Origin of the sequence: Entomohabitans teleogrylli, assembly GCF_001484765.1 — a bacterium.
GTDB classification, from domain to species: Bacteria; Pseudomonadota; Gammaproteobacteria; order Enterobacterales; family Enterobacteriaceae; genus Entomohabitans; species Entomohabitans teleogrylli.
The window spans coordinates 56,906-287,591 of record NZ_KQ947380.1 but is presented as its reverse complement, the minus strand read 5'-3'; the positions used below and the strand labels follow the sequence as shown (position 1 = coordinate 287,591).

216 protein-coding genes, 1 other RNA gene and 1 other annotated feature (2 of these 218 cut by a window edge) are annotated in these 230,686 nt (G+C 56.2%); of the genes, 102 read left to right on the top strand and 115 right to left on the bottom strand.

Annotated elements, in window-relative coordinates:
• The 3 genes from folD to AQ981_RS10120 all read left to right on the top strand — a co-directional run.
• Window positions 1-353 carry the end of a bifunctional methylenetetrahydrofolate dehydrogenase/methenyltetrahydrofolate cyclohydrolase FolD gene (gene folD / locus AQ981_RS10130; RefSeq protein WP_058911620.1) on the top strand. The gene continues 514 nt to the left of window position 1, outside the view, so 353 of the gene's 867 nt are visible here — the last part of the coding sequence; its start codon lies beyond the left edge, outside the window; its stop codon occupies window positions 351-353.
• A complete protein-coding gene (gene ybcJ / locus AQ981_RS10125; RefSeq protein WP_058911619.1) occupies window positions 354-566 on the top strand; it encodes a ribosome-associated protein YbcJ in 213 nt (70 codons plus the stop codon). It begins immediately after the preceding gene.
• A gap of 113 nt (window positions 567-679) precedes the next feature.
• Entirely contained in the window at window positions 680-1,207 is a 528-nt protein-coding gene (locus AQ981_RS10120) for a metal-dependent hydrolase (protein WP_058911618.1), read from the top strand.
• A 6-nt stretch (window positions 1,208-1,213) separates the two neighbouring features.
• On the opposite strand, the gene AQ981_RS10115 is transcribed toward AQ981_RS10120, so the two are convergent.
• Both AQ981_RS10115 and cysS read right to left on the bottom strand, forming a co-directional pair.
• Window positions 1,214-1,906: a DUF3592 domain-containing protein gene (locus AQ981_RS10115; RefSeq protein ID WP_058911617.1), complete on the bottom strand. Its 693-nt coding sequence runs from the start codon at window positions 1,904-1,906 to the stop codon at window positions 1,214-1,216.
• A 224-nt stretch (window positions 1,907-2,130) separates the two neighbouring features.
• Window positions 2,131-3,516, bottom strand: coding sequence for a cysteine--tRNA ligase (gene cysS, locus AQ981_RS10110; protein WP_058911654.1), 1,386 nt, complete (start codon window positions 3,514-3,516; stop codon window positions 2,131-2,133).
• A gap of 177 nt (window positions 3,517-3,693) precedes the next feature.
• Here cysS and ppiB point away from each other — a divergent pair, with 177 nt between their 5' ends.
• From ppiB to mnmH, 6 genes are all read left to right on the top strand, one after another.
• Entirely contained in the window at window positions 3,694-4,188 is a 495-nt protein-coding gene (ppiB, locus tag AQ981_RS10105) for a peptidylprolyl isomerase B (RefSeq protein WP_058911616.1), read from the top strand.
• A 2-nt stretch (window positions 4,189-4,190) separates the two neighbouring features.
• Window positions 4,191-4,913, top strand: coding sequence for a UDP-2,3-diacylglucosamine diphosphatase (gene lpxH, locus AQ981_RS10100; RefSeq protein ID WP_058911615.1), 723 nt, complete (start codon window positions 4,191-4,193; stop codon window positions 4,911-4,913).
• Window positions 4,914-5,011: 98 nt separating this feature from the next.
• On the top strand, window positions 5,012-5,746 hold the full coding sequence (locus AQ981_RS10095) for a hypothetical protein (RefSeq protein ID WP_058911614.1): 735 nt from the start codon (window positions 5,012-5,014) through the stop codon (window positions 5,744-5,746).
• 148 nt (window positions 5,747-5,894) lie between these two features.
• A complete protein-coding gene (purE, locus tag AQ981_RS10090) occupies window positions 5,895-6,404 on the top strand; it encodes a 5-(carboxyamino)imidazole ribonucleotide mutase (protein WP_058911613.1) in 510 nt (169 codons plus the stop codon).
• The gene (purK, locus tag AQ981_RS10085; RefSeq protein WP_058911612.1) at window positions 6,401-7,468 is read left to right on the top strand and encodes a 5-(carboxyamino)imidazole ribonucleotide synthase; all 1,068 of its coding nucleotides are present in this window, start codon (window positions 6,401-6,403) and stop codon (window positions 7,466-7,468) included. The genes purE and purK overlap by 4 nt, the downstream gene beginning before the upstream one ends.
• A 145-nt stretch (window positions 7,469-7,613) precedes the next feature.
• Complete coding sequence (mnmH, locus tag AQ981_RS10080) at window positions 7,614-8,735, top strand: tRNA 2-selenouridine(34) synthase MnmH (protein WP_058911611.1); 1,122 nt, start codon at window positions 7,614-7,616, stop codon at window positions 8,733-8,735.
• A gap of 38 nt (window positions 8,736-8,773) precedes the next feature.
• Here mnmH and AQ981_RS10075 read toward each other — a convergent pair whose 3' ends face one another.
• The 3 genes from AQ981_RS10075 to ybbA form a co-directional block, all read right to left on the bottom strand.
• Window positions 8,774-9,925 carry a porin gene (locus tag AQ981_RS10075; protein ID WP_058911610.1) on the bottom strand — a complete coding sequence of 384 codons (1,152 nt, stop codon included), beginning with the start codon at window positions 9,923-9,925 and terminating at the stop codon, window positions 8,774-8,776.
• 181 nt (window positions 9,926-10,106) lie between these two features.
• Window positions 10,107-12,521 (bottom strand): putative ABC transporter permease subunit YbbP, encoded by a 2,415-nt coding sequence (gene ybbP / locus AQ981_RS10070; protein ID WP_058911609.1) that lies wholly within the window; start codon window positions 12,519-12,521, stop codon window positions 10,107-10,109.
• Window positions 12,518-13,204: a putative ABC transporter ATP-binding protein YbbA gene (gene ybbA, locus AQ981_RS10065; RefSeq protein ID WP_058911608.1), complete on the bottom strand. Its 687-nt coding sequence runs from the start codon at window positions 13,202-13,204 to the stop codon at window positions 12,518-12,520. The genes ybbP and ybbA overlap by 4 nt, the downstream gene beginning before the upstream one ends.
• Here ybbA and tesA point away from each other — a divergent pair.
• The 6 genes from tesA (at window position 13,172) to AQ981_RS28045 (ending at window position 18,180) form a co-directional block, all read left to right on the top strand.
• Window positions 13,172-13,801 (top strand): multifunctional acyl-CoA thioesterase I/protease I/lysophospholipase L1, encoded by a 630-nt coding sequence (tesA, locus tag AQ981_RS10060; protein ID WP_071608857.1) that lies wholly within the window; start codon window positions 13,172-13,174, stop codon window positions 13,799-13,801. The two genes, ybbA and tesA, sit on opposite strands and share 33 nt — an antisense overlap.
• 28 nt (window positions 13,802-13,829) lie before the next feature.
• Window positions 13,830-14,600 carry an SDR family oxidoreductase gene (locus tag AQ981_RS10055; protein ID WP_058911606.1) on the top strand — a complete coding sequence of 257 codons (771 nt, stop codon included), beginning with the start codon at window positions 13,830-13,832 and terminating at the stop codon, window positions 14,598-14,600.
• Window positions 14,601-14,750: 150 nt separating this feature from the next.
• Window positions 14,751-15,605, top strand: a complete 855-nt coding sequence (locus AQ981_RS10050) for a co-chaperone YbbN (RefSeq protein ID WP_058911605.1) — start codon at window positions 14,751-14,753, stop codon at window positions 15,603-15,605.
• 221 nt (window positions 15,606-15,826) lie between these two features.
• Window positions 15,827-16,744, top strand: coding sequence for an SPFH domain-containing protein (locus AQ981_RS10045; protein ID WP_058911604.1), 918 nt, complete (start codon window positions 15,827-15,829; stop codon window positions 16,742-16,744).
• Window positions 16,741-17,193: an NfeD family protein gene (locus tag AQ981_RS10040; protein WP_058911603.1), complete on the top strand. Its 453-nt coding sequence runs from the start codon at window positions 16,741-16,743 to the stop codon at window positions 17,191-17,193. Before AQ981_RS10045 ends, AQ981_RS10040 begins: the two co-directional genes overlap by 4 nt.
• Window positions 17,194-17,250: 57 nt before the next feature.
• Window positions 17,251-18,180: a DUF6708 domain-containing protein gene (locus AQ981_RS28045; RefSeq protein WP_071608856.1), complete on the top strand. Its 930-nt coding sequence runs from the start codon at window positions 17,251-17,253 to the stop codon at window positions 18,178-18,180.
• Here AQ981_RS28045 and cueR read toward each other — a convergent pair.
• Complete coding sequence (gene cueR, locus AQ981_RS10030) at window positions 18,152-18,556, bottom strand: Cu(I)-responsive transcriptional regulator (protein ID WP_058911653.1); 405 nt, start codon at window positions 18,554-18,556, stop codon at window positions 18,152-18,154. The genes AQ981_RS28045 and cueR overlap by 29 nt on opposite strands.
• A gap of 410 nt (window positions 18,557-18,966) precedes the next feature.
• Between cueR and AQ981_RS10025 the strand changes: the two genes are divergently transcribed.
• Window positions 18,967-20,415 (top strand): DASS family sodium-coupled anion symporter, encoded by a 1,449-nt coding sequence (locus AQ981_RS10025; RefSeq protein WP_058911602.1) that lies wholly within the window; start codon window positions 18,967-18,969, stop codon window positions 20,413-20,415.
• 49 nt (window positions 20,416-20,464) lie between these two features.
• Here AQ981_RS10025 and AQ981_RS10020 read toward each other — a convergent pair whose 3' ends face one another.
• A complete protein-coding gene (locus AQ981_RS10020; RefSeq protein WP_058911601.1) occupies window positions 20,465-21,196 on the bottom strand; it encodes an arginine ABC transporter substrate-binding protein in 732 nt (243 codons plus the stop codon).
• 222 nt (window positions 21,197-21,418) lie between these two features.
• Here AQ981_RS10020 and AQ981_RS10015 point away from each other — a divergent pair, with 222 nt between their 5' ends.
• The 5 genes from AQ981_RS10015 (at window position 21,419) to ybaK (ending at window position 27,615) form a co-directional block, all read left to right on the top strand.
• Window positions 21,419-21,961, top strand: a complete 543-nt coding sequence (locus AQ981_RS10015; RefSeq protein ID WP_058911600.1) for an amino acid permease — start codon at window positions 21,419-21,421, stop codon at window positions 21,959-21,961.
• A 46-nt stretch (window positions 21,962-22,007) separates the two neighbouring features.
• Window positions 22,008-23,183, top strand: a complete 1,176-nt coding sequence (metC, locus tag AQ981_RS10010; RefSeq protein WP_058911599.1) for a cystathionine beta-lyase — start codon at window positions 22,008-22,010, stop codon at window positions 23,181-23,183.
• A 342-nt stretch (window positions 23,184-23,525) separates the two neighbouring features.
• Window positions 23,526-26,033 carry a copper-exporting P-type ATPase CopA gene (gene copA / locus AQ981_RS10005; protein WP_058911598.1) on the top strand — a complete coding sequence of 836 codons (2,508 nt, stop codon included), beginning with the start codon at window positions 23,526-23,528 and terminating at the stop codon, window positions 26,031-26,033.
• A 110-nt stretch (window positions 26,034-26,143) separates the two neighbouring features.
• A complete protein-coding gene (locus AQ981_RS10000) occupies window positions 26,144-26,938 on the top strand; it encodes a TraB/GumN family protein (RefSeq protein WP_058911597.1) in 795 nt (264 codons plus the stop codon).
• Between the two features lie 197 nt (window positions 26,939-27,135).
• Window positions 27,136-27,615: a Cys-tRNA(Pro)/Cys-tRNA(Cys) deacylase YbaK gene (gene ybaK, locus AQ981_RS09995; RefSeq protein ID WP_058911596.1), complete on the top strand. Its 480-nt coding sequence runs from the start codon at window positions 27,136-27,138 to the stop codon at window positions 27,613-27,615.
• 13 nt (window positions 27,616-27,628) lie between these two features.
• Here ybaK and ushA read toward each other — a convergent pair whose 3' ends face one another.
• Window positions 27,629-29,281, bottom strand: a complete 1,653-nt coding sequence (gene ushA, locus AQ981_RS09990; protein ID WP_058911595.1) for a bifunctional UDP-sugar hydrolase/5'-nucleotidase UshA — start codon at window positions 29,279-29,281, stop codon at window positions 27,629-27,631.
• A gap of 246 nt (window positions 29,282-29,527) precedes the next feature.
• On the opposite strand from ushA, the gene AQ981_RS09985 reads away from it, so the two are divergent.
• Window positions 29,528-30,748, top strand: a complete 1,221-nt coding sequence (locus tag AQ981_RS09985; RefSeq protein ID WP_058911594.1) for an MFS transporter — start codon at window positions 29,528-29,530, stop codon at window positions 30,746-30,748.
• A gap of 233 nt (window positions 30,749-30,981) precedes the next feature.
• A complete protein-coding gene (gene ybaL, locus AQ981_RS09980; RefSeq protein WP_058911593.1) occupies window positions 30,982-32,658 on the top strand; it encodes a YbaL family putative K(+) efflux transporter in 1,677 nt (558 codons plus the stop codon).
• A gap of 188 nt (window positions 32,659-32,846) precedes the next feature.
• Here ybaL and AQ981_RS09975 read toward each other — a convergent pair whose 3' ends face one another.
• From AQ981_RS09975 to AQ981_RS09935, 9 genes are all read right to left on the bottom strand, one after another.
• Window positions 32,847-34,151, bottom strand: a complete 1,305-nt coding sequence (locus AQ981_RS09975; RefSeq protein WP_058911592.1) for an inosine/guanosine kinase — start codon at window positions 34,149-34,151, stop codon at window positions 32,847-32,849.
• A gap of 144 nt (window positions 34,152-34,295) precedes the next feature.
• Window positions 34,296-35,258 (bottom strand): ferrochelatase, encoded by a 963-nt coding sequence (gene hemH / locus AQ981_RS09970; protein ID WP_058911591.1) that lies wholly within the window; start codon window positions 35,256-35,258, stop codon window positions 34,296-34,298.
• Window positions 35,259-35,380: 122 nt separating this feature from the next.
• The gene (gene adk / locus AQ981_RS09965; protein ID WP_058911590.1) at window positions 35,381-36,025 is read right to left on the bottom strand and encodes an adenylate kinase; all 645 of its coding nucleotides are present in this window, start codon (window positions 36,023-36,025) and stop codon (window positions 35,381-35,383) included.
• Between the two features lie 363 nt (window positions 36,026-36,388).
• Entirely contained in the window at window positions 36,389-38,263 is a 1,875-nt protein-coding gene (htpG, locus tag AQ981_RS09960; protein WP_058911589.1) for a molecular chaperone HtpG, read from the bottom strand.
• 157 nt (window positions 38,264-38,420) lie between these two features.
• Window positions 38,421-39,026: a recombination mediator RecR gene (recR, locus tag AQ981_RS09955; RefSeq protein WP_058911588.1), complete on the bottom strand. Its 606-nt coding sequence runs from the start codon at window positions 39,024-39,026 to the stop codon at window positions 38,421-38,423.
• Window positions 39,026-39,355, bottom strand: a complete 330-nt coding sequence (locus AQ981_RS09950; protein ID WP_058911587.1) for a YbaB/EbfC family nucleoid-associated protein — start codon at window positions 39,353-39,355, stop codon at window positions 39,026-39,028. The genes recR and AQ981_RS09950 overlap by 1 nt, the downstream gene beginning before the upstream one ends.
• Before the next feature lie 82 nt (window positions 39,356-39,437).
• Window positions 39,438-41,357, bottom strand: a complete 1,920-nt coding sequence (dnaX, locus tag AQ981_RS09945; protein ID WP_058911586.1) for a DNA polymerase III subunit gamma/tau — start codon at window positions 41,355-41,357, stop codon at window positions 39,438-39,440.
• Window positions 40,044-40,111: a sequence feature (DnaX frameshifting element), on the bottom strand. (Overlaps the previous gene by 68 nt.)
• A 112-nt stretch (window positions 41,358-41,469) precedes the next feature.
• On the bottom strand, window positions 41,470-42,021 hold the full coding sequence (gene apt / locus AQ981_RS09940; RefSeq protein ID WP_058911585.1) for an adenine phosphoribosyltransferase: 552 nt from the start codon (window positions 42,019-42,021) through the stop codon (window positions 41,470-41,472).
• Between the two features lie 151 nt (window positions 42,022-42,172).
• Window positions 42,173-42,550, bottom strand: a complete 378-nt coding sequence (locus AQ981_RS09935) for a DUF454 family protein (protein WP_058911584.1) — start codon at window positions 42,548-42,550, stop codon at window positions 42,173-42,175.
• Between the two features lie 65 nt (window positions 42,551-42,615).
• Between AQ981_RS09935 and priC the strand changes: the two genes are divergently transcribed.
• Window positions 42,616-43,143, top strand: coding sequence for a primosomal replication protein PriC (gene priC / locus AQ981_RS09930; protein ID WP_058911583.1), 528 nt, complete (start codon window positions 42,616-42,618; stop codon window positions 43,141-43,143).
• 22 nt (window positions 43,144-43,165) lie between these two features.
• The gene (gene rsmS, locus AQ981_RS25905; protein ID WP_071608855.1) at window positions 43,166-43,327 is read left to right on the top strand and encodes a pleiotropic regulatory protein RsmS; all 162 of its coding nucleotides are present in this window, start codon (window positions 43,166-43,168) and stop codon (window positions 43,325-43,327) included.
• Here the strand turns inward: rsmS and mscK are convergent.
• Together mscK and acrR are read right to left on the bottom strand one after the other, a co-directional pair.
• Window positions 43,317-46,679 carry a mechanosensitive channel MscK gene (gene mscK, locus AQ981_RS09925; protein ID WP_058911652.1) on the bottom strand — a complete coding sequence of 1,121 codons (3,363 nt, stop codon included), beginning with the start codon at window positions 46,677-46,679 and terminating at the stop codon, window positions 43,317-43,319. The genes rsmS and mscK overlap by 11 nt on opposite strands.
• A gap of 157 nt (window positions 46,680-46,836) precedes the next feature.
• Window positions 46,837-47,478 (bottom strand): multidrug efflux transporter transcriptional repressor AcrR, encoded by a 642-nt coding sequence (gene acrR / locus AQ981_RS09920; protein ID WP_058911582.1) that lies wholly within the window; start codon window positions 47,476-47,478, stop codon window positions 46,837-46,839.
• Between the two features lie 142 nt (window positions 47,479-47,620).
• Here acrR and acrA point away from each other — a divergent pair, with 142 nt between their 5' ends.
• The 5 genes from acrA to AQ981_RS09895 all read left to right on the top strand — a co-directional run bounded on the left by acrA (window position 47,621) and on the right by AQ981_RS09895 (window position 54,392).
• Window positions 47,621-48,808, top strand: a complete 1,188-nt coding sequence (gene acrA, locus AQ981_RS09915) for a multidrug efflux RND transporter periplasmic adaptor subunit AcrA (RefSeq protein ID WP_058911581.1) — start codon at window positions 47,621-47,623, stop codon at window positions 48,806-48,808.
• Between the two features lie 34 nt (window positions 48,809-48,842).
• Window positions 48,843-51,998, top strand: coding sequence for a multidrug efflux RND transporter permease subunit AcrB (gene acrB / locus AQ981_RS09910; RefSeq protein ID WP_058911580.1), 3,156 nt, complete (start codon window positions 48,843-48,845; stop codon window positions 51,996-51,998).
• Between the two features lie 782 nt (window positions 51,999-52,780).
• Window positions 52,781-53,155: an Hha toxicity modulator TomB gene (tomB, locus tag AQ981_RS09905; protein ID WP_058911579.1), complete on the top strand. Its 375-nt coding sequence runs from the start codon at window positions 52,781-52,783 to the stop codon at window positions 53,153-53,155.
• Window positions 53,156-53,182: 27 nt separating this feature from the next.
• Complete coding sequence (locus AQ981_RS09900) at window positions 53,183-53,401, top strand: HHA domain-containing protein (RefSeq protein WP_058911578.1); 219 nt, start codon at window positions 53,183-53,185, stop codon at window positions 53,399-53,401.
• 481 nt (window positions 53,402-53,882) lie between these two features.
• Window positions 53,883-54,392, top strand: a complete 510-nt coding sequence (locus AQ981_RS09895) for a YlaC family protein (RefSeq protein ID WP_058911577.1) — start codon at window positions 53,883-53,885, stop codon at window positions 54,390-54,392.
• On the opposite strand, the gene pdxR is transcribed toward AQ981_RS09895, so the two are convergent.
• A complete protein-coding gene (pdxR, locus tag AQ981_RS09890; protein WP_058911576.1) occupies window positions 54,340-55,812 on the bottom strand; it encodes a MocR-like pyridoxine biosynthesis transcription factor PdxR in 1,473 nt (490 codons plus the stop codon). The two genes, AQ981_RS09895 and pdxR, sit on opposite strands and share 53 nt — an antisense overlap.
• Window positions 55,813-55,919: 107 nt before the next feature.
• Here pdxR and AQ981_RS09885 point away from each other — a divergent pair, with 107 nt between their 5' ends.
• The gene (locus AQ981_RS09885) at window positions 55,920-56,624 is read left to right on the top strand and encodes a GNAT family N-acetyltransferase (RefSeq protein WP_058911575.1); all 705 of its coding nucleotides are present in this window, start codon (window positions 55,920-55,922) and stop codon (window positions 56,622-56,624) included.
• On the opposite strand, the gene ykgO is transcribed toward AQ981_RS09885, so the two are convergent.
• Window positions 56,621-56,761, bottom strand: coding sequence for a type B 50S ribosomal protein L36 (gene ykgO / locus AQ981_RS09880; RefSeq protein WP_058911574.1), 141 nt, complete (start codon window positions 56,759-56,761; stop codon window positions 56,621-56,623). The genes AQ981_RS09885 and ykgO overlap by 4 nt on opposite strands.
• A 2-nt stretch (window positions 56,762-56,763) precedes the next feature.
• Window positions 56,764-57,024 carry a type B 50S ribosomal protein L31 gene (locus AQ981_RS09875; RefSeq protein WP_058911573.1) on the bottom strand — a complete coding sequence of 87 codons (261 nt, stop codon included), beginning with the start codon at window positions 57,022-57,024 and terminating at the stop codon, window positions 56,764-56,766.
• Between the two features lie 189 nt (window positions 57,025-57,213).
• Between AQ981_RS09875 and AQ981_RS09870 the strand changes: the two genes are divergently transcribed.
• Window positions 57,214-58,800 carry an EAL domain-containing protein gene (locus tag AQ981_RS09870; RefSeq protein WP_058911651.1) on the top strand — a complete coding sequence of 529 codons (1,587 nt, stop codon included), beginning with the start codon at window positions 57,214-57,216 and terminating at the stop codon, window positions 58,798-58,800.
• Here AQ981_RS09870 and AQ981_RS09865 read toward each other — a convergent pair.
• Together AQ981_RS09865 and yczE are read right to left on the bottom strand one after the other, a co-directional pair.
• The gene (locus tag AQ981_RS09865) at window positions 58,777-59,250 is read right to left on the bottom strand and encodes a 2TM domain-containing protein (protein ID WP_058911572.1); all 474 of its coding nucleotides are present in this window, start codon (window positions 59,248-59,250) and stop codon (window positions 58,777-58,779) included. The two genes, AQ981_RS09870 and AQ981_RS09865, sit on opposite strands and share 24 nt — an antisense overlap.
• 305 nt (window positions 59,251-59,555) lie before the next feature.
• Window positions 59,556-60,206, bottom strand: coding sequence for a membrane protein YczE (gene yczE / locus AQ981_RS09860; protein ID WP_058911571.1), 651 nt, complete (start codon window positions 60,204-60,206; stop codon window positions 59,556-59,558).
• A gap of 87 nt (window positions 60,207-60,293) precedes the next feature.
• Here yczE and yczR point away from each other — a divergent pair, with 87 nt between their 5' ends.
• Window positions 60,294-61,718, top strand: coding sequence for a MocR-like transcription factor YczR (yczR, locus tag AQ981_RS09855; RefSeq protein ID WP_058911570.1), 1,425 nt, complete (start codon window positions 60,294-60,296; stop codon window positions 61,716-61,718).
• Between the two features lie 170 nt (window positions 61,719-61,888).
• On the opposite strand, the gene AQ981_RS09850 is transcribed toward yczR, so the two are convergent.
• The 5 genes from AQ981_RS09850 to ffs form a co-directional block, all read right to left on the bottom strand.
• On the bottom strand, window positions 61,889-62,116 hold the full coding sequence (locus tag AQ981_RS09850) for a hypothetical protein (protein ID WP_058911569.1): 228 nt from the start codon (window positions 62,114-62,116) through the stop codon (window positions 61,889-61,891).
• On the bottom strand, window positions 62,113-62,367 hold the full coding sequence (locus AQ981_RS09845; protein ID WP_058911568.1) for a hypothetical protein: 255 nt from the start codon (window positions 62,365-62,367) through the stop codon (window positions 62,113-62,115). Before AQ981_RS09845 ends, AQ981_RS09850 begins: the two co-directional genes overlap by 4 nt.
• 478 nt (window positions 62,368-62,845) lie before the next feature.
• Window positions 62,846-63,181, bottom strand: coding sequence for a hypothetical protein (locus tag AQ981_RS09840; protein ID WP_058911567.1), 336 nt, complete (start codon window positions 63,179-63,181; stop codon window positions 62,846-62,848).
• The gene (locus AQ981_RS09835) at window positions 63,178-63,939 is read right to left on the bottom strand and encodes a DUF4225 domain-containing protein (RefSeq protein WP_058911566.1); all 762 of its coding nucleotides are present in this window, start codon (window positions 63,937-63,939) and stop codon (window positions 63,178-63,180) included. The genes AQ981_RS09840 and AQ981_RS09835 overlap by 4 nt, the downstream gene beginning before the upstream one ends.
• Window positions 63,940-64,738: 799 nt before the next feature.
• Window positions 64,739-64,835: signal recognition particle sRNA small type (ffs, locus tag AQ981_RS25895), an RNA gene on the bottom strand.
• A gap of 167 nt (window positions 64,836-65,002) precedes the next feature.
• On the opposite strand from ffs, the gene AQ981_RS09830 reads away from it, so the two are divergent.
• On the top strand, window positions 65,003-65,311 hold the full coding sequence (locus AQ981_RS09830; RefSeq protein WP_058911565.1) for an MGMT family protein: 309 nt from the start codon (window positions 65,003-65,005) through the stop codon (window positions 65,309-65,311).
• Between the two features lie 47 nt (window positions 65,312-65,358).
• Here AQ981_RS09830 and AQ981_RS09825 read toward each other — a convergent pair whose 3' ends face one another.
• The gene (locus tag AQ981_RS09825; RefSeq protein WP_058911564.1) at window positions 65,359-65,931 is read right to left on the bottom strand and encodes a YbaY family lipoprotein; all 573 of its coding nucleotides are present in this window, start codon (window positions 65,929-65,931) and stop codon (window positions 65,359-65,361) included.
• 218 nt (window positions 65,932-66,149) lie between these two features.
• Between AQ981_RS09825 and tesB the strand changes: the two genes are divergently transcribed.
• The gene (gene tesB / locus AQ981_RS09820; RefSeq protein WP_058911563.1) at window positions 66,150-67,013 is read left to right on the top strand and encodes an acyl-CoA thioesterase II; all 864 of its coding nucleotides are present in this window, start codon (window positions 66,150-66,152) and stop codon (window positions 67,011-67,013) included.
• A 175-nt stretch (window positions 67,014-67,188) separates the two neighbouring features.
• Here the strand turns inward: tesB and amtB are convergent, their stop codons facing one another.
• The 6 genes from amtB to cof form a co-directional block, all read right to left on the bottom strand.
• Entirely contained in the window at window positions 67,189-68,475 is a 1,287-nt protein-coding gene (gene amtB / locus AQ981_RS09815; protein ID WP_058911650.1) for an ammonium transporter AmtB, read from the bottom strand.
• A 31-nt stretch (window positions 68,476-68,506) separates the two neighbouring features.
• Window positions 68,507-68,845, bottom strand: coding sequence for a P-II family nitrogen regulator (glnK, locus tag AQ981_RS09810; protein ID WP_058911562.1), 339 nt, complete (start codon window positions 68,843-68,845; stop codon window positions 68,507-68,509).
• Window positions 68,846-69,107: 262 nt separating this feature from the next.
• Window positions 69,108-70,880: a SmdB family multidrug efflux ABC transporter permease/ATP-binding protein gene (locus tag AQ981_RS09805; RefSeq protein ID WP_058911561.1), complete on the bottom strand. Its 1,773-nt coding sequence runs from the start codon at window positions 70,878-70,880 to the stop codon at window positions 69,108-69,110.
• Window positions 70,873-72,642 carry a SmdA family multidrug ABC transporter permease/ATP-binding protein gene (locus AQ981_RS09800; RefSeq protein WP_058911649.1) on the bottom strand — a complete coding sequence of 590 codons (1,770 nt, stop codon included), beginning with the start codon at window positions 72,640-72,642 and terminating at the stop codon, window positions 70,873-70,875. The genes AQ981_RS09805 and AQ981_RS09800 overlap by 8 nt, the downstream gene beginning before the upstream one ends.
• 79 nt (window positions 72,643-72,721) lie before the next feature.
• Window positions 72,722-73,183, bottom strand: a complete 462-nt coding sequence (locus AQ981_RS09795) for an Lrp/AsnC family transcriptional regulator (RefSeq protein ID WP_058911560.1) — start codon at window positions 73,181-73,183, stop codon at window positions 72,722-72,724.
• A 153-nt stretch (window positions 73,184-73,336) separates the two neighbouring features.
• A complete protein-coding gene (gene cof / locus AQ981_RS09790) occupies window positions 73,337-74,155 on the bottom strand; it encodes an HMP-PP phosphatase (protein WP_058911559.1) in 819 nt (272 codons plus the stop codon).
• A gap of 103 nt (window positions 74,156-74,258) precedes the next feature.
• On the opposite strand from cof, the gene AQ981_RS09785 reads away from it, so the two are divergent.
• Window positions 74,259-75,962: an SgrR family transcriptional regulator gene (locus AQ981_RS09785; protein WP_058911558.1), complete on the top strand. Its 1,704-nt coding sequence runs from the start codon at window positions 74,259-74,261 to the stop codon at window positions 75,960-75,962.
• 66 nt (window positions 75,963-76,028) lie between these two features.
• Window positions 76,029-76,724, top strand: coding sequence for a 7-cyano-7-deazaguanine synthase QueC (gene queC, locus AQ981_RS09780; protein ID WP_058911557.1), 696 nt, complete (start codon window positions 76,029-76,031; stop codon window positions 76,722-76,724).
• 48 nt (window positions 76,725-76,772) lie between these two features.
• Here queC and AQ981_RS09775 read toward each other — a convergent pair whose 3' ends face one another.
• From AQ981_RS09775 to bolA, 9 genes are all read right to left on the bottom strand, one after another.
• Window positions 76,773-77,177: a YbgC/FadM family acyl-CoA thioesterase gene (locus AQ981_RS09775; protein ID WP_058911556.1), complete on the bottom strand. Its 405-nt coding sequence runs from the start codon at window positions 77,175-77,177 to the stop codon at window positions 76,773-76,775.
• Window positions 77,178-77,280: 103 nt separating this feature from the next.
• Window positions 77,281-77,655 carry a ComEA family DNA-binding protein gene (locus AQ981_RS09770; RefSeq protein ID WP_058911555.1) on the bottom strand — a complete coding sequence of 125 codons (375 nt, stop codon included), beginning with the start codon at window positions 77,653-77,655 and terminating at the stop codon, window positions 77,281-77,283.
• 146 nt (window positions 77,656-77,801) lie between these two features.
• On the bottom strand, window positions 77,802-79,676 hold the full coding sequence (gene ppiD, locus AQ981_RS09765) for a peptidylprolyl isomerase (RefSeq protein WP_058911554.1): 1,875 nt from the start codon (window positions 79,674-79,676) through the stop codon (window positions 77,802-77,804).
• A 219-nt stretch (window positions 79,677-79,895) separates the two neighbouring features.
• Complete coding sequence (gene hupB, locus AQ981_RS09760; protein ID WP_058911553.1) at window positions 79,896-80,168, bottom strand: nucleoid-associated protein HU-beta; 273 nt, start codon at window positions 80,166-80,168, stop codon at window positions 79,896-79,898.
• A 221-nt stretch (window positions 80,169-80,389) separates the two neighbouring features.
• Window positions 80,390-82,744, bottom strand: a complete 2,355-nt coding sequence (lon, locus tag AQ981_RS09755) for an endopeptidase La (protein ID WP_058911552.1) — start codon at window positions 82,742-82,744, stop codon at window positions 80,390-80,392.
• A 187-nt stretch (window positions 82,745-82,931) separates the two neighbouring features.
• Window positions 82,932-84,206, bottom strand: coding sequence for an ATP-dependent protease ATP-binding subunit ClpX (gene clpX, locus AQ981_RS09750; protein ID WP_058911551.1), 1,275 nt, complete (start codon window positions 84,204-84,206; stop codon window positions 82,932-82,934).
• A 120-nt stretch (window positions 84,207-84,326) separates the two neighbouring features.
• The gene (gene clpP / locus AQ981_RS09745; protein ID WP_058911550.1) at window positions 84,327-84,950 is read right to left on the bottom strand and encodes an ATP-dependent Clp endopeptidase proteolytic subunit ClpP; all 624 of its coding nucleotides are present in this window, start codon (window positions 84,948-84,950) and stop codon (window positions 84,327-84,329) included.
• A gap of 286 nt (window positions 84,951-85,236) precedes the next feature.
• Window positions 85,237-86,535, bottom strand: a complete 1,299-nt coding sequence (gene tig, locus AQ981_RS09740) for a trigger factor (protein ID WP_058911549.1) — start codon at window positions 86,533-86,535, stop codon at window positions 85,237-85,239.
• Window positions 86,536-86,880: 345 nt separating this feature from the next.
• On the bottom strand, window positions 86,881-87,198 hold the full coding sequence (bolA, locus tag AQ981_RS09735; RefSeq protein ID WP_058911548.1) for a transcriptional regulator BolA: 318 nt from the start codon (window positions 87,196-87,198) through the stop codon (window positions 86,881-86,883).
• Window positions 87,199-87,494: 296 nt separating this feature from the next.
• Between bolA and AQ981_RS09730 the strand changes: the two genes are divergently transcribed.
• The 9 genes from AQ981_RS09730 to AQ981_RS09690 all read left to right on the top strand — a co-directional run bounded on the left by AQ981_RS09730 (window position 87,495) and on the right by AQ981_RS09690 (window position 97,513).
• Window positions 87,495-88,073, top strand: a complete 579-nt coding sequence (locus AQ981_RS09730; protein WP_058911547.1) for a lipoprotein — start codon at window positions 87,495-87,497, stop codon at window positions 88,071-88,073.
• Window positions 88,074-88,121: 48 nt separating this feature from the next.
• Window positions 88,122-89,597, top strand: coding sequence for a muropeptide MFS transporter AmpG (gene ampG / locus AQ981_RS09725; protein WP_058911546.1), 1,476 nt, complete (start codon window positions 88,122-88,124; stop codon window positions 89,595-89,597).
• 657 nt (window positions 89,598-90,254) lie between these two features.
• A complete protein-coding gene (gene cyoA, locus AQ981_RS09720; RefSeq protein ID WP_058911545.1) occupies window positions 90,255-91,202 on the top strand; it encodes a cytochrome o ubiquinol oxidase subunit II in 948 nt (315 codons plus the stop codon).
• Between the two features lie 20 nt (window positions 91,203-91,222).
• Complete coding sequence (cyoB, locus tag AQ981_RS09715; protein WP_058911544.1) at window positions 91,223-93,214, top strand: cytochrome o ubiquinol oxidase subunit I; 1,992 nt, start codon at window positions 91,223-91,225, stop codon at window positions 93,212-93,214.
• Window positions 93,204-93,818, top strand: a complete 615-nt coding sequence (locus AQ981_RS09710; protein WP_058911543.1) for a cytochrome o ubiquinol oxidase subunit III — start codon at window positions 93,204-93,206, stop codon at window positions 93,816-93,818. The genes cyoB and AQ981_RS09710 overlap by 11 nt, the downstream gene beginning before the upstream one ends.
• Window positions 93,818-94,147, top strand: a complete 330-nt coding sequence (locus tag AQ981_RS09705; RefSeq protein WP_058911542.1) for a cytochrome o ubiquinol oxidase subunit IV — start codon at window positions 93,818-93,820, stop codon at window positions 94,145-94,147. The genes AQ981_RS09710 and AQ981_RS09705 overlap by 1 nt, the downstream gene beginning before the upstream one ends.
• 11 nt (window positions 94,148-94,158) lie before the next feature.
• Window positions 94,159-95,046 (top strand): heme o synthase, encoded by an 888-nt coding sequence (cyoE, locus tag AQ981_RS09700; protein ID WP_058911541.1) that lies wholly within the window; start codon window positions 94,159-94,161, stop codon window positions 95,044-95,046.
• 309 nt (window positions 95,047-95,355) lie between these two features.
• Window positions 95,356-96,729: an MFS transporter gene (locus tag AQ981_RS09695; RefSeq protein ID WP_058911540.1), complete on the top strand. Its 1,374-nt coding sequence runs from the start codon at window positions 95,356-95,358 to the stop codon at window positions 96,727-96,729.
• A gap of 37 nt (window positions 96,730-96,766) precedes the next feature.
• The gene (locus AQ981_RS09690; protein WP_121500639.1) at window positions 96,767-97,513 is read left to right on the top strand and encodes a glycoside hydrolase family 25 protein; all 747 of its coding nucleotides are present in this window, start codon (window positions 96,767-96,769) and stop codon (window positions 97,511-97,513) included.
• 16 nt (window positions 97,514-97,529) lie between these two features.
• On the opposite strand, the gene AQ981_RS09685 is transcribed toward AQ981_RS09690, so the two are convergent.
• Entirely contained in the window at window positions 97,530-98,021 is a 492-nt protein-coding gene (locus AQ981_RS09685) for a YajQ family cyclic di-GMP-binding protein (RefSeq protein ID WP_058911539.1), read from the bottom strand.
• A gap of 155 nt (window positions 98,022-98,176) precedes the next feature.
• Between AQ981_RS09685 and panE the strand changes: the two genes are divergently transcribed.
• Both panE and yajL read left to right on the top strand, forming a co-directional pair.
• A complete protein-coding gene (panE, locus tag AQ981_RS09680) occupies window positions 98,177-99,091 on the top strand; it encodes a 2-dehydropantoate 2-reductase (protein WP_058911538.1) in 915 nt (304 codons plus the stop codon).
• Entirely contained in the window at window positions 99,051-99,641 is a 591-nt protein-coding gene (gene yajL, locus AQ981_RS09675) for a protein deglycase YajL (protein ID WP_058911537.1), read from the top strand. The genes panE and yajL overlap by 41 nt, the downstream gene beginning before the upstream one ends.
• A 35-nt stretch (window positions 99,642-99,676) precedes the next feature.
• On the opposite strand, the gene thiI is transcribed toward yajL, so the two are convergent.
• Entirely contained in the window at window positions 99,677-101,125 is a 1,449-nt protein-coding gene (thiI, locus tag AQ981_RS09670; RefSeq protein ID WP_058911536.1) for a tRNA uracil 4-sulfurtransferase ThiI, read from the bottom strand.
• A gap of 294 nt (window positions 101,126-101,419) precedes the next feature.
• Between thiI and xseB the strand changes: the two genes are divergently transcribed.
• The 4 genes from xseB to AQ981_RS09650 are packed head-to-tail and all read left to right on the top strand — an operon-like array spanning window position 101,420 to window position 105,477.
• Window positions 101,420-101,662: an exodeoxyribonuclease VII small subunit gene (gene xseB, locus AQ981_RS09665; protein WP_058911535.1), complete on the top strand. Its 243-nt coding sequence runs from the start codon at window positions 101,420-101,422 to the stop codon at window positions 101,660-101,662.
• The gene (ispA, locus tag AQ981_RS09660) at window positions 101,662-102,561 is read left to right on the top strand and encodes a (2E,6E)-farnesyl diphosphate synthase (protein ID WP_058911534.1); all 900 of its coding nucleotides are present in this window, start codon (window positions 101,662-101,664) and stop codon (window positions 102,559-102,561) included. Before xseB ends, ispA begins: the two co-directional genes overlap by 1 nt.
• Before the next feature lie 18 nt (window positions 102,562-102,579).
• Window positions 102,580-104,442 (top strand): 1-deoxy-D-xylulose-5-phosphate synthase, encoded by a 1,863-nt coding sequence (gene dxs, locus AQ981_RS09655; RefSeq protein WP_058911533.1) that lies wholly within the window; start codon window positions 102,580-102,582, stop codon window positions 104,440-104,442.
• Between the two features lie 60 nt (window positions 104,443-104,502).
• A complete protein-coding gene (locus AQ981_RS09650; RefSeq protein ID WP_058911532.1) occupies window positions 104,503-105,477 on the top strand; it encodes an aldo/keto reductase in 975 nt (324 codons plus the stop codon).
• A gap of 66 nt (window positions 105,478-105,543) precedes the next feature.
• Here the strand turns inward: AQ981_RS09650 and pgpA are convergent, their stop codons facing one another.
• The 6 genes from pgpA to nrdR all read right to left on the bottom strand — a co-directional run bounded on the left by pgpA (window position 105,544) and on the right by nrdR (window position 109,624).
• Window positions 105,544-106,059 (bottom strand): phosphatidylglycerophosphatase A, encoded by a 516-nt coding sequence (gene pgpA / locus AQ981_RS09645; RefSeq protein ID WP_058911531.1) that lies wholly within the window; start codon window positions 106,057-106,059, stop codon window positions 105,544-105,546.
• Window positions 106,037-107,014 carry a thiamine-phosphate kinase gene (gene thiL / locus AQ981_RS09640; RefSeq protein WP_058911530.1) on the bottom strand — a complete coding sequence of 326 codons (978 nt, stop codon included), beginning with the start codon at window positions 107,012-107,014 and terminating at the stop codon, window positions 106,037-106,039. Before thiL ends, pgpA begins: the two co-directional genes overlap by 23 nt.
• 57 nt (window positions 107,015-107,071) lie before the next feature.
• Window positions 107,072-107,491 carry a transcription antitermination factor NusB gene (gene nusB / locus AQ981_RS09635; RefSeq protein ID WP_058911529.1) on the bottom strand — a complete coding sequence of 140 codons (420 nt, stop codon included), beginning with the start codon at window positions 107,489-107,491 and terminating at the stop codon, window positions 107,072-107,074.
• A gap of 19 nt (window positions 107,492-107,510) precedes the next feature.
• Window positions 107,511-107,981: a 6,7-dimethyl-8-ribityllumazine synthase gene (gene ribH / locus AQ981_RS09630; RefSeq protein ID WP_058911528.1), complete on the bottom strand. Its 471-nt coding sequence runs from the start codon at window positions 107,979-107,981 to the stop codon at window positions 107,511-107,513.
• An 84-nt stretch (window positions 107,982-108,065) separates the two neighbouring features.
• Window positions 108,066-109,169, bottom strand: a complete 1,104-nt coding sequence (gene ribD, locus AQ981_RS09625) for a bifunctional diaminohydroxyphosphoribosylaminopyrimidine deaminase/5-amino-6-(5-phosphoribosylamino)uracil reductase RibD (RefSeq protein ID WP_058911527.1) — start codon at window positions 109,167-109,169, stop codon at window positions 108,066-108,068.
• A gap of 5 nt (window positions 109,170-109,174) precedes the next feature.
• Complete coding sequence (gene nrdR / locus AQ981_RS09620; protein WP_058911526.1) at window positions 109,175-109,624, bottom strand: transcriptional regulator NrdR; 450 nt, start codon at window positions 109,622-109,624, stop codon at window positions 109,175-109,177.
• 149 nt (window positions 109,625-109,773) lie between these two features.
• On the opposite strand from nrdR, the gene AQ981_RS09615 reads away from it, so the two are divergent.
• Both AQ981_RS09615 and AQ981_RS09605 read left to right on the top strand, forming a co-directional pair.
• Window positions 109,774-110,313 carry a SadB/YajI family lipoprotein gene (locus tag AQ981_RS09615; protein WP_058911525.1) on the top strand — a complete coding sequence of 180 codons (540 nt, stop codon included), beginning with the start codon at window positions 109,774-109,776 and terminating at the stop codon, window positions 110,311-110,313.
• A gap of 326 nt (window positions 110,314-110,639) precedes the next feature.
• Window positions 110,640-111,527: a nucleoside-specific channel-forming protein Tsx gene (locus AQ981_RS09605; protein WP_058911523.1), complete on the top strand. Its 888-nt coding sequence runs from the start codon at window positions 110,640-110,642 to the stop codon at window positions 111,525-111,527.
• A gap of 186 nt (window positions 111,528-111,713) precedes the next feature.
• Here the strand turns inward: AQ981_RS09605 and secF are convergent, their stop codons facing one another.
• The 5 genes from secF to queA all read right to left on the bottom strand — a co-directional run bounded on the left by secF (window position 111,714) and on the right by queA (window position 117,296).
• Window positions 111,714-112,685 (bottom strand): protein translocase subunit SecF, encoded by a 972-nt coding sequence (secF, locus tag AQ981_RS09600; RefSeq protein ID WP_058911522.1) that lies wholly within the window; start codon window positions 112,683-112,685, stop codon window positions 111,714-111,716.
• A 10-nt stretch (window positions 112,686-112,695) separates the two neighbouring features.
• On the bottom strand, window positions 112,696-114,543 hold the full coding sequence (gene secD / locus AQ981_RS09595; protein WP_071608853.1) for a protein translocase subunit SecD: 1,848 nt from the start codon (window positions 114,541-114,543) through the stop codon (window positions 112,696-112,698).
• Window positions 114,544-114,570: 27 nt separating this feature from the next.
• On the bottom strand, window positions 114,571-114,903 hold the full coding sequence (yajC, locus tag AQ981_RS09590; protein ID WP_058911520.1) for a preprotein translocase subunit YajC: 333 nt from the start codon (window positions 114,901-114,903) through the stop codon (window positions 114,571-114,573).
• A 20-nt stretch (window positions 114,904-114,923) separates the two neighbouring features.
• Window positions 114,924-116,051: a tRNA guanosine(34) transglycosylase Tgt gene (gene tgt / locus AQ981_RS09585; protein WP_058911519.1), complete on the bottom strand. Its 1,128-nt coding sequence runs from the start codon at window positions 116,049-116,051 to the stop codon at window positions 114,924-114,926.
• Window positions 116,052-116,231: 180 nt separating this feature from the next.
• Window positions 116,232-117,296: a tRNA preQ1(34) S-adenosylmethionine ribosyltransferase-isomerase QueA gene (gene queA, locus AQ981_RS09580; protein WP_058911518.1), complete on the bottom strand. Its 1,065-nt coding sequence runs from the start codon at window positions 117,294-117,296 to the stop codon at window positions 116,232-116,234.
• Window positions 117,297-117,477: 181 nt separating this feature from the next.
• Here queA and acpH point away from each other — a divergent pair, with 181 nt between their 5' ends.
• Window positions 117,478-118,059, top strand: a complete 582-nt coding sequence (gene acpH / locus AQ981_RS09575; protein ID WP_058911517.1) for an ACP phosphodiesterase — start codon at window positions 117,478-117,480, stop codon at window positions 118,057-118,059.
• Window positions 118,060-118,134: 75 nt separating this feature from the next.
• On the opposite strand, the gene AQ981_RS09570 is transcribed toward acpH, so the two are convergent.
• From AQ981_RS09570 to brnQ, 5 genes are all read right to left on the bottom strand, one after another.
• A complete protein-coding gene (locus AQ981_RS09570; protein ID WP_058911516.1) occupies window positions 118,135-120,003 on the bottom strand; it encodes an amidohydrolase in 1,869 nt (622 codons plus the stop codon).
• A 34-nt stretch (window positions 120,004-120,037) separates the two neighbouring features.
• Window positions 120,038-120,592 (bottom strand): antibiotic biosynthesis monooxygenase, encoded by a 555-nt coding sequence (locus AQ981_RS09565; RefSeq protein ID WP_058911647.1) that lies wholly within the window; start codon window positions 120,590-120,592, stop codon window positions 120,038-120,040.
• A gap of 655 nt (window positions 120,593-121,247) precedes the next feature.
• On the bottom strand, window positions 121,248-123,062 hold the full coding sequence (gene malZ, locus AQ981_RS09560) for a maltodextrin glucosidase (RefSeq protein WP_058911515.1): 1,815 nt from the start codon (window positions 123,060-123,062) through the stop codon (window positions 121,248-121,250).
• 235 nt (window positions 123,063-123,297) lie between these two features.
• Window positions 123,298-124,662, bottom strand: coding sequence for a proline-specific permease ProY (gene proY, locus AQ981_RS09555; RefSeq protein ID WP_058911514.1), 1,365 nt, complete (start codon window positions 124,660-124,662; stop codon window positions 123,298-123,300).
• Window positions 124,663-124,726: 64 nt separating this feature from the next.
• Window positions 124,727-126,046, bottom strand: coding sequence for a branched-chain amino acid transporter carrier protein BrnQ (brnQ, locus tag AQ981_RS09550; RefSeq protein WP_058911513.1), 1,320 nt, complete (start codon window positions 126,044-126,046; stop codon window positions 124,727-124,729).
• 27 nt (window positions 126,047-126,073) lie between these two features.
• Here brnQ and AQ981_RS09545 point away from each other — a divergent pair, with 27 nt between their 5' ends.
• Window positions 126,074-126,334 (top strand): hypothetical protein, encoded by a 261-nt coding sequence (locus AQ981_RS09545; protein WP_058911512.1) that lies wholly within the window; start codon window positions 126,074-126,076, stop codon window positions 126,332-126,334.
• Between the two features lie 106 nt (window positions 126,335-126,440).
• Here AQ981_RS09545 and phoR read toward each other — a convergent pair whose 3' ends face one another.
• Window positions 126,441-127,766 carry a phosphate regulon sensor histidine kinase PhoR gene (gene phoR / locus AQ981_RS09540; protein WP_058911511.1) on the bottom strand — a complete coding sequence of 442 codons (1,326 nt, stop codon included), beginning with the start codon at window positions 127,764-127,766 and terminating at the stop codon, window positions 126,441-126,443.
• Between the two features lie 22 nt (window positions 127,767-127,788).
• Window positions 127,789-128,478 carry a phosphate response regulator transcription factor PhoB gene (gene phoB / locus AQ981_RS09535; RefSeq protein WP_058911510.1) on the bottom strand — a complete coding sequence of 230 codons (690 nt, stop codon included), beginning with the start codon at window positions 128,476-128,478 and terminating at the stop codon, window positions 127,789-127,791.
• Window positions 128,479-128,787: 309 nt separating this feature from the next.
• Here phoB and sbcD point away from each other — a divergent pair, with 309 nt between their 5' ends.
• Entirely contained in the window at window positions 128,788-129,990 is a 1,203-nt protein-coding gene (gene sbcD, locus AQ981_RS09530) for an exonuclease subunit SbcD (RefSeq protein WP_058911509.1), read from the top strand.
• Window positions 129,987-133,133 carry an exonuclease subunit SbcC gene (gene sbcC, locus AQ981_RS09525; RefSeq protein ID WP_058911508.1) on the top strand — a complete coding sequence of 1,049 codons (3,147 nt, stop codon included), beginning with the start codon at window positions 129,987-129,989 and terminating at the stop codon, window positions 133,131-133,133. Before sbcD ends, sbcC begins: the two co-directional genes overlap by 4 nt.
• A 44-nt stretch (window positions 133,134-133,177) precedes the next feature.
• Here the strand turns inward: sbcC and mak are convergent, their stop codons facing one another.
• Window positions 133,178-134,089: a fructokinase gene (gene mak / locus AQ981_RS09520; protein WP_058911507.1), complete on the bottom strand. Its 912-nt coding sequence runs from the start codon at window positions 134,087-134,089 to the stop codon at window positions 133,178-133,180.
• A 150-nt stretch (window positions 134,090-134,239) separates the two neighbouring features.
• Here mak and rdgC point away from each other — a divergent pair, with 150 nt between their 5' ends.
• Complete coding sequence (gene rdgC / locus AQ981_RS09515; RefSeq protein ID WP_058911506.1) at window positions 134,240-135,151, top strand: recombination-associated protein RdgC; 912 nt, start codon at window positions 134,240-134,242, stop codon at window positions 135,149-135,151.
• 69 nt (window positions 135,152-135,220) lie between these two features.
• On the opposite strand, the gene ppnP is transcribed toward rdgC, so the two are convergent.
• The 3 genes from ppnP to aroL form a co-directional block, all read right to left on the bottom strand.
• Window positions 135,221-135,505, bottom strand: coding sequence for a pyrimidine/purine nucleoside phosphorylase (gene ppnP, locus AQ981_RS09510; protein ID WP_058911646.1), 285 nt, complete (start codon window positions 135,503-135,505; stop codon window positions 135,221-135,223).
• Between the two features lie 82 nt (window positions 135,506-135,587).
• A complete protein-coding gene (locus AQ981_RS09505; protein WP_058911645.1) occupies window positions 135,588-136,265 on the bottom strand; it encodes an AroM family protein in 678 nt (225 codons plus the stop codon).
• 355 nt (window positions 136,266-136,620) lie between these two features.
• Window positions 136,621-137,145: a shikimate kinase AroL gene (gene aroL / locus AQ981_RS09500; protein ID WP_058911505.1), complete on the bottom strand. Its 525-nt coding sequence runs from the start codon at window positions 137,143-137,145 to the stop codon at window positions 136,621-136,623.
• Between the two features lie 416 nt (window positions 137,146-137,561).
• Here aroL and AQ981_RS09495 point away from each other — a divergent pair, with 416 nt between their 5' ends.
• The gene (locus tag AQ981_RS09495; protein ID WP_058911504.1) at window positions 137,562-138,272 is read left to right on the top strand and encodes a DUF2076 domain-containing protein; all 711 of its coding nucleotides are present in this window, start codon (window positions 137,562-137,564) and stop codon (window positions 138,270-138,272) included.
• Between the two features lie 4 nt (window positions 138,273-138,276).
• Here AQ981_RS09495 and AQ981_RS09490 read toward each other — a convergent pair whose 3' ends face one another.
• The gene (locus AQ981_RS09490) at window positions 138,277-138,726 is read right to left on the bottom strand and encodes a YaiI/YqxD family protein (RefSeq protein ID WP_249226297.1); all 450 of its coding nucleotides are present in this window, start codon (window positions 138,724-138,726) and stop codon (window positions 138,277-138,279) included.
• A 201-nt stretch (window positions 138,727-138,927) separates the two neighbouring features.
• Here AQ981_RS09490 and proC point away from each other — a divergent pair, with 201 nt between their 5' ends.
• Complete coding sequence (gene proC / locus AQ981_RS09485) at window positions 138,928-139,737, top strand: pyrroline-5-carboxylate reductase (protein ID WP_058911502.1); 810 nt, start codon at window positions 138,928-138,930, stop codon at window positions 139,735-139,737.
• Window positions 139,738-139,895: 158 nt separating this feature from the next.
• Here the strand turns inward: proC and AQ981_RS09480 are convergent, their stop codons facing one another.
• From AQ981_RS09480 to AQ981_RS09470, 3 genes are all read right to left on the bottom strand, one after another.
• Window positions 139,896-140,204: a PsiF family protein gene (locus AQ981_RS09480; RefSeq protein ID WP_058911501.1), complete on the bottom strand. Its 309-nt coding sequence runs from the start codon at window positions 140,202-140,204 to the stop codon at window positions 139,896-139,898.
• Between the two features lie 256 nt (window positions 140,205-140,460).
• Entirely contained in the window at window positions 140,461-140,721 is a 261-nt protein-coding gene (gene iraP / locus AQ981_RS09475; protein ID WP_058911500.1) for an anti-adapter protein IraP, read from the bottom strand.
• Window positions 140,722-140,973: 252 nt separating this feature from the next.
• Entirely contained in the window at window positions 140,974-142,179 is a 1,206-nt protein-coding gene (locus tag AQ981_RS09470; protein WP_058911499.1) for a multidrug efflux MFS transporter, read from the bottom strand.
• Window positions 142,180-142,464: 285 nt separating this feature from the next.
• Here AQ981_RS09470 and ddlA point away from each other — a divergent pair, with 285 nt between their 5' ends.
• The 3 genes from ddlA to AQ981_RS09455 all read left to right on the top strand — a co-directional run bounded on the left by ddlA (window position 142,465) and on the right by AQ981_RS09455 (window position 145,000).
• Window positions 142,465-143,568: a D-alanine--D-alanine ligase gene (gene ddlA / locus AQ981_RS09465; RefSeq protein ID WP_058911498.1), complete on the top strand. Its 1,104-nt coding sequence runs from the start codon at window positions 142,465-142,467 to the stop codon at window positions 143,566-143,568.
• 293 nt (window positions 143,569-143,861) lie between these two features.
• Entirely contained in the window at window positions 143,862-144,161 is a 300-nt protein-coding gene (locus AQ981_RS09460; protein WP_071608866.1) for a DUF2755 family protein, read from the top strand.
• Between the two features lie 263 nt (window positions 144,162-144,424).
• Window positions 144,425-145,000 carry an Ail/Lom family outer membrane beta-barrel protein gene (locus tag AQ981_RS09455; protein ID WP_058911496.1) on the top strand — a complete coding sequence of 192 codons (576 nt, stop codon included), beginning with the start codon at window positions 144,425-144,427 and terminating at the stop codon, window positions 144,998-145,000.
• A 43-nt stretch (window positions 145,001-145,043) separates the two neighbouring features.
• Here the strand turns inward: AQ981_RS09455 and sbmA are convergent, their stop codons facing one another.
• Both sbmA and AQ981_RS09445 read right to left on the bottom strand, forming a co-directional pair.
• Window positions 145,044-146,264 carry a peptide antibiotic transporter SbmA gene (gene sbmA / locus AQ981_RS09450; RefSeq protein ID WP_058911495.1) on the bottom strand — a complete coding sequence of 407 codons (1,221 nt, stop codon included), beginning with the start codon at window positions 146,262-146,264 and terminating at the stop codon, window positions 145,044-145,046.
• A 175-nt stretch (window positions 146,265-146,439) separates the two neighbouring features.
• Window positions 146,440-146,964: an isochorismatase family protein gene (locus tag AQ981_RS09445; protein ID WP_058911494.1), complete on the bottom strand. Its 525-nt coding sequence runs from the start codon at window positions 146,962-146,964 to the stop codon at window positions 146,440-146,442.
• A gap of 159 nt (window positions 146,965-147,123) precedes the next feature.
• On the opposite strand from AQ981_RS09445, the gene ampH reads away from it, so the two are divergent.
• Together ampH and AQ981_RS09435 are read left to right on the top strand one after the other, a co-directional pair.
• A complete protein-coding gene (ampH, locus tag AQ981_RS09440; RefSeq protein ID WP_058911644.1) occupies window positions 147,124-148,260 on the top strand; it encodes a D-alanyl-D-alanine-carboxypeptidase/endopeptidase AmpH in 1,137 nt (378 codons plus the stop codon).
• Window positions 148,261-148,455: 195 nt separating this feature from the next.
• Window positions 148,456-148,884, top strand: a complete 429-nt coding sequence (locus AQ981_RS09435; protein ID WP_058911493.1) for a helix-turn-helix domain-containing protein — start codon at window positions 148,456-148,458, stop codon at window positions 148,882-148,884.
• Between the two features lie 25 nt (window positions 148,885-148,909).
• Here the strand turns inward: AQ981_RS09435 and adhP are convergent, their stop codons facing one another.
• Window positions 148,910-149,923, bottom strand: a complete 1,014-nt coding sequence (gene adhP, locus AQ981_RS09430) for an alcohol dehydrogenase AdhP (RefSeq protein WP_058911492.1) — start codon at window positions 149,921-149,923, stop codon at window positions 148,910-148,912.
• A gap of 272 nt (window positions 149,924-150,195) precedes the next feature.
• Between adhP and hemB the strand changes: the two genes are divergently transcribed.
• Complete coding sequence (hemB, locus tag AQ981_RS09425) at window positions 150,196-151,173, top strand: porphobilinogen synthase (protein WP_058911491.1); 978 nt, start codon at window positions 150,196-150,198, stop codon at window positions 151,171-151,173.
• Between the two features lie 131 nt (window positions 151,174-151,304).
• Window positions 151,305-153,017, top strand: coding sequence for a bifunctional ornithine lipid synthase OlsF (gene olsF / locus AQ981_RS09420; protein ID WP_058911490.1), 1,713 nt, complete (start codon window positions 151,305-151,307; stop codon window positions 153,015-153,017).
• A 41-nt stretch (window positions 153,018-153,058) separates the two neighbouring features.
• On the opposite strand, the gene AQ981_RS09415 is transcribed toward olsF, so the two are convergent.
• The 4 genes from AQ981_RS09415 to AQ981_RS09400 form a co-directional block, all read right to left on the bottom strand.
• The gene (locus tag AQ981_RS09415) at window positions 153,059-154,462 is read right to left on the bottom strand and encodes a glycoside hydrolase family 1 protein (RefSeq protein WP_058911489.1); all 1,404 of its coding nucleotides are present in this window, start codon (window positions 154,460-154,462) and stop codon (window positions 153,059-153,061) included.
• Between the two features lie 135 nt (window positions 154,463-154,597).
• Window positions 154,598-156,790 (bottom strand): CBM35 domain-containing protein, encoded by a 2,193-nt coding sequence (locus tag AQ981_RS09410; RefSeq protein WP_058911488.1) that lies wholly within the window; start codon window positions 156,788-156,790, stop codon window positions 154,598-154,600.
• A 13-nt stretch (window positions 156,791-156,803) separates the two neighbouring features.
• Entirely contained in the window at window positions 156,804-158,150 is a 1,347-nt protein-coding gene (locus tag AQ981_RS09405) for a maltoporin (protein ID WP_058911487.1), read from the bottom strand.
• A gap of 234 nt (window positions 158,151-158,384) precedes the next feature.
• Entirely contained in the window at window positions 158,385-159,656 is a 1,272-nt protein-coding gene (locus AQ981_RS09400) for a PTS sugar transporter subunit IIC (protein WP_058911643.1), read from the bottom strand.
• 181 nt (window positions 159,657-159,837) lie between these two features.
• On the opposite strand from AQ981_RS09400, the gene AQ981_RS09395 reads away from it, so the two are divergent.
• The 5 genes from AQ981_RS09395 (at window position 159,838) to AQ981_RS09375 (ending at window position 163,822) form a co-directional block, all read left to right on the top strand.
• Window positions 159,838-160,152, top strand: a complete 315-nt coding sequence (locus AQ981_RS09395) for a PTS sugar transporter subunit IIB (RefSeq protein WP_058911486.1) — start codon at window positions 159,838-159,840, stop codon at window positions 160,150-160,152.
• Between the two features lie 10 nt (window positions 160,153-160,162).
• Window positions 160,163-161,482, top strand: coding sequence for a PTS sugar transporter subunit IIC (locus AQ981_RS09390; RefSeq protein ID WP_058911485.1), 1,320 nt, complete (start codon window positions 160,163-160,165; stop codon window positions 161,480-161,482).
• A 16-nt stretch (window positions 161,483-161,498) separates the two neighbouring features.
• The gene (locus AQ981_RS09385) at window positions 161,499-161,804 is read left to right on the top strand and encodes a PTS lactose/cellobiose transporter subunit IIA (protein WP_058911484.1); all 306 of its coding nucleotides are present in this window, start codon (window positions 161,499-161,501) and stop codon (window positions 161,802-161,804) included.
• A gap of 59 nt (window positions 161,805-161,863) precedes the next feature.
• The gene (locus AQ981_RS09380; RefSeq protein WP_058911483.1) at window positions 161,864-162,781 is read left to right on the top strand and encodes an ROK family protein; all 918 of its coding nucleotides are present in this window, start codon (window positions 161,864-161,866) and stop codon (window positions 162,779-162,781) included.
• Between the two features lie 81 nt (window positions 162,782-162,862).
• A complete protein-coding gene (locus tag AQ981_RS09375; protein WP_058911482.1) occupies window positions 162,863-163,822 on the top strand; it encodes a LacI family DNA-binding transcriptional regulator in 960 nt (319 codons plus the stop codon).
• 41 nt (window positions 163,823-163,863) lie between these two features.
• Here AQ981_RS09375 and gutQ read toward each other — a convergent pair whose 3' ends face one another.
• From gutQ to deoC, 5 genes are all read right to left on the bottom strand, one after another.
• Window positions 163,864-164,829, bottom strand: a complete 966-nt coding sequence (gutQ, locus tag AQ981_RS09370) for an arabinose-5-phosphate isomerase GutQ (RefSeq protein ID WP_058911481.1) — start codon at window positions 164,827-164,829, stop codon at window positions 163,864-163,866.
• A 280-nt stretch (window positions 164,830-165,109) separates the two neighbouring features.
• Complete coding sequence (locus AQ981_RS09365) at window positions 165,110-166,495, bottom strand: sensor domain-containing diguanylate cyclase (protein ID WP_058911480.1); 1,386 nt, start codon at window positions 166,493-166,495, stop codon at window positions 165,110-165,112.
• Between the two features lie 513 nt (window positions 166,496-167,008).
• Window positions 167,009-167,782: a DeoR/GlpR family DNA-binding transcription regulator gene (locus tag AQ981_RS09360; protein WP_058911479.1), complete on the bottom strand. Its 774-nt coding sequence runs from the start codon at window positions 167,780-167,782 to the stop codon at window positions 167,009-167,011.
• Window positions 167,783-167,840: 58 nt separating this feature from the next.
• Entirely contained in the window at window positions 167,841-169,355 is a 1,515-nt protein-coding gene (locus AQ981_RS09355) for a xylulokinase (protein ID WP_058911478.1), read from the bottom strand.
• Window positions 169,356-169,406: 51 nt separating this feature from the next.
• The gene (deoC, locus tag AQ981_RS09350; RefSeq protein WP_058911477.1) at window positions 169,407-170,120 is read right to left on the bottom strand and encodes a deoxyribose-phosphate aldolase; all 714 of its coding nucleotides are present in this window, start codon (window positions 170,118-170,120) and stop codon (window positions 169,407-169,409) included.
• Window positions 170,121-170,522: 402 nt separating this feature from the next.
• Between deoC and AQ981_RS09345 the strand changes: the two genes are divergently transcribed.
• The 5 genes from AQ981_RS09345 (at window position 170,523) to AQ981_RS09325 (ending at window position 174,849) form a co-directional block, all read left to right on the top strand.
• Window positions 170,523-171,323 carry a DeoR/GlpR family DNA-binding transcription regulator gene (locus AQ981_RS09345; RefSeq protein WP_058911476.1) on the top strand — a complete coding sequence of 267 codons (801 nt, stop codon included), beginning with the start codon at window positions 170,523-170,525 and terminating at the stop codon, window positions 171,321-171,323.
• A gap of 105 nt (window positions 171,324-171,428) precedes the next feature.
• A complete protein-coding gene (gene alsE / locus AQ981_RS09340; protein ID WP_058911475.1) occupies window positions 171,429-172,115 on the top strand; it encodes a D-allulose 6-phosphate 3-epimerase in 687 nt (228 codons plus the stop codon).
• Window positions 172,116-172,128: 13 nt separating this feature from the next.
• Window positions 172,129-173,070, top strand: coding sequence for a ribokinase (locus tag AQ981_RS09335; RefSeq protein WP_058911474.1), 942 nt, complete (start codon window positions 172,129-172,131; stop codon window positions 173,068-173,070).
• 38 nt (window positions 173,071-173,108) lie between these two features.
• Window positions 173,109-174,446: an L-fucose:H+ symporter permease gene (fucP, locus tag AQ981_RS09330; protein WP_058911473.1), complete on the top strand. Its 1,338-nt coding sequence runs from the start codon at window positions 173,109-173,111 to the stop codon at window positions 174,444-174,446.
• A 1-nt stretch (window position 174,447) separates the two neighbouring features.
• Entirely contained in the window at window positions 174,448-174,849 is a 402-nt protein-coding gene (locus AQ981_RS09325) for a VOC family protein (RefSeq protein WP_058911472.1), read from the top strand.
• A gap of 45 nt (window positions 174,850-174,894) precedes the next feature.
• Here the strand turns inward: AQ981_RS09325 and AQ981_RS09320 are convergent, their stop codons facing one another.
• Both AQ981_RS09320 and AQ981_RS09315 read right to left on the bottom strand, forming a co-directional pair.
• On the bottom strand, window positions 174,895-175,677 hold the full coding sequence (locus AQ981_RS09320; protein ID WP_058911471.1) for a tyrosine-protein phosphatase: 783 nt from the start codon (window positions 175,675-175,677) through the stop codon (window positions 174,895-174,897).
• A 178-nt stretch (window positions 175,678-175,855) separates the two neighbouring features.
• A complete protein-coding gene (locus AQ981_RS09315) occupies window positions 175,856-176,737 on the bottom strand; it encodes a LysR family transcriptional regulator (RefSeq protein ID WP_058911470.1) in 882 nt (293 codons plus the stop codon).
• A 122-nt stretch (window positions 176,738-176,859) separates the two neighbouring features.
• Here AQ981_RS09315 and AQ981_RS09310 point away from each other — a divergent pair, with 122 nt between their 5' ends.
• The 5 genes from AQ981_RS09310 to AQ981_RS09290 all read left to right on the top strand — a co-directional run bounded on the left by AQ981_RS09310 (window position 176,860) and on the right by AQ981_RS09290 (window position 181,372).
• Window positions 176,860-177,711: a Vmh family MBL fold metallo-hydrolase gene (locus tag AQ981_RS09310; RefSeq protein WP_058911469.1), complete on the top strand. Its 852-nt coding sequence runs from the start codon at window positions 176,860-176,862 to the stop codon at window positions 177,709-177,711.
• Window positions 177,712-177,963: 252 nt separating this feature from the next.
• A complete protein-coding gene (locus AQ981_RS09305) occupies window positions 177,964-178,842 on the top strand; it encodes a metal ABC transporter substrate-binding protein (RefSeq protein WP_121500640.1) in 879 nt (292 codons plus the stop codon).
• Complete coding sequence (locus tag AQ981_RS09300; RefSeq protein ID WP_058911467.1) at window positions 178,839-179,675, top strand: manganese/iron ABC transporter ATP-binding protein; 837 nt, start codon at window positions 178,839-178,841, stop codon at window positions 179,673-179,675. Before AQ981_RS09305 ends, AQ981_RS09300 begins: the two co-directional genes overlap by 4 nt.
• A gap of 6 nt (window positions 179,676-179,681) precedes the next feature.
• Complete coding sequence (locus AQ981_RS09295) at window positions 179,682-180,545, top strand: metal ABC transporter permease (RefSeq protein WP_420809750.1); 864 nt, start codon at window positions 179,682-179,684, stop codon at window positions 180,543-180,545.
• Window positions 180,542-181,372, top strand: coding sequence for a metal ABC transporter permease (locus AQ981_RS09290; RefSeq protein WP_058911466.1), 831 nt, complete (start codon window positions 180,542-180,544; stop codon window positions 181,370-181,372). Before AQ981_RS09295 ends, AQ981_RS09290 begins: the two co-directional genes overlap by 4 nt.
• A 6-nt stretch (window positions 181,373-181,378) precedes the next feature.
• Here the strand turns inward: AQ981_RS09290 and AQ981_RS09285 are convergent, their stop codons facing one another.
• Complete coding sequence (locus tag AQ981_RS09285; RefSeq protein WP_058911641.1) at window positions 181,379-182,116, bottom strand: GntR family transcriptional regulator; 738 nt, start codon at window positions 182,114-182,116, stop codon at window positions 181,379-181,381.
• Window positions 182,117-182,325: 209 nt separating this feature from the next.
• On the opposite strand from AQ981_RS09285, the gene AQ981_RS09280 reads away from it, so the two are divergent.
• From AQ981_RS09280 to AQ981_RS09270, 3 genes are read left to right on the top strand one after another with little or no spacing between them, the layout of a single operon-like run.
• Window positions 182,326-183,678, top strand: a complete 1,353-nt coding sequence (locus AQ981_RS09280) for a class-II fumarase/aspartase family protein (protein ID WP_058911465.1) — start codon at window positions 182,326-182,328, stop codon at window positions 183,676-183,678.
• Window positions 183,679-183,714: 36 nt separating this feature from the next.
• On the top strand, window positions 183,715-185,136 hold the full coding sequence (locus tag AQ981_RS09275) for a DASS family sodium-coupled anion symporter (RefSeq protein WP_058911464.1): 1,422 nt from the start codon (window positions 183,715-183,717) through the stop codon (window positions 185,134-185,136).
• Between the two features lie 43 nt (window positions 185,137-185,179).
• Window positions 185,180-185,416: a hypothetical protein gene (locus AQ981_RS09270; protein ID WP_154675927.1), complete on the top strand. Its 237-nt coding sequence runs from the start codon at window positions 185,180-185,182 to the stop codon at window positions 185,414-185,416.
• 104 nt (window positions 185,417-185,520) lie between these two features.
• Here AQ981_RS09270 and mgtU read toward each other — a convergent pair whose 3' ends face one another.
• The 4 genes from mgtU to AQ981_RS09255 form a co-directional block, all read right to left on the bottom strand.
• Window positions 185,521-185,610 (bottom strand): magnesium transporter protection protein MgtU, encoded by a 90-nt coding sequence (mgtU, locus tag AQ981_RS28420; RefSeq protein WP_275935297.1) that lies wholly within the window; start codon window positions 185,608-185,610, stop codon window positions 185,521-185,523.
• A 145-nt stretch (window positions 185,611-185,755) separates the two neighbouring features.
• Entirely contained in the window at window positions 185,756-188,488 is a 2,733-nt protein-coding gene (gene mgtA / locus AQ981_RS09265; protein ID WP_058911462.1) for a magnesium-translocating P-type ATPase, read from the bottom strand.
• 683 nt (window positions 188,489-189,171) lie between these two features.
• Window positions 189,172-189,675, bottom strand: coding sequence for a hypothetical protein (locus AQ981_RS09260; RefSeq protein ID WP_058911461.1), 504 nt, complete (start codon window positions 189,673-189,675; stop codon window positions 189,172-189,174).
• 4 nt (window positions 189,676-189,679) lie between these two features.
• Window positions 189,680-190,492, bottom strand: coding sequence for a winged helix-turn-helix domain-containing protein (locus AQ981_RS09255; protein ID WP_082683171.1), 813 nt, complete (start codon window positions 190,490-190,492; stop codon window positions 189,680-189,682).
• Between the two features lie 365 nt (window positions 190,493-190,857).
• On the opposite strand from AQ981_RS09255, the gene AQ981_RS09250 reads away from it, so the two are divergent.
• The 7 genes from AQ981_RS09250 to AQ981_RS09220 all read left to right on the top strand — a co-directional run bounded on the left by AQ981_RS09250 (window position 190,858) and on the right by AQ981_RS09220 (window position 198,379).
• Window positions 190,858-191,061 carry a hypothetical protein gene (locus AQ981_RS09250; RefSeq protein ID WP_058911459.1) on the top strand — a complete coding sequence of 68 codons (204 nt, stop codon included), beginning with the start codon at window positions 190,858-190,860 and terminating at the stop codon, window positions 191,059-191,061.
• Window positions 191,062-191,334: 273 nt separating this feature from the next.
• The gene (locus AQ981_RS09245) at window positions 191,335-191,946 is read left to right on the top strand and encodes a LuxR C-terminal-related transcriptional regulator (RefSeq protein WP_071608852.1); all 612 of its coding nucleotides are present in this window, start codon (window positions 191,335-191,337) and stop codon (window positions 191,944-191,946) included.
• Window positions 191,947-192,028: 82 nt separating this feature from the next.
• Window positions 192,029-192,610: a common pilus major fimbrillin subunit EcpA gene (ecpA, locus tag AQ981_RS09240; RefSeq protein ID WP_058911457.1), complete on the top strand. Its 582-nt coding sequence runs from the start codon at window positions 192,029-192,031 to the stop codon at window positions 192,608-192,610.
• 210 nt (window positions 192,611-192,820) lie between these two features.
• The gene (locus AQ981_RS09235; protein WP_058911456.1) at window positions 192,821-193,498 is read left to right on the top strand and encodes an EcpB family pilus assembly chaperone; all 678 of its coding nucleotides are present in this window, start codon (window positions 192,821-192,823) and stop codon (window positions 193,496-193,498) included.
• 8 nt (window positions 193,499-193,506) lie between these two features.
• On the top strand, window positions 193,507-196,032 hold the full coding sequence (locus AQ981_RS09230; protein ID WP_058911455.1) for a TcfC E-set like domain-containing protein: 2,526 nt from the start codon (window positions 193,507-193,509) through the stop codon (window positions 196,030-196,032).
• Window positions 196,016-197,638: a hypothetical protein gene (locus AQ981_RS09225; protein ID WP_058911454.1), complete on the top strand. Its 1,623-nt coding sequence runs from the start codon at window positions 196,016-196,018 to the stop codon at window positions 197,636-197,638. The genes AQ981_RS09230 and AQ981_RS09225 overlap by 17 nt, the downstream gene beginning before the upstream one ends.
• A gap of 54 nt (window positions 197,639-197,692) precedes the next feature.
• Window positions 197,693-198,379 carry a fimbrial biogenesis chaperone gene (locus tag AQ981_RS09220; RefSeq protein WP_058911640.1) on the top strand — a complete coding sequence of 229 codons (687 nt, stop codon included), beginning with the start codon at window positions 197,693-197,695 and terminating at the stop codon, window positions 198,377-198,379.
• A gap of 42 nt (window positions 198,380-198,421) precedes the next feature.
• On the opposite strand, the gene AQ981_RS09215 is transcribed toward AQ981_RS09220, so the two are convergent.
• The 8 genes from AQ981_RS09215 to AQ981_RS09180 all read right to left on the bottom strand — a co-directional run bounded on the left by AQ981_RS09215 (window position 198,422) and on the right by AQ981_RS09180 (window position 206,744).
• Entirely contained in the window at window positions 198,422-199,015 is a 594-nt protein-coding gene (locus AQ981_RS09215) for a helix-turn-helix transcriptional regulator (RefSeq protein WP_161969161.1), read from the bottom strand.
• Window positions 199,016-199,430: 415 nt separating this feature from the next.
• Window positions 199,431-199,970 (bottom strand): fimbrial protein, encoded by a 540-nt coding sequence (locus AQ981_RS09210; RefSeq protein WP_058911452.1) that lies wholly within the window; start codon window positions 199,968-199,970, stop codon window positions 199,431-199,433.
• Window positions 199,971-199,980: 10 nt separating this feature from the next.
• Entirely contained in the window at window positions 199,981-200,991 is a 1,011-nt protein-coding gene (locus tag AQ981_RS09205) for a fimbrial protein (protein WP_071608851.1), read from the bottom strand.
• Window positions 200,988-203,648, bottom strand: coding sequence for a fimbrial biogenesis usher protein (locus AQ981_RS09200; RefSeq protein WP_082683170.1), 2,661 nt, complete (start codon window positions 203,646-203,648; stop codon window positions 200,988-200,990). The genes AQ981_RS09205 and AQ981_RS09200 overlap by 4 nt, the downstream gene beginning before the upstream one ends.
• Window positions 203,649-203,728: 80 nt before the next feature.
• Window positions 203,729-204,436 carry a fimbria/pilus periplasmic chaperone gene (locus tag AQ981_RS09195; RefSeq protein ID WP_121500637.1) on the bottom strand — a complete coding sequence of 236 codons (708 nt, stop codon included), beginning with the start codon at window positions 204,434-204,436 and terminating at the stop codon, window positions 203,729-203,731.
• Window positions 204,437-204,468: 32 nt separating this feature from the next.
• On the bottom strand, window positions 204,469-205,002 hold the full coding sequence (locus AQ981_RS09190) for a fimbrial protein (protein WP_058911450.1): 534 nt from the start codon (window positions 205,000-205,002) through the stop codon (window positions 204,469-204,471).
• Window positions 205,003-205,078: 76 nt separating this feature from the next.
• The gene (fimA, locus tag AQ981_RS09185) at window positions 205,079-205,636 is read right to left on the bottom strand and encodes a type 1 fimbrial major subunit FimA (RefSeq protein WP_058911449.1); all 558 of its coding nucleotides are present in this window, start codon (window positions 205,634-205,636) and stop codon (window positions 205,079-205,081) included.
• A gap of 130 nt (window positions 205,637-205,766) precedes the next feature.
• Window positions 205,767-206,744 carry a helix-turn-helix transcriptional regulator gene (locus AQ981_RS09180; RefSeq protein WP_058911448.1) on the bottom strand — a complete coding sequence of 326 codons (978 nt, stop codon included), beginning with the start codon at window positions 206,742-206,744 and terminating at the stop codon, window positions 205,767-205,769.
• Between the two features lie 576 nt (window positions 206,745-207,320).
• Here AQ981_RS09180 and AQ981_RS09175 point away from each other — a divergent pair.
• Both AQ981_RS09175 and AQ981_RS09170 read left to right on the top strand, forming a co-directional pair.
• A complete protein-coding gene (locus AQ981_RS09175) occupies window positions 207,321-208,175 on the top strand; it encodes a winged helix-turn-helix domain-containing protein (RefSeq protein WP_058911447.1) in 855 nt (284 codons plus the stop codon).
• Window positions 208,176-208,191: 16 nt separating this feature from the next.
• A complete protein-coding gene (locus AQ981_RS09170) occupies window positions 208,192-208,644 on the top strand; it encodes a hypothetical protein (RefSeq protein WP_154675925.1) in 453 nt (150 codons plus the stop codon).
• 28 nt (window positions 208,645-208,672) lie between these two features.
• On the opposite strand, the gene AQ981_RS09165 is transcribed toward AQ981_RS09170, so the two are convergent.
• The 14 genes from AQ981_RS09165 to AQ981_RS09100 all read right to left on the bottom strand — a co-directional run bounded on the left by AQ981_RS09165 (window position 208,673) and on the right by AQ981_RS09100 (window position 222,256).
• Window positions 208,673-211,132 (bottom strand): FKBP-type peptidyl-prolyl cis-trans isomerase N-terminal domain-containing protein, encoded by a 2,460-nt coding sequence (locus AQ981_RS09165; protein WP_154675924.1) that lies wholly within the window; start codon window positions 211,130-211,132, stop codon window positions 208,673-208,675.
• Window positions 211,129-211,521: a hypothetical protein gene (locus AQ981_RS09160; RefSeq protein WP_058911444.1), complete on the bottom strand. Its 393-nt coding sequence runs from the start codon at window positions 211,519-211,521 to the stop codon at window positions 211,129-211,131. The genes AQ981_RS09165 and AQ981_RS09160 overlap by 4 nt, the downstream gene beginning before the upstream one ends.
• A 153-nt stretch (window positions 211,522-211,674) precedes the next feature.
• Complete coding sequence (locus AQ981_RS09155; protein ID WP_154675923.1) at window positions 211,675-212,619, bottom strand: hypothetical protein; 945 nt, start codon at window positions 212,617-212,619, stop codon at window positions 211,675-211,677.
• Window positions 212,620-212,663: 44 nt separating this feature from the next.
• Window positions 212,664-213,179 (bottom strand): fimbrial protein, encoded by a 516-nt coding sequence (locus tag AQ981_RS09150; protein WP_058911442.1) that lies wholly within the window; start codon window positions 213,177-213,179, stop codon window positions 212,664-212,666.
• A gap of 10 nt (window positions 213,180-213,189) precedes the next feature.
• Window positions 213,190-213,696 (bottom strand): fimbrial protein, encoded by a 507-nt coding sequence (locus AQ981_RS09145; protein WP_249226296.1) that lies wholly within the window; start codon window positions 213,694-213,696, stop codon window positions 213,190-213,192.
• Between the two features lie 17 nt (window positions 213,697-213,713).
• Complete coding sequence (locus AQ981_RS09140; RefSeq protein ID WP_058911441.1) at window positions 213,714-214,463, bottom strand: fimbria/pilus periplasmic chaperone; 750 nt, start codon at window positions 214,461-214,463, stop codon at window positions 213,714-213,716.
• An 11-nt stretch (window positions 214,464-214,474) separates the two neighbouring features.
• Entirely contained in the window at window positions 214,475-214,993 is a 519-nt protein-coding gene (locus AQ981_RS09135) for a fimbrial protein (RefSeq protein ID WP_249226295.1), read from the bottom strand.
• 11 nt (window positions 214,994-215,004) lie between these two features.
• Window positions 215,005-215,598: a fimbrial protein gene (locus AQ981_RS09130; RefSeq protein WP_058911440.1), complete on the bottom strand. Its 594-nt coding sequence runs from the start codon at window positions 215,596-215,598 to the stop codon at window positions 215,005-215,007.
• 38 nt (window positions 215,599-215,636) lie between these two features.
• Complete coding sequence (locus AQ981_RS09125) at window positions 215,637-216,368, bottom strand: fimbria/pilus periplasmic chaperone (RefSeq protein ID WP_058911439.1); 732 nt, start codon at window positions 216,366-216,368, stop codon at window positions 215,637-215,639.
• Between the two features lie 19 nt (window positions 216,369-216,387).
• A complete protein-coding gene (locus AQ981_RS09120; protein WP_058911438.1) occupies window positions 216,388-218,889 on the bottom strand; it encodes a fimbria/pilus outer membrane usher protein in 2,502 nt (833 codons plus the stop codon).
• A gap of 114 nt (window positions 218,890-219,003) precedes the next feature.
• Window positions 219,004-219,537 (bottom strand): fimbrial protein, encoded by a 534-nt coding sequence (locus AQ981_RS09115; RefSeq protein ID WP_058911437.1) that lies wholly within the window; start codon window positions 219,535-219,537, stop codon window positions 219,004-219,006.
• A 67-nt stretch (window positions 219,538-219,604) separates the two neighbouring features.
• On the bottom strand, window positions 219,605-220,153 hold the full coding sequence (locus AQ981_RS09110; protein WP_058911436.1) for a fimbrial protein: 549 nt from the start codon (window positions 220,151-220,153) through the stop codon (window positions 219,605-219,607).
• Between the two features lie 817 nt (window positions 220,154-220,970).
• Window positions 220,971-221,450 (bottom strand): hypothetical protein, encoded by a 480-nt coding sequence (locus AQ981_RS09105; RefSeq protein WP_058911435.1) that lies wholly within the window; start codon window positions 221,448-221,450, stop codon window positions 220,971-220,973.
• Window positions 221,447-222,256, bottom strand: coding sequence for a winged helix-turn-helix domain-containing protein (locus AQ981_RS09100; protein WP_058911434.1), 810 nt, complete (start codon window positions 222,254-222,256; stop codon window positions 221,447-221,449). Before AQ981_RS09100 ends, AQ981_RS09105 begins: the two co-directional genes overlap by 4 nt.
• A 700-nt stretch (window positions 222,257-222,956) precedes the next feature.
• Between AQ981_RS09100 and AQ981_RS09095 the strand changes: the two genes are divergently transcribed.
• The 6 genes from AQ981_RS09095 (at window position 222,957) to AQ981_RS09070 (ending at window position 229,729) form a co-directional block, all read left to right on the top strand.
• Window positions 222,957-223,940, top strand: coding sequence for an autoinducer 2 ABC transporter substrate-binding protein (locus AQ981_RS09095; RefSeq protein WP_058911433.1), 984 nt, complete (start codon window positions 222,957-222,959; stop codon window positions 223,938-223,940).
• 105 nt (window positions 223,941-224,045) lie between these two features.
• Window positions 224,046-225,545, top strand: a complete 1,500-nt coding sequence (locus tag AQ981_RS09090) for a sugar ABC transporter ATP-binding protein (protein WP_058911432.1) — start codon at window positions 224,046-224,048, stop codon at window positions 225,543-225,545.
• Complete coding sequence (locus AQ981_RS09085; RefSeq protein ID WP_058911431.1) at window positions 225,538-226,527, top strand: ABC transporter permease; 990 nt, start codon at window positions 225,538-225,540, stop codon at window positions 226,525-226,527. Before AQ981_RS09090 ends, AQ981_RS09085 begins: the two co-directional genes overlap by 8 nt.
• 1 nt (window position 226,528) lies before the next feature.
• Window positions 226,529-227,482 carry an ABC transporter permease gene (locus AQ981_RS09080; protein ID WP_058911430.1) on the top strand — a complete coding sequence of 318 codons (954 nt, stop codon included), beginning with the start codon at window positions 226,529-226,531 and terminating at the stop codon, window positions 227,480-227,482.
• 16 nt (window positions 227,483-227,498) lie between these two features.
• Window positions 227,499-229,136 carry an FGGY-family carbohydrate kinase gene (locus AQ981_RS09075; protein WP_058911429.1) on the top strand — a complete coding sequence of 546 codons (1,638 nt, stop codon included), beginning with the start codon at window positions 227,499-227,501 and terminating at the stop codon, window positions 229,134-229,136.
• Window positions 229,133-229,729, top strand: coding sequence for a KpsF/GutQ family sugar-phosphate isomerase (locus tag AQ981_RS09070; RefSeq protein ID WP_058911428.1), 597 nt, complete (start codon window positions 229,133-229,135; stop codon window positions 229,727-229,729). The genes AQ981_RS09075 and AQ981_RS09070 overlap by 4 nt, the downstream gene beginning before the upstream one ends.
• A 189-nt stretch (window positions 229,730-229,918) precedes the next feature.
• Here AQ981_RS09070 and AQ981_RS09065 read toward each other — a convergent pair whose 3' ends face one another.
• Window positions 229,919-230,140 carry a hypothetical protein gene (locus AQ981_RS09065; RefSeq protein WP_058911427.1) on the bottom strand — a complete coding sequence of 74 codons (222 nt, stop codon included), beginning with the start codon at window positions 230,138-230,140 and terminating at the stop codon, window positions 229,919-229,921.
• 193 nt (window positions 230,141-230,333) lie between these two features.
• Between AQ981_RS09065 and AQ981_RS09060 the strand changes: the two genes are divergently transcribed.
• On the top strand, window positions 230,334-230,686 hold the 5' portion of the coding sequence (locus AQ981_RS09060) for a hypothetical protein (protein WP_058911426.1). It continues 241 nt past the right edge of the window; 353 of the gene's 594 nt are visible here — the first part of the coding sequence; the start codon lies at window positions 230,334-230,336; its stop codon lies off the right edge, out of view.

Here is a 230,686-nt window from a genome sequence, read left to right as displayed (position 1 = left end):
GCCGCCCGATGAGTATGGAACTGCTGCTGGCAGGATGTACCACTACCGTAACCCACCGTTTTACCAAAAACCTGCGCCATCACGTCGAACACGCCGATTTACTGATCGTCGCGGTAGGTAAACCCGGTTTTATTCCCGGGGAATGGATTAAAGAAGGTGCCATCGTCATTGATGTCGGCATTAACCGCCTGGAAAGCGGCAAAGTGGTGGGCGATGTGAGCTTCGACGAAGCCGCGGCGCGGGCATCCTATATCACGCCAGTACCGGGAGGCGTCGGCCCAATGACGGTTGCGACGCTAATCCAGAATACGCTGCAGGCCTGCGAAGAGTATCACGACGTGGAGGAAGCATAAGTGGCAACCTTTTCTCTTGGTAAGCACCCACACGTTGAGCTGTGCGATCTGCTGAAACTGGAAGGCTGGAGCGAAAGCGGCGCCCAGGCCAAAATCGCGATTGCCGAAGGGCTGGTCACCGTGGATGGCGCGGTGGAAACCCGTAAACGCTGCAAAATCGTCGCTGGCCAGACAGTCAGTTTCGACGGCCAGAGCGTCACCGTCACCGCGTGATTTTTCGGGCCTCTCCGGCACAGAGGCCCGTCCGGTTCCAATTCAGACAACCTCTCACTTATCCGCCACGCAACTGCTGGTATATTGCCTTTTATTTTCAACAGGAAAAGACCGTGCCGACCATTGTCACTCACGCCGCTATCCCGCTCTGTCTGGGCATCGGGCTGGGCAGAAATATCATCCCCACGCGCCTGCTGTTAACTGGCGTGGCGCTGGCTATGCTGCCGGACCTGGATGTGCTGTCATTTAAGTTTGGCATCAGCTACGGCAATATGTTCGGCCACCGCGGCTTTACCCATTCGCTGTTGTTCGCGTTGCTGGTGCCCCTGTTGTGCGTTTTGCTGGGCCGCCGCTGGTTCGGCGCCTCGCTGAAACACTGCTGGCTTTTCCTTACTGTCTCATTGCTGTCGCACAGTCTGCTGGATGCCATCACCACTGGCGGCAAAGGCGTCGCTTTCCTCTGGCCGTGGAGCAACGAACGCTTTTTCGCGCCCTTCCAGGTGATTAAAGTGGCGCCATTCTCCCTGTCCCGCTACTTCACCGCCTCCGGGCACCAGGTTATTGCTTCCGAACTGCTGTGGGTCTGGCTCCCGGGCATCACGGTGATGGCCTTCCTGCTCTGGCGGCGCGCGGCGCGATAGCGCGAGCTACCCCTGCTTTGGCAGCCAGGAAATGTCCATGTGGTAACGCTTGATATTGTTTCTGTCGACGTAGACCAGCGCGGTTTTACGCCGGTCAAGAAAGGCGCCGGGATTAAAGTAAAGATTATGGCTGTAAAACAGCACTACCTCATTGACTGACTTATCGTGCCACTGGCAAACCACGCGCCACGGCGAACGACCATTGACCTTGACGCGATGGTTAATTTCCGCGCCAATAATTTCCGCCTCTATCGGCCTTCCTTCGCGCAGCAACCGCGCGCTGCGCCTGGCGCGCATCGACTGGAAACCCAGCGCCCCGCCGCCAATGGCGCAAAACACCGTCCCCAGAATGCCAGGGATCAACGTCGCGATCCACAAACTGGAAAAGTTGTTGATCTCGGCTTCTGACGGGCTACCCGCCAGATACAACACCTCAACCTGCCTGCCGATACTGTTGCGCCAGCCGGAACTCCCCACCGATGAAGTAAAGGTGTGAACCTCCCCGCGACTATCGGTAAAACGCACCGTGGGGTACCAGACGGGACTATTGTCTTTAGTCTTACTGACGGTCAGTTCAACGATTTTCCCGGCCGCCGGCTGCGCCTGCTGCAGGAAACTCCACGACTGCCAGAAAAAATAACCGGCCCCGCTCAGCAACAGCACTCCCACAATCAGAAACAGGCTGAAAATTTTTTTCATGTCATATCCCTATGTACATCCATGAATGCATCCCATAAAACGCTAACATAAAAGAAGGGCTGTGGACTGTCTACGCGCCCGGCTATTTATAAGACCTTCTCTGCTGAAACTGGCTAAAAGCGTTTTCCCGACGCAAAAAAAGCGGCTTCCGCCGCTCTGATTGCTGTTAAATCCGCAGAAACCTTTTTCAGGCTTTGAGGTGGTTCGCCGTGACCCGGCCTGAACTACTTCCTGCGCCAGATCGTCCCCTGAGGACCATCTTCCAGCACAATACCCATTTCGTTAAGGCGATCGCGCGCCGCATCCGCCGCCGCCCAGTCTTTCGCCTGGCGGGCCTCCAGACGCTGGCGAATTAGTTGCTCGATCTCCGCCACTTCGCCATCGTCAGCCTGCGCGCCGCTTTGCAGGAACTGCTCCGGCTCCTGCTCCAGCAGGCCAAGCACCCCGGAAAGTTTACGCAGATGCGCCGCCAACTGGTGCGCCGCCGCCATATCGTCGGTTTTCAGACGGTTCACTTCCCGGGCCATATCAAACAGCACCGAATAGGCCTCCGGCGTGTTGAAATCATCATCCATCGCTTCGCGGAAGCGGGCTTCAAAAGCTTCTCCGCCTGCCGCCGGAGCGCTGCGATCGGTGCCGCGCAGCGCGGTGTAGAGACGCTCCAGCGACGCCCGCGCCTGCCTGAGGTTCTCTTCGCTGTAGTTGAGCTGGCTGCGATAGTGGCCGGACATCAGGAAGTAACGGATGGTCTCCGGATCGTAATATTTCAGCACATCGCGCACGGTAAAAAAGTTGCCCAGCGATTTGGACATTTTCTCGCGATCCACCATCACCATACCGGAGTGCATCCAGTAATTGACGTACTCGCCATCATGGGCGCAGGTTGACTGGGCAATTTCATTCTCATGGTGTGGAAACATCAGATCCGAACCACCGCCGTGAATATCAAAATGGTGCCCCAACTGCTTGCAGTTCATGGCGGAACATTCGATATGCCAGCCCGGACGCCCTTCCCCCCACGGCGACGGCCAGCTCGGCTCGCCGGGTTTAGACATTTTCCACAGAACGAAATCCATCGGGTTACGCTTGGCGTCCGCCACTTCTACCCGCGCGCCGGCCTGGAGTTGCTCCAGATCCTGGCGCGACAGTAGGCCATAATGCGGATCGGTCGGCACTGAAAACATCACATCGCCATTACCCGCCACATAGGCATGCCCACGGTCGATCAGGCGCTGGGTGATATCGATAATTTCATGTATATGATGGGTAGCGCGCGGCTCGACGTCCGGGCGCAGGATATTCAGCGCATCGAAATCTTTATGCATCTCGGCGATCATGCGATCCACCAGCGCAGTAAAGTCTTCGCCGTTGTCGGCGGCGCGTTTAATGATTTTATCGTCAATATCGGTAATGTTACGCACATACTTCAGCTTATAGCCGAGGAAGCGCAGATAGCGGGCCACGGTATCGAAAGCGACAAAAGTACGGCCATGGCCGATATGACACAGGTCGTAGACGGTAATCCCACACACGTACATGCCCACCTCACCGGCATGAATCGGTTTAAATTCTTCTTTCTGGCGACTTAAAGTATTGAAGATTTTTAACATCAGGGTGTTCCGCGTCTGTGTGTGGTAAAAAATAAGGTTGTCTATATTAACCTGGAAATCCTCCAGGAAGCACATGCTTTGCAAGGTGATCCAATGCCGGGAGTTATGCTATAACAGCCTCTTACAATTGCCAGCAACACCATGCTCAGGCACTACCTAACCGAACAGGATGGACATATGGTCACTTTTCACACTAATCACGGCGATATCGTTATCAAAACGTTTGACGACAAAGCGCCGGTTACCGTTAAAAACTTCCTGGACTACTGTCGTGAAGGCTTTTACAACAACACCATTTTCCACCGCGTGATCAATGGCTTTATGATCCAGGGCGGCGGTTTTGAGCCGGGCATGAAACAGAAAGCTACCAAAGATTCCATTCAGAACGAAGCCAATAACGGTCTGAAAAATACCCGCGGCACGCTGGCTATGGCCCGTACCCAGGCCCCTCACTCCGCCACCGCTCAGTTCTTCATCAACGTCGTAGACAACGACTTCCTGAACTTCAGCGGCGAAAGCATGCAGGGCTGGGGTTACTGTGTCTTCGCCGAAGTGGTTGAAGGTATGGACGTGGTAGACAAAATCAAAGGCGTCTCTACCGGCCGCAGCGGCATGCACCAGGACGTACCGAAAGAAGACGTTATCATTGAAAGCGTGACCGTCAGCGAGTAACTGTGGCGACGCTTTTTATTGCAGATTTACATCTCTGCCAGGAAGAACCGGCGATCACCGCCGGTTTTCTGCGTTTTCTGGCCGGCAGCGCCCGCCAGGCGGAGGCGCTGTACATTCTCGGCGACTTGTTTGAAGCGTGGATCGGTGATGACGATCCCACTGCGCTACATCGTGAAATCGCCGCCGCGCTCAAAAAGCTAACAGACAGCGGCGTTCCCTGTTATTTCATCCACGGCAACCGGGACTTTCTGCTGGGCCCGCGCTTTGCCCGGGAAAGCGGTATGATCCTGCTGCCGGAAAGCCAGGTGCTGGATCTCTATGGCCGTCGGATTCTGATCATGCACGGCGATACCCTGTGTATCGACGACAAAGAGTACCAGGAATTCCGCGCTCAGGTGCACAAACCCTGGCTACAGAAGCTGTTCCTCGCCCTGCCGCTATTTATCCGCCAGCGCATCGCCGCCCGGATGCGCGCCGGCAGTAAAGCGGCTAACAGCAGCAAATCGCTGGCGATTATGGACGTCAACCCCGGCGCCGTGGTCGCGGAAATGGAACAACAGCGCGTCCAGTGGCTGATTCACGGCCACACTCATCGCCCGGCGATACATGAGCTGACCGCCAACGGTCAGGCGGCATTTCGCGTGGTGCTGGGCGCCTGGCACAGCGAAGGCTCAATGGTCAAAGTGACCGCCGAAGACGTGGAATTAATTCCTTTCCCGCTGTAAAACAGTGGGTACCAATATTCGGAAAATAGCGGCTGCCCATTCATCTCCCACAGGGATATAACTCACCGGGTAATACGCAAAATAACCACAGGGACGTTATGAAATATCTGAATATAACATTCTGGACAGGAATGATAATTGCGCTGGTCTATGTTTTATTTATTACCATTTACCTGCGCCATTTCACCTCATTTTATGATGATATGCCGGAACTGGTCAGGCCGATCATTGTGGTCTACTGGAGCGGTATGATACTGAGTATTATCGCCACGTTGCTGTTCAGCCTGTGGCGTAAGACCTCGGTAGTGCTGATGTTTTGCGGCGTACTGTTGACGCTGCCGGGCAGTATCGTGATGTTATATGGCTTCCAGCGCAGCAACTGCGCTTACCGTTTTCACTGGCTGCAGCGCGAACCGCATCTGTCGCCGCAGACCGCATCAGTCAGGATCAACACCGACAAAATCATCCTGCCCAGCGCGATTATGGCAGTACTTGGGGCCGTGATGTTTTTTATTGGCATTGGTCCTTCCGGTTTAATTCTGGTCGCCGGATTAATGATGTTATGGAATGGACAGCGGCTGAAAAAACATCCGCTGCTCGATTTTCAGCACGATGAAATCCTGCTCACCCCGACGCTGTACAGCGATACTTACCGGATTCCCGCCCGCTACATCCGCGATATCGAAAGCAAAAGAAACAAACTGCGGCTCACCCTGCAGCACAACGAGCATCAGGAAAAAATCGCCCTGACCATGAATCTGTTTCCAAATGGCGTTACCGCGGCAAGCCTGGGATCCTCCCTCAGGGAGTGGCAGGAAAAGCATCGCCTCTGACAGTACCGCGCGGCGCAAACATCGCGTCGCGCCCTGGCGGCACATCGCTACGCAACCGTTTTCCTTGCCGGTTTTACGTGCTATTCTCTGCCCCTCTTAAGCCAGTCCTCAAGTTGTCTGTCGTACATCCACAGGAGTTTTAAGACGCATGTCTTCCAGCACCAATCCGGCGCGTATCGCCATCGTTATGGGGTCCAGAAGCGACTGGGCTACCATGCAGTTTGCCGCAGAAATCCTCGATACCCTGAACGTGCCCTACCATTGCGAAGTGGTCTCCGCGCACCGTACGCCGGATAAGCTGTTCAGCTTCGCAGAGCAGGCGCAGGATAATGGCTTTCAGGTGATTATCGCCGGCGCTGGCGGCGCGGCCCACCTGCCGGGGATGATTGCCGCCAAGACGCTGGTGCCGGTGCTGGGCGTTCCGGTACAAAGCGCCGCCCTGAGCGGCGTCGACAGCCTGTATTCGATTGTCCAGATGCCGCGCGGCATCCCGGTAGGCACTCTGGCGATTGGCAAAGCCGGTGCGGCAAATGCCGCGCTGCTGGCGGCGCAGATCCTCGCCCAGCATGACGCGGCGCTGTATCAGCGCCTGGCCGACTGGCGCCGCAAACAGACCGATGACGTGCTCGACAACCCGGACCCGCGGGGTGCAGCATGATGCAGGTTTGTGTACTGGGCAACGGCCAGTTGGGGAGAATGCTGCGCCAGGCCGGTGAACCGCTGGGCATCACCGTCTATCCGGTAGGCCTGGAAGCCGATCCCGAAGCGGTTCCTTTTCAGCACAGTGTTATTACCGCGGAAATCGAGCGCTGGCCGGAAACGCCCCTGACCCGCGAACTGGCGCGCCACCGCGCCTTTGTCAACCGCGAAGTGTTCCCGATCATCGCCGACCGCCTGACGCAAAAGCAGCTATTCGACAAGCTGAGTCTGCCCACCGCCCCCTGGCAATTGCTGGCCGGGCCGCAGGAGTGGCCGGTGGTTTTCGCAAAGCTCGGCAGTCTGGCTATCGTTAAACGCCGCACCGGCGGCTACGATGGCCGCGGCCAGTGGCGGCTGCGGGCCGGCGATACCGATCAGTTGCCTGCTGATTGTTACGGCGAGTGTATCGTTGAGCAGGGGATTAATTTCTCCGCGGAGGTCTCGCTGGTTGGCGCCCGCAGTCACGATGGCGCCACAGTGTTCTATCCGCTGACCCACAACCTGCATCAGGAAGGTATTCTGCGCGCCAGCGTGGCTTTTCCACAGGCAGATCCGCAGCAGCAAAAACAGGCCGAAGAGATGCTCGGCGCGGTGATGAATGAACTGGAGTATGTGGGCGTGATGGCCATGGAGTGTTTTGTCACCCCCGATGGCCTGCTGATCAACGAACTGGCGCCCCGGGTACACAACAGTGGTCACTGGACCCAGAACGGCGCATCCATCAGTCAGTTCGAACTGCACCTGCGCGCCGTATTGCGTCTGCCGCTACCGCGCCCGGTGGTCCACAGCCCGTCGGCAATGATTAACCTGATTGGCACCGATCTCAACTATGCCTGGCTGGCGCAGCCGCTGGTCCATCTGCACTGGTACGACAAAGAGGTCCGGGCGGGCCGCAAGGTAGGCCACCTGAACCTCAACGACGCGGATACCTCCCGGTTGCGCGCCGCCCTTGAAGCTCTGAAGCCGCTGTTGCCGGCCGAGTATGCCAGCGGGATTGACTGGGCCAGAACCCTCCTCGCTTAACGCCTCCCCGGCGGGTCTGCTGCATTGCGCCCGCCGGTTTTTGCGCTTTTCATTGCATCGCACGCCTTCCGGTACGTAAAATTTCCCCATTGAGAGTAGAATGCCGTTGCCGATCCCGGCGATTTTCGGCACTGAAGGCTTGTGAATGGAAAATGCACTACCGGTCCGCCCCGACACCTGCGATTACCTGACGCTCCTGCTGGCGGATCCCCCACTGATTGATGTTCGCGCCCCGGTCGAATTTGCCCAGGGCTCCCTGCCTTGCGCGGTCAACCTGCCATTGATGAACGACGCCGAACGCGCCGCCGTCGGCACCTGTTATAAACAGCAGGGCCAGCAGGCGGCAATCGCGCTCGGTAACCGGCTGGTACAGGGCAGTCTGCGGGAACAGCGCCTCGCGCTATGGCGCGACTTCGCGCTGCGCCATCCCCACGGCTATCTGTGCTGCGCCAGAGGCGGACTGCGCTCGCATATCGTCCAGCAATGGCTGCGGGAAGACGGTATCGACTATCCGCTGGTGGAAGGCGGCTATAAAGCGCTACGCCAGTATGCGGTGGAGGCCATTACCCGGCTGGCGCAAAAACCGATGGTGCTGGTCAGCGGCAATACCGGCAGCGGTAAAACACTGCTGATTCGCGACCATCCCGGCGGCGTCGATCTGGAAGGGCTGGCGCGCCACCGCGGCTCTTCTTTCGGACGCACCCTCTCCCCTCAGCCTTCCCAGGCCAGCTTTGAGAATCAACTGGGCATCACGCTTCTGAAGCAGCAGGCGCAGTACGGCGGCAGCCCGACCTTTCGCTGGGTCGTGGAGGACGAAAGTCGCATGATTGGCTCGCGCCATATTCCGGAAGTCTTCCGCGAAGGGATGGCCAACGCGGCGATCGTCGTCATCGACGACCCCTTTGAGCGCCGTCTGGAACGGCTGCAGCAGGAGTATTTCATCGATATGCACGCCGATTTTGTCGCCGCGTACGGCGAACAGGAGGGCTGGCGGGGGTATTGCGATTACCTGGAACACGGGCTCAACGGTATTCGCCGTCGCCTGGGGCTGGAGCGCTACGCTCAGCTTACCAGCGCCCTGCATCAGGCACTGCAAATCCAGCGAAACACCGGTAACAGCGACGCCCACCGCAACTGGCTGGCGCCATTGCTCCAGGAGTATTACGATCCAATGTATCGCTACCAGCTATCCAGAAAGGCCGGCGCTATCGTATTTCGCGGTGATTACCGGCAGGTTGCCACCTGGCTGCGCGACAACACACTGTAACAGGAAGTCCCCCGGCAGGCGGGGGACTAAGACGCGGGTCAGAAATCGTAGCGCAGACGCACCAGGTTCATATCGCCCAGATTGTCAGTGCTGGAAGTAAAGACGTGCTCATAGTCGATACGGAAGCCGTAGTCGAACTGGAAGCTAATCCCCACCCCATTATCAATACGCTGATAGTTACGATCGTTGATGTATTCCAGACGATCGCCCATGAAATACGGTTGAATGGATTTCACCGCATACTGGCCGATCGGGAAGGTATAGCCGGCAAAATATTCGATACCCCACGCGTCGCCGGCGAAGTAGTCGTTAACATTATGTTTTTTGGTGGTCAGGAAGTTTTCATACCAGCCGCCGCCTACCGAGAAGGTCCAGTTATCCGGTTTCCAGCTCAGCGCGGTACCCAGGATATTCTGGTCATAGGTTTTATTGTCGCCATTACCCGGGTTGCGCATTTCACCGCGAGTGTAGTTCCACGCCAGCCCCCAGGTAAGATCGGTGGTCAGGTGATAATCCAGGCCCAGCGAGCCGCCGCCTTTACGCTTATAGCGCAGCCCATCCCCCGGCAGATATTCGCTGTCGTTAAACAGGTAAGAAGCATACACATCGGCATCGCCAAAGGTGTTTTTATACTTGAGCATTTTACGGGAACGGTAGGAACCGTCGTAATCGCCGTTAATTCCGTTGCCCGGCGCCTGCGCCAGCATGTCGTAATCCCAGATATCGGTTTTTGCGCCGATCACATCGTAGTAGACGCTGTTTTGCTGGCCGAATGTCAACTGACCCCAGGTCTTGCTCTTCAGGCCGGTGTACAGCATACGGCGGGTCGTGTCGGTCGCCCCCTCGGCGTAGTGGTTATCCCAGTCAAACAGCGCCGGAATATTCACCCCGAGTTCGTAGTAGCTAATCCAGCTAATGTCGTCGAACAGATAGTAATCGGCGGCGAAACGGAAGCGGGTCCCGCCGTCGAAACCGTTACGTTTATAGGAACCTTTATCGCCGTCCCCGGTCATGTTGTTGAACTGCGGACGGATACTGCCCCCAACGGTGAAGTTGAGGCGACTTAACGGGTCCCCTGGCTGCGGATCCTGTTTGATCAGGGTAATTTCCGCGCTGGCAGCAAAAGACACCGATCCCAAAACCACTGCGGCACCGACCCACTTCGCCAGTGCTGTTATTGTTGTTTTCATTTGGACATTTCCTTATTAGCTTGCTAACAGTTAGCAACGGAAATGTTAACGCGGATTGATGTCGGAAAGTCTTTGCCGTTTAATGATTCGTGCCTTTAATAACTCACGAAATTATTAACAAATATTACAAAAAGAAAATCCGCCGTCGGCAGGCAGCCAGACGGCGAATTGACAGGCGGGATTAACCGGTAAACTGGCGGAACAGCGCCTTACCGCGCAGCAAGCGTATGCCCAGCCAGCCGCCGCACAGCGACAGTAGTAGTACGCCGCTCAGCGGCAGCGCCAGCCATAGCCGCCCGTCCGGAGACCAGGGAAAATCGAATACCCGGGTCTGCAGCAGCGCCAGCGCGGTTTCGGCGCCAATCGCCGCCACCAGTCCGGACACCGCCCCGAGTACCGCGAATTCGCACCACAGCGTCTGACGCAGCAACGGTTTACCGGCGCCAAGGGTACGATAGACCACCAGTTCCTGATGGCGCTGGCGCATCCCGACCTGAATCTGCGCCATCAGCAGCAGCACGCCGCACAGGGTGACCAGCACCACCATAACCTCCAGCGCCCGGCTGACCTGACTGAGTACCTGGCTCACCTGACGGAGAATAGCGCCGATATCCAGCAGACTGACGGTAGGGAACTCACGGTTAAGCTGCGTGAGAACCTCATTGCCGCCGTCCCAGCGGAAGCTGGTCAGCCAGCTTTGCGGCTGATTGTCCAGCGCCCCCTGCGGGAAGATAAAGTAGAAATTGGGACGCAGACTTTCCCAGTCCACTTTACGCACACTGGTTACTTTGGCGGTAAACGGCTGCGTATCACCGGTAAAGCTCAGCGTATCGCCGATGCGAATATTCAGGCGCGTCGCCAGCCCCTCTTCAATAGACACTTCCCCCGCCGCCGGCGGCCAGTTCCCGGCCACCAGCGGATTGTGGTCCGGCCGGTTCTGTTGCCAGGTCAGGTTCAGTTCGCGATTCAGGGCTTCGTCTTTATTACCCTGAGTACTCTGGCCATTCATTTCCGTCAGTCGCGCCCGCACCACCGGATACCAGGAATCTGGGATAATCTGGTGTTCGGCAAGGAACTCTTTCACCGACTGCACCTGCTCGGGCGAGATATTCACCAGGAAATAGTTGGGACTTTCCGGCGGCAACTGCTGCTGCCAGCGATCCAGCAGATCCCCGCGCAGTACCAGCAATAACGCCAACAGCATAAAAGAGAGCGAGAAGGCCGCCAGTTGGCTGAGGGTAGTCCACGGCTGGCGCAACAGACGGTTAACCGCCAGGCGCATCGGCAACGCGCGCAGCGTCAGGCGGCGCAATATCCGCAACACGCCCCATCCCACCACGCCGCACAGCAGCGCCAGCACCAGCGTGCCGGCCAGCACCGACCAGAGCAGAAAACTACCGCCCATCAGCAGCGCCAACAGCAGAACTGCGACCATCGTAATGACAGGCAAGTAAATTTTCAGCGGCCAGACGCTGGAGACCGTATCCTGACGCAATACACGCACCGGCTGAGTGGCCAGCAGCAGTCGATAGGGCCGCATCCCCACCAGCAGCGAAATCACCACCATCGCCCCCACCGCCCACAGCCAGGGCCACAGACTGGCGGGCGGCAGCGCCACTGGCAGCACCGGGCGCAGCAGATGTAAGAGCGCTGCTTCAAACACCAGACCGGTCGCGCCGCCGGTCACGGCGGAAATCAGCAGCAGTAGCGCCCACTGGCCGACAATCAGGCGCCGTAAGGCCTTTTTCCCGGCGCCGAGCGTTTTGAGGATAGCCACCATGTCGTAACGGCTACGGCAATAGTGCCCCATCGCCACCGCCACCGCGGCCACCGCTAACAGTAGCGTCAACAGAGCAGACAACAACAGAAACTGTTGAGAACGCTCAAGAGACTTACCCAACGCGCCTTCATCCTGTTCCAGCCCGTACCAGCGCTGCTCCGCTGCGAGCTGCGGCAGTAGCCAGCGCTCGTAGCTGGCCAGCTGTTGTTCGGTTCCGCCGAACTTATAGCGCCAGCTGACGCGGCTACCGGGCTGCACCGCGCCGGTCTTTTCCACATCGGCCAGATTCATCATCAGGCGCGGCGCCATCTGGAACGGATTAAACCCGGCGTCCGGCTCCTGCACCACTTCCCCGGCGATACGCAGCGTGGTATCGCCGACTTCAATACTGTCTCCTGGCCGTAAATTCAGCAGCGCCATCAGACGCGGCGCCAGCAAAACCGTGCCCGGCTGCGGTTTTAGCCCCGGTGGGCGGGTTTCCAGCGCGCCGTACATTGGGTAGACATTGTCCACCGCTTTCACATTCGCCAGTTGCGGTGTATCACCGGCAAAGGTCATGGTGGTGAAAGAGAGCTGTTCACCGACCGTCAGCCCATTGCGACGCGCCTGTTCCAGCCACTCCCCGGGGACGGCTCGCGACGAACGCAGCGCCCGATCGCCAGCCATAAATTCGCGGCTCTGCTGGTTAAGCCCTTTTTCCATCCGATCGCTGATATTACCCAGCGCCAGCACGCAGGCCACCGCCAGACTCAGGGCCAGCCAGACTATCAGCAGCGACGGAGAGCGCCATTCGCGCCAGAACCAGCGGGCAATCATGATTCCTCCGACAATTTACCGTCACGCAGCCGCAGTCGGCGGTCGCAGCGAGCGGCCAGTTGGGCATCATGGGTAACCAGAATCAGGGTGGTGGCAAAATCGCGGTTCATGGAAAACAGTAGATCGGCGATACGATCGCCGGTCTGGCGATCAAGGTTGCCGGTCGGTTCATCGGCGAACAGAACCGCCGGACGGCCATTAAACGCGCGCGCCAGCGCCACTCGCTGCTGCTCGCCCCCCGACAGTTGCGCCGGCAGATGGCCGAGACGCTGGCCGAGGCCAAGCTGCTCCAGCAGCGCCCGGGCCTGCGCCTGGCTGCTGGCGTCGTTCTCGCCGCGCAGCAGCGCCGGCAGTTCGACGTTTTCCAGCGCCGTCAGGGTCGGCACCAGCATGAAAGATTGAAAGACAAAGCCGACGTTTTTCGCCCGCAGCGCCGCCCGGGCCTCTTCATCCATTTCGTGCAGCGGCTGCCCCAGCAGATTCACCTGCCCGCTGCTGCCATCATCAAGGCCGGCGAGAATCGCCAGCAGCGTGGACTTGCCGGAGCCGGATTCGCCGATCAGCGCTATCGTCTGCGCCGGTTTGACAACCAGCTCAACTCCGGTAAGGATGGATAGCGCCCGATCACCCTGACCGACGGACTTCTTAAGATGATGAACTTCAACAATGTTTTCCGCTGGCATTTACCTTTCCTGTTGCTGGCATTGATAACGTTTCGCGCTGCGGCGGCCGATACGCTGCTGATTCTGGGAGACAGCCTCAGCGCCGGATACCGGATGTCCGCGTCCTCCGCCTGGCCTGCCCTGCTCAACGACAAATGGCAGCCGCGGCAAATTCAGGTGGTGAACGCCAGCATCAGCGGCGACACCGCCGCCCAGGGACTTTCCCGGCTGCCCGCGCTGCTCAAACAGCATCAGCCGCGCTGGGTGCTGATTGAACTGGGCGGCAACGACGGCCTGCGCGGTTTCTCCCCCGTTGATATCGAAAAAAACCTCGGGCAGATTGTCAGCGCGGTCAAAACGGCGGACGCTCAACCGCTGCTGATGCAGATTCGCCTGCCCGCCAACTACGGGCGGCGTTATAATGAGGCGTTCAGCGCCATCTACCCGCGGCTGGCGCAGACGGCGGATATTCCATTACTGCCGTTCTTTATGGAAGAAGTCTACCTGAAACCACAATGGATGCAGGATGATGGCATTCATCCGAACGGTGACGCGCAGCCGTTCATCGCCGACTGGATGGCGACGCACCTGACGCCTCTAGTTAAACATGACTCATGAACAATCTGATTGAGCGACACGTAAAGTTATGCAAAAAAATATATTAATTACAGGTTGTTCCAGCGGTATCGGGCTGGCCTGCGCGGCAGAATTACAGGGGCTGGGCTATCGGGTGCTGGCCGCCTGCCGCAAGCCGCAGGATGTGGAGCGCATGAACGCGCTCGGCCATACCGGCGTGCTGCTTGATCTTGACGATCCCACCAGCGTCGAAGCGGCGGCGCGGCAGGTTATAGAACTGACCAGCAACCGGCTTTACGGCTTATTCAATAACGCCGGCTACGGGGTTTACGGCGCCCTGACCACCATCAGCCGCGAGCAAATGGAGCAGCAATTCGCCAGTAACTTTTTTGGCGCCCACCAGCTCACCATGCTGCTGTTGCCGGCGATGCTCCCGCATCGCGAGGGGCGTATTGTGATGACCAGTTCGGTGATGGGGTTAATCGCCACACCGGGACGCGGCGCCTATGCCGCCAGTAAGTATGCGCTGGAGGCCTGGTCGGACACGCTGCGTATGGAACTGCACGGCAGCGGCATCCACGTCAGCCTGATAGAGCCGGGGCCGATACGCACGCATTTTACCAGTAATGTTAGCCAGACCCAGGCCGATCAGCCGGTGGAAAACCCCGGCATCGCGGCGCGCTTTACGCTCGGCCCGGAAGCGGTGGTAGCCAAAGTGACCGCCGCGTTTTCCAGCCCGCGCCCGCGCCTGCGTTACCCGGTGACGCTGGTGACCGTGGTGGTCCGCTGGCTGAAACGTCTGCTGCCGGAGCGAGTGATGGATAAAATTTTACGCGGCTAAGTTGAAGCAGGCGGTTATATCCCCATATCGGAGTAATACTTACCAGAACGTTTTCCTTTACGGCGCATCCCGTGCGGCCAGAACACCTCCCGCGCAGCGCCTTTGCCCGGTGCCAGGCGCAAGATCGCGGGGCCAAACAGAGAGTGACTCATGTCTGCAGAAAATATTGTCAACATTACCGAAGCTAACCTGCATCAGACCCTCGACCAGTCGATGACCGTGCCGGTGCTGTTCTATTTCTGGTCCGATCGCAGCCAGCACTGCCAGCAGCTCACCCCGGTGCTGGAAAAGCTCGCTGCCCAGTACAGCGGCCAGTTCGTGCTGGCTAAAGTCGACTGCGACGCCGAACAAATGGTGGCCTCCCAGTTTGGCCTGCGCGCGATCCCTACCGTTTATCTGTTCCAGAACGGCCAGCCGGTGGATGGCTTCCAGGGGCCGCAGCCGGAAGAAGCCATTCGCGCGCTGCTGGAAAAAGTCTTACCCCGCGAAGAAGAGCTGAAAGCCCGGCAGGCCATGCAACTGATGGAACAAGGTAACCACGCCGACGCGCTGCCGCTGCTGAAAGAGGCCTGGCAACTCTCCAGCCAGGACGGCGAAATCGGCCTGCTGCTGGCGGAAAACCTGATTGCCCTGAACCGCAGCGACGAAGCGGAAACGGTACTGAATACCATTCCTCTCCAGGATCAGGATACCCGCTATCAGGGGCTGGTGGCGCAGATTGAGCTACTGAAGCAGGCGGCGGACTCCCCGGAAATCCAGCAGTTGCAGCAGCAGGTCCAGGCAAATCCCGACGATGCCCAGCTCGCCACCCAACTGGCGGTACAGCTTCACCAGGTGGGTCGTAATGAAGAAGCGCTGGCGTTGCTGTTCAGCCATCTGAAAAAAGACCTCGGCGCCGCCGATGGTCAGTTGCGCAAGACCTTCCAGGAGATCCTTGCCGCGCTGGGCACCGGCGATACGCTGGCCTCGACATACCGCCGCAAATTGTATTCACTGCTGTATTGATTGATAACCCCGGGCCGCCGCGAGCGGCCCGCCTTCGCGACACAGCACATCCGCGATTTCCCCTTCCCATCCTTCCTGTAGCCAAAAACGCTTTACCTGTTGGTCCGTTTTCGCCGATCATTTAGCGGTGCCACAGAATAATCTGGCTTCATCGATTATGCTTGCCATTCCAGCCATCGCCGATCGGCGGTGACTGACTTCAACATACATAGGAGGTGTTTGTGCTGACTGTCATACCTGTAGTGATTCTTGTGGCGCTGGTGATTGTATTTGCCGGGGTTAAAATTGTGCCGCAGGGGTTTCAGTGGACCGTGGAGCGCTTCGGGCGCTACACCAAAACCCTGATGCCGGGCCTGAATATTGTGGTGCCGTTTATGGATCGCGTCGGCCGCAAGATCAACATGATGGAACAGGTGCTGGATATCCCCTCCCAGGAGGTTATCTCCAAAGATAACGCCAACGTCACCATTGACGCCGTCTGCTTTATCCAGGTGATCGACCCCGCCCGCGCCGCCTATGAGGTGAGCAATCTGGAACTGGCGATTATCAATCTGACCATGACCAATATCCGTACCGTGCTGGGGTCGATGGAGCTGGATGAAATGCTCTCTCAGCGCGACAGCATCAACTCACGCCTGCTGCATATTGTTGATGAAGCCACTAACCCATGGGGCATCAAAGTTACCCGTATCGAGATTCGCGACGTCCGCCCGCCTGCCGAATTGATCGCCTCAATGAACGCCCAGATGAAAGCCGAACGTACCAAGCGCGCCTATATTCTCGAAGCCGAAGGGGTTCGCCAGGCGGAGATCCTCAAAGCCGAAGGGGAAAAGCAGTCGCAGATCCTCAAAGCGGAAGGCGATCGCCAGTCGGCATTTCTGCAGGCGGAAGCCCGTGAACGTTCTGCGGAAGCGGAAGCCCGGGCCACCCAAATGGTATCCGAAGCAATTGCCGCCGGGGACATCAAGGCCGTGAACTACTTTGTGGCCCAGAAATATACCGAGGCTCTGCAACAGATTGGCGCCGCCCAGAACAGTAAAGTGGTGCTGATGCCGCTGGATGCCAGCAGCCTGATGGGCTCTATCGCCGGCATAAGCGAACTGCTGAAAGAGAGCTCCAGCGATCGGAAAAAATTATGATGGAACCGATCCTCGCCAACGCCCACATTTTCTGGCTCTGCCTGGGCGGCCTGCTGCTGGCGGCTGAGATGCTGGGCGCCGGCGGCTACCTGCTGTGGAGTGGTATTGCGGCGCTGGTCACCGGTCTGCTGACCTGGGCGCTGCCGCTGGGTCTGGAGTGGCAGGGGCTATGCTTTGCGGTACTGACCGTCGTCGCCGCGATACTGTGGTGGCGCTGGTTAGTGGCCCGCCGTCGTCGGCCTGGCGGCCAGCCCCTCAACCAGCGCGGCCAGCAGTTAATTGGCCAGCTTCTGGTGCTGGATAGCGCGCTGGTCAACGGGCGCGGTAACGCCCGGGTTGGCGACAGCTCATGGCCGGTGCGCGCCGATGAAGATCTTCCCGCCGGCGCCCGGGTAGAAGTCATCGCCATCGACGGCATTACCCTGCACGTCCGCCTCATCCAGCGTTAAACTGTGTATTAATCCGCGCCGGCAGGACGCCGGCGTACCAGAACGACAAGGAAAGTTATGCCCTCAAAATATACGCCGCAACTCTCCCACTGGCTCCAGGATCTCAATAAGTGGACGAACAGCGCCCCGGTCAGAAGGGTACTGAACACCAATAATGACAGCGCTCAAAAACTGGAACATAACGGCACACTACTGTTTGTAAACGACGATTATTGTGAAATCTCACGTCGTCGTCCCAATGAGCGCTATCGCCATCTTATCCATCTGATACTTACTGGCCTGCTGGCGCTGGTTGTCGTCTCCTTTACGCTATTTTTTGTCTGTACTGGCGGTGTTGAAGAAAGCGTAAAAATATATAGCGGGACGGACAGCAGAGACAAAAATACCTGGACGCTGATGCTATTTTCCGTCTGTCTGCTACTGGTTGTCGGCCTGACATCATTTAACTATTTTCTGTTCGCCCCTAAAGATTATCCACTGCGCTTTAATCGCAAGACCGGTAAGGTTTACGTCTATGACTATGTGAACCTGCAAGTCTGGCAATTGGGCGATTCAATAAAAGCGATGTTTACCTTCCCCTTCTTTCTACCCACTCGCCCGGTGCAGAAGGTCTTCGACTGGCAGGATGTTCAGGGGGTGGAAACCTATTTCTCTGCCCGCGTTAAGGGAGCCCCTTATACCAGTCGCTGTCTTTACGGTGTGGTCTGTGCCCCCGAAACCACTCAAATGGTGGATAAATTTCTGCTCAGTGTCTCCGGGAACGAACTGAGCAGCCATCCGTATCGGCAGTGGATCTGGATTTGTAGCTATATGGCCTTCAACGATGACCATCTGGACAAAACGCTGGTCAACCGGGATAACTTCTGGGGCAGAAAAGTAGTCTGGTCGGATGAATTCGCCCGTGAATCGACGCGCAGCGCCCAGGCAAGCGTGCGGCAAGGGGCCGCACGCACCTGTGTTAGCCGCGACGATGGCAGCAGCCGGTAAGATTATCAATAATCGGGCAATCGGCGCTGTCATCCCCCGGGCAGCTATCCGCCAGCCCCTGTAGCTGATCGCGCATCGTCGTTAGCTCGGCGATATGGCGATCGATTTCCGCCACTTTTTGCAGCGTGCGCGCTTTGACATCGGCACTGTGGCGATCGGGATTATTAAACAGGCCAATCAGTTCGCGACACTCTTCAAGATTAAATCCCACCAGCCGCGCCTGACGCAGTAGCGTCAGTTCATCAAGATGTTTGCGGGTATAGCTACGGTAACCATTGTCGCCACGCAGCGGCGGCGTCACCAGGCCCTTTTGTTCATAAAAGCGGATCGCCTTGCTGGTCAACCCGGTCTTTCTGGCAACATCACTGATATTCATCGCTTCCTCATCGGCGCTCGCCACCAGGGCAGATATCATTTACTTTATTTTAACCCGTTCAGGCATAGTAGCCAACGCCATGCGCCAGCTATTGCAGCTTCCACACTGTGCGGTAATCTCCACATAAGATTAATCTCAATCAACCGCATTAATAATGGTATTTTTTTCACCCTGTTCGTTCTTATATTTCACCCGCCACAACTAACAATGTTGCAATACCTGCATTACAAATAAATATCAAAAATAAGCGACAGTGGATAAGAAAAAATATTATTAAGCCAGTCCTTATTATATTTGCTTAATTTAAGAAATTTTTTCCGCACCTTAATCATTATCCTTGATATTCATCACAACATAAAAAAGCGGATTTCTTCAAAAAGAGTAAAGGAAAAATAAAAAGGGAAATAACGATGAATGAACAGGTACAGGTAAAACTGGCCTTTCCTCTCTGGAAGGGTGTCTTCACATTATTTACCGGGCTTTTAATCTGGTTTACGCCGCCCCCCGTCGGGCTGGATATTAACGCCTGGCGCATGTTCGCTGTGTTTGCCGCCACCATTCTGGCCATCATCCTTAAGGTGATGCCTATGGGCGCGGTCACCATGGTGGCGCTGGTGGTTTCCGCCATGACCGGCCTCACCCCACTATCCGGCGGCGGCTCCGGCAAAGTCGCTGCCCTGTCTGGCTTCGCCAACGGTACCATCTGGCTTATCGGCATCGCGATGTTTATTTCCCGGGCGGTGATTAAAACCGGGCTGGGGCGACGTATCGCACTGTGGTTTATTTCCAAATGCGGACACAGCATGCTGGGGGTCGCCTATGGTCTGGCGCTATCGGATATGGTACTCGGGCCGGGGATTCCCTCCGCCTCGGCGCGTGGCGGCGGCATTATGTACCCGATAACCCAGTCGATTGCCTCGGCTTACCAGTCAGAGCCCGGCCCCACCGCCAGAAAAGCCGGCGCCTTCCTGATGATCTGCGTTTCGCAGATTGATGCCATCATTTGCGCCATGTTCCTGACCGCCATGGCCGGCAACCCACTGATCGCCGAACTGGCCGGTAGCCAGGGCATCGAGATTAACTGGGTCACCTGGTTCCTCGGCGCAATTGTCCCCGGCTTGCTGGCGCTGCTGATCATCCCGCTGTGCCTGTATATGATCTATCCGCCGGAATTGAAAAAAACGCCGGAAATACCGGGTATCGCCCGGGAAGAACTGCGCAAGATGGGCCCGATGTCGCTTGCCGAGAAAATACTCGCGTTTGATTTCGTGCTATTAATTGTGTTGTGGACCGCAGGTGATATTTTCTTCAAGATCCCCGCCACGCTATCGGCGTTTATTGGTCTGGTGATCCTGCTTATTTCCAATATCATGTCGTGGAAGAATATTATTGAAGAGAAAACCGCGTGGGATACCATGTTCTGGTTCGCCGTACTGGTGATGATGGCGAATGCCCTGAATAAATACGGGATGATTACCTGGATTTCTGAAGGTATTGTCGGCTATATCGGCCACTTCGACTGTCTGATGGTCTTCCTGGTGCTGATTCTGGTTTATTTCTACACCCGTTACTTCTTTGCTTCAGCCATGGCGCATATTTCCGCCATGTATCTGGCCTTCCTCGCCGTATCGGTGTCGGTGGGCGTACCGCCGCTGCTGGCGGCGTTGACGCTGGGCTACACCTCTAACCTGTCGATGGGCCTGACCCAGTACTCCGGCGGCCCCGGGCCCGCGCTGTTCGGCTCCGGCTATAACTCGACCGGGCAGTGGTGGGGTGTCAGTTTCCTGGTGTCCATCGCCTCTATCGCTATCTGGCTGCTGGCCGGCGGGGCATGGATGAAGGTGGTCGGCATCTGGTAATAAAAATGACAATCGGCGCGTCGGTTCCCCGGCGCGCCGTAACTATCGCTTACTTAATCCAGCGCGCTTTGATTTCGTTATATTCAGGAGACGCCATCACTTTCTCCAGCGCCTGATTAATCTCCGCCTTCAGCGGATTATCTTTACGCAGCGCGATCCCCAGGCCTTTACCGTAATACTCCGGATCGGTGGCGCGTTCATCCATGATCGCGAAATCAGGATTCTCTTTCAGCCAGTTCTTCATGGCCGCCACATCGCCAAACACCCCGTCGAGACGGCCATTGCGCAGGTCGATTAAGGCATTCTGGTAGCTGTCATAAGCCTGGGAGTCGATCTCCCGGTGGCGATCCTGCAGATAACGCTGGTGGGAAGTCCCGTTTTCCAGCCCCAGTTTCTTGCCCTTCAGCTCGGCAAAGGTGTGGAAGGCGTCCTTGCGCACCACCACTACCGCCGACAGCTCGTTGTAGTAAGGAATAGAGAAATCGATCTGTTTTTCACGCAGCGGCGTGATATCCATGCCGGCGATCACCGCGTCCATCTTCTTAAAGCGCAGCGCCGGGATCAGGCTGTCAAAGCTCTGGTTAGTAAAGTTACAGGTCGCCTGGAGCTCTTTGCACACCGCCCTGGCGATATCGATGTCAAATCCGGCCACCTGATTATTGCTGTCGATAAATTCAAACGGCGGGTAAGTTGCGCTGGTGCCAAAATGGATCACCCGCTCCGCCGCCAGCGCCGTGCCAGAGAATAAGCCGAGGGCGAGCGCGAGATAAACGCCTTTCATATTGATGCTCCCTGTTGTGTTATTTATGCAATCGGTGCCTGCCTGACGCCGCTGTCCGCGCCTGAGCCCTGGCCCGAAGTGGTTGTTGCCATGGATTATTACACGTCCGGATCGCCGCCCCAATCCGCCAGACGCGGAATCAGAGATATTCACCGCTCCGGAGGTTAAATCATACCCGAGCCAGCGCCGGTTCAGTAGGCTCCCGGGCGAGGATTGAGAACGGTGGATCAATGGGATCCGCCCGGCGCTCTGACATTTCACGCCAAACGTAACGCCTGGCGCCTCCGGGTATTTATTGTCTCCATTTCATTAAGCTATCCGGCCATCCATTATTTGCAGAATTTATATCTAAAATCCCTGACTCAACAGGTTATTCCCGGCAGCATGGTGAATATTATGTCGATTTTGCTGAACATCTTCGCGATTATGACAGCCTTCTTTGGTATCTATCTCGGTTTTAAAGAGTCGGTTCAGGGCATTGTCTTCAATATTATTAAGCGCATTATCCCTGAGGAAAAACTGAATACATCCACCGTCAGCGTGGTGATTATCCTGTTTCTGTGGGGCTGGGTGTCACTGGATTTCTCCATCATGCTGTTAATGCAACTTGCCGGGCCGATTTTTGGGCTGGTGGCCTGCCTGATACCGTGCTATCTGGTATTTAAGGTTCCATCACTGTCTAACCCGAGGTCAGTGTCTAATTACTATGTTGTGTTCTACGGCATCCTGTTGTTTATGTCGCCTTTCTTAAAATTCCTTGAATAGCGGGCAGATCAATTCTCACGGTATTAACCAGCAGTAAGGAAATGGTATGAGTAACCCTGAAAATAAAAAGTTTCATGTTGATACAAAAATCACTCAGTTAGGGCGCAACGTCGACGAACAGTGTGGATTCGTGAATATGCCGGTTTACCGGGGATCGACAGTGGTATTTAATTCGGTAGAAAGCCTGAAAAATAACGACGCGCGGTTTATTTACGGCACCCTCGGCACGCCAACGATCCACAGCCTGGAAAGCGCCTGGAGCGAATTATCCGGCGCCGCCGGTACCGTCATGTCGCCTTCCGGATTAGGGGCTATCGCTCTGGCACTGATGACCACATTAAAAAGCGGCGATCATCTGTTGATGCCCGACAGCGTCTACCGCCCGACGCGCGAGTTTTGCGCAGTGTTTCTCAATAAATTCGGCGTTGAAGTGAGCTATTACGATCCGCTCCTCGGCGAAGGTATCAGCGGGCTATTGCGGGAAAACACGTCGACCATTTTCCTTGAATCCCCGGGTTCCCAGAGTTTTGAAATTCAGGACGTGCCGGCGATTACCCGTATAGCCAGAGCGCGCGGTATTAAAACCATTATCGACAACACCTGGGCCACGCCGCTGTTTTTCCGCGCCCACGATCACGGTTGCGATTTGTCCGTAGAGGCCGGCACCAAATACCTGAGCGGCCATTCGGATCTGTTGATGGGGCTAATCAGCGCCAATGCCGAAACCTGGCCGGCGTTGCGACAAACCTACGACTGTATGGCCATGTTGCCCGGCGCCGAAGACTGCTTCCTGGCGCTGCGTGGGCTACGCACCCTGCATATCCGCCTCAAAGAAGCGGAAAAACGCGGTCTGGAGATGGCTAACTGGCTTACCCGGCAGCCGGAGGTCGCAAAGATTCTCCATCCGGCGTTCCCGGAATGCCCGGGCCACGAAATCTGGAAGCGCGATTTCACCGGTTCCACTGGGTTGTTTTCCGTGGTACTGAAACCGGGGCACCACCAAACCTCGCTGGCCGCCATGCTCGACAGTCTGGAGATCTTCGGCATGGGCTATTCATGGGGCGGTTTTGAAAGTCTGATCATTCCCTTTGACTGTAGCACTTATCGTACCGCCACCACCTGGAATCCCGGCGGGCTGACTATCCGGTTGCAGATTGGTCTCGAGGATATTGACGATCTCAAACGCGATCTGCGCCAGGGGCTGGACAAACTCCACGGCTGACGTCGCTTTCCCGCTGGCTGGCCGAGAGGGATGACAAACGTCATTTCATTGTCGGACATGCAGATATCACCAGCATAAAAACTAAGAAAATCAATGTATTGATTTTCGGCTGATAACCACAAACAAGGAAAACCCCCAGGTTTTTCCTTATTTGTCAATAGGCTGAGTCAGCCCCACAGGCTGGCTCAGCCTGCATCCCATCCGCCGTATTCCCAATCCCGGAACCAGCAATTTCCCCCCTTCGCCACACAATACTTGACCTTCCCCTTGCTGGAAGGTTTAACCTTCTTCATCAGTGAACAACCGTTCACCTGATAACGGCATTCTCTACAGGAGTCTCTTATGTCAGACACCATTGATCTCACCCTTGACGGCCTGTCCTGCGGCCACTGCGTAAAGCGGGTCAAGGAGAGCCTGGAACAGCGCCCGGACGTGGAACAGGCGGAAGTGACGCTGACCAGCGCGCACATCACCGGCAGCGCTTCAGCGCAGGCTCTGATCGACACCATCAAACAAGCCGGGTATGGCGCTGAGTTAAGCCACCCAAAGGCTAAACCGCTGACAGAGTCATCAATCCCGTCGGAAGCACTGACAGCGGTCCCGCAAGCGCTTCCGGCAGTTCATCACGTCGATAACGATGACAGCCAACAGTTGCTCATCAACGGTATGAGCTGCGCCAGTTGCGTCACCCGGGTACAAAATGCGCTGCAGAATGTGCCCGGCGTCAGCCAGGCGCGGGTAAACCTCGCGGAGCGCAGTGCCCTGGTCATGGGCACTGCCTCCGCCAACGAATTAGTGAAAGCAGTGGAAAGCGCCGGATACGGTGCGGAAGCCATTGAAGACGACGCCAGACGCCGCGAGCGCCAGCAGGAAACCGCCCAGGCGGCGGTCAAACGCTTTCGCTGGCAGGCTACTTTCGCCCTTGCCGTCGGGATCCCGGTGATGATCTGGGGCATGATCGGCGACAATATGATGGTCACCGACGCGAACCGCAGCTTCTGGCTGGTCATCGGCCTGCTAACTCTGGCGGTGATGATCATTGCCGGCGGCCATTTCTATCGCAGCGCCTGGAAAAGCCTGCTCAACCACACCGCCACCATGGATACCCTGGTGGCTCTCGGTACCGGCGCCGCCTGGCTGTACTCCATGAGCGTCAACCTGTGGCCGCAATTCTTTCCGATGGAGGCGCGTCACCTCTACTATGAAGCCAGCGCCATGATCATCGGTCTGATTAACCTCGGCCATATGCTGGAACAGCGTGCCCGGCAGCGCTCCTCAAAAGCGCTGGAGCGTCTGCTGGATTTAACGCCGCCCACAGCCCGGGTAGTCACCGACGCCGGGGAAAAAACCGTGCCGCTGGCGGAGGTCCAGCCGGGCATGACCCTGCGCCTGACCACCGGCGATCGGGTTCCGGTTGATGGCGACATCACACAGGGGGAAGCCTGGTTTGATGAAGCGATGCTGACCGGCGAACCGGTGCCGCAGCAGAAAACCCCCGGCGAGACGATTCACGCCGGAACCGTGGTGCAGGACGGCAGCGTGCTGTTCCGCGCCCGGGCCGTCGGCAGCCATACCACCCTGTCGCGGATTATCCGCATGGTACGCCAGGCCCAGAGCAGTAAACCGGAAATCGGCCAACTGGCGGATAAAATCTCCGCGGTGTTTGTCCCGGTGGTCGTCGCCATCGCGCTACTCAGCGCCGCTATCTGGTACTTCTTCGGCCCGGCCCCGCAAATCGTTTACACCATGGTGATCGCCACCACGGTACTGATCATCGCCTGCCCCTGCGCACTGGGGCTGGCGACCCCGATGTCGATCATCTCCGGCGTTGGACGCGCCGCCGAATTCGGCGTTCTGGTACGCGACGCCGATGCCCTGCAGCGCGCCAGCACCCTCGACACGGTGGTATTTGATAAAACAGGTACCCTGACCGAAGGAAAACCGCAGGTCGTGGCGCTACACACCAGCGCAGGTTTCAATGACGCGCAGGCTATCCGCCTGGCGGCGGCGCTGGAACAGGGTTCCAGCCATCCGCTGGCGCGCGCGGTACTGGAAAAAGCCGACACCGCATCGCTGCCCGCCGTGGACGGATTCCGTACTCTGCGCGGCCTCGGGGTCAGCGGTAATGCCGAAGGCCATACCCTGTTGTTGGGAAACCTCGCATTGATGCGCCAGCACCAGATAGACACCGTTACGCTGGATGAGGCCATTGAACAGCAGGCCAGCCGCGGCGCTACGCCGGTGCTACTGGCGGTGGACGGAAAACTGGCCGCGCTGTTTGCTATCCGCGATCCGCTGCGCGCCGACAGCGTTGCGGCGCTGCAGCGTCTGCACCGCGCCGGTTACCGGCTGGTCATGCTTACCGGGGATAACGCCACCACCGCTGGCGCCATCGCCCGGGAAGCGGGTATTGATGAGGTGATCGCCGGCGTCCTGCCGGATGGCAAAGCGCAGGCGATTAAAGCGCTTCAGGCCGCCGGTCACCAGGTCGCGATGGTCGGCGACGGGATCAACGACGCGCCGGCGCTGGCTCAGGCTGAGGTCGGGATTGCCATGGGCGGCGGCAGCGATGTGGCGATTGAGACCGCCGCCATTACCCTGATGCGCCACAGCCTGCTGGGGGTCGCCGATGCGCTGGCGATTTCCCGGGCGACCCTGCGCAATATGAAGCAAAACCTGATGGGGGCGTTTATTTACAACACGCTGGGCATTCCGATCGCCGCGGGTATCCTGTGGCCGTTGACCGGCACCCTGCTCAACCCGGTCGTTGCCGGCGCGGCGATGGCGCTCTCTTCCATCACCGTAGTGAGCAACGCTAACCGTCTGTTGCGCTTTAAACCGCACGACTGACCGCGCCCGGGACGCGGAGCAGCCAGCGCTGCCCGCGTCTGCGCACTCGCCGCTATTTGCGCCGCCCGCCGCCACGCGTTAGCATGCGACTTTCAGCCAGGGAGTATGTCATGGGTTTGCTGCGCCGTCTTACCTCACTTATCACCCGCCTGACCAGCCATTATTCCTGGCCTGCGATGGATATCGCGCTGGCCGGTAAACAGCGGCTGCACCTGGTGGGTAGTATTCATATGGGGACCCCGGATATGGCCCCGCTACCGGCGGCGCTCCAGCAAAAATTGCGCGGCGCCAGCGCACTGATTGTCGAAGCGGACATCAGCCGCGGCGGTTCGCCCTTTGGCGACATCCCGGAAGCGCCGCCTTTACAGCAACGCGTCAGCCCCGCCCAATGGCAGCAGATAGAAATCCTCGCCGGCGAACTCGCCCTGCCGCTGTCCGCCATCGATCGCCTGCCCGCCTGGCAGGTGGCGCTGGTTTTGCAGGCCCACCAGGCCAGCCAACTGGGATTACAGGCTGACTACGGTATCGATTACCAGTTGCTGAATGCCGCCCACCAGGCGGGCATACCGGTGATTGAGCTGGAGGGGGCGGAAAGCCAGATAGCCATTCTCCGGGAACTGCCGGATGGCGGGCAATGCCTGCTCGACGATACGCTCACCCACTGGCACACCAACGCCCGTCTGCTGCAAATGATGATTGGCTGGTGGCTGGATACGCCGCCGCAGTCAGGACCGGTGACCTTGCCCAACACGTTCGGCGATACCTTGTTTGATGTGTTAATGCGCCAGCGTAACCAGCAATGGCAAACTTTTCTCGGGAATCTGCCCGCCGGGCGTTATGTGGTGGCCGTCGGGGCGCTGCATCTGTACGGCGAAGGCAATCTGCCAACGCTGCTGCGCAGATAAAAAAACGGCCAATATCGCTATTGGCCCGTCAAAGAGGAATTTCATTGTTATCGTTATCCGGTCGCCAGGCGACCATCCGGAAATTGTCGCTCAACGAATGACGTTTCGCCATCATTTTGCGCAATCCCATACTATTTTTTATAGCCCCGGCGGCGTTATGATTTTGTGCGTTTTATTATTCAGCCAGGAAATATTTCATGACACCTGCCGTTAAGTTACTCGAAAAACAGAAAATTGCCTTCTCGCTGCACAGTTACGAACACGATCCGAAAGAGACCAATTTTGGCGATGAGGTGGTCCGCAAACTGGGGCTGGACGCCCGTCAGGTCTATAAGACCCTGCTGGTGGCGATCAATGGCGATATGAAGCAGCTGGCGGTGGCGGTCACACCGGTATCCGGGCTACTGGATCTCAAGAAAGTCGCTAAAGCGCTCGGCGTACGCAAAGTCGACATGGCCGATCCGCAGGCGGCGCAGCGCTCGACCGGTTATCTGGTCGGGGGCATCAGCCCGCTGGGGCAGAAAAAACGCCTGCCGACCCTGATTGACGCCCCGGCGCATACATTCGCCACGATTTACATTTCCGGCGGTAAACGCGGTCTCGACATTGAGATAGCGCCCGGCGATCTGGCGGCGCTGCTCGACGCGCGCTTTGCGGATATCGCCCGTCAGGATTGACGGGCGCAGTGCGTTACTGCCAGCTCACCTCGCCTTTTGGCTCCAGCGCCGCGGCGTCCAGCGGTGAGTTCTGCTCAATATACTGCTTCAGTACCTCAGCATCGATAAATCCGGTATTCACATAGCCGGGTTGCTCATCGATCTTTGGATAACCGTCGCCGCCGCTGGCGTTAAAGTTCAGGGTCGCCATGCGGTAGGTTTTACTGGTATCGACCGGCTCGCCTTTAATGCGCAGATCGCTGAGTTTACCGCCGGCGGCGACAAAGCTGACATTAGCGAACTGCGGGTAAGCGCCGGAATCGGGCTGTTTCCGGGCCACCTCTGTCAGGTAATCCACCACCTGCTGGCCGTTCATATCGATATACACCAGCGTATTGGCGAACGGCTGCACCTTAAGCACATCTTTATAAGTAATATTACCGGCGTCGATTGAGTCACGAATACCGCCGCCGCTCATTACGGCAAAATCCGCATTAGTACGCGCCATCTGGGCATTAAGGATCAGATGGCCCATATTGGTCTGCACGAAACGCACTTTATTGCGATCCCCTTCCAGACGCCCGTTCACGCTGCCAACCTTAACGCTCAGTTGCGCCTGGCCTTTTTTCTGGAACGGCGTCAACAGGGAGAGCATCTGGGGACTTTCCGGGATCTGCGGCGTATACAGCACCCGCTCCGTTTCACCGTTATCCCAGGTGATTTTTTTCTTCAGATTGACCGGAATCAGCTGGTAGTGCGCCAGCTTCATTTCACCATTGCGGAACTCAAAATCCGCCCGCCCGACATATTTACCCCATTCATGCGCCTGAACGATCCAGATACCGTTCTGACGATCCGGCGCGCAGGGGGTGCCCGGGACATAGTCGGCCTGTTTTTTATTTTCCGCAGCCATACACAGCGGATCCTGAGAGTGTCCGCCGACGATCATCGTTAATGCTCCCGGCGGCAGGCTACGCGCCATTTCGACATCGCCGGGCGCGTTAGAGCCGTGACGGCCATCGTCGTAATGACCCATATGGGTGGCGGCGATGATTACGTCCGGCTTTTCGGTCTGCTGCAATTCCTGAATTACCAGGCCGGCCTCTTGCGCCGGATTACGGAATTCGATATCGGTAAAAAACTCCGGATTGCCGATGCGGACGGTATCATCGGTGGTCAGGCCGATAACGGCGATTTTTATCCCCTGCGGAGTAAACAGCGCCCAGGGTTTAAACAGACGCTCCCCGGTACTTTTCTGGTAAATATTGGCCGACAGGAAGGGGAATTTCGCCAGTTTTTCCTGCTGGCGCAGGACGCTCAACGGGTTATCGAATTCATGATTGCCTACCGCCATAGCGTCGTAGCCGATAAGATTCATACCGCGAAAATCCGGCTCCGCGTCCTGCAAATCCGATTCCGGCACGCCGGTATTGATGTCGCCGCCGGAGAGCAACAGAACGCTACCGCCTTCGGCCGCCACTTCCTGGCGAATACTATCCACCAGGGTTTTCTGCGCCGCCAGGCCATATTCGCCATAATCGTTGCGCCAGAAATGGCCGTGGTGATCGTTGGTATGCAAAATCGTAATATTATAAGTTTTATCTTTTTCCCACGCCGCCGCCGTATGGCTCAGCAGCCCCAGAACCGCCAGTAGCGCCAGCGCTACTCTCTTCCCCGCAAAAGGCATCACAACTCTCCCTATCAAACATACACAGGCAAATTACCGTTACCAGAAAGCGTAGACAAATATGTTTTAAAAAATGGGACTTTATTCATTACCCATAGACAGGTATGTTACCAGAGTGATCATTTTCTTCTGGATAATTCCCTGCGTTATCCAACAATAACATTCGACGCGCACGCCGCTTTGCCTGTTTCGGTAGAGACCTGCGCCCCGCGCGATCGGAGCAATGCAAATAAAATTCAGGTAACTATGGCTATCAGTGAACAAACCCAGACGCTTTCTGGCTCGCCCTCTTCGCCGCCAAAAGGTCGCACCGCCTTCGGCATTCTCGGGGCTATCAGCCTCTCACATCTGCTGAATGACATGATCCAATCGCTGATTCTGGCGATCTACCCCCTGTTACAGTCCGAATTCTCTCTGACCTTTGTGCAAATCGGTATGATCACCCTGACGTTTCAGCTCTCTTCATCACTACTGCAGCCAGTGGTGGGCTACTACACCGATAAATACCCGATGCCATGGTCGCTGCCAGTCGGCATGGGCTTCACCCTTTCAGGACTGGTGTTGCTGGCAATGGCGGGCAGCTTTCCGGCGGTACTGCTGGCCGCGGCGCTGGTCGGTACCGGGTCGTCAGTCTTCCATCCGGAATCCTCGCGGGTGGCAAGGATGGCGTCCGGCGGGCGCCACGGTCTGGCGCAGTCGATTTTCCAGGTCGGCGGCAACTTCGGCAGCTCTCTGGGGCCGCTGCTGGCCGCCATCATTATTGCGCCTTACGGTAAAGGCAACGTTGCGTGGTTCGTGCTCGCCGCCCTGCTGGCGATCATTGTGCTGATGCAGATCAGCCGCTGGTACGCCGCCCAGCACCGTATCGCAAAAAGCCGCCCAGCGGCGCCGGTGGTGCAAACCCTGCCGCGCCGCAAAGTGGTGCTTGCAATTAGCGTGTTGCTGATGCTGATCTTCTCTAAATATTTTTATATGGCCAGTATCAGCAGCTACTACACCTTTTATCTGATGCAGAAATTTGGATTATCGGTACAGAATGCCCAGCTTCATCTGTTCGCTTTCCTGTTTGCCGTGGCGGCTGGCACGATGATCGGCGGTCCGGTGGGGGACAAAATTGGTAGAAAATACGTCATATGGGGCTCAATACTCGGCGTAACGCCATTTACCCTGCTTTTACCCTGGGTTAGCCTGTGGTGGACCGGCATTCTCACGGTGATTATCGGCTTTATTCTCGCCTCGGCATTTTCCGCGATTCTGGTCTACGCCCAGGAGTTGCTGCCTGGTCGTATCGGTATGGTTTCCGGGCTATTTTTCGGCTTCGCCTTCGGGATGGGCGGCCTCGGCGCGGCAGTACTCGGCCTGCTCGCCGACCACACCAGCATCGAACTGGTCTACAAATTATGCGCCTTCCTGCCGCTTATTGGTATGCTGGCAATCTTTTTACCGGATAACCGGCACAAAGCCTGACTCTCCCGGTCAGGCCCTGTCCTGACCGGCCCTCCAGCCCCTCTGCGTCCACTGGCTTTCCAGGATAACTCTGCAAATTCAGCGCTGGCGGCCTTTTGGCTGCCAAACCCTATTTTTTTGCAATATTCAACACATATTAATAAACGTTGTTATCAAAATTGTCATAAACTATTAATCAGGTTTTCTGGTTTACCCGCCAGAATGGGATCGATCACTACAAAGAAGGAGACGGAATGCATCATGCCACCCCGCTTATTACCACCATTGTCGGCGGCCTCGTGCTCGCATTTTTACTGGGGATGCTGGCCAACAGGCTACGTATATCGCCCCTGGTGGGATATCTATTAGCGGGCGTTCTGGCTGGGCCATTCACTCCGGGATTTGTTGCTGACACCAAACTGGCGCCTGAACTGGCCGAACTGGGGGTTATTCTGCTGATGTTCGGCGTCGGCCTGCACTTTTCCCTGAAAGATTTGATGGCGGTAAAAGCCATCGCCATTCCCGGCGCTATCGCGCAAATCGCCGTCGCGACCTTACTGGGGATGGGGCTTTCCGCGCTAATGGGCTGGTCGCTGATGACCGGTATCGTTTTCGGCCTGTGTCTGTCCACCGCCAGTACCGTCGTGCTGTTGCGCGCCCTGGAGGAGCGCCAGCTTCTCGACAGCCAGCGCGGGCAGATAGCCATCGGCTGGCTGATTGTGGAAGATCTGGTGATGGTGCTCACCCTGGTGCTGCTGCCGGCGGTAGCCAGTATGCTGGAAAAAGATAACGTCGGTTTCGCCTCACTGGCCGTGGATCTGGGCATTACCATCGGTAAAGTGATCGCTTTTATCGCCTTGATGATGGTGGTGGGACGCCGGCTGGTGCCCTGGATTCTGTCGCGCAGCGCCGCGACCGGCTCCCGGGAGCTATTCACCCTGTCGGTACTCGCGCTGGCGCTGGGTATCGCCATGGGGGCGGTAGAACTGTTCGATGTCTCCTTCGCCCTTGGCGCCTTCTTCGCCGGGATGGTGCTGAACGAATCCGAACTCAGCCACCGGGCGGCCCATGATACGCTGCCGCTACGCGACGCTTTCGCGGTACTGTTCTTTGTTTCCGTCGGTATGCTGTTTGACCCGGAAATCCTTATTGAACAACCGCTGGCGGTGCTGGGCACCGTGGCCATCATTGTGTTCGGTAAATCCGTCGCCGCCTTCCTGCTGGTGCGCCTGTTCGGCCACTCCCAGCGTACCGCGCTGACCATCGCGGCCAGTCTGGCGCAAATCGGTGAATTCGCCTTTATTCTGGCGGGTCTCGGTATCGCTATGGGCCTGCTGCCGGACGTCGGGAAAAACCTGGTGCTGGCGAGCGCGATTCTGTCGATCATGCTTAACCCGGTGCTGTTCGCGGTTCTGGAACGTTATCTGGCGAAGACCGAAACGCTGGAAGAGCAGACCCTCGAAGAGGCGATTGAAGAAGAGAAGCAGATCCCGGTGGATATCTGTAACCACGCGTTGCTGGTCGGTTTTGGCCGGGTTGGCCGGCTGCTGGGCGAAAAGCTAATGGAGCAGGATATTCCGCTGGTCGTCATCGAATCCAGCCGTACCCGGGTGGATGAGCTACGCTCCCGGGGGATCCGTGCGGTGCTGGGTAATGCGGCTAATGAGGAGATCATGACGCTGGCGCACCTCGACTGCGCCCGCTGGCTGCTGGTGACCATTCCCAACGGCTATGAGGCCGGGGAAATCGTCGCCGCCGCCAGGGACAAAGCGCCCGATATCGAAATTATCGCCCGCGCCCACTACGACGATGAAGTGGATTACATTACCGAGCGCGGCGCTAATGAAGTAGTGATGGGCGAGCGCGAAATCGCCAATACCATGCTATCCCTGATTCATCGGCCGCCAGTGCCGCTGGAAATGAATAGCTGACAGCAAAGCCGGTCTGAGATTGATGGCAATCCTCATCCCCCTGGCGGATTAGCCGATAAACGCCTGGAAAATCACTTTATCGATTTTCAGCTGATAACCGCAAAGCAGGAAAGACCACGGTTTTCCGCCGTTGTCTGCACTCTGAAGCCGGCAAAATGCCGGCTTTTTATTTTACAGAGCATCCCGTCTCAGCGATCCCAGTAAGCCTCTTCCAGACTATCTTCCCGTTCCGGCAAGCCGCGCGTCAGGCGCGGGGAGTGCTGGTTCAGCACCTGATAGCTAACCCGGTTGGCATATTTACAGATCTGCGCCAGCGACGAATAGGTCAGCCACGGATATTGATGCTTGCTGGAGCCGGGTACATTACTGCGGTGGAAATTATTGGCGGTAATATCGTGCAGTAGCGCCGCCAGCGCGCCATCCCCGGCGCCGTTGGTATTCATAATCTTTTCCGGGCCGCCCATGTATGGCGCAATATGGGAATAAATACGCCGCGGCTGGAGGCAGTCTTTCTGACGCAGCGCGCGGCTGAATTCAAACTGGTTAAATTCGGGGATCGCGCCGGGCAACAGCTGATGCTGGGTTTTACGCTTCGCCTGCTCTTCGGTAAACCCGGCCATATACAGCCCTGCCGGGCCGGCGGTGCACAATACCAGGTCCACCCAGTCGAGAGCTTTATCCGCCGCCAGCAGCGGGCAGGTTTCCCCGGTCAGCGCCGCGGCTTCTTCCTCGTTCATTGCCAGAATCGAGACATGCTCTTTCAGGAATGCCTGCCACCATTGCGGGTTATCGGCAATCACATATTTGGTTCCCAGCGTCAGCACCACCGGGACATTGTGCCGCTGGGCATACTCAACGGCCTGCATCGTGGCATCGCGCATGGGTTCGCCAGGCTTACAGCGCACCAGATACGAAGTCAGCACCAGCGCGGAGGCGCCGGCGATAACCGACTCCGGGATACTCTCCGGGCGCAGTTGATTCATATGACCGGGGCTGATGGCGAAGGTACGTTCACCGCTGTCGCTAATCAGTGTGAAACAGCGGCCAATCGGTCCCTCGACGCCCTGTAGATAGTTAAGATCGGTGCGGCTGGAGGTATTGCACAGGTAACGGTAGGCGTAGCCGCCAATTTCGATGTTGCGGCACATCACGCCCAGCAGAACGGAACGATCGTCGGCCAGCACCGAATAATTGTGCATGGTGTTGCCGATAGTTCCGCCGGCGAACTGGTGGGTAATCAGGTTTTCCCGCGCCAGTTCCTGGTACAGCGCCTCCGCCACATCATCGTCGATCACCAGCGAATGCCCGCTGCTCAGACCGTAGCGCGCGACAAACGCATCGTCCACCTGCGCCTCAATATCGACCAGCGTCTGATCAATGCCGACCACCCAGCAGGGGCTGGTTTCATTTTCCGGCTGCATTTGCCGCAGCAGCGGATCGCGGGCATTAACGGGGAAATAGTGTTTCGATTTGCGTTTACCGGGAAATTTCATGATCTGCGATTAGTCAGCGGTGGACAGGCGCAAAATAGTAGCATATCCGGCGCGCCGCTGCCTGAACCGCGTCAAATCAGGCCAACTCACGCCGGCGCCATGGCCCGCCCGCCATGAGCAGGCAGAGGCGCAATGGCGCGAGTTTTACAGATACGGGCGGCTCAGATTCACCATCATCTCAATATGCTGCGGTGCCGCATTAAGCGCCGGAATATACTCATATTTCTCGCCGCCAGCCTCGAGGAAGATCTCCCGGTTCTGTACCGCAATCTCTTCAAGGGTTTCCAGACAGTCGGCGGCAAATCCCGGACACATCACCTGAATATGTTTAACGCCCTTTTCCGCCAGCATCTTCAGGGTTTCGTCGGTGTAAGGCATCAGCCACGGTTCGCGGCCAAAGCGCGACTGGAAAGTCATCATCACTTTGTCGTGAGCCAGCCCAAGGGCGCTCACCAGCTCCCGGGTCGTATCGCGACAGCGCTGCGGGTAGTCGTCGCCTTCGCTGGCATAGCGCTGCGGAATGCCGTGGTATGACAGCAACAGCAAATCAGGTTCACCGTGGATGGCGAAGGCGTCCCGGACGCTGCCGGCCAGCGCGGCGATGTAAGCATGGTCGTCCGCATAATCGCGAATAAAGGAGATGCCCGGAATACGGCGTTTATGCGCCAGGATACGCGAGAGCTCATCCCACACGGCGGCCACTGTCGAACAGGAATACTGCGGGTAGAGCGGCAGCACCACGATATGATCGACATCCTGCGCCAGCAACTCTTCCACCGCGCTGGCCAGCGACGGCGAGCCATAGCTCATTCCGAGCGCGACCGGCGTCTGCGGCAGACGCTGCGCCAGCGCCTGCTGCTGCTGTCGGCTATACACCATCAGCGGCGAGCCCTCTTCCATCCAGATGGACTGATAGAGCTTTGCCACGCGCGGCGCGCGCAGAGGTAGAATCACCCCACGCAACAGCGGCCACCACAAAAGCCGCGAGGTATCGACCACCCGCCGATCGCTTAAAAACTGGCGCAGGTAACGCTTCACCGCTGCCGGAGTGGGCGCGTCGGGGGTTCCGAGGTTTGCAAGCAAAATACCGGTCTTCGTCTGACGCATTACCGCCTCTTATCTGTTAACTGGCTGATAATTATAGCTGAAAAGGGGATCAGAAGAATCAATTGATGCAAGAGGTGAATCTCACCCGCCGCGCAGCGGGTGAGTGAGGTAGCAAGGTACGATTAGCCGAGGATTTTTTCCAGTTCAGCGCGTACTTCACTGACGGCTTTGGTCCCGTCAACTTTGGCATATTGCGTGTTGCCCGCCGCGGCTTCTTTACTGTAATAACCAATCAGCGGCGCCGTCATCTGATGGTATTCCACCAGGCGCTTACGGACGGTCTCTTCCTGGTCGTCTTTACGGGTGGTCAGCTCTTCGCCGGTCACATCGTCTTTGCCTTCCACTTTCGGCGGATTAAATTTGACATGATAAACGCGGCCGGAAGGCGCATGAACGCGGCGGCCCACGATACGATCGACAATCAGTTCGTCCGGCACGTCAAATTCCAGCACAAAATCGACGTTAATTCCGGCTTCTTTCATAGCATCTGCCTGCGGAATGGTGCGCGGAAAACCGTCGAGCAGAAAACCGTTACGACAATCTGGCTGGGCAATACGCTCTTTCACCAGAGCAATCACCAGCTCATCGGTCACCAGCTTGCCGGCGTCCATGATATCTTTGGCTTTTTTGCCCAGCTCAGAACCGGATTTCACCGCCGCGCGCAGCATATCGCCGGTGGAGATTTGCGGAATACCGTATTTCTCCATGATGAACTGAGCCTGAGTTCCTTTACCCGCGCCCGGAGCGCCAAGCAGAATAATACGCATTACGAAAATCCCCTCAAAATGTCGTTTTAAAATTCAAAAAGTGCTCAACGATACCACTACCGACGAGGCTGCTCAAGGCACTTCCCCGCGCTGAAACGTTCAACGCCAGCAATATTGTTAGTGGTAATCATGCACCCCTGACGCAAAAATACGCACTTGCCATAAAAAAGCGGCCCGCAGGCCGCTCAGGATGGGTGACAGACGTCAATTCAGTGTCGAACTTACCGCCACCACCAGATAAAAAACAAGGAAAATCAATTTATTGATTTTCGGCTGATAACCACAAAGGAGGAAAAACCACGTTTTTTCCTCCTTTGTCAGCAGTCTGAAGCGGCCCGCAGGCCGCTCATCACTCTGACAGCCCTACGCCATCAGTAAATCATTCACCCGTTTGATAAACAGGTTCGGATCTTCCAGGGTACCGCGTTCCGCCAACAGCGCCTGATCGAGCAACAGCTCAACCCATTCGCCAAAGCGGGCGTCATCCGCGGTATCCGCCGCGCGTTTCACCAGCGGGTGGTCCGGGTTAAGCTCAAAGATATACTTCACTTCCGGTACCGCCTGGCCCGCAGCGGCAAACAGTTTCGCCATCTGCGTGCTCATCTCGTCATTGTCGGTGGTGACAATGGCCGGGGTATCGGTCAGACGGTGAGTAAAGCGCACCTCTTTCACTCGTTCGCCGAGCAGAGTTTTGACACGCTCAACGAACGGCTCCAGCGCTTTTTCAGCTTCTCTGGCGCTCTCATCGACTTCATCGGCCAGCTTGTCCAGCGACGCATCGGCTTTCGATACTGACTGGAAAGCCTTACCGTCGAATTCCGTCAGGTAGCTCATCATCCATTCGTCGATGCGCTCGGAAAGCAGCAGCACTTCAATACCTTTCTTACGCAGCAGCTCGAGGTGCGGGCTGCTTTTGGCGGCGGCGTAACTGTCGGCGGTGATGTAGTAAATCTTCTCCTGGCCTTCCTTCATGCGCGCCACATACTCTTCCAGCGATACGGTCTGCTCGGAGGAATCTGTGTGGGTAGAGGCAAAGCGCAGCAGCTTAGCGATTTCCTGCTGGTTGCTGTGATCTTCCGCCGGCCCCTCCTTGAGCACCAGACCGAACTGTTTCCAGAAGGTCTGATATTTCTGCGCATCATCTTTAGCCAGCTTATTCAGCATCTGCAGTACGCGCTTCGTCAGGGCGCTACGCAGGTTACGCGTGACGTTGCTGTCCTGAAGGATTTCGCGGGATACGTTAAGCGGCAGATCGTTAGAGTCAATCAGGCCGCGGACGAAGCGCAGATAGTTGGGCATAAACTGCTCGGCGTCGTCCATGATAAACACCCGCTGAACGTACAGTTTCAGGCCGTGCTTATGGTCGCGGTTCCACATGTCCCACGGCGCCTGAGAAGGAATGTACAGCAGACTGGTATATTCCTGCTTGCCCTCTACCCGGTTATGGCTCCAGGAGAGCGGATCGCTAAAGTCGTGAGCGATATGCTTGTAGAACTCCTGGTATTCGTCGTCGCTGATTTCCGATTTGCTGCGGGTCCACAGCGCCTGGGCTTTGTTGATCTTCTCCCAGGAAAGAACGGTTTCGCCATCCTGCTCTTCGCGTTTTTCAATTTCCACCGGCAGCGCAATGTGATCGGAATATTTGCTGATGATGGAACGCACGCGCCAGTCATCGAGGAATTCATCTTCCCCGTCGCGCAGGTGCAGCGTGATTTCGGTACCGCGATCGGCTTTCTGGATATCGCCAACGGTATATTCGCCTTCGCCGGCGGATTCCCAGAACACCCCCTCATCGGCGCTGACGCCGGCGGCCCGGGTACGTACTGTGACTTTATCCGCCACGATAAACGCCGAGTAGAACCCGACGCCGAACTGACCAATCAGCTGGCTGTCTTTCGCCTGATCGGAGCCCATAGATTCCAGAAACGCTTTGGTACCGGATTTGGCAATGGTCCCGAGATGGTCGATGACATCGTCGCGGGTCATCCCGATGCCGTTATCGGCGATCGTCAGAGTACGCTTGTCTTTATCAAAAGAGACGCGCACCCGCAGCTCGCCGTCCCCTTCATACAGATCCGGATTAGAGAGCGCGCGAAAACGCAGTTTGTCCGCCGCGTCAGAGGCATTGGAGATCAGCTCACGCAGGAAAATTTCTTTATTTGAATAAAGAGAATGGATCATCAGGTGCAGAAGCTGTTTGACCTCTGACTGAAAGCCACGAGTCTCTTGTCCTTTCATGGTTGTGATACCTCAACAATATACAGGCTATCGCCCTGTCGTTCGGTTTTCCCGACGCGTTCGGGCATTACAGACGGTTTTAAAAAAGCGTTGAGGGGGAGATGGGGATATCGGGGGAAAAATTCAAGCGGGGGGCAAAGAATGCCGCCCCGAATGATTAAAAAGTAATCTTGTGGCGGCCAATCAGCGAATGGGACAGCGTGGTGCCGTCAACCATCTCCAGCTCGCCGCCTACCGGCACGCCGTGGGCAATCCGGCTCGCTTCCACGCCGTACTGGGCGCACAATTCAGCGATATAGTTCGCCGTCGCCTCCCCTTCCACTGTCGGGTTGGTGGCGAGGATAACCTCTTTCAGCGCTTCGCTTTCCAGGCGCTGTTCCAGACGATCGAGGCCGATATCCGCCGGCCCGATGCCGTCGAGCGGCGACAGGTGGCCCATCAGCACAAAATAACGGCCGGAAAACTGACCGGTCTGCTCAATGGCGTGAATATCCGCCGGGCTTTCCACCACGCAAATCAGGCCATTTTCCTGACGGCGCGGGTTGGCGCAGATATTACACACCTCTTGCTCGGTAAATGTACGGCAATCGGCGCAGTGGCCAATTTCCGACATCGCCCGGGTCAGCGCCTGCGCCAGACGCATACCGCCGCTGCGATCGCGCTGCAACAGGCTGAACGCCATGCGCTGGGCCGATTTCGGCCCCACGCCCGGCAGGCAGCGCAGGGCTTCCATTAACTGCGTGAGCAGGGGACTGGTTTGCATCAGAACGGCATCTTAAAGCCCGGAGGCAGTTGCATACCGGAGGAGACAGAGGACATTTTTTCTTTCTGCGCCTCTTCGATACGGCGGGCTGCGTCATTAAACGCGGCGGCGACCAGGTCTTCGAGCATCTCTTTGTCATCTTCGAGCAGGCTCGGGTCAATCTCCACGCGGCGGCAGTTATGGGCGCCGTTAATGGTCACCTTTACCAGGCCCGCGCCGGATTCGCCGGTCACTTCCATGCTGGCGATTTCTTCCTGCATTTGCTGCATTTTTTCCTGCATCTGCTGGGCCTGCTTCATCAGATTGCCCAGACCGCCTTTACCAAACATACTCTTCTCTCTTTGCTCGGGCCGCGCCATCGCGCTATGCGTTTAGCGGCTATTGGGTGGAGATATACGGCGCTGCCGTATATCAAACGGGTCGGATACTGTCTTCATCCAGCTCAGCATCAAAGAAGCGACGCAGGGTCTGAATGTTATTATCCGTCATAATCGATTCCCGCGCCTGGGCCAGCTTCTCTTCGTAGATAGCCTGGCGCCATTCCAGCGGCGTCAGAATCGCACGATTATCATCTTCAACGACCACGAGTTCAACCGGGGAACCGCAGAGTTCAGACATTGCGTCGGCCAGCGCCTTTTGCGCCGTCGGCGAATTCAGGTGGCGCTGGGAAGGACGCAGATGCAGGCATACTTTGCCCGCCCCCTGCTCTTCTTTCCAGGCGTTGAGCGCCAGTTGCTGCACCAGTTTGGGCACTTTCAGCCTGTCGATTTCCGCCGCCCACTCATCCCGCGCCAGCGATTCTTCCGCCAGCTTTGCCGCCAGTTCCGGCGTCTTTTCATGTTCCAGCGCGGTGCGCAGGGCTTTCGGCGTGGCGACCGGCTCCACGGCGACCGGTTGCGGATTCTGCGCTTTCCAGCGATAGGCTTCTTTCTTTGCCGGCGCGTTTTCCAGCGCCGAGGGCGCCGGGCGAGCCTGAACCCTGTCGGTAATAGAAGCCAGACGTTCCAGCGCGGCGTTATTTACCGGCCGCGCGGAGTGACTCTGCGCTGCCGGTTCATTCTTTTTTGGCCGGGTTACTCCCTGCTGGCGCTGTAGCTGACTACGCGCCTGGAGTACCTGGCTGGTGGCATCCGGCAGCGGCGCTGCGCTTTGCGGCGGCGGCGCGCCGGGCGGCGCAACCGGCGGCGGATTGATGACCGGTATCGCCGCCGGACGCGGCGCCTCCGGCTCGGCGATCGGGCTGGCGGGATGGAAAGCCAGCGCCCGCAGTAGCGTCATCTCAATGCCCATCCGCCGCTCCGGCGCCCAGGGCAGTTCTTTACGGCCAATCAGCAGGGTCTGATAGTAGAGCTGCACATCTCCCGGGGGAACCGTGCGCGCCAGTTCACGCAGGCGCTGCTCCACCCCGGCAGACTCTTCATCCCCCAGCGCGGCAGGCGATAATTGCACCATCGCCACCCGGTGCAGCAGCCCGAGCATCTCCACCAGCAGCGCTTCCCAGTCCACGCCGCGGGCAGCCGCCTCATTGACCAGCGACATGACCCGCTGCCCATCGCCCTGCACCGTGGCTTCGACCAGCGATAGCGCCTGATCGTCGTCGAGGGTGCCCAGCATCGCGCTGACCGCGGCGGCGCTCACCTGACCGTCGCCGCTGGCGATCGCCTGGTCGGTGAGGCTCAGAGCATCGCGCAGACTACCATCGGCAGCCCGGGCCAGCAGTTGCAATGCCCGCGGCTCAAAGGCTATCTGTTCGGCGCTCAGAACATGCTCAAGTTGGTGGCGAATCTGACCGCTGTCCAGCGCTTTGAGATGAAATTGCAGGCAGCGGGACAGGATCGTTACCGGCAGCTTTTGCGGATCGGTGGTCGCCAGCAGGAACTTGACGTGGGCCGGCGGCTCTTCCAGCGTCTTTAACAGCGCGTTGAAACTGTGCCGCGACAGCATATGCACTTCGTCGATCAGGTAGACTTTGAAGCGACCCCGGGCCGGCGCGTACTGCACGTTGTCCAGCAGTTCGCGGGTATCTTCCACTTTAGTGCGCGATGCGGCATCGATTTCAATAAGATCGACAAAGCGCCCCTGTTCAATTTCCCGACAGTTATCGCACACGCCGCAGGGAGTGGCGGTAATGCCGGTTTCACAGTTCAGCCCTTTGGCCAGCAGGCGGGCAATGGACGTTTTTCCGACCCCACGGGTACCGGAAAAAAGGTAAGCATGATGGATTCTGCCCAGCGTCAGGCCATTCGCCAGCGCAGTCAGGACATGTTCCTGTCCGACAACATCGGCAAACGTTTGTGGACGCCACTTGCGGGCCAGGACCTGGTAGCTCATAAAGGATAGGCTCAACATCGCGGGAAAAATCAGAGGTTGTAATGCTAACACAGCCCCACCCGATGGGCGAGGCTGTACTTCACGCAATAGCGATCCCGTCGCCGGGAGGCCGTTAATGGCCAGCGAACGACACCAGGCTATAGCTGTGAATGCCCTGTTGTTCCAGACGGCGCTCGCCGCCGAGATCGGGCAGATTGATAATAAACGCCGCGTCCTGAACTTCGCCGCCCAGGCGACGGATCAGCTTCACAGTGGCTTCAATGGTGCCGCCGGTAGCCAGCAGATCGTCGACCACCAGCACTTTGTCGCCCGGCGCAATCGCATCGACATGGATTTCCAGTTGGTCGGTGCCGTATTCCAGCTCGTAGCTTTCGGCAATTGTCTCGCGGGGAAGTTTGCGCGGTTTACGCACCGGCACAAAGCCAACGCCCAACGCCAGCGCCACCGGGGCGCCAAACAGGAAACCGCGCGCTTCGGTCCCGATCACTTTCGTGATACCGGCATCCTGATAACGCTCCGCCAGTAACCGAATGCTGAGGGCGTAGGCTTGCGGATCTTCCAGCAGACTGGTCACGTCGCGGAACAGGATGCCCGGCTTCGGATAATCCGGGATGCTCTTAATGCTATTCTTGATAAATTCAAGCTGCTGCGCAGTTGCGGTCATAAGTAGATGCCTGATAAAAACGGTATTACTCGCAGGTGGTAAAAAAGACCTGCCGGCAAAGCGAATCCGCTCGTCGCCCGCAGGACCTGCGCTCGAAAACGCCCGAATTTACTGACTGTAGCCGATAAATGCAACCATACTAAATGCCGTTTTAAGGTTTTTGTTGTTTTTCATCAACCACCGGAATGCGCCACATAAAAATCAGCAGTCCGCTGAGGATCGTCAATAACAGGACTCGCACCCACAGCAGATCCACCAGATACAGAGAAACGGCAAAGGTCACCACGATCACCGCAATCGCTTTGGGCTTAGCGCCTGGCGGCATAGCGCGGTATTTCTGCCAGTAACGCAGATAGCTGCCGAACCATGAGCGGTACAGTAGCCAGTGATGAAAACGCGGCGAAGAACGGGCAAAACACCAGGCGGCCAGCAGCAAAAATGGCGTGGTCGGCAGCAGCGGCAACACCACGCCCAGTGTCGCCAGCGCGACCGCCAGCCAGCCGATGATAATTAAAATGATGCGCTGCATGACTCGTTCCCTTACTCTGAGCAAATTACTCTAGCACAGCCCACCAGGCTATCCATGGAGAGAATGTGAAATCCTCATCCCCCCTGGACATACTGGCCCAGCGCATGGCGGCGCTGAACCAGCGACTCGCGCCGTTACGCGATCATTTCACGCTGACGCCGCGCTTTGACCGGCAGTTATTCCGCTGCGCCGGCCACACGCCGGGAGAGTACCTCGCCGAACTGGCGGACAATGTCAGGCAGTTACGCCGCTATGCCGCAAGCGGCGATAGCGAGCGCGCAGCCTGGCTGGCGGAACGGGTGGTTAACCAGATAACCGCTCTGGAGCGCGAAGTCGCCACCCGGGATCTACGCCGCTATGACGGCGCCCACCGCGCTGCGGGCGTCACCCACCGCCAGCTATTACAGCACCAGGATTATGAACAGCGGCTGAACGCTATGCTCAGCGCGCGCCAGGGCCAGCTACCGCAGGCTCAAACCCTGGCGGACCAGCAGCGCCTGCAGCAAGAAATCGCTGCCCTGCACGGCCGGTTACGGCGCTGCCGGGCAGCGCTGGAGCGCATTCAACGCCGGCTGAACCGACAAATTCGCTAAGGACAGATAAAGGAACAACAGAATGTCACTGGAACAGGCTCCCGACGAAGTGAAACTGGCGGTCGACCTGATCATGCTGCTTGAAGAGCATGAGATCCCGACGGAAACCGCGCTTGCCGCGCTGGAGATAGTCCGTCGGGATTTTTTACGTAAGCAGGAACAGGAGCGCAACCTCAGGCGCTGACCGGCGGCGGCGTATCGTCGCCACGCTGCATATCGCGTTTCACTTCAGTGTGTTCGTCGCCTTTAGCGTTATGCAGATGCACTTCCAATTGGTTGAAGGCGATGTCGATGTTATTTTCCCGGCACAGGCGATCAATGGCCCGGTTCAGCTCATCCACCGTGGAGCTGCGATCGCGCAGTTCGCGCACGTACAGTCGCAGCTCATGATCCAGAGTACTGGCCCCGAAGGTGGTGAAGAACACGCTGGGTTCCGGATCGCGCATCACTTTCGGGTGCTCGGTCGCCGCCTGCAACAGAATCGCCTTCACCTTATCGAGATCGGATCCGTAGGCCACGCCGAGCTGGATCACAATACGCGTGACCGTATCAGACAGCGACCAGTTGATCAGCCGTTCGGTAACGAAGGCTTTATTGGGAATGATCACCTCTTTGCGATCGAAGTCGGTAATCGTCGTGGCGCGAATACGTATCTTGCTCACCGTGCCGGAATAGGTGCCGATAGTGACCGTATCGCCGATGCGCACCGGACGTTCAAACAGAATGATCAGGCCGGATACAAAGTTACCGAAGATCTCCTGCAGGCCAAACCCGAGGCCCACTGACAACGCCGCCGCCAGCCACTGCAACTTGTCCCACGAAACGCCCAGCGACCCAAACACCGTCATCGCCCCGGCGGCGATAATCACATAGTTAAGAATCGTGGTGATGGCGTAAGAAGCGCCCTGGCGCATTTTAAGCCGCGAAAGCACCAGCACCTCCAGCAGCCCCGGCAGGTTGCGGATCAGCGCCCAGGCCACCATAAACGCCACCAGCGCGAACAACAGACTCCCCATGGTGACATTCCTGACCACTGCGGCGCCGGCTTCAGAACCGTTGTAATGCCACAGGATAATACTGTCGAGATAAGAGAAGACGGTGATTAAATCCGACCAGATCGCCCAGAACATCACGCCGAACAGAGCGAACATCGCCAGCATGGTGATACGCAGCGTCTGCTGGTTAATCTGCTCCAGACCCAGCGGCGGCTCTTCCACCGGCTCGCCGCCTTCCGCCCCTTCTTTCACCATGTTCTGGCGCCGGGCCAGCGCACGCCGGTAAGCGATACGCCGCGCCGCGACGCTCAGGCCGCGCAGCACCGTGTGGTACAGCAGGTTCCAGACAATGACCAGGTAGACAGTATCAATCCAGCGCGCCGCCAGCCTCAGGGTGGTATAAAAATACCCTGTGGCAGTCAGCACCAGTAGCGCAATGGGTACCAGCGAGAGAATCGTGATGGTCACCAGCCGGATGGTATGGGACTCTTTATCGCGCCAGGCGTCACGGCACATCGGCCATACCAGAGCGGCAATCACCAGCAGATTGAGGAAAATCATGAACTGCCCCAGCACATCATCCATCAGATGCAGAGGGGAAAGTTCGCCAATCACAGTCCAGAACAGCAGCGGCAGTAGCGCCAGGCTGATACGCACAATCTGGCGTCGCCAGTGGCTGGTCTGATCCGCCGGCATATTGAAGTGGCGTACCGCCACGCCGCCTTTATCCAGAATGCGCCAGCACAGGCCAAAAATAAGCCAGAACACCGCCAGTTGTTTACTGAAACTCCACAGCAGATCGCTGACATTAAACTGCATAAACAACAGAATCAGCCCGATCGCCAGAATCGTCAGGCAGACCGGCAGCGCCTTAAGCAGGTTGATGAAGATCGCTTTTGGCGTGTGCAGTTGGCTGTCATGGCGTAATTGACCGACATCCGTCGCCAGCTTATCGAGATAGCGATCCATCCAGCGGAAACGCCAGCGAATCACCCCGGCGATAAGCAACAACGGCAGCCCGCCCAGAAACGCCAGAAAACCGGCCGACAGCGCTTTGTCCCAGGTCGCGGTGATTTTCATCGACTTCATCTGCTCATGCAGGGCTTCCGGGAAGGATTTAAACCACGCCCAGTTCATTGGCTTATTGCTGTTGACCCAGAAAATTTGCTGAGTGAGCATCTGCTGGAGATTTTTACTGACGCTGATTAACTGCTGCTGATTGATCTGCAGGTTAATGGCCATCATCAGTTGATTGCCCAGCTGTTTATTGAGTTGATCCAGCAGTTCCCGGCGCATATCGATCACCTGCAACAGCGCGTCATGCGCATCGGGGCTGACATCGCTTTCATGCCCCTGCTCCAGCGCCGCGACATAGCTGTCATTCTGGAACAGCGTATCCCGTTGCTGATTCACATCAAACTGTTCAAGGCGCAGGTCGGCGATGCGGTTGGTCATGTCCCCCAGCTCATCGGCAGAGGGTAAGGTTTGCTGCTGTTGATAAAGAATACGCGACAGCAGCAGACTCCCCTTCAGTACCGAAATCTGCTCTTTCAGATTACGTTCAGACTGGAGCGCCCGATCGAGCCAGTTTTTTACCTTAATGTTCTGCTGCACCAGCTCGTTGCCGCTCTGGGTGGCTTTGATCAGCCGCTGGCTGAGCTGGTGATTAAGTTCCAGCTCCTGTTTAACCAGCGGATTATTCTGGATATTGCTGGCCTCGTCCGGCGTCACCGCTTCCTGTGCGGTCTTTTCCGTGAGAGTCAAACGCTTACTGTTGACCGCCAGTTGTAGCAACTGCAACTGGTGCTCCAGCCGGTTAATGTATTCGCTGGTATAATCACGCTGTTTTTGCAGGGTATCCTGCAACAGAGTATTCCCTTCCAGGCTCTTGCGCTGCTGATCGATCTGCGCATTCAGCAATGCCTGCTGTACCAGTAACAGCGTCTGCTGCGACGGGCGCAGAGCCGCTTCTCCCGGCGCGATGCCGTTCAGACGATTGCGGATCTGCTGCAATTGCTGGGAGGCGTTGTACATAGCATTCTGCACCCGCTCCGGCTGGGTTTGTAGCGAAACCAGTTGACTGTTCCAGGTCGCCAGATCGTTCTGGGCATTCTGCAAATCGTCCAGCGTCGTGGAGAGCCGCGCTTCCAGTTGGCGTAACGAGAGGGCGTCCAGTTTCTTCCGGGCGTCGGCGTCGTTTTCCGGATTACTCAGATCGCTCAACGCCTGAGTCGCCTGGCGCAGTTTTTCCGGCGCCTCGGCCACCTGCTCGCGCAACTGGGCGCTTTCCTGCTTCACGCGCTCAATTTTATCAAGGGTTTCCAGGGTTTGAATCAAATCCTGTTGCTGAAGTTTGTCGAGCGCGGAGAGGTTTTTTTGCTTATTCAGCGCATCCAGTTGACTCTGCACATCCGCCCGGGCGGGAATATCGCCGGAGACCTGCGCAGCGGCCCATGCCTGATGAAAACAGCTACCGAGTAAAAACCAGACAGCGAACACAATGGCGGAAACATTTTTCCGCGACAACATTAAAGGCTGCATATGCTTTGCGATACGGTGAGGATAGTGGAAATCCGAAAATGACACTTTCAGGGCGCAAGAATAGCACGCTTTTCCGGGCGCTGAATAGCTACCGAAAGGCCGTCCGGTAACAGAATTTTACCTTAAAAAATTAACCTGAAGATTTTTTACACTCACGCTACGCAGAGGCGTTTTGTAATGAAGGACAGCGCTGGAACATCTCTATTAATGTACAGACATAGGCCCGCGCCTCTTTATGGAGATCGAACAGTTGCGGGGCGAACAGCCAGCTTTCCATTAAACCGCACATATAGCTGCGCATCAGAATCGCCGCTCGCCGCGTCATCAACCCCTGCGGCAGCAGGCCTTTATCCACGCACTGCTGGAGCGCGGCTTCTATCTTGTCATATTCCTGTAAATACATACTGCGCTGGGCTTCCTGAACCGGCGCCATCTCCCCGACAAATTCACATTTATGGAAGATAATTTCCATCATCAGACGCCGGCGTTCATCCACCACCGTGGCTTCAAGAATCGTGATCAACAACTCTCTTATCACTGAGAGTGGATCGTCGGGAAATTTTGCCCGATACTCAACTTCTAAGTCGCCGATACCGGCTTCTGAAGATTCCCAGATTTCGCTGAACAGGTCGGACTTGTTTTTGAAATGCCAGTAGATTGCACCGCGGGTCACCCCGGCCGCCAGGGCAATATCCGCCAGGGAGGTAGAGGAAACACCGCGCTCAGAAAACAGGCGGATAGCAATATCAATGATATGCTGACGCGTCGCCAGTGCCTGTTGTTTGGTTTTTCGTGCCATAGGTTGATGAATTTACAGGGGCCAGATTTACATACATTTGTGAATGTATGTACCATAGCACGACGATAATATAAACGCAGCAGTGGGTTTTGGACTACCCATCCATTGAACAAATTTGAAATCGGACACTCGAGGTTTACCTATGAACAAAAACAGAGGGTTAACGCCTCTGGCGGTCGTTCTGATGCTCTCAGGGAGCTTAGCGCTTACAGGATGTGACAATAAAGAGACTCAGCAGCAGGCGCCACAAATGCCCGAAGTGGGCGTCGTGACGCTGAAATCCGAGCCTCTGCAAATCACAACGGAGCTTCCAGGGCGTACCAGCGCTTACCGCGTTGCGGAAGTGCGTCCCCAGGTTAGCGGTATTATCCTGAAGCGTAATTTCGTCGAGGGGAGTGATATCGAGGCGGGTGTCTCGCTCTATCAAATTGATCCGGCGACCTACCAGGCAACTTATGAAAGCGCCAAAGGCGATCTCGCCAGAGCGCAGGCCAGCGCCAACATCGCCCAGTTGACGGTAAAACGTTACCAGAAGCTGCTGGGTACCCAGTATATCAGTCAGCAGGAATACGATCAGGCGGTTGCCGATGCCCAACAGGCGAACGCGTCCGTGGTCGCGGCTAAAGCGGCGGTGGAAACCGCGCGCATCAACCTCGCCTATACCAAAGTTACCTCACCGATTAGCGGCCGTATCGGCAAATCGAATGTGACAGAGGGCGCCCTGGTGCAAACCGGCCAGACCAACGCTATGGCGACCGTTCAGCAGCTCGATCCCATTTATGTGGATGTGACTCAGTCCAGCAACGATTTTCTGCGCCTGAAGCAAGAGCTGGCTGCCGGTACCCTGAAGCAGGAAAACGGCAAAGCCAAAGTCGAGCTGATTACCTCTGACGGTATTCAATTCCCCCAGTCCGGTACCCTGGAATTCTCTGACGTCACCGTCGATCAGACTACCGGTTCTATCACGCTGCGGGCTATCTTCCCCAACCCTAACAACACACTGCTACCCGGCATGTTTGTACGCGCGCGTCTGGAAGAAGGAATTAACCAGAACGCCCTACTGGTGCCACAGCAAGGTGTGACCCATACCGCCCGCGGGGATGCTACCGCGATGGTTGTCGGCGCGGAAGATAAAGTGGAAGTCCGCCAGATTAGCGCCGACAAAGCAATTGGTGACAAATGGCTGGTTACCGACGGGCTGAAAGCCGGAGACCGCGTCATTGTTACCGGACTGCAGAAAGTCAGGCCTGGCGTTCAGGTGAAAGCCCAGGAAGTGACGGCGGATGAAGCGCAACAGCAGCAGCCGGCAACCGCAGCTCAGCAGGGATAAACGAAGTCTTAACTTAAACAGGAGCCGTTAAGACATGGCTAAGTTTTTTATCGATCGCCCGATTTTTGCGTGGGTTATCGCGATCATCATCATGCTGGCGGGGGCGCTTGCGATCCTGAAATTGCCGGTAGCGCAATATCCAACTATTGCGCCGCCGGCAGTCACAGTTTCCGCCTCTTACCCAGGTGCTGACGCGAAAACCGTGCAGGATACGGTGACACAGGTTATCGAACAGAACATGAATGGTATCGATAACCTGCTGTATATGTCCTCAACCAGTGACTCTTCCGGTACCGTGCAGATCACCCTGACCTTCGATTCAGGCACCGACGCGGATATCGCTCAGGTTCAGGTACAGAACAAACTGCAATTGGCCATGCCTCTACTGCCGCAGGAAGTACAACAGCAGGGGGTTAGTGTAGAAAAATCCTCCAGCAGCTTCCTGATGGTCGTGGGGATGATCAATACCGATGGTTCAATGACCCAGGACGACATTGCGGACTACGTGGGCTCCAACGTTAAAGATCCTATCAGCCGTACGGCTGGCGTAGGTGACGTAACCCTGTTCGGCGCTCAGTACGCGATGCGTATCTGGATGGACCCCAACAAGCTGAATAATTTCCAGCTTACCCCGGTCGACGTTATTACGGCGATTAAAGCGCAGAACGCCCAGGTCGCCGCCGGTCAGTTAGGCGGTACGCCGCCGGTTAAGGGCCAGCAGTTAAACGCCTCAATCATCGCCCAGACCCGACTGACCTCCACGGAGGAGTTCGGCAATATCCTGCTGAAAGTTAATCAGGACGGCTCTCAGGTACGCCTGAAAGATGTTGCCCGTGTTGAGCTGGGTGGTGAAAGCTATGATGTTATCGCCCGTTACAACGGCCAGCCCTCCTCCGGTCTGGGGATTAAACTGGCGACCGGGGCTAACGCCCTCGACACCGCGGCGGCAGTACGCGCCACCATTGCCAAGCTGGAGCCTTTCTTCCCGCATGGTCTGAAAGTGGTCTACCCGTATGACACCACGCCGTTCGTTAAGATTTCCATTAACGAAGTGGTGAAAACCCTGGTAGAAGCGATCCTGCTGGTATTCCTGGTGATGTATCTGTTCCTGCAGAACTTCCGGGCCACGCTGATCCCGACCATCGCCGTACCGGTGGTGTTGCTGGGTACCTTCGCGATACTCGCCGCCTTTGGCTTCTCGATAAACACCCTGACCATGTTTGGTATGGTGTTGGCGATAGGTCTGCTGGTGGATGACGCCATCGTGGTGGTGGAAAACGTCGAGCGCGTGATGATGGAGGAAGGCCTGCCGCCGAAAGAAGCTACCCGTAAGTCGATGGGGCAGATTCAGGGCGCGCTGGTGGGTATCGCCATGGTGCTGTCGGCGGTGTTTATCCCAATGGCCTTCTTCGGCGGTTCAACCGGCGCTATCTATCGCCAGTTCTCCATTACGATCGTTTCGGCGATGGTTCTGTCGGTTCTGGTGGCGATGATTCTGACGCCGGCGCTGTGCGCCACAATGCTCAAGCCAGTCGCCAAAGGCGATCACGGTGAAAGCAAGACCGGTTTCTTCGGCTGGTTTAACCGCATGTTCGAAAAGAGCACGCATCATTACACCGACAGCGTAGCGAACATCCTGCGCAGTACCGGTCGTTACCTGCTGCTCTACCTGATTATCGTGGTGGGAATGGCTTACCTGTTTGTTCGCCTGCCCAGTTCGTTCCTTCCGGACGAAGACCAGGGGGTGTTCCTCAACATGGTACAGCTCCCGGCAGGGGCAACCCAGGAACGTACCCAGAAAGTGCTGGACCAGGTCGCGAACTATTATCTGACCAACGAGAAAGATAACGTTAACTCGGTATTTACCGTTAACGGATTTGGCTTCTCGGGCCGTGGGCAGAACTCCGGTCTGGCGTTCGTTTCGATGAAAGACTGGAGCGAGCGTCCCGGCGAGGAGAACAAAGTTCCGGCGATTACCGCCAAAGCTAACGCCGAATTCGCCAAAATTAAGGATGCGATTGTCTTCGCCTTTAACCTTCCGGCGATTGTTGAACTGGGTACTGCGACCGGTTTCGACTTCCAGTTAATCGACCAGGCAGGTTTAGGCCATGAAAAACTGACTCAGGCGCGTAACCAGTTGTTCGGCGAAGTGGCTAAACATCCTGACCTGTTGGTCGGGGTGCGTCCCAACGGTCTGGAAGATACGCCACAGTTCAAAATCAATATCGACCAGGAGAAAGCGCAGGCGCTGGGGGTATCGATTAGCGATATAAACACCACCCTGGGCGCGGCATGGGGCGGCAGCTATGTGAACGACTTTATCGATCGCGGTCGCGTGAAAAAAGTCTATATCATGTCTGAAGCCGAATACCGTATGCTGCCAAGTGATATCAATAACTGGTATGTACGCGGCGCTAACGGCCAGATGGTGCCATTCTCCTCGTTCTCCAGTTCACACTGGGAGTACGGTTCACCGCGTCTGGAACGCTATAACGGCCTGCCGTCCATGGAAATCCTTGGTCAGGCGGCGCCGGGCAGAAGTACGGGTGAGGCGATGTCGATGATGGAAGAACTGGCCAGTAAGTTGCCGACCGGTATTGGCTACGACTGGACGGGGATGTCTTATCAGGAACGGCTGTCCGGCAACCAGGCACCATCGCTGTATGCCATTTCGCTGATTGTGGTATTCCTGTGTCTGGCGGCGCTGTATGAAAGCTGGTCTATCCCCTTCTCAGTTATGCTGGTAGTACCGCTGGGGGTAGTCGGCGCGCTGTTAGCGGCGACGATGCGCGGCCTGACTAACGACGTTTACTTCCAGGTGGGGCTGCTAACAACCATTGGGCTATCGGCGAAGAACGCGATATTGATCGTTGAATTCGCCAAAGACCTGATGGAAAAAGAGGGCAAGGGCCTGATAGAAGCCACGCTGGAAGCGGTACGTATGCGTTTGCGCCCGATTCTGATGACATCGCTGGCCTTTATCCTTGGGGTACTGCCGCTGGTTATCAGCAGCGGCGCCGGCTCCGGCGCCCAGAACGCCGTTGGTACCGGGGTAATGGGCGGGATGGTCACCGCGACTATCCTGGCTATCTTCTTCGTACCGGTGTTCTTTGTGGTGGTTCGTCGCCGCTTCAGCCGTAAAGGCGAAGATATTGAGCACAGCCATCCGGTGGAACATAAGCACGGGTAAAACCATACTGTGACTGAAAAAGGCCGCCTCTGCGGCCTTTTTTTTAATCTAACGGCGGCTGTTAGGTTATAACTTTCCTGTACTGACGCCAGTTTATGTTTTCAGGTCGTGTCTCCACACCATTGACAGCCATCCCCTCCCGTAGCGGAACAATTTTTATTCAACTGTTAATACTTGCCCTGAAAACTTCCATTTTGTAACAAAAGAACGCTCTGAAAATGCGCCGTAAATCAGTCAGAAAAATGCCGCTGGTGGTATCTTTATTTACTTGTTTGACAATGGGTTACTTGAAGGATACAGCCCTGCCCGGCGTACTTCGCCGCACAAGCTCGGGTATATACGAAACGCACCATTTGTGTTAACGTTCAAATAGCGTTAGCATATGCGCCAAATGAAGCAAAAGGTTATACAAAGCACGGTACCCGTTGTTTGTTAAGCAACTTTTAATACCTGAGAACTTTCTTAAATTTTGCTTATCCGGGGATTTCAGAATGTTGAGTTAATATTACAATCACCGTTACTGGTCTCCAAATCTGAGTAGTCCGGGCAACAGATAGCTTATGTGGTAATCCAGGCTATATTAAATATTTATAACCTGTCTTATCATTGCCGGAGTACTTAAGGCAGTTTTTTTCATCCTTAGTTAAGGAAAAATAGATAACATTGACTTATAGTTATCAGTAACAATTGAAAAGTTAACTATTAATCTCCACATCCATAAGGTGTGTCCACTCCCAACCCATTGTCTTTATCAAATTTTTGCGATAAAAAGGGGATGTATTATGGACGAGTACTCACCAAAACGGCATGATATAGCGCAGTTAAAATTTCTCTGTGAAACGCTGTACCACGACTGTCTGGTAAACCTTGGGGAAAGTAACCATGGTTGGGTGAACGATCCCACCTCTGCGGTTAACCTTCAGTTGAACGATTTGATTGAACATATTGCTTCATTTGCACTTAATTATAAAATTAAGTATGAAGATGACAGTAAATTGATAGAACAAATAGATGAATATCTGGACGATACGTTTATACTGTTTAGTAATTACGGCATAAATGCAGAGGATCTGCAGAAGTGGCGTAAATCGGGTCACCGGCTGTTCCGGTGTTTTGTAAACGAAAGCCGGGCCAACCCCGTCAGTCTTTCGTTCTGATAAGAACGGATATTTAAGGTAAAAATTATGTCTGAAAAACCACTCACTAAAGTTGATTATCTGATGCGCCTGCGACGTTGCCAGTCAATCGATACGCTGGAACGTGTGATTGAGAAAAATAAATATGAGCTTTCTGACAACGAACTGGCGGTATTTTATTCAGCCGCGGACCACCGCCTTGCTGAACTGACGATGAATAAACTCTATGACAAAATACCAGCATCGGTGTGGAAATTTGTTCGCTGATTTATTTAGCAGAAGTAATTATCCTAAAAACTTACAAAATATCAGATTTTTCTGGCATTAGTCATCGGGTGGGTGAGTCGCTAAACACTACAACAAGTGTGCCTTATTGTGCTTTAAACAAAATTCCCACCAGGATTACTCAGGTCGTAGCGGTATATATAACTTATCTTTTAGCCATGCAGATACAGACATTTCGCGGTTGTGCTCCCCGCAATCAATTAGTGTGTCAGATAAGAAAATCAGACAAAGCGTATTTCATTATCCGGAGTTGATGCATACCCATCGCGGATTTCTGAGCATGTTATGTATTACTCTGTGGCAGGCACCAGACGGTAATGTGTGAAAAACCGCACAGCCTGCCCGTCCGGACTAACGTCATTCAGATCTGTTATGCCTTTTAATCCGTAAACTGTTACTTTTCTGATGCCATAGCTGTGTCGAAAATGATACCAACCCATTTTGTCACTACAGAATTCGCCCCATGACCGAAATACAACGCCTGCTCACTAATGCGCTCGATCAGATTAATCGCGATGAACGTCGGGATAACCGCCCGCGGTTCAGCATCAGTTTCCTGCGCAAACATCCCTGGCTATTTCTCACCATGTACCTCGGCTGGTTTGCCACCCTGGCGGTGATGTTACTGTCTACTACGCTTGCCGGTTCTGTCTGGTTATTGATTATTTTGTTCATTTTAATGAACGGTTTCTTCTTTTTTGATGTCTCCCCGCGCTACCGTTATGAAGATATCGACGTGCTGGACCTGCGGGTATGCTACAACGGGGAGTGGTATAACACCCGCTATGCGCCGGTATCGCTTATCGACAATATTCTCAACTCCACGCGGGTAGAAGAAGTGCAGAAAGCCGCATTACGCAATATGCTGGCGCGCAAAGGCAACCTGTCATTCTATGACATCTTCTCCCTGGACAAAGCCATTAGCGCTGCGCAGCCGCTATCAGTTGGCCGAGACGTCGCGCAGACGCTGTAAACTGGCTGCGGGAGGTATTTCCGTAGCCCAGTACAAGGCCAGATAGCAAGTGACTCTCGTCATGCAAAAAATCAGACAGCGCCGCCGGCGCCATGTGATAACGACGCGCCTGTAGCGCCAGCGCTTGATCATCAAGCCGGGAAGCAAACACAAGACTGAGGTGCATTCCGCCTCCGCCCCCGACAATCTGGTGCCGGCAGGGTATCGCATCGCGCAATGCCTGGCGTAGCGCCAGTTGCCGGTCGCGGTACAAACGCCGCATCGCCGACAAATGGCGGGCATAGTACCCACGTTCGATAAACTCCGCCAGCGCCAGTTGGGTCATACGATTTCCGCCGCGCAGGAGCGTATTCAGAACCGGCATGGCCGCCTCCACCAGTTGCGGCGGCAGGACCAGGTAGCCAATCCGCAGCGAGGGAAACATCGTTTTGCTGAATGTCCCGCAGTAAATCACCGGCGGTTCTGTCATCAGCCCCTGCATGGCAGGTACCGGATCGCCTGTGTGGCGAAACTCACTGTCATAGTCATCTTCAATAATCCATGCCCCCGTCTCGCGGGCGCGCTGTAATAGCGCGAAGCGTCGCGCCACGCTCAATACCCCACCCAGCGGATACTGATGCGAAGGAGAAGTATAAATCAGCGCCGGAGGGCTGCTTTGCCACAATTCCGGCGAACAGCACATCCCCTCTTCATCCACAGCGACCGGGATGATTTGCAGTTCTCCCTGACGAAAAGCGGTGCGCGCTCCCCGATATCCCGGATTCTCCAGCCAGGCGCACTCTCCCGGGTTAGTGAGCAACTGCACACTGAGTTCCAGCGCTTGTTGAGCGCCTTCCGTCACGATAATCTGCCCGGCCTGGCAGGGAATTGCCCGGGCAAGGGACAAATGGCGTGCGATAGCATTACGCAGCGCCAGTTCACCACAGGGATCGCCATAGGCTAACAGCGCCGGCCCCGTCGTCTTCAGCACATTCTCAACGCAGTTACTCCAGCGTCGCAGCGGAAACCGGTTGAGCGCCGGGACGCCTGGCGAGAACAACAGAGGCGCCTGGCGCCGCCGACTGCCACTCGCCACAGCCTGCGCCCGCAGTGAAAGTTTCGCCTGGTAAGTCTTCACTGACTTTTGAATCTCCGCGCCCGGCGCGGGCTGAGGCAGAAATACAACCCTGGCGCCGCGACGGTCGCGCAACAGATAGCCCTCTGTGGCCAGTTGCTGACAGGCGGCTTCCGCCGTATTACGCGATATTCCCAGCACCCTTGCCAGAGTTCGGGTCCCAGGCAGTTGGAAGCCTGCCGCCAGACGCCCGGAGACTATCGCCTGCCTGAGCCTCAGATACAATTCACGCTGTAGCGTTCGCCCGCTGGACCCCAGAGGCTCCCTGAGCAAGAACTCCGTCAGCATTTCTTCAGTGGTATTCATCGCATCATCCGCTAGTGTGGCACCATAAAAATGATCATATGTGGAGCTGTTAACAGTGCCACTTGTTTTTTAAGGTAACAGCAGATGTTTATCAACGGAGAATTCACATGGAACCATTAACGCCCTGGGGTCAACCGATCGGCCCCGCACTCCCCGACTGGCATGATTGCCCGCTTCCCGGCGCGGTAACTCTGGTGGGTCGTTACTGTCTGCTGGAACCGCTGGCGGAACAACATGCGTCAGAACTCTATGCTGCCTTCCGGGAAGCGCCGGATACCCGTAGCTGGACCTGGCTGACCCACGAAGCGCCCACTTCCCCCGAAGAATATCAGTCCCGGGTATCTGATATGGCGCACAGCCAGGATCCGCGCTATTTCGCGGTTGTCAGCCAGCAGACACGTCAGCCGGTGGGCATATTTTCATTAATGCGTATTGACCCGAAAAATGGCGTTATCGAAGTGGGACATGTACATTTCTCCCCTCGCCTGCAGCGCACCCCGGCCGCCACAGAGGCGCACTGGCTGCTGATGCGCTACGTATTCAATACCCTGGGATACCGGCGCTACGAATGGAAGTGTGACAGCCTGAATCAACCTTCTCGCCAGGCCGCGCTGCGGCTGGGGTTCCAGTTTGAAGGTATTTTCCGCCAGGCAATGATTTATAAAGGTCGCAGCAGGGACACCGCATGGTTTTCCCTGCTGGATAGTGAATGGCCAGCGACCGACCGGGCACTACAATCCTGGCTGGCGCCGCAAAATTTTGATGCCGAAGGAAAACAGCGCTATTCCCTGGCCAGTTTCCGGCAAAGCTAGCGACGTTTTTTACGCCCCTGTACGGCTTTAAAACGCGGGTTGGATTTGCAGATGACATACAACCGCCCTTTGCGTTTGACAATCCGGCAGTCCGGATGACGCTGGCGCGCGCTACGCAATGAATTTACTACCTGCATCGTTACTGCTCCTTACCCGGGAAAAAACGGCCAAAGCGCTGGCGGAAACGCGCCGCGCTACCTTCATTAACATAGGTTTTCTGCCTGCCGGTATAATAAGGATGCGAAGCAGAAGAAACGTCAATTGCGACATAAGGATATGTCACACCTTCGAGAGTAATTTCCCGGCTGGTCTGTATAGTGGAACCCACTTTAAACCAGGCGTCGGCGCTGGTGTCATGAAAAACCACGGTACGATACTGCGGGTGAATGCCCTGTTTCACAGGCCCTCCTGACTGGTTATGTTATAACATAACAGCAAAATATTACACCTCATCAAAAATGGCAAGCAGAAAGCGCATTTCAGCAACCCAATAGCGCTTAACTACGATTATCCGTTAGCTAAACATTCCCTTATAATGAGCCATACTCTATGGAAACCGCTATTTTCCTTAACCCGGGGAGTGATGTTGATGCCGACGCGCAAACTGACCTTGCTGGTCACCAGCGTGCTGATTGTTGCTGTGTTGCTCCCCATCATCCTCAGTATCTGGCTGGCGCACCGCAAAGCCGAGACGGAGTTTCGTAACGAACTGGAAAATTATTCTGGCCGGGTTTTGCTGCGTACCACTCAGGTCGCCGATCAGGCTAAAGCAGCTCTGGCGCTGATTAACGCTCAACACGCCGTGCCCTGTAGTCCTCAACATCTTTTGCAAATGCGCCGTCTGTCTTATACCCATCGCTTTATTCAGGAAGTCGTCTGGCTGGACGGACTCACCCCGCGCTGTTCATCGCTGGAGGTCAACAGTCAACAACCGGTATTCAGTGAACCGGATGTCATCAGCCCAGGCGGCTTCCAGGTATGGCTTACCGCACAGAGCGATCTTGGTATAAAACATCAGATGGTGGCGCTGGGAAAACCGCCCTATGTAGTACTGATCGACCCCGCCTCTTTTGTGGACGTGCTCCCTTTCGGCAACCTGCCGCTGCATGTCGCGCTGGTTGGGTTAAAACGTCAGCGCACCTTTGCCGCCAGCCACGCGCTGGCTCCGGAAATCCTTCAGCAGGCAGTCAGCGATCCGCTTTCTTCCCCCATGGCGGAACATCATAACAACGTCTATTTCCTGCGCCGGGTCCCGGAAATCAATATGACGATTGTCGTCTGGGCATCCAGGGCTCCCCTTGACGCCTGGTGGCGCCAGCAATTACTGTTCTGGCTGCCCCCCGGGCTGCTGCTGAGTCTGCTTGCCACATGGCTCATTCTCCGCCAGCTACGGCGCCTGCAGTCTTTGCGTTACCGGCTCGCCGATGCCATTCACGCCGGGAGATTTGAAGTCCACTATCAGCCTATTATTCACCTTGAATCAGGAGCCTGCTCCGGCGCTGAAGCGCTGATACGCTGGCGCCAGCAGGACGGAAGCTGGCTGAGTCCGGATGTCTTTATTCCCCTGGCGGAACAAACGCAGCAGATAACCCGGCTAACAGAGTTAATTATTAACCATGTCTTTGACGATCTCGGTGCCTGGCTGAGCAAGCATCCCCGGCAGCATATTTCAATTAACCTCGCGCCTTGCGATCTGTTATCGACCCATATGCTGGAATATGTTGAACCCCGGCTGAAGAAATGGCAGGTCTCTGCGCAGCAGATTGCCTTTGAAATTACTGAACGCGGTTTCGCGAACCCGGCGGTCACCGGTCCCATTATTGCTCGCTATCGTGACGCCGGGCACGCCATCTATATCGATGATTTCGGTACCGGATATTCCAGCCTTAGCTACCTGGAAGAACTGGATATCGATACCCTGAAGATAGATAAATCCTTTGTCGACTCGCTGGAATATAAAAACGTCACGCCCCATATTGTTGAGATGGCCAGATCCTTAAAACTGACCATGATCGCAGAAGGGGTGGAAACGCCCGCCCAGGCAGCTTGGCTGAAAGCGCACCATGTAGAGTTCGCCCAGGGATGGTTATACAGCAAAGCGTTACCCGCCGATCAATTTATCGCCTGGTTCGGCGCCAAAGAAATCGCCCCCTCACTTACGGACCAGTTGCTGTAAGCGGCGTCGATTGCGTTTTTCCAGCCAGCCCCTGAGCAGGAATAGCCGGATACCGGAAAAGGCCAGCACGGCTCCCCAGATGAGCGTCGGCCAGAGGAACCAGTAGCGTTCCGTCTCACTCAACAGATTTACCGCCGCCAGCCCTGTACAGACAATGGCCCATATCAGCGCCCGACGGAAAAAACGGTTCTCCGCATTCAGCCGCTGCCGGGCCTGCGCCACACGCCGATCCAGCGCTTCGTCGCAGCGCGCATTACTGGCCGGCTGTATGCCAAGATCGGCAACATTCAGACCAAATACCGCAGCTATTGCGCTGAGGGTTTCAAGGCTCGCCTGCCCGCCATTCTCGATACGCTGAATAGTACGCACACTGAGCGATGCCAGCTCAGCCAGATGCTCCTGGGACCAGGCGCGTGATAAACGCAACGCACGAACGGTATTCTGATTCATGGCATTTTCCTCATTAGCCTATCACCGCTACAGTATCAGCCAGCCACACACACTCCACCACGACAGCAGCACGACATCAACCCGACAACAGCGCACCCCGGGACAAAACCGCGCCAAATGGTCGATACCTGCTTAACGTTCTCCAGTGCAAGCGGAGTGATTATGACCCATAAAGTCGCGTTTCCCTCCCATGAGATACGTCATTATCTGGAACCCGGCCCAGGTTGACGCAGATCCCCCCAGGCCACCAACGCTGTACTATAGCGGCGGCGGTACACTCCGCCGCACCGCAGACATACTGGATCTCACCTGTTTACTAAAGTCTCCTGATTTCCCGCCCGAACAGCGTCCTGCTGCACATTCGCCGGCACCGCTGGCGTCGCGCGCTGCTGGCTGAACCACGGCAGGCACAGTTGGATAAGCGGACCGATAGTCAACGCATACAGGATAGTACCAATACCAAAGGTACCGCCCATCAGGAAACCGACCAGCAATACCGTTAATTCAATCGCGGTGCGGATGCGGCGAATCGACCAGCCGGTGCGGGCATGTAGCCCGGTCATCAAGCCATCCCGCGGGCCTGGTCCGAATCCGGCGCCAATATACATCCCGGTCGCCAGCGCACAGGCGACAATGGCGCTCACCAGCAGAATAATGCGTATCCACAGCGCTTCCGGCTGCGGCAGGAGATCCAGCGTGAGGTTTGCCGCCAGACCAAGCACAATCACATTACTGATAGTTCCCAGCCCTGGCTTCTGGCGCAGCGGGATCCACAGCAGTAGCGCCACCGCCCCGACGCCAATAATCACCGAACCGATGTCGCAATCCAGTATTTTCGCCACGCCAAGGTGGAAAATATCCCACGGATCGGCCCCCAGGTTAGCGCGAATAAACAGCCCCGTCGAAGCGCCGTAAAGAACTAACCCAAAATAAAGTTGCAGTAGTCGTTTGCCCATTTCTTTCCCCTGTCCGGTATCTTGTCGCTATACTCTTCACTACAATGGACTTCTTATTAATGGCCAGTTTAAAAAAAGTGGACTGCAATGAATCAACGTCGAACCGGTAGTGCGTCACTGGTAATGTTGTTGGGAGAATGGCGTCAGCAACATTCCCGGCATCCGCTCTGGCGGCAATTGACCGACGGGCTACGTTTACTGATCCTCGACGGTCGCCTGCCAATAGGTTGTCGACTGCCTGGCGAACGGGATCTCGCCGATGCGCTTGCCGTTAGCCGCACCACGGTGAGCAACGCGCTGGAACAATTACGCGCCGAAGGCTACCTGTGTAGCCGCCAGGGATCGGGTTCTGTCACGATGCTGCCGGAAAAACACGCCGCGCCAGTCTGGTCGACAACCAATGCGGATATCGATCTCTCAACGGCGGCGCTGAGCGCCGGCCCGGAAATTCATCAGGCCTATTCCGCCGCCCTGACCCTGTTGCCGGAATATCTCAGCCAGACCGGTTATGATTCTCAGGGGTTGCTGCCGCTGCGGGAAGCTATCGCCCGACGCTATAGCGAACGCGGCGTTCCGACAACGCCGGACAATATTCTGATCGTCAACGGCGCCGCCAACGGCCTGGCGCTGTTACTCAGAAGCTTTACCGGACCGGGAGATCGGATCGCTATTGATCAGCCCACCTGGCCGCTGGCAATATCGGTTATCCGCGGCGCTTCCTGCCGCCCAATCCCGGTACCGCTTGCCGAACAGGGCTGGGACACCGCCGGACTGGCGGCCACCATCGCCCAGACTGCGCCGCGTCTCGCCTGGCTATTGCCGGATTTTCATAACCCAACCGGCCGCTGTATGGACAGTGATACCCGGGCCCGGGTCGCGGATATCGCCGCCCGCACTCGTACGCTGGCAGTGGCGGATGAAACCATGGTGGACCTGTGGTATGAGGCGCCGCCACCGCCGCCGCTGGCCGCCTTCGATCGCGAAGAGTGGGTGATCACTCTGGGATCGACATCGAAAAGTTTCTGGGGAGGGTTGCGCGTCGGCTGGGTACGCGCCAGCCCGCAAATCATCGCCACGCTGCTGCAAAACCGCGACAGTATGGATCTGGGCACGCCGGTACTGGAACAACTCGCCACCGCGCACCTGATTGACCGGGGCGAACAGATGCTCAGCGCCAGACGCGCCATACTGCGCTCCAGGCGCGATGCGATGTTACAGCAGGTACAACGGTGGTTCCCTGAATGGCAAGTGACGCCTCCGGCCGGCGGCCTTTCGCTGTGGGCAAATCTCTCGGCGCCGCTGGCCAGCGTATTCGCCGCCGCCAGTGAGAATATTGGAATCCATATCGGCGCCGGACCACGCTTTGGCGTTGACGGCACGCTGGAGCGTTTTCTACGCCTGCCTTTTACACTGCCTGAAGCGCAGATGGAGGCGGTTTTGCTGCGGCTACGCCCTGTCTGGGAGCAGGTGTCTCTGCGCGGCCGCCAGCGCGCACGCCTGACCAGCGTATAAAAATAAACGGGTGAGCCGCCAGCGGCCCACCCGGGAGATCATCCATGACCATGCACATTTTATTGAGGCATATCTATAACAGCCCGGCAATTATTGTATACCGACAATACCGCGGCATGAATAAATGATGAAGATTGTGTTGCAGCATCCGGTCATTTTCTATGGCACATTCAGCTCTGTTGCTGACGCGGAATAGCAAAACCTTTCAGAGAGATAATAAAACTGTCGCCATCGCGCTTTATTTTCGCCCCGGCATCGCACCAGTCAGAGGCGATGCGAAAAAACTCATCGCTGCCAATATTCCAGCCCAGCCGGACATGTTTAACATAGCCGGAACGCAGTAAATGACAGGCATCAAGATAGTTGTTTGCGGTGGTGAGGTCGTGATTTTCTTTCATTTTCTTTTCTTCATTATTTTTCTTAACAGTTTGATTTCTTTAGCCGAAAGAGGCGGAACGTGGTCCTCTTCCGTATGTTGGTTATCAATATCTTCGCCAGAAACATCATGCTCATCCTCTGCATGCTGCAGCCCCAACCAGAGGAGTTTCTCGGTAATGCTGCTCAACGTCTCCTGCGCTTCATCGGCGCAATGGCGTAATTTTTCCTTTAATTCCACACTCACTTTCACATTTAACACAACCGTGCTCATAAAAGCTCCCTGAGTCAGGTAAGGAGAAAAAATCTTTGATACAACCCACTATTAATAACATCCACTACGAAGTCAGGCATCCTGAGAATATATTACCTGGATAATAGCAAAATAAATTCACAGCGGTTAACAGACTAGCAACAAAACGTGACATTAATATGACAATAAAATGACAGGCAAAGATTTATCGCCAGGTTTTTTCTCAAGCGATAACCACTCTGAAATCAGGGTTTAATTTTGTTCCGGCAGACAACCCCTGAGTCATCAGACCGGCAATCCGGCCAACGCGACCAGCACGACCAGCACGACCAGCACGACCAGCACGACCAGCACGACCAGCACGACCAGCACGACCAGGCTAACCCGTAACCACAGAGAAGCGATGGCGAATCAACGCGTTAGCGGGTCCGTGTTGGTCGCCTGTTGACTGGTTGCTGCCCCCCCGACGATGAAATATTGCCCTTTCCGGTAGCAGAATTTATATATATTTTACAAAGATATTTCGCGGTACTGCCAGCAAGTATAACAGAGAATAAAATAATGCCCCCCAATATATCGAGTCATAAGCATCCACATCGAGATCGATATGTAAGAAACTTTTAGCAAATGCCGTCCCATGCATAAATAAAGCAAACTGTATTGAGGCAGAAAAGATAACGACTAATGAACAAACCACAAATAAAAAATAATTCTTTCTCTTCATGATTTTTATTTTTATTAAAAATAAAAGCAAAAATAATAAAGCTGAGACAAAGTAAAACCCGACAACTGGCCAAATTGTTTGCGAGGAAAAAATTAGCGCCTGTTCAGTCACTGTCCTTCTCCTTTTAAAACATATAATTGCCAGCCTGTACCCACCGAACTTAACGCATCGACACTTAATGCCACAGTCCCGGCTTGCTGCCAACCACGAATATAGTCGGCTCTTATATGCCGGAACAAACTCCAGGATTTCTCTCGTGGTAAGAGTATCTTGCGGTACCCGCCCCAGCCCGTCAATGACAAATCAACGGCGCCATAGACATAATCGCCTTGCTTATTACCATATCCTAATTCATGTGCTACATATCGATATGCATCTCTGACCGTACCAGATTTATTTTTACGGTAAAGAAGGTAATATCCGTTCTCATATGTATTATTTGTTCCATGCAACATCATTGGGATACCATATGAAGCACAAGCTATTCCTAAAGTCGCAGCACACACACCAGCGCCGCTAACAGCCTGAGCACCTCCGGCAACAAAACCTATCTGTGCCAGGGTAAGATTGAGCCTCTTTTCCTTCTGCTCTTTTTTTACTAAAAAATAAGCTTTCGCTTTGTCAAAAGTTAGATACGCATCCTGTTTATTGAAATGTTTTATTTGATTTTCAATAATTTGACTACCACCCGAATACGTTAAGCAATTGATTTCAATTTCATATCGAATCTGCAGGATAAGCTCCTGTACCTCATGGAAGAATTCTGTCGCCCTATGCAATAAATGTTTCATCGCTAACTGGGTTGCAAGCTGTATAAGTTCATCACATTTATCTTCAAACTCATTTCTGTCCATATTATAAGCACACATATAATTATCCTTTTTTATATTAACCCTTAGCAAATTATACTAATCTCCATCAAAGTCGGCAATAATTCCTATAATTCACTGATAGTAGTGTATAGCACTCATATACAAGTTATATTTTCCAAAAGCTATTAAACCGCATTCTATTAGAAAATCAGTATTGACACCACGTCCATGTTTCTACACAAATAGAGGTTACATGACTGAGAAAGATTACTTTTCCCCAAATAATTGATTCATCGTCGAAAAAGGAAAGGAAAAACTATCAAATCACCCTTATCGATATATATTTTCAGCCTCCCCAAAAAATATAACTACATACATAATTATACTTTCAGCTCTCCACAAACATCGTTTCTACTGTAGCACAGCAAAACCTGATGACGAGTATGCCGGGATTCCCTACGATGTAGTATTGATTGCCCTGTACATTTCTGATTTCGCGTTCCTGACAGGTGTGTAAAAGACACACCTACCTATCACGCTATTTGCGGAATATAAAGACCCAGGGGTAATACCAGATCTCATAACGAGATTGAATCGCCACGGATAATCCAGACACTTCCGAGCCATTGTCGCTTCAGTCTTTGAACGCGTACCTAACGCACGACGAAAATCACGGGGTTTACCACAGGGTAAGACGTTAACTTTCCGGTAGTACCAGATCCCATGACAGGAGAGCATAAGGGACATCGTACAGCCTACTGGTGATACACAATTTTTGTACCACTAAGGCTATGGAGGCGGGATTTCAGTACTTTAGACGTTATCTATTAAGGAGTTACTCATAATTGGGTGGGGGCCCTGCCAGCTACATCCCGGCACACACGTCATCTGCTTTGGCTGCTGCCTTCCGGCCCTGACCAGGTAAACAGAGTAGCGTTGCGGGAGAACCAACAGGGCCCCCATTGAGAGCGTTGAGTCTCAACGCGCTGGCGCATTATCCCCATAGCGCCAGGCAATTGCAAGCCGCAGCGGGCTACATGGCGCTTTCTTGCACAAAGCGGACTTCACAGCGCCTGTCGGGATGTTTATCCTGAAACCGCATCCTGAATGGAGAAAGAGCATGGTGGAGGACAGTTTTCCTCAACGGGTATACCAGATTATTGCCGCCATCCCGGAAGGGACGGTGACAACCTACGGCGATGTCGCGCGTCTGGCGGGATCGCCCCGGGCAGCGCGTCAGGTCGGCGGTGTATTACGGCGCCTGCCAGAAGGCAGCCGTCTGCCATGGCACCGGGTGGTGAATCGCCATGGCGCGATCTCGCTGACCGGTCCGGATTTACAGCGTCAGCGTCAGGCTCTGTTGTCAGAAGGCGTTCAGGTTAGCGGGGATGGGCGCATCGATATGCAACGCTACCGCTGGATTTATTAACCCGATGCCGCCCTGTGGCGGCATCAGTAAACAACCGGCAGGGATGATTAGTACTGAGTCGGCGCCGGCTGTGCCGCGGATGGATTGACCAGGGTCGGGGAAGTACCCGGCACTGTCGAAGTCGCTCCACCGCCCTCCTGCAGCGGCATCGCCGTCTGCTGTACCGGGACCAGCGTCAGGTCGGCTTTGGTACCGCCCTGGGTAATCACCTGCTGTACAGTGTCGGTAATGAAGATCAACCGATCGTTCTCGGCGATCGCCGCGCTTAGCAGAATGCGTGCATTAGGCTGAATGTCCGCCGGATTAAACGGCAACACAAAGCTAAACGGCGCCTGTTTCCCTTCGGTTCTTACCACTTTCTGCGACAGCACTTTTGCCGGCGCATCGGCCAGCGATGCATCAGATAACGTTACCGTCAGCACTGAATCCGGCGGCAACGCAATGCGCTGGCGGATCCAGATAGTACCGGATACATTAGGCTGTCTCAGGTCGGCCTGGGAGAGCGCGCCGGCTGTGTAAGGATCGGGAGCAGGCGTCGGTACGTTGGCGCTTTTGTGCTGTGCGCACCCGGCAAGGGCGACGGCAACCGCTAAACCACTTAACATGTGCACGAGTTTCATTAGGTTCTCCTTATTATCTCTGCACCAGCGGGAGTATGATCCCACCAGAATGAGTGGTTGGAACTTAATTTACAGCTTAAGTGTGGCACACATCACTGATTTTTGCCTGGAAGCGCAACGGGATTCAGACTATTGCACCAGCGTGGAATCGATTAATAATCAATTATAATGACCATTCGCTATCGCGCTCGATGGAGTGGATTTACTGAGGATCATCTATGAGTCAAGCACTTAACAAACTTCTCGCCCTGCTTAACCTGGAAAAAATCGAAGAAGGTTTATTCCGCGGTCAAAGCGAGGATCTGGGGCTACGCCAGGTATTTGGCGGCCAGGTCGTCGGCCAGGCGCTGTATGCGGCCAAAGAGACCGTCGCCCCGGCGCGGCTGGTCCATTCCTTCCACAGTTACTTTCTGCGCCCGGGCGACAGCCAGAAACCGATTGTCTATGACGTGGAAGTATTACGTGACGGCAACAGCTTCAGCGCCCGCCGGGTGGCCGCGATCCAGAATGGCAAACCCATTTTCTATATGACGGCCTCCTTCCAGGCACCGGAATCCGGCTTTGAACACCAAAAAACCATGCCGCAGGCTCCGGCGCCCGAATCGCTGCAATCAGAAACCGATATTGCCGGTAAACTGGCGCATTTGCTGCCGCCTCAGGCTAAAGAGAAGTTTTTATGCGAAAAGCCGCTGGAGATTCGCCCGGTGGTTTTTCACAATCCGCTGAAAGGACACGTCGATAAACCGACACGCCAGGTGTGGCTGAAAGCCAATGGTACCGTGCCTGATGAACGACAAATTCATCAGAATTTGCTGGGCTACGCTTCTGACTTCAATTTCCTGCCGACAGCGCTCCAGCCGCACGGCATTGGTTTCCTTGAACCAGGTATCCAGATAGCCACTATCGACCATTCGATGTGGTTCCACCGCCCCTTCGATCTTAACGACTGGCTTCTGTACCAGGTTGAAAGTACTTCGGCATCCAGCGCCCGCGGTTTTGTGCGCGGCGAATTCTGGACCCGTGATGGCGTTCTGGTCGCCTCTACGGTTCAGGAAGGCGTGATGCGCCAGCACAACGTATAAACACCCAAGGCCGGTGGCAAACGTCATGTCATTGCAAACCTGCCGATAACAAATAGCAAAATCAATACATTGCCTTCGGCTTATAAACACAAAGGAGGAAAAAACCAGGTTTTTCCTCCTTTGCAAGCCATCCGCAGCGGAGCCGAAGCTCCGCTTTTCTATTATTGAGATTAACTCAGGCGTTGTAGGCATTCTCACCGTGGCTGTTAACATCCAGCCCTTCGCGCTCCTGCTCTTCCGGCACCCGCAGCCCAACTATCATATCCGCCAGTTTGTAAGCGATATACGCCACCACGCCGGACCAGACAACGGTAATCGCGATACTTTCCAGTTGCACCAGCACCTGGCGCCCCATCGAAACGCCCTCGGCGAAGCCAACGCCGCCCAGCGAAGTGGCGGTAAAGACCCCGGTAAGAATACAGCCGACAATCCCGCAAACGCCGTGGACGCCAAACACATCACAGGGGTCGTCAACGCGCAGCAGGCGCTTAAGCATCGTCACTCCCCACAGCCCTGCCAGACCCGAGGCCAGGCCAATGATCAGCGCGCCGCCGACGCCGACGAAACCGCACGCCGGCGTTACACCCACCAGCCCGGCGATCGCGCCCGAGCAGGCTCCCAGCAAAGAAGGTTTGCCGCGCAGCGCCCATTCGCCAAATACCCAGGAGAGGATAGCCGCCGCCGTCGCCACCACAGTATTCACAAATGCCAGCGCCGCGATTTCGTTAGCCGAACTGGCGGAACCGGCATTAAAACCAAACCAGCCAATATACAGCACCGCTGTCCCCATAAAGACCATCGGCAGGTTATGCGGTTTAAAGGCCTCTTTGCCGAATCCAACGCGTTTGCCGATCAAATACGCCCCCACCAGGCCGGCAACCGCCGCGTTAATATGCACCACGGTACCGCCGGCAAAATCCAGCGCGCCATCAGCGGCAAGCAAACCGCCACCCCACACCATATGAGCAATCGGAATATAAGAGAAGGTCAGCCATACCACCACGAAAATCAGCAGCGCCGAAAAACGAATACGTTCCGCCAGCGCGCCGACAATCAGGCCGACAGTAATACAGGCGAACGACCCCTGAAACGCGACGTGGATATACTGGTAAAACGAGCCGGTCAGCGCTTTTAGGTCGATCCCTTTAAGCATGATCCAGTCGAAATTGCCGAAAAAGCTATTGCCGACGCCGAACGCCAGGGTGTAGCCATATACCACCCACAAAATACACACCAGCGCGAATGAAACCGAAACCTGCGTCAGCATCGACAGAACGTTTTTGGAGCGGATAAGCCCGCCGTAGAACAACGCGATCCCGGGGATCGTCATAAACAGCACCAGCGCGGTACAAATCATCATGAAACCGTTGTCGGCTTTGTCGGCAACGGCAGGCGCGGCGGCGGCAAGCGAAGGCAGAGCAGCCAGAGCGCCGAGGCCTGATAACCAGGTCAGTTTTTTCATCTTATCCATCCCCATTATGCGTAGCCAGAAATTACAGTGCGGATTCGTCGGTTTCGCCGGTGCGAATACGAATAACGCGTTGTAGTTCGGCGACAAAAATTTTGCCGTCGCCAATCTTGCCGGTATAAGCGGCTTTGCTGATGACATCGATCACTTCATCAAGCTGATCGTCAGCGATCGCCACATCGATTTTTACTTTTGGCAGAAAATTGACGCTGTACTCGGCGCCGCGGTAAAGCTCCGCATGTCCCTTCTGGCGACCAAAGCCCTTCACCTCCGTCACCGTTAATCCCTGAATACCAATAGCAGAGAGCGCTTCGCGAACGTCCTCCAGTTTGAATGGTTTGATTACCACGGTAACCAGCTTCATAAATCCCCTCCGTCAGAATTGGGTAATAGCCGCAGCGAACACGAGTCACTCCGTTGAGGTAAAGCAATGGCCGTGCCAGAAATGAAAAACTTGCCGTAAATGCGTATTTACGTTGGGGGCGAACCGGGAAAATCCGCTTCACAGAGGGGAAAATGGGCAGGAAAGACATAAATGGACAAAAAACGCACCATTGTAGTGCGCAGAACCCGGGCGCATTGCACCACCGGCGAAACCGGCAGGCGCAACGCGTCGTTATGGTGCATCAGACGCTGGCGGAAGCTTCCTGCGCCGCCAACTCTTCACCGGCAAGCTGGAGCTGGTACATCTGCCAGTAACGCCCCCTGGCGGCCAGCAGTTGCTGGTGATTACCGCGCTCTTCTACGCGGCCGCGATGCAGCACCAGAATGGTATCCGCTTCAGTGATTGTCGATAAGCGGTGGGCGATCACCACCAAAGTGGTGTGCTGACGAATAAGCTTCAGCGCCCGCTGAATCGCCTGCTCAGTACCAGAGTCGATATTCGCCGTCGCCTCATCAAGGATCAGGATCTGCGGCGCCTCTACCAATACCCGCGCCAGCGCCAGTAGCTGCTTTTGCCCCACCGACAGGGTATTACCCTGTTCGCCCAGGCGGGTATGGATACCCTCCGGCAGTTCGCGCGCCAGCCCGGCCAGTTGCACCGTTTCCAGCGCCTGCCAGACCTGCGCTTCGCTCATCTCCCGACCAAGCGTCACATTGGCGTAAAACGAATCCGCCAGCACCACCGGATCCTGCTGCACCATCGCGACGCCGCGGCGCAGCGCATCATGGCTCAGGCTTTCCAGCGGACGATCGTCGAGACGAATTTCCCCGCGGCTCAGCGGGTAATACCCCATCAGCAGGTTAGCCAGAGTGCTTTTTCCGCTTCCGGTATGTCCAACCAGCGCGACGAAGTTACGCGCAGGGACCCGGAGATCGACATCCTGCAGAACCAGCCGATCGTCCCGGTAAGCGAAGGACAGATCGCGGATATCAATGGTACCGCTCGCCAGCGGGCGTGCGTCATTTCCGTAGTGCTGACGTGGCCGATCCATCAACTCGAATACCCGCTCCCCGGCCACGACCGCCTGTTGCAGCATCGACTGCTGGGTAGTCAGCTCAATCAGCGGTTCGTTAAGCCGCCCGAGGTAGCTGATAAAGGCATACAGCACCCCAACTTCGATTGAACCTTTAGCGCTGAAACCAAACAGCATCAGCAAACCGCACAGCACCAGCGCCGAAAACAGGCTCAGCAATGGCCGCAGCAGCAGGCCATCGAGTTTCAGGGTCTGCATCCGCGCCAGATAATGAGCGCGACTGGCGGCGCCCATCCGCTCGCCAAACCGCGTCTGCTGGCGAAACTGCTGGATAACGCTCATCCCGTTGATCACTTCATTAAAGCTATCGTTGATATCCGCCAGATAGCTGCGCACTCGCCGTACAATTGGCGTACTGTAGCGCTGGTAAATCGCCATCACGATAAACACCGCCGGGAAAATGGCCAGCGCCACCAGCGCCATACGCCAGTCAAGGCTGAACATCGCCACCAGCATCGCGCCAATCAGCGCCGCGCTGCGTAGTACTGTCGCCACCACTGTGACGTACAGATCGCGAATCACTTCCGTGTCATTTGTGACCCGCGAAATTAACTGCCCCACTGGCTGAACATCGAACTCACTCAATGGCTGGCGCAGCGCAGCGTCCATCACATCGCTGCGCAGTTGTTGTACCACCCCGACCGCCGCCCGGTTAAACAGCAGCGACTGCCAGTAATGCAGCGAAGCCGCGAGTAATTGCAGCAGAATGTAGGCCGCGGCTAACCCCGCCACCAGCCCAGGCGGCAGGCGGCTCTGCGCCACCAGATTATCGATAAAATAGCTAATCAGTAGCGGGCCACTGACCTCAGCAATCGCGGCAATCCACAACAGCGCTACTGCCAGCATCAGCGGTCGTCGCCACGGGGAGCCATAAGCCAGCAGACGTTTCAGGGTCGGCCAGAGTTGCCCAAAATTACGCATCGGCCACCTCATTCGCCTGCGGAACCTCATCCAGCGCGGCCTCCAGTTGTTGATAACGGTACATATCGCGATACCAGCCGCGCTGCGCCGCCAGCGTCTCGTGGTCGCCGCGCTGGGCGATGTGACCGTGTTGCATCACCAGGATCTCCGTCGCCTCGGTCAATGCCGACAGGCGGTGGGCGCTGATGATAACCGTGCGTCCCTCCCCCCACTGGCGCAGGTTGTGCAGAATCTGGTGTTCTGTGCGACCGTCCACTGCGGAGAGCGCGTCGTCGAGAATGAGGATTTCCGCCTCCAGCAGTAGGGCGCGCGCGATCGAAATACGCTGTTTCTGCCCGCCGGAAAGCATCACCCCGCGTTCGCCGACCTGAGTGTCATATCCTTCAGGCAGGCGTAAAATATCTTCATGCACGCAGGCCAGCTGGGCTACCTGCTCAATATCCTGCTGCGTCGCGTCGGGCCTGCCGAGGGCAATATTGCTGGCGACAGTATCGGAAAACAGAAAAGGCGTCTGACTGACCACCGCCAGACGGCTGCGCCAGCTGTTAATGCGCAACTGACTCAGCGGCAGGTTGTGAAAACGAATCTCCCCCTGCTGAATGTCATAATGGCGCTGAATCAACGCCAGCAGCGTACTCTTCCCGGCGCCGGTCGGTCCGCACAGCCCGAGCATCTGGCCCGGGCTGAGGGAAAAATTAACCAGCTCCAGCGCCGGTCGCTCCGCCTGCGGATAGCAGAATGCCGCGATATCCACCTGTAGCGTTCCACGCCCGGCGGGCAGTTCCCCCGCGCCATCGACCACTACCGGCGCCTCGTCAAGCAGGGCGCGAATACGGCTGTAAGCGGCGCTGCCGCGCTCGACAATATTAAACATCCACGCCAGCGCCAGCATCGGCCAGATCATCAGCCCAAGATACATGGCAAAACTGGTCAGTTGCCCGAGGGTCATCGCGCCGTTAACGACCATCCAGCTACCGCCGCCGATAGCCAGCAAATTAGCCATCCCGATTGCAATGTAGATGGTCGGATCAAAGCGCGCGTCCACCCGGGCAACGCGCATATTTTTCTCGCCGGTTTCCCTGGCGTCAGCGGCAAACAGCGCTGACTGACGATCCTCGAGGCCAAACGCCTTAATCATCCGGATACTGGTCAGGCTCTCCTGAGTACGGTCATTAAGGGAGGAGAACGCCGCCTGCGCCAGCTTAAAGCGCTCATGCAACAGGTCGCCGTAGCGTTTGATGAACAGCGCCATCACCGGCATCGGCAGCAGCGCCAGCAGCGTCAACTGCCAGCTTATCTGGGTGCTCATCACAATCAGCACCGCGCACCCCATAACCAGCGAATCCACCAGCGTCAGCACCCCCTCCCCGGCGGCAAATACCACCCGGTCGACATCGTTGGTGGCGCGCGCCATCAGATCGCCGGTACGGTGACGCAGATAAAACGCCGGATGCTGGCGGCTCAACTGGCGATAGAAATCTTCACGTAATTCAACGGCAAGCCGATAAGACGCGCCGAACAGCAGCACGCGCCATACATAACGCAACAGGTAAACCACGACCGCGATCAAAATCATCACCCCAATCCACATCAGCACCTGGCTGCCGGTGTAAAGATCGCGGGTGACGCCATCAACAATCACTCCCACCAGCCGGGGGGGAATGAGCTGTAACATAGCGATGATAATCAGCAGGGCCACAGCGCCTGAATAGCGGCGCCACTCCCGGCGGAAGTACCAGCTTAACTGAACAAATAGTCGCACGCGGTTGTTATCCTGAATGACCTTCAACTGTATGGATAGCAGAAGATTTGAGCATATCCGGAGGCCGTGAACAGAGAAATCATCCGTCCAGCGGCAGGGCTGTTGTGTATTTTATCTGTTCCATCGCAAAACTCGAAGTAACATCGCTCAGTCCAGGCACCCGGTTCACCAGACGTTTATAAAAATCGTCATAGCGCTTCATATCCGCCACCTGCACGCGCATCAAATAATCATACTCCCCGGCCATGCGCCAGAACCCGAGGACTTCCGGCAGATCTTCCACCGCCTGTACAAAGTCGCAATACCAGGATTTGCTATGATGCTGGGTTTTAATTAACACAAAAGCCGTCAGGCCCAGGCCGACCTTTTCCGCATCAACCAGCGCGACATGGCCGCGAATAACCCCCTCTTCTTCGAGACGTTTCAGGCGTTTCCAGCACGGGGTGGTGGTCAGGTTTACGGCATCCGCCAGCGCCTGTAGCGAGAGGGTACAGTCTTTTTGCAGCAGCGCCAGCAGCTTGCGATCTGTTTTATCTATCATTGCCCTGCTCCGGAGAAATTTTTTCTATTATAGCCACACCATGCAGGCTAAAGCGCGGCATTTTAGCGCCAGTCCACGGCGAGGAACGGTAAAATCACCGGCGACAAAACAAAAAAAGCCGGGATAGTTCCCGGCTTGCTGAAAGGGCCTTGTTCATTCGGGGGAATAAGTAAGGTTTTTTTGATCCAGCCAACTCGTCAAATAATGTGAAACCGCCTGCTGATTGCAGTGGCCTATCACGGGTAGATGGGGGAGCTCCGCCTTCAGTTGCGGCATGGCATTACCCATGATGAAACCATGCCCCACCAGCGACAGCATTTCCCGATCGTTCATCGCATCGCCAAACGCCATACAGTCGCTCAGCGCAATGCCCAGCCTTTCGCCAAGCACTGCCAGCGCCGCCCCTTTATTACAACCCCGGGGTAACACTTCCAGGCAGTCAAAAGCCGAAAAGCACAGGTGCGCCGCATCGCCAGTGCATTGAGCAAGCTGCTCCTGCAACTGGCGCAGATCGTCATGGTCGCCGCAAAAACAGATCTTGCTGACCAGATGCGCCGGGATCGTTTTCAGCTCCGTTAGCTGGTAACGGAATCCGCTCAGCGCATGGGCTGCCAGCATCTCCGGGCGCGACTCCCCGGTCAGCCAGCCGCTGTCATTAAAAACGTGGACGCTGGCCCGGGTATTCCAGTTGCGCTGCAATACTATTTCCGCCACTTCCGGCGCCAGATCGTGACGGTATAATACTTCTCCGTCGGCGCTGTGGATACGCGTGCCGTTGCCGGTGATCATCCAGGCATCCAGTTCATAGCCGGCAAGCAGATGACGCATTTCCAGAGCATGCCGGCCGGTGGCGAACGCCAGCGTGACATCGTAATCCCGCAGCCGCCGCAGAGTGCGAATGGTTTCATCGCCAAGACGATGATTCGCCATCAGCAAAGTCCCATCCATATCAAAAGCCGCCAGTCGCGCCATTGCCACTCCCGTTTGTGATGCCGGTAACATGCCGGAAAGTATTACCTGTTATATACGGAACTAATAGTGAATAGTTGGAGAAAATTGTTCCGGGTTTTCTGACATGCGCTTACTGAACCGACTCAATCAATTCCAGCGCCTGTGGTCCCCCTCACAGGGGCAAATCCAGCAGGTAACGGTCGCGGAGCTGGCGACCCGCTGCTACTGTAGCGAACGCCATATCCGTACACTGCTGCGTCAGTTGACCGACGCCGGCTGGTTAAGCTGGCAGGCCAGCTCCGGCCGCGGTAAACGCGGCACGCTGACCTTTCTCGCCACGCCGCAGGAGGTCAGGGCGTCGATGATGGAAAGTGTGCTCAATAAAGGCCAACAGCAGAATGCGCTGGAGCTGGCGCAACTGGCGCCGGAACAGTTACGCCAGGCTCTGCAGCCGTTTCTGGGCGGACACTGGCAGAACGATACGCCGACGCTACGCATCCCCTATTACCGCCCCCTGGACGCGTTGACGCCCGGTTTTCTTCCCGGCAGAGCGGAACAGCATCTGGCCAGCCAGGTTTTCGCCGGTTTGACCCGCTTTGACGACAGCCACTCACAGCCACAGCCCGATCTTGCCCACCACTGGACAATTTCCGCGGATGGCCTGTGCTGGCAGTTTGTGATTCGCTCCACGCTGTTCTGGCATAACGGTGAGAAAGTCACCACCGACCAGCTCCGGCGCCGTCTGCAACAGTTGCTAACGCAACCGGCGATGGGGCGCCTGTTTGCCAGCGTGAAAAAAATAGATATCCCTCATCCCTGGACGCTGCGCTTCCTCCTCCACCGTCCCGATCGCTGGCTGGCGCACCGGCTTGCCAGCTACTGTAGCGGTCTGGCGCACCCCGATGACCCGCAAACGGGCTGCGGCCCCTGGCGTATCACCCGTTTTGGCGCATCGCTGGTGCGGCTGGAAGCGCACGATCGCTACCATCTGCAGCACCCGTTCCTCGCCGCCATTGAATACTGGATCACCCCACAATTGTTCGACAGGGAACTGGGTACCAGTTGTCGCCACCCGGTGCAAATCGCTATCGGCCAGCCGGAAGAGCTGGTGCACCTGCGGCCAGTCAGCAACAGCATCAGCCTGGGGTTCTGCTATATGGCGATTCGCCAGAACAGCGCCCTGTCGGTTTCCCAGGCAAAATGGCTAATGGCCCTGATCCATCACAGCGATATCCTGAATACTTTACCGCTCAATGAATCCCTGATAACTCCCAGCGCCAGCCTGCTTCCTGGCTGGCCGGTACCGGAGATGGAGGACGTTGAGCCTGTCCCGCTGCCGGAAACCCTGACCCTGCTCTACCATCTGCCGGTGGAGCTCCACATCATGGCGCAACAACTTCGTCTGCACCTTGAGCGCTACGGCTGTCGGTTAGAAGTGCTATTTCACCCGGCCAAAACCTGGGAAGGGTGTCAGCGCCTGGCGCAGGCAGATATCGTGATGGGCGACAGGCTAATCGGCGAATCGGCGGAATACACCCTTGAGCAGTGGCTGCGCAGTGATACGCTCTGGCCTCACCTGCTCACCGGCTCCCGCTATGCGCATCTGCAGGCTACGCTGGATGCTGTACAAAGTCTCCATGGCGAAACCTCGCGCTGCGAGAGTCTGGCATCAGTCTTCAGCGCGCTGATGGAGGACGCTATTCTGACCCCACTGTTCAATTATCGTTACCAGATCAGCGCGCCGCCGGGGGTTAACGGCATTATGCTCAACGCCCGTGGCTGGTTCGATTTCAACAGGGCCTGGTTGCCGCCGCCGGAAATCCCGTGAAGGAGCTGGTCGCCGGCGCGGATGAGCGGTACCATACGGGCCTTTTTATGAGAGACGGGGTTATCTATGAAACGCGCAGTTGTGGTATTCAGCGGCGGACAGGATTCCACTACCTGCCTGATTCAGGCGCTTCATCAGTACGATGAAGTGCACTGTGTGACGTTCGACTACGGGCAGCGCCACCGCGCAGAGATCGACATCGCCCGTGAGCTGGCCGCCACCCTCGGCGCCCGGGCTCATAAGATACTGGACGTCACGTTGCTCAACGAACTGGCGATCAGTAGTCTGACCCGGGACAGTATTCCGGTGCCGGACTACCAGCCTGACGCCAGCGGTATCCCGAACACCTTTGTACCTGGGCGCAACATTCTGTTTCTGACGCTGGCGGCGATTTATGCTTATCAGGTTCAGGCGCAGGCGGTGATTACCGGCGTTTGTGAAACCGATTTCTCTGGCTATCCGGACTGTCGCGACGAATTCGTCAGGGCGCTCAATCATGCGGTGACGCTGGGCATGGCGCGAGATGTGCGTTTTGAAACGCCGCTGATGTGGCTGGATAAAGCGGAAACCTGGGCGCTTGCCGATTACTGGGGAAAACTCGATGTCGTGCGCCTCAATACCCTGACCTGCTATAACGGCATTGCCGGCGAGGGATGTGGCGAGTGTGCGGCCTGCCATCTGCGTGCGCACGGCCTGCAGCGTTACCTGGCAGACAAAACGGGCATTATGGCGGAAATGAAGCGTAAAACCGGCCTGTGCTAGCTCTGACGGAACGCGGGCTTTCCGCGTTCCGTGAAATCAGGTAGCGGCTCAGGCTTTGCCGATCATACCTTCAAGTTTTGCACGCAACTCCCCTTCCAGCGCCAGCGCCTTCTGGGTTTTCAGATCGATACACACGAAGGTGATTAATGCATCGGCAACCACCTGCCCTTCCGGCTCAAGAGTAATCACCTGACTGAGCACCCCGCTCTTACCGTTCAGTTGCTGCACCTGGCTTGTCACCGTCAGCACATCCCCGAGCACCGCCGGTTTACGGTAGTTGATATTGATATTGACTACCACGAAGGCAATCTGATTGGCCGTCATCCACTGGAATCCCTCTTCCTGGTCAAGGCCATCCCAGCGGGCCTCTTCAAGAAACTCCAGATAACGGGCGTTGTTGACATGCTGGTATACATCCAGATGATAACCCCGGACTTTGATTTGCGTCTGCATAGCGTCTCAACCTGTAGCATTATTGTTGTAGTGACAGAGGTCGCCCAACTGGTACGACCTCTACAGCGTAGCAAAAACTGGCGCCAGCGCCAGCCGTCCGGAATCAGAGTTTGAGGCGCGGCAGATTTCGCTCTACCAGCGCGTTACCTATCCCGGGGACCGATCGGAGTTCATCAACCGAGTTGAATGGGCCGTTGGCCTCCCGGTAGCTAACAATGGCCTGCGCCTTCTTCAGCCCGACGCCATTAAGCGATTCCGCCAGCATTTCGGCACTGGCGCTGTTGATACTGACCATTTCACTGTCCGCAAGAGCACGCGTTTCCGCTGGCGCCTTAGACGCGCCCGGAGGTGTTTTCGCCGCCGATGCAACGGCTTTTTCGGCAGCGGGCGCAGAAGGGGCGGCGTGAGCCGGCACAATACTCATTGCGCTACAGGCCAGCGTCAGTGCCAGCCACAGGGATGTTGCGCGTTTTGTCATGCTGTAATCTCCTTTGTTGTTAACAGCATGCACACACTAGCGACCCGCCCGGAGGACAGCAAACGGCGGTTTACAGATATGGAAAAGGCCGCGAAAGCGGCCTTTAGATGTTGCATTATTTTGCAGCGAGCTGCGAGATGCGCTGATTATTGCTGCTGCTCAATCGCCGAGCCCATCTTGATTTTCGCCGACTTACGCAGATTATCCATCAGCGCTTCGAAAGCAATCTGGGCGTTATTCTGGGTGATACCGCGCACCATGGTGGTTTTCTGCTCTTCCGGCATGTTACCGCTGCGCACTTCCTGCAGTTCCAGCAGCACCACATTGCCCTGCATATCGTTGCTGACGCCATAACCCGGTTTACCTTTCGCCGGCAGCGGCAGGTTAAAGGCCGCCTGGCTCAGCGGATCCTGGCTCATACGGCTAAGGGTTTTCACTTCGCCGAAACTTAAACCTGCGGCCTTCAGCGCCTCATCGCCGTTACCGGCTTTCAGCGCCGCCAGAACTTTATCCGCATCCAGCTTCGCCTGAGTTTCCGCTTTCTGGTATTTCACCGCGGCGATGACATCGTTACGCACATCCGCCAACGGCTTCACGGCCTCGGCTTTGTGTTCGGCAACGCGCAGCACAAACGCCCTGTCGCCATCAACGGTGATGATATCGGAGTTACTGCCCGGCGTGCCGTTTTCGCCCACCAGACCGCCATTGAAGATAGCATCGGCAACCGGTTTAAAGTTCAGCGCCTCCGGCAGATGGTCGCGGTCGAACCAACCGGTTTCCACCGCTTTCACCCCGGCTGCGGTTTCCGCGCTGGCTAACGATTCGTTGTCATTGCTGGCGGCATCGCTGACTTTCTGTTGCAGGGCATAGTAAGCGTCCAGCGCTTTTTCCTGCTTCACTTTATCGGCAATAGCGTCATGCACTTCTGAAAGCGGCCTGGTTTTCTGCGCCTGCAGGTCGTCCAGACGGGCAACCAGATAGCCAACCGAGGATTTGATGGGGCCGGAAAGCTGGCCTTTCTCTTTCAACCCGGCATTTTTCAGCTCATCCGGCGTGGTTTCCGACTCCAGCCACCCCATGTCGCCGCCGTTGCGGGCAGAGATAATATCGGTGGATTTCTCTTTGGCCAGCGCGGCGAAGTCAGCGCCGTTTTTCAGCTCATCCAGCACCGCCTGAGCATCCGCTTCGGTTTTGGTCTGAATCACGCTGTAGCGATAGCGCGGTTGCTGGGTATATTGATCCTGATGCTCATCGTAGTACGCCTGAATCTCCTGCTCGCTCGCCGGCTCCTGCAGGGTGGTGGCATCCAGCATAATGTAGTTAACGCGGAATTGTTCCAGCGCCACAAAGTGATTCTTGTTCTGCTCGTACCAGGCGCTGATTTCAGAATCCGTCGCCTGCTGTTTTTCGGCCAGCGCTTTGACGTTAATCGTCGCTTCGCGCACCAGTCGTTCCTGAGCGACCAGCGCCGCCAGCGCGTCCGTCTCGCCGTTGAGCATAAAGTCACTGCCGACCACTGCGCTAATCAGCTGATCGGAGATAAGCTGACGACGCAGCGCCTGCGCATACATATCCGGGTTCATCCCCATGTTGGCGACAATGGCGTTGAAACGGTTGTTATCGAATTTACCGTCAACCTGGAAAGCCGGCTGTTTAAAAATAGCCTGCTTCACCTGCTCGTCGCTGATATTCATGCCCAGATGCTTCGCGTACTGATCCAGCAGCGCTTCATCAATCATGCGCTGCAACACCTGCTGACGCATATTCTTGATGTAGTTTTCGTTTGACGCCAGTTCAGAATAACGATCGCCCAGTTGCTGCTGCAGACGGTTACGCTCGCTGACCACCGCGTTTTCAAACTGCGCCCGGCCTATCTCCTGGTCGTTAACTTTTGCGGCATAATTATCGTTACCGCCAATCAGGTAGTTACCCACGCCAGTCAGAACGAATGACACGATAATCAAACCCAAAAGAATTTTGAGTACGACGTGGTTTGCCGCCGCACGTAAATTGTCCATCATGGTGTAACAACACTCCGCTGTAGTGTAATGAGTACCCCGTTACCGCTGATGACCATGAGCAACCCAGCCAGCGGAACGCAAAGGTGTATTTTGACAAGAAAACAGGGGGATTGTCAGCCCACATCGACAATTAAAGTGTCCGGAAATAAAAAAGGCACATCGGAGGATGCGCCCTTTACCAACCAGCAAGCAAGCACAACGCGCTGACAATACAAACGATCAGTTCACCGCGTCTTTCAGCGCTTTACCCGCACGGAAACCTGGTACTTTAGCGGCCGCAATGGTAATTTCTTTACCCGTTTGCGGGTTGCGGCCGGTACGGGCAGCGCGCTCGCGAACAGAGAATGTACCAAAACCAACCAACGCTACGTCGTCCCCGGACTTCAGAGCTTCCGTAACGGCAGCAATCAGCGCATCTAACGAACGACCCGCCGCAGCTTTAGAAATATCAGCACCTGCAGCAATCTTATCTATCAGTTGAGATTTATTCACTCTTCTCTTCCTCTCTTTCTTATTTATATCGCACCAGTGTCCTTTACGGTGCGACCGCGCAGCAGTTATATCAGGCTTAATTTGCCCTTACAACACCGATGTTGTCGGCTTTCCCTGCCCTCCAGGGCAGACTTTCTCTAAGGTAGCTATACAAAAAAAGGCTGGCAAGTAAGAATTTACCCACCAGCCCGGTTTTTATTAACGCATTTTGCGGTAAGTCACTATTTTGCCGCGACTACCTGCATTCCCATCGGGTTATTCTGCAACGCGAGACTCAGAACCTCCTCAATGCTCTTCACCGGATGAATGTCGAGATCGGCAATGACATTTTCCGGAATCTCTTCCAGATCGCGCTTGTTCTCATCCGGAATCAGCACCGTTTTGATGCCGCCGCGGTGCGCCGCCAGCAGTTTTTCCTTCAATCCGCCAATCGGCAGTACCTGACCGCGCAGTGTGATTTCACCGGTCATCGCCACATCGGCACGCACCGGATTACCGGTCAGGCAGGATACCAGCGCGGTACACATCGCGATCCCGGCGCTGGGACCATCTTTCGGCGTTGCCCCTTCCGGGACGTGTACATGGATGTCGCGTTTCTCGTAAAAATCAGAATTTATCCCTAATTTTTCCGCCCGGGCGCGCACTACCGTCAGCGCAGCCTGGATAGACTCCTGCATCACTTCGCCGAGAGACCCGGTATACGTCAGCTTACCTTTACCCGGAACGCAGGCGGTTTCAATGGTCAGTAAATCGCCACCGACCTCGGTCCACGCCAGACCAGTCACCTGGCCCACGCGGTTTTCGCTGTCCGCGCGACCATAGTCAAAGCGCTGCACGCCGAGGTAATCTTTGAGGTTATCCCCGGTGATTTTGATATGCTTGCGCGACTTGTCCAGCAGCAACTGTTTCACTGCCTTACGACACAGTTTTGAAATCTCCCGCTCCAGCCCGCGCACCCCGGCCTCACGCGTGTAGTAACGAATAATGCCGATAATGGCGCTGTCATCTACCGACAATTCGCCTTTTTTCAGGGCATTACGCTCAATCTGCTTCGGCAGTAAGTGGCGAGTGGCGATGTTCAGCTTTTCATCTTCGGTGTAGCCGGAAAGACGAATCACTTCCATACGGTCCAGCAGCGGCGCCGGAATGTTCATGGAGTTGGAGGTCGCCACAAACATCACATCGCTCAGATCGTAGTCCACTTCCAGATAGTGGTCGTTAAAGGCTACGTTCTGCTCCGGATCGAGCACTTCAAGCAGCGCCGACGCCGGATCGCCACGCATGTCAGAAGACATTTTGTCGATCTCATCAAGCAGGAAAAGCGGGTTTTTGACGCCGACTTTCGCCATTTTCTGGATCAATTTGCCCGGCATGGAGCCTATGTAGGTGCGGCGATGGCCGCGAATTTCGGCTTCATCGCGCACCCCGCCGAGCGCCATACGCACATATTTGCGCCCGGTCGCTCTGGCAATGGATTGACCGAGAGAGGTTTTACCTACCCCCGGCGGCCCCACCAGGCAAAGGATCGGCCCCTTAATTTTATTGACCCGGCTCTGCACCGCCAGGTATTCCAGAATGCGATCTTTCACGCGATCCAGACCGTAATGATCGGTGTCGAGGATCTCCTGCGCCTGGCGCAGATCCTTTTTCACTTTGCTACGCGCCGCCCAGGGCACCTGAACCATCCAGTCGATATAACTGCGCACCACGGTGGCTTCCGCAGACATCGGCGACATCATTTTCAGCTTCTGGAGTTCGGCTTCGGTCTTTTCGCGCGCCTCTTTCGGCATTCTGGCCGCTTCAATTTTGCGCTTCAGCGCTTCATTCTCATCAGGCGCGTCATCCATCTCGCCCAGCTCTTTCTGAATGGCTTTCATTTGCTCATTCAGATAATACTCACGCTGGCTTTTCTCCATCTGCTTTTTCACCCGGTTGCGAATACGCTTCTCAACCTGCAGCAGATCGATTTCCGACTCCATCATCGCCATCAGATATTCCAGACGCTCGTTAACGTCGGACATCTCCAGCACAGACTGCTTATCCGCCAGTTTCAGCGGCATATGGGCGGCGATGGTATCCGCCAGGCGCGCCGGATCGTCGATGCTGTTCAGGGAAGTCAGCACCTCCGGCGGGATTTTTTTATTCAGCTTAATGTAGCCTTCGAACTGGCTGATGGCCGTTCGCACCAGGACTTCCTGCTCCCGCTCTTCAATGACCGGTGAGTGGAGGTATTCCGCCTGGGCGGAGAAATGGTCGCCATTGTCCGCCAGCGTGGTAATCCGCGCCCGCTGCAGCCCTTCCACCAGTACTTTTACAGTACCGTCAGGCAGTTTCAGCATCTGCAAAATAGACGCTATCGTGCCGACCGAAAACAGGTCATTCACGCCCGGTTCGTCCGTCGAGGCCTCTTTCTGGGCCACCAGCATGATTTTTTTATCATGATCCATGGCCGCTTCCAGGCAGCGAATGGATTTTTCACGCCCGACAAACAATGGAATAACCATGTGCGGATAAACCACCACGTCGCGCAGCGGCAACACGGGGATTTCAATGCGTTCGGAACGCTCAGGATTCATAGAGCTCTCTCTTAGTTAGTTTCCGCCTGGTAACGGGACCCACGCGAACCTGGTTCGTGTGGGTCACAAGCAAGTAAACCAGTATATGGGGATGTTTCCCGGACATTCAACGGCAGGGATGCAGGAAAAATAAAAGGGGAGAATTATCCCCCCTTTTTTCAGTTAAATCGTTGTCTGAACTGGTTAATTATTCACCAGATGCCTGCTGAGCGTCGCTCTTGCCGTAGATCAACAGCGGCCTTGATTGCCCTTCGATCACCGATTCGTCGATCACCACTTTTTCGACGTCTTCCATTGAAGGCAGATCGTACATGGTGTCCAGCAGCGCCCCTTCAACAATAGAACGCAGACCGCGAGCGCCGGTTTTACGCGCCATGGCTTTCCTGGCGATCGCATCCAGCGCCTCATCGCGGAACTCCAGCTCGACGCCTTCAAGGTTGAACAGCGCCTGATACTGCTTGGTCAGCGCGTTTTTCGGCTCTTTGAGGATCTGAATCAGCGCTTCTTCGCTCAGCTCATTGAGCGTCGCCACCACCGGCAAACGACCAATGAACTCAGGAATCAGGCCGAATTTAATCAAATCTTCCGGCTCCACCTGAGACAGGAGCTGGCCTTCAGTGGCTTTCTGGGATTTCACCTTCACGGTGGCCCCAAAGCCGATCCCGGAACCGGTTTCAACGCGATTAGCGATGACTTTATCCAGACCGGCGAAAGCGCCGCCGCAAATAAACAGGATCTTCGAGGTATCCACCTGCAGGAATTCCTGCTGCGGATGCTTACGGCCGCCCTGAGGCGGTACCGCCGCGACGGTCCCTTCGATCAGTTTCAACAGCGCCTGCTGTACCCCTTCCCCTGAAACATCACGGGTAATTGACGGGTTATCCGATTTACGGGAAATCTTGTCGATTTCATCGATATACACAATGCCGCGCTGGGCCTTCTGCACGTCGTAATCGCATTTTTGCAGCAGTTTCTGAATGATATTTTCCACGTCTTCGCCGACGTAACCCGCCTCGGTCAGCGTGGTGGCGTCGGCCATGGTAAACGGCACATCCAGCAGACGCGCCAGGGTTTCCGCCAGCAGGGTTTTCCCGCTACCGGTCGGCCCGATCAGCAAAATATTACTTTTACCCAGCTCTACGCCGTTGGCGTTATCACCGTTACGCAGACGCTTATAGTGGTTATAAACCGCTACCGCCAGCACTTTCTTGGCCTGCTCCTGGCCAATCACGTAGTCATCAAGATGATGACGAATTTCGTGCGGCGTTGGCAGCGCACTGCGCTCGCGATGCGGAGCCACCTCTTTGATCTCTTCGCGAATAATGTCGTTACATAAATCAACACATTCATCGCAGATATACACCGACGGCCCGGCAATCAGCTTACGCACTTCATGCTGGCTCTTGCCGCAGAAAGAGCAGTACAGCAGCTTGCCTGAACCATCTTTGCGCTTATCTGTCATGAGTTAAAACCTCTTCTCTGTTGCTCTGCGCTGCAGTACAGCGCAAACGCTAAACCCCTGCCCCCCGGATATCCGACATCAGGAACCGCCCTGTTACAGTATAGCGGCCCCGACAGGGTATCAGGTGCGATGGGTTAAAATTGAATCAACCAGACCATACTCTACCGCTTCACTGGCGGAGAGGAAACGATCGCGCTCGGTGTCAGTCTCTATCTGGGCAAGAGGCTGGCCGGTATGTTGCGCCATCAGCTCATTCATACGCGCCTTCACTTTGAGAATCTCTCTGGCATGGATTTCGATATCCGTAGCCTGCCCCTGGTAGCCACCCAGCGGCTGGTGAATCATTACCCGGGAGTTCGGCAGGCAAAAGCGTTTACCTTTAGCCCCGGCGGTAAGCAGGAACGCGCCCATTGATGCCGCCTGGCCCATACAAATGGTGCTGACATCCGGCTTGATAAACTGCATGGTGTCGTAGATAGACATCCCGGCGGTAATCACCCCGCCCGGAGAATTGATGTACAGGTAGATGTCCTTTTCCGGATTTTCCGCTTCCAGAAACAGCATCTGCGCCACAATCAGATTCGCCATATGGTCTTCAACCTGGCCGGTCAGAAAGATGACGCGCTCTTTAAGCAGACGGGAATAGATATCAAAAGAACGCTCGCCGCGAGAAGTCTGCTCTATAACCATCGGCACCAGGGCCATATGGGGTGCAAATTGATTTTGTTCGCCACTGTATGACATGTCCGTCTCCTTCATTATCGTTTTCACTGACCAGGCATACTGATTCTACTTGAGACCACGCTGGATGACTACGATACGTGGTCTGACACACGGACGCATATCAGTCAGGGTCGCTAAACACATTCACCCATGGTTATGGGGATACCCATGCTCTGTTTCAAGCATAACAACCTTTTCCCGTTACGCTAACCCGGGAAAAAGAGTTTTCATCGACGACCGGTTATGAAAAAAAAAGCCCGCCACCTCTGGTGACGGGCTTATGATCGCAGATGCAACCGTCAGCGCATCAGGCCTGCTGGTTCATCAGCTCACTGAAAGTAGTGCTCTTCTCAGTGACTTTCGCTTTTTCCAGAATCGCTTCTACGGCCTGCTCTTCCAGGGCAACATTGCGCATGTTGTCCATCAGCTCTTTGTTTTTGCTGTAGAACTCGACTACTTCCTGCGGATCTTCGTAAGCGGAAGCCATCTCTTCGATCAGCACTTTCACGCGATCTTCGTCAGCTTTCAGCTCGTGGGTGCGAATCACTTCACCCAGCAGCAGACCAACGATAACCCGGCGCTTCGCCTGCTCTTCGAACAGTTCGCGCGGCAGCTCCATCGCCTGCTTCTGGTTACCACCGAAGCGCTGTGCCGCCTGGCGACGCAGTACATCGATTTCGCCGTCGATCAACGCTGACGGGATATCGATTTCATTGGCTTTCACCAGACCGTCGATAGCCTGAGACTTAACGCGGTTACGCACCGCACCTTTCAGCTCACGCTCCATGTTCTTACGCACTTCAGTACGCAGACCGGCGACAGAGCCGTCTTCCACGCCGAAACGCTTGATGAACTCTTCGGTCAGTTCCGGCAGTTCACGCTCTTCGACTTTCTTCAGGTTAATTACGAACTTCGCCGCTTTACCCTTCAGGTTTTCTGCGTGGTACTCTTCCGGGAAGGTCACGTCGATGGTGAACTCTTCGCCCGCTTTATGACCCTTGATGCCGTCTTCAAAGCCCGGGATCATACGGCCCTGGCCCATAGCCAGAACGAAATCGCTCGCTTTGCCGCCTTCGAACTCTTCACCGTCTACAGAGCCAGTGAAATCGATGGTAACGCGATCTTCCGCATCAACGGCGCCGTCTTTTTCTTTCCAGCTCGCCTGCTGCTTGCGCAGGGTATCCAGCATGGTGTCAACGTCAGTATCAGCCACTTCAACAACCGGCTTTTCAACTTCGATCTCTTCCAGACCTTTCAGTTCAACTTCCGGATACACTTCAAACTCAACGGCGTAAGTAAAGTCTTCGCCCAGTTTGTATTCGCCCGGAACATAGTTCGGCGCGCCAGCCGGATTAATTTTTTCTTTGATGATCGCATCAATAAAGTTGCGGCTCATCAGGTCGCCCAGCACATCCTGGCGAACAGATGCGCCATAACGCTGAGCAACAATATTCATCGGTACTTTGCCCTTGCGGAAACCGTCAATGCGAACTTTTTTCGCCACGTTGACCAGCTCGCTTTTTACCGCGTTCTCGATGCTGTCAGCAGCGATAGTAATCGTTACACGGCGCCCAAGGCCCTGAGTGGTTTCAACTGAAACTTGCATCTTGTTACCTCAAAAAATCACAGTGCTCGGTCAACTCCGGAAGCCACTCTATGCGCTTCCCGGTACCGGGATGCTTTCTGAATCAGAATCACATTCCCTGTCGCCAGAATCATCCCGAAGACATTCCGAAAATTAAGACGCAGCATTATAGCGGCATCATATTAGTGAGTCGAGAACGGTTATCGCGCCAGGGTGCGGCTTTTTTCACAATTCCTGGCGAAGTTTGCCTGAAACCTCGCCCATAACGGTTTTTTCAGACAAAAGAAAACGGCCCGCGGGCCGTTTTCTGGATACTGGCGCACCGAACATACCGGAAAAACCGATAACGATGCAAACGATTAGCGATCAGGCAATGCTGCCAGCCCCTTTACAGGGCGGCGAAGCGAACACCGTATCCTGCAGCGCCTCCCACTCCTTATGCGTATAGGTGTGCAGCGCCAGCGCATGCACGCTTTTTGCCAGTTCCTCGCTTAACGCACTATAAATTAGCCGGTGGCGGGTTAAAAATCGTTCTCCCGTGAAGCGATCGCTGACCAGTATGACTTTGAAATGGCTTTCAGAGCCGGCAGGGACATTGTGACGATAGCTTTCATCAACGACTTCCAGGAACACAGGGTTAAATGCCGCCTTTAACTTTGCTTCTATTTGCTCGCGTACCATCATAATGATCTCCTTAACAACGCAGAGATGCCACCCATCCCTTTAAATGTTAGCCGCTTTTGCCGCTTCTATTAGCATACAACAATAAAATTCTGCTTTTTACCCCATTGGCAGTAAGCCCTGCGCGCAAACAACCGCCAGCCGGCGCCGCTCCGGCTGGCTATCGCGCAAAATTACCGACAGAATGTGGAAAAGTCAGATAAGGCTGAATTTACCCCCCTGACCTGGTTACCGCCTGGCCCAGGCAGTGCTATGATGGCCGCAATTTTTGGTATACCTGATACGTTGAGACCCTGAACATGCTGAAAAAAATGCTATTCCCGCTCATCGCAGCGTTTATGATTGCCGGCTGCGCCACGCCGCCGACGACCATTGACGTGTCCCCGAAAATTACCCTGCCGCAACAGGACCCCAGTTTGATGGGCGTGACCGTCAGCATCAATGGCGCCGATCAGCGCGCCGACCAGGCGCTGTCTAAAGTGACCCGCGACAATAAACTGGTGACCCTGACGGCTTCCCGCGACCTGCGTTTCCTGCTCCAGGAAGTGCTGGAAAAACAGATGACTTCCCGCGGCTATATGATTGGCCCGAATGGCGCCGTCGACCTGCAAATCATTGTTAACCAACTGTTTGCGGATGTCAGCCAGGGGAACCTGCGCTATACCATCTCCACCAAATCGGACATCATCATTATTGCCACGGCGAAAAACGGCAACAAGATGACCAAAAACTACCGTTCCAGCTATAGCGTCGAAGGCGCGCTGCAGGCCTCCAACAAGAATATCGCCGACGCGGTTAACACCGTACTGAGCGATACCATCACAGATATGGCTCAGGACACCAGCGTTCACGAGTTCATTAAGCAGAACGCCCGTTAATTGTTATTCTTCTGGCCCGCGTCTTGCGGGCCAGCCACTGAGTTAGCCATGTCCAGTCATTATTTACGTATTTTTCAGCAACCTAAATCTGCCATTTTATTAATTCTTGGCTTCGCGTCCGGCCTTCCGCTGGCCCTCACCTCCGGTACCCTACAGGCATGGATGACCGTCGACGGCATCGATCTGAAAACCATCGGTTTTTTCTCTCTGGTCGGTCAGGCCTATGTATTTAAATTTCTCTGGTCGCCGCTGATGGACCGCTACACGCCGCCGTTGCTGGGGCGGCGCCGGGGGTGGCTGCTGATTACCCAGATTTTGCTGCTGGTCGCCATCGCCGGAATGGGCTTTATGGAGCCCTCCTCGCACCTGCGCTGGATGGCGGCGCTGGCGGTGATCATCGCCTTCTGCTCCGCCTCCCAGGACATTGTTTTCGACGCCTGGAAAACCGACGTTTTGCCCGCGGAGGAGCGCGGCAGCGGCGCGGCGATCAGCGTGCTCGGCTACCGCCTGGCGATGCTGGTTTCCGGCGGACTGGCCCTGTGGCTGGCGGATCGTTACCTTGGCTGGCAGGCGACCTACTGGCTGATGGCGGCGCTGTTAATTCCCTGCATTATCGCCACCCTGCTGGCACCGGAGCCGGATGAGGCGATTCCGGCTCCGCGCTCGCTGGAGCAGGCGGTGATCGCCCCGTTGAAAGATTTTTTCGGTCGCAATAACGCCTGGCTGATCTTGCTGCTGATAGTGATGTATAAGTTGGGAGACGCCTTTGCCATGAGCCTGACCACCACCTTCCTAATCCGCGGACTGGGCTTTGACGCCGGAGAAGTCGGGGTGGTCAACAAAACGCTGGGGCTATTCGCCACCATTGTCGGCGCACTGTTGGGCGGCGTCCTTATGCAGCGCCTGTCACTATTCCGGGCGCTGTTTTTCTTCGGCATTTTGCAGGGAGTGTCCAACGCCGGCTACTGGCTGCTGTCGGTCACCGACAAGCATCTGTTCACGATGGGCAGCGCGATTTTTGTCGAGAACCTGTGCGGCGGAATGGGTACTGCAGCCTTTGTCGCCCTGCTGATGACGCTGTGCAATAAGTCGTTTTCCGCCACCCAGTTTGCCTTGCTCAGCGCCCTGTCGGCGGTAGGCAGGGTATACGTCGGCCCGATTGCCGGCTGGTTTGTGGAAGCGCACGGCTGGCCGACCTTCTACCTGTTTTCTGTCGCCGCCGCGGTACCTGGCATAATATTGCTGCTGATCTGCCGCCAGACGCTGGAATATACCCAGCAGACCGAAACCTTTATGCCGCGGGAATCCTTTACCCGCGCCTATCGTTTCGCCCTGCGCCTGCTGAGCATCGGGACGTTGCTGTTCCTGATGTGGCTATTGGTGATTATCAGCAATGCTCTTGCGCTGACCGCCCTCACTATTGACACCCTGTTACTGGAATGGGGCGTCTGGTTTGCCGTAGGCGGTATTCTGCTGGGCGCGGTTCTTGACTATCTGGCGCTGCGCCGCCGGGCACTGGTTTAAGCGCCTGTCGAAAATGTGTTGTCCGGCGCGCGTCGGCGGCGCATCTTCGCCCTCCTCTCCCCGGGTCTGTCAAGGCCTGTTAATCTTTCTCCCGGCCCACACCTGCGTTAAAGCCGGGCCGCCCCCTGCAGATAGCGACATTACAGGCAGATCTAATTAACTGAGACGATTTATTACTTAATTTTTATTATACAGTTCATGCCATAAACTATTTATCTGCTGAAAAAGAGAGCAGTTGATAAGGTTAATGAAATATTAGCAAGCGTAGCGATGGACCCCAGGAATATTCCAGCTTATCATTACGTGCGATATTATCCTTAACGATTCAGCCACTGAAAAAAATATCTTTGTTCTTTTTGTGTTTTTTAATTGTTCCTTATTTGGGCTAAATTTGTTAATCAATTGTTTTCTTATTCATATTGGTTATACCAATTGGCCACATTGACCTTTCTTTACAATGCGTTTTGTTATAACCTGTATCATGTCCCTGTTCAGGCTTAAATTTTACATTTTGTTGCAATTCGTGTGACATCCCTGACGAAACCCAATAACACACCCCTGACATACCCCTAACATGTTTACAGTAATGTAACCTTCCCGTAAAATGCAGCCACACTTAAACGCCACCAGATCCCCCTCCGGAATTGAGGTCGTTAAATGAGACTCAGGAAATACAATAAAAGCTTGGGATTGTTGTCATTAATCGCAGGCGCTGTTTTACTCAGCGGCTGTGATTCGGCACTTCTCAACCCCAAAGGACAGATAGGCCTGGAACAACGCTCCCTGATACTGACGGCTTTCGGCCTGATGTTGATCGTGGTTATTCCTGCCATCCTGATGGCAATCGGATTTGCCTGGAAGTATCGCGCTACCAATAAAGATGCGAAGTACAGCCCTAACTGGTCACACTCCAATAAGATTGAAGCGGTGGTCTGGACAGTGCCTATCCTTATCATCATCTTCCTGGCGGTACTGACCTGGAAAACTACCCACGCCCTGGAGCCCAGCAAGCCTCTGGCCGACAACGGCGAGAAGCCGCTGACCATTGAAGTGGTTTCTATGGACTGGAAATGGTTCTTTATCTATCCGGAACAGGGTATTGCTACCGTCAACGAAATCGCCTTCCCGGCGAATACGCCAGTGGAATTCAAAATCACCTCTAACTCGGTGATGAACTCCTTCTTTATTCCGCGTTTAGGCAGCCAGATCTACGCCATGGCGGGGATGCAGACCCGACTGCATCTGGTCGCTAATGAAGCAGGCACCTATGACGGTATCTCCTCAAGCTATAGCGGCGCGGGCTTCTCCGGTATGAAGTTTAAAGCCATCGCGACGCCGGACAGAGCGGGCTTCGACCAGTGGGTCGCCACGGTGAAGCAATCGCCGGAAACCATGAATGACATGGCGGCTTATGAAAAACTGGCTGTACCGAGCGAAAACCACAAAGTCGAATACTTCTCAAGTGTGAAAGCGGATTTGTTTAAAGACGTCATCAACAAATTCATGGGCCACGGGAAGAGCATGGACATGACCCAGCCGGAAGGCGAGCACGCCGCACACGGTATGGAAGGTATGGACATGAGTCACGCGCAAGCGTCTGAATAAGGGCGCCGAGGAATATAACGATGTTCGGAAAACTTACACTGGATGCAATTCCGTTCCATGAGCCGATTATCATGGTAACGATAGCAGCCATTATCGTCGGGGGACTGGCGATACTGGCGGCCATCACTTACTTCGGTAAGTGGTCATACTTATGGAACGAGTGGCTAACCTCAGTCGACCATAAACGACTGGGTATTATGTATATCATTGTCGCTATCGTGATGCTGCTGCGCGGCTTTGCCGACGCCATCATGATGCGTAGCCAACAGGCGCTGGCCTCCGCCGGCGAAGCCGGCTTCCTGCCGCCCCATCACTACGATCAGGTCTTTACCGCTCACGGCGTTATTATGATCTTCTTCGTGGCGATGCCGTTTGTTATAGGTCTGATGAACCTGGTGGTTCCGCTGCAGATCGGCGCCCGCGATGTGGCTTATCCGTTCCTTAACAACCTGAGCTTTTGGTTCACGGTCGTTGGGGTGATCCTGGTTAACCTCTCCCTCGGGATTGGTGAATTCGGGCAAACTGGCTGGCTGGCCTATCCGCCGCTATCGGGGATTGAATTCAGCCCTGGCGTCGGAGTCGATTACTGGATATGGAGTCTACAGCTATCGGGGATTGGTACTACGCTGACCGGGATTAACTTCTTCGTTACCATCCTGCGTATGCGTGCGCCTGGCATGACCATGTTCAAAATGCCAGTGTTTACCTGGACCGCGCTGTGCGCCAACATCCTGATTATCGTCTCCTTCCCGATCCTGACGGTAACCATTGCCCTGTTGACCCTGGACCGCTATCTGGGCACCCATTTCTTCACTAACGAAATGGGCGGCAACATGATGATGTACATCAACCTGATCTGGGCCTGGGGCCATCCGGAAGTGTACATTCTGGTGCTGCCGGTGTTCGGTGTGTTCTCTGAAATCACCGCCACCTTCTCACGCAAACGTCTGTTTGGTTATACCTCGCTGGTATGGGCGACGGTATGTATTACTATTCTGTCGTTCATCGTCTGGCTGCACCACTTCTTCACCATGGGCGCCGGCGCTAACGTTAACGCCTTCTTTGGTATCACCACGATGATTATCGCAATCCCGACCGGGGTTAAGATTTTCAACTGGCTGTTTACCATGTACCAGGGCCGTATCACCTTCAATTCGGCGATGCTGTGGACGGTGGGCTTCATCGTTACCTTCACCGTCGGCGGGATGACCGGGGTACTGCTGGCTGTGCCGGGCGCGAACTTCGTACTGCACAACAGCCTGTTCCTGATTGCCCACTTCCATAACGTGATTATCGGCGGCGTGGTATTCGGTTGCTTTGCCGGGATGACTTACTGGTGGCCGAAGGCCTTCGGTTTCACCCTCAACGAAACCTGGGGCAAACGCGCCTTCTGGCTGTGGATCGTCGGCTTCTTCGTGGCCTTTATGCCGCTGTACGTACTGGGCTTTATGGGGATGACCCGTCGCCTGAGCCAGGATATCGACCCGCAGTTCCACCCGATGCTGATGGTTGCCGCCTGCGGCGCCGCGCTGATTGCGCTGGGCATCATCTGCCAGTTGATTCAGATCTTCGTATCCATCCGCGATCGCGACCAGAACCGCGACCTGACCGGCGACCCGTGGGGCGGCCGTACCCTGGAGTGGGCAACGTCATCTCCGGCGCCGTTCTATAACTTTGCCATTGTCCCGCAGGTTCACGAACGCGACGCGTTCCAGGAAATGAAAGATAAAGGCGAAGCGTACAAGAAACCCGCCGGCTATGAAGAGATCCATATGCCGAAAAACAGCGCCGCTGGCATCGTGATTGGCGCCTTCAGCACCGTGTTTGGCTTCGCCATGATCTGGCATATCTGGTGGCTGGCAATCCTGAGTTTTGTGGGCATCATCGCCACCTGGATTGTGAAAAGCTTTGACGAGGACGTGGATTACTACGTACCGGTTGCGCAAATCGAAAAACTGGAAAACCAGCATTTCGACGAACTTACTAAAGCAGGGCTGAAAAATGGCAACTGATACTCTGACTCATGCGAATGCCCATGCGCACGAACACGGGCACCACGATACCGGATCCAATAAGGTTTTTGGATTCTGGATCTACCTGATGAGCGACTGCATTCTGTTCTCCTGTCTGTTCGCTACCTACGCGGTGCTGGTCAACGGCACCGCAGGCGGCCCGACCGGGAAGGACATTTTTGAACTGCCGTTCGTACTGGTAGAAACGTTCCTGCTGCTGTTCAGCTCCATCACATATGGCATGGCGGTTATCGCCATGAACAAAAACAACCAGAGCCAGGTTATGTCCTGGCTCGCTCTGACCTTCCTGTTCGGGGCCGGGTTCGTGGGGATGGAAATTTATGAATTCCACCACCTGATCGCCGAAGGTATGGGCCCGGATCGCAGCGGCTTCCTGTCCGCCTTCTTCGCGCTGGTCGGTACCCACGGTCTGCACGTCACCTCCGGTCTTATCTGGATGCTGGTGATGATGTTCCAGGTATCCCGTCGCGGGCTGACCAGCACCAACCGCACCCGCCTGATGTGCCTGAGCATGTTCTGGCACTTCCTGGATGTGGTGTGGATCTGCGTGTTCTCTGTGGTTTATCTGATGGGGGCGATGTAATGAGTCATTCAACCGATCACAACGGCGCCGCCCACGGCAGCGTAAAAACATATATGACAGGGTTTATCCTGTCGATCATTCTGACCGTGATTCCGTTCTGGATGGTCATGAATGGCACCGCCTCGCAAGGCGCCATTCTGGGTACCGTTCTGGTCACGGCGGTGGTACAGATTCTGGTTCACCTGGTCTGCTTCCTGCATATGAACACCTCTTCGGAGGAGCGCTGGAACCTGACCGCCTTTATCTTTACCGTGCTGATCATCGCCATCCTGGTAGTGGGTTCAATCTGGATTATGTGGAACCTCAACTACAACATGATGGTTCACTAAGAGCGGCGAACATGATTAAGCAATACCTGCAAGTAACGAAACCAGGAATTATTTTCGGCAATTTAATTTCTGTCATCGGGGGATTTCTGTTGGCCGCAAAAGGCCATATTGACTATCCCCTCTTCCTCTACACGCTGGTGGGTGTATCCCTGGTCGTGGCGTCGGGTTGCGTTTACAACAACGTAATCGACAGGGATATCGACCGTAAGATGGAAAGGACGAAGAACCGGGTGCTGGTAAAAGGCCTGATTTCACCGAAAGTATCGCTGGTGTACGCCACTGTGCTGGGTATTGCTGGCTTTGTCATGCTGTGGTTTGGCGCTAATCCGCTGGCCATGTGGCTGGCGGTAATGGGCTTTGTGGTGTACGTCGGGGTTTATAGCCTGTGGATGAAGCGTCACTCGGTCTACGGCACCCTGATCGGCAGTCTGTCCGGCGCCGCGCCGCCGGTGATTGGCTACTGCGCGGTGACCGGTGATTTCGATACCGGCGCCGCTATCCTGCTGGCGATCTTCAGCCTGTGGCAGATGCCGCACTCCTATGCGATTGCCATCTTCCGCTTTAAAGATTACCAGGCTGCCAATATTCCGGTACTGCCGGTGGTGAAAGGTATTTCGGTCGCCAAAAACCATATCACGCTGTACATCATCGCTTTCGCTGTCGCCACCCTGATGCTGTCGCTGGGCGGCTACGCCGGTTACAAATACCTGGTGGTTGCCGCCGCGGTCAGCGTCTGGTGGCTGGGTATGGCGCTGCGCGGCTACAACGTCGCGGACGACAGAGTCTGGGCGCGCAAACTGTTCGTCTTTTCTATCGTGGCGATCACTTCCCTGAGTGTCATGATGTCAGTCGATTTTATGGTTCCGGATTCCGGTAGCCTACTGACCTACGTCTGGTAATACCGTTCTGCGATAAAAAAGGGCGCTCAGGCGCCCTTTTTAGCTACTGACAAAGGGAAAAAACGTGATTTTTCCTCTTTGTGGTTATCAGCCGAAAATCAATCCATTGATTTTCCTTATTGGTTAACGGGTAATATCCGCACGTTCAGTAATGAGATGAGATTTGTCATCAATCTCAAAGGGCGCTCGGGCGGCCTTTTCCATTCACAGCACTAATCGCCACCCAGAGTAATATTTTCTAAACAACCAGTCATTTACCCATACCTCTCCCCGCACTACTATAGAGCCGAATTTTCAGCCGAGGTGGCAATGAACGATTATAAAATGACGCCGGTCGAACTTCGGGCGACCTGGGGTTTAGGGAGCGTTTTTTCCCTGCGAATGCTGGGAATGTTTATGGTACTCCCGGTGTTAACGACATACGGCATGGCTCTGCAGGGCGCCAGTGAGGCGCTTATCGGTATCGCCATCGGGATTTACGGGCTGGCACAGGCGGTGTTTCAGATCCCCTTTGGCCTGGTTTCTGACCGTATCGGTCGGAAACCGTTGATTGTCGGCGGTCTGCTGGTTTTCGTACTGGGCAGCATTGTCGCAGCCCTCTCCTCCTCGATTTGGGGGATCATTATTGGTCGCGCCCTGCAAGGTTCCGGGGCTATCGCCGCCGCTGTCATGGCGCTGCTTTCCGATCTGACCCGCGAACAGAACCGCACCAAAGCCATGGCGTTTATCGGCGTCAGCTTCGGGATTACTTTTGCTATCGCCATGGTGCTGGGGCCGATTATTACCCATGCGCTGGGACTGAACGCCCTGTTCTGGATGATTGCTATTCTGGCCAGCCTCGGGATTGTCATCACCCTGTGGCTGGTGCCGGACAGTAAAAACCATGTTCTGAACCGCGAATCCGGCATGGTCAAAGGCTGCTTCAGTAAAGTGCTGGCTAATCCGAAACTGCTGAAGCTGAACTTCGGCATCATGTGCCTGCATATCCTGTTGATGTCCACCTTCGTGGCGCTCCCCGGCCAGCTTGAACAGGCGGGCTTACCCGCCCCGCAGCACTGGAAGATTTACCTGTTTACCATGCTTATCTCTTTTGCCTCCGTGGTGCCGTGTATCATCTATGCGGAAGTCAAACGCCATATGAAGCGGGTATTCGTCGGCTGCGTGATTACTCTGGTGGTGGCGGAAATCGTACTCTGGGGAGCCGGGAACCGTTTCTGGGAACTGGTGGTTGGGGTTCAGCTATTCTTCCTCGCCTTTAATCTGCTGGAAGCGCTCCTGCCGTCGTTGATCAGCAAAGAGGCTCCCGCCGGCTATAAAGGTACGGCGATGGGGATTTACTCCACCAGCCAGTTCCTTGGCGTCGCGCTGGGCGGTTCGCTGGGCGGCTGGCTCGGCGGTTATTTTGACTCACAGACCGTTTTCCTGGCCGGGGCGCTGCTGGCGACCCTGTGGCTGGTGGTCAGTACCACCATGCAGGAGCCGCCCTATGTCAGCAGCCTGCGAATTGAGCTGCCGGAACAGGCCATGGACCGCGACGATTTACAACAGCGTCTGCTGGCCCGCGACGGCGTCAGCGAGGCGTTTATCGTGCCGGAAGAACGCAGCGCGTATGTGAAGATTGACAGTAAAATCACCAACCGGGTGGAAATTGAGACCTGGCTGAAAACCAGCGCCGCCGGGTAATCCCGGCGCCAGAGGCGCGTTTTGATAGGGAAGTGTCATGATCGGATCTCTTCTGCGCCGCAGGCGCTACCGGTGGATTGTCGGAATATTGTTGCTGGCGGTCGGCGCCTTGGCCGTGCTGCATACTGCGTTTTATCAGGGATATCTGCGTCTCAATTACCCTTCGCTGGAGCGCTACCCGGTGCGCGGTATCGATATCTCCCATCACCAGCGCCAAATCGACTGGCCGCAGCTCGATAGCCGGCAGATCCATTTCGTTCTTATAAAAGCCAGCGAAGGCGGCGACTTTCGGGATCCCCTGTTCGCCAGCAACTGGCAGGCCGCCGGGCGGCATGGTTTTATCAAAGGGGCCTACCACTTTTTCACATTCTGTAAATCGGGACTGGCTCAGGCGGAAAACTTTATCGCCACGGTTCCGGTAGAAAGCGGGACACTGCCGCCGGCTATCGATCTGGAATACGGCGCCAATTGCCAGGCGCCGGATGCCGCCGCCTTAATACGCGAGATCGGCCATTTTTTACAGCGTGTGGAAGCGGTATACGGCAAAAAAGCCATCATCTATGCCACCCGGGAATTCTACGATGATCACCTGCAGCGGCGTTTTCCCGATAATCCCGTCTGGATAAGAGATATTTACCGGCAGCCAAACCTGCCGGATGCCCGTGAATGGCAGTTCTGGCAGTATGCCAATCGCGGCCGGGTGGCGGGGATAACCACTTTTGTCGATCTGAATGTGTTTCGCTTCTCCGCCGCACAGCTACAGGCGCTGACGGCGGAGCAATAAGCTGCGCCGTCGCGGCTTAGTCGCGGAAGTTGTTGAACTGGAACGGCTGCCCCAGATTCCCGCCGCGCACCAGCGCCATTACCGCCTGGAGATCGTCGCGGGATTTGCCGGTGACCCGCACCTGCTCGCCCTGGATCTGCGCCTGCACTTTCAGTTTGCTGTCTTTGATAAGCTTAACGATCTTTTTCGCCATCGGCGCATCAATGCCCTGCTTTAGTTTGGCATCCGCGCTCCAGGTTTTGCCACTGTGCTCAAACTCTTCCGGCACCTCAATCGAGCTACCTTCAATGCCGCGCTTGAGTAGTTTGCCGCGCAGAATATCCAGTAACTGATTAACCTGAAAGTCTGACTCGCTGACCACTTTAATCGTCTGATTTTTGTCATTCAGTTCAAAACTGGCGGTGACATTCCGAAAGTCAAAACGGGTCTCCAGCTCGCGGGTGGCGTTATCCACCGCGTTGCGGACTTCCTGGAGATCGACTTCGGAAACAATATCAAAAGATGGCATCTTTTCCTCTCCCTCTCTTTTTGTTGCGATGCATAATACCCACTGAGCCGCACAAAACAACCCGCGTAAGGCAACTGTAAGTCTAAATGTATACCTAAAAAAGCTATAATACAGGGAATTACGCCGCCCGGGGTTGTTGCGGGCGAGGAGGATGTATGAAGATTACCGTATTAGGTTGTGGGGCCCTGGGCCAACTATGGCTCGCTGCGCTTTACAAACAGGGGCATGAGGTTCAGGGCTGGCTGCGGGTTCCTCAGCCGTATTGCAGTGTGAATCTGATTGAAACCGACGGCAGCGTTTTCAACCAATCGCTGACCACCAACGATCCCGATTTTCTGGCGCAAAGCGATCTGCTGCTGGTGACCCTGAAAGCCTGGCAGGTATCGGAAGCCATACAGAATCTGGCATCGTTAATCCCGGAAAACTGCCCGGTGATGTTACTCCATAACGGAATGGGAATCCTGGAAGAGCTACGCCATCTGCGACGCCCGCTGTTACCGGCGGTCACCACCCACGCCGCCCGGCGCGATGGCAACGTCATTATCCACGTAGCTCAGGGGATCACCCATATCGGCCCGGGCAATGAAGCGGCAAAAACCTTCAGTTGGCTGGCCGAAGTGCTGCAATGCGCCCTGCCGGATATCGCCTGGCACGATGATGTCGCCTCCGCTTCGTGGAAAAAACTGGCGGTCAACTGCGTGATCAATCCGCTCACGGCGCTTCATAACTGCCCGAACGGCGGTCTGACGGACTATCCGCAGGAGGTAGAAGCCATCTGCAGGGAAGTCGCCATGGTCATGCAGCGCGAAGGCCACCACACCTCACCGGAAGATCTGCTGTTCTATGTCAACCAAGTGATTCACAGTACCGCAAAAAATATCTCATCAATGCTGCAGGATATCCGGGCGCAGCGCCATACCGAAATTGACTACATCACCGGCTATCTGTTGCAGCGCGCCAGAGCCCACGGCCTGAACACGCCGGTCAACGGCCGCCTGTATGAACAAATCAAACGTAAGGAGAGTGATTATGAGCGCGTCGGCGCTGGTTTGTCTCGCCCCTGGTACTGAAGAGACCGAAGCGGTTACCACCATTGATTTACTGGTGCGCGCCGGCATTCAGGTCACCACCGCCAGCGTCGCCAGCGATGGCGACCTCACCATCACCTGCTCGCGCGGCGTCAGGCTGCTGGCCGATGCGCCGTTAGTGGCGGTCGCCGACGGCGATTTTGACGTTATTGTCCTGCCTGGCGGATTGAAAGGCGCCGAGTGCTTCCGCGACAGCCCGCTGCTGGTGGAAACCGTACGCCAGTTTCATCTTTCCGGGCGTATAGTGGCGGCGATTTGCGCCGCTGCCGGCACCGTACTGGTGCCGCACAACCTGTTCCCGATCGGCAATATGACCGGTTTTCCGGGCCTGAAAGAGCGTATTCCGGCCGACCGGTGGATGGATAAACGCGCCTATTATGACGAGCGGGTAAAACTACTGACCAGCCAGGGGCCGGGGACGGCGATGGATTTCGCGCTGAAGATCATTGAACTGCTGGTCGGAAAAGCAAAAGCGGCGGAAGTTGCCGGCCAACTGGTGCTTCCGGCAGGTATTTACAACTACTACGAATAAATAACGGCCCGTCCTGCGGGCCGTCTGGTCAACCATTACGGGCGATACACTTTGACATTGCTGAACCCCTGCTCGCGCAGATACAGCGCCTGCAGGCGGCTCATCACCCCGCGCTCACACCACAGCAGCCAGGTTTTGCTCTGATCCAGATTACCGAACTGCGTGCTGAGCTTGTAAAACGGCAGGGAAACGACATCGACCCCCTCCACCTGGAGCGGCTTGTCATCCTGTTCGTCAATCGAACGGATGTCGAGAATCACATCGTTCGGACCAAAACCGCTGACGGTTTCAACTTCCACCACTTCCTGTTCGGTCTGCCGGGCAATCTCGCGAATATCCAGATTAACCGCTTCCGCCACTACCCGGTCGAGGATCGCGAAATCGAAATTCTCCTCTTCGCCTTCGATCTTCGCCTTCACCGCTTTTACCGTCGGGCTTTTGGAGATCACGCCGCAGTATTCCGGCATCGTGCGGGCAAAATCTTCAGTGCCGATTTCCCGCGCCAGGTTGATAATATGCTCTTTGTCCCAGGCAATCAGCGGACGCAGCACCAGCGTGTCGCTGACGTTGTCAATCAGCCGCAGGTTGGTCAGGGTCTGGCTGGACACCTGGCCCAGCGCCTCGCCGGTCACCAGCGCCTGCACCCCATAGCGCTCCGCCACTTTTGACGCTGCGCGCACCATCATACGCTTAAGCACCACGCCCATCTGGCCGTCATCGACCTTCTCAAGAATTTCGCCGACCACCGGTTCAAAGTTGATCGCCACAAAGCGTACCCGGTGCGAACTGCCAAAGCGGTTCCACAAATAATGCGCTACCTGACGTACGCCGATTTCATGGGCAGCGCCGCCAAGATTAAAGAAGCAGTAATGCACACGACAGCCGCGACGCATCAGCATATAGCTGGATACCCCGGAATCGAAGCCGCCGGAGATTAGCGACAGCACGTCTTCCTGAGTGCCGATCGGGAAACCGCCGATGCCTTCATAGCGCCCTTTCACCAGCAGCAGGCGATCGTCTTCGATTTCCAGATGCACCGTGACATCCGGATGGGTCAGCTTCACCCGCGCCGATTCGATATGCTGATTCAGACCGCCGCCCACATAGCGCTCCACGTCGATAGAGCTGAATTCATGTTTGCCGCGGCGCTTGACCCGCACACAGAAGGTTTTGTTTTCCAGTTGACCGCGATACAGGGCCAGGGTCTGCTCAAAGATATCGTGCATGGAGGTGAAAGGAACATCTTCCACTTCCAGAATATGGTGAATACCCGGAATCCGGGTCAGGGCATCGCGAACATTCTCCTGCTGGTCAGGCGTCTTCACGCGCACCACGATATGGTCCCAGTGACGCACCACGGCCAGATCTTCATCGTAGCGCTTCAGGACATTGCGAATATTCCCGGTCAGGATTTTTATAAAGCGCAAACGCACAGATTGGCTTTTGATAGTGATTTCCGGGAACAATTTAATGATAAACTTCATGGCGGCTAAGGTTCGTTGGTCAGCCAAACCGCGGTAAACGCGCCGGCTGGAAAAAAGATGTATTGCAGGTACGGCTGTCGCGCCTGCATCCGAAGCGCGCAAGTATACCACCGTTGTGAGATTGCGCACACAGCCAACCCTTTTGGGTATATTTGATTATCATCCTGACTCCGTTACCATGGCGATATCGCCATAAAACGCGGGCGCTCAGGTGTTAAGAATCATCTGAACCGTGATCAATAACTGTACAGATACCATCCGGGTATCCCTAACATATAGAGTCAGACATTTGCTATGCCGAAGAAAAATGACGCCCCGGCCAGTTTCGAAACCGCATTACAGGATCTGGAGCAGATAGTCACCCGTCTGGAAAGCGGCGACCTACCCCTTGAAGAGGCGCTGAACGAATTCGAACGCGGCGTCCAGTTAGCGCGCCAGGGCCAGATGAAACTGCAGCAGGCCGAACAGCGGGTACAGATTTTATTGTCGGAAAGCGAAGACGCGCCCCTGACGCCTTTCACGCCGGATGATGAGTAATGGATTTTAAGCACCAACTACAGGCCTGCGCCGACCAGGCCAACGAGGCGCTGCAGCGTTTCCTGGCGCCGCTACCGTTTCAGAACAGTCTTCTGGTTGAGGCGATGCGCTATGGCACACTGCTGGGAGGCAAGCGCCTACGCCCTTTTCTGGTCTACGCGACTGGTAGAATGTTCAGCGTCGCTGACAGCGTGCTGGACGCGCCGGCCGCCGCCGTGGAGTGTATTCACGCTTATTCGCTGATTCATGACGATCTCCCGGCCATGGACGACGATGATTTACGCCGCGGCCAGCCCACCTGCCATATCCGCTATGGCGAAGCGAGCGCTATTCTCGCCGGTGACGCGCTGCAAACGCTGGCGTTTTCTATACTGACAGATGCGCCGATGGACGGCGTGGATATTCATTTTCGACTGGCGATGGTTTCTGAACTGGCCAGCGCCAGCGGCGTAGCGGGAATGTGCGGCGGCCAGGCGCTGGATTTAGCGGCGGAAGGCCAGTCGGCCTCGCTGGCGCAACTGGAGCGAATCCACCGCCATAAAACCGGTGCCCTGATCCGCGCCGCGGTGCGCCTTGGCGCCCTGAGCGCCGGGGAACGCGGCCAGCAGGCGCTGCCGCTGCTCGACCGCTTTGCGGAAAATATCGGCCTCGCCTTCCAGGTCCAGGACGATATTCTGGACGTTATTGGCGACACCGCCACTCTCGGCAAACGCCAGGGCGCCGATCAGCAGCATGGCAAGAGCACTTATCCGGCGCTGCTCGGTCTGGAACAGGCCCGCGCCAAAGCCCAGGCGCTGTATGATGAAGCTATGCTGGCCCTGAAAGGCCTGACAGAACAATCTCTGGACACGTCAACGCTGGAAGCGCTGGCGAGTTATATAATCCAGCGGGATAAATAACACCATAATGAGTCTCTGATGAGTTTTGATATCGCCAAATACCCGACCCTGGCCCTGGTGGAATCCACCCAGGAATTGCGACTGCTGCCGAAAGAGAGCCTGCCTAAGCTGTGCGATGAGTTGCGCCGCTACCTGCTCGACAGCGTCAGTCGCTCCAGCGGCCATTTTGCCTCCGGTCTTGGTACGGTTGAACTGACCGTTGCCCTGCACTACGTCTATAACACCCCATTCGACCAGCTTATCTGGGACGTGGGACACCAGGCTTATCCGCATAAAATCCTCACCGGACGCCGGGACAAAATCGGCACTATCCGCCAGAAAGGCGGGCTGCATCCGTTCCCGTGGCGCGACGAAAGCGAATATGACGTATTAAGCGTTGGGCACTCATCGACCTCTATCAGCGCCGGTCTGGGGGTCGCCGTCGCGGCCCAGAAAGAGGGGAAATCGCGGCGTACTGTGTGCGTTATCGGCGACGGCGCGATTACCGCAGGTATGGCGTTTGAGGCAATGAACCATGCCGGCGACATTCGTCCGGATATGCTGGTGATCCTGAACGATAATGAGATGTCGATTTCCGAGAATGTCGGCGCTCTGAATAATCACCTGGCGCAGTTGCTCTCCGGGAAGCTTTACTCCTCCCTGCGCGAAGGGGGCAAAAAGGTGTTCTCCGGCGTTCCGCCGATTAAGGAACTGCTCAAGCGCACCGAAGAGCATATCAAGGGAATGGTGGTGCCGGGCACCCTGTTCGAAGAGCTGGGTTTTAACTATATCGGCCCGGTGGACGGCCACGATGTCCTCGGCCTGGTCAACACCCTGAAGAACATGCGCGATCTGAAAGGTCCGCAGTTTCTGCATATCATGACCAAGAAAGGCCGCGGCTACGCGCCAGCGGAAAAAGATCCGATCACCTTCCACGCCGTACCGCGCTTCGATCCGCAAAGCGGGCAGTTGCCGAAAAGCAGTGGCGGCCAGCCGAGCTACTCGAAAATTTTCGGCGACTGGCTATGCGAAATGGCCGCCGGTGACCCGCGGCTGATGGCTATCACTCCCGCAATGCGCGAAGGATCCGGGATGGTGGAATTTTCCCGCCAGTATCCGGATCAGTACTTTGACGTCGCTATTGCCGAACAGCATGCCGTTACCTTCGCCGCCGGCCTGGCGATTGGCGGCTGTAAACCGGTGGTGGCTATCTATTCGACATTCCTGCAGCGCGCCTACGATCAGTTGATCCACGATGTCGCGATCCAGAAACTGCCGGTGTTGTTCGCCATCGATCGCGCCGGGATTGTCGGCGCCGATGGCCAGACCCACCAGGGAGCCTTCGATCTCTCTTTCCTGCGCTGCATTCCCGACATGGTGATCATGACGCCAAGCGATGAAAATGAGTGTCGCCAGATGCTGTACACCGGCTATCACTATGAGTCCGGTCCGAGCGTGGTGCGCTATCCGCGCGGCAACGCGCTGGGAGTGGAACTGACGGCGCTGGAGGCGTTGCCTGTCGGTAAAGGGGTCGTCAAACGTCGCGGCGCAGGCATCGCCCTGCTCAATTTCGGCACCCTGTTGCCGGAAGCGCAGCATGTTGCGGAAACCCTTAATGCTACGCTGGTGGATATGCGTTTCGTTAAGCCGCTTGATAAAGCGCTGATCCTTGAACTGGCTGCCAGCCACGAATCGCTGGTGACCATTGAAGAGAACGCCGTCATGGGCGGCGCCGGTAGCGGGGTCAACGAACTCCTGATGGCCCACCGTCGGGCGGTGCCGGTACTGAATATCGGCCTGCCGGATTACTTTATTCCCCAGGGCACTCAGGACGAGATCCGCGCCGATATAGGCCTAAACGCCGAAGGTATGCTGTCGCGGATACGTGACTGGCTCGCCTGATCCTCTGCCGCCGCTCCTGCTATGATGTAAAGATGTCCCTGAATCAGCAGGAGTGGCACTATGCAATACAACACGTTAGGAAACACCGACCTGCGGGTCTCCCGGCTGTGCCTCGGCTGTATGACCTTCGGCGAACCGACCCGGGGTAAACACGCCTGGACACTGCCGGAAGAGAGCAGTCGCCCGATTATTCAGCGCGCGCTGGAAAAAGGCATCAACTTCTTCGATACCGCTAATAGCTATTCCGACGGCAGCAGCGAAGAGATCGTCGGCCGGGCGCTGAAAGATTTTGCCCGTCGCGATGACGTGGTGGTGGCGACCAAAGTCTACCATCAGACAGGCGACCTGGCTGAAGGACTGTCCCGGGCGCAGATCCTGCGCTCAATTGATGACAGTCTGCGCCGGCTGGGCATGGATTATGTCGATCTGCTGCAAATCCACCGCTGGGACTACAACACCCCGCTGGAAGAGACCCTGGAAGCTCTGCATGACGTCGTCAAAGCCGGCAAAGCGCGCTATATCGGCGCCTCCTCAATGTACGCATGGCAGTTCGCCAAAGCGTTATACACCCAGGACAGACACGGCTGGATTCGCTTTGTCACTATGCAGGATCAGTACAACCTGATCCAGCGCGAAGAGGAGCGGGAAATGCTGCCGCTGTGCTACGCAGAAGGGGTCGCGGTGATCCCGTGGAGCCCGCTGGCCCGCGGGCGTCTCACCCGCCCGTGGGGGGAGACGACCGCCCGGGTGGTCTCGGATGAATTTGGTAAAACCCTGTACCAGGACAGTGAAGACAACGATGCGCAAATCGCCGGGCGGCTGGCGAACGTAGCGCGGGAAAGGGGCGCGACCCGCGCCCAGGTCGCGCTGGCCTGGCTACTGAGTAAACCAGCCATTGCCGCGCCGATCATTGGCGCTTCGCGCCAGGAACAGTTGGATGAACTGCTCGAGGCCCCCGATTTAACCCTTACTGAGCAGGAAGTCGCCGAACTGGAAACGGTATACCGTCCCCATCACGTAGTGGGCTTTAAGTAGCCTGCAAACGCAAAAGGCCAGAAAGCATCGTTTTCTGGCCCTGGCGCGCGGGTTCTGCGCCGCTCTTTACAGCAGGCCGACAGGCCAGTAGTGGCCGATCAGATAAATAATCCCGGCGGAGATCACCCCGGCGACGATATCATCCACCATGATCCCCATGCCGCCATGAACATTGCGATCGAACCAGCGGATCGGCCACGGCTTCCACATATCGAAAACCCGGAACACCACAAACCCTGTCAGCACCCACTGCCAGTTATTGACCGGCAGCGCCATCAGAGTGATCCACATACCGATAAACTCATCCCAGACAATACTGCCGTGATCGTGAACGCCCATGTCCCGGGCGGTTACGTGGCACAAATAAACGCCGATACAAATACCAAGCATGATAGCCAGCGAATAGAGCTGCCAGGGCAATAAAATGAGCAGGCACCAGAAGGGGATCGCCGCCAGCGATCCCATGGTGCCGGGCACTACCGGACTCAGGCCGCTGCCAAACCCGGTGGCCAGTAAATGCCAGGGATTGCTCAGACGCAGACGGCTTTTCGCCACATCCTTATGAGGTTGCGAAGTGATCATAACCTTTCCAGTCAAATTGTACCGGCAGCCCGTCGCGCACAAACTGTAACCCCTCTGAAGGGGCGACAATCTGCCCAATGCAGGTAACCGGCACGCCAAGATTGCTGAGAGCCACATCCACCGCGCCGCGGTTCATCTCCGGCACTGTAAAGCACAGCTCATAATCCTCGCCCCCCGCCAGCGCCCAGCGCAGCGCCTGCTGCGGTTCAACGCAGGCGCGCAGCGGCGCGGAAAGCGGTAACGTATCGACATCCACTCTGGCGCCGCACTGACTGGCGGCCAGAATATGCCCGAGATCGGAGACCAGGCCGTCGGAAAGATCAATAGCGCTGCTTGCCAGGTCGCGCAACGCCTGACCATGAAGAATGCGCGGCGTGGGGCGCAAATGGCGTTTCACCAGATAATCCGCCTGCTCTGGCGACGCCCCCTGCAAACGCTGCTGGAGTATCGCCAGCCCGGCGGCGCTGTCCCCCGGGGTACCGGTGACATAGATCCAGTCGCCCGGCCGGGCGCCGCTGCGCTTCAGGGCGCGCCCCGCCGGCACCAGACCGTGGATCCCCAGCGTCATCGCCAGCGGACCGCGTGTGGTATCGCCGCCGATAAGCTGCATATCATAGTAATTCAGCAGTTCAAACAGACTGTCGCTGAAGGCTTCCAGCCACACCTCGTCGATATCCGGCAGGGTCAGCGCCAGCGTCAGCCAGGCCGGATCGGCGCCCATCGCCGCCAGATCGCTCAGATTTACCGCCAGCGCTTTATAGCCGAGATCCCGGGGATCGATATCCTCCAGGAAGTGAATCCCGCAGACCAGTGTATCGGTACTGATCGCCAGTACCTGCTTTTCCGGAACGATCAACAGCGCGCAGTCATCGCCAATGCCGGTTTCCACATCGCGCCGGGCATTTCGGACGCGATCGAAGTAGCGGGTAATCAGTGAAAATTCGCCGCATGCCATAGGTTTTGCCTCAGCAGGGGGTAAAAGAAACGAAGGCCGGATAGCCCGGCCCTGTCATTACTTCTTGTGGGGACGAATTTGTGGGGCAGCCTTGTCGAGTACGCCGTTAACAAATTTGTGGCTGTCCTCGGCGCCGAAGGTTTTCGCCAGTTCGATCGCCTCGTTGATGGCCACTTTGTAAGGCACATCGGCGCGTTTGGCTAACTCATAGAGCGCAATACGCAGCACCGCCTTTTCTACCTGACCCAGCTCATCCAACTGGCGGGACAGCCAGGGCTGCATTAACCCGTCAAGGTAGGCGCTGTTCGTTGCCACACCGGCCAGCAGCTCGCGGAAATAGTTGACGTCCACATCTTTTACGTCCTGTTCCGCCAGGAACTGGTATTCAACATCGGCGATGTCGTTTCTGGATAACTGCCAGGAGTACAGCGCCTGGACGGCGCACTCGCGGGCGCGGTGACGAGCAGCAGGTTTCACAAAATTCCCCTTACTAAAATCAAGCCTTGATGGCTTTTAACACATTAATCATTTCCAGCGCGGTCAGCGCCGCTTCGGCGCCTTTATTACCGGCTTTAGTACCAGCGCGTTCGATGGCCTGTTCAATACTTTCCGTGGTCAATACGCCAAAAGCGACCGGAATACCGGCCTCCTGGGCCACGTGGGACAAACCGTTGCTGGCGCCGCCGGCCACATATTCAAAGTGGGCGGTGCCGCCGCGAATCACGGTACCCAGCGCGACAACCGCATCGTATTTGCCCGATTTGGCCAGCGCGCCGGCCGCCAGCGGCAGCTCATAGGCGCCAGGCACCCAGACTACCGTGATGTTGGCGTCTTTCACCTGGCCGATACGCTTGAGGGCATCCACCGCGCCGTCCAGCAGGCTGTCATTGATGAAGTTGTTAAAACGCGCAATGGTGATGGCGATACGGGCGTCCGGGGCAGCAACGTTAGCTTCAATAATGTTCATACTTATCCTTAACGGGTTCAGTCCCCCCTGAGGGGGGCGGATTTTACCATAATCTTTTATCTGCTGCTTACGTTTTCCGCCAGCTTACAGCGGGATTAACCGCAGGCGCAGATCGGGACCGATTTGCCGAACATCGTCAAACCGCAAAGCAGGAGCGTCGGCCAGTCGCTCAAGTCCGGGCAGCGCGCACAGCCCGCGCGCCTCATTACCCAGCAGTTTCGGCGCCATGTAGACCAGTAACTCGTCCACCACGCCAGCCTGTAACAGAGCGCCCGCCAGCTGTGGACCGGCTTCCACCCACACAGTATTGATCTGGCGCTTTCCGAGCAACATCATCAGCGCAACCAGATCGATATGACCGTTATGCTCAGGCACCATAAATTGTTCAACGCCTTGCGGCCAGACGTTATTATCAGCCCGGACGCGCGCCAGCCACGTCTCGCCGGGCTGGTGAACAATGCGCTGTTCAGGCGTGATACGATTTTTACTGTCCAGCACAATACGCAGCGGCTGGCGCAGTTCGTCGCGCGGGTAGTCGGCGCGAGTATCGGCGTCCAGCTCATCCCAGCGTACGGTCAGGGAGGGATCGTCCGCCAGCACAGTGGCGCTACTGGTAAGAATAGCCGCACTTTGCGCTCTGAAGCGCTGCACATCGCGTCGCGATTCCGCGGAGGTGATCCACTGACTCTCGCCGCTGGCCATCGCGGTACGACCGTCGAGAGACGCTCCGAGTTTAACCTGTACCCACGGAAAGCCGGTGCGCATCCGCTTGAGAAAACCGCGGTTAAGGGCTTCCGCCTCGCTCATCATCAGACCGTGACTGACGTCGATCCCTTCCTGCTGCAAGCGGTAGAGTCCGCGTCCCGCCACCTGGGGATTGGGATCCTGCATCGCCGCGACCACCCGCGCCACACCAGCGGCGATCAGCGCTTCGCAGCATGGCGGTGTGCGACCGTGATGGCTGCACGGCTCCAGCGTCACATAGGCCGTCGCGCCGCGGGCTTTGTCACCCGCCATGCGCAGAGCGTGTACTTCGGCGTGCGGCTCGCCGGCGCGGTAGTGAAAACCTTCGCCGACAATCTGACCGTCGCGCACTATCACGCAGCCGACCCGGGGATTAGGGTGAGTAGTAAAACGGCCGCGGCGCGCCAGTTCCAGCGCCCGCGCCATATAGAATTCATCTTGCATGAGGACTAATCCTGTAACCGGGCGATCTCTTCGCCGAATTCGCGAATATCCTCAAAGCTGCGGTATACCGATGCAAAGCGTACATAGGCAACTTTATCCAGCTTTTTCAACTGTTCCATCACCAGGTTGCCAATCAGTTTACTCGGCACTTCGCGCTCGCCGGTGCCGCGCAGCTGGGTTTTGATATGATTAAGGGCCATTTCGACATCATCTGCGCTGACCGGACGCTTTTCCAGAGCTTTGAGCATACCGCTACGCAGTTTGTCTTCGTTGAAGGGTTCGCGCACATCATTGCTTTTGATTACCCGCGGCATCACCAATTCGGCCACTTCAAAGGTGGTAAAGCGCTCATGGCAGACCAGGCACTGACGGCGCCGACGAACCGAAGCCCCCTCTCCGACCAGACGAGAGTCAATCACTTTGGTGTCCACGGCAGAACAAAATGGGCAATGCATAGCGTTTCCTGACCTCTGACAAATGATAACCAGTTTACCCCTAACCCGCCGGACAGCAAAATTACACCGCCCTTTGAGACAAAGGATCGCTGATTTTCCGGCGCCCACAGGCTACCATGTTCCCCGGAAATCAGACAGGAAAATTACTTATGAGACCAGTCACTTACCTGAAAATCACCCTGCCCGCCCTGTGGCTGCTGCTGACAGCCTGCGCCCAACAGCCGCCGGTCAGTCAGGTCAGCCACGAGATTCGCGCTCTTGACCAGCAGATGACCCGGCTGAGCGAACAGAGCATTAAACTCGGCCAGCAGAACACCCTCAACGCGCACTCCACCGTCGGCGCCTGGCTGCTGCCTGGAGCCAATGGGCCCGCGCTGCTGGACAGCCAGATTGGTACGCTGCGCCTGGCATTAAGCCAGGTGGTCGCCGGGGAAAACGGTAGCCAGACCACTCTGACGATTCATGGCCCGGATAATCAACCGTTGCCGGCCTTCAGCGCTGAGGTCGAATGGGGAGAGCTACAGGGCACGCTGGAGCACTATCAGGAAGTAAATGTACAGCGCCAGATAATTCAGTTGCCGGCCAGCCTGCGGGTCCCGAGCGAAATAGCGGTCCCGCTGCGCCTGGAGGGGATTTCTCCCCAGCGCCTCGGCTTTGTCCGACTCCACGATGTACAACCCGTCAACTGATACCCTCGCCCACGGGCCGCAGTGTGCTGCGGCCCTGAACGGCATCGCCAGCCATAGCGCAAAACATGATCTCTATCACATTTAAAAAGTAACAAAATTTTTTGATTCCATAAAAATTTGCTTCATGCTGGCTTATGAGTAGAATTTTGCGCTTTACATTGGCATAAACGTGAACGCAATCGATTACGCTTATGGTAAAAATGTGAAACAACACATATTTTTGTGAGCAGTCATTTCTATAATAGCCGTGATATTTCCCGGAGTAGAAAAACGTTCCCTGATATTTCACTCCCGCCTTGGGTTAACACATTAAACAGTGGCAAAAGATGAAAAAAATAGTCCTCGCTGCCGGCGCCGCGCTGGCGCTTACCGGCTCTTACGCTGCCAACGCAGCTGAAAATGACAGCAAAGGGGAATTCCTCTCTGACTGGTGGCACCAGAGCGTCAATGTCGTGGGCAGTTACCACACCCGCTTCGGGCCGCAATTACGTAACGACACCTACCTGGAATATGAAGCCTTTGCCAAAAAAGACTGGTTCGACTTTTATGGCTACATTGATGCGCCGCGCTTCTTCGGCGGCGACAGTAATGCCCGCGGTATCTGGAACCACGGTTCGCCGCTGTTTATGGAAATTGAGCCGCGTTTCTCAATTGATAAGCTGACCGGCGCCGACCTGAGTTTCGGCCCGTTTAAAGAGTGGTATTTCGCCAACAACTACATCTACGACATGGGCCGCAATAAATCCGGCCGCCAGAGCACCTGGTATATGGGTCTCGGGACCGATATCGACACCGGCCTGCCGATGAGCCTGTCGCTGAATGTGTATGCCAAATACCAGTGGCAGAACTACGGCGCCGCCAATGAAAACGAGTGGGACGGCTACCGCTTTAAAGTGAAGTACTTCGTGCCGATTACCCAGTTGTGGGGGGGTAACCTGAGCTATATCGGCTTCACCAACTTCGACTGGGGCTCCGATCTCGGGGACAACGACTTCCGCGATCTGAACGGCAGGAAGGCGCGCACCGGCGATTCCATCGCTTCCAGCCATATTCTGGCGCTGAACTATGATCACTGGCACTACTCGGTGGTTGCACGTTATTTCCATAACGGCGGTCAGTGGAACGATGGCGCGGAGCTGAACTTCGGCAGCGGCAACTTCAACGTGAAATCCACCGGCTGGGGTTGGTACCTGGTGGCAGGCTACAACTTCTGATCCCGGGATTTCCCGACAATGACACAGGCCGGAAGGAGCTCCCTTGCGGCCTTTTTATTGGTAGTACGCTGCCCTGCCGCCGATAACGCCATGGATTGCCGCTGTTACTGCGCAACTCGCCTTGCTGAGGGATAAAAAAACCGCAGGGCCGAAGCGCTGCGGTTTTTCAGGCGGAAGGATCGGCGATTACGGCAGAATGGATGGCTGATCCGCCCCTTCTTTCTCGACTTTCTGCTGCAGCATGTGCTCGCGCTTCATGCCCATCTTCAGCGCCAGCGCCGAAGCAACATAAATAGAGGAGATAGTACCAATCGACACCCCGATCAGCATGGTCAGCGAGAAGCCTTCCAGCATCGCGCCGCCGAAGATGTACAGCATCAGTACCACCACCAACGTGGTACCGGAGGTCATCAGGGTACGGCTCAGGGTCTGAGTCAGGGAGACGTTAAAGATTTCGTAAGGCGTACCGCGGCGAATCTTGCGGAAATTCTCACGAATACGGTCCGACACCACGATGCTGTCGTTAAGTGAGTAACCGATAACCGACATCAGCGACGCGATGATGGTCAGGTCAATCTCAATATGGAATAACGACAGCACCCCCATGGTAATCACCACGTCGTGCGCCAGCGCCAGTACCGCCCCCAGCGCCAGGCGCCATTCAAAGCGGAACCCGACGTAAATCAGGATACAGATCAACGCCACCAGCAGCGCCATGCTACCGGCCTGGGCCAGATCCGCGCCAACGCTTGGTCCGACGAACTCAATCCGCTTTACCGTACCCTGCTGGCTGGTCGCTTCGTTGATAACGCTGATAACCTTATTGCCCAGCTCCTGGCCGCCCGCTTCCCCCTGAACCGGAGGCATACGCACCATCACGTCGCGGCTGCTGCCAAAGTTCTGCAATAGCGGATCGGCGAAGCCGGCTTTCTCCAGCGCATCGCGCATGACATCCATCTCCGCCGGTTTTTCCAGCGTGATTTCAATCACCGTACCGCCAGTGAAATCCAGGCCCCAGTTAAAGCCGCGTACGCCCATGATAATCACCGACGCCAGCAGTAACAGGCCAGAAATGGTGAAGGCCAGCGTATCCCAGCGCATAAAGTCATGGACTTTACGGCCGTGGTTCAATTGTTCAACAGTATAATCCTGTGCCACAACGCACTCCTCAGATAGACAGCTTGTTGATGCGTTTGCCGCCGTACAACAGGTTTACGATGGCACGGGTACCGACGATAGCGGTAAACATTGAGGTCGCCACACCGATAGCGGTGGTGATAGCAAAGCCCTTAATGGAACCAGTACCGACAGCATACAGAATTACGGCAGTAATCAACGTCGTCAGGTTGGCGTCAACGATTGAGCTGAACGCGCCGTTGTAACCTTCGTGGATCGCCTGCTGCACCGAACGACCGTTCTTAAGCTCTTCCTTAATACGTTCGTTTATCAGTACGTTGGCGTCCACCGCCACCGCCAGCGTCAGCACGATACCGGCAATCCCCGGCATCGTCAGCGTCGCCCCCGGCAGCAGGGACATTACCCCGACAATCAACACCAGGTTGGCGATCAGCGCCGTCGTGGCGATCAGACCAAATTTCTTATAGAAGAACACCATAAAGACGATAGAGGCCACCAGACCCCACAAACAGGCTTCCAGACCCTGCTTGATGTTCTGCATCCCCAGCGTCGGGCCGATGGTGCGCTCTTCAACAATCTGAATCGGCGCAATCAGCGCGCCGGCGCGCAGCAGCAGCGAAAGCTGGCGCGCTTCATTCGGGTTGTTGATACCGGTGATACGGAAGCTGCTCCCCAGACGAGACTGGATATTGGCGACGTTAATCACCTCTTCCTGCTTCACCAGTACCGCACGACCGTTGGCGTCTTTCTTACCGCTGTCTTTATACTCCACGAACAGGGTCGCCATCGGTTTGCCGATATTGTCCTTGGTGAAGTTCGACATGATGTTACCGCCAGCGCTGTCGAGGGAGATATTGACCTGCGGCTGGTTGTACTCATCCTGACTGGAGGTTGAGTCGGTAATGTGGTCGCCGGTGAGGATCACCCGCTTGAACAGCACTACCGGCTGGCCTTCACGGGTCTGCTTAATCTCAGAGTCGCCCGGCACGCGCCCGGAAGTGGCGGCAGCCTGATCGACGTTGGTATTCACCAGACGGAATTCCAGCGTTGCGGTTGCGCCAAGGATCTCTTTCGCGCGCGCGGTATCCTGGATACCCGGCAGCTCAACCACAATGCGGTCGGCGCCCTGACGCTGCACCAGCGGTTCAGCAACGCCGAGCTGGTTAACGCGGTTACGCAGGATATTGATGTTCTGCTGCACCGCGTATTCGCGGGCTTCGCGCAGACGTTCATCAGACATCACCGCCGCCAGACCGGTGCTCCCCTGGCTGGAGATCACCAGATCCCGATGGCGCGACTGCAGATAGCTGATAGCGTCGTCACGGGATTTAGCGTCGCGGAAAGTGATCCCTACGCCGTAGTTATCGGTCTTGCGGACGTTAGTCCAGACAATGCCTTTTTCACGCAGGTCGCTGCGCAGACTGTCGATATTCTGTTCCTGGAGTTTACCCAGCGCGGTTTCCATATCCACTTCCATCAGGAAGTGAACGCCGCCGCGCAGATCGAGACCGAGCTTCATCGGCTCGGCGTAAATGGCGGACAGCCAGCGCGGGGTCGCCGGCGCAAGGTTAAGCGCCACGACGTATTTATCACCCAATACGCTCATCATCGCTTCACGAGCGCGCAGTTGCGTATCGGTGGAATCAAAACGCGCCAGAATAGCGCCCTGTTCCAGCGCTATCGACTTCGCGGTGATATTTTCTTCTTTTAAGGTGTTCTGTACCTGGATCAGCGTTTGCTCACTGGCGGCGACGCCGCGCGCGCCAGTGATCTGAACAGCCGGATCCTCACCATACAGGTTGGGAAGCGCATACAACAGGCCGACCACGATAACGACGATCAGCATGATGTACTTCCACAAAGGATAACGGTTTAACACGGCAGTTCCCTTAGGGAAAACAAAAAATTACAGCGCCTTCATGGTGCCTTTCGGCAGAACCGCTGCGACGAAATCACGCTTAATGACCACTTCGTTAGTGTCGTTCAGCGCGATGGAGATATAACCGTTTTCACCCACTTTGGTGACGCGGCCAACCAGACCGCCGTTGGTCAGCACTTCATCGCCTTTGGCGATGGAGTCCATCAGTTTCTTATGCTCTTTGGTACGTTTCTGCTGAGGACGCAGGATCATGAAATAGAAAATCAGACCGAAAACCACCAGCATAAGAATCAGTGACATCGGGCTACCCTGCGCCGGAGCACCTGTGGCAGCAACCGCATCAGAAATGAAAAAGCTCATTAAAATTCCCTCATTATTAATTAATCAACGTTCAAAGGTGGAACCGGTTTACCTGTCCGGGCGTAAAAATCCGCGACAAAGTGCTCTAATTTACCCTCTTCAATAGCCTTGCGTAAACCCGCCATCAAACGCTGATAGTAGCGCAGGTTATGAATCGTGTTCAGACGAGCACCCAATATTTCGTTGCAACGATCGAGATGATGCAAGTAGGCGCGCGAATAATTGCGACACGTATAGCAATCACAATCTTCATCCAGCGGTGAAGTATCGCTCTTATATTTCGCGTTACGGATTTTTACCACACCATTGGTCACAAACAGATGACCATTGCGCGCGTTGCGGGTAGGCATGACGCAGTCAAACATATCAATACCGCGCCGAACGCCTTCCACCAAATCCTCCGGCTTACCGACCCCCATCAGATAGCGCGGCTTATCCGCCGGGATCTGCGGGCAAACATGCTCAAGAATCCGGTGCATGTCCTCTTTCGGCTCGCCAACGGCCAGGCCGCCGACAGCGTAGCCATCAAAGCCTATCTCTACCAGACCTTTTACTGAGATATCGCGTAAATCTTCGTAAACGCTGCCCTGAATAATCCCGAACAGCGCATTGGGATTATGCAACGCATCAAAACGGTCACGGCTGCGTTTTGCCCAGCGCAGGGACATTTCCATCGAACGGCGCGCATAATCCCGGTCCGCCGGGTACGGCGTACATTCGTCGAAGATCATCACAATATCGGAGCCCAGATCGTACTGAATCTCCATGGATTTTTCCGGATCGAGGAAAATCGGATCGCCGTTGATGGGGTTGCGAAAATGCACGCCTGCTTCAGTAATTTTACGGATATCCCCGAGGCTGAACACCTGAAAACCGCCGGAGTCGGTGAGAATAGGACCCTTCCACTGCATAAAGTCATGCAGATCGCCGTGCAGTTTCATGATTTCCTGCCCCGGGCGCAGCCACAGGTGGAAAGTATTACCGAGGATAATTTGCGCGCCGGTGGCTTCTACCTCTTCCGGCGTCATCCCTTTGACGGTGCCATAAGTACCAACGGGCATAAAGGCCGGCGTCTCCACGACGCCGCGATCAAATACCAGGCGGCCGCGGCGGGCGCGACCGTCGGTGGTATCGAGTTCAAATTTCACGTTTCCTCCAGCATCAGAGACACAGTCTGATGGTTAACAAAACGCCGCGGGTTAATCCCACCGCGCGAAAAATCAGGCGCATCGACCGGCATTCCGGCACAGAGCAATGCGCAGCCCGGGAGCGTACACGCTGCGCCGGAAGATAGCGAGCGTTACCCGGGTTAAAATTCACCTTTTTTATTAAGGACGTTCGTTAATCGCCTGCGGATTGTAGGTGATAAACATCGCATCTCCGTAGCTAAAAAAGCGATATTGCTCTTTGACCGCCTGATGATAGGCATGCAGAGTGTGGCGATAGCCGGCAAAGGCGGAAACCAGCATGATCAGGGTCGACTCCGGCAGGTGGAAATTGGTTACCAGCGCATCAATAATCCGGTACTGATAGCCTGGATAGATAAAAATCTGCGTATCGCCGAAAAACGGCGCAATCAGCGCATCGCTGGCGGCCTGGGCCGCGCTTTCCAGCGAACGCACAGACGTGGTGCCCACCGCGATCACCCGGTTGCCGCGCGCTTTACAGGCCAGTACCGCATCCACCACGTCCCGGGGCACCTCGGCATATTCCGAATGCATGGTGTGGTCTTCAATACTCTCTACCCGCACCGGCTGAAAAGTCCCGGCCCCGACGTGCAGGGTGACAAACGCCATCTCCACGCCTTTAGCGCGCAGCGCCGCCAGCAGCGGCTCATCAAAATGCAAACCGGCGGTAGGCGCCGCGACGGCGCCGGGTTTTTCACTGTATACCGTCTGGTATAGCTCGCGATCCGCCTCTTCATCCGGACGGTCGATATACGGCGGCAGCGGCATATGGCCGGCCTGATTCAGGATATCCAGCACGCTGCGCGGGTCGTTAAACTGCACTTCGAACAGCGCGTCCTGGCGCGCCACCATAGTGGCGCTTACACTTTCATCATCGCCAAGCAGCAGTTCCGCCCCCGGCTTCGGCGCTTTCGAGGCCCGGATATGAGCCAGTACGCGCTTGTCGTCGAGCATCCGCTCGACCAGCATTTCGATACGCCCGCCGCTGGCTTTACGGCCAAACAACCGCGCCGGGATCACCCGGGTATTGTTAAAAACCAGCAAATCTCCGGGGTTGAGCTTATCGAGCAGATCGGTGAAAGTGCCATGAGTTAACGCCCCGGTCGGCCCGTCCAGCGACAACAGGCGGCAGGCGCTGCGGTTTGCCTGGGGATAATGGGCGATAAGGGATTCGGGTAGTTCGAAAGAAAAATCGGCAACGCGCATGGGTATTCACTATAACTGGAGCCTGACGGACAGGCATCATGATTGCGGCCGGCCCCGCGCGGCGGGTAACTGACCAGTACGCCTGTCGACGGCAACGAAAAACAGGCGGTATAGTCTAGTGCCGGGGCGACCTCCCTGCAACAGCTAAGCCGCTTTGGCTCTCTTTTCAGTCAGGATCGATATGAATTTTCTTGCTCATCTGCATCTCGCGCATCTGGCGCACAGTTCGCTGCTCGGTAATCTGTTGGCGGATTTTGTGCGCGGCAATCCTGACGACGCCTGGCCGCCGCGGGTAGTATCCGGTATTTATATGCACCGGCGTATTGATGCCATGACCGACGGTTTACCGGAAGTCAAAGAGGCCCGGGAGTGGTTTCGCCCGGCCACGCGCCGCGTCTCTCCAATCAGTCTCGACGTGATGTGGGACCATTTTGTCTCACGCCACTGGGCGCAGCTATCGCCCGAGCTGGAACTGGCCGATTTTATCCGCCAGGCGCAAAGCGAAATCATGCCGGCGCTGGCGTACGCGCCGCAGCGATTTGTGAATCTAAACGACTATATGTGGCGCGAGCGCTGGCTGGAGCGTTACCAGGATATGGCGTTTATCGCCCGCGTCCTCAACGGTATGGCGGCGCGGCGCCCGAAGCTGGCCGCTCTGAGCGACTCCTGGCAGGATCTGGACGCCCACTATGCCGGGCTGGAGCGGTTATTCTGGCAGTTTTATCCACGCATGATGGCGCTGGCCAGCAGCAAATCCCTGTAGCGTCGGTTATCGAATGTGGCTGCGCATTGAGGAGAACCGCAGCCCGGCCAGCGGGCGGCGGTGACTTGCCGGGTCTCAGAAAGCAAAACACGAGCAGCCCAGCACGCCCCAGAATGCCTGCTCATCGGCAACCGGCACCGTGGAGCGACGGGCGATGTCGTGCTGATGGCCGTGAACGTTACAACTGCCACAGCACTGGTGCGCCTGCGCCATCACCCCGCTTTTAGCGCTCACCGGCGGCGCCGCACGATAGTGCCCCGGGACCTTGACCACCGGCGACCATTCCGGCAGCACCGGGATTGGCGGCGGCGTCAGCGGGCTAAAGGCGCCGGCGGCATATACCACCTTTCCGTTTACCAGCGTCATGACCGATTCAATTCCCTTGATCTCCTCTTCCGCTACGCTGAAGTAGTCCTGCGACAGCACCACCACGTCGGCCAGTTGCCCGGCCTGAAGACGGCCTTTTTTCCCCTGTTCGCTGGAAAACCATGCGCTGCCGGCGGTCCACAGTTCCAGCGCCACCTCGCGGGACAGGCGGTTATTGTCGTCATACATCGCCATTCCCCCCACTGTACGCCCGGACACCAGCCAGTATAGCGCCGTCCACGGGTTATAGCTGGCCACCCGGGTCGCATCGGTCCCAAGTCCTACCGGCACGTCCATCGCCAGCATCTTCGCCACCGGCGGCGTCTGCTTAACCGCTTCCTGGCCGTAGCGTTCCACGAAATACTCCCCCTGGAATGCCATCCGGTGCTGTACTGCAATGCCGCCGCCCAGCGCCTTTACCCGCTCAATATTTTGTTCGGTGATGGTTTCCGCGTGGTCAAAAAACCACTGCAGGCCATCGAACGGAATCTCCCGGTTAACCTTCTCGAATACATCCAGCATGCGGCTGATGGATTCGTTATAGGTGGCATGCAGGCGGAACGGCCAGCGATTTTCCACCAGGTGACGTACCACCCGCTCCAGTTCCTCCTCCATCCCCGGCGGCAGATCGGGCCGCGGCTGCAGGAAATCTTCAAAATCGGCGGCGGAAAAGACCAGCATCTCCCCGGCCCCGTTGGCGCGGTAAAAGTCGCTCCCCTGCCCCGGCGCCAACATATCGGTCCACGTTGCAAAATCCTCCAGCTCCTGCTGCGGGCGCTGCGTGAACAGGTTGTAGGCAATACGCACCGTCATCTGATCTTCCGCGTGCAGTTGCTCAATGATTTGATAATCTTCCGGGTAGTTCTGAAAACCGCCGCCGGCGTCAATGGCGCTGGTGACGCCAAGCCGGTTCAGTTCGCGCATAAACTGGCGGGTGGAATTAATCTGCATTTCCAGCGGCAGCTTCGGCCCTTTCGCCAGCGTGGCGTAGAGGATCATGGCGTTCGGCTTCGCTATCAGCATCCCTGTCGGATTCCCCTGGCTGTCGCGAACGATTTCGCCACCGTGCGGATCCGGCGTCTCCCGGGTATACCCCACCGCTTTCAGGGCGGCGCGGTTCAGTAACGCGCGATCGTAAAGGTGCAGCACGAACACCGGCGTATCGGGCGCCGCGGCGTTCAGTTCATCAATAGTCGGCATCCGCCGTTCGGCGAACTGAAATTCCGACCAGCCGCCAACCACCCGCACCCACTGGGGCGACGGCGTTCTCTGCGCCTGATCTTTCAACATCCGCAGAGCGTCCGCCAGCGATGGTACCCCTTCCCAGCGCAGTTCCAGGTTATAGTTCAGCCCGCCGCGAATCAGATGCAGGTGTGAGTCATTAAGGCCCGGAATGACACAATGCCCCTGCAGATCGACGATCTGCGTGTGCGGCGCGGCGAAACTCATCACATACGCCTCGCTGCCGACGGCCAGAATCTTGCCGCCCTGGATAGCCAGCGCCTGTACCCGGGGATTTTCCCGGTCAAGGGTATGGAATTGCCCGTTTATCAGAATCAGTGTTGCCTGTTGCGACATAATGTTTTCTCCTGCGGACCTGGGTTACAGGCGCTTAATTCCGGGGGGATTTCTTCAGCCAGCCGGCAAACCAGCGGGTAACCAGCGGCATCCACAGCCACACCACCAGCGCCACGACGCAGGCGTCATTCACCAGATGCAGCAACAGGGTCCCCTTCAGTCCGGGGAATAGGCTACCGGTCAGCCACGGCACCAGATTGGTACTGGGAAAGATAACCATCAGAGTGATCAGGAACTGCTTCCAGCGCGGCGGCTGGCGCACCCTGGGCGCGGGCGGGGTAAACCAGAATGCCGCCTCGCTATGGATCTCGGTGCGATCGCCCTGCGCCAGCCAGGGGGAGATTTCCTCCACCAACGCTTTGCGCTGCGACGATTGGGTCCAGGCATAGAGATTTTCCAGCGTGTCGAAGCGAATAATAATGTTCCAGACGTTGTGCCCTTCGCTGGGGCGAATCACATTCGCTCCCAGGTGCCCGGGAAACGAGGCGGCGACAGGGACAATACGGGCCAGCCATGCCTCATAACGTTCGGTTTGATCGGCGGGAATCACATGAGTGATGACCAGCGTCACCGGCTTATTTTCCACCATCAGAATATCCTGTGCTGTCAGCCAGGGCGGGTGAAAACCCGCCGGGAAGTCCATTACGCCTTGCACTGCGGCGCACCGTGAACCCGGTAAATACCCACAACGGGTTTTATATCAGGATCGACTGCCCGTTATTTCGGCCAGATATAATCCTTAACACTTTCTGTTTCTGCCGAATTTGAAATCGCCGGTGTATTAAAAACCTCACCGATTTTAGCTAACGGATCCGGATATTATTAAATGCCTGACACCCAATAAACATTGTTGTCGGACGCTGCAGTTTCATCAGCATTCAGCGCGGTATAGCAATGGCTCACCACCAGATAACCCATTGAAATAAAATCGCAAAATCACTATTTACGTCTGATTGCCGGGTCGTTAACCCAAAAAAGTATAGCGGGAAATTTCAGGTCGATTATTCCGCCCGAGAAATATCTCCGGCGGGCTATTATTCACGCCGCTTTCCCACACAAATATTCCGTTTATTCGCCAACACATTCAGCTCAATAATATATCGTATACAGTGTGGGTATTATTCTTCAGGAACTACGCGGAGAGACAGGCGTTTCAGGAAAAGGTCATTTCATCAGCGCGGCGAAATTGCTGTATCCCCCTGCAGCGCGCAGCCGCAGGGAGAAAAAGCCGGACAGCGCCGGAATCAGCACTGCCACAGGCTGACGGATATCTCAGGCAACCGGAGCTGCATCCCTTCACGAGACGCCTCACCCAGCAGACGACGCCAGTCGCCTTCCGGCAGCAAAGGTGCATCCGCCAGCGTCACCTGCTGCGCTGCGCCGCGGTTAATCGCCACCAGAATGCGCTCATCCCCCCAGACGCGGACAAACACCACCACATCGCCCCGGGCATAGACAACCGCACAGCCGCCGTGGCGCAGAGCGCGGCTCTGGCGACGCAACTGCGCCATACGCTGATAAAGCGCCAACAGGTCGCTGTCCTGCTGCGCTTCATCCCACGGAAACGGCTTACGACAGAATGGATCGTTATTGCCATCCAGTCCGACTTCGTCCCCATAATAGATGCATGGCACCCCGGGCCAGCAGAACAGCCAGACCACCGCCAGCGGCAGACGCGCCACATCTTTACCCAGCAGCGATTTAAAACGCGCGGTATCATGGCTATCCAGTTGGTTAAACATACGCAATTGCTGCTGATGGGACAGCCCGGCGCGGTAATTTTCCATCCATTCGATACACGTCCGGGCATCAATCTGCTGCGGATCGTATGAAATATCGGTATTGGCAAGAAACCCCCAAACCGGGAAGGTAAAGCCGCGATAATTCATCGCCGCATCTTCGGCATCGGCCTGCAGCCACTGGCGGGCATCGCCAAAGTGCTCGCCCACCACATAGGCCTCAGGATTCACTGCCTTCGCCGCCTGAGTAATCCCCGCGACATGGCGCAGATTGTTGCCGGCGCCGCCGCCTTCGCCCAGCATATGCGCCACATCCAGCCGCCAGCCATCCATCCCCCACGGCTCACGCAGCCAGTGGCGCACAATACTGCTTTCTCCCCCATAGATCTCCTCCACCAGCGACGGCGAGCGATAGTCCAGTTTCGGCAGGTGCGCATGCCCCAGCCAGCTCAGCGGTTCCCCCTGCGGCGAAAAACTGAACCAGTCGCGATATGGCGATGCCGGGTTCTGGCTGGCGCCCTGCGGTGACGCGCCGGCTCTGTCGAACCACGGGTGGCTATCGCCGCTATGGTTGAACACCCCGTCCAGCACCAGGCGCATGCCCTGCTCGCGGGTCTCCCTACGCAGGCGCAGCAGCGCCTCATCGCCGCCAAAGCGCGGATCGACGGAGCGATAATCTTCGGTGTCATATTTGTGAACGCTGGGAGCGGTAAAGACCGGATTCAGATACAGCGCCGTCACGCCGAGCGCTTTCAGATACGGTAGCTTTTCGCAAATACCGTTCAGATCGCCGCCATAAAAGGTTGAGCCGCCCGCTTGCGCAGTCAACGGTTCCGCCCAGTCGCGGCGAATAATGTCGTGACCTGCGGCGTGGTGATAGTACACCTCGTCCTGCTGCGCGCTCCGCGAAGCGCTACGCGCAAAACGGTCGGGGAAAATCTGGTAGAACACCTGATCCTGCACCCACTGCGGCCCCTCGTCCGGCGCGTCAATTGCGAACTGTTCCAGCCGCGCCGGGGGATAATCACGCAATCCCTGCGGCGTAAACCAGCGCTGGCGATCGGCCCACAGCAGTTTAAAGCTATAGCGCCGCCGCGGCTGGCCGCTTTGTAGATCAATAGCGCCACGCCACTCCACGACGCCGGCGGGAGCGCTGCCTTCATGGCGCCGCATCGCAATCGGCGTCTCCTCATTATCATTTTCATAACGTAGCATCACCCGCTCAGGCAACGCGTCGCCGGACAGCCACAGTGAGATATGCAGCCGCTGGTGATGGATGCGTATAAAGGGGGGAACCGCCAGATGCCAGGCCTGTAACATAATATGTCTCCACCAGATTAAATTGACGCCACCTTGCCACAGGCAGAATAAGGATAACTCATCACTACGGGAGGAATCAGGGGGAGGATAGCGGGGGAGGAGAAAAACCCCCGCTGAACGGGATGCTCCGGGCTATCGGCTGTCTGCCGCCGACAGCCGGCAGATGGGAAAATCATTTGCTAAATCAAAATATTGCCGACACAGCCCGGCGCCAGCCTCCCTCTGGCGCCCGCGGCTATCGGGCCATTGTTCGCTCGCGGCGGCACTTCACCCACCAGCCAATCAGCAATAATGCAATCCACGCGCAGCCGACATACAGCGAAATGCGGGTATCCGGGTGATAACCGATAAGTCCGATAATAAAGACCAGGAAGATCAGACCCGCCGTGGTTGTTACCACACCACCCGGCACTTTGAATTTCAGCGCCCGTACCTCATCCGGCGACAGACGGCGGCGGAAGGCGATCTGTGACAGCAGAATCATGATCCACACCCAGACGGTGGCGAACGTCGCCAGCGACGCGATCACCAGAAAGACGCTTTCCGGCATGATGTAGTTCAGATAGACCGCCAGCAGCAGCGCCACGGTCATGACCACCACCGTGACCCACGGAATGCCGCGCCGCGAGGTTTTCGCGAAGATCTGCGGCGCGCTACCCTGCTGCGCCATACCGTGCAGCATACGGCCCACGCCAAACACATCGCTGTTAATCGCCGACAGCGAAGCGGTCAACACCACAAAATTCAGAATGCTGGCGGCGAAAGTAATGCCCAGATGCTGAAAGGTCAGCACAAAAGGACTGCCGTTGGTGCCCACCTGATTCCACGGATAGATAGACATGATGACAAACAGGGTACCGACGTAAAACACCAGAATACGCATCGGCACCGAATTGATGGCGCGCGGGATCGATTTCTGCGGATCCTTCGCTTCCCCGGCGGTAATGCCGATGATTTCAATTCCGCCATAGGCGAACATCACCATCTGCAGCGACATAACCATACCCAGCCAGCCGTTGCTAAAGAAGCCGCCGTTACTCCACAGATTATGGATACCGGTGGGCTGGCCGCCGTTACCGATGCCCCAGATAATGATGCCGAAACCGGCGATAATCATGATGATAATGGTAGCGACTTTAAAAAACGAAAACCAGAACTCCAGTTCGCCAAACACCCTGACACTCATCAGGTTGATGGCGCAGATCAGCAGCACCACGCTCAGCACCCATATCCAGTGCGGCACTGTCGGGAACCACACCCCCATATAAATGCCAAACGCCGTCACATCGGCAATCGCCACAATCAGGATTTCAAAGCAGTAGGTCCAGCCGGTAATGTAGCCCGCCAGCGAACCCAGGTTCTCCTGGGCATAGCGCGAGAAGGAGCTGGCCGCCGGGTTATGTACCGACAGTTCACCCAGCGCGCGCATAATAATGTACGCCGCGACGCCGCCGATAATGTAAGCCAGCAGAACGCTGGGACCGGCCATTTTGATGGCGTCCGCCGAGCCGTAAAACAGCCCGGTGCCAATCGCCGACCCCAGCGCCATAAACCGAATATGTCGGGTACTCAAACCGCGTTTGAGCGAATTGTTTTCCATTGATGCCATCCAACCATAAAAAAACCACGGAGCCTGGCCCCGTGGCTAAATAAAAAGCGTTCGATCAGTGAGCGGCGGACGTTACCTGGCGCCCCGCTGCCCGGTCCCAGATAACCGACAGGACCACTATCACCACCGTTGGCAGGGCCCACGCCAGCCCCTGTTCCGCCAGCGGCAGACGGCTGGTCCAGTCGGGCAGTAACCCGCTCAGGGCCGACGCTTTAACCCCGTCGAGGATCCCGAACAGCAGGCTTACCAACATCGCCGGCGCAATAATACGCGTCGAATTATGCCACCACGGCCGGGTAAAACTTAACACCACCAGCACGATACACGGCGGGTAAATCGCCGTCAGGATCGGGATCGAGATCTGGATTAACTGGCTCAGTCCAAGGTTAGAAATCACCATGGAGAACAGGCCGAGAATAAACACCAGCGCCCGGTAAGAGACCGGCAGATACTGGGCGAAGAACTCGGCGCAGGCGCAGGTCAGCCCTACCGCCGTCACCATGCAGGCCAGGAAAATCAGCGCCGCCAGCAGGAAACTGCCCGCCCCGCCGAAAGTATGCTGAACATAGGCATGAAGGATCGCCGCGCCGTTCGCCGACTGCTCCACCAGCGTCGCGCTATCCGAGCCGATGCGGAACAGCGCCAGATACAGCAGCGCCAGTCCGACGCCGGCAATCAGCCCGGCCCAGATAGTATAGCGGGTCAGCAGATGCGCTTCGGTCACCCCGCGCGAGCGGGCGGCGTTAACAATCACAATACCGAACACCAGTGCGCCAAGGGTATCCATGGTCAGATAGCCGTTGACGAAGCCGTTGGAAAACGCCGCGTTCTGATAGGCTTCGGTCGCGGTACTGATCCCGCCGGCGGGCCAGATGATGGCGGCAACCGCCAGCACAATTAGCGCCAGTATCTTAATCGGCGCCAGGAAGTGGCCGACGGTATCCAGCAGTTTTCCCGGATACAGGGAAATGCCGATCACCAGCACAAAATAGATCAGGCTATAGATAAACAGCGGCAGCCAGCCGTCGCCGGTCAGCGGCGCAATACCGACTTCGAATGACACGGTGGCGGTACGCGGCGTGGCAAACAGCGGCCCAACGGCCAGATAGCAGACCGTCGCCAGCAGCAGCCCGGCATAGCGGCCAATCGGAGTACTTAACAGGTCCATCCCCCCGCCGACCCGGGCCAGCGACACCACGGTCAATACCGGCAAGCCAACGGCGGTGATCAGGAAGCCCAGCGATGCCCACCACACGTGTTCACCGGCCTGCAGGCCAACCATCGGGGGAAAAATAATGTTACCGGCGCCGACAAACAGCGCAAAGGTCATAAAGCCCAGTGCAAGGATGTCGCGTGGTTTTAAATGACGGGTCATAAATAAATAACTGCCTGTGGATGCGTGATGTTGAAAACATTCATTTTTTGCCGCCAGGGATCTGGCGAAAAAATGGCAATATCAGAAAATCACAGCGAGAAATGCTTCTCAGGGCGCGATGGTGAAGAAGAGTTATTCGAATTACCACGCAATTCTGGAGAGTCTGACATCAATTGGGGGCTAATTAGAACGCTTATAGCGTTTGAAGGCAATAACGGATCCAAAAACCAGATGGATTTGCTAAAAATAGCGACAGCATTAGCATCATTATCCAGCATCAGGAAATAATCCCGGCTTATCGTGCGGACAAAAAACAACCACCCGTGAAAAGATTTTACCCGCCAATGATTAACCGCCAGACAGCCACCCGCAAGTGTCAATCTGGCGTGACGCTTTACACCGAGGAGGGCGTCGATGAAGCGCTGTGCGTATCCCCGTTCACAATTAGCCTGGCGGGCAACACAAACGAAAAACAGGCGCCCTTACCCGGCGCGCTTTCGATATCCAGCCGCGTATCATGGTGACCGAGGGCGTGTTTGACAATCGCCAGTCCCAGGCCGCTGCCGCCGGTCTGGCGCGAGCGCGCCTTATCCACCCGGTAGAAGCGCTCGGTCAGGCGCGGCAGATGTTCCGCGGCAATACCCGGTCCATCGTCCCGGACGCTGAACGCCGCCCCCTGGGATATCCGGCGCCACTCTACCGTAATGTGAGTACCGTCCGGGGTGTGATTCACGGCGTTATACACCAGATTAGAGATGGCGCTGCGCAGTTGCTCTTCATTCCCCAACACTTTCAGTGCCGGATCAACATTAAAGGTCAGTTGATGGCGACCGTGGCTCAGGGTTTGCGCTTCCAGTTCCAGCTGGCGCAACAGCAGCGGAACATCGATTTTTTCATTCAGCTTCAGCGCCGGCGCCGCTTCAATCCTTGATAACGTCAACAGTTGTTTCACCAGCCCTTCCATGCGCTGGGTTTGCTCGCGCATCGAATGCAGCGCCTTATCGCGCAACTGGCCGGGCATCTCCTGGTCCTGCATCATCTCCAGGTAGCCCTGCAACACCGTCAGCGGCGTACGCAGTTCATGACTGACGTTGGCGAAAAAGTTACGCCGCGCGCCTTCCAGTTGATGCATCTGGGTAGTGTCCCGGGCGACCATCAACCACTGGCTATCGCTGTAAGGCATCACGCGGAACTCAATATGATGGCCGTTATTCAACACCAGGTTAAGCGGGCGACTGAAATCGCGCGCCTTCAGATACTGGCTGAATTCCGGGTAACGCAGCAGGTTAAGGATGTTCTGGCCGTTATCGTCCGGCCAACGCAGGTGCAACAGTTGCTGCGCCAGGCCGTTACACCAGAAAATCGTGCCTTCTTCGGTGGTCAGCACCACCGCGTCCGGCAGCGACTCGGCGCCGCTGCGAAAACGTTTGATCAGACTTCCCAGTTCCCGGCGACGCTTTTTATTGCGCACCTGCATCAGGTGTAGACCGTACAGCAATGGCTCCCAGCTTCCCTTGCCGGGGGGCGGCGTCATACTGCGATCCACCCATAACCACCAGGAGAGCCGCAGCAGGTTCCAGAAATGCCAGACCAACAGCCCGGTGACCGCGACCAGTAAAAACCACGGCAAAAAGCCAAATATCGCGCCCAGAATCAGCGCCGGCAGGCAGCATAGTACCAGTTCCAGTACCAGTCTTTTCCATGACAGTCTTTCCAGCACCTGTCACACTCCAGTCAAATTATCAGAAACGGGCGGAAAACCGATACCCGGTGCCGCGTACAGTCTGGACCATGCGATCATGGCCGCTGTGTTCCAGCGCTTTACGTAGCCGGCGAATGTGCACATCCACGGTGCGATCTTCCACGTAAACATTGGTGCCCCAGACGTGGTTGAGCAGTTGTTCCCGGCTGTAGACCCGCTCGGGATGTGTCATAAAGAAGTGTAGTAGTTTGAACTCCGTGGGCCCCATGTCCAGCGGATTTTCCCCGGTCATCACCCGGTGTGAGGAGGGATCGAGGCTCAGCCCCTGGATTTCGATGACCTCTTCCACCGCCATTGGCGAAATCCGCCGCATTACGGCTTTAATGCGCGCTACCAGTTCCTTGGGGGAAAACGGCTTGGTGATATAATCGTCCGCGCCGGTCTCCAGACCGCGCACCCGATCTTCTTCTTCGCCGCGCGCGGTCAGCATCATCACCGGAATATCCCGGGTCAGCGCTTCTCGCTTGAGGTGTTTAATAAACTGAATACCGGAACCGCCGGGTAACATCCAGTCCAGCAAAATCAGATCCGGCCAGGGTTCGTTAAGCTGATTTACCGCACTGTCATAATCTTCTGCTTCTATTGGCTGAAAACCGTTTTGTTCCAGCACGAAGCACACCATTTCACGAATTGGCGCCTCATCTTCCACGACCAGTATGCGTTTCGCCATGATTTACCCTGTTAAATTAGCTATCGGAACTCAATGCGCGGCCATTATGCGTCAGTTTTATGACAGATTTATGAAAAAGATGACCGTTTTATCCGGTGGCGAAAGTTGGGCCGCCGCCGGGCCTTAATACAGGAAAACGGCTGCAATACGCAGAATTAAATACCCGTCGATAATAACGAGTATGACGAATATATGACCTGCGGGCCGGGTATTTATGACAGTCAAAACGTCCTGTGTACCAACATTTCTGCATCCCGGAGATGACAAGTATATAATCGCCCCCATGCTTTTTCGCCACTGGAAACGGTTATGCGCCTTATTCATACGTCAGACTGGCATCTGGGTCAGAATTTTTACACCCGCAGCCGCGCCCCGGAACATCAGGCTTTCCTGAACTGGCTGCTGGAGGCGGTGGAGCGCCATCAGGTTGACGCGATCATTGTCGCCGGCGATATCTTTGATACCGGTTCGCCGCCCAGCTATGCCCGGGAATTGTATAACCGTTTTGTGGTGCAACTGCAGGGCATTGGCTGCGAACTCCACGTACTGGGGGGTAATCACGATTCCGTCGCCACGCTGAATGAATCCCGGGAACTACTGGCCTGCCTCAATACCCGAGTGTACGCCGGCACCGACGTTCAGGCGACCATGATGCATTGCCGGGATGGCAGCGCAGGCGCGGTGCTGTGCCCCATCCCCTATTTACGTCCGCGGGATATCATTCGCAGCCAGGCGGGGCTGTCCGGCGCCGAAAAACAGCAACAATTGCTGGAAGCGATGACCGACTATTACCAGCAGTGCTGGCAGGCCGCCTGCGCGCTGCGCGGCGACCAGTCGCTGCCGGTGGTGGCCACCGGCCACCTGACCACCGTCGGCGCCAGCAAAAGCGATGCGGTGCGCGACATCTATATCGGTACCCTTGAAGCCTTCCCGGCGCGCAATTTCCCGCCGGCGGATTACATTGCGCTCGGGCATATTCACCGGCCCCAGCGCATCGGCGGCAGCGAGCATATCCGCTACAGCGGCTCGCCAATCCCGCTCAGCTTTGACGAAACCGGCGCCGCCAAAAGCGTGAATCTGGTGACCTTCAGCCATGGCGCGCTGGAGAGCGTGACGCCTCTGGAAGTTCCGGTCAGCCAGCCGCTGGCGGTGGTCAAAGGTTCTTTCGGGGAAATTGAAAACCAGCTGGCCGCCTGGCGGGACGCCCCCGCGCAGCCCACGACCTGGCTGGACATTGAGGTCGTCACCGACGACTATCTGCATGATATTCAGAAAAAAATCCAGCACATCACCGAATCGCTGCCGGTGGAGATCATCCTGTTGCGTCGCTCCCGGGAGCAGCGCCAGCGCGCCCTTGAGCGGCTGCACAGCGAAACCCTCAGCGAACTGAGCGTTGAGGATGTTTTTGAGCGTCGCCTGGCGCTGGAAACCCTTGACGAACCGCATCAGGAGCGACTGCGCGCCCTGCTGCGCGAGACCCTGCACGGGCTGGATGAGGAGGCGTCGGTATGAGAATTCTTAGTCTGCGCCTGAAAAACCTCAACTCGCTGAAAGGCGAGTGGAAAATCGATTTCACCGCCGAACCCTTCGCCAGCAACGGGCTGTTCGCCATTACCGGCCCGACCGGCGCCGGTAAAACCACCCTGCTGGACGCCATCTGCCTGGCGCTGTACCACAAGACGCCGCGCCTCGACACCATCTCCCAGTCGCGCAACGATCTGATGACCCGCGACACCGCGGAGTGCCTTGCCGAAGTCGAGTTCGACGTCAAAGGCGTCGCCTGGCGCGCCTTCTGGAGCCAGAACCGAGCGCGTAATCAGCCGGACGGCAACCTGCAGGCGCCGCGGGTGGAGCTGGCGCGCTGCGCCGATGGCAAAATCGTCGCTGACAAAGTGAAAGATAAACTGGAGTATATCGCCAGTCTCACCGGGCTGGATTACGATCGCTTTACGCGCTCAATGCTGTTATCCCAGGGGCAGTTTGCGGCATTTCTTAATGCCGATCCCAAAGAACGCGCCGAACTGCTCGAAGAGCTCACCGGCACTGAAATCTATGGTCGCCTGTCCGCCGCGGTTTTTGAAAAACACAAACAGGCTAAAACGCAACTGGAGCATCTGGAAGCCAGAGCCGCCGGCGTCACGCTGCTGACCGACGAGCAGCGCCAGCAGTTACAGTCAGGTTTGCAGGTACTCACTGAACAAGAGAAGCGCCTGTTGCAACAGCAGCAGGAGTTGCGAGCCAGCCAGCAGTGGCTGAACCAGTTAGACAGTTGGCGCAGCGCCAGCGACAGCGCCGTTCAGGGCGCCGCACAGGCCAGACAGGCGCTGGAGAACGCCCGCCCGGCGCTGGAGAAATTAACCCTCGCCCTCCCGGCGGCGAAGCTGCGCCCGGAATGGTCGCGCCGCCAGGAGATCGACCAGCAGCGGGAGAGCACCCGCCGCCGCCGTGAAGAAGTAAATACTCGCTTACAGGAGGCGTTGGCGCAGCGCCGGGCGATCCGCCGCCAGGCACAGCATGAATCTGTCGCGCTGGAAACGCAAAACGCCGCCCTGAATGACTGGCTGCAACAGCATGATCGTTACCGCCTGTTGAGCAGCGAACTGACTGGCTGGCGCGCCGCCTTTACCCAACGCCAGCGCGATGCGCGCCAGCTACAGACGCTGCAGAAGCAAATCGCCCGCGACCAGCAGGCGCTGGCGGCGCTGCCCGATACCACGCTCAGACTGAGCAGCGACGCGCTAACCGCCGCCCTGCAGCGACTGGAAACGCAACGCCCGCTGCGTCAGCAGCTCACCACGCTGCACGCCCGGCTGATACCGCTGCGCGAAACGCTGACGCGCCAGCGAGCGGCGCTTAACGACGGCGCCGCGCAGTTGAAGACCCTCGAAGAGACCCTGGCCCGGCGTCGTCAGCAATATAAAGAGCAGCAGCAACAGCTTAACGATGTTAAAACCCTGTGCCGCCAGGAAGAGATCATTCTGCGTCTTGAAGCCGAGCGCGCCCGCCTGCAGCCCGGGCGCCCCTGTCCGCTGTGCGGCTCCACACAGCATCCGGCGGTAGCGGAATACCAGGCGCTACAGCCCGGGGAAAACCAGCAGCGTCTGGCGGCGCTGGAAAAAGAGGTCGATGCCCTGAAAGAACAGGGCGCCCGGGAGCGCGGCCAGCAGGAAGCGTTGCTCGTCCGGCAAAAAGCGCTGGAAACCGAAATCCAGCAACTGGCTCAGGAAGAGCAGGCCGGTATCGCCAACTGGCAAACGCTGTGCGCCGCGCTGGCTGTCGACCTGTCCCCAGGCGCAAGCCCCGATGACTGGCTGGCGGCACAGCAGCACCATGAACAGCAGTTGCATCGCCTGGCCCAGCGGCAAATGCGCCAGAGCCAGCTCCACGCCCTGCAACAGCAGTTTGAGCAGCAACATCAGGAGATGCAGTCCCAGCAGCAGCGGCTGACGGAAACCCTGAGTCGCTACCAGCTAACCTGCCCCGACAGTGAGGAAGAGAGCGCGTGGCTGGCGCAGCGCGAAACGGAAACGCGCCTCTGGCAGGAGCATCAGGAACAACAGGCCCGTCTGCGTGAACAGCAATCACAGCTCCGGCACCTGCTTGCCACTCTGCCGCAAGAGCCGGACGCCGCCGCAACGGATACGCCCGCGCCGCCCCTTGATAACTGGCAGCAGATCCACAGCGCCTGCCAGGCGTTGCTCGGCGAGCAAAAAAGCCTCGATAGCCAACTGGAGCAGGAGAGCGCCCTTAGCGCAACAGCCCACCAGCGTTTCCACGCCGCGCTGGAAGCCAGCCCGTTTGCCGGGGAGAGTGAGTTTCTCGACGCCCTGCTGGACGAAAAAACCTGCGCGGCGCTGGAACAGCAAAAAAGCGAGCTGGGGCGCCAGTTGCAGCACCAGCTTACCCTGGCGCAGCAGGCACAGGAGGCGCTGGCGGCCCACCAGGCGCGCCGTCCCGCCTGGCTGACCGAACAGCAGACCCAGCCCTGGACAGAGCAGCAGCTTACCGCGGTTGGCCAACAGTTGCGCGACAACAACACCCGGCAGGGGGAGATCCAACAACAATTGCGCGCCGACGATCAGCATCGCCAGCAGCAACTGGCGCTACGCGCTGAGATCGATGCCGCGGCGCGCCATCTGGAAGACTGGGGGATTCTCAATAACCTGATCGGTTCAAAAGAGGGGGATAAATTCCGCAAATTTGCCCAGGGGCTGACGCTGGACAATCTGGTCTGGCTGGCCAACAAACAGTTGAACCGCCTGCACGGGCGCTACCTGCTGCAGCGTAAAGCAGGCGAGGCCCTTGAGCTGGAAGTGCTGGATACCTGGCAAGCGGACGCGCTGCGCGATACCCGCACGCTGTCCGGCGGTGAAAGCTTCCTGGTCAGCCTCGCCCTTGCTCTGGCGCTGTCCGATCTGGTCAGCCACCGCACGCGTATTGATTCACTGTTTCTGGACGAAGGCTTCGGCACCCTCGACGCCGAAACGCTGGATACCGCGCTGGACGCCCTTGACGCGCTGAACGCCAGCGGCAAAACCATCGGCGTTATCAGCCACGTCGAGGCGATGAAAGAGCGCATCCCGGTACAGATAAAAGTCCGCAAGATGAACGGTCTCGGCGTCAGCCGTCTGGCCCGCCAGTACGCGGTAGAATAAGCGCTCCCCGCCAGAGAATGCCGGGCCGCCTGCCGTGGCCCGCTTTACTGCTCCAGCGGCCACAGCCAGGCCGCGCCGCGCACGCCGCTGGAATCTCCGTGCAATGCCTGGCGTATCGGCGTTTCACATTCGCCGCCGAATACCCAGGGCTTCACCAGCGCCGGTACCGTCTGGTAGAGACGTTCGACATTGCTCATCCCGCCCCCGAGGACAATCACATCCGGATCGAGGATATTAATCACATGCGCCAACGATTTGGCCAGCCGCTGCTCATAGCGGCGGATGGCCTGCCCGGCCAAAGCGTCGCCCTGCGCCGCCCGCGCCATAATCTCGTTACCGGCCAGCGTCTGGCCGCTCAGGCGCTGGTAATCAGTGGCAAAACCGGTCCCGGAAATAAAGGTTTCGATGCAGCCCTGTTTACCGCAATAACAAGGGACGTCCACCCGAAAGCGCAGCTCATCATCATCCATCCACGGCAGCGGATTATGTCCCCACTCGCCGGCGGTACCGTTGCCGCCGGTGTGACAACGGCCATTTATCGCCACGCCGGCGCCGCAGCCAGTGCCGATAATCACCGCAAACACCGTTTGCGCCCCCGCCGCCGCGCCGTCTACCGCTTCGGATACCGCCAGGCAGTTAGCGTCATTGGCGATACGCACCTCGCGCTCCAGACGCTGCGCCAGATCCTTATCGAAAGGCTGGCCGTTAAGCCAGGTGGAATTGGCGTTTTTCACCAGACCGCTGTATGGCGACAGCGAGCCCGGGATCCCCACCCCTACGCTCCCCTGCTGCCCGGTCTCTTGTTCCGCCTGGCTGACCAGCGTGGCAATAGTTTCAATGGTTTGTCGGTAGTCATTACGCGGCGTGGGCAGCCGATGACGGAATAACTGTTCGCCACTATCCGCGAGGGCGATCACTTCTGTTTTGGTCCCGCCTAAATCAATACCAATACGCACTCGTTACTCCTTCTGATCGGTTGTGGCTCACCTCCCACCGCGGTGAGAGCTGTCGCGCAAATACGGCCAGCCGCCGGGAAACATCATGAAACCTGGCGGCGAATCCGCTATCATGCCCGCTGCGTTTGATAAGGCACAAGGCAGACAATCATGCTGTGGTTCAAAAATGTAATGGTTTATCGCTTAAACCGCGACATTCCGCTGCGGGCGGATGAGGTCGAAAAGCAACTGGCGCTGTTCTCCTTTACCCCGTGCGGTAGTCAGGATATGGCCAAAACCGGCTGGGTACCGCCGATGGGCTCACAGAGCGACGCCCTGACCCACGCCAGCAACGGGCAACTGGTTATCTGCGCCCGTAAAGAAGAAAAAATTCTGCCCACGCCGGTGATTAAACAGGCGCTGGAAGCCAAAATCCATAAGCTGGAAGCCGATCAGGGCCGCAAGCTGAAGAAAACGGAAAAAGACGCCCTGAAGGACGAAGTGCTGCATTCTCTGCTGCCGCGCGCCTTCAGCCGCTTCAGCCAGACCATGATGTGGATAGACACCGCCAACGGTCTGATCATGGTTGACTGCGCCAGCGCCAAAAAGGCGGAAGATACCCTGGCGCTGCTGCGCAAAAGCCTCGGCTCCCTGCCGGTGGTTCCGCTGACGCTGGAAACCCCGATTGAGTTAACCCTGACGGAATGGGTGCGTTCCGGCAAAGTGCCGCAGGGCTTCCAGTTGCTGGATGAAGCCGAACTGAAAGCAATCCTCGAAGACGGCGGGGTGATCCGCTGCAAAAAACAGGATCTGGTCAGCGACGAGATCGCGGTGCATATTGAGGCCGGCAAAGTGGTCACCAAACTGGCCCTCGACTGGCAGCAGCGCATCCAGTTCATCATCTGCGACGACGGTTCTGTGAAACGGTTGAAATTCGCCGACGAACTGCGCGATCAAAATGACGATATTGACCGCGAAGATGTCGCCCAGCGCTTTGACGCTGACTTCACGCTGATGACCGGCGAGCTGGCGGCTCTGATTGAAAGTCTGGTGGAAGGATTAGGCGGCGAAGCGCAGCGCTGAGCCGGCAACAGAAAAGCCCAAAAACAGATTTTTGGGCTTCTGAACAGTCTGTTTCACACCGTAAGGCGGTTACAGATAGCGGCACAGATAGGCGCTGGGTTCCGCCACCTGAAGGTGGAATTCGCTCTGGCCGGGCACATGAAACACCTCTCCCGCCGCGTAAACTTTCCACTCAATCTCGCCCGCCAGCAGCACTCTCAGGGCGCCGCTCACTACGGTCATTTCTTCCGGCTGGCCGGTGCCGAAGGTGTATTCCCCCTGCTCCATCACGCCCACGCTGGCGCGGCCGGTGCTGCTGCTGGTAAACCCGATAGACTTCACTTTCCCTTCGAAATACTCATTACTCTGTAGCATGGCGCGGCCCTGTTTGAAAAATAACTGAAAAAACAATATAGAGGGCGCCGCAAGCCTCTGTCACGCACTTTATTGCCGCGCCTCACACCAGCAGCTCCGACGCCAGTCGCGCCACCAGCACATGGGACAACAGCACCGGAATATCAAAGGCTTTCTGCAGAATATCCCGGTGTTTCTGGTGGTATCCCAGACTATCCAGCACCACCACATCCACACCGCGATCGACCAGTTCCCGGCCTGCCTGAAGCAGATTTTCCCGGGTGCCGTTGATTGGATTCGCCAGCGCATAGTGCGGCCCGGTGTCCAGGAACTGCCATTTCTCCTGCTGAGAGGCCAGCAATTCCTCGACCGGCACAATAATCCCCACCTGGTGCCCGTCGACAATCGACGCCACCAGCGGCGGAACAATGCGCTCCGGCTCCAGCAAAATCGCGTTATGGGTCGTTAAGGGAGAAAAGCGGCCATTACTCATCAGCATGATGACATCAAAACCCTGGTTATCCAGTAGCGTAATGACATTACGCAGCGCATTTTCTACTTTACTCAGCGACAGATGCGCCAGTTGTAAATCTTCCAGCACCGTCAGGAGCGTTTCCTCGCCGGGCTGAGCACCGTACTCCTCCTCCACCTCATGCGCCGAGAGTCCCTGCAACAGGCAAATATGGTGAATTTGCTGTTGCGCAATATGTTCCGTCAGGAGCGGCAGAACCTCCTCCATCGGTAATACGCCAACCGTAAGGATCGCCAGCTTTGTATTTATCATGATTCCGCCTTATCTCTACTGCTTTACTACCCGCTGCCGTCTGCGGCTTTTCCTCAGAAAACCGCGCGCCTTTAATGTCGCTCACTGATCATAAATTAACCAAAAAAGCGTAGCAGTTTATTCCGCGCCCGCTGCGCCAGCGGTAAGAAATGTTGCCTGAAATTTAATATTAACGGTTCATTAACACAGAGAGAGGTCAAAAGATGTCGCAGAAAGGGCAATCGGTTATTTTTCAGAATATGCCGCCTGAATTATCTTATTTGCGACCAAAAATAACGTATTGCAGGGGAAATACAGCAGCGACATCCATGTCGGCAGAAAACCGGATGAACGTCGCCTGCGAATATTGCGGTTAACTGGCTCTGGCTACCGGTAGCGCCGCCAGAATATCCGCCACCACGCTCTGCGGCGCGCGGGCGGCATCAATAACATGATGCGCGGCCTGGTGGTAAAGCGCTTCCCGGGCGTGGAGAATTTCAACAATCTCATCGGCGATCGGCCGCCCGGTTAATGTCGGGCGCTGTCCCTCTTCCGGAAAAGCTTCCAGCCGATGCGCCAGAATGTGCGCCGGCGCCTTGAGGTAAATCACCGTACCGCGTTCGCGCATATACTGGCGGTTCGCTTCCGCCAGCACCATACCCCCGCCGGTCGCCACCACCAGCCCCGGCGCGGTCACCGCCGCCAGCGCTTCCCCTTCCCGGCGGCGAAATCCGGGCCAGCCGTCGCGCGCCACCATTTCAGCTACCGTCATACCCGTGGTTTCCGTTAACCAGCGATCGGTATCCACGAAACGGGAGCCCATCGCCTCCGCCAGCGCTTTTCCCACTGTCGTTTTTCCGCAACCGCGGGCGCCGACTAAAAAAACCGGTTCGGTCATCGGGGGTAGATCCTCTTTAATACATTCAGGCAACCTTTACGTCTGCGCAGGCGCCGGATAAAAAACCCATCGCGCTGACATCGTCAGCCACCGGGACAATGAACTATTCTGTAAATAAATAATGACAACTCAACAAATTATCTACTGTTGACCGCACCACTGGCGCATTCCCTGCCGTGTAAGCTGTAAAGGAAAAATACCACAGTTCCGGGCTGCCACCATACCCGAAAGCGTAACGCGACCTCAAGCATGACGACACAATTTTCCCGGAAACACATTTTTCACAGATTTACGTAACAATATAATGACACAAACAGATTTTACGGCACACTGCCGGACTATATCACTCACGCATCCGGGCGCTATCTGTTTAATGGTCGCCACACGCCCGAACTTTGAATAGCCGAGGAACCATCATGCAATCTGAAGAACAGCGTCTCATTGACGGACTTTTTTCACGTCTGAAACAGGCGGAAGACGGCAGCGCCCCGCGCGACGCCGCGGCTGAAACGCTGATCGCCAACCACCTGCGCGACCAGCCCGGCGCCCCCTATTATATGGCTCAGACCATCCTGATCCAGGAAGCGGCGATCAAGCAGCTCAGCAGCCGCATTGAAGCGCTGGAAAGTGAGGTCACCCGGTTGCAAAACAGCGCCCGCCAGAGCAGCGGCGGGTTTCTCGCCGGACTGTTTGGCGGCGGACAATCACGCGGCGCCAGTCCGGTTCCCGGCACCTCGGGCGATCGCGGCGCCGGCGCTATCCCCGGCGCCCAACAATACCAGAGCGCCCCCCCCGTCGGCCAGACACCGCAAGCGGCTCAGGCGCCGCGCGGCAACGGCTTTCTGGCCGGCGCGCTACAAACGGCCGCCGGCGTCGCCGGGGGGGTGGTACTGGGCAACATGCTGACCAGTATGTTCAGCCAGGCGCAGCCGCAAGAGCTGGTCAATATCATTAACCAACCGCCCCTGGGGAGCGGCGACACGGCGCAGGCCGATGCCGCCGGCAACGACAACCTGCTATCCTCTCAGGACGCGAGCTGGTCGCAGGATGACGGATTCAGTAACGCCGATGCCAGCGATGACAGTTTTGGCGGCGACGACTTTGGCGATGACGACAGCTGGATTTGATCGTTCAGGCGCGCGATGCCTGTAACCACTGATCTAAAGCGCTGGCAAACTGCTGGCGATCCCGGGGTCCCAGCGCCGCCGGGCCGCCAGTCTGGATACCGCTGGCGCGCAGCGTATCCATAAAGTCGCGCATGGTGAGCTTTTCGCGAATTGTTTCCGGGCGGTAACGCTCCCCGCGCGGGTTAAGCGCATCCGCCCCTTTCGCCAGCACTTCGGCCGCCAGCGGAATATCCGCGGTGATCACCAGATCCCCGGGAGTGCAGCGACGCACGATTTCATTATCCGCCACGTCAAAGCCGGCAGCGACCCGCAACGTGCGGATATATTCCGACGCCGGAACCCGCAGCGGCTGATTAGCCACCAGCGTCAGCGGCGTGGCGGTTCGCTGCGCCGCACGGTACAAAATTTCTTTAATCACTCCCGGACAGGCGTCCGCATCCACCCATATCGCCACAATGATTCCTTACTTCGCACAGAAACCCCGATTGTTGCCCGCGCGCCCGCTTCTGGCAACCGCTATCGAGCGGCGACCGATAAAACATCCCACACCGGCGGCGCGCCATCCCTGAAATCACCGCAATACCTTACCGCAGGGCAGAAAGCGCGCTAAGCTATCCCCTTCCTGACAACGATAAGACAACAATGGAGAACCACAGTGGATAAGAAAATCGGGTTTATTGGCTGCGGCAACATGGGAACCGCGATTCTCGGCGGGCTCGTCGCCAGCGGCCAGGTACCGGCAGGCAATATCTGGGTCTATACCCCATCGCCGGATAACGTCGCCGCTCTGCGCGAACAGTACGGCATCAACGGCGCGCAAAGCGCCCAGGAAGTCGCGCAAATCGCCGATATCGTTTTTGGGGCGGTAAAACCCAACATCATGTTAAAAGTGCTCAGCGAAGTGACCTCCAGCCTCAACAAAGACACGCTGGTCATCTCCATTGCCGCCGGCGTGACGCTGGATCAACTGGCGAGCGCGCTGGGCCATGACCGCAAGATTGTCCGCGCCATGCCTAACACTCCGGCGCTGGTGAATGCCGGTATGACGTCCATTACGCCAAATGCGCTGGTGACGCCGGAAGATATTGCCGACACGCTGAATATCTTCCGCTGTTTTGGCCAGGCGGAAGTGATTGCCGAACCGATGATTCACCCGGTGGTCGGCATCAGCGGCTCTTCCCCGGCGTATGTGTTTATGTTTATTGAAGCGATGGCCGACGCCGCCGTGCTCGGCGGTATGCCCCGGGCGCAGGCCTATAAATTTGCCGCCCAGGCGGTGATGGGATCGGCGAAAATGGTGCTGGAAACCGGCAAGCACCCCGGCGAACTGAAAGATATGGTGTGTTCCCCGGGCGGCACCACCATTGAAGCGGTCAGGGTACTGGAAGAGAAAGGCTTCCGTTCAGCGGTGATTGAAGCCATGGAAAAATGTATGGCGAAATCAGAGAGGCTGAGCAAGTCCTGACGGCCAGAACCGGTCGGCGGCCTGTCCCGGGTCGCCGGGCCCACCTTTACCGCTGGCGCAACTCCACAGGGATTTTTCTGCCGGTAATAAAAAAGCGTGAAACCGGTTCACGCTTTTAGCATTAGAGCGCTATAACATCGCGCCTCAGCGGCGTGCGATTATTTCTTCAGGCAACTGCTCATAAATGTTTTACGGGCATCGCCGCTCAGGGATTGTTTTCCGGCCTGAGCGTTACAGTCTTTCATTTTCTGCTGCTGCGGCGTCAGGGCTTTTCCGTCTTCACTACCGCCTTTCAGGCAGTTGCTCATAAACGCTTTACGTTCATCACCCTTCACGGCTTTAGCGCTGGCCTGCTGATTACAGGTCGCCATCCGCTGTTGCTGCGGCGTCAGCGTCTTCTCAGCCGCCTGCGCCGCGCTTATCCCAACCACACTCACCAGCAGTGTCATTATTAATGTTGTCTTCATAGCACCATCCTGTCAGTTTTTACACTTATAGTCTGACGCCAGTTGCGGAAAAAAACCATTGGCAAACGGATTATTTCACTGCCCGGTTTGTTACGCCTGGTGACGATGCGCCAAATCAGTACAGCAGATGTTAAATATTAATTTATTATCCCGGCAACCGCCCGGCTGCTAATAGCCTGCAGGTCATATATTACGCACGCCATATCCTTTGCGCCATAACTAAAAGCGATGGATATGCCGGCTGGTTAAAATCGCATTAGCTTCGCGGATGCCGTAGCAACTTTTTTATATATTGCTCCAGTAGCTCAGAATCACGTTCAGAAACGCCTGAAGCGGTATCGGCTTCCTGTAACGCACCTTCAACGCTGGCAATCAGCGCCTGTTGATCGCCGGGAGTCATATGGCGTAATAGCGCTGTAACCACTATTTCAAGCGCTTCAACCTGAGCAACCAGCTCTTTGGACTCTTCTTCCTTTTCCGCAAGTTTAACCAATAACTCAGCTATTAAGTTTTTCATAACAGCATTCCCTTTCAATGTGTCGAAAGACGTTATCATTCAGGAGCAACATTTCCCATAGCTTACCCCTGTTATTTTTATACGATCTGTAAAAAAGTGAGCCGCTCTGCAAAAAATAGCTCAGCGAAACGTTTTACTCATTCCATTATTCTTTATGTGGAAATAAAGTATTTCAAAAAAAATAATTGCTGCCCCCGGAAATTATTTCCCGGCGGGCAATATATTAATATATGATATATCGATAAATAACGCTTACGATGCGGCTTCGCGCCGCTGTCTGGCGCGCAGCGCCACGGCCAGTTGGACGATATTGACAAGCACCACCAGCGCCGTGGCGATAAACACCCAGCGGAATCCGGCCATCGCGGAAATCCCCGCCCCCATCAGCGGGCCAGCCACGTTCCCGAGGTACATAAACGACTGGTTATAGCCAAAAATACGCCCGGTAACCCGATCGCTGGCGAATTTGACCAGCAGCGTTTGTACCGCCGGCAGCATCGCGCCATCGGCGAAGCCAAGCAGAAAGCGCAGCACCGCCAGTTGCAGCGGCGAAGAAACAAACGACATAGCAAAAAACAACACTACCGCCAGGCATAGCGTCGCCATCAGGATGCGCGCGGTGCCGATACGATCCCCGAGCTTCCCCAGCCACGGCGCCGACATCAGCGCAGAAATCCCCGGGACGGCGGCTATCAGGCCGCTCATAAAAGCAATATTGGTACTTTCCGGCTCCAGCGCTTTAATAAACAGCGCCAGAATGGGGCCGACAGAGCCATTGCACATCTGAATCACCATGGTGGTGATGAACAGGCTGATCACCAGTCCCGGATAAGGCAGCGACGCAAATACCGCCTTGCCGCTCAGGCGCTCACCTTTCTTAATCTGCGGGCGCGGCCCCTCTTTAATCAGAAACAACGTGACCAGAAAACTCACCACTAACAGGCTGGCCGTGACCAGAAACACCATACGCAGCCCGAGATGATCGGCCATAAATCCCCCCATCAGCGGACCGGCGATAACGCCGCTGATCTGCCCGGTAGACAGGGTACTGAGCGCCCAGCCGCTGCGCTCCCGGGGCACCTGTGAAGCCACCAGAGCCATGGCATTAGGGATATAGCCGGAGGTCAGCCCCATGATCCCGCGCAGAATAAAGAGCTGCCAGACGCTGGTGGCGAAAGCCTGGAGCAGTATGGCGATCGCCATCCCCAGCGAAGCACGCAGCAGCATGAGTTTGCGTCCCTTACGGTCCGCGAGGCTGCCCCACATAGGGGAGACCACCGCCGATACCAGAAACGTGACGCTGAAAGTCAGTCCGGACCACATGGACAGCGCTTCATGGGAACTGACGCCCAGTTGTTCCACATACAGCGGCAGAAAAGGCAGAATCTGGCTGATAGCAAGGCCGGTAAAAAAGCAGCCAAACCAGACGGAGATAAGATTGACTTTCCAGGATTCCATGACGGCGCCACTAAGATTACGATCAGACAGGCTGACAGCGGCGTCGGAGGGCAAACCTGCGCCAGTCAGTCACCGGGAGCGAGCAGAGGGTCGCGCCTTGCGAGAGCTTATCATACAAATCCCTCCGTCCCTGAATCTGATGTGTTATTCCGCCAGATTATGCCCATGGCGAATAACCACTCTCTGTATCATACTGATTTTGTCTGTTATTCGCGTGTGAACCACGCAGTGGGCGTGCTATTTTGGCGCCTCAGGTCTCTGGTGATTAAATAAGTGGAAGAGGACATGGCAAAACTACGCGTGGGGATTGTGTTTGGCGGCAAATCGGCTGAACATGAGGTTTCTCTCCAGTCGGCGAAAAATATCGTCGACGCCATCGATAAAACGAAATTCGACGTACTGCTGCTCGGGATTGATAAACAGGGCCAGTGGCATGTCAATGATGCTTCCGACTACCTGCGCAACGCCGACGATCCGGCGCGCATTGCCCTCCATCATTCCGGAAACACGCTGGCGCTGGTACCAGGGCTGGAGCGCAATCAGTTGATCGACGCCAGGCAGGCCGGCGCGCTACCGCAGGTGGACGTTATCTTCCCGATCGTCCACGGCACGCTTGGGGAGGATGGTTCACTGCAGGGAATGCTGCGCATGGCCAATCTGCCGTTTGTCGGCTCCGGCGTGCTGAGCTCCGCGGCCTGTATGGACAAAGACGTAACCAAGCGCCTGCTGCGCGACGCCGGTCTGAATATCGCGCCGTTCATCACTCTGACGCGAGCCAGCCAGCAACGCGTGCCCTTTGCCGAACTGGTGCAACAGTTTGGTCTGCCGCTGTTCGTCAAACCCGCCAACCAGGGATCCTCGGTGGGTGTCAGTAAGGTGACCAGCGAACAGGAGTTTCATGACGCGCTAACGCTGGCATTACGCTTCGATCACAAAGTTATCGTCGAAAAAGGCATTGTTGGGCGGGAAATTGAATGCGCGGTACTGGGCAATGAGCAGCCGCAGGCCAGCGTATGCGGTGAAATCGTCCTGAACGACGATTTCTACTCTTACGACACCAAATATATCGCCGATAACGGCGCCCGGGTGGTAGTGCCGGCGGCGCTGGAGCCGGCGATAAACGACCAGATCCGCGCCGTGGCGCTACAGGCCTGGCAGGTGCTGGAATGCCGCGGTATGGCGCGGGTGGATGTTTTCCTGACGCCGGACGGCGAAGTGGTCATTAATGAAATCAATACGTTGCCCGGGTTCACCAACATCAGCATGTATCCCAAACTCTGGCAGGCCAGCGGTATCAGCTATAGCGCACTGATTACCCGGCTAATCGAGCTGGCGCTGGAGCGCCATCAACAGGACAGCGCTCTGCTGTGCTCGGTCGAACACGGCTAACCGTACATCGCGTCTGCAGCGTTCCCCGCGCTGCAGGCGCTTGCCCCGTCGCGATGATTCGCCCCAATCCCGCCTGAGCGCCTTTCTCTGCGCTTGCGGGTCTTAGCCAGCCGATAAAATGTTAAATTTTCATAAAATGAATGTTTAATTTGTGATAAGAAGCAAAAAACCAAACTCCAGGATTATTCCTCGCCGTAAATTACCATCAATCTGATGTTGACAGCCGCAGACAGCTGCCAGACTTCTTGCTGATAACCGCAAACGCGATTGCTAAGCACCAGACGGGAGGCATGATGGCTGATTTATCAATCTTTAAACCCGTGATTTCCGGCCTGAAACCCGAAAAAGCCCCGGCAGGAAACCTGACATGGGCTTTTTTTGTTCTGCTGTGTTTCTGGGTTGGTTCCTGGGCGGTGGAGCTGTTGCTCAAAACGCCCGGTCTCTTCGAACGCCTGCTGCAAAACAACGCGCCTTCCGCTCCGCCGGTAGACATCGGCTGGGGGGTCGCCTCGCTGTTCGGGCTGGTGCCTTTTTTATCCGGCAGTCTGGTGGTGGGGTTGGTGCTTTTGCTGGCGCGCCGTCGGCGCCGCTAAATGAATCCCCTATCGCTTCCCGGGTGGCCACCGGGAATTTTTGCCTGACCTGCGGCACCGCCGAAACGCAACGCTGACAACCGTGACCAAACGCCAGGCCATAATAAATCGATTCCTAAAATCACTCGCGTAAAAATAGTTTAATCGCGGCGCATGTTATTATTCACCGCGGTCTATTTATCTTCGCTATGCCAGTATCGGGACGCAGTAAATTAAATATTCTGGCCAGCGTTTGCGTTTAAATATCTATCAGGGAAGACACCATGACAAAATTACACCTGTCCGGCGCGGCGCTGTTCACGCTGCTGCTCGCCGCACCGGCTATAGCCGGGCACTCCACGGTTTCACTCGGTTATGCGCAGGCTGATGCCGGCGATATTAACGACCCGCGGGGGTTTAACCTGAAATATCGCTACGAATGGGACTTCCCGGTGGGCATAATTGGCTCGTTCAGTTATTTAAGCGCCAGTGATGATAGTTTCAGCCCTCTCTCCAGCTATCAGGCTAAAAATAATCTCGACAGCAAATATTACTCTTTCGGCGCCGGCCCGGCCTGGCGCATCAACGATTATATCAGTCTGTATGGCCTGTTGGGGATAGGTTATACCCGCGCCGAATACTCGACCAGCGTCCGGGCGGCGAGCAGCCAGAGCCAGTATGTTTATCTGCGCGGCGAAACCTCCAGCCGTAGCGCCTGGATGTATGGGCTTGGCCTCCAGGTCAACGTTTACGAAGGTATGTCCTTTGACGTGGGCTACGAAGCGGCGAAGTATGACGCCAGCAGCAGCCACTCCGATACCCTGAACAGCTTCAACCTCAACGTTGGCTACCGCTTCTGAACCCCCACAGTGCAGGCGCGGCCCACGGGCCGCGCTGCGGCATTTATAAACTCTGTATCGTTACCGACTGCGGCCGGGTGTCGTCCAGCTGGTGTTCGAAGCTGCGCAGACGCTTATAAATCGACATCAGTTCCACCAGGGTGGTCCAGGAACTGATCAAATACTGGAATGCTCCACGCACCTGGCTGAAAACGTTAGTAATCTGCGTCATCAGGCCGAGAGTGATGGTGCCGGCGACAATCGACGGAAACAGCAGGAACAGCCCGAAGACGTTATCCACCTGCAGATACAGAATCCGCGCGATATTGAAGTACATATAGTGAAAGTAGAGTCGGAAATAGTTCTTACGTACCGCTCTGAACAGCTCCCTGACCGTTGGCGGATCGGCACGCTGCGCATCGTCTTCGCCGTACACCAGCTCTTTACGGTAGGCCGCTTCCACGCGCTGGTTTTTAAACTCCAGCCCGGGCAGCTTGATCCCCACCACCGCCAGCAGGCCGGTGCCCAGCAGTGACCAGATAATCGCCGCCACTACCAGGCCATAAGGAACATGCCCGACAAATGGCAAATCCGGCACGTGGGCGGAGAGCGTCACCAGTACCGGCAGAAAGGCGATCAGCGTCATCACGGCATTGATAAAGCTCACCCCCATGCTCTCCAGGGTCGAGGCGAAGCGCATGGTATCTTCCTGAACGCGCTGCGCGGCCCCTTCAATATGGCGCAGTTCCTGCCAGTGGGCCATATAGTATTCGTTCATCGCGGTACGCCAGCGGAAGACATAATGGCTGACAAAAAAGTTATTCAGCACCCCGACCACCACGGCGATTAGCGCGATCCCCAGAAAAACGCCCACCTCGTAGTAAAACTGCCCGATGGCCACCTTGTGCGGCGCGCTCAGCGCGGTCTGAATCAAATCGTAGAACGGCGCATACCAGGCATTGACCGCCACTCCGACCTCCACCAGAAACCAGGTGACGAAAATAATCAGCGACGAACCCAGAATCGACCAGTACTGCCAGCGATGCGGGCTGTAAATAAACCAGAAGGCGGCAAAGGCGCCCACGCCAAAAGCATAATAGGCGTAAAACACCAGGTAACTTTTTGACCAGAAACGCGCCGCGCTAAGGGGAATCTCACCGCTGGCGCCGACCAGTTGCCCGAACCAGCGACCGCCGCCAGCCTGCCAGAAAATCACAGCGATCATTGCCCATACAAAAGCCGACAGGAAAAACGCTGTCGGCCTGGGAAAAAACGACTTAAACATCTACTGATTACTCCTGAGAACTCTTTTTCTTATCACGCATCGCGATATCGACGCTTCACCATAGCGCAGACTGGCGCATTCTGGCCCGTAAAACTGTATCAAACCATGAAACCGCGCGACATAACATCAACGCCGCGTCACAAAATGTATTTCCGGAGTTTGCGACACTGTCGGATCAACCGCGCCATTCAACCAGAATATCGGCGGCGGACCGCACCCGCAACGCGCCATCGGGAATAATAAAATCCCGCCACACATCGTTATAGTGAGCTATCAACACTTCGGCGCCGGCCGCCGCACGGTCAGCGGTGGTATGCGCGTCCTGCGCCACGGTTATCGCAAACCCGCGGCTCAGACCGTTCTTAATCGTGGCGTCGACGCAGTAATCGGTGGCACAGCCGCAGATCACCATATGTTGAATACCATTTTCACGCAGCAACGCCGCCAGCCCGGTGCGAAAAAAAGCATCGCAGGCGGTTTTGGTGACATACAGCGCGCTATCGGGACAGTGTAATTCCCCGAGTAGCGCAAAAGCCTCGCTGCCCGGCTCCAGCCCCTCTCCGGTATGCTGGATAAAAATCACCCGGTCAGCCTGGTCGATCAGTTGATTTATCCGCTCACAGCACCCGGCGCGATCGTAACGCGGGTTGGCAAATACCCCATTCTGCATATCAATTACCATCAGCACTTTTTGCTGCATTACTCGCTCCTCATCTCAGTACTCACTAACCCACGACAGCTTAAACCGCACATTTTGACCAACATCCCTTTGCAGAAACGGCCCGGGTAGTATAAATACCAAAGTTATTATTAACCGGCTCAATATGGATTTGCTGCATTGAAACACAGATTTGCCAGACTGGCTGCACTGGCCATTGCGGTTTTACCCGCCCTGGGGTTTTCCAGCCCCTCTCCCGATCCGCTTTTCGCTTCTGAAATCGTCGATCGTTACGCCAACCATATCTTCTACGGAAGCGGCGCGACGGGGATGGCGATGGTGGTCATCGACGGTAATCAGCGCGTCTTTCGCAGCTTTGGGGAAACCCGGCCCGGAAATAATGTTCGCCCACAGCTGGATTCAGTCGTGCGCGTCGCCTCGCTGACCAAGTTGATGACCAGCGAGTTGCTGGTTAAGCTGCTGGATAACGGCGTAGTGAAGCTTGACGATCCGCTCAGTAAGTATGCCCCTTCCGGCACCCGGGTGCCGACCTTTGAAGGCACCCCGATCCGCCTGGTCAATCTGGCGACCCACACCAGCGCCCTGCCGCGCGAACAGCCAGGCGGCGCCGCGCAACGGCCGGTCTTCGTCTGGCCGACCCGCGAACAGCGCTGGACCTGGCTGAGTACCGCAAAGCTGAAAACCGCGCCCGGCAGCGAAGTCGCCTATTCCAATGTCGCCTTCGATTTGCTGGCGGATGCCCTGGCGCGCGCCGCCGGTAAACCCTATCCGCAGTTGTTTGAGGATCGAATCACCCGTCCGCTGGGCATGAAAGATACCACCTTCACCCCGTCGCCGGATCAATGCGCGCGCCTGATGATCCCGGAGAAAGGCGCCAGCCCATGTAACAATACCCTTGCCGCCATCGGCAGCGGCGGGGTCTACTCCACCCCGGACGATATGATGCGCTGGATGCAACAGTTCCTGGCGTCGGATTTTCATACCCGGACCAGTCAGGCTGACCGCATGCAGACGCTGATCTACCAGCGTAGCCAGTTCAACAAAGTGATCGGCATGGACGTGCCGGGGCGGGCCGATGCCCTGGGATTAGGCTGGGTTTATATGTCGCCTCAGCAGGACCGGCCGGGAATTATCCAGAAAACCGGCGGCGGCGGCGGCTTTATTACTTATATGGCGATGGTTCCCCAGGAAAACATCGGCGTTTTTGTGGTCGTCACCCGCTCAGAGTTGACTCGTTTTAAAAATATGAGCGACGGCGTCAACGATCTGATTGTCGAACTGATCGGCAATCACCCTGCCATTATTCCTGCCTCCTGATTCCGCTCGACTTTTTCTGCCGCCTCTCTGCCGGTTAATACCGGCAGACATACATTGATTTACAAAAACAAAGATAAACTGACCAAATTCTTAGGAATTAATCCACAACCAAGAAAAATCTGAAGCATAATTACCACTAAGGATACAAGGAGATAAGGGTCTGCCCCTGGCAGATTCTGAGGAGAGAGATACAGGATGAAGAGGGACAGTTTCTCCACGAGCGTTGTGGAACAAACCCTGGAATGGATTGAAGAACATCTTTGCGAAAAACTTACGCTTGACGATCTGGCTAAAAAGACCGGTTATTCTAAATGGCATTTTCAGCGCCTGTTCCACGCACAAATGTCGATTACTGCCGCCAGCTATATCCGCAATGCCAGATTATTACGTTCGATTCACGATCTGAAATACAGTTCACGCAGTATTGTTTCCATTGCCGATAAATATGGCTTCAGCTCCCAGCAGTCTTACACCCGCACCTTTAAACAGGTAATGCGCTGTACCCCATCCCAGTGCCGGATCCGTAAAGACCCCAGCTTTGACAATCTGGACGCTAAAAAGATTTGCGCCAGTTGCAGAGCCTGCTTCCAGTTACCGGAGCCGGAAGGCGCCTGTGATCCCTGAGCGATCACAGGCGATGCTGCGCGGCTTAACGGCGAGCGAAGTCGATCACCATCCGTCCCTGAATTTTCCCCTGCTCCATTTCATGGAAAATGGCGTTAATGTCTTCAAGCGGGCGGCGCGCCACCTTTGGCGCCACCTTGCCTTCGGCGGCGAACTGAAACGCCTCCGCCAGATCCTGACGGGTACCGACCAGCGAACCAACCACCTGAATACCGTCCAGCACCAGCCGTGGGATATCCAGACTCATCGCTTCCGGCGGCAAACCGACGGCCACCACCCGGCCACCGGCGCGCACCGCATCAACCGCGGAATTGAAAGCAACCTTCGCCACGGCGGTGACTACCGCCGCATGGGCGCCTCCGGTCTGCGCCTGAATGACTTGCGCCGCGTCCTCACTGGCGGAGTTAACCACCAGATCCGCCCCCATTTCGCGGGCAAGCCGCAGTTGAGCGTCATTTACGTCCACCGCGATCACTTTAGCGTTAAAGACATTTTTCGCGTACTGTAGCGCCAGATTCCCCAGCCCGCCGAGGCCATAAATGGCAATCCACTGCCCGGGGGCGATAGCGGAAATTTTCACGGCTTTATAGGTAGTCACTCCGGCGCAGGTAATGCTGCTGGCGGCGGCGGAGTCCAGCCCGTCCGGGACTTTCACCGCATAATCGGCCACGATAATACACTCTTCCGCCATACCGCCATCCACGCTGTAGCCGGCATTTTTCACCTCACGGCACAGGGTTTCATTCCCGGAAGTACAGTATTCACAGTGGCCGCAACCCTGATAAAACCACGCCACGCTGGCCCGATCGCCCGGCTTCAGGGAGCTCACTCCGGGGCCAACGGCGGTCACTATCCCAATGCCCTCATGGCCCAGCGTGACGCCGGTTTTATCGCCGAAATCGCCGTTCTTAACGTGCAGGTCGGTGTGGCAAACCCCGCAGCACACCATCTTCAGTAACGCCTCGCCGTGCGCCAGCGGGCGCAACTGTTTCTCCACCACATCCACACTGTGATCTTTATTCACCACCGCTGCTTTCATCGTCGATCCCTCGCTCGTCATTTACCCATTATGTAAATAGTTCTTATCTATTTACGCTCTGAATCTGCCAATATATCGCTTACCCGGCGAAAGTTAAGCCAGCAATTCAGAATGTAATCTAATGAATTTTCTGTTTTTTTAGCGCTGATGAACATCCGGGCGCGCTGTCCGCGGCGCGTCACGACGGGTACGCCGCGACAATAAACGCAAACCGCCGCAGGTTAAAATCGGGTAAGATAGCGACCACACTCATTCAGAAAAGAAGCCAAGCTATGTCAGACTTTTCACTCATTAGCCGCCCCCGCCGCCTGCGCCGCTCTGCCGCCATGCGCGCGCTGTTTGAAGAAACCACCCTGACGCTAAACGATCTGGTATTGCCTATTTTCGTTGAAGAAGGTCTGGATGATTACAAGCCCATTGAAGCGATGCCCGGAGTGATGCGCATTCCGGAAAAACGCCTGGCGTATGAAATTGAGCGCATCGCCAACGCCGGTATCCGCTCGGTGATGACCTTCGGCATCTCGCACCATACCGACGACACCGGCAGCGATACCTGGAATGAGGACGGTCTGGTGGCGCGGATGTCGCGAATCTGCAAACAGACAGTGCCGGAAATGATCGTGATGTCCGACACCTGCTTTTGCGAATACACCAGCCACGGTCACTGCGGGGTACTGTGCGAGCACGGCGTGGATAACGACGCCACGCTGAAAAACCTCGGCAAACAGGCGGTGGTCGCCGCCCGCGCCGGCGCCGACTTTATCGCGCCGTCCGCGGCGATGGACGGCCAGGTACAGGCCATCCGCCAGGCGCTGGACGCCGCCGGCTTCACCGATACCGCCATCATGTCTTACTCCACCAAATTCGCGTCATCGTTTTACGGCCCGTTCCGCGAAGCGGCCGGCACTGCGCTGAAAGGCGATCGTAAAACCTATCAGATGAACCCGATGAACCGCCGCGAGGCGATCCGCGAATCGCTGCTGGATGAAGCCCAGGGTGCCGACGCGTTGATGGTGAAACCGGCCGGCGCCTACCTGGACGTGCTGCGCGAAATCCGCGAACAGACCAACCTGCCGCTGGCGGCCTACCAGGTAAGCGGCGAATACGCGATGATTAAATTCGCCGCCCAGGCGGGCGCTATTGATGAGCGCAATGTGGTGCTGGAAAGTCTCGGCGCCATCAAACGCGCCGGCGCCGATCTGATCTTCAGCTATTTCGCCCTCGATCTGGCCGAAAAGAAAATCCTCTGATGATCTCCCCCCGCTGCGCGGTCAACGCCGCGCAGCAAACTCTCCGGCTGTGACAATAGCGTCATATAATCGCCATCCTGGCGTCATCTGCAGCGGTTAAGGTTCCCGCAAAAAGCGCAGGAGACGCCAACATGTTTAGTCTTGATAACGTTCTCGACGAGCTGTATCCCCGGCGTAAACCATCCCCCTGGCAGAGCCGGCTGCTGCGCGGGCTACTCCACGAGCAGGAGTTTCAGGATTTCGCCGCCCGTCATCAACATCTGAAGGGGCTCGATATGGTGGAGCAGGTGCTGGAACACCTGCAGATTCGCTGCGATATCGCCGAGCGGGATCTGGAGCAAATTCCGGCCCGCGGCCCGGTGGTGATTGTCGCCAATCACCCCACCGGCACCGCTGACGGACTGGCGCTGCTGTATGCCCTGTCGCGGATACGGCGTGATGTGAAAATCGTCGCTAACCGCATTCTTACGCATCTGCAACCGCTGGCATCGCTGTTTATCCCGGTCGATAACCTCAACAACCGCACCCAGCGCGACGCCATTGACCGTATCCACCAGCATCTGGCCAACGGCGGCGTGCTGATCTTCTTTCCCGCAGGGGAAGTATCGCGCCTGACCGGACGCGGTATTGAAGACAAAGCGTGGAATACCGGCTTTCTCAAAGCGGCGCGCAAACAGCGCGCCACTATCGTGCCGGTACATATCCGCGGACATAACAGCCCGTGGTTTTACGCCTCGGCGCTGATCTCACCGACGCTGGCGATGCTGTTGCTGATCCGCGAGATGTTCCGCCAGCGCGGCGCCCGCCTGACGATTCGCGTCGGCGAACGTATTCCCTGGCGCGACAGCCACAGTAACACGCCGCTGCACGATCTGGCCCGCCAGTTCCGTCAGCAAACTCTGGCGCTGGGTAAGGGGCAAAAGGGGCCGCTGACCAGCGAATGCGCCATTGCCCGCCCGGAAGATCGCGCCCGGCTACGCCAGGCGCTGGCGGAATGCGAGTGTCTGGGGAAAACCCCGGATGGAAAAATCATCTGGCTGTGGCAGCGTAACGGCGCGGAAGAAGCGCCAATTCTGCGCGAGCTGGGGCGACTGCGCGAAATCGCCTTCCGGGCAGTGGGCGAAGGCAGCGGCCGGCGCCGCGATATCGACCGCTATGACGATGACTATCTGCACCTGATCCTGTGGGACGACGTGGATCTTGAGATTGTCGGCGCCTATCGCTTCACCCCCACCGCCGGACGCGACCCGTCCAGCCTGTACAGCCACAGTCTTTTCCACTATGACGCCGCTATGGCGCCGGTCCTCCAGCAGGGCATTGAGCTGGGGCGCAGTTTTATACAGCCGCGCTACTGGGGTAAACGCGGGCTGGACTACCTGTGGATCGGCATCGGCGCCTGGCTGGCGCGCCATCCGGACTATCGCTATCTGTTTGGCCCGGTCTCGATTTCCGGCGGGCTGCCGCAGGGCGCCCGGGAACTGCTGGTCGCCTTTTACCGGCGCTGGTTCCCGGCGGATTCGCCGCGGGCCGCCTCCCGCCGTCCATGGCCTTCATCGCTGCCGGAAACCCTGCAACAATTCGCCGGTCTGGATTACCATGAAGATCTGGCGCGCCTGAAAAGCCTGCTTGGCAATCTGGGCTGCGGCATTCCCCCGCTCTATAAACAGTATTCCGAACTCTGCGAACCGGGCGGTGTGCAGTTTATGGATTTTGGCAGCGATCCGGCCTTCAACGACTGTATCGACGGACTGGTAGTGGTGGATTTGACCCGCCTGAAGACATCGCGCTATCAGCGCTATATTGCGGTACATCACCCGGCGCAGCACGACGCGCCGGCATTGTAAAATGACGGGCGGCAGGACGCCGCCGCCCGTTGCCGCCAGGGTTATGAGTCCGGCAGCGTGAACTGATTGGTCAGCGCCAGATCGCGAAACCACAGGGCATTCTGCTTAATCTGCCGTTCGCCGCTTTCGAGATCGAGGCGGTAAAAACCGTAGCGGCGTTTAAAGGCATTGATCCACGACCAGTTATCAATAAACGTCCAGTGATGAACGCCAAAGCAGTTAGCGCCGTCGGCGATGGCCCGATGCAGCTCCACCAGGTGTTCCTGCAACAACCCGGTGCGGAAACGGTCATCAATCACCCCATTGTCCTGTACCGGCCCTTCCGACTGTAAATCCATGGCAATACCGATCTCCGCCAGATACCACTTAATATTGCCGTAGTTGTCGCGAATGTTGGCGGCAATGTCGTAGATAGCCTGCGGCAGGATCTCGTTATTGTCGCGGTATGGGTTAAAGCGCCCGGCGGGATCCACATAATTTTCGAAATAGTACTCCGGCGTAAAGTAATCCAGCGCATAGTCGCTTTCCCGGGCTTTCACCCGGCGCGGCACATAGTAATTGACCCCGAGAAAATCGACGCGCGAACCAACAATCTCCGCTATCTCCGCCTGACTGGCCTGCGGCAGGCACTGGTGCGAAGCGAGGATTTCGCACAGCGCTTTGGGAAACTCATGTTTTACCAGCGGATCGAGAAAGCTGCGGTTAAACAGCAAATCGGCATACCAGGCGGCTTGACGATCCTCCGGCGATGCGCTGCGGGTGTAGGACGGCGTCAGGTTCAGTACGATGCCGATCTCCCCGGGCAACGCCATTTCGCGGAACACCGCGACGGCTCTGGCGTGGGCCAGCATAATGTTGAACCCGACCTGCGCCGCCAGCCGTCCGTCGCGTTTACACGGGTAGTGGAAATCATACAGATAGCCCCCCTCCACCGGGACGATCGGCTCATTGAAAGTGGTCCAGTACTTCACTTTGCGGCCAAACAGTTCAAAAGCGGTACGCGCATAGCGGGCAAAGCGCTCGACCACGTGTTTCGATTCAAAGCCGCCGTACTGCTCCTGTAACGCCTCCGGCATATCGAAATGGTACAGATTAACCATCGGTTCGATGCCGTTGGCGATCATTTCATCAAAGTAGTCATGATAAAAACGTACTGCCTGCGGGTTAGCGGTTCCACTGTCAAAATCGTCGATCAGCCGCGACCACTGGATAGAGGTGCGGAATGAATTAAACCCGGTGCGCTTCATTAGCGCGACATCCTCGCGGAAGCGGTGCAGCGTATCGCATACAGTCTGCGGTCCGACGCCGTGATAAAAACGTTCCGGCTGTTGCTGCGCCCAGCGATCCCAGATAGAGCGGTGCGGTTTGTCGGCGGCCCCCTCGGTCTGCGGGCCGGATGCCGCGGCGCCCCATAGAAAATGATCCGGAAACGAATATGTCGTCATATTACCTCCTGAAAAGCGCCGTTCGACGCTGAATAACTGGCCGGGCGCCAGAAAGCGCGCCTTTACCGCGTTCCGGGCCCGAGCTGAAAATGATTGCTGTCTGCGCCGCGCCCCACAGGACGCAACGCGAATCGGCTACTGCGCCGTTACCTGAATGGACTTCACAAACATGTATCCCCAGTCGCCGGCAAACTTGCCGAAGCGCAGCGTATTGCCGCCCTGCTTCAGGACTACTGGTATGTTCAGGGTCTGGCCTTGTTCATCGGTCTGCGGAAATTCAATGGCCTGCGGCGCTTCGTCATTCACCTGTAGCGAGTTTTTCTTGCCGCCCCACTTACCGCTGAAAGTCAGCTGTACCTGATAGCGTCCTTCCCACGGCGCGTCTATCTGCCAGTCGACCCGATCGCCGTCATGAGCGAAGGGGCCGAGGAATCCGTCGTTATCCACTACCAGCGGGTTTTCATCGGCGGCGACGGCGTGAATGGTCCCCTGCGCCGCCGTCAGCGTGTCGGAGCTGAAGCGGCAGAAATCATCCGGGAGCGCGCCGCCGGCCCGATCGACGGTGACGGTCAGGGTTTTGGCGGTCGTCTGCAGGCCGTCGTCGGCGCTGAAGGTTAACGGATAGCTGCCGGGCTCGCTGAACCACGCCCGGGTGACGGCGCTATCGGGTTGGCAGAAATGGACTTCGCGGGCCTCGCTGCTCCAGCGCGTGGCGACCTGCGGCGTCGGCAGGCCGTCATCGCGCCACTGCGCCTCCAGGGTAATCCCGCGATCCAGCGTCGTGCGGGCGCTGGTCGCCAGCGTCACCTGCGGCGCCTGATTTTCCCGGTTATGGGTCACGGCAATGACATTCGACGGGGCCGACTGGCCGGATTCGTTACTGGCGATCACCCGGTAGTAATACGTTTTCCCCAGCTCCAGCGCCTGATAGTCGTCGCGAAACAGCGCCTGCTGCGCCGGGTTCCACTCGTTAACGCCGTCAGAGATCCCTTTCCCCACCATCTGCCAGGGCCCGCTGGCCGCTACCGCCCGTTCAACATCGTAGTAACGCCCTACCGCCGACCCCATCCAGTTAATGGCGAACGGCGATGTCGCTTCGCGCAGTCGCGGCGCCTCCGGCACCGGCAGCGGCGGCACAGTCTCCAGACCGGCCAGTTGAGCCGACGCCTTACGCACCAGATCCACCACCTCCATCTCCTGGTTTGCCGCCCCCTCTTTCGGGAACCCCGGCAGGTGATAGCTGTAGTGACCGGTATACTCTTTATGCCAGTAGAAACCGCCATCGTGGCGGTGACCGCGAAATCCCCAGATCAGCCCCCCCGCCGCCTGAGCGCCGTTAACCCGGGTGTGAACAATGGCCTGCATAATGGCGTCCAGCTCTTTGCTGTCGAGCAGACCGAATTCTCCCACCAGGTAGACTTTTTTGCCGCCGATGGCCTGTAAGTCCTGCTTCACCTGTTCAGGATGGTTATTGCCGGCGTTGGTGTAGTAGTGGTTACTGACGATATCGACATTCGGATCATCGACCGCAAACGGGTTGATTTTTTTATAGGTACCGTCCACCACCAGTTGATGCGGCGCCCACTTTTTTATCCACGCCGCGGTCTGTTGCAGAAAGCCGGCATTGGTGTCTTCCAGCTCATTACCGGTCTCCCAGGCCATAATCGCCTTTTCGTCATAGTAGGGACGACCAGTAACCGTATTGGTGCGGGTAATCACCTGGCGGATAATGTCCTGATACGCCCGGTAAGTTTTACTGTCAGTGCGATAAAAATCCTCGGCTTTTTCATGGTAGAAGGCCGCCAGCTGTTCGCGGCCTCCCCACCACCACCAGTGGTCGATAAACGGCAAAATCAGGCGCAGCCCCTGTTTGTCGGCCTCGGCGATCATATTGTCATAGACCTTCATCGCGGTTTCATTGAGGCGCGGCATACCGTCCGGCGTGTCCGGCGCCAGAATATGAGTCTCGCGGCCGCAGGCGGGGTCGTTTTCCTGAGCCACAGAAAGCACATAAACGCGCTGGGCCCGGGTGCCGGTCTGAACAATCGCTTTAATCCAGTTTTCCTGCTCCTGCGGCGTCGGCCATTTAAAATACTGACCCCAGCCGCGCGGATCCGCCTTACAGACGCCGCGGGCATCGTCCTCAATACGGTGCAACTCCGGCGCATGAATCCCGGCGAAGCGGAACACCTGTCCGCCGTCCATTAATTGCGCCCCTTCACGGGTAATAAAATGTTCAAACTGCGACGGCGCGGCAGCCAGTGTGGCGCTGAATCCCAGCGCCGCCAGTAATCCGGCCTGAACCAGCGTGATGTGCGGAAAGTTCATCTTCGTTTCTCCCTCAGAACCAGACTTCAGCCTGGACGCCGAAATTCACGGTATCCGTTTCGCCACTGCGGCTGTAACCGCCGGCGTCGATAGTGTTGGTGCCCCAGTTGTAGTTACCGTCCAGCGCGTCAGCGACCCCCTTATCCCATTTGGCGTAAGTGACGAAGAAGCGCAATTGCGGACGGCTCCAGAAGCCGGAATCAAAGGTTAATGTCGGCGCGACGGTGACTTTGGTCAGCCCCCCTTTTCCTTTGCCGTTCACCCCTTTGTAGTTGTCATCGTCGAGGTATTCGTATCCCAGCTCGTACTGCATGGCGAAGTTTTTGGTGATCTGCTGGTATGGACGCACGCCGGCGACCCAGCTTTTACGGCCCCAGCCGTCTTTATCACTGCTCCACCAGCGGTAGTTTTTATCCTGCTGATAGAACGCGAAGGTAGAAATTTCCCACTCCCCCAGCGAAGCCATGCCGTCCAGCACCACCCGCCACGACTGGGTATTATTGAGGTTTGCCCAGCCCCAGCCGTTTTTGCCCAGCGAATCCCCGGCCGCCAGACCGCGCCCGTATTGCAGTGCAATACGCGAATAGCCGTCGCTTAACCCATAGAATCCGTCAAAGTTGTACAGACCGGTCACCCCATAGCCGTGCTCCGCCGCATCCGGGTGATTCTCATTGCGGTTCATATGATGACCAATCAGTTCCAGATCAAAGCCGCTGCCGGCGATTTTCTTGAACCACAGATTGAGTGAGTAATCGTCCGGGTAGCCCTGATCTTTACGATCGACCGGGTAGGCGTTGGTTTCATCGGTTGGCGAGAAGGCATACACCCCGGCATCAAAACGCGCAAAGCCGAGATCGAGGTTATCGAACCCGCCGCCGGTGCCGTTGTACTGAATGTATTCCCAGTCAAACTGGTGGCTGGAGGTATTAGAGCTGCTGTAACGTTTACCGGCCCAGAAAGTCACGTCCGGCGCAAAGTCCAGCCCGCTCAGCTCTGCGAACCCTTCCCGGAACTGCACTTCTTTACCGTCATCGTCCTGGCAGTTCCAGTCGGAAGTACATTTGCTCTGATGGGTCAGGTTGGCTTTTACTTTCGCCACCGCGCCGGAATCCGCCCGCAGCGTCACTTCAGGCAACAGTTCGATTTTGGTGTCCTGCTCATTGCCAAGCCGAAACCGGCCATCCGGCATCAGCCCCAGCGAATCGGAACGGTTACCGTCCTTGTTGGCCAGAATCCCGGAGCGAATATAGCCGTGAAGGGTGAAATCATATTTATCGCCGGTTTCCGCGCCGGTCGCCGGCGGGCACAGCACCGCCGCGGACAGTAAAGACAGGGGAACTAATCTGATCAGAGGTTGCATATTTTTATCCTTTTTCACTTGCCATCATCGCCACAGGTTGCGGTCGACGGGAAATCTACGGATAAAAAATGGAAATGTACATCCAGTTATGGAAATCGTTTTCCAAATTTGCCGGATCAAATCACATATCTGGATATGACTGGGCCAGTTATGTGATCGCGATCGGATTATTGTTGATTCTGGTACGCCGCGTTCCTGACCCACAGGCCGGCGACGCGGCTAAAAAACCTAATTTTATCTTTCACTATCAGCGAGTTGCCGTTCCCATACTTTAAAGAACGGCCGATACAGCATCCAGGCATTGAAGAAGGCGAACAGGCACATACAAAGGTTTTTCCAGCTGCCGTTGGCCGCCCACGCGGCGCCCAGCGGCGCCGGCATTGACCACGGCAACATCGCCACGGCCCGATCGAGCACCCCCAGATGGGTCAGATACCAGGCGATGCAGGCATTGATCAGCGGAACACAGATAAACGGCAGTAAAAACACCGGGTTCATGATCACCGGGAAACCAAACAGAATCGGCTCGTTAATGTTGAACAGCGAAGGAATCAACCCCAGTTTACCTACCGACTTCAGTTGTCGGGAGCGGCTGCGCAGCGCCATAAAAATCAGCGGCAGCGTTGAGCCGATACCGCCAATCAGCAGGTAAAAATCCCAGAATCCCTGCAGGAAAATATGCGGAAGCTGCGCGCTACCGCTGGCCAGCGCCTCCTGGTTTTCCACCAGATAGGTCATCCAGAACGGGTTCATAATTCCGGTGATAATCAATGCGCCGTGGATGCCGACAAACCACAGTAAGTTACAGATAAATATCGAAATCAGCACTGCGGTCAGGGTATCGGAAGCCAGAATCAGCGGGCGAAACGCCGCAGTTATCAGCTCCGGCAGAGTCATCCCGCTATAGCCCTGCAGCAGCGCATTGATAATCGTGACCGACAGCATAATGAACAACAGCGGCACCAGTAGTTGAAACCCGTTGCGGGTCATTACCGGCACCTCTTCCGGCAGGCGAATGTGCCACCCCTTGCGATAAAAAAAGCGAATCACCTCAATGGTATAAAACGCCGAAAGCAATGCGGTAAACAGCCCCATCGCCCCGAGAAAAACCTTGTTATCGCCGTCGGCTTTAAAGCCAATCAACAGCAAAAACGCCAGGCAACCGGTCAACCCGCTGAGCCTTTCCGGCAACTGGTACTGTTTAGCGAGACTGGCGCTGGCGCCGAACGCCACAATCAGCGCCACCAGTCCGATAGTCAATTCCCAGGTCGGCAACAGCACCGGCCGGATAAAGGCGTACAGCCGCCCGGCCTGGCTGGCGGCGTCGATAGTAAACGGCGGAAAAATAAACGGCACCAGCAGGCTACCGACAATGACAAACGGCATTGCCAGCGAAAAGCTATCGCGCATTGCGGTGATGTGTTTACTGCGGGTCAGGAGATTAGCAAACGGCGTCAGATGCTGCTCAATCAGCGTGACGGCAACATTCATCAGTTGAATGTTCATAGCGGATACCCGTAACGGCCGGAATAAATTCTGTGGCGCGATGATGGCGCACATCCCGGCAAAGTGAAAGTCTCCATCCGGTGATCCGCTTCACATTTAGATAATCCACAAACGGAAACCGCTTTCCGTTTTGTTTCCTCACCGCTATAGTCGCCGCAACGTTACTCATCGGGAGCTAGTTATGAAAAAGATAATGCTGTGCTGTTCCGCCGGAATGTCCACCAGCCTGCTGGTGAAAAAAATGCTCGACGCCGCGCAGCAGCGCGGTCTGGAAGTGGAGATCAAAGCCTTCGGGGTGGCGGAGTTCGATCAACAGATCGGTAACTACCAGGTCGTTCTGCTGGGTCCTCAGGTGAAATACCTGCAGCAGGATCTGCAGCGTAAAGCAGATGCCTTCGGGGTGCGGGTAGAACCGATCAACATGATGGATTACGGCATGCAGAAAGGGGACGCGGTGCTGGACTTCGCCCTCTCGCTTATCGACGCCGCACACTGAGGGGACTGCCATGAGCTCTCTGTATAATGCGCTGATTGGCGTGATTGAGAAAAAAATCACCCCAATGGCCGCCACCATCGGGCAACAAAAATACGTCACCTCCATCCGCGACGGTTTTATCACCGCGCTGCCGTTTATGATTGTCGGCTCCTTCATGCTGGTGTTTATTTTCCCGCCCTTCGCGCCGGACACCTCATGGGGATTCGCCCGCGCCTGGCTGCAGTTTTCGCTGGACCATCGCGACAGCCTGATGCTGCCGTTTAATTTCAGCATGGGGATCATGACGCTGTTTATCGCGGTCGGCATCGCCGCCAGCCTGGCGCGTCACCACAATCTCGATCCCCTGACCGCCGGCATGCTGTCGCTGATGTCCTTTTTGTTGATCGCCGCGCCGCTGCAAGACGGCCAGATCTCCACCGCCTGGTTCTCCGGGCAGGGGATATTCACCGCCATTCTGGTGGCTATTTACTCCACGGAGCTGTATGCCTTCCTCAAGCGGCGCAATATCACTATTCGTCTGCCGCCCGAGGTGCCCACCGGCGTGGCGCGTTCGTTTGAAATCCTGATTCCGGTACTGGCGGTGGTGCTGACCCTGCATCCGCTGAACCTGTTTTTCGAAGCGCAATGGGGAATGATTATTCCGGAGGCGATCATGTCGCTGGTCAAACCGCTGGTCGCCGCCTCCGATACGCTGCCGGCTATCCTGCTCTCCGTGCTGGTCTGCCAGGTGCTGTGGTTTGCCGGCATTCACGGGGCGCTGATCGTCACCGGGATTATGAACCCGTTCTGGATGGCGAACCTGTCGGTGAATCAGGCGGCCATCGCCGCCGGCCAGGCCATCCCGCACATCTATGTTCAGGGATTCTGGGACCACTATCTGCTGATTGGCGGCGTCGGTTCCACCCTGCCGCTGGCGCTACTGCTACTACGCAGTAAAGCCGTCCACCTGCGCACCATTGGCCGGATGGGGATTGTGCCAGGCGTGTTCAATATTAACGAACCGATTCTGTTCGGCGCGCCGATCATCATGAACCCGCTGTTTTTTATCCCCTTCGTACTGGTACCGCTGGTCAACGCCACGCTGGCATGGCTGGCGCTGGATCTCGGTCTGGTTTCGCGGGTGGTTTCGATGACGCCATGGACCACGCCGGCCCCGATTGGCGCTTCATGGGCCGCTAACTGGACTTTTAGTCCGGTCATCATGTGCCTGATCTGCATGGCGACCGCCGCCGTTATGTACTACCCGTTCCTGAAAGCCTATGAAAAGCAGTTGCTGGCCCAGGACGCCGAACGCCACGACGCCCCGCAGACCGCGGCGCAAAATGCCTGATATCACGGAGGTTAACATGGAATTAGAAGAGCAAATCATGGGCATCATTATCAATGCCGGGCAGTCGCGCAGCCTGAGTTATGAAGCATTGCGCGAGGCCAAACAGGGAGATTTCAGCGCCGCGCAGGAGAAGATGCGCGAAGCCGCCCACTTTGCCCGGGAGGCCCATCTGGTCCAGACCCGGCTGATTGAGGCTGATGAAGGAGAAGGCAAAACGCCGATGACGCTGATCATGGTACATGCCCAGGATCATCTGATGACCTCCATCCTGGCCCGCGAAATGGTCAGTGAACTTATCGAACTTTACCGTAGCCGCCACTGACTTACGGCCCCGGTCTGCGCTTCGGCCCGCAGACCGGCTTTTACAGGAAGACGACTGCCATGCTACATCTGGGACTGGATATTGGCGGCACCAAAACCGAGGCGCTGCTGCTCAACGACCGAGGAGAGGAACTGCACCGCGAACGTATCGCGACTGAAAAGGCGAGCTATCCGGCGTTTCTCGAGCGCCTGCTGGCTTTTATTAACCACCTCCGGCGTCGGGCTGACGCCCCGTTCACCGTTGGTATCGGCCTGCCCGGCGCCGTGGACCCGCAGCAGGGGACCATTAAAAACTGCAACTGCCTGGTGCTCAACGGCGAGGATCTGCGCGGCGATCTCCAGCGGCAACTGGACCAGCCGGTATGGCTGGCTAACGACGCCGACTGCTTTACCCTGTCGGAAGCCACCGACGGGGCCGGCGCCGGCCTGGATGTGGTGTTTGGGGTAATCGTCGGCACCGGATGCGGCGGCGGCGTGGCGGTGCGTCAGCGCCTGCTGTCCGGCCCGAACGCCATCGCCGGCGAGTGGGGACACAATCCCCTGCCCGACTGGTCGGCTGACATCGACGGCACGCCGCCAGCGTGCTACTGCGGCCGGGCGCACTGTATTGAACGTTTTATCTCCGGCACCGGTCTGAGCGAACGCTTCAACCGCCAGTGGGGCACCGCGTTCTCCGCGCCGCAAATCCTCGCCGCGGCGCAGCGCGGCGATCAACGCGCAGAAGCCCACTATCGCCACTTTGTCGATGCCTTTGCCCGCAGCCTCGGTTCGGTTATTAACCTGCTCGACCCCGACGTTATTGTACTCGGCGGCGGACTTTCCAACGTCGACCGGCTGTACGTCGATGTGCCGCTGCGTCTTGAGCGCTACGTGTTCTCCGGCGCCTGCCGGACGGCGATTCGCCAGGCGGCTTTCGGGGATGCCAGCGGCGTACGCGGAGCCGCATGGCTGCCGCAATTCGCCCCGGCGCCGTCCTGACCCGGCAGCGGCCACGCCGGGCGTTTCCCCGCTCCGGCGATGCTGCTATCATGACGGGAAATACGCAACGCAGACGCCCCTATGCCAACAATTGATGATGTTTCCAGACTCGCCAATGTGTCGAAAGCGACCGTCTCCCGGGTGCTGACCGGCACGCGCGGCGTACGTGAAGAGAGCCGGGAAGCTGTGCTGCGCGCGGTGGAACAGCTCAACTATCGCCCGAATTTTGCGGCGCAGAATCTGGCCAGCCAGACCTCTGGCTATGTCGGCATTGTGCTACCGGCAGACGAAACGCGCTATCCGGCCTCGCTATTGCCGTCGCTGGCCCGCGGGCTGCAGGGGCTGGGGAAATCGCTACTGGTACAGTACGCTGACGATGCCGACGAACTGGCGGCGCGGGTCGATGAACTGCGCCATCAGTGCGCCGCGGTGGTGGTCGCCGGACTGGCGGAGCTGGAAGCGGCGGCGGAGAATGTTATCCCGTTTGACGCCGGGACGCTGCACGGCAGCGGCGGCTACGACTACGCCTTTGCCACTGAAAGCGCCTGCCGCTACCTGCTTGGTAAAGGGCACCGCCATATTGCGCTGCTGATTGACAGCGACGGCGATGCCGCCAGCCAGCAGATGGTGGAAGGCTACCGCACCGTGCTACAGAATTTTTCGCTGCCCCTCAACCGCCAGTTGCTGATTAGCGCCGGTAATGATGTTGAGCAGGCGCTGCTGGCGCTGATCAACAGCTTTACCAAATATTCGGCGATTATCGTCAAGCGCGATCGCCACGCCGCGGAAGCCATGCGCCTGATGCGCGAGTTCAATATCGCGGTCCCCCAGGAGGTATCGCTGCTCAGCCTGGAAGACTCGGCGCTTGCCGCACTGCTCTACCCGCCGCTGACCTGTATCTCCTACCCGGCGGAAGCGCTGCTGGAGCAGTGTCTGCAGCGCGTCAAAGCGTTGATCGAGGCGCGCCCGGCGCGACTACAGGAAAACCGCCCGATTACCGGCCGACTGGTGACCCGCGCCTCGGTGGCCGATGTCTCCTGAGCGCCTTCCCGCCTCCGGGCGGGAAACGCGCCGTCGTCAGGTTAAAGGATCCCCGCCTGGTAGAGATCCTGCAGGTTAATCGCCCCCACCAGAGTCCCGCGTTCGTCCACTACCGGAGCGGCATTGATCCGCTGTTTCATTAGTTTCTCTTTGGCGTCAATCGCCCGACTTTGGGCCTGTAGCACGTGGCCGCCTGGAGTCATCGCTTCCGTTACCGGGGCTTCCAGCGTGCCGCCGCCGACCATCCAGCGCCGCAGGTCGCCATCGGTAAAGACCCCGCACACCCGCGACGCCTCATCACAAATCGCCACCATTCCCAGCCCGGTACGACTGAGTTCCAGCATTGCCTCCATCACCCGGCAGCCGCTGGCGACCCGCGGGATCTGCTCCCCCGTACGCATCAGGTGGTGCACATTATTGAGCAGACGCGCCCCCAGCGCCCCGGCCGGGTGCGAACGGGCGAAATCCTCTTCGCTGAAGCCGCGCGCCTGCATCACCGCCATCGCCAGCGCGTCGCCCATCATCAGGGTATTGACGGTGCTGGAGGTCGGCGCCAGGTGCATCGGGCAGGCCTCCCGGGATACCGAAATATCGATAATCGCCCGCGCCGCCTGGCCGAGCGGCGAATGCGCCTTGCCGGTCATGGCAATCAGTATCACGCCGCGCTCTTCCAGGCGCGGCAGAATATAGTCCAGTTCTTTGGCACTGCCGGAATAAGAGATAAACAGCATCACATCGCGGCTTTCCACCATCCCCAGATCGCCATGCAGCGCTTCGGCGGGGTGGACGAAAAAGGCCGGCGTCCCGGTGCTGGCCAGCGTCGCGGCGATTTTTTTGCCGATATGTCCCGATTTACCGATGCCAGAGACAATCACCTTCCCCTGGCAATTGAGCAGCGCGCTGGCGGCGGTGACAAAGGCATCCCCCAGCCGTTCCGGCAACTGGCTGGCTTCCTGCAATTCCAGCAGCAGCGCTTCACGCGCCGCGGTCAGTAAAAATTCACGCATATTTCTCTCCGCTCATCATCATTGTAATACTTGTCTGTGCCAGCGCCTGACGCGAGTCGTCGCTGGCCGATGAAGTTTATCGGCAGGTACATTACCATCAGCAGGATTATCGGCAATGACAGAATACCGATAACGCGCAGGGATAACCGCTGTGCATCGCCGCCCGGGGCCTGTGACTGGCGCTCCCGGCGCATGCAATCTCATCGGGAAAAGGAGGATAGCAGGCAAAGCGGCCACCGCGGCCGCCCGTACAATGCGAGGGTTATCGGCGGGGCCCCGCTCACGCCGAAGCCGGGTCCGGCTCGTGGTAAATCACCGTCCGGTTACGGCCCTGCTGTTTAGCCTGATACATCGCCTTATCCGCCAGATTCACGCAATCATCGGCGCTGATACTCTTCTGCGTGGCGGTGTATAGCCCAAAGCTGATGGTGATCTCTTCCGGCAGATGATGCGCACTGCCGGGATGGCTACAGGACTGAATGCGCTGGCGGATGCGCTCGGCAATCGCCCAGGCCTCCTGCGCGCTGGTATGGGGTAAAAACAGCGCAAACTCTTCGCCCCCGACTCGCGCCACCACATCCTGCTGGCGCAAAGATTGCTGCAGCATGGCGGCGCAGAAACAAATCACGCTATCGCCTTCCTGATGGCCATAGCGATCGTTAATGCGCTTGAAATAGTCGATATCGCCCAGTATCACGCTGACCGGATATTGATGGCGCGCATCGTCCAGCGTCTCCTTCAATGCGCCGTAGAAATAGCCGCGATTAAAAATGCGCGTCAGCGGATCGCGAATTGAGTTTTCATAAACCTGGGCATATTTATACCGCGAGTCCTGGTACATGCGAAACACCTCACACAACAGGACGATAAATACCGCAAAAGTGACCGGCACTTCGGCTATTCTGGCGAAATACCAGACCAGCGACTCAATGCGCTCCGTGGTCACCAGCAGAAACAGACCGGCGATATACGAGACGCTGAGCATCGCCATACTGAACCAGAAGGCGTCTTTCAGGCGCGTGCGCCAGCTGATGTACAGCGTTACGCCGCCCCACAGCGCAATCAGCCCCCAGCCGACAAAGCCCTGCCACAGCGGCTGCAGCATCTGTGTCCGGTCATCGACCAGCGACAGGGAGAGCAGGTCGGAATAACTGGAAAACATGTGCGCCAGCACCACCAGCGCAATACACAGCAGCACCATCCCCGTGATACAGACCCCTTCCCGGTTTATCCGCGGCGTACGTTTTTTGCCTACCTCCAGTGAGACGGCGAACGCCATCATCATGGCGATACTCAGCTGACGAAACACATAGAAAATCGTTAAGTCATTAAAACGCGTGGGCAATAATATCTGGCGAATGAAAAAGCGCTCAACAATGACCAGCCCCTCCCCCAAATAAAATACCGAGCTCAGGAAGGTGAGCGATAATACCAGCAGCCACACCGATCGTCGGTTGCATAGATAATTTATCAACATGAAACACGCAATAATCATATGCAACATAAATAAAACTAAAATCACCGCCGGATAAAACAGCGATGAGAATTGATACTGAATACTGGCAAAGTAATCGGAGCAGGCGTTAATCACAAATACATAACCAGCACCAATTATAAATAACAGAACAAATCGCCAGATAAATGATTTCACTGTATTGCCCGACATCCCGGCCTCCTGCCGCTATGATGCGTCCTGAAAATTCGTAACCCGCGCTACTAACAGCCTTGAGAATTTCGCTAATGCAAAAAATAAATTTATCACGCGCCAGAGAATAACGGTAAAGAAAAACCGTAAGAAAATAAAAACGCGTCCGGGATTGTCATCATCAGAAAAATAGTGTTAACGGACTATAAAACGACACAGTTAAAAACGTGAAAGTCATGTTATAAAACAGCTTTCCGGGGATGAATATCGCATGGCAATAAGCTATTTTCAGCATCATTTATATATACGCTAAATAACCAGGGTGAGGAAAAATAGCAGAACGGGGAAACGCCGGAAGTTCAGATAACGAAACGGCGGGCGGAACAGGTGCGACCAGCGCACCTGCAATCAGAGGTATAACGAGTATTTACCCGGCGATAAATTTCCCTGGATTTATCTTACGACAGGCGCTTCCCGGGCCAAAAACGTCGCCCGCCAGGCCTGATTGCTGGCACCATCCTGGTTCCCGCCCTCTCAGTCCAGCGCCTCGTCGTCCAGAGAGATAAGGTGAATGCCGAGATCGCGATACTCCTGGGCATTTTCCGGCAGCCGATCGATAACCAGCGTACCAATACGTTCAGCGCTGGCGAACTGGGCCAACGACGTATTGTTCAGCTTACTGTGATCGCATACCACAATCAGTTGACTGGCGTGTTCCACCATCCCGCGTTTGGTCTCCGCCAGCATGATATCCGCCACACAGGCCCCCTGTTTTGGGGACAGCGCGTTGACCCCCATAAATGCCTTATCGACATTCAGGGTGTCGAGAATTGAGCGCCCATTAATCGCCACCACGCAGTGATAGCCCTTCTTGACGATCCCCCCCAGCAAAATGGTCTGAATCGACGGACAGGACTCCAGCTCCCGGGCTATCTGGTAGTCATTAGTCACCACCGTCACGTTTTTCCGATCGCGAATATGGCGGGCAATATGCAGCGTGGTGGTGCCGGTATCCAGAACGATAATATCGCCGTCCTCTACCAGCCGGGCGGCCCGCTGACCGAGGCACTCTTTGGCGCTCAGGTTCACCACCTCGCGATCGTCGGACGCCAGCTCAAAGCTGGCCCGGGTGCGCAACATCGCCCCGCCATGGGTGCGGGTCAGCATTCCGGCGTCTTCAAGCTGGCGCAAATCGGCGCGGATAGTCGCCCCCGAGACGTTAAAAATCTCACACATCCTGGAGACCGTGACTTTGCGCTGCTCCCTGAGGATGCTCAGCAACTTTTCCTGACGCTCTTGTGCAAACATTCTGCCTCTCCTGTTGCCATCCGCCGCAGCGCTGCGCATTGCCGGCAACGCCTGGGGATTAATCTCCATCAACCGGCCCTGCGCTCAGTGCATCCAGCCGATTGTAAAGCGGCGCGGCCTGCTGATAGAGCGTATCAAACACCTCGCAGCAGGCCATATAATACGCCTGAAGCCGGGGATCGGGCAGTATCGGGCTATCGAACTGGACTGTCTGACGCACGCCGCTGGCGAAATCCTGATACATCCCCACCCCCACACCGGCGATAATAGCGCATCCTGTGGTGCCATTCTCCTGGTTGCGGGTCCGTAAAATCGGCAAACCATAGGCTGCCGCCTTGATCTGCAGCCAGAGCGAACCCCGGGCGCCGCCGCCGGAGGCGATCATCTGCTCTGGCTGCTGACCGCATTCCCGCAGTTGTCGCAGATTGCGCCAGGAGGCAAACGCCACGCCTTCCAGCACCGCCCGGAACAGATGCCCGCGTCGATGCTTACGCTGCAGGCCAAAAAATTGCGCCCGGGAGTTGGTGTGATCGCCAAGACGTTCGCCGGTCAGATACGGCAAAAACAGTAGCCCCTCCGCCCCGGCGGGCACTGACGCCGCCGCCTTCAGCAACTCGCCATGGGAAATTTGGTTTTCGCTCAGCGCCAGCCGCGCCCAGCGAACCGCATCACCACCGGCATCCAGAATTGTAAAACCGCCCCAGCAGGGATTGGCGAGGTGCAAATTATTTACGCGCGGATGCAGCAGCGGCTGACGCGCCACAACGGTCAGCAGCGTCGATGTTCCGGTGGAATCTGAAGCGGTTCCGGGTTCAAAAACGCCGGACCCCAGCAGGGTCGCCGCCATATCGGAAGTCCCCGCCACCACGGGAATCCCCGCCGGCAGCCCGGTCAGCGCCGCTGCCTGGGGTGTTATCTCGCCAATGATATCGCTGGAAAGCCGCAAATCCGGTAGTTGATCGCGGCGTAGCCCAAACAGCGCCAGCGCCTGCGCCGACCACTGGCGGGATTCGCTGTCCATCAGGAAATAACAGGAGGCTTCGCTGTAATCCGTGGCGTATACGCCAGTTAGCCGGTAGTTAATATAATCTTTCGGCATCAGCACCATCGCCACCCGGGGCCAGCTCTGCGGACGGTTTTCCCGCCACCACGCCAGTTTAAAGGCCGGCCACGCGGCAGCAGGAGGATTGTTAAGGTGCGCCAGCCACTTTTCCAGCCCCTCGCGGGCGACGAACGCTTCCACCTGGGGCTGGCTGCGCTTGTCGTTCCACAGCAGGGAGATATCCTCCACCAGCTCTCCGTCAGCATCCAGCAGTACCGTACCGTGCATCTGACCGCATACGCCGATAGCAGCAATGCGTTCACGTTCGTCGGCAAAGCGCTGTAGTACATCCTGAATACACGCGCAGGCGCTGTGCCACCACAAAGACGGCGATTGTTCCGACCAGCCAGCCTGCGGCGTAACCTGATCATATTCCCGCTGGGCGAAGCCGACCATTTCGCCATCCGGACGCAAAATGGCCGCCCGGGTGCTGCCGGTCCCGACATCAATGGTTAAGATCCTGTCTTTCATCCTTCCCTCCCGTCACGGAGCGGCGAGCAGCCAGGCCCGCCGCCGGCGATATTAGTTAGCGTTCAGTTCCGGGAAAAGACTCGGATCCTGTTCCAGCTGCGCCAGTACCTGGGTTACCGCATTAAGGCTCATCCCAAAACGCCTGACGCCCAGACGATACAGCTCGCGTACGGTCGCCAGATCGCGAATACCGCCGGCGCCTTTGATATCGATACGCCCCTGCAACTGGTCGGCAATAATGCGAACTTTTTCCGGCGTCGCGCCGGTGGGCGCCCAGCCAGTGGAGGTTTTCACCCATTTCATGCCCACCTCAACCGCAATATCACAGACCCGACGAATCTGTTGTTCATTGAGATAGTGGGTTTCCAGGATCACTTTCGCGGGGACTGGCGCAGCGGCCTCCACCACCCGGCGCAGATCTTCACGTACATAGTCGTAGTCGCCGGACAACACTTTGCCGATATTCACCACCATGTCCACCTCCCGGGCGCCGTCAGCGATCAACTGGCGCACCTCCTGGACCTTGATATCGGTGGCATGACCGCCGCCGGGAAACCCCACCGGCCCGCCGATCATCACCTCGCCACGTCCCTGTTGCGGCAGCAGCGTACTCAGAAAACGCGTCCAGCACGGCAGTACGTGCACTGAAATAATGTTGTAGCGGCTCGCCAGCGCGGCGCAGGCCTGAACATCCTCCTGTGAGCTGGTGGCCTGTACAGCGCTCAAATCAATCAGGCGCGCAAAACGTCGGGTGGTCTCATTCATGGCATTGTCCTGTTCACTTGTTTTCAACTATTTTCAATTAACATCAATAAACACGATTTAATCATTTAAAAACGCATCAAATGAAAATAACGTGATCAAACAGACATTTTTTTATTTTCATTTGTTTTTAATTAAATGGCGACAGAGGTAAGCACCCCCGGGTTGAGCGGGCGTAAACGGTTAAAAACGGGCAGAAATACACAGTTGCATTTACTTCCATTTATTTTTGTTTTTGACCGATTTAAAGCCCGGGAGATAAAAAAAACCCTCCCCGGGGCGGAAAACTGCGAGCCGTCCCTCAATTTTTTGGGCGCAAAACTCCGCCTACGGCGTACCACGTCAGAGTCGCAGTCAGCGCCTGGGGGAAGCCGTAGGCTGATAACGCACTTCAGGAGAGACAACATGTTACCGCTGGAACGTCATCGTTTAATTCTCCAGTTGCTGGGTCAGAGCGGCGTGATGCGGGTTAACGACATCGCCGCGGCGACCGGTGTATCCCGCGAGACGATACGCCGCGACCTGAGCGATCTGCAGCGCAAAGGTGCTCTGAGTCGTAGCCACGGCGGCGCGCTGCTGGCGGCAAATGCGCTGCCTGTCACGGCGCTCCCCCCGCCAGCCATGCCGGCGGCGGATGCCCGGGGTAGCTTTCGCCAGCGCACGCAGTTGAACTGTGAGGCCAAAGCCCGCATCGCCCGCCGGGCGCTGCGCTTATTGCAGCCCGGGGACAGCATCCTGCTGGACGGCAGCACTACCAGTTGGTTTGTCGCCCGGCAGTTGCCGGAGATGGAGCTGACGGTCATTACGCCCTCAGTGAGTATTTTGCAGACGCTGATCAGCCGCCGTTCGCTGCGCCTGGTCGGGCTGGGCGGCGAGTTTTCCGCCGCTGAAGAGTCGTTTTTCGGCGAAGCGACCGCCCGAATGCTGCAGGCGTATCAGGTAGACAGGCTGTTTTTCTCCTGCCAGGGGCTGGAGCGGGACAGCGGTCTGTACGCCGGCAGCGAAGCCCATGCCTCGCTGCTCAGAGAGATGATGATCGCCGCGCGGCAGGTGGTTGCCCTGTTAGACGCCAGTAAGTTTGGCCATCCTGGCGTTGCCCGGATAAGCGGGCTGGGGGAACTGGATATCCTGATCGCCGAACCGTTCAACGATCCCCTGCTGGAGAAAGAGATGACCTGGCACAACGTCGAGGTATTTAACGCCTGAGTGCCCCGTCCGAAAGACGGGATAGCGCGCATTGTCGCCCCGCCGGGCCACCGGTGAGGCCGGACTTTGCCTGAAATCAGCCAATTATCCGCAGAGAGAGGCGTTATGAATTACTACATTTCCCCGTCACTGATGTGTATGGACATGATGAAACTGGCAGAACAGCTACGTTTCCTGGACAGCAAGGCCAATATGCTGCACGTGGATGTGATGGACGGTCACTATGTTAAAAACCTGGCGCTGTCCGCCAGTTTTGTGGCGCAGATTCGTCCCTTCACGACGCTGCCTGTTGACGTACATCTGATGGTGGAAGAGCCGGCGGCCTTTATCGATACCTTTATCAAGGCCGGCGCCGACTCTTTGTCGCTGCACGCCGAAACCATCAGCCGGGAGGCGTTTCGCGTGATTCACACCATCCGCGAGGCGGGTAAAAAACCGGGCGTGGTCCTTAACCCGGCGACGCCAGTATCCGCGCTGGAACACTATCTGCATCTGCTTGATAAAGTCACCGTGATGACGGTAGATCCGGGCTATGCCGGACAGCCCTTTATCCCTGAAATGGTGGAGAAAATCGCCCGGTTGCGGCAACTGAAGCAGCGCAGACAGCTCAATTTCCTGATTGAGGTCGATGGCGCCTGTAATCGCCATACCTACCAGGCGCTCCTCAACGCCGGCGCTCAGGTACTGATCATGGGCAGCAGCGGTCTGTTCCGTCCGGATATGCCTCTGGAGCAGGCGTGGCAGCATATGACCCGCGAAATCCACGACGCCCTGACCCCGGCTCATGCCTGAGGAGACTGACATCATGCCAGGTAAAGTTTGCGTGTTCGGCTCATTTAATTTCGACATGGTCGCCCGGGTCGATCGCTTTCCGGTGCCCGGAGAATCCCTGGTAGCCGCGGGCAGTATGAACAGCGCCGGCGGCAAAGGGGCCAATCAGGCCACCGCCGCGCTGAAGGCAGGCGCTAACGTGCACTACATAGGCAAAATTGGCGAAGACACTTTCGGCCAGTTCGCCCGCCGCCATTTGAAATCGGTCGGTTTTAACGCCGTAACGCTGCTCACCACCGATCGGGCACCGACCGGCAACGCGCTTATCTATGTTGCCGGCAATGAAGCGGAGAACATGATTGCCGTCGATCCAGGCGCCAACATGACGGTCAGCGATGACGAAATCGCCCGCTGTATTCCGGCCATCAGCTGTGCCGACGTCATGCTGGTACAGCTGGAAAATAACCTGTCCGCTATTGAGCAAGTCATTACCGCCGCCCGCCAGCACGGCGCATTTGTGGTGCTCAATCCGGCCCCGTATCAACCGGTCGACGACGCGCTGCTGGCCAGCGTCGATTTGCTGACCCCAAATGCCACCGAAGCCTGGCTCCTGACCGGCTGCCGGGTACAGGACGCGGCCAGCGCGCAACAGGCCGCGCAGCGGCTTCATGCCAGAGGCGTCAGACGGGTGATTATCACGCTCGGCGCCCATGGCGCCCTGCTCAGTGAAGCCGGGCAGCACTCCCTGATACCCAGTTATCCCTCTCAGCCCTGCGATACCACCGGGGCCGGGGATGCCTTTAACGGCGCGCTGGCGGCGCGTCTGGCCTGTGGAGAAACGCTCCACCAGGCCGCGCATTTCGCCGCCGCCTATGCCGCCGTTAGCGTAGAAAAACGCGGCGCTTCCGCACTGCCCGATTACCAGGAAGCGCTGGAACGTCTGGCCTGTGTCCCATCCGATCCGGCCATGGCATAGCGCTTGACCAGAATAAAAACCAACAATGGGGATAGAACATGAGTACTCTGATTGACGAAAAAGTGGGCGAAAAAGCCCATAAAGCCCATAATGAAAAGCTGGATACCAGCGCTTACCTCTCTTATACGCCCTGGCTGCAGTTTCTGCTGGTGTGCTGCCTGTTCGCGCTATGGGGAATGGCCGGCAACCTGAATGACATTTTGATTGCCCAGTTCAAAAAAGGATTCGATCTCACCGACACCCAAACGGCGCTGGTGCAGTCAATCTTCTTCCTCGGCTACTTCTTTGTCGCCCTGCCCGCCGCGGCATTGATCAAGCGCTACTCCTATAAAGTGGCGATCGTCACCGGCCTGTGTCTGTACGCTTTTGGCTGTTTCCTGTTTGTCCCCGCGGCGCAGATCATGACCTACAGCGCGTTTCTCGCCTGCCTGGGGGTGATCGCCTGCGGGCTTTCGTTCCTCGAAACCTCGGCCAATACCTACTCCAGCCTGCTGGGACCGATTGACAGCTCCACCCAGCGCATTAACTTTTCGCAGATCTTTAATTCACTGGGGGTGATCTCCGGGGTGCTGATCGGCCAGATCATGGTATTCGGCAAGGACGATCCCAGTCATGAAGCGCTGCTGGCAATGCCCGCCGCCGCCGCTGAAGCGGCGCGCCACCAAATGGTCAGTCAGGTGGTCGGGCCGTATCTGATTATCGGTTCGGTGCTGGTGGTACTGGCGCTGGTATTTCTGTTGGTGAAATTCCCGTCCTGCAAAGGGGAACAGCCGCAACAGCAGGCAACAACCGAAGGGATGGGCGGCGCGCTGAAACGTCTGTTCGCCATGCCGCGCTTTCGCCTTGGCGTATTGTCGCAGTTCCTGTACGTCGGCGCTCAGGTTGGGGTCTGGAGCTTTACCATTCGCTTTGTCCAGTTGGTGCAGCACGGCACCAGCGAACATTCAGCCACCTACTGGCTGCTGGCCTCGCTGGTCATTTACGCCATTGGTAAAACCATTGCCACCTGGCTGATGAACCGCCTGAATCCGGCTCTGCTGCTGGGCCTGTTCGCCTCGGTCGCGACCCTGCTATTGCTGATTGCCGTCTTCAGCAGTTCAATGCTGGCGGTCTACGCGCTGATCCTGGTGAGTTTCTGCATGGCGCCGTGCTGGCCGACCAACTTCGGTCTGGTCATTAAAGGGATGGGCAAAGATACCCAGACCGCTGGCTCGATAGTGGTGATGTCGATTATCGGCGGCGCGGTCATTCCGCTGGTGATGGGGATTATCTCCGACATGAATGGCGGCAATATGCAAATTGCGTTTATCGCCCCGCTGCTGTGCTTCGTGTATGTCGCCTTTTACGGTTTCTGGTGCGTACGCAAGGGGGTATAAGATGCGAAGTCATATCAAACAACTGGCCCATATCGGCTATCAGGTCAGCGACCTTGAACGCTCGCTGAATTTTTATCGCCCGCTGGGTTTCTCTCTCAAAACCCGCTTCGCCAAACCGTCGCCGGGCGGGCAGATAGAGGTAGCGTTTATCGAACTGGCCGGCGTGGTGCTGGAGCTGTATCAGTTGCCACAGGGAACGCGCTTTGATACACCGCGCTGCGGTATAGACCATATCGCGCTGGAAGTGGACGATCTGGCGGCCGTCGCCGCCCGGCTCGAGGAGCTCGGTTACCCGCTGGACGAAGGACCGGTACGCGAATCCTCGCCGTGGAGCAGCGTCAGCTTTCTGCTGATTCGCGGCCCGGACGGCGAACGCCTCGAATTCGACCAGACCGCGCTCTGAGCGTCGTGACATGTCCTGCCCGGCAACGGGCAGGACCGTCGGCCCCTACGCCAGCAACGTATCCTGAATACGGGCACGCACCTCGGGGGTCAGACCATATTCCCGCGCCATCCAGGTATCGACATCCCCGTAGCGTTCCTTAATGGCGCCAAGCGCCGTACCGAGATACGATTCACGTACCGCCAGCAGGCTGTTCAACTGGCGATGTCCGTTATCGGTCAGCGCGTCACCGCACATGCCCAGCACCACCTGATGGACTTTCGTGAGCATCCCGTCGGTCAGCAGGTAGTCTTCCATCACCGTGTTTTTATCGCAGCCAAGGGTGAACAGCGCCAGCGCGCAGCCCACGCCGGTGCGATCTTTCCCCACCGCGCAGTGCTGCACCAGCGCGCCGTCAAACGGCGTCTTCAGCCATGCCGCCAGTTGATGATACGCCGGGTTATTGAACGGCAGCTGGCGATACAGCTCCAGCATCCACGCTTCGCCGTCAAGAGATTCGAGACTTGCGGCGGAAAACTCCACCACCCGGGCATTCACCTCCCGGCTCAGCGGGTTGGCCGGCGCGTTAACATAATGCGCTCCGGGGCTGAGCCGATCGGGGTGACGGTTGACCTCATCGGGATCGCGGTAATCAAGAATATAGCGCAGCGGAATATTCCCCAGATGAGACAGATCCCCGTCGGTGAGATGATCGAGCGCGCCGGAGCGCAGCAGTTTTCCCGGCCGCACCCGCCGGCCATCTGCGGCGAGGTTGCCGCCCATATCGCGGAAATTAATGCCGCCCTGTAGCGGCAGAAGGGAGGGATGTTCGGGTATGGTGGTGGTCATGAATAACCGGCTCCTGATATTTCAGCGCTGCACGCCGCCGCCCAACGGATCGGCGGAATCGCCGCCCGGACGGCCATGCAGATTAAAAATTCTCCTGTGCTGGCAAGATTATCAGGAATTCACCATAAAGTGCGCCTTTGTGTGACAGAGTTTGTCTGACTTCTGCCAATGTCCGGCATTACCCTTCGTCCAGTTGCGCCTGCAGGGCGTCGAGAAACAGGCGCCGGGCGGGAGGCTGGTAGTCACGGGTCAGATACAGTCCGTAAATCCCCAGCGATCGCGGCATCGCCGTCTCCAGTACCCGCACCAGCGCCCCGCTGGCCAGCCAGGACGCGGCCTCCATTTCCGGCACCATGGCGATACCGCAGCCGGCCAGCGCCGCATCGCGCAACACTGATGAGATGCTGGCGCTGAGGTTGCCGGAGACCGCCACGGAGAGCGCCTCCCCCTGCGCAGTCACAAAATGCCACGTCCGGCCGGCAAACTGGCTGTAATACAGGCAGTTATGGTCCGCCAGTTGCGCTACCTCGCGCGGCGCGCCGCGCTGTTCGAGGTACGCCGGCGCGGCGCACAGCACCGAGCGGCACTCGCCAAGGCGGCGGGCAATCGCCCCTGGCTCCGGGTTATCGGTAATGCGCACCGCCACATCAATACGCTCGCCCACCAGGCTAACCGGCTGGCTGCTCACCTCCAGCTCCACCCGCAGCGCCGGGTAGCGGGCCAGAAACGCCGGCAGCATCGGCCCAATCACTTGCTGAGCGGTCAGATGGGCGCAGGCTACCCGCAATACCCCGGACGGCGTGGCGTTATCCTGCTGGCCGGCGATCTCTTCCGACAGCCGGGCGAGGCGGAGGCTCTTTTGCAGAATCTGCTCCCCGGCGGGGGTCAGGGTCAGGCGTCGCGAGGAGCGGTGCAGCAGGCGCGCCCCGGCCCACTTTTCCATTTGTTCCAGATAGCGGCTCACCATGGGCCGCGACATGCCCAGCGAACGGGCAGCGGCGCTCAGGCTGCCCAGCTCGCAAATCCGGTTATACACCTGCGCCGCCATAACGCGATCCATACTTCCGCTCCCTATCTGCCCGATTAATGAAACTCAGCATCTCTTGTTTCAGGAATTCTTACAAATAACAATTTCCGTACAATAGGCGTGACTCATCACCTGCATACTGATAAAGGCCTGCCATGAAACGCTATCTGATTCTCCTGCTCTGCGCGCTGTTCAGCCCGGCGCTGCTCGCCGCGCCGCTGAGTACCGAAGTCTATAACCCACAGGACAAGGGCCTGTTCGCCGTCTCCTCGACGCTGGTCAGCGGCCCGCGCGAGGCCATCCTGTTCGACGCCCAGTTCAGCGTCCGCGACGGCGAAAAACTGGTGGAAATGATCCGCCGCAGCGGGAAGACCCTGACGCGGATCGTCATCACCTCCGGCGACCCGGATTTTTACTTTGGTATCGAACCGATCGTTAACGCCTTCCCCAACGTACCGGTGGTGGCCAGCCGGCGGGTCGTCGACCATATCAACGCCACCAAAGACACCAAACTGGCGTTCTGGGGTCCGCAGATGAAAGATGGCGCGCCGCAGCGGCTGTATGTACCGCAGGCGCTGGCGGAAACCCGGCTGCGGATTGATGGCGAAACGCTGGAATTGCGCCACCCGGACAGCTATGCCGCCTATGTCTGGATCCCGTCGATTAAAACGATTCTCGGCGGTACCGCTATCTCTTCGGGGATCCACGTCTGGACCGCCGATACCCAAAGCGCCGCCAGCCGCGACCAGTGGCGCGACGTGTTGCAGGAGATGATCGGTCTGCATCCGCAGCAGGTGATCCCCGGCCACTACCTCGGCGCACGGCCCGCCGGCGATCGAGCGATCATTTTTACCCGTGACTATCTGCAATCCTTCGCCCGGGCGCTGTCCCGGTATCAGGACTCCGCTGGCGTGATCCGCGCCATGCAGGACGCCTGGCCAGAACTGGCGGAAGAGAGTTCGCTGGAGCTGAGCGCTAAAGTGAATACCGGCGAAATGAGCTGGTAATTTCTCTCCCCAGGCGCGCGTCGGGTCAGACTGACGCGCGCTTTTCACGCCATCCATTCCCTTTATCCCGATTCAGTCCCCGATGCGGTCCAGCCATAGACTTTATTGATAATGATTTTCATTTGCGAATTTATATAGCATAAGCTATGTTTTATAGCAGTTGCTATATTTGTCGAAGATGACGCCGATCATTTCACTTCAGGGGACACGATGAACGCTCGCTACCGCACCTTCTGGCGTACCTGCGCCTTGATGCTCGCCATGGGCTGTGCCCTGGTCAGTTTTTCCACTGCCGCCCAGCAAAAATTCCGGGTAATCACCACCTTCACGGTGATTGCCGATATGGCGCGCCATGTCGCCGGCGACGCCGCCCGGGTCAGTTCAATCACCAAACCGGGCGCCGAAATTCATGAATACCAGCCCACCCCCGGGGATATCCGCCGCGCCCAGGACGCGCAGTTAATCCTCTCCAACGGGTTAAACCTTGAGTTGTGGTTTGCGAAGTTCTATCAGCACCTGAAAGGCGTGCCGGAAGTGGTGGTCTCTGACGGCATCACTGCGCTGGGGATCCATGAAGGGCCCTACGAAGGTAAGCCTAACCCCCACGCCTGGATGTCGCCGGCCAACGCGCTTATCTATGTCGATAATATCCGCGATGCGCTGGTGAAATACGATCCCGCCAATGCTGCCGTCTACCGGGCCAACGCCGCGGCGTATAAACAAAAAATCACTGCCGCTATTGAACCGATTCGCGCCCGCCTGGATACCCTGCCGGCAGACCACCGCTGGCTGGTCACCAGCGAGGGTGCCTTCTCCTACCTGGCCCGGGACTTTGGTCTGCGCGAGTTGTATCTGTGGCCGATTAATGCCGATCAGCAGGGTACGCCACAACAGGTGCGTAAAGTGGTGGATGCGATCAGGCAGCACCATATTCCGGCTATCTTCAGCGAAAGCACCGTGTCAGATAAACCGGCCCGTCAGGTTGCCCGGGAGACCGGCGCCCGCTACGGCGGCGTACTTTACGTTGACTCCCTGAGCACCGCGGATGGCCCGGTGCCAACCTACCTGGATCTGCTGCGTATTACCGCCGATACCGTGGTGAAAGGTCTCAGCGCCGGAGAGACGCCGTGAGCCTGTTTAGCCGTCTTCGTCCCTGCCCGCCGGCGGATCCCCGGGCCAGCGGCGTCACGATGCGTAACGTCAGCGTCACTTATCGCAACGGCCACACCGCCCTGCGCGACGCCAGCTTTTCACTCCCCCAGGGGAGCATTACCGCGCTACTGGGGGTCAACGGCGCCGGGAAATCGACCCTGTTTAAAGCCATTATGGGGCTGGAGCGTCCCGGCGATGGCGAGGTATCGCTGCTCGGTTTACCGGTCAGCGTCGCGCTGCGCAACAACCTGGTAAGCTATGTGCCGCAGTCCGAAGAGGTGGACTGGAATTTCCCGGTGCTGGTGGAGGACGTCGTGATGATGGGGCGCTACGGCCATATGGGGATGCTGCGCATCCCCACGGCGGCGGACAAACAGGCGGTACAGCAGGCGCTGGAGCGGGTGGATATGGCGGCCCTGCGCCGCCGGCAAATTGGCGAACTGTCCGGCGGCCAGAAAAAGCGCGTGTTTCTCGCCCGGGCGCTGGCCCAGAATAGCCGCCTGTTACTGCTCGACGAACCCTTCACCGGCGTGGACGTCAACACCGAAGAGCTGATCGTCACCCTGTTGCAACACCTGCGCGATGAAGGCCGCAGCATACTGGTTGCCACCCACAACCTGGCGATGGTGCCGGGTTTCTGCGACCATACGCTGCTGGTCAACGGTACGGTTCTCGCCTGCGGCCCGACGGCGCAGACCTTCACTGCCGCCAGGCTGCGCGAAGCCTTCGGCGGCGTGGCCCGCCATCTGCTGGCCGCCAGCGGTATAGCGGACGGCGACCCGCTTGCGCCGCCGCTGGCCCGACACGGTTGACGCGCCATGCTGACGTTATTACTTGAGCCCTTCACTTATCAGTACATGGTGAATGCCATGTGGGTCTCCGCCCTGGTTGGCGGCGTGTGCGCGTTTCTCTCCTGCTACCTGATGCTCAAAGGCTGGTCGCTGATCGGCGATGCGCTGTCTCATTCCATTGTACCCGGCGTGGCGGGCGCCTGGCTGCTGGGGCTGCCGTTCTCGGTAGGGGCGTTTTTTTCCGGCGTACTGGCGGCGGGCGGTATGTTGTTACTCAATCAGCGTACCCGGCTGCGGGAAGATGTGATTATCGGCCTGATTTTCTCCACCTTTTTCGCCCTCGGGCTGTTTATGGCCTCCCTGAATCCCATGTCGGTCAATATTCAGTCGATTGTGCTGGGCAATATTCTGGCCATCGCGCCGGCGGACATTGTGCAACTGGCGCTGATCGGCTTTATCAGCCTCGCCATTCTGCTGGTGAAATGGAAAGATCTACTGGTCACGTTTTTTGATGAACAACACGCCCGGGCCATCGGCCTGAATACGCTATGGCTGAAAGTTCTGTTCTTCACCCTGTTGTCGGTCTCTACCGTCGCCGCCATGCAAACCGTCGGCGCGTTTCTGGTGATCTGCATGGTGGTCACGCCGGGCGCCACCGCCTGGTTGTTTACCGACCGCTTTCCGCGACTGATCGCCATCGCCGTACTGCTGGGCAGCCTGAGCAGTTTCTGCGGCGCGTGGCTCAGTTATTACCTGGACGGCGCCACTGGCGGGATCATCGTTACGCTGCAAACGCTGATTTTTATGCTGGCGTTTCTGTTCGCCCCGCGCCATGGCCTGATCGGCAACCGCCGCCGCGCCCGCCGTCTGACACAGGAGAACGCCGGATGATCGCCGTACTGCTGGCTCCGCTACAGTTTGACTTTATGATTAACGCGCTGGTGATTTGTCTGCTGATCGCCATTCCGACGGCCCTGCTCTCCTGCTTTATGGTGCTGAAAGGCTGGGCGCTGATGGGCGACGCGATGAGTCACGCGGTTTTCCCCGGCGTGGTCATCGCCTGGATAGTCGGCCTGCCGTATGCCATCGGAACCTTCGTCGCCGGTATGCTGTGCGCCCTTGGCAGCGGGTTTCTCAAAGATAACAGCCGGATACGCCAGGATACCGCCATGGGGATTCTGTTTTCCGGCATGTTCGGCGCCGGGCTGGTGCTGTATGTCTACGTTCAGCCGGACGTACATCTCGACCACATTCTGTTCGGCGATATGCTGGGTATTGGTCGCCAGGACATTATCGGGACGGCATTCATCGCCGCCCTGACGCTGGCGGTACTGCTGGTGAAATGGCGGGATTTACTGCTGCACGCCTTCGACCCGGTCCAGGCGCGGGCGGTCGGGCTGGCGGTGAAATGGCTGCATTATGGTCTGCTGGCTCTGCTGGCGCTGGCGATTGTCGCGGCCCTGAAAGCGGTGGGGATCATTCTGGCAGTGGCGCTGTTGATTGCCCCGGGGGCGATCGCCTTTCTGGTCACCCGCACTTTCGCCATGATGATGGCGGTCGCCGCGCTGGCATCCGTCATCGCCATCTGCGGCGGGATCTGGATTGCCTTCTGGCTCGACAGCGCGCCGGCCCCGACGGTGGTGCTGGTCTTCGCGCTACTGTTTATCGCCGCGCTGCTGGCCAGCGAACGCGCCAGGGCAACCCGGCGCGCGGCGTGAACCGGCTCAGTCGTCGGCAGTGAGATGCTTGAGCACAATGGAGCAGGTATAACGCCCGGCGGGGTGGACCGAAATGGTGGTTTCAAAGGTTTCGCCGTGCCGATCGATATAGCGGCGCACGATGCGCAGCGCCGGAGAATCCGGCTCCACCCCCAATACCTTCGCCATCCTGGCCGGCACGCCAACCGCGGTAATACTCTGGTGCACCTCTGTGCTCTTAATACCGTAGTGCTCCTCGATCAGATCGCTGATCAGGGCATGGGGATCGCGGCGCACCAGTTGGCGCAATTTACTGTAGGCCGGGCTGGCGTAGCTATCGGTCCAGCAAATCGGCGCCCCCTGCTTCTGGCTATCTTCACGAATACTGGCGATATGCAGCCAGCGGGAGCCCGGCGGGCACCCCATCAACTGGGCCAGTTCGATATCCGCCACGATCTCGTCCACCTTCTTGACCACCCGCGGATTATGGCGTGCCAGCACCAGCAAATCCTCCAGATAGGCCAGCGGATGGTCCTGCGCATTCTCGCCTGAGCCATCGGTGACATGAGTCCCGGCCCCTTTGCGCCGGGAAATCAGCCCCTGCTCTGTGAGGCTGCGCAGCGCTTCACGCACCGTATGACGGCTGACCTGGTAAGCTTCGCAAAGCTCTTTTTCAGTAGGAAACAGTGATCCGACAGGATACTTGCCGGAGGCAATATCCGCCGCCAGTTCACGGGCAATACGCTGGTACAAAGACTCTTTCATCGCCATTTTCTTCAAAAAATTACCGATCGTAATCACAAAAGCAGCAATCAACTCTTCCCTTCAAAATGTACGGTCATTATAAAATGTCCGGACATTATAAATGACCGGACATTTAATAAATGTCCAGACATTAAATTCTCAGTATGCCGAAAGCCGCAGCACCGACTGACCGGCAGTCTATCACTAATCCAACCCACCAAGGGGGTTTTATGGCTTCCACCGTTATTGATTCCGTCCTGTTCCGGGACTCTTTCGGCACGCCGCAAATGCGCGCCATCTTTGATGACTACGAGCTTATCCGTAAGTATGTGGAAGTCGAGGTCGCGCTGGCGAAAGCCGAGGCGCGCTGCGGCGTGATCCCGCAGGAAGCGGCGGATGAGATTGCCGCCAAATGTAATGCCGATACCCTGGATTTCGACCTGCTGCGCCACGAAACCGAAATCGTCGGCTACCCGATCCTGCCGCTGGTTCATCAGATTTCTAAACAGGCCGGCGCTTCCGGCGGTTATGTCCACTGGGGAGCCACCACCCAGGACATTATGGATACCGCCGTGGTGCTGCAAATCCGCGACGCCTTTGACATCGTCGAGGCGGACATTCGCGAACTGCGCAAAATTCTCGCCGGTCTGGCCCTGCGCTACCGCGATACGCCGATGGCTGGCCGCACCCACCTGCAGCAGGCGCTGCCGATCACCTTTGGCTATAAGGCCGCTATCTGGCTGGATATGTTCGATCGCCACGCCGAACGCCTCGAGCAGGCGCGCCCACGGGTGCTGGTCGGGGAATTCGCCGGCGCGGCGGGCACGCTGGCCTCCCTTGGCGATAAAGGGCTCGACGTGCAGAGAGCGATGATGGAAGAGCTCGGCCTCGGCGTCCCGGTCTCCACCTGGCACGTGGCGCGCGACGGTTTCGCCGAAGCGGTCAACCTGCTGGGCGTTATCACCGGCTCACTGGGCAAAATCGCCTATGACGTAATGCTGCTCGCCGCCAACGAGTTCGCCGAGCTTTACGAACCCTTCGTCAAAGGACGCGGCGCCAGCAGCACCATGCCCCAGAAGCGCAATCCGATCTCCAGCGAACTGATGCTGGCCTGCGCGAAAGGGGTACGGCAGCAGGCCGGCCTGATGCTCGACGCCATGATTCAGGATCTGGAGCGCGCTACCGGCCCCTGGCACGCCGAGTGGATCGCCATCCCGGAAAGCTTTGTGCTGACCGCCGGCGCGCTGCATCAGGCAAAGTTCATGCTCAGCGGACTGATTGTCGACGAGCAGGCGATGGCGCGAAACCTTGATATGACGAAGGGGCTGATTGTCGCGGAAGCCGTCATGATGGGGCTGGCGCCGTATATTGGCCGCCAGGATGCGCACGACGTGGTGTATGACGCCTGCCGCGTGGTCAATGAGCAGGGCGGTCGGCTGGCGGATGTCCTTAACGCCATGCCCGGGGTCTCCAGCCGCCTCGATCCGCAGCTCATTGAGCGCCTGACCGATCCGGCCAACTATCTGGGCATGGCGCCGCAGATGGTAGACCAGGTGCTGGCGAAATCCGCCGGACGCCAATAACCCGGGTTAATCACCCATCAGCATGAGGAGATGATCATGTCATCTACATCATCCAGGGGAAAAACCATTGTCGCTTTTGCGATTCCGCTGTTAGTGGGCGTCATTATCTGGTTCTCACCAGTACCGGAAGGGTTAACTCCACAGGCCTGGCATATGTTTGCCATTTTCGCCGCCACCATCGCCGCCATCCTCACGCAGCCGCTCCCTTCGGGGGCGGTAATGCTGATTTCGCTGTGCGTGGTGATTTTCACTAAAACATTACCGGAAGCCAGAGCGCTGTCCGGGTTCGCCAGCGGAACGGTATGGCTGATTTTCTGCGCCTACGTGCTTTCGCTGGGGTTTGTTACTTCCGGACTGGGTAAGCGTATCGCCTATAAGATGTTGTCGCTGTTCGGCGGTAGTAGTCTGGGGATTGCCTATTCGCTGGGGGTTTCCGACCTGATCATGGCGCCGGCGATGCCGTCGGTGACGGCGCGTTCCGGCGGCATTATCTTCCCGATCGCCCGTTCAATTAATGATGTGCTGGGTTCGGCGCCGGGTGAAACCGGCAAGCGCATTGGCAACTTCCTGACCATGGTCTGCTTCCAGTTTACGCCAATCACCGGGGCTATCTTCCTTACCGGGATGGCCGCCAACCCGCTGGTAGGCAGCCTGGCGAAATCGACTCTTGGGGTGGAAATCACCTGGGGCGGCTGGTTTGTCGCCGCGGTCGTTCCCGCCATGGTGTGCTTTCTGCTTATGCCGCTGCTGGTTTATAAAATCATCAACCCGGAGCTGAAACGCACACCGGAAGCCAAAGAGATGGGCCAGCGTTCTCTGCTCGCGCTCGGCGCGATGAGCAGCGCAGAGAAGAAAGTCGCTGTGGGTTTTGTGCTGGCGCTTATCGGCTGGGGCACCAGCCTGGTAACCGGTCTGTCCGCCACCGCGGTAGGACTGGGACTGGCGGCTTACCTGTTCGCCTCGCGGGCCGTGGACTGGAAAGCGCTGCTTAACGATCACGCGGCCTGGGATACGGTTATCTGGTTCAGCGTGATCATCAGCCTGGCCAGCGGCCTTGGAGAGCTGGGCTTTATTAAGTGGATGACCGAACAGTTGGGCAGCAGTATTCAGGGGTTCGGCGCCATGCAGGCCTTCATTATCCTTGGGCTGCTGTATATCTACGTCCACTATCTGTTTGCCACCGCCTCCGGGCATGTCGCCGCGCTGTATGCGCCGTTTGCCGCCACGGCGATTGCCGCCGGCGCGCCGCCCATGATGGTGGCTATCTGTTTCGGTATTTTCAGCAACCTGATGTGGGGTAACACGGAATACGGTGGCGGACCCGGTCCTATCTATTTCGGCCAGGGGTATTTCAACCGCCCGACGTTCTACAAAATTAACCTGTGCGTGGTGACCTTTAACGTCGCGCTGACCTTTATTGTCGGTATGCTGTGGTGGAAATTGCTGGGCTATTATTGACCGGGACCGACCCCGCTTTACCCACTCAATAACAGAGGAAGGAATGATGGACGCTTTTCAGCAGTCCTGTCAGGCGGCCTATCGTTTCGTGCAGGCCCACGGCAGAACAACATCCGAAGATGTCAGAAATAACTGTCACTGTAAGTTTCATGAATGGCGGGATATTTTATTCCACCTGCGCATCAATTACGGCGTTATCAGCGTCAGGGGCAAAGGGATATTTATTGATGATGCGACTTATCAGCGCTGGCTGACTCAACACCGCCGGCTGGCGCGTTAACCGTATCGTCTCCCGGTAATAACAACCATGCGCCTGGTCCTGTGACCAGGCGCTTCAGACTGCGGATAAAGGAAAAAAGTGTGATTTTCCGGCCTTTGTAGTTATCAGCGAATAAAAATAGTCAGCAAAATAATGATGACCGCAATGGTGAGGACTTGCAGAAACACTTTGTCCAGTCGGTATCTTTTCATCATGCCTCCTGGCTATTGCGCTATTTGCAGGACGCCGCACAGCAGAATAGCGACGCCGATCGCCAGAAAAATGGCGGTACATACTCTGTCATGACGCTTTTTCATCCTGACCTCCTCTGTTCTGTGTACGGCAGCCTGTCGGCGATGCTCAGAACCACTGGCCAAAACGTTTGATATAGAAGCGCTTCATTCCCTGAGCCACCAGGCAGTAGCTCAGCAGCGTCGCCACCAGCCACGGGAAGTAGCTCCACGGCAGCGGCACCAGCCCCACCATCGCTCCCAGCGGCGAGAACGGAATATAAATACCCAGCGCCATAATGCATCCGGTGGTCAACAGCACCGGCAGCGTCGCGCGGCTCTGGATAAACGGGATTTTCCGGGTGCGTAACATATGTACTACCAGAGTCTGGGACAACAATCCCTCAATGAACCAGCCGGACTGGAACAATGCCTGCGCTTCAACGCTGTTGGCGGCAAACACGAACCACATCAGCGCAAACGTCGTGATATCAAAAATCGACGATGTCGGGCCAATCCAGACCATAAACCGCCCAATGTTCCGGGCATCCCATTTGCGTGGCTGGCGTAAAAACTCCTTGTCCATTTTGTCCCACGGCAGCGAAAGCTGGGAGATGTCGTACATCAGGTTCTGAATCAGCAGGTGGATCGCCAGCATCGGTAAAAAAGGGATAAACGCGCTGGCCACCAGTACCGAAAAGACATTGCCGAAATTGGAGCTGGCGGTCATGTTCAGATACTTGATGATATTGCCGAACGTCTCGCGTCCTTTGATTACCCCCGCTTCCAGTACCATCAGATCCTTTTCCAGCAGGATGATGTCGGAAGACTCTTTGGCAATATCGGCCGCGCTGTCGACGGAAATACCGACATCCGCATCGCGCAACGCCGGCGCATCGTTGATACCGTCGCCGAGGAAACCGACGGTATGGCCATTTTTTTGCAGTGTCTTCAGGATGCGAGATTTCTGCAGCGGCGTTAGCTTCGTGAACACGGAGCAACGCTCCGCTTCCCGGGCCAGCTGGCTGTCTGACATGGTCGCCACGTCGGCGCCGGTCAGAATGTCGCTGGCATTCAGCCCTACCTGCTGGCAGATACGCGCCGTCACCACCGGGTTATCGCCGGTCAGCACTTTAACCGCCACGCCGTTTTCACGTAACGCGCTGATGGCTTTCGCCGCGCTCTCTTTCGGCGGATCGAGGAAAGTTAATACCCCTTCCACGGTCAGTTCCTGCTCGTCGGCGCTGCACAGCGGACGGGCCAGACCGGCGCTACCGAGTTCACGGGTGGCGACCACCAGCACCCGGAATCCCTGTTGGTTATAGCGCCGGGTCAGTTCCTGCAGCGCCTCGCGGCGTGTTTCATCCAGCGGGGCAACCGCTTCGCCTTCACGGATATGGGTGGCAATGGCCAGCATCTCCTCGACAGCGCCTTTACAAATCAGGGTTTGCGTCCCCTGCCGGCGTTCCTCCACCACCACAGATACCCGCCGGCGAATAAAATCAAACGGCAGCTCATCCACTTTGCTGAAACCCGCCTGCATTGCCGGCGTGAGGCGATCCGCGCCGAAGCGGAGAATGGCCCGATCCATCAGGTTACTGGTTCCGCTCTGGCTATTGCTGTTCAGCCACGCCAGCGTCAACACCCGCTCGCTCTCCACCCCGGCGCAATCCAGATGATGCTCCAGGATAATATTGTCCTGGGTCAGCGTGCCGGTTTTGTCGGTACACAACACATCCATAGCGCCGAAATTCTGAATAGCATTCAGTCGTTTAACGACAACCTTACGCCGTGACATGGCGATAGCCCCTCGGGCGAGGTTGGAGCTGACAATCATCGGCAACATTTCCGGCGTCAACCCGACCGCGACCGCCAGCGCAAACAGCGATGCGTCCACCCAGTCGCCCCTGGTGAAACCGTTAATCAGTAACACTATCGGCACCATCACCAGCATAAAGCGGATCAGCAGCCAGCTAACGCTGTTTACCCCGCGATCGAACGCCGTCTGGGGCCGGGAACCGACTATCGATTTCGCCAGCGAGCCGAAGTAAGTTTGCGAACCGGTAGCGACCACCACCGCCCGGGCGGTACCGCTGGCCACATTGGTACCCATCAGGCAGATATTGCCCAGCTCAAGTAGCGACTTGTTCAAAACCGGCGTGGGTAGCTGGTGACTGTTTTTACCGGACACACTGGCCATCACATCATATTTTTCCACCGGCAGAGATTCACCGCTCAGGATGGCCTGGCTGATAAACAGATCCCGGGACTCCAGCAGCCGTACGTCAGCGGGCACCAGATCGCCGGCGCTGAGCAGTACAATATCCCCGGGCACTAACTCCTCAATCGCCACTTCCTGCTTCGCACCTGGCTGATTCCCCGCACCGCGCCGCAGCACGGTGGCAGTGGTCCGTACCATCGATTTCAGCGCCTGGGCGGCCTGATTAGTACGAAACTCCTGCCAGAAGCGCAGCAATCCGCTCAGCGTCACCATGATGACAATAATCACCACGCCGGCCACCTCCGTCTCCTCACCGGACGAGGCGGGGATCCAGTAGTCGGTGATAAAGCTGACCGCCGCCAGCGCCATCAGGACATAGATAAACGGGTTATTAAATGCCTGCAACAGTTGTACCAGCGCTGGCGGCGCTTTCTGGTGCGCCACCTCATTGGATCCATACTCGTCCAGCCGCTGCCGGGCCTCTTTGTCGGTAAGCCCTTGCCTGTCGCTGTTCAGGCGCGACAGCGTATGCTCCGGGCTGTTAAACGCTTCCTTCTCAATCGGGAAGGTTTTTGTCTGGCGCTTATCACTTTCTGACCCGCCGCGGCGATATTTCCGGGCTTCCAGTTTCATGTCAGTCATGATGCTATCCCCATTACTTTGCTACCCGCATTAATTCGGGCATAACTGTTCCTGCATAAATTAATATGCATCATCCAAAAAGAGTAAAATGTATTACCCTGCCATTAATAAAAGATAAAAATAAACCGTTCGGGAATATCCATCTTTCCCTCCTTATTTTTTCCGGGCGTAAAAGGCCTTACCGTATTTAAAAACACAGCAGGTAATAACAGTGTGGGGTTGGTCAGGTTACGGCGTGGGTTATCGTTCCCGACGGTACGAGCGCCGGTAATCAGCAGATCCAGTCATTGCACAAAAACACGATAAATATCATCATGTTAAATCATACGCGCCGGAGATGCCCGCAATACACGCATTAACCTGTTAGCGAGGTGGAGGAAATAATGAATTTTTAAACATAAACATGATGACCTGCTCCGTAATAACATTATTACTGAGAACCATAGTTCAGGAATGCAATCATCATATTGAGGAAGATTGCTGCCCGCCTGATTTGGCAAGCAGCGACAGGAATTCAGGTCGTCAGCTTGCCTTATTAATAAAACTGTCCGGGTGACTGTCCAACATGAATCTCCTGAATGAATTTGCCGATATTATAGTTAGCCAAATATAAATGTACAGAAAAAAGCGTCAATGAGTGATGATTTGTTTACTTTGCGCCAGGGTCGACGGACGGTTGCCAGCTAAAGGGTTGCCGGGGCAGCGCCGTAACACATAAAAGAGGGATTATAGAGAGAACCAATCAGATACACATTGTCTATCATGGAAACCGTGATATAGCGGCCGGCCTCCGGTGAAATGGAATAAAAGTAGCGCGACAGCACCTCATCAGGGGCGTTATCACGCCCGGACTTCAGCACGTTGATCTCCTGAAGCTGGTATTTTTCGTCGCTAATGTGAATATAGTTAAAAGTGGCGTCGCGCCGCACCAGGTAACGTTTGCCGCGATAAATCAGATCGCCATCCATCGACAGCGTTCCCCAGCCCTGGTTGCTGAACTGGATCTGCGTATTGGCCGTCATGGCGTAGTCACTGTCCGGGAGTTGATAACGAAAGTATGCCGAACAGGCGAAGTTGAGGCGGTGGCGATACAAATTGACCAGCCAGACAGCTTCCGCAAGACCGAGCAACACCAGAAACATCATCAATGCGATCGCTTTTCTCTGTTTCAGATTCACGCTGGCCACTTCGCTAACTCCAGTCATTTGCAATGAAACTGCGACACGGACCGATGTCGCTGCGATTGCGCAGACAGGAAGCGGCAAACACTCTCCCCTTCCCATCCAGAATGGCTTTGGCATCGGCATAGACGTAGAACACGGTGGATTGTCGGCACTGGTATCCGGCGGAATCAATAATGCGCAGAGCCATGTCTGGATCCATCGCGTTGCCCGAGCCGAGCCGAACAGGCAGGAAATAGATATCACACTCTTTGAGAGCGCCGATTTTAACCGGCGTAATAGAGTGCACGCGCGCCGCCGCTGACTGACTCATGACCAGATATACCGTCGCCGGAATGATCAGTAAAAACACCGCCAGCAACAAAGCCACAACCGCAACTAAGCGCAGTTTACTTATCTGCGGACGCTCAACAGCGGAATACCCGGGCTCGTGACGGACTTCTTTGCGGGGCTTTTTCCGCGGGATTGCTGCCTGCGGTGTGGTGGACTCCATGGTTTTGACCGCTATCGCGCCATTAAGCGTAAACCCCACCCGGGGAATGGTTTTTATCGTGTCTTCAGCCATTCCCCGTGCGTGCAACGCTTTACGCAGGATAGAAATATACTGGTTCAGGCTGTTATTAGAAGATTCCAGACCATACTTTTCCCACACCATATCCAGAATTTTATCCCGGGGAATGACCTCGCCATGGTGTTCTATTAAAAGCAGCAATAGCCGACTGGCGGTTGCCGTCAGTACCGTTTTTTCCGACTCATTCTCTTTTAGCCAGAGCGAACCATCATCCGGTCTGAAAAATATCGCGTCATTAATCATGTATAACATGCTGGCGCTCCCTACAGAACAACACCCCACAACCTGATCCCGATCACCCTATACTCTGCAACAAAAGTTATCCATAAATGCAAATTTAATCTCTATAAAACGTAAAATGACAGTATAAAAATCCATTTAAGGCAATATCATAAACCATTAATATTAAACAAAGGGATAACTCCGATCGATTGTACGAATAAATTCGCCGCTAAAAACCACCACACAGGCAGCGAACAATGGGACCCGCTCGTATCTCTGGTATCAGGCGCGCCGGGTTGTCCGCGGCGGCAGACCACCGCGCCATGTCACCTCAAACCCTCGCCGCCAGCCTGCATTCTGCCTCACTTTCTCCGCGCCCAGAACCATGAGAAAAAATGAATCATCTGAAAACGCGCCAGAAAATTCCGGGATTTGCTTTCCGTCAATTTACCCGGGAATACATCATGCAATATATTGATTCAGTGCATATTACCATCTCTCAATTAACAAAAAAGAAAACAAAAACCAACCAAAAAGAAACAACTCAATGTGCTGTTATGGTTTTTTTTGACTATTTGTGCTGTTATTTTTTGACCTGATAACATTAAATCACAGGGAATAATCCTGGCTGCAAAGGGTAATATTCCGAGAAATGGCAATAACAGTCATTCATGAGAGAAATCATACAAGATTGAGTCAGATGCTTTTCTTTATCCTTTCACAATAACGCCCATCGACCGGAAAACTCAGATTTTTCCACCAAAAACCCGTTTGTTAAAAATAAAAAATAAAGTTGTCAAAAAACTAATGATGAATAACATAAGCCTCATCACAGGATTGAAGCAATTTCAGAAAGGGAGTTTTCTGGGCTTATGCACATCAGGGCAAATGTAGAATTACGTTGTAGTAGTTGCCATTATAACTGCGAAGTAAGTCCAAACCTTTCAATAAAAGCCAGCAACTGTCTTGACCAGCAATATTGTATCTGGCCGGAACAAAACCAGTATTTGAAAACGGGTATATTATCGTTATTGCTTAATGATTATTACAACCTGCTGGGCTGTGGTTTCATTTTCGTTGACTTTTCATATTACAACATAAAAATATTTTCAAATGCTGACTGGGCTACCTGGCTGACCAGAACCAATTTTCGATTAATACTGATTGCAGACAAGAAGATGGAAGCGCTGGCCAGCTACTGGCAGAAATGTTTTTCCCATGTCGTGGCGGTAATTTATGCCGACGACAGTCACCAGAGCATCAGGAAAAAGATCAGTAATGCATTTCTTGGCCGGCGCACCGTTGACGTGAAACGCCATAAACTCACGGCGCTGGAGATTACTGTTTTAGATTTGTTAATACGCGGCATACCGGTAAAAGGAATTGCACAGTTATTAAACATGAAAGAGAAAAGCGTTTATAACATTCGAGGTACGCTGAAAACCAAAATGGGAGGGCGCATTAACAATATTATAGCAGGATAATATTTGCTATTAGCTGTACCGCTTTTTTACGCAACTACTCCTTTTCAAGGAATCTACATTAATTTATTTAAGGATATATAAAATGAAAAAATTAGCATTAGCTGGCTGTGTGGCTGCGGCATTCGTTTGCTCTAACGCTATGGCGGTAGATGTAACAGCTTCCGCGACCGCTACCTGGGACGCGACCGCGACAAAAGATACCACCAGCGCGCTGGTTGTTACTCCGCTGAAATCCCTGACCTTCCAGTATGCTGAAGGTATCGAAGCGTTCAATAGCCAGAACGGCGCGTTCGACATCACTATCCAGGGCCAGTCAGGCGCTACCGACTTCACGCTGACATCACAGATCGTTACCAACACCCTGAGCCGCACCACTGACGCGTCCACCCTGGATGTTGGTATCAACTGGAACGGTTCAAAGCTGAGCAAAACGACGCCGGTCACCATGATCGATACCGCTAACAGCATCTCCGCGGGCCTCGACGCGCTGGCCGTCAGCACAGCTTATGCCGGCGCCAGCCGTACCTCTACTCAGGGTACCTTCACTTTCAATATTGATTCCGCCACCAGCGATGGTTCCACTGCCGCAGATTTCAAAGATCTGACTGACGGTTACTGGAGCGGCGATGTGAAAGTTCAGTTCAATGCGGTGTGGACTATCTAATCCTCCGGCATGAACAGGTCACGACAGGAGGCCCTGCGCCTCCTTAATGACTGACAGGCCCAAAAGCGCCGTTTTTTTGGGCCTTATCGTTCAGGGACGAAAATCCATCATTTGATTTTCCTGTTTATTTTCTGGCCCTGGTAAGCGCTGCGACTGAGCCGCAATCAGTCTCAGGAGACACGGCGTCTCTTCTTTGAGTAAGGATACATCATGAAAATAAACCGTTTTGTTGCCCTGGCACTTACCCTAATGGCAACGTTTTCCGCCCGGGCCATTAACGTCGGCGAAGTCACCTCCATGATGACCCCTGACAGCGCAAGCCTGGCAAAAGAGATTTTTAACAATACCGACTCCGCGCGCTTTGTCAGCGTCAATGTAGAGCGAATCTCGTCGCCGATGGCCAACGGCGTCGTTATCCCCATGGAAAGTAAAGCCGAATTGCTCTCCACGCCCGCCAGCTTAATTCTACCCGGGCAGGCCAAAGAGAATTTCCGCTTTTTCTATAAAGGGCCGGAAGACGATAAAGAGCGCTATTACCGCCTCTCGTGGACCGATGAACCGGTCAGCGAATTCGATACCACCAAAAATAAGAAACTGGGCCAGGCCACCACCTCGGCGATTATCAGCACCATTCTGGTCGTCGCGCCGCGTCAGGAGCGTTTCAATTTTAAACGCCAGGGCGACACAGTCACCAATACCGGCAATGCCTCATTCCGGGTTATCTCTTATGGCCCCTGCCGGGACAAAGCCAAAGATCTGGGACAGGGATGCCGGGAACGTTATTACGTGATGCCGGGGATCAGCGTCAAGATAAAACATACCGACCTTTCCAGTAAAAAAACCCGCATAGGTATATGGCACGGCGCACAATTTATTAACGCAGATTGAGATAAGTTATGGATAAGTCGGAGTATGTAAAAGGAACTCTGGTTCTCAGTTTGCTGCTAATGGCAGGCCATAGCGATGCCGCGACACCGGTGCGGGTCAATAATTACCTGATTCCCGCCGTTTTCGCCAGCGCCCTGCAGCAAGGAATGACGGTGCCGGTATTTGTGCGCTATGACGGCGAAACCAGCGCTTCCCGCAGCCAGCAAAAAATTGCCGACGCCACCCTTTCGGTGCGCGATGGCGCGTTTCTGATTAACCAGGTGATCCTCAGCGACCTGCCGAACCGCACCGAACTGGCGCCGCAAATCAAAACCCTGATTGAGGGACTGAAAGACGCCCGCTTCAACGAGGGCAACCGCCTGTATCTGAATAAAGACGCCGCGATTACCCTTGACACCCGCTCTTTCTACCTGGAACTGACGGTCAACAAAGACGCCATGGCCGCCGCCATTCTGCCGCGTACCAATATGCTCGGGGACTCTTCGGCGGATCACCTGTCAAATATCCTTAACTACACCATCGGCAGTTACTACAACAAGTACGCGAGTAACAATAACGCCAGCAGCTATATCACCCTGGACAACACGACCTCGCTGCGTGAGCACCACCTGAATCTTAACGGTTCTGTTTACGGTATCGGCGCCGCCAACAGTAACAGCGATCTGTACCGCGCCATGTATGAGCGCGATTACCAGGGCAACCGGATGGCGCTGGGGATGGTCGATACCTGGAACCTGCAGTCTATCGCCAGCATGAGCGCGCTGAACTCCAGCCGCATTTATGGCGCCAGCTACGGCAATAAGAGCAGCACCTGGATTGAGGATAATACCCTGACGCTGGTGCCGATCACCGTGTTCCTGCCGGCAGCCGGCGAAGTACATGTTATTCGCGACGGCAGACTGCTGAGTATCCAGAACTTCTCTATGGGCAGCTATGAAATCGATACCTCAAAGCTGCCGTTCGGCGTCTATAACGTTGAGGTTGAGGTTATTGTCAACGGTAAGGTCGTCAGCTCGCGCAATGCGCAGATCAATAAGACCTTCGCCCGCCAATCGAGCGTCACCGGCAATCTGTCATGGCAGACCTTCGCCGGGATGCTCGAATACAACAAAATGGATTACCGCCGCCACAACAATGTCAATCACGGCAAAAAAGAGACCTGGATTGCCGGCGCTGCGGTGGGAACGGCGCAGCCGTGGCTGTCCGGCGTCAATCTGAAATCGACCCTCTACGGGTTTGACAATAACGGCGTCAACGAAACCGAAGCTAACGTCGTCTTTAACGACACTTTCAGCGTTAACCAACAGGCACTGCTGGCCAGCGATGGCTCCTGGCAGAGCATCAGTACCCTGAATCTGTCGATTCCCGGCGGCTACGGCAATTTGTGGGGTTCCCGCCAGTTCAGCCATATCGGTAATCAACTGCCGATGCGCAAGGGCGATTATTTCACCGTCGGCGCCAGCACTAACCTGAACCGCTTTGTCCCCTGGCTGGGTAACCTGTCGGTCAGCCGTACCGACGATAAATATAATGGTAACCAATACACCAACGCCGATTACAACCAGACCCTGTTCTCCAGCCGCTGGGCCACGGTGTCGCTACGCGCCGGCGTGCAGCGCTACTATTACAGCGACCGCAATAGCCGCAGCGATAAATATGTCAATATCGACTTCTCGCTGCCGCTGTCGACCTGGCTGAGCGCCGGCGTGTCCAGCGAAAACGGCAATATGCTGGCCAACGCCACGGTACGCAAAAGTTTTGATGACAGCGCCATAACCCAGGCCGGCGCGTCGCTGTCGAAACGTATCCGCAGCAGCAACGATAATAACGGCTATCCATCCGATGACTTCGCCGCCAACGGCTTCGTCTCTTACGACACCAAATATAATGCCGGCACGGTGGCCATTACCCGTTCTTCCGATCGCAGCACTAACTACAGCCTCAGTTCCCAGGGCAGCATTGGCTGGACGAAAGAGAGTTTTAACCTTGGGAAAGGCACCCAGAGCGCCGGGGTAGTTATCAATACTAACTTCACAGAAAAAGGGCGCATGCTGGCGCAGATCAACGGACGCAACTATCCGTTAACCGGGAAAAGTAATTTCATCAGCCTGCCGCCGTATGCCGAATACAAAGTTGAGCTGATGAACGACAAAACCTCTCAGGACAGCGTCGACATTGTCAGCGGCCGCCGCAATCAGATAGTGCTTTATCCCGGTAACATCAGCGTGATATCGCCGGAAGTGAAGCAACTGGTCACCGTCTTTGGCCGGGTCAGAAAACCGGGCGGCGCCATTTACGCCAACATTGATATTCATAACCACATCGGTAAAACCCGCACCGACGAGCGCGGTGAGTTCGCCATGGACGTCGATAAACGCTACCCGGTGATCACCCTGATCGACGCCCGCGGCGGGGTTTGCGAAGCCGATCTCGACCTGCGCGACGCGCGCGGCGCCGTGTGGGTTGGCGATATTCAGTGCGTACCTCAATCACAGACGGCATCGCGTACAGGAGAGAATGACCGTGTTTACTAACTGGAAGCTTATGTTGTCGGGGGCAGCCTGTCTGCTGAGCGCCCATTCCGCCATCGCGGCCACGATTAGCAGCACCAGCTCCGGCTCAAACAGCTATATGTTTATCGAAAACCATGTCGATAATGAGTATTTTATTACCCCGGATAGCCTGAACCCGCGCTTTTCCGGCGCCAATGTCTGGACCAGGTACAATACCAATCAGGAAAGCCTCGGCTACATGGGGTATGGCACCACCCGCAGCAACCGCTATGTCGATCTGTGGATCAGCAACTCGCCGATCAATACCCCGTTTCTCGGCCTGCGCTGCCGAACCGATGGCAGCAACTGTACGTCGTCGAGCTATATCACTGCCGATGTGGTAGACAGCGAAGGCTTCTATCATGCCCGCAGCGGCGGCAGCATTGCCAACGGCAACCAGCCTTACGGCCTGTTTTCCCCCTCGGCATTTGAGTTTTTCCGCACCCAGGCGGTCGGCAACAGCAGCGTTTTTGTCATCAACTGGTGCGCCACCAGTTCCTCCTCCACCGACTATGACTTCGCTTCCGGGGTACGTTGCAGAGATTTACCAGACAGCAACGCCAACTGGGAAACCTATACCCTGACAGCGACCAAAATCGGCCATCTGTCACTGGAAAGTACCGGCTCGATGTCAGAAATCTGGGTCGCCAGCGACGGCACCCCCAGCGTAGCCGGCAGCGGCGCCTGGTGTTCGACTGGTATTGTCAGCAGCGCCAGCGGCATTATCTGCAAAATGGTCTCTTACAACCTGCAACAGACTCAGGCCGTCAGCACCCTGCGTTTCGGGATGGAGGTAGATACCGCGGCGCTGGGATTTTCCCCGAGCTCCACCGATATTAAATTCAGCGGCGATGGCGCCAGTTGGTCCAACTGGGGCTCTTCGACCACCCGCGTCGGCGATATCTTTACCCCCGGCGGCCACTATGTGTATGTATTTCTTTCCCAGGCCTTCTTCAAAAAAGTGCTGCAGTATGGCGCGAACCTCACCGGCAACGACGCGCTGTTCACCTTTACGTTTCGTAACACCAACACGCCGCAGTCCGGCTTTTACCAGTTTACAGCTTCCAGCCTGGTTAACATCATTCCTAAAGAGTATGGAATCAGTATTATCTCCACCGACGGCAGTGCACATCCGCGTAATTCGGGTATGATTGGCGATGATTCGCCCATCGAATTCGAGTACCTGGTGACGACATCGGCGTCGCGCCAGGCAGACACTATTACCGCACAGGTGGTAGGCAGCAGCGTCACGCTCAACGGCACGCCCTGGTGCCTGTTTACCTCCGATGACGGCACGCTGAATGTTCCGGTTCCGGCTTATTTATCCTATACCAACAGCGGCGGGGCCACGGTCCGGCAGCGCAACAGTTGCGCGGAACCCCCCATCAATATGACATCCGCCGCCTGGACCCAGACGCCGTGGAACGCCGCCGTTGATAACAGTTTTTACTTCGAAACCCGGCTGAAGCTGCTGTTCCCGATGAATGACTCTCGTTCCCAGTTCACCGTCACCGGTACTGACTGGATGGGCACCGTCAGCGCCAGCGGCGAGCTCAAAGTCACCGCCACCTGGACAGGCGTCGATTGATAAACCCCGATGGCCGGCGCGACGCCGGCCACGGCCACTGATTACGGAAGCACAATGATGTTCAGGCTCACTTTCCCACTCACGCTGGTAGCGGCGCTGTTTACCAGCCCGGCGCAGGCGGTGTGGTTTAACTCGCTGATCTACGATATCCCGTCGGATAAAACGTTTATCTCCCGGCCAATTGTCAACGATACCGACAGGACCAATCTGTACACCCTGTCAGCCTATAAAATCGATAAGCCCGGCAAAGGGGGCGAGCGGCGCATTGATGGCGGCGCCCAGGAGATACTGTGGTCGCCATTGAAGTTCACCATTGCGCCGGACGGTAGTGAATATTTTAAGCTCTATTATCGCGGGCCGCAGGACGACCAGGAGCGCTACTATCGGGTGGTTTTCAAAGAGGCGCCGGTACGGCTATTTCCGCTGGCGGAAACCCGGCGCAATCTGAATATTATTCCGGTCACCGCCATGAGCACTATCCTGATTGTCCGCCCGCGTCAGTCGCGTTTCGCCTGGCATGTCGATGAGAAAACCGGCGTTATTGAGAACACCGGCAATACGTATTTCCGGGTCATCATTCACAACGGCTGCAATGGCGATGACGAAAGCTCCACCCAGTTCTATATGCTGCCGGGGGATAAATATCAGGACAGTAACGTCAGCGCCGGGAACCGTAAATTCATTGTCGCCATGGAGCGTTATCACCCGTTAGGGAGCGGCTGTTTCAGCCCCCAGCCATAATTAACGCCGGCGCCAGCCAATACCCGCAGGCCATAGCTCCGCCTAGCTGCAATATCCGGCGCACAGCCTCCCCAGACGCGGAACGCCGCCGAATTTTTTACGCAATGACGCCTCGGCGCCGCGCACGCTGCGGATACTACATTGTAAAATATCAGAAATATCATTAGCCGTGCGTCCGGTCAGCAACAGGCTCATCACGCGCATTTCACGCTGGGTGATTACCGGAAATTTACGCCCTTTACAGGCCCGGCCATACAGAGAACGCTTCGCATTCTTTTTGAAATGTTCCCGCCCCTCCTGGGAAATAATGACCGCTTTGATCCGTGACGAACGTCGCAGCCAGTAATTAGCCAGCGCATACATCTCCCGATCGGCGACCAGGATAACGCTCATACCGCTCGACGCCAGCAGAGCCAGCCACCTCTCCTTCATAAACAGCATAAAGTTGGCCAGCGAAAAATCGACAAACACCACCCCTTCCGCCAGGTAGCACGGATACTCCTTAAAAATTAATTCATGGATCGCCAACTTAAAGTAATAATTGTGATCCGGCCAGACAGCAATCTTTCTCTGTTCGCAATCCGGAAAAGGGATATATTCATCACCGGCCACTGTGCAATTTAAACCGCATCCCATGCAGCACATCCTGTATTGCGTTTTCTGATCATCCATGTCGTTACCTTCCTGGAATAGTTGTTCAAACAGTCATCACATCGCAGTAATAGCAGTACATAACGCATCGCGCGGAGAAAATGAATACAGCAAACAACTATTTCAATGCAATTTAATTAATCGGGCTTATTTATAAATGGCCACACCGATCAAATATTTATGATACAAATTGACACCAGCACAACAGATTATTTAATGTTGCGACAATATTAACCGGTGTTGAAGGTTGATAACGGCAAGCCGGTTTATCGGCAGCAAAAACCGCGATAGACTGGGAACAGAGAAAAAAGCAGGTGAATCAACTTATCCGGTTCCTGGCAGGAGAAGAAACAGGCCGGGACGGTGACCTGATAAAAGCCTGGCCCGGTATCCTAAGCCATTAATCATATTCCAGAACAAATGTAGCCTGCGCATTAGCACTACCGGGACCGACAGCCTGCGCGGTCATCCGATACTGGGCATAAAAAGTCAGCACTTGTATGCCGGGCCCCGGGGTCAACGGGTACATGACTGACGATTGGGCCAGGGGCACCAGGTTTTGCGTCGCGTCGAGAATAGCAATAGCAATATTCTGCGCGCTGCTGGTACTGCTTAACGCCAACAGCGCGCCATCGCTGCCATCCGGTGTTCCGGCAAACGTCACCCTGACGCCGCTTGCCGCTTCCCGACAATCCTCCAGATGGATCTCAAAGCGCACTGGTGAAGAGACACCACCGTGGCTAACCAGATCCTTGATAGCCGTGGTCCCTAATTCAACATACTTAGTCTGCGAATCCGTGGTGACAGTACAAGCATTAGCCACAATATTGGCTTTCAGTTCGATATATGAATCTGCCAAATCGGCCCACACCGGCGGGATCGCCATTAATGCAGTCAGGGCTATCACCAGCCTGACAATTTTATCGCTGCTAAAAACCATTGCGCCTCCCTTAATCAAAATCCACTCGCAGATAAGCCCTGGCGCTGACGGGTCCCTCCGCCGGGATATTTCCAGTGATACTCACCGGCCAGGCCTTCAAATTAAAACTGGCGTTACCAGCATTGTCTAACTGAAAGGGAATATATTTATTAATATCGTTGGGAGTTAACGGCGTGTCAGCGCTATCTGCAACCACGAATCCGACATCGCTATTGTTCGAAACAATAGCATCTCCGAAGGCCTCGTCAGCCTGGATACGCATGGTCAGCAGCGACTGAGCGGAAATATTACTGCAACTTACCGTCATAGCACGCGTGATCGGGTTAACGCCCTGAGCCCTGGCGCCGGCGGTTTTAAACGCCCCGGCGGAAATATCACCAAAATCCATCGTGATAATATCCCCGGCATTGATCTTGCAACTTTGTGGCACGGTAATAGTGCCACTGTAGGTCATATAGTAAACCGGCTGTGTTCTGGGCGCCGTGGTGGTGGTAGCGCCATACACGGTAAAGATAACTGACGAAGGAATTTCCACCGTACCGACAAACGGACGCGTCACTTTCAGCTTTAGCGTCATATTAGTATCCGACACGCCAAACCCGGTGCAAGGAACCGGATAGGGGCCAAAACTGAAATTTTCCCCAGGCGGGTAAAATGCCCCGAAAGTACCATCTACCACCTGAATAGCCCCATCCAGATAGTCATTAAGGCGCAGGTATTTCCAGGATCCCTCCGTTGAAACATGAGGAAACGTCGTGATATAGCTGCGGTAGGTATAGCTGACACTGCCGGTACAGTCACACCTCACAGATATCTGCGGCCGGTTAGTTAAACTAATATTGAAAGAGTAACCCTCCACGTTTTGCGCCACATTCAACGTATGGGAAATATTATAATTATTGGTCACGGCATTGCCGGACGATGGACGACAGGAAGCGGCCTGAGCGTAACTTCCCCACAGAGCCAGAAGAGCGCCGCATCCCCACCACCAGCGGTGTCGAAAACAGGTTAATAGATTCATGGTACACACTCCGCAGTAATATAGCTGATGGCGTTCTCCAGACTCTCTTTCCCCAGTTGCCAGTTGGACCGACACCGCTGGTGAGCTTGCGTGCCCCACTGAGCGGTCAGCGTTCCCTCAAGGGGCAGTCCTGCCAGATAGACTTGTCCATCTTCCCCGACAATGGTGCTACCACGACCATCAGCCTGGCTGACCGTAGCGCCGAAAGGTACCGCCTTGCCGTTATAGCGCAAAGTTATCAATGCCCGTACCCCGCTGCGGGCAGTAAATTCGGCACGTACTAACGCGCCGCGGGTCGGGACCACGTTAGTTACGGCCCCATCCAGATCGGTATGATCGTTAAGGGTATTCGTATCCAGCGCTACCCGGTTATGCCGGTACGCTGTGGCATAGGGGATCACCGCATAACCGCGCCAGTCGGTACGGACGCCGGTGGCATTTTCAACGCTGACATGACCGGCCCCCGGCGCTTTTATCAGTACGTTGGTATCTCCCAGCGGCTGGCTGAGGGTCAGGCCATTAGCATGCGCCACCACCCCACCACTCAGGCTATAGTTAACCTGGCGATAGCCATCGCTATAGTTATAACCAGCGCTGAGGTTCGCCAGGCTCCCCCGGTAATGTGCGCTGGCGTTACCACTGTAGCCGACATGGTGATTACCATATCCCTGCTGAAGGCTGTAACTGAGGTTACCGTCATCCAGCAAGGTGCCGCTGAGGCCCAGAGACTGGTTCATCCTGCCGTGGCGATCGGTATTATTGTTGTAAGACAGATGAGCGGTGTTACGGCTATAGCGCGCCGCGCCCCCGGCAAAGATATTCAGCGGTAGAGAGAAGCGCAGCGCATACATTTGATCCGCCTCGCCAAATCCTGGGCTCTTGCTGTAGCTATAGTTCAGGCTGTAGTTGAGACTGCGGTAATTACCACTGTACCCCACTTGCATTAAATCCGTCGTCTGGCCGGTATTCCAGTAACTCTGGGTGCTGCCGGTAATGTACAGTGACCCGCTATCGGCCACTTTCTGCGATATCGTCGCCTGGAATTTACCGCGCTTGTTGTAACGCAGGTTGTAGTAATCCTGCCACGATGGCGTAACGTGAATCTGCCCGTCCTGGGTGTCCGCCGTATAGCCACTCATCTTGCGATAGGTGGTTTCATCCAGGGTATAAAAACCGGAGGTCGAATAGCGATACCCCAGCAGCCGGAAAGTGGTACCCAACTCATTCAGCGATTTGGCATACAGGAAACGCAGCGACTGTCCACGATGTCGACTCTTATCTGCCAGCCGACTGTCAGCATGGGTCACGTCAAAGGAGAGAGCCCCCCATAGTCCAAGATTTTTGCCCCCTCCCAGCGCCCAGGCCTGGTAATCCTCCGACCACTGGCCGCCGCCATACAGAGTGACACCCGCTGGAAGCCCCCAAATCAGCGTTCCCTGACCCAGTTTCGGCTCCTCCTGATTGCTGTTGCCGCTGCGATAGTGGCCGGCGGTCAGGGCGTATTTTACTTGTCCTTCACGCTGCAACACCGGAACGGATGAAAACGGCACCGTATACTGCTCTTCGCTACCATCAGCTTCGGTCACTGTCACCTGCAGGTCACCGCTGTTTGAAGTCGGGAAGAGATCGTCGATTTCAAAGGCTCCAGGAGAGACATAAGTCTGATAGATAACATAGCCATTTTGTCGCACCGACACCCGGGCATTACTTTTGGCAATCCCACGTACCGTCGGCGCAAAGCCGCGCTGGCTGTCCGGCAACATATTATCGTCGCTGACCAGTTGAATACCGCGAAAACGCAGGCTGTCAAAAATATCCGCCGGAGTATAACTGTCTCCAAGGGTCAATTCGCTTCGCAGTGGAATAATCGAACGCTGGACATACGTGTTGATATGCTGCCAGGTGCTACGACTTTGACCCGGGGCGCGATTGTAATTCCATGTTGAATAATCCCGCAGCCGCCATGCGCCAATGTTCAGCCCGCTCTGTAGGTTAAGAAAGTAGTTATCGTTATTGGTGTCTCCCCGGGTATTACTGCCGGTAAAACTGTAGTTGATCAGCGCGGCGTTAATACCGTGATCCCATTTTTCCGGGGAAATATAACCGCGGGCACTATTCATCATCGCGGCCTGGGGAATACTCAACTCCAGTCGCAGTTGCTCAAAGTTGAAAAACTCACTGGCGGCGGGCATAAGCTGGGTATAAGGGACACATCCCTCATTTTCCAGGTCAGCGATATCCACAAAAGCGCGCAAATTAACGCCTAAAGTCTCCAGGCGGCTGGCGGTCAGGCAGGCCCTTAGCCCGGTATCATTGCCATTACCAGAGAAATCCTGGCCCTGTGGTGTCGTCTCAAACAACACATCCTGTGTATCGATAAACACATTGTTCAGGTAAACATCAACCCGATAGTGTCCCGGCGCCTGGCCTTCATTCTGCTCAAAGCGTGATAAATCAGCCACTGCGTCGGGATCATCAGATAAAAAGCCTGGATTGAAGTATAGATCGGCATATACCCCGAACGAGATAAGCCCGATACACAGCGCCAGTGGCGACAATACTTTGCGCCACCCGACCAACGGAACGCGGCTGACGGCATATCTTCGCGTCCCGTCTGGCGTTTTCCTTTCGCCTGCGATACGAGCAACATATTTCATCGTCTGGCTCCTGTAGGAGATCCGTGGCTTTCTGTCATCTGCTGCGAATTTCCCTGTGTGCATCAGCTGCCATCCACTAACTACTGCATTACCGCTCTGGCTGATGGCGTTGTCGCGCCGTAGTCATTCACGGTCTGATAACGAACTTCGCCCCTCGCTGAGGATGGTAGCGTTAGCGAGGCGCTGCTTTTCGGTGCCACCATGGTGTTAGGTAATTTGTGCGCGCCGGACCAGAGGTTGACCAGTGAAACGTGATAAGCGGAAGGGTTATTGATCGTCAGCGTACGGCCCTGTTGGCGAAAACGTAGCTCAGCCGGCGCATCTGCTGGATTACCCGTTAGCCCTACAGGACGCCAGAAAAGTTTGATACGCGACAGCACCGCCAGTTGCAGCACATTGCGTCCTTCCACAGCACTACGCTCAGCGGCAGGAATTGCCTTCACATTCACCCAGAAAACGCTTTCCCGATCCTGGGGCAATGTACCAGGTCCGACATACATGATGCGTAGCGTATTTTCACTTTTTGGGTTATTGGTAAATAGCGGTGGAGTAATAACAAAATCGCCAGTCTTTTTATCCCGGTTGTCATCCACCCAGGACTGAATAAGAAATCTGGTTTTATCGTCACTGTTAATCACCGCCAGGGAAACTTGTTTTTTATCGGCAGGATAAATAACCCTGGTGGAACCGAGCGCAATACCCCCAGCCTGCACCATCAGGGGGGCAAATAACAGTGCGATGAAAGCCGCTTTGTGCCATTGAAATATCCTTTGAGGCAACCTATTCATCCTCTCCTCCTTAAGCGACAACCACAAAACCACTAAGGATAGGTCAGCGTAAACCATGTCCAGGCACTGACTATCCCTGGATAAATATCGCTCCGCGTGGCGCGGTAACGTGCTTTAAAATTTAGTATTGTGACCCCGTGATTTAACAACGGGTAATAGCGTGACGGCATATTGGGCGCCAACAGTTCATCCTGCTCATCGAACAACGCCAGACCGATCCCCGTAGCTATCCCCTGGGCATTGATGGTACGGAATACATCCGGATCATTGGTGTCACTTTGGCCAAGAAACTGAATCGCCACCTCCTGCCCAAACCGAGCCGTACAGTCATGTAACGTGATGCTGAATTCAGTGGGCCGGGAATAACTGCCAATACCCGTGAACTGATGACTGCCATGATGTCCCATAGGAATATGCTGAAGTTGACTATGAGCACTGACCACACACGCCGGCGCGGTAATCGCCCCCTCAAGTCTGACACTTCCCCCAGCCACGGTCACACTCCCCTGGCAGATATCCGCCGCCAAAAACAGCATGATGCAACCAGAGGACAGTTTCAGCCGCATAGCAACCTTCCTTAAATATCCTTCTGTGGACGTTTAACCAGTCGTCCCTGACTGCCTGTCTATCCCTGAGCGTAAGTTACTCGTACTGCACGTAAACCAATGCTTCCGAATCAGCGCGGCCTGCGGTCACCGTACCCGTTGTGGCTTTGTAAAGTGCGGTAAACTGGGCATAGTTAGTGCCGTCAACCAGCGCCAGCTTATTGCCAAAGGTCGCTCCGGTAATATCCATCGCGGTATTGGAACTATCGCGAATTTCAATCCCTACACCGGTAGCAGCTGTACCGCCCTGGCTGTTGTTCACCGCCAGAACCGTACTGTCATCGGCATCGGCTATCCCTTTAAAAGCAAAAGAGGCGTGTTCAGCCACATCAGTATCGCAATCATCCAGTTGGATAGTGAACGGCGTGGCAGAAGAGTAGGTGTTAGTCTCCAGTGCAGCGGCACGATACTGACCCAGCTCTACCTTTTGGCCAGATGTTGGGATCTGAACCGAGCAGGCGGTATTGACAATTTCACCTTCGAAATAAATTGTCCCACCAATGACTGTACTATCAGCAATTGCGACACCACTTATTCCTACAGTTAATGCCATGGCCACTACGTTTTTAATGAACGTTTGATGTAATTTTTCCATAATATTTCCTTTTTCATCCAGATAATAACAACATACAGCAGCACCGAAACATCAATGTTGAAAAATAACACCACTCGACGCTCGCTATATTCTCAAAATATAAATAATATTTTAAAAAAACGACTGCCGATTATCCCGCCAGTTGCCAGCGCAGCGTGTTGTTGCGCCCTTTCCCGGTCTGGGTACAGGTCACTTCGCCATTATTTTCCATCTGGCACAGTAAATAACGCATGCTGTAAATACTGATATCCATTTCATTGGCGATTTCACGGGTGGTCAACCAGATATCTTCATTGATTTCACGGCTCTGCAGACGTTCATCAATTAAGCGCCGCATACTGCGAACGACCCGATCCTTCTCATCCGCGACGCCTGACGGCGCCTCATCGCCCAGTTTTTCCTGCCAACTCCCGCCATCATTGTCCTGCGAGTACGCCTGCTGGCTCACCATACTGGCATGTTTTTCCGCAACCGATTTGGTTGCCAGCCAGAGGGCGAAATCAGAGTGGTTTTTAATATTCAGCTTGCGCATTACCGCACGCCGATAATTACTGATGGCTTTAATACTGCAGTCCATCAACCGGGCCACCTCAGCCGAACCCAGCCCGAGGTGGAAATATCCCACCATCTGCTGTTCCCGCCAGGTCAGGGCATTCTGTCCGGTACACCCGCCACAGGTCGCATTACGTAAATCCTGCGCCCCGCACAATGTATCGGCAAAGAACATCATATACAGGCGACGGCGAATGACGGCGACGGAATCCTTCAACGCAATCACCGCGTTGACTATCGGGCACTGGAAATTACGGTCGTAATGCTCACTGCGCGGATAGACGGTTACCCGCTTTTTACTCAGCATAGCGACTTTATAGTCATCCTCAGACTGGAACCGCTGGCAGTCCACCCAGTCAAATGCTTTTTCCCCGGGCGCGCTCATTTGGAAAATCAGATCTGCGGCAGCTATTTCATCAACCTGCGACACGGATATGTCGTGGTGATATTCTTCATTGAATAACTCAGTTAATAAAAAGATGATTCCCTGAGAGAAATAGTTATTTTCTGTTGCGATGTACACTTGTAAAGAGAACATTTTATCATCATTTATCATATTCAGGTCCTTTGCTAATAAATGAATCCGGGCCCTTCAGAAATAAATCTGATGCCTGATGTTTAGAATTAGAAATTATGGAAAAGATCTCATTACTGTCGTCATACCAGTGAATTTCCTCTGAAATCGGCTGATCTGCACGACTGCATTCATCTACCTCCCTGTGGCACAACAAGATCGATACGCAGAAAACTCAAATACCTTAGTGGTCTGACCGACATCGCTCGCGCGATGAAAATTCCTAACACCTGTGAACATTCCTAATATAAGAATGTTCTGCTAAATTAAGAAATAGCATCCTAAGGATCATGCTAGGTTATAATCCGCAGTTTGCGATTAACTGCTTGTTTTAACGCTATAATACCAGGCCTAAGACAAATTGAAATATTATATATTCAGAACCATATATTATAGATAGATCATCTATAAAAAACGCAATTTTAGATTTTTATAACAAAAAAACGCCTGTGTTTATATATACCTTCCAGGATAAGGGTGCGGATTTTTCCTGGTCGTTTGTACAAATAAACAGCAGAAGAGCCCGGATTCCTTAGCCGGTAAGAGGAAGTCATCAGAATGAAGTATATTCTTGATAAAACAGTGACATACCGTACGGAAGACGGTGCGCTGTGGCATGAAGCCGACCATGAAAACAAAGTGATACTGACCGCGACGGCCAGCAGGTTACTATGGGTATTAATAGAACATCATGGGCGTGTTGTGACCAGGGAATTCTTACTGGAAAAAGTCTGGGATAATTTTGGTCTTGAACCATCGAATAATAGCCTGACCCAGTATATCTCGCTGATCCGCCGTGCGCTGCTGCGCCTTGGATTGCCGGAAGACACTATTCAGACACGGCCGAAAGTCGGATTTACATTAAATGAGAATGTTTCCATCGAGTGTATATCTCCACGGACCACTGCCGAAAATTTGTACGACGAACCCACCCCGTCTGGCGATGAATCCGCCGCGCCAGAAGAGGAAAAGAACAGTACATCTCACCCTTCCGGCATCAGCGTCACCCGGGTATTTAAGATGTTATCATTTACATCACAGGGCATTATATTATGTAGCGCGTTAATATTTCTGGCTTTTATCTTACATTTATCTGTGTCATTTATTCTTCACGACCGTCTGGAAATAGGTCTCAAAAAGGAAACTTTTTACATTGGCGACATTGGCGATATTGGCTCCTGCCCGGTATATGCCACCAGGGATTATCAGGAAAACCGTGGCCGGGCGCTGAATATTACCCGCAATATTTTAAAAGCATCAGAGCTAAATTGTTATGCCAATACCGTGTTTTATCTGCATCTACAGGAACGGGTGTTGTATGGTGAAGCGGGAAAGGTATTCTTAAGCGCCTGCCAGACCAGTGAAGATAACTTACTATCGTGTAAGGATTTTTATGACAATGAATGGAATTAAGGTGCGTAATATACGGATGGCAATTGCACTGGTAATGGTTATCATCACGCTGGTGTTTACTGAGTTTATCTATTTTTATAACAGTGAAACAACATCCCTGAACTTCAGGTGTAACGCCGATCTTTACTACACCGATAAAGACGATAATACCTACATTAAAGCGAATGTGGTTATCCAGTTTCAGAAGGACGGTAACGGCTACTTTTCCATTGACGGTAGCGTGTTTAATCGTTCCGGCGTCAGTAAGATAAAAAGAGAGGTCAATTATCAGTATCAGCACAGCGGCGGTAATGTCTTTCTTATTTCCGCGATTACCAGTATCAAAAACAACAGAAACACCACGCCGGAAATATTTTTACAGATCCCCTGGCTGGATAAATCAAACCATTATGTGCAGATCACTAAGTTCCATAATGCCTATAGCATTGGCGACCTCCATGCGCCGTTCATTATGTGTGTAGCGCAGTAGGCCGCCAGGCGCGTCAACCGGGTAAACCTTACCCGGTTCCCTCAACGACCCGAATGCGCCAGTGTTCTACCCGGTTTCCCTGCTCCCAGGGCTCACCGTTATCATTCACCTTCACCGCCAGCTCCGCTTCTCCGTGCAGACGGATATCTTTAATCACCACCTGTAGCCAGTCGGGAAAGTCGGCCAATTTCTCCTGCAACACCAGCCCGGAAATATCGGAATCAGCAATCAGCGTTCCGTCCGACAGGCGGCGATTTACCGCGATGGTCAACTCGTTAGCCGCATCGCTCTCTTGCAGTTGTCGTTCACCGGTATGCAGAACCCGGTACCAGGTTCCCTGCCCGGCCGCTTTAACGCCTTTCTCGGCAATGAACTTCACCAGCCACTCCCGATCGTGCGCTTCTCTTTGCTGCTCAATTTTTTGCATCGCATCCTGTACGCGCTGGTTCGCCCGGGCGAGATGGCCCTCAAACGCCTCCTGCGATAGCCGACGCTCGCCGCGTACCGCTTCAGCGATCCCGGCCAGAAAAACCGTTCTGTCCACGTTCACGCCCTGCTCGTGTCGATGTTCGAGCAGATCGAGAATATCCAGCCCCATCGCCATGCCGGCGGCGAAATCCTCCAGCCCGACGTCGCTGGATGGCAGCGCCGGATGCTGCGCCTCTTTCAGACTCTGTTGTAGCTTACGGGTCAGTAGCTGCCACTGCTGCTCTTTGTCTTCGAGCTGTTTCACCTGGGTGATGAGCCGCTGAAGCTCCTGCTCTTTCTCCGCCAGCGTCTCCTCGCCCTGCTGAGTTTGTAAGGCCGCCAGCCGCTGTTGCTCCTGCTCCAGCGCCAGCTTTTCATCTTTCAATTGCGCCAGCGCCTGTTCCAGTTGTTGTTTATCCTGCTCCCACCCGTCGAGGGTGCCCTTCAGCGCCTGCTGCTCCCGTTTCTCTATTTCAAGGGAGGCAATTAAGGTGCGTTTTTCCTGCTCCAGACTGGTCAATGTCTCCGTCAGGGTACTTTTTTCCGCTTCCAGCGCGGTGACCGCCTGAGCCAGCGACTGTCCCCGTAGGGCATCTTCCTCCAGCGCAGCCAGCAATGTCTGCTGCGATTGCGAGCGGGCTTCCAGCGCGGCGATTTTTTCTGCGGCCTCGGTCAGTTTCTCCTGAGTGCTCTGCAATTCGCGCTGCTGCGCCGGCAGACTGCGGATAAGTCGCTGGTGCTGTTCTTCACTGGCGGTGAGTTTTTCCGTCAATTCCTGGATATCGCCGCGTAATGCCAGGTAACGCTCGCGCAGTTCAGCCTCCTGCGGCGCAAGCGACAAATGCTGTACCAGCACATTGATCCACTTCGCCAACTGGCGGGCATCGGGTAACGCGCTCCCGGACGCTGGCCTGAAGCGCAATGGCTGGTCACGCGACGCCGGGGTAGCGCCAGGCTTAGCAACGGGAGCCCGGGTCACCGGCGGCGCTTTTGGCTTATCAGCGGAAACGGCTGGCGCTGGCGGCGTCTGTGGAGCCGCGGGTTTGGCTGGCGTAGTGGGTTTGACCGGTTCGGCTTTCTCTGGCTGCTGCGCCGCGGGTTTGACCGGTTCGGCTTTCTCTGGCTGCTGCGCCGCGGGTTTGACCGGTTCGGCTTTCTCTGGCTGCTGCGCCGCGGGTTTGACCGGTTCGGCTTTCTCTGGCTGCTGCGCCGCGGGTTTGACCGGTTCGGCTTTCTCTGGCTGCTGCGCCGCGGGTTTGACCGGTTCGGCTTTCTCTGGCTGCTGCGCCGCGGGTTTGACCGGTTCGGCTTTCTCTGGCTGCTGCGCCGCGGGTTTGACCGGTTCGGCTTTCTCTGGCTGCTGCGCCGCGGGTTTGACCGGTTCGGCTTTCTCTGGCTGCTGCGCCGCGGGTTTGACCGGTTCGGCTTTCTCTGGCTGCTGCGCCGCGGGTTTGACCGGTTCGGCTTTCTCTGGCTGCTGCGCCGCGGGTTTGACCGGTTCGGCTTTCTCTGGCTGCTGCGCCGCGGGTTTGACCGGTTCGGCTTTCTCTGGCTGCTGCGCCGCGGGTTTGACCGGTTCGGTTTTTTCTGGCTGCTGCGCCGCGGGTTTGACCGGTTCGGCTTTCTCTGGCTGCTGCGCCGCGGGTTTGACCGGTTCGGCTTTCTCTGGTTGCTGCGCCGCGGGTTTGACCGGTTCGGTTTTTTCTGGCTGTGTCGTGGGTTTCGTCGTTGCCGGACGAGGTGCGGCCGCAGGGGTTTGCGGCTTCTTCTGCGGAGCTGTCTGGCGGGCCGCGGGGGCCTGGCTCTGGCGCGGAGTGTCAGATTTTTGACGCGTTGCCGGCTCGGCCTTTTTCTGCGGCGCCGGCTTCTGGCGAGGGGTTGAAGGGGGCGCCTTAGCCGGCTGGCGCTCCTCCTCCCGCTGCGTCCAGTCGCGGGCGAAGTTGAGAACATCCGCCTGCGAACAGGGAATCAAAGTGATCCCGAGAATCAAGATCAGAAGCCTCCCTGCTCTGCGACTCATTCGATATTCTCACCTGTAGGTTTTGCCGCCAGACCTTTAAGCATCTCGGCGCGAATTTCCGAGCACAGTTTCACGGCCTGGAATTTATACAGGGCATCGATGGCGTTACGGGTTTCCGGGTTTACCGAACCGCGCACATTGGTATAGCCGGAGGCGCCATGCATCACGCGCTCAAAGCGCGCTTTCAGATCGGTATATTTTGCCGGGCTTACCGACGACAGCGCGCTCAGCTCTTTTTCACACTGCACCATATCCACCTCACCGTCCGGATTGGTCGGCGGCGCGACGGCTTCGGCAGTCTGAGTAACCAGCGATGGCGCTTTTTTCGGGGCACAACCGGTTAAAAATAATCCCGCCACAATCACGGCTATATATCCTGATTTTTTCATTATTTTCCCTGGCTCCAGAGTTATTGCTAAAACTATTTTCTTCTCCTCCCGGACGGGAGAAAGACGCTATGGATTACTACTAATACGGCGGGTAAAAAAATATATCTTTACCCACCTGAACCGAAATAACCGACCGGTGTAATTACGGCACAGTTATAAATAATTCACCGCCAGAATCCCGGTACCGCTAATATCGCCGGTACTGGTTGGAGTACCGCTCAGAGTGACAGTCACCTGTAGCGAATTCGTGGTACCGCCAGATGTGCGATTGGTCTGCAACGACTGATTATTAGCGCTGACCGTAGCGGTAACCCCGCGCCCGAGGTTAAGCGTATTGCGCCCGGTAGTAGAGACATTGGACAGATACAGGTTATAAGTCAAACCGGCTTTACTGCAGGTCATGGTTGCCGTGCGGGTCAATGATTGCCCGGCTACCCCTGCCGGCGCCATATCGCCGAAATCATAGGTCAATGCGCTGGTACTCATCCCGCACCACTCCGGATCGGGTTCAGGTTCCGGAACGCCGACCCCTCCCGGTCCACAGACCGGATATGACGCATATCCGGTATAAACGGTAAGGAATTCCCCAAGTCCAGGCTTACCAAACACAAGACAGGAGTTGGTGACACCCGCCGGTATCTCCACGGTTCGGGTACCGGAAAAACCATATTTCATCAGAAAACGCACTGCCCAGTTCGAATGCGCACAATAGGTACCGTTCGGATCACTCACAGCAGAGGAATTACAGTTATCTCCTGAGCCATCCTCCCAGACGGCATCGTTACGAGTCACCGTCATCAGCGGCGTATACGATCCCCCATGCACATAGTGGCTGCTGTACGTATAGTTAGTGATTAAATACAGCCCCCACGGTTGTACTCCAGTGCTATTCGCGGCTACCCATTCCTGCGCCGTGCTCTCATTTACCCAGTTAACCACATAAGTATTCCCGGACTGGTGAGTCACAGAGGTCACTACCGGGCATCCGCCAAAGCGGGTCGTACAGCTCCCCGCCGATGCCGGCGCGGAAAAAAACAGCGAGCCGCCCAGAATAGCGCCGCCAGCCAGAATTAATCGGTATAATTTTCTCTTTTCCATAAGTACCCTACTGCTATACATAATGTTCCGCAGCCCGATGACCATTACAGGTATTCCGCTCTCAGGGTTACCGTGGCCTCAAACGGCCCTTCCGCCAGTTCAATGCCGGGACGCTGCACCAGCAGCCCCTCGATTTTCGGCTTCGACGCCAGACTGATTTCCACCGGTGTGTCAAAGGTGAATGGCTGACCGTCGCGGAAGATCTTCACCCCGAGGTTGCCGATATTGCCTGCTGAGGTCGCCACAGTGGCCCGGTCAGTGGTATCAAAGGTCGCCTGGGTACCGCGCACGCTGAGCATCAGTTTCCAGTCGCGACCCACGGTATTTTCGCAATCCAGGCTGTAATTCACCTCTTCGCGGTAGATACCATCGACGACTTTTTTAATCGAAAGACGATCCCCGAAAGGGACATGGATAGTCTGGTCGTTATTAATCGAGCACCCCGGCGGCGTCACCAGCGTGCCCTTGAAAATGATCTCTGCGTCACTGGCCGCCATCGCCGGAGTTATCCCGACCAGGCCAGCCCCCAGCAGCAGCAAACCTGCCGTTAACTGATTCATTCGGTCATCCTCACAGATAGCTGAAAACCATGGTCGCCGAGCCGTTGAAATCCACGTTCGGCAGCGTGGCGGCGTTCTGCGCCACCGGTATTGCATACAGCACCGGCGGCGTACCGCCGTCCACATAAGTAAAATCCACCGTACCGTTGGGCGCGATAGCCGTACCGGACGCATTGGTCACCCGGATACCCAGACCGGTGACATCGGTATTGAACAGGCCGGCGTTGTAACCGGCAGTCCCCTTCAGGGTGATGCGCAGCGTATTACGGATCAGATTGTCACAGGTCAGGGTGTAGTTAATCTGCTCTCGTTTGTAACTCACGCCGTCAATGCGGGTGGTCATCACCTCTTTAAAATCCACCACTATCTGCTGGTTATTGTTAATCACACAGTCCGGCTCAACGATATTGCCGGTGATGGTCAGCGTGGTGGTGCCGCCATCTGCCGCCTGGCTACTGACGGATATACCGGCCAGACAGCACAGGGCGACAAAGGGCATCAATTTCCATGTATTCACTTTATCCCTCCAGCCAGTTATTCCGGCGTAATGACAGGCTGCGCCTTACAGGCGGAACCCGCACACTGAAACGGCAGCAGACGCAGGCTGCCGTAATCATTAACAAACACCAGCACTGGCGCATTACCTAAAGCATCCGCGCCAAGGCTCAGCGTGGCCTTGCTCTTCGGCGCCACCATCACTGGTTCAAATCCGTCTTTCCCCTTGCCTTTCAACGCACTACGCCCTTCAGCGAAGGTCAGGTGATAAGGGGTCGGGTTGTTCACGACATAGCGGTTACCGCTACGCTCCAGCGTCACTTTATCCATCCCCGGCACGGTGTCCGTTTTGCGATCGACGGCAATTGATGCAGGACGCCAGAAAATTTTCAGTCGCGTCTGCAGCGCCAGGGTCAGCACGTTCGGTTTATCGCTGCGCGGCGGAATTTCCCGCAGGTTGAACCAGAACACGCTCTCGCGATCTTTAGGTAACTTGTCGAGCTCAGGCAGCGCCTGAATGCGCACCGAACTCTTGCCGCCGGACTCAATACGCTGTACCGGCGGCAGCACCATGATCGGGCTGGTCAGTTTGTTTTCCGCCTCGTCCTCAATCCACACCTGGGCCAGATACGGCTCGCGGGTGTTACGGTTGGTGACGGTCATGCTGACACTCTTGTCCCCTTCATTCATGATCACCCGCGAGCGATTGACCGTTAATGCCGCTTCGGCGGGTAACAGACAGCTCGCTGACAACACTGCAACCATGGCAAAAACGATCGTTTGCTTCATAACGCGCTACCTCAGTCATACTCCAGCAGGAAAGTTGTCACGCATTCAAAGTCCCCTTCCCGCACCCGGCTGTGGTCCGGAGCTGAAATAAAGGCCTGAAAATTCAGTATCGTGTCCCCCGCCGACAGCGCCGCCGGGCGCATCGGTACGTTAGGTTTCACCGGGGTACCGTCAATGTCCTCTACCGCGATAGCAATCCCTGCCGCGGTGCCGCCGGTCAGCGCAAACATCCCTGGCTGGTCGGCATCTTCAGCGCCGATAAAGGTCACAGTGACCGTGTCCCCCAGCGACAGATCGCATTCGGTCAGCCAGATGGAAAAACGCTCCCGCTCACTGCGGTGATATTTAATAAAGGTTTTGGACGGTACATTGCGGAAATCAACAATCTGATCCTCGGAATCGACATGCAGTTCACAGGGATCGGCAATCAGCGTTCCGCTAAACAGTACATCGGTATCCGCCTGAACCGGCGCGCCCGCCAGAGCAAATAGCATCAGCGGGATCCCCGCCAGGCTGAGGGTACGTTTCATATATCTTTCCATCATTCATACTCCAGCCCGATATTCACCACGCTGCGCCACTCACCCGCCATCAGCGGCGTTGTGGTACGCCATAACTGCGCCTGCATAACCAGATCGTTGCGTCCCGGGGTAAGGATCTGCGGACGGCTTTGTATCCCCGGCCTCAAAAGTTCCCCGCTACGTTCGCTGAGGCGCAGCGCGACGCCTGTCACCCCGCCATGTATCCGAAAAAAACGTCCGTCGGTCGGTTCCACTTCGCCATACAACGTCATTTTCACCGCCGACTGGCCGGTAAGTACCGTGGAACTGCGCATCCGCTGATGATCGCGCATAAACTGATACTCCCCGGGACAGCCGTCGAGCTTGATATACACCAGCACTGGCGTAGTGGCGTCTCCGGGTTTATCCAGTCCCCAGGCAACCGTACTGCCCAGATCGATCTCCTGCTCCGCCGATTCCGGCAGCAGCACGCACGGCGACGCCACCAGCGTACCGGTAGCGCGAATACCGCCATTCAGGCCGTCAGTATCCCAGTTTGCGGCGCCGGCGACGGAAACTGCGCCGACCGTCAACAGCCATAGCATCAGGGTGGTACGGCCAAATCCTTGTTTCATCACGCTTCTCCTGTGCTCAGCGTCCGTTACTTGTTCCGTCAGGACTTCGGCACCTCGGCCCGACAGACATTGCCGCTGCAGCGGAACGGCAGGGTCGGTTTACCACCGAAATCATTAATGGTGGTGACGTGCGGCGTGGCGAACTGCCCGCTCTGTACCACAGCGCTGGATTTCGGCGCTACCATCACGGTCTGGAAACCTTTGGGTACCGCCACTTTCGGCGCCGCGGTAATAGCAATCACTGTCATGTAATAGGGCGTCGGGTTTTCCACCCGGTAGCCGCCGCTCACCTTGTGCAGCACCAGTTGGTTATCCCAGCGGCTGTACTTCTCCGGCAGAATGGCTTTCGGACGGTAGAACAGCTTGATTTTGGTGTGCAGCGCCAGTTGCATCACGTTGGGACGATCGCTCTTCGGCGGCACTTCGCGCACGTTGAAATAGAAGATGCTTTCCCTGTCCTGAGGCAGCGACGCCGCATCCGGCAGCGCGTTGATACGCATCATGCTCTTGCCCTGCGGCTCCAGGCGCTGCAGCGGCGGCACTACCACCAGCGGACCGCTGATCTTTTTGCCCTGAGCATCCTCGATCCACCCCTGAGCCAGATAGGGCATAGAGGTACTGTCATTGGTAATGTTCAGGGCAATACTCTTTTCCGAACCTGGAAAAATCGCCCTTGTCCTGTCCAGGGCGATTGCCGCATCAGCTTCATTCACCAGACCTACCGCCAGGCTGCCCAGCAGCACTACCATCGCTGTCTTTTGTCCTTTCATAACATCACCATTTACCTTCTCAGCCGCCGGAAACGGTCTTGCAGGGCAGCAACAGCTGCTGTGCAGGGATCACCCGGGGCAGTACGACTTCACACTGAGCAGTTCCGCCCCAGTGCACGGTTAAACGTTCATCCGGGTTCACCCCGGTCAGCCAGGCCAGGCCACCGTCGCTGATCATTCCCAGCTCGCGCGACTTGCCGTTGTGTACCGTGGCGCCAAACGGCGGATGACTGCCGTCTTCTTTACTCAGAATCGCCACCACCTTGGCGCCCTTCAGCACATCGAAGCGCCGGAAGCCAATTGCCCCTTCGGTGAGGGCCAGTTCCGCAATTGGCGAGCCGGCAGACTCCACATCGTCCGGCAGACGGTTCACGTCAATCTCGGCGCTGGTGCGGTAGTAGTTCGGCACCCCGGGAATGACCGCAATACCAAAGGCATTGGTATAGCCCTGGTAGCCCACCGGCACCCCGCCGACGCCATCAGTACTGACCATCAGCCGCGTGCCGCCCTGCCCCCCGCCGGAGTGCAGCGCCACCCCTTCAAGGGTCGCGGTCACACCGCCGCTGGCGGACACCCCGAAGGAGGTGTACTGGCTCTGGGCCCAGTTAAAGTTAGTAGTGACATCCGCGATACTGCCGAGATGCGAGTAGTAACCACTTGCCTGGCTGCGGGTCGGCCGACCACCGCCGACGCTGTTACCGGCGCTGATACGGTAATAGTCGTTGTTATCCAGACGCTGGCTCCAGCTGGCATTCTGCGCATAGCGATCGCGGCTCATGCTGCCGTTATAGCCCGCGGTGCCCGAGCCCAGCGGCATGGTCAGCGAGATATACGCGCTGTCATCCTTTTTGCCGTTGAACTCGCTGCGCGCGGCGTTGAGCGACACCGACAGGTGCCGCCAGTCCCCGAGATCGAAATATTTGTTCAGCGAAATGCTGTAACGATCGGTATCCGGACGGTTCCAGTAAGTCTGATGCGACCAGTTGATATGGGTCGACAGGCGCAGATCTTCAAAGTTCTTGGTCGCCTGGATGGTGTACAGCTCTTTGCTGTTACCCATATAACCATCGCGGTAACGCACGTCCAGATACTCCCCCATGGTGAGGTAATCACGCTCCGAGAAGCGATACCCGGCAAAGGTCACCTCACTGCTGATTTCGTCAAAACGCTTGGAGTAGCTGAGACGCCAGGAACGTCCGTGGCGATTCTTGTCCCCGGGGAAGCGCGCGCTGGCGTGAGTAACGTCCGCGGACAGGGTACCGTAGGCGTTCATATCCCGGCCGGCGCCCAGCGCCACGCTGTTATAGTCCTGGGAGAAGATACCGCCCCCGTACAGCGACCATGCGTTGGACAGACCCCACGACAGTTCGCCGGTGGCAAAGTACGGGCCTTCAGTACGGTGGTTATAGTCGCGGGGACGACCACTGGTCAGCTTGTAACGCAACTGGCCGGGACGCGTCAGGTAAGGCACCTGAGCAGTATCCACCGAGAAGGTCTGCACCGAGCCGTCCTGCTCCTCGACCCGCACGTCAATACGTCCGGTGAGGGCGCTGCTCAGTTCCTGAATGCGGAACGGACCGGCAGCCACGGTGCTTTCATAAATCACCCGTCCCTGCTGGCTGACAATCACTTTGGCGTTGGTGCGCGCGATACCGGACACCTCGGGCGCATAACCGCGCAGTTTCGGCGGTAGCTGGCTTTCATCGCTGACCAGCGACACCCCGGTGTAGCGCCAGGAGTCAAACAGATCGGAAGTAAGATAATCCTCACCGACGGTCAGTTTGGACATGATGCCTGGCAGCGCCCGGTAGGCGTAGAAACGGCTCCAGTCGAAATTGTTCGAACTGCTGTTGGAACGTCCGGTGGTATTGTAATAACTGCCCTGATAGTCGCCGCGCAGACGCCAGGCGCCGAGGTTGGCCCCGGCGGTGCCACTGACGCTGGCGTTTTGACTCTGGTTGCCCTGACGGGACCAGGTAACGTTAGTGTTCAGGTTATAGTCGAGCATCATCCCGGGAATACCGTTTTCCCAGCGGGAAATCGGCAGCCAGGAGGCGTCCTGGTATTCCAGCCACGCCTGGGGGACGGCGACATAGAGAGTGGATTCAGACAGATCGCCGCGCAGGACGATCCCATCAAGGGCGGAAAAATCGGCACAGCGGCCATCGTCGCGCCACGCGATCATTTTCAGCGCGTCTTCACGCAGCCCCAGCAGATCCACCTGCTGCGGCGTAAGACACGCCTCCACAACGGGTTGGTCGTCTTTAGTTCGTTCGACGAACACCACTTCCTGGTCGGAAATAGCGTGATCGTTCAGGCGAATGCTCAGAGTGTAGGTTCCCGGCATGATATAGCCGGCTCGGGCAAAGCGGGATAAATCGATATTATCGCGATCTTCGGCATCCAGAATATCTGTATTAAACTCTACCGCCAGAACCGGTGATGTGGAACCAAAAATGGCAATAAAGATATAAATACCCAGACGCCGCAGGTAGTAAACTGGTGGTCTGCTTTTTTTCATTTTTTTAAATCCATTTATTGCCTGCCGGAATTCACCGGTGGGAAAGCGTCAACTCCGAAAATAAGCAAGATAAGTCGCCATGAATATTCTTATTCACTGCCCTTATTTTTTTCGTTACTGATAGGTCACCATAAAACGGATAATTCCGTACCAGTCACCTTCGGTCAGCGTTTTTCCGTTACGCACCACCGATAATAAATAGCGCAGTTCGTTATTTTCATTCTGCAGCCTTACTTCTGGCATTGGCTCCCCTGCCCGGGCCACATCGCCAGCCTGGCTGTGAATACGCAGCCCTAACCCTTGCGCCTCGCCGTGGACCAGAAAAATATCCGGACGGAATACTTCGGTTTCACCGCCGAACGTGATATTCACGCTCTGCCATAAATCACCGTTGCTGCGCTCCAGTGCGCAGTTCACCAGACGTACTGCAAAGGGCTTAGTCAGCGCTTTGCCTTCCTGGTTAAGATCGTTATAAGAGATCACGCCGAACGGAATTTCCTGCCAGACGTCATCGGTATGAATGGAGCAGGCCGACTCCTGAATCTGACCGTTCATTGTGACAGAACCCAAACCCTGAATCTCTGCGACAGCCAGAGAGGGCAACCCCAGCAATAAACCAAATGCCAGGGGACGCAAAATATTTACCATGACTGTGCTCCTGAATATCGGGCTGTAAACACAGCCCGAATAAAGCTACATGAGAACAGGCTATGCCTTATTCATAAGCCAGGGTAAAGTTGGTTACAGCTTCGAAATCACCCGGAGTTACATTAGTAACGGTGGAGATTTTTTCCAGATAAGCGCTGAAGCTCAGGGTGTTGTTACCAATACCCAGGCCACGGCCTGCGGTCGGCTGCAGCAGAGTGACCAGCTGACCAGCGTAGTCCTGGATGCGCACGCCAGCGCCAGCTGCCTGGCCAGTGATAGCCAGCATAGACATGTCGCCCGGAACGTTACCGCCAGCGAAAGTCACTTTTACAGTGTTGTACAGCAGATCACCAGTTACAGGGTCTTCTTCAAAGGAACAGTTTTCCAGCTCAATATCAAACGGACGAGGAGTAGAAATACCGCCGTTATCCAGGTGAGTATTGGAAATCTGGCCCAGTTCGATGCGCTGATCGCCGAAACCGTTTTTGATTGAGCAGGGCGCATCAATGATGGAACCCCAGAAAGTGACCTTACCGCTTCCCTGATCGGCCTGAGCTGCGAAAGAAGCGACACCCATAGAGAGAACAACAGCAGATGCGATTTTGCTAATTTTCATAATACATTCCGTTATATTAAAAGTTACTGGATAACAACCATCCCGGAGCACAACTTACCGGAGGGACTTACCATATATTTATTCCATAAGGATAAGCGCAAAAACGATTCCTTATTACATAACAAAGGTAAGTTATGGGTATTTCCGAGAGCGAGGAAATAATAGCAATTAAAGTTCAAAAATAAACACAACTATCTATCACTTTAGCAATTACGAGCAAAAAACTCGGCCAAATTTCAAATCACAGTATAAAATTTCATTTACAACAGCAAGCACGACAACTATATCAGCCATTGCCCATTAAACCAGAAATTTGCACCACATCAGACATGCCTCAAGAAAATTCTCATTACACAATAAAGAATAAAATCAATAAAAATCAATGCTATAACCAACAAATGACTTCAGAAAAAAATGCATGAGAATAGATTGCGAGAATATTCCTGGATGATTTTATTTATTATCCCCCAGGATTTTCACTCATATTAAGAGGGTTCTCCGGGATTATTCCTGGTAAGAGGCAAATATGCCTGACAACATCACTGATAAAACGTCTGGTAGTCAGTATTTTTAGCAGCGCATTTGGTAAATAATGCCATTGACATTTCCTGGCGCCGCAAAATACCCGCTGTTTGTTATCCCTTTTTTTGGCTGTCGTTTTTATGTACTAAATCAATCTTTTTCACTTTATAACCCAAAAGAAGTAATAAAATGCCCCGCAGCCGTTTGTCACCATCACCCAATGGAGGGAATGTCGTCGTTAGCGTCGTTTGCCGACCAGTCCGCAGCGCAAGCGGGCACAGAGGTACGACAAGCGTCAGCGGCACAGCATCCCTGGCGTAGTAAGCGAACCAATCAGATAGGCATTCTTGATGCGCACAACAGAGAAGAAGCGTCCGGCATCCGGCGCAATCGAAAAAAAGTTATTGCCCATCACAACATCCGGCACGTTATCCCGTCCGGCCTTCAGAATATGGGGCGCATAAATTCGGTAAATATTGTTATCTTCAGCGGTGTAGTCAAACAACACATCGCGGCGTAAATGGTAGTATCGGCCCTGGTGCATCACATCGCCATCCAGGGATACCATCCCGGAGCCATCTTTTTTCAGGTGAAAAAAAACGTTCATGTTCAGGTAATAGTCCACCACTTTGTTTTCCTGAGTAAAGTGCGCCGAACAGGCGATATCCACCCGTTCATCAAAACGATCATAAATGATGGCGCACAGAAACAGCGATGAAAGCATAAGCAGCACGAGGAAAAATCGCTCCCGATAGCGCAACACTAAGCGTTTCATTTGGTCTCCCAGTCATGGGCCATATACTCTCGGCAGGCGCTCAGTTGGTTCCCAATCAGCGTACAGGTTGAAAGAAATACTTTTCCTTTGATGTTATTGATGGACCGCACATCGGCATAGAAGTACATCATGCCTGGCGGATGGCAGGTCATACCGGAGGTCTGATACACTTTTTTGACCAGCGCCATCGGCGGCAGAGTATCGGTATTGCCATAGCCCGGGATAAAGTTAACCTCACACCCCTGGTATTCGCCAATACGCACGGTACGGGTTTCCGGGATTGTCCCCGAGTGAAAACGCGCCAGGTGCCAGGCGAGAAACGGTAATATGCCGAGAAAAAGAAACGTCACCAGTATCCACACGATCCCTGACGACGAAACGACCTTGCGAACAGGGTCGGACAAGGGATTGGTCGCCTTGCGGGATTCAGGGGTTAACGGATCAGCGGTTTCTACACCTGCCGCCGGGTCCGGGATAACCGTTATCTCATCAGAAAAGAAGAACCCTTCGCGCGGTTTAGTGATAATCACATAGTTCCCTAAACCGAATTGCAGGAAGATCTTGCGTAAAATAGACACATACTGGTTCAGACTATTATTGGACGAATCCAGACCATAGTCTTCCCACACGTAGCGCAGAATATCCTCGCGGCGCATGGTTTCGCCCTGGTGGCGGATAAGTATCAGCAACAGCCGGTTTAATGTCGCCGTGAGAATAACCTTATCATCAGAATGGTTATTATCCCTCAGCCAGAGTACCCCATCATCCGGCCGGTAACATAAGCAGTTTTCAATAAGGTACTCCATGAGCTCACCTCAATATTTATCGATGAATATCACTGACCGGATCCATGGAGATGGCTATTATTCAGCCGTCACTGCTATTGCAACTCACTGTATCTATTGGATTAAGATAAACGCAAAAGCGCTTTTCACGCAAGTGAGTTACCAGGATTTTTCCTTATGATATATCGCAAAAAGAGATATACATAGCATTAAAAGTTATTAACAAAAATAAGAATAAAACAAAAAAACATTCGCTTTCCTTAACGTTCTGTGGGCCGGGAAATCGTCAATTCCGCGTCTCAAATAGTGAAAGCGCTACATAAAAACGGGCTGACACCCTATTCCATGTCGCCACAGTCGGAGAGCCGGAGTTTAAGCCACACCGCTGATTTTCCGCGACTGCATAATGGAACGATTCAGTTCACAAATTTAGTTAAAACTTTTCTCTCAAGCGCGAATTCCGCCGCTGATCATTTCATCTAAAAATGCAAATTGTAAATTTTTTATTAAAAAATTGTTTTAAATGGCGTTGATTTTAACAATTAAATGTATGACAAAGTCATTCCCGAGAGAAAATAAAACCATATTTTAACCATAAATTAATTAATATTTAACTATTTCGGGCATTTGTCACAATTCCACAACCAGAGTTAGCTCTGCTCTTCCCTTTCCCGATAATCTGCCTCCCGTGACACACCTCTGTCCTGATTAAGGTACCACCATGAAATTAAAACTCGCATTACTCAGCGCTACCCTGGTTTCTGCGTGCATGTTGTCCGGTCCGTCGTTTGCCGCAGAAAAATATGAAATCGCCCTGGTCGCCAAAGTCACCGGCATTCCGTGGTTTAACCGCATGGAAACAGGCGTCAATGAAGCAGCGACAAAACTGAACGTCAACGCGTACCAGACCGGCCCCTCCACCCCGGACCCGGCCCAACAGGTCAAAGTGATTGAAGATCTGATCGCCAAAAACGTTAACGCCATTATTGTGGTGCCTAACGATGCCAAAGTGCTGGAACCGGTGCTGAAAAAAGCCCGTGATAAAGGCATTGTGGTATTGACCCATGAATCGCCGGATCAGCAAATCGGCCAGTGGGATATCGAGACCATCGACAGTGAAAAATATGCTCAGGCCAATGTCGATGAGCTGGCGAAAAGTATGGGCGGTAAAGGCGGTTACGCCATCTATGTCGGCTCCCTGACAGTGCCGCTGCACAACGCCTGGGCTGACTACGCCATCAAATACCAGAAAGAAAAATATCCGGAAATGTTTGAAGTCACCACGCGTCTGCCGGTGGCGGAAAGTATCGACAAGTCCTACGCCACCACGCTCGATCTAATGAAAACCTATCCAGATATGAAGGGCGTCATCGGCTTTGGCTCGCTCGGCCCCATCGGCGCAGGCCAGGCGGTGCAGAAAAAACGCGCTAAAGATAAAGTCGCCGTTGTCGGTATCGCCATGCCGGCTCAGGCTGCGCCATACCTGATGCGCGGTGATATCAAGAAAGCGCTGCTCTGGGATCCGAAGGACGCCGGCTATGCGCTGGTGACCGTCGCCGACCAGTTACTGCAGGGCAAGGAAGTGACGCCGGTCCTGACCATTGACGGTCTGGGTAAAGCCGACGTCGACATGGAGAAGAAAGTTATCCGCTTCAATAAAATTCTCGAAGTCACCAAAGATAACGCACAGTCACTCGGTTTCTGAGGCCTGGAGCCAACATCAGGAAACCGGAACGCCGGCCGTCTGGCCGGCTCTTCCGCACCGTATTCATTACAGTACCCTACAGGGGTGCAGGCAGGGGTATTGTCCATGGCAAACACCAGCGCATTTATCACTCTTGAAAATATCAGTAAGCAATTTCCCGGCGTGCGGGCGCTGGATCAGGTTAACCTGACGCTGGATAAAGGCGAAGTTCACTGTCTTGCCGGCCAGAATGGCTGCGGCAAAAGTACCATTATCAAAGTTATCTCCGGGGTTTATCAGCCGGAAAAAGGCGCCAGTATCAGCCTTGACGGCAAACTGTTTCACCATCTGACGCCGCAACTTTCCGCCCACTACGGTATCCAGGTCATTTACCAGGATCTGTCGCTGTTTCCGAACTTCAGCGTGGCGGAGAACATCGCGATTCACCGCTACCTGCCCGGCGGCGATGTCTGGGTACACCGTTCGGCGATGCGCCAGCAGGCGCTGGCGGCCATGCAGCGGATCGGCGTCAGTCTCGACCCGGATAAGAAAGTCGAAAAACTCTCTATCGCCGACCGTCAGTTAGTGGCCATCTGCCGCGCTATCGCCGCCGATGCCCGGCTGGTGATTATGGACGAGCCGACCGCCTCATTAACCCGCCAGGAGGTGAACGGCCTGCTGCGGGTGGTCAATGAACTGAAAGCCGCCGGTATCTGCGTGGTCTTCGTCAGCCACCGTCTTGACGAAGTGATGGAGGTGGCCGATCGCATCAGTGTGATGCGCGACGGCAAACTGGTTGGCACCTGGCCGGCCAGCGAACTGGACAGCCACGAACTGGCCTGGCTGATGACCGGCCAACGCTTCCACTTCACCCCGCTGGCGGAAAAATCCTTCGCCGGCCAGACGCCGCTGCTGGAACTGCGCGGTCTGAGCCGCCAGGGGAAATATCACGACATTAACCTGGCGCTGCGCCGCGGCGAGATCGTCTCCATCGTCGGCCTGCTCGGCGCCGGGCGCACCGAACTGTGCATGAGCCTGTTCGGCATGACCCATCCCGAGCGCGGCGAGATACTGCTCGACGGCCAGCCGGTGACCCTGCGCAACAACCATGACGCCATTGCTCACGGTATCGGCTATGTCTCGGAAGACCGCCTGACGCAGGGGCTTATCATGGAGCAGTCCATCTATGACAACACCATCGTCACCGTTTTCGATAAGCTACGCACCCGCGCCGGGCTGCTGGATCATCACAAGGCGCAAATTCTGGTGGCGGATCTGATCCGCGAGCTGAACATTAAGGTCTCCGACAGCGCCCTGCCGGTGAAAACCCTGTCCGGCGGTAACGCCCAGCGTATCGCCATCGCCAAGTGGGTAGCGACCCAACCGCAAATCCTGATCCTCGACTCCCCCACTGTCGGCGTCGATATCGCCAACAAAGAGGGGATCTATCAGATCGCCAAATCACTGGCGCAGCAGGGCATGGCGGTACTGATGATTTGCGATGAGATCCCGGAAGCGTATTACAACAGTCACCGCGTGCTGGTGATGCGCCGCGGGGAACTGATCGCAGAGTTCTTCCCGCACAGTTGCACAGAACAAGAGATTGCTGAGGTGGTCAATGAATAATTCACGCCTGTCCCGGCTGATCGGGCAACATGAATTCTGGCTTGGGCTTCTGGTTGTGGCGCTGGCGGTGGGTCTGACGCTGCGCACCGACGAGTTTCTGACGCTCGGCAACCTGACCGATATGGCCACCAGTTACGCCATTCTCGGGATCCTCGCCTGCGGGCTGTTTGTGGTATTGATCGCCGGCGGGATCGATATCTCGTTTCCGGCGATGACCGCCATCGCCCAGTATGCGATGGCCAGTTGGGTGATCGCCCACGGCGGCAACTTCCTGCTGGCGCTGGGGATCGCCGTGGCGGTAGGGCTGCTGCTGGGGCTGATTAACGGCTTCCTGGTGTACTGGCTGCGGGTACCGGCCATCATTATCACCATCGCCACCCTGAACCTCTATTTCGGCCTGCTGGTTTACGCCACCAAAGGCACCTGGCTGTACGGTTTCCCGGACTGGTTCATGAACGGTATCAACTGGTTCTCGTTCACCGCCGCCGACGGCTACGACTATGGTCTGACGCTCCCTCTGCTGTGCCTGGGCGGCGTGATTATCTTCACCGCGGTATTGATGAACTACACCCGTCTGGGGCGGCAGATTTACGCCATGGGCGGCAACCGCGACGCGGCGTCGCGCCTCGGCCTGAACCTGATGCGGCTGCATTTTTACGTTTATGGCTATATGGGGATTCTCGCCGGGATCGCCGCCGTGGTACAGGCGCAGATCACCCAGTCGGTAGCCCCGAACTCGCTGCTGGGCTTTGAGCTGACCGTGCTGGCCGCCGTCGTGCTCGGCGGCACCAGTATGACCGGTGGACGCGGCACCCTGACCGGCACGCTGCTGGGGGTGATTCTGCTGGCGTTTTTACAGAACGGGTTGACGCTGCTTGGGGTCTCCTCCTACTGGCACACCGTATTCAGCGGCGCGATCATTCTGCTCAGCATCAGCGCCACGGCATGGAACGAAAAACGCAAACTGGCCAGGGAGTTATAAGATGAAATCCTTCGCGCGATTCCTGCCCGGAGACGCCATCATCCGTCTTCAGTGCATCATTATTCTGGTGGTGGCGGTGATCTTCTCCGCCCTGCTGGGCACCCGCTTCTTTAGCGTGGCGAATTTCCAGTCTATCGGCTCGCAGTTGCCGATCCTCGGAATGCTGGCGCTCGGTATGGGCATCACCATGCTCACCGGCGGCATCAACCTGTCGATTATCGCCGGCGCCAACGCCTGTTCGCTGGTGATGGCGGCGATTATTGTCAGTCATCCGGATAATCCGCTGTTTGTGGTACTGGCGCTGCTGGCCGGCATTCTGGTGGCCGTGGCGATCGGCGTCCTCAACGGCGCGCTGGTGGCCTGGGTGGGGGTGTCGCCGATTCTCGCCACCCTCGGTACCATGACCTTTATTACCGGTCTCAACATCCTGTTGTCCAACGGCACCGTTATTTCCGGATTCCCGACGGCAATTCAGTATCTGGGCAACGCCTCTCTCCTCGGCATTCCGGTGGCTCTGCTGCTGTTTATCGCCGTCGCCATCCTGCTGTGGGTTCTGCTGGAGCATACCACCCTCGGGCGCAGCCTGTATCTGGTGGGCTCCAACGAGCAGGCGACCCGCTACAGCGGGGTCAACACCGCCCGGGTGCAGATCTCGGTATATGTTATCTCGGCGCTGCTCGGCTGGGCCGCGGCCATCCTGATGATGGCGAAATTCAACTCCGCCAAAGCCGGGTACGGCGAATCGTACCTGTTGGTGACCATTCTGGCCTCGGTGCTCGGCGGCATTAACCCGGACGGCGGCTTCGGACGCGTGCTCGGGCTGGTGCTGGCGCTGGTGGTACTGCAGATGCTGGAAAGCGGCTTCAATTTGCTGGGAATCAGCAGCTATCTGACAATGGCCCTGTGGGGCGGCGTGCTGATCCTGTTTATCGCATTACAGAATCGAAAAGCCTGATTTCAGGAGAAAAGTTATGGCAAGTTACTTTATTGGTGTGGATGTGGGCACCGGCAGCGCCCGGGCCGGGATCTTCGATCTTAGCGGCCGCATGGTAGGCCAGGCGACGCGGGAAATTGAACTCTATCGTCCACAGGCCGATTTTGTCGAACAGTCTTCCGACAATATCTGGCAGGCGGTATGCAATGCGGTGCGCGATGCCATGAATCAGGCGGATATCAACCCGATTCAGGTGAAAGGGCTGGGATTTGACGCCACCTGTTCGCTGGTGGTGCTGGACAAAGAAGGGCAGCCGCTCACCATCAGCCCATCCGGACGCAGTGAACAGAACATCATTGTCTGGATGGATCACCGGGCCATCAGCCAGGCCGAGCGGATTAACGCCACCCGCCACCGGGTACTGGACTATGTGGGCGGGATTATCTCGCCGGAAATGCAGACCCCAAAACTGTTGTGGCTGAAGCAGCATATGCCCAATACCTGGGCCAACGCCGGCTACTTTTTTGATCTCCCGGACTTCCTGACCTGGCGAGCCACCGAGGACGATACCCGCTCGCTGTGCTCCACAGTGTGTAAATGGACCTATATGGGCCACGAAGACCGCTGGGACACCAGCTATTTCCGCCAGATTGGCCTGGAAGATTTGCTGGAACACGACGCCGCGAAAATTGGTCGCTATGTGAAGATTATGGGCCAACCGCTCGGTCACGGCCTGACCCGGCGGGCCGCCAGCGAGATGGGGCTGCTGCCGGGCGTGGCGGTGAGCGTGTCGATTATCGACGCCCACGCCGGTACGCTGGGGATTCTCGGCGCCAGCGGCGTCTCGGGGGAGGTCGCCGATTTCAACCGCCGCATCGCGCTGATCGGCGGCACATCGACCGGTCATATGGCGATGTCGCCAACGGCGCGCTTTATCAGCGGTATCTGGGGCCCTTACTATTCCGCGATTCTGCCCGGTTACTGGCTGAATGAAGGCGGGCAGTCCGCTACCGGCGCGCTGATCGATCATATCATTCAGTCACATCCCTGCTATGAAACCCTGCGCGCCCAGGGGAAAGCCAGCGGGCAGACGATTTATGAAGTCCTGAACGCCCTGCTGCGCAAAATGGCCGGCGAACCGGAGAATATCGCCTTCCTGACCAAAGACATCCATATCCTGCCCTATTTCCACGGCAACCGCTCGCCGCGCGCCAATCCGACGCTGACCGGCGCCATCTCCGGACTGAAGCTGTCGCGCACCCCGGAGGACATGGCGCTGCAGTATCTGGCGACCATACAGGCGATTGCGCTGGGCACCCGCCATATCATTGAAACCATGAACCAGAGCGGCTACTGCATCGATACCATCATGGCCAGCGGCGGCGGCACCAAAAACCCGGTGTTCGTCCAGGAACACGCTAACGCCACCGGCTGCGCCATGCTACTCCCGGAAGAGAGCGAAGCCATGCTGCTGGGCAGCGCCATGATGGGCACCGTCGCCGCCGGTATCTTCGATACTCTGCCGGAAGCGATGGCCGCCATGAGCCGTATCGGGAAAACGGTGACGCCGCAGACCAACCGCATCAAGCAGTACTATGACCGCAAATATCGGGTGTTCCACGAAATGTATCAGGACCATATGAAGTATCGCCAGTTGATGCAGGAGGGAGAATGAGCGAACCATGGCGCCAGGCCTGCACGGCCTGGCAGATCTACAGTAGCGAGCTGGCTCAACTGAGCCAGCGCCTTGACCCGACGCGCTGGGCGTCGCTACTGACGATGCTGGCGGAGTGCCGGGGGAAAATCGCCGTCACCGGGGTGGGGACATCAGGCATCGCCGCGCGCAAAGTAGCCCATATGCTGGCCTGCGTGGAGCGCCCGGCGATCTATCTGAACGCCACTGACGCCGCCCACGGCGATCTCGGTTTTCTCCAGCACAATGACATTGTCATCCTGATCTCCCGGGGCGGCAATTCTGATGAGCTGACCCGGCTACTGCCTGCGCTACAGGCAAAAGGGGTGCAGATTATCAGCGTGACGGAAAATCCACATTCGGCGATTGCCCGGGCGGCGCAGTTGGTGATCCCCACCGGTGTACAGCAGGAAATTGATCCCTTAAATATGCTGGCAACCACCTCAATTATTCTGGTGCTGGCGATCTTTGACGCCGCCTGCGCCTGCCTGATGTCGCAAAGCGGTTACGATCGTCAGACCCTGCTGGCGGTTCACCCCGGCGGTGACGTCGGTCTGAAGCTAAGCCAGGAATAATCAGCCGTCGCCCTTATCACTCCCCGGGAGAATCCGCTGATGCCCCCGGGGTTTAGTTTACCGCCCGCGTGCGCCAGGTTCTTTTTCAGTTAATCAGACCCACGGCGCAATGGCCGCTAGCGACAAATTTTCCTGGACTGTTTTGATCTCAATCACATCCGATAATTAAGATAAAATCAGCAAATATGTTCATCCCCCATCAATAGCTCGCACAAACAAAACGGCGACAATCCACCAGCGCTGAATATTTACAATGCGAATTATTCTGCCCTGATTGTCTGTGGATTTCCGCGCTGTTTTAATCGGTAGCTTTGCTTTCAATAGGTTGTGTTCGGTTTTTCCTGATAAAAAATACAAACCGCCAATAACAAAGAAATAAACATCATATTTTATAATAAAAATAGCAATCATAATTGAAGCAATGTTTTCATTTTAATAATTAATACCTCATAGCTAAAAGCTATTACAGCCGGTCTTTCCGGTATTTAAAACGATTGTTGTCTGTATATCTTTCTGTATAAGCTCTGAACAGATGATAAGCCACACTGTTTTTTGCCGATAACACGTCACACAAGGCATGAAAATAACCGCCAGGGGAGAAGGTATGAAACACTATCTTATTTCTGACAATAGCTATTTCTTACTGGGCGCAAGAACAATACTCAGAGATAACCATATTATTTCTGAAACCATTAATACCAGCCGCCAGTCGCCACGCACATTAACCCGTACGCTGTGCCAGGGGGATATCGTGGTGGTGGCCGTGGATGATGTTTATGCCCGCCGGAAATTGATTGAGGCCGCCTCGCGGGTGTCCTGCCGTATCGTCTTTATGCCGGCATTCCGTCATGTCACCGCCGCGCTGGGGGATCTCCCGTGGGTACTGCCACGCCAGGTGTCCGGGGATAATTTTATCCAGGTGATGAACCGGTTATCGGGCCAGACGCTGATTTCCTG

Coding starts and splice junctions, on each gene's coding strand:
- cysS (WP_058911654.1), bottom strand. CDS start 3,516: ATGTTAAAAATCTTCAATACTTTAAGTCGCCAGAAAGAAGAATTTAAA.
- olsF (WP_058911490.1), top strand. CDS start 151,305: ATGTTTAGTCTTGATAACGTTCTCGACGAGCTGTATCCCCGGCGTAAA.
- AQ981_RS09170 (WP_154675925.1), top strand. CDS start 208,192: ATGGCAATTGCACTGGTAATGGTTATCATCACGCTGGTGTTTACTGAG.
- AQ981_RS09830 (WP_058911565.1), top strand. CDS start 65,003: ATGGTGGAGGACAGTTTTCCTCAACGGGTATACCAGATTATTGCCGCC.
- AQ981_RS09445 (WP_058911494.1), bottom strand. CDS start 146,964: ATGCAGCAAAAAGTGCTGATGGTAATTGATATGCAGAATGGGGTATTT.
- cyoA (WP_058911545.1), top strand. CDS start 90,255: ATGAGACTCAGGAAATACAATAAAAGCTTGGGATTGTTGTCATTAATC.
- AQ981_RS09495 (WP_058911504.1), top strand. CDS start 137,562: ATGCAATCTGAAGAACAGCGTCTCATTGACGGACTTTTTTCACGTCTG.
- panE (WP_058911538.1), top strand. CDS start 98,177: ATGAAGATTACCGTATTAGGTTGTGGGGCCCTGGGCCAACTATGGCTC.
- AQ981_RS09115 (WP_058911437.1), bottom strand. CDS start 219,537: ATGGTAAATATTTTGCGTCCCCTGGCATTTGGTTTATTGCTGGGGTTG.
- AQ981_RS09985 (WP_058911594.1), top strand. CDS start 29,528: ATGGCTATCAGTGAACAAACCCAGACGCTTTCTGGCTCGCCCTCTTCG.
- AQ981_RS09835 (WP_058911566.1), bottom strand. CDS start 63,939: ATGTGTGCTTATAATATGGACAGAAATGAGTTTGAAGATAAATGTGAT.
- AQ981_RS09775 (WP_058911556.1), bottom strand. CDS start 77,177: ATGCAGACGCAAATCAAAGTCCGGGGTTATCATCTGGATGTATACCAG.
- AQ981_RS09480 (WP_058911501.1), bottom strand. CDS start 140,204: ATGAAGACAACATTAATAATGACACTGCTGGTGAGTGTGGTTGGGATA.
- ribD (WP_058911527.1), bottom strand. CDS start 109,169: ATGCAAGATGAATTCTATATGGCGCGGGCGCTGGAACTGGCGCGCCGC.
- AQ981_RS09785 (WP_058911558.1), top strand. CDS start 74,259: ATGCGCTTACTGAACCGACTCAATCAATTCCAGCGCCTGTGGTCCCCC.
- cueR (WP_058911653.1), bottom strand. CDS start 18,556: ATGAATATCAGTGATGTTGCCAGAAAGACCGGGTTGACCAGCAAGGCG.
- tesA (WP_071608857.1), top strand. CDS start 13,172: ATGATGAACTTCAACAATGTTTTCCGCTGGCATTTACCTTTCCTGTTG.
- xseB (WP_058911535.1), top strand. CDS start 101,420: ATGCCGAAGAAAAATGACGCCCCGGCCAGTTTCGAAACCGCATTACAG.
- AQ981_RS10040 (WP_058911603.1), top strand. CDS start 16,741: ATGATGGAACCGATCCTCGCCAACGCCCACATTTTCTGGCTCTGCCTG.
- AQ981_RS09885 (WP_058911575.1), top strand. CDS start 55,920: ATGGAACCATTAACGCCCTGGGGTCAACCGATCGGCCCCGCACTCCCC.
- cof (WP_058911559.1), bottom strand. CDS start 74,155: ATGGCGCGACTGGCGGCTTTTGATATGGATGGGACTTTGCTGATGGCG.
- AQ981_RS10050 (WP_058911605.1), top strand. CDS start 14,751: ATGTCTGCAGAAAATATTGTCAACATTACCGAAGCTAACCTGCATCAG.
- AQ981_RS09650 (WP_058911532.1), top strand. CDS start 104,503: ATGCAATACAACACGTTAGGAAACACCGACCTGCGGGTCTCCCGGCTG.
- AQ981_RS09435 (WP_058911493.1), top strand. CDS start 148,456: ATGAAGAGGGACAGTTTCTCCACGAGCGTTGTGGAACAAACCCTGGAA.
- mgtA (WP_058911462.1), bottom strand. CDS start 188,488: ATGACTGACATGAAACTGGAAGCCCGGAAATATCGCCGCGGCGGGTCA.
- rsmS (WP_071608855.1), top strand. CDS start 43,166: ATGTCACTGGAACAGGCTCCCGACGAAGTGAAACTGGCGGTCGACCTG.
- AQ981_RS09070 (WP_058911428.1), top strand. CDS start 229,133: ATGAGCGAACCATGGCGCCAGGCCTGCACGGCCTGGCAGATCTACAGT.
- AQ981_RS09865 (WP_058911572.1), bottom strand. CDS start 59,250: ATGAATCAGAATACCGTTCGTGCGTTGCGTTTATCACGCGCCTGGTCC.
- ybaK (WP_058911596.1), top strand. CDS start 27,136: ATGACACCTGCCGTTAAGTTACTCGAAAAACAGAAAATTGCCTTCTCG.
- ddlA (WP_058911498.1), top strand. CDS start 142,465: ATGGCAAAACTACGCGTGGGGATTGTGTTTGGCGGCAAATCGGCTGAA.
- AQ981_RS09950 (WP_058911587.1), bottom strand. CDS start 39,355: ATGTTTGGTAAAGGCGGTCTGGGCAATCTGATGAAGCAGGCCCAGCAG.
- AQ981_RS09325 (WP_058911472.1), top strand. CDS start 174,448: ATGCGAAGTCATATCAAACAACTGGCCCATATCGGCTATCAGGTCAGC.
- AQ981_RS09825 (WP_058911564.1), bottom strand. CDS start 65,931: ATGAAACTCGTGCACATGTTAAGTGGTTTAGCGGTTGCCGTCGCCCTT.
- recR (WP_058911588.1), bottom strand. CDS start 39,026: ATGCAAACCAGTCCCCTGCTCACGCAGTTAATGGAAGCCCTGCGCTGC.
- AQ981_RS09085 (WP_058911431.1), top strand. CDS start 225,538: ATGAATAATTCACGCCTGTCCCGGCTGATCGGGCAACATGAATTCTGG.
- AQ981_RS09355 (WP_058911478.1), bottom strand. CDS start 169,355: ATGAAAGACAGGATCTTAACCATTGATGTCGGGACCGGCAGCACCCGG.
- AQ981_RS10055 (WP_058911606.1), top strand. CDS start 13,830: ATGCAAAAAAATATATTAATTACAGGTTGTTCCAGCGGTATCGGGCTG.
- AQ981_RS09165 (WP_154675924.1), bottom strand. CDS start 211,132: ATGAGTCGCAGAGCAGGGAGGCTTCTGATCTTGATTCTCGGGATCACT.
- hemB (WP_058911491.1), top strand. CDS start 150,196: ATGTCAGACTTTTCACTCATTAGCCGCCCCCGCCGCCTGCGCCGCTCT.
- AQ981_RS09210 (WP_058911452.1), bottom strand. CDS start 199,970: ATGGTTTTTAGCAGCGATAAAATTGTCAGGCTGGTGATAGCCCTGACT.
- AQ981_RS09245 (WP_071608852.1), top strand. CDS start 191,335: ATGCACATCAGGGCAAATGTAGAATTACGTTGTAGTAGTTGCCATTAT.
- AQ981_RS09275 (WP_058911464.1), top strand. CDS start 183,715: ATGTCATCTACATCATCCAGGGGAAAAACCATTGTCGCTTTTGCGATT.
- AQ981_RS09215 (WP_161969161.1), bottom strand. CDS start 199,015: ATGGGATGCGGTTTAAATTGCACAGTGGCCGGTGATGAATATATCCCT.
- AQ981_RS09845 (WP_058911568.1), bottom strand. CDS start 62,367: ATGAGCACGGTTGTGTTAAATGTGAAAGTGAGTGTGGAATTAAAGGAA.
- AQ981_RS09195 (WP_121500637.1), bottom strand. CDS start 204,436: ATGAATAGGTTGCCTCAAAGGATATTTCAATGGCACAAAGCGGCTTTC.
- AQ981_RS09390 (WP_058911485.1), top strand. CDS start 160,163: ATGAGCTCTCTGTATAATGCGCTGATTGGCGTGATTGAGAAAAAAATC.
- copA (WP_058911598.1), top strand. CDS start 23,526: ATGTCAGACACCATTGATCTCACCCTTGACGGCCTGTCCTGCGGCCAC.
- ppiD (WP_058911554.1), bottom strand. CDS start 79,676: ATGATGGACAATTTACGTGCGGCGGCAAACCACGTCGTACTCAAAATT.
- AQ981_RS09110 (WP_058911436.1), bottom strand. CDS start 220,153: ATGAAAATTAGCAAAATCGCATCTGCTGTTGTTCTCTCTATGGGTGTC.
- malZ (WP_058911515.1), bottom strand. CDS start 123,062: ATGTTACAGGCCTGGCATCTGGCGGTTCCCCCCTTTATACGCATCCAT.
- AQ981_RS09200 (WP_082683170.1), bottom strand. CDS start 203,648: ATGAAATATGTTGCTCGTATCGCAGGCGAAAGGAAAACGCCAGACGGG.
- AQ981_RS09415 (WP_058911489.1), bottom strand. CDS start 154,462: ATGACGACATATTCGTTTCCGGATCATTTTCTATGGGGCGCCGCGGCA.
- AQ981_RS09130 (WP_058911440.1), bottom strand. CDS start 215,598: ATGAAACAAGGATTTGGCCGTACCACCCTGATGCTATGGCTGTTGACG.
- apt (WP_058911585.1), bottom strand. CDS start 42,021: ATGACCGCAACTGCGCAGCAGCTTGAATTTATCAAGAATAGCATTAAG.
- brnQ (WP_058911513.1), bottom strand. CDS start 126,046: ATGACCCGTCATTTAAAACCACGCGACATCCTTGCACTGGGCTTTATG.
- cyoE (WP_058911541.1), top strand. CDS start 94,159: ATGATTAAGCAATACCTGCAAGTAACGAAACCAGGAATTATTTTCGGC.
- AQ981_RS09140 (WP_058911441.1), bottom strand. CDS start 214,463: ATGAAGCAAACGATCGTTTTTGCCATGGTTGCAGTGTTGTCAGCGAGC.
- acpH (WP_058911517.1), top strand. CDS start 117,478: ATGAATTTTCTTGCTCATCTGCATCTCGCGCATCTGGCGCACAGTTCG.
- AQ981_RS09380 (WP_058911483.1), top strand. CDS start 161,864: ATGCTACATCTGGGACTGGATATTGGCGGCACCAAAACCGAGGCGCTG.
- hemH (WP_058911591.1), bottom strand. CDS start 35,258: ATGCGTCAGACGAAGACCGGTATTTTGCTTGCAAACCTCGGAACCCCC.
- fimA (WP_058911449.1), bottom strand. CDS start 205,636: ATGGAAAAATTACATCAAACGTTCATTAAAAACGTAGTGGCCATGGCA.
- AQ981_RS09105 (WP_058911435.1), bottom strand. CDS start 221,450: ATGAAACGCTTAGTGTTGCGCTATCGGGAGCGATTTTTCCTCGTGCTG.
- AQ981_RS09075 (WP_058911429.1), top strand. CDS start 227,499: ATGGCAAGTTACTTTATTGGTGTGGATGTGGGCACCGGCAGCGCCCGG.
- AQ981_RS09235 (WP_058911456.1), top strand. CDS start 192,821: ATGAAAATAAACCGTTTTGTTGCCCTGGCACTTACCCTAATGGCAACG.
- yczR (WP_058911570.1), top strand. CDS start 60,294: ATGAATCAACGTCGAACCGGTAGTGCGTCACTGGTAATGTTGTTGGGA.
- yajL (WP_058911537.1), top strand. CDS start 99,051: ATGAGCGCGTCGGCGCTGGTTTGTCTCGCCCCTGGTACTGAAGAGACC.
- AQ981_RS09805 (WP_058911561.1), bottom strand. CDS start 70,880: ATGCGTAATTTTGGGCAACTCTGGCCGACCCTGAAACGTCTGCTGGCT.
- tig (WP_058911549.1), bottom strand. CDS start 86,535: ATGCAAGTTTCAGTTGAAACCACTCAGGGCCTTGGGCGCCGTGTAACG.
- AQ981_RS10025 (WP_058911602.1), top strand. CDS start 18,967: ATGAATGAACAGGTACAGGTAAAACTGGCCTTTCCTCTCTGGAAGGGT.
- AQ981_RS09570 (WP_058911516.1), bottom strand. CDS start 120,003: ATGTCGCAACAGGCAACACTGATTCTGATAAACGGGCAATTCCATACC.
- AQ981_RS09285 (WP_058911641.1), bottom strand. CDS start 182,116: ATGAAAGAGTCTTTGTACCAGCGTATTGCCCGTGAACTGGCGGCGGAT.
- AQ981_RS09120 (WP_058911438.1), bottom strand. CDS start 218,889: ATGAAAAAAAGCAGACCACCAGTTTACTACCTGCGGCGTCTGGGTATT.
- AQ981_RS09335 (WP_058911474.1), top strand. CDS start 172,129: ATGCCAGGTAAAGTTTGCGTGTTCGGCTCATTTAATTTCGACATGGTC.
- glnK (WP_058911562.1), bottom strand. CDS start 68,845: ATGAAGCTGGTTACCGTGGTAATCAAACCATTCAAACTGGAGGACGTT.
- ribH (WP_058911528.1), bottom strand. CDS start 107,981: ATGAACATTATTGAAGCTAACGTTGCTGCCCCGGACGCCCGTATCGCC.
- AQ981_RS09850 (WP_058911569.1), bottom strand. CDS start 62,116: ATGAAAGAAAATCACGACCTCACCACCGCAAACAACTATCTTGATGCC.
- AQ981_RS09615 (WP_058911525.1), top strand. CDS start 109,774: ATGAGACCAGTCACTTACCTGAAAATCACCCTGCCCGCCCTGTGGCTG.
- ybbP (WP_058911609.1), bottom strand. CDS start 12,521: ATGATTGCCCGCTGGTTCTGGCGCGAATGGCGCTCTCCGTCGCTGCTG.
- AQ981_RS09270 (WP_154675927.1), top strand. CDS start 185,180: ATGATGGACGCTTTTCAGCAGTCCTGTCAGGCGGCCTATCGTTTCGTG.
- AQ981_RS09770 (WP_058911555.1), bottom strand. CDS start 77,655: ATGACAAAACGCGCAACATCCCTGTGGCTGGCACTGACGCTGGCCTGT.
- queA (WP_058911518.1), bottom strand. CDS start 117,296: ATGCGCGTTGCCGATTTTTCTTTCGAACTACCCGAATCCCTTATCGCC.
- ampG (WP_058911546.1), top strand. CDS start 88,122: ATGTCCAGTCATTATTTACGTATTTTTCAGCAACCTAAATCTGCCATT.
- adk (WP_058911590.1), bottom strand. CDS start 36,025: ATGCGTATTATTCTGCTTGGCGCTCCGGGCGCGGGTAAAGGAACTCAG.
- aroL (WP_058911505.1), bottom strand. CDS start 137,145: ATGACCGAACCGGTTTTTTTAGTCGGCGCCCGCGGTTGCGGAAAAACG.
- AQ981_RS09730 (WP_058911547.1), top strand. CDS start 87,495: ATGCTGAAAAAAATGCTATTCCCGCTCATCGCAGCGTTTATGATTGCC.
- AQ981_RS09400 (WP_058911643.1), bottom strand. CDS start 159,656: ATGAACATTCAACTGATGAATGTTGCCGTCACGCTGATTGAGCAGCAT.
- AQ981_RS09160 (WP_058911444.1), bottom strand. CDS start 211,521: ATGAAAAAATCAGGATATATAGCCGTGATTGTGGCGGGATTATTTTTA.
- AQ981_RS09360 (WP_058911479.1), bottom strand. CDS start 167,782: ATGTTTGCACAAGAGCGTCAGGAAAAGTTGCTGAGCATCCTCAGGGAG.
- dnaX (WP_058911586.1), bottom strand. CDS start 41,357: ATGAGCTACCAGGTCCTGGCCCGCAAGTGGCGTCCACAAACGTTTGCC.
- ybaL (WP_058911593.1), top strand. CDS start 30,982: ATGCATCATGCCACCCCGCTTATTACCACCATTGTCGGCGGCCTCGTG.
- lon (WP_058911552.1), bottom strand. CDS start 82,744: ATGAATCCTGAGCGTTCCGAACGCATTGAAATCCCCGTGTTGCCGCTG.
- AQ981_RS09460 (WP_071608866.1), top strand. CDS start 143,862: ATGGCTGATTTATCAATCTTTAAACCCGTGATTTCCGGCCTGAAACCC.
- ppnP (WP_058911646.1), bottom strand. CDS start 135,505: ATGCTACAGAGTAATGAGTATTTCGAAGGGAAAGTGAAGTCTATCGGG.
- clpX (WP_058911551.1), bottom strand. CDS start 84,206: ATGACAGATAAGCGCAAAGATGGTTCAGGCAAGCTGCTGTACTGCTCT.
- AQ981_RS09365 (WP_058911480.1), bottom strand. CDS start 166,495: ATGTCGGGCAATACAGTGAAATCATTTATCTGGCGATTTGTTCTGTTA.
- AQ981_RS09290 (WP_058911466.1), top strand. CDS start 180,542: ATGATCGCCGTACTGCTGGCTCCGCTACAGTTTGACTTTATGATTAAC.
- AQ981_RS09410 (WP_058911488.1), bottom strand. CDS start 156,790: ATGAACTTTCCGCACATCACGCTGGTTCAGGCCGGATTACTGGCGGCG.
- AQ981_RS09310 (WP_058911469.1), top strand. CDS start 176,860: ATGAAACGCTATCTGATTCTCCTGCTCTGCGCGCTGTTCAGCCCGGCG.
- AQ981_RS09225 (WP_058911454.1), top strand. CDS start 196,016: ATGACCGTGTTTACTAACTGGAAGCTTATGTTGTCGGGGGCAGCCTGT.
- pdxR (WP_058911576.1), bottom strand. CDS start 55,812: ATGAATACCACTGAAGAAATGCTGACGGAGTTCTTGCTCAGGGAGCCT.
- AQ981_RS09565 (WP_058911647.1), bottom strand. CDS start 120,592: ATGGTGGAAAATAAGCCGGTGACGCTGGTCATCACTCATGTGATTCCC.
- bolA (WP_058911548.1), bottom strand. CDS start 87,198: ATGATGGTACGCGAGCAAATAGAAGCAAAGTTAAAGGCGGCATTTAAC.
- AQ981_RS09690 (WP_121500639.1), top strand. CDS start 96,767: ATGATCGGATCTCTTCTGCGCCGCAGGCGCTACCGGTGGATTGTCGGA.
- AQ981_RS09190 (WP_058911450.1), bottom strand. CDS start 205,002: ATGCGGCTGAAACTGTCCTCTGGTTGCATCATGCTGTTTTTGGCGGCG.
- AQ981_RS09180 (WP_058911448.1), bottom strand. CDS start 206,744: ATGATAAATGATGATAAAATGTTCTCTTTACAAGTGTACATCGCAACA.
- AQ981_RS09280 (WP_058911465.1), top strand. CDS start 182,326: ATGGCTTCCACCGTTATTGATTCCGTCCTGTTCCGGGACTCTTTCGGC.
- AQ981_RS09705 (WP_058911542.1), top strand. CDS start 93,818: ATGAGTCATTCAACCGATCACAACGGCGCCGCCCACGGCAGCGTAAAA.
- purE (WP_058911613.1), top strand. CDS start 5,895: ATGTCTTCCAGCACCAATCCGGCGCGTATCGCCATCGTTATGGGGTCC.
- ecpA (WP_058911457.1), top strand. CDS start 192,029: ATGAAAAAATTAGCATTAGCTGGCTGTGTGGCTGCGGCATTCGTTTGC.
- AQ981_RS09395 (WP_058911486.1), top strand. CDS start 159,838: ATGAAAAAGATAATGCTGTGCTGTTCCGCCGGAATGTCCACCAGCCTG.
- AQ981_RS09710 (WP_058911543.1), top strand. CDS start 93,204: ATGGCAACTGATACTCTGACTCATGCGAATGCCCATGCGCACGAACAC.
- AQ981_RS09250 (WP_058911459.1), top strand. CDS start 190,858: ATGAATCATCTGAAAACGCGCCAGAAAATTCCGGGATTTGCTTTCCGT.
- pgpA (WP_058911531.1), bottom strand. CDS start 106,059: ATGATCACTTCGCAACCTCATAAGGATGTGGCGAAAAGCCGTCTGCGT.
- AQ981_RS09065 (WP_058911427.1), bottom strand. CDS start 230,140: ATGATTGCTATTTTTATTATAAAATATGATGTTTATTTCTTTGTTATT.
- AQ981_RS09305 (WP_121500640.1), top strand. CDS start 177,964: ATGCTCGCCATGGGCTGTGCCCTGGTCAGTTTTTCCACTGCCGCCCAG.
- AQ981_RS10000 (WP_058911597.1), top strand. CDS start 26,144: ATGGGTTTGCTGCGCCGTCTTACCTCACTTATCACCCGCCTGACCAGC.
- AQ981_RS10075 (WP_058911610.1), bottom strand. CDS start 9,925: ATGAAAACAACAATAACAGCACTGGCGAAGTGGGTCGGTGCCGCAGTG.
- queC (WP_058911557.1), top strand. CDS start 76,029: ATGAAACGCGCAGTTGTGGTATTCAGCGGCGGACAGGATTCCACTACC.
- AQ981_RS09375 (WP_058911482.1), top strand. CDS start 162,863: ATGCCAACAATTGATGATGTTTCCAGACTCGCCAATGTGTCGAAAGCG.
- AQ981_RS09470 (WP_058911499.1), bottom strand. CDS start 142,179: ATGGAATCCTGGAAAGTCAATCTTATCTCCGTCTGGTTTGGCTGCTTT.
- mgtU (WP_275935297.1), bottom strand. CDS start 185,610: ATGATGAAAAGATACCGACTGGACAAAGTGTTTCTGCAAGTCCTCACC.
- ykgO (WP_058911574.1), bottom strand. CDS start 56,761: ATGCAGGTAGTAAATTCATTGCGTAGCGCGCGCCAGCGTCATCCGGAC.
- AQ981_RS09175 (WP_058911447.1), top strand. CDS start 207,321: ATGAAGTATATTCTTGATAAAACAGTGACATACCGTACGGAAGACGGT.
- yczE (WP_058911571.1), bottom strand. CDS start 60,206: ATGGGCAAACGACTACTGCAACTTTATTTTGGGTTAGTTCTTTACGGC.
- proY (WP_058911514.1), bottom strand. CDS start 124,662: ATGGAAAACAATTCGCTCAAACGCGGTTTGAGTACCCGACATATTCGG.
- AQ981_RS09895 (WP_058911577.1), top strand. CDS start 53,883: ATGACCGAAATACAACGCCTGCTCACTAATGCGCTCGATCAGATTAAT.
- nrdR (WP_058911526.1), bottom strand. CDS start 109,624: ATGCATTGCCCATTTTGTTCTGCCGTGGACACCAAAGTGATTGACTCT.
- thiI (WP_058911536.1), bottom strand. CDS start 101,125: ATGAAGTTTATCATTAAATTGTTCCCGGAAATCACTATCAAAAGCCAA.
- acrA (WP_058911581.1), top strand. CDS start 47,621: ATGAACAAAAACAGAGGGTTAACGCCTCTGGCGGTCGTTCTGATGCTC.
- mnmH (WP_058911611.1), top strand. CDS start 7,614: ATGGAAAATGCACTACCGGTCCGCCCCGACACCTGCGATTACCTGACG.
- yajC (WP_058911520.1), bottom strand. CDS start 114,903: ATGAGCTTTTTCATTTCTGATGCGGTTGCTGCCACAGGTGCTCCGGCG.
- mscK (WP_058911652.1), bottom strand. CDS start 46,679: ATGCAGCCTTTAATGTTGTCGCGGAAAAATGTTTCCGCCATTGTGTTC.
- AQ981_RS09205 (WP_071608851.1), bottom strand. CDS start 200,991: ATGAATCTATTAACCTGTTTTCGACACCGCTGGTGGTGGGGATGCGGC.
- AQ981_RS09220 (WP_058911640.1), top strand. CDS start 197,693: ATGATGTTCAGGCTCACTTTCCCACTCACGCTGGTAGCGGCGCTGTTT.
- AQ981_RS09975 (WP_058911592.1), bottom strand. CDS start 34,151: ATGAAATTTCCCGGTAAACGCAAATCGAAACACTATTTCCCCGTTAAT.
- ushA (WP_058911595.1), bottom strand. CDS start 29,281: ATGCCTTTTGCGGGGAAGAGAGTAGCGCTGGCGCTACTGGCGGTTCTG.
- ppiB (WP_058911616.1), top strand. CDS start 3,694: ATGGTCACTTTTCACACTAATCACGGCGATATCGTTATCAAAACGTTT.
- AQ981_RS09135 (WP_249226295.1), bottom strand. CDS start 214,993: ATGAAACGTACCCTCAGCCTGGCGGGGATCCCGCTGATGCTATTTGCT.
- AQ981_RS09900 (WP_058911578.1), top strand. CDS start 53,183: ATGTCTGAAAAACCACTCACTAAAGTTGATTATCTGATGCGCCTGCGA.
- AQ981_RS09605 (WP_058911523.1), top strand. CDS start 110,640: ATGAAAAAAATAGTCCTCGCTGCCGGCGCCGCGCTGGCGCTTACCGGC.
- AQ981_RS10115 (WP_058911617.1), bottom strand. CDS start 1,906: ATGAAAAAAATTTTCAGCCTGTTTCTGATTGTGGGAGTGCTGTTGCTG.
- AQ981_RS09345 (WP_058911476.1), top strand. CDS start 170,523: ATGTTACCGCTGGAACGTCATCGTTTAATTCTCCAGTTGCTGGGTCAG.
- acrR (WP_058911582.1), bottom strand. CDS start 47,478: ATGGCACGAAAAACCAAACAACAGGCACTGGCGACGCGTCAGCATATC.
- AQ981_RS09320 (WP_058911471.1), bottom strand. CDS start 175,677: ATGACCACCACCATACCCGAACATCCCTCCCTTCTGCCGCTACAGGGC.
- gutQ (WP_058911481.1), bottom strand. CDS start 164,829: ATGCGTGAATTTTTACTGACCGCGGCGCGTGAAGCGCTGCTGCTGGAA.
- clpP (WP_058911550.1), bottom strand. CDS start 84,950: ATGTCATACAGTGGCGAACAAAATCAATTTGCACCCCATATGGCCCTG.
- AQ981_RS09090 (WP_058911432.1), top strand. CDS start 224,046: ATGGCAAACACCAGCGCATTTATCACTCTTGAAAATATCAGTAAGCAA.
- AQ981_RS09315 (WP_058911470.1), bottom strand. CDS start 176,737: ATGGATCGCGTTATGGCGGCGCAGGTGTATAACCGGATTTGCGAGCTG.
- AQ981_RS09150 (WP_058911442.1), bottom strand. CDS start 213,179: ATGAATCAGTTAACGGCAGGTTTGCTGCTGCTGGGGGCTGGCCTGGTC.
- phoB (WP_058911510.1), bottom strand. CDS start 128,478: ATGGCGAAACGCATACTGGTCGTGGAAGATGAGGCGCCAATTCGTGAA.
- sbcD (WP_058911509.1), top strand. CDS start 128,788: ATGCGCCTTATTCATACGTCAGACTGGCATCTGGGTCAGAATTTTTAC.
- AQ981_RS09230 (WP_058911455.1), top strand. CDS start 193,507: ATGGATAAGTCGGAGTATGTAAAAGGAACTCTGGTTCTCAGTTTGCTG.
- ispA (WP_058911534.1), top strand. CDS start 101,662: ATGGATTTTAAGCACCAACTACAGGCCTGCGCCGACCAGGCCAACGAG.
- AQ981_RS09155 (WP_154675923.1), bottom strand. CDS start 212,619: ATGGAAAAGAGAAAATTATACCGATTAATTCTGGCTGGCGGCGCTATT.
- purK (WP_058911612.1), top strand. CDS start 6,401: ATGATGCAGGTTTGTGTACTGGGCAACGGCCAGTTGGGGAGAATGCTG.
- AQ981_RS10095 (WP_058911614.1), top strand. CDS start 5,012: ATGAAATATCTGAATATAACATTCTGGACAGGAATGATAATTGCGCTG.
- AQ981_RS09385 (WP_058911484.1), top strand. CDS start 161,499: ATGGAATTAGAAGAGCAAATCATGGGCATCATTATCAATGCCGGGCAG.
- rdgC (WP_058911506.1), top strand. CDS start 134,240: ATGCTGTGGTTCAAAAATGTAATGGTTTATCGCTTAAACCGCGACATT.
- fucP (WP_058911473.1), top strand. CDS start 173,109: ATGAGTACTCTGATTGACGAAAAAGTGGGCGAAAAAGCCCATAAAGCC.
- iraP (WP_058911500.1), bottom strand. CDS start 140,721: ATGAAAAACTTAATAGCTGAGTTATTGGTTAAACTTGCGGAAAAGGAA.
- sbmA (WP_058911495.1), bottom strand. CDS start 146,264: ATGTTTAAGTCGTTTTTTCCCAGGCCGACAGCGTTTTTCCTGTCGGCT.
- AQ981_RS09455 (WP_058911496.1), top strand. CDS start 144,425: ATGACAAAATTACACCTGTCCGGCGCGGCGCTGTTCACGCTGCTGCTC.
- alsE (WP_058911475.1), top strand. CDS start 171,429: ATGAATTACTACATTTCCCCGTCACTGATGTGTATGGACATGATGAAA.
- htpG (WP_058911589.1), bottom strand. CDS start 38,263: ATGAAAGGACAAGAGACTCGTGGCTTTCAGTCAGAGGTCAAACAGCTT.
- AQ981_RS09795 (WP_058911560.1), bottom strand. CDS start 73,183: ATGATAGATAAAACAGATCGCAAGCTGCTGGCGCTGCTGCAAAAAGAC.
- sbcC (WP_058911508.1), top strand. CDS start 129,987: ATGAGAATTCTTAGTCTGCGCCTGAAAAACCTCAACTCGCTGAAAGGC.
- tesB (WP_058911563.1), top strand. CDS start 66,150: ATGAGTCAAGCACTTAACAAACTTCTCGCCCTGCTTAACCTGGAAAAA.
- cyoB (WP_058911544.1), top strand. CDS start 91,223: ATGTTCGGAAAACTTACACTGGATGCAATTCCGTTCCATGAGCCGATT.
- AQ981_RS09095 (WP_058911433.1), top strand. CDS start 222,957: ATGAAATTAAAACTCGCATTACTCAGCGCTACCCTGGTTTCTGCGTGC.
- AQ981_RS09870 (WP_058911651.1), top strand. CDS start 57,214: ATGCCGACGCGCAAACTGACCTTGCTGGTCACCAGCGTGCTGATTGTT.
- dxs (WP_058911533.1), top strand. CDS start 102,580: ATGAGTTTTGATATCGCCAAATACCCGACCCTGGCCCTGGTGGAATCC.
- tomB (WP_058911579.1), top strand. CDS start 52,781: ATGGACGAGTACTCACCAAAACGGCATGATATAGCGCAGTTAAAATTT.
- AQ981_RS09255 (WP_082683171.1), bottom strand. CDS start 190,492: ATGTTATACATGATTAATGACGCGATATTTTTCAGACCGGATGATGGT.
- adhP (WP_058911492.1), bottom strand. CDS start 149,923: ATGAAAGCAGCGGTGGTGAATAAAGATCACAGTGTGGATGTGGTGGAG.
- AQ981_RS09125 (WP_058911439.1), bottom strand. CDS start 216,368: ATGAAAGGACAAAAGACAGCGATGGTAGTGCTGCTGGGCAGCCTGGCG.
- AQ981_RS09100 (WP_058911434.1), bottom strand. CDS start 222,256: ATGGAGTACCTTATTGAAAACTGCTTATGTTACCGGCCGGATGATGGG.
- AQ981_RS28045 (WP_071608856.1), top strand. CDS start 17,251: ATGCCCTCAAAATATACGCCGCAACTCTCCCACTGGCTCCAGGATCTC.
- metC (WP_058911599.1), top strand. CDS start 22,008: ATGAGTAACCCTGAAAATAAAAAGTTTCATGTTGATACAAAAATCACT.
- AQ981_RS09685 (WP_058911539.1), bottom strand. CDS start 98,021: ATGCCATCTTTTGATATTGTTTCCGAAGTCGATCTCCAGGAAGTCCGC.
- AQ981_RS10020 (WP_058911601.1), bottom strand. CDS start 21,196: ATGAAAGGCGTTTATCTCGCGCTCGCCCTCGGCTTATTCTCTGGCACG.
- amtB (WP_058911650.1), bottom strand. CDS start 68,475: ATGAAAAAACTGACCTGGTTATCAGGCCTCGGCGCTCTGGCTGCTCTG.
- AQ981_RS09405 (WP_058911487.1), bottom strand. CDS start 158,150: ATGCAACCTCTGATCAGATTAGTTCCCCTGTCTTTACTGTCCGCGGCG.
- AQ981_RS09695 (WP_058911540.1), top strand. CDS start 95,356: ATGAACGATTATAAAATGACGCCGGTCGAACTTCGGGCGACCTGGGGT.
- AQ981_RS09080 (WP_058911430.1), top strand. CDS start 226,529: ATGAAATCCTTCGCGCGATTCCTGCCCGGAGACGCCATCATCCGTCTT.
- deoC (WP_058911477.1), bottom strand. CDS start 170,120: ATGAATGAGACCACCCGACGTTTTGCGCGCCTGATTGATTTGAGCGCT.
- AQ981_RS09295 (WP_420809750.1), top strand. CDS start 179,682: ATGCTGACGTTATTACTTGAGCCCTTCACTTATCAGTACATGGTGAAT.
- thiL (WP_058911530.1), bottom strand. CDS start 107,014: ATGGCATGCGGCGAATTTTCACTGATTACCCGCTACTTCGATCGCGTC.
- acrB (WP_058911580.1), top strand. CDS start 48,843: ATGGCTAAGTTTTTTATCGATCGCCCGATTTTTGCGTGGGTTATCGCG.
- AQ981_RS09545 (WP_058911512.1), top strand. CDS start 126,074: ATGTTGAAAACATTCATTTTTTGCCGCCAGGGATCTGGCGAAAAAATG.
- AQ981_RS09935 (WP_058911584.1), bottom strand. CDS start 42,550: ATGCAGCGCATCATTTTAATTATCATCGGCTGGCTGGCGGTCGCGCTG.
- ybbA (WP_058911608.1), bottom strand. CDS start 13,204: ATGCCAGCGGAAAACATTGTTGAAGTTCATCATCTTAAGAAGTCCGTC.